Annotated in this window: 271 protein-coding genes, 1 tRNA gene and 1 pseudogene (2 of these 273 only partly in view); 142 read left to right on the top strand and 131 right to left on the bottom strand. The window is 63.3% G+C overall.

Translation table 11 applies throughout. The features are described 5' to 3' along the window. The 12 genes from ABG82_RS19265 to ABG82_RS19220 all read left to right on the top strand — a co-directional run. A protein-coding gene (locus ABG82_RS19265) for a glycine-rich domain-containing protein (protein WP_043080443.1) crosses the window boundary here: on the top strand, positions 1-1,021 show its 3' portion. It extends 1,106 nt beyond the left edge of the window; 1,021 of the gene's 2,127 nt are visible here — the last part of the coding sequence; its start codon lies off the left edge, out of view; its stop codon occupies positions 1,019-1,021. Beyond that, positions 1,021-2,775: a hypothetical protein gene (locus tag ABG82_RS19260; protein ID WP_235631177.1), complete on the top strand. Its 1,755-nt coding sequence runs from the start codon at positions 1,021-1,023 to the stop codon at positions 2,773-2,775. Before ABG82_RS19265 ends, ABG82_RS19260 begins: the two co-directional genes overlap by 1 nt. 34 nt (positions 2,776-2,809) lie before the next feature. After that, positions 2,810-3,217 carry a hypothetical protein gene (locus ABG82_RS19255; RefSeq protein WP_043077770.1) on the top strand — a complete coding sequence of 136 codons (408 nt, stop codon included), beginning with the start codon at positions 2,810-2,812 and terminating at the stop codon, positions 3,215-3,217. Next, positions 3,214-3,366: a hypothetical protein gene (locus ABG82_RS28640; RefSeq protein ID WP_165589732.1), complete on the top strand. Its 153-nt coding sequence runs from the start codon at positions 3,214-3,216 to the stop codon at positions 3,364-3,366. Before ABG82_RS19255 ends, ABG82_RS28640 begins: the two co-directional genes overlap by 4 nt. Before the next feature lie 58 nt (positions 3,367-3,424). Next, entirely contained in the window at positions 3,425-3,688 is a 264-nt protein-coding gene (locus ABG82_RS19250) for a hypothetical protein (RefSeq protein WP_043077771.1), read from the top strand. Next, entirely contained in the window at positions 3,685-4,950 is a 1,266-nt protein-coding gene (locus tag ABG82_RS29020; protein ID WP_052510996.1) for a peptidoglycan recognition protein family protein, read from the top strand. The genes ABG82_RS19250 and ABG82_RS29020 overlap by 4 nt, the downstream gene beginning before the upstream one ends. A 106-nt stretch (positions 4,951-5,056) precedes the next feature. Next, positions 5,057-6,223, top strand: a complete 1,167-nt coding sequence (locus ABG82_RS19240) for a hypothetical protein (RefSeq protein WP_043077772.1) — start codon at positions 5,057-5,059, stop codon at positions 6,221-6,223. Between the two features lie 15 nt (positions 6,224-6,238). Then, positions 6,239-6,478 (top strand): holin, encoded by a 240-nt coding sequence (locus tag ABG82_RS19235; RefSeq protein ID WP_043077773.1) that lies wholly within the window; start codon positions 6,239-6,241, stop codon positions 6,476-6,478. Further along, complete coding sequence (locus ABG82_RS19230; protein WP_043077774.1) at positions 6,479-6,745, top strand: hypothetical protein; 267 nt, start codon at positions 6,479-6,481, stop codon at positions 6,743-6,745. Beyond that, positions 6,742-6,936: a DUF7620 family protein gene (locus ABG82_RS29360; RefSeq protein ID WP_054416704.1), complete on the top strand. Its 195-nt coding sequence runs from the start codon at positions 6,742-6,744 to the stop codon at positions 6,934-6,936. The genes ABG82_RS19230 and ABG82_RS29360 overlap by 4 nt, the downstream gene beginning before the upstream one ends. Beyond that, entirely contained in the window at positions 6,933-7,301 is a 369-nt protein-coding gene (locus ABG82_RS19225) for a putative phage holin (protein WP_043077775.1), read from the top strand. Before ABG82_RS29360 ends, ABG82_RS19225 begins: the two co-directional genes overlap by 4 nt. After that, positions 7,294-7,842, top strand: coding sequence for a hypothetical protein (locus ABG82_RS19220; protein ID WP_043077776.1), 549 nt, complete (start codon positions 7,294-7,296; stop codon positions 7,840-7,842). Before ABG82_RS19225 ends, ABG82_RS19220 begins: the two co-directional genes overlap by 8 nt. Positions 7,843-7,855: 13 nt before the next feature. Here ABG82_RS19220 and ABG82_RS27835 read toward each other — a convergent pair whose 3' ends face one another. The 5 genes from ABG82_RS27835 to ABG82_RS19195 all read right to left on the bottom strand — a co-directional run bounded on the left by ABG82_RS27835 (position 7,856) and on the right by ABG82_RS19195 (position 11,646). After that, positions 7,856-8,383, bottom strand: a complete 528-nt coding sequence (locus ABG82_RS27835; protein WP_078343310.1) for a DUF3558 family protein — start codon at positions 8,381-8,383, stop codon at positions 7,856-7,858. A 113-nt stretch (positions 8,384-8,496) separates the two neighbouring features. Then, complete coding sequence (locus tag ABG82_RS19210; RefSeq protein WP_043077929.1) at positions 8,497-8,682, bottom strand: hypothetical protein; 186 nt, start codon at positions 8,680-8,682, stop codon at positions 8,497-8,499. Positions 8,683-8,728: 46 nt separating this feature from the next. After that, positions 8,729-9,448 carry a hypothetical protein gene (locus tag ABG82_RS19205; RefSeq protein ID WP_043077778.1) on the bottom strand — a complete coding sequence of 240 codons (720 nt, stop codon included), beginning with the start codon at positions 9,446-9,448 and terminating at the stop codon, positions 8,729-8,731. Further along, positions 9,445-11,325, bottom strand: coding sequence for a Tox-REase-5 domain-containing protein (locus ABG82_RS19200; protein WP_052510997.1), 1,881 nt, complete (start codon positions 11,323-11,325; stop codon positions 9,445-9,447). Before ABG82_RS19200 ends, ABG82_RS19205 begins: the two co-directional genes overlap by 4 nt. Before the next feature lie 6 nt (positions 11,326-11,331). After that, positions 11,332-11,646: a WXG100 family type VII secretion target gene (locus ABG82_RS19195; RefSeq protein WP_043077779.1), complete on the bottom strand. Its 315-nt coding sequence runs from the start codon at positions 11,644-11,646 to the stop codon at positions 11,332-11,334. Positions 11,647-12,013: 367 nt separating this feature from the next. Here ABG82_RS19195 and ABG82_RS19190 point away from each other — a divergent pair, with 367 nt between their 5' ends. Next, positions 12,014-13,099 (top strand): tyrosine-type recombinase/integrase, encoded by a 1,086-nt coding sequence (locus ABG82_RS19190; RefSeq protein WP_043077780.1) that lies wholly within the window; start codon positions 12,014-12,016, stop codon positions 13,097-13,099. A 57-nt stretch (positions 13,100-13,156) separates the two neighbouring features. After that, positions 13,157-13,936, top strand: a complete 780-nt coding sequence (locus ABG82_RS19185; protein ID WP_043077781.1) for an alpha/beta fold hydrolase — start codon at positions 13,157-13,159, stop codon at positions 13,934-13,936. Here ABG82_RS19185 and ABG82_RS19180 read toward each other — a convergent pair. Beyond that, positions 13,914-14,627 carry a helix-turn-helix domain-containing protein gene (locus tag ABG82_RS19180; protein WP_043077782.1) on the bottom strand — a complete coding sequence of 238 codons (714 nt, stop codon included), beginning with the start codon at positions 14,625-14,627 and terminating at the stop codon, positions 13,914-13,916. The two genes, ABG82_RS19185 and ABG82_RS19180, sit on opposite strands and share 23 nt — an antisense overlap. Positions 14,628-14,826: 199 nt before the next feature. On the opposite strand from ABG82_RS19180, the gene ABG82_RS29015 reads away from it, so the two are divergent. Continuing rightward, a complete protein-coding gene (locus ABG82_RS29015; RefSeq protein ID WP_062826724.1) occupies positions 14,827-15,606 on the top strand; it encodes a hypothetical protein in 780 nt (259 codons plus the stop codon). On the opposite strand, the gene ABG82_RS19170 is transcribed toward ABG82_RS29015, so the two are convergent. After that, positions 15,539-15,934, bottom strand: coding sequence for a hypothetical protein (locus ABG82_RS19170; protein ID WP_054431162.1), 396 nt, complete (start codon positions 15,932-15,934; stop codon positions 15,539-15,541). The two genes, ABG82_RS29015 and ABG82_RS19170, sit on opposite strands and share 68 nt — an antisense overlap. Positions 15,935-16,070: 136 nt before the next feature. Between ABG82_RS19170 and ABG82_RS19165 the strand changes: the two genes are divergently transcribed. The 29 genes and pseudogenes from ABG82_RS19165 to ABG82_RS29010 all read left to right on the top strand — a co-directional run. Further along, on the top strand, positions 16,071-16,352 hold the full coding sequence (locus ABG82_RS19165; RefSeq protein ID WP_043077784.1) for a Cro/Cl family transcriptional regulator: 282 nt from the start codon (positions 16,071-16,073) through the stop codon (positions 16,350-16,352). Then, a complete protein-coding gene (locus tag ABG82_RS19160) occupies positions 16,349-16,648 on the top strand; it encodes a MerR family transcriptional regulator (RefSeq protein ID WP_043077785.1) in 300 nt (99 codons plus the stop codon). The genes ABG82_RS19165 and ABG82_RS19160 overlap by 4 nt, the downstream gene beginning before the upstream one ends. Then, the gene (locus tag ABG82_RS19155) at positions 16,645-17,415 is read left to right on the top strand and encodes a phage antirepressor KilAC domain-containing protein (RefSeq protein ID WP_043077786.1); all 771 of its coding nucleotides are present in this window, start codon (positions 16,645-16,647) and stop codon (positions 17,413-17,415) included. The genes ABG82_RS19160 and ABG82_RS19155 overlap by 4 nt, the downstream gene beginning before the upstream one ends. 102 nt (positions 17,416-17,517) lie before the next feature. Then, positions 17,518-17,904 carry a DUF732 domain-containing protein gene (locus tag ABG82_RS19150; protein ID WP_043077787.1) on the top strand — a complete coding sequence of 129 codons (387 nt, stop codon included), beginning with the start codon at positions 17,518-17,520 and terminating at the stop codon, positions 17,902-17,904. Continuing rightward, complete coding sequence (locus ABG82_RS19145) at positions 17,901-18,224, top strand: hypothetical protein (protein ID WP_043077788.1); 324 nt, start codon at positions 17,901-17,903, stop codon at positions 18,222-18,224. Before ABG82_RS19150 ends, ABG82_RS19145 begins: the two co-directional genes overlap by 4 nt. Further along, complete coding sequence (locus ABG82_RS19140; RefSeq protein ID WP_043077789.1) at positions 18,221-18,631, top strand: hypothetical protein; 411 nt, start codon at positions 18,221-18,223, stop codon at positions 18,629-18,631. Before ABG82_RS19145 ends, ABG82_RS19140 begins: the two co-directional genes overlap by 4 nt. A 5-nt stretch (positions 18,632-18,636) precedes the next feature. Next, the gene (locus ABG82_RS19135; protein WP_234708026.1) at positions 18,637-18,888 is read left to right on the top strand and encodes a hypothetical protein; all 252 of its coding nucleotides are present in this window, start codon (positions 18,637-18,639) and stop codon (positions 18,886-18,888) included. Beyond that, positions 18,885-19,805: a YqaJ viral recombinase family protein gene (locus ABG82_RS19130; RefSeq protein WP_043077791.1), complete on the top strand. Its 921-nt coding sequence runs from the start codon at positions 18,885-18,887 to the stop codon at positions 19,803-19,805. The genes ABG82_RS19135 and ABG82_RS19130 overlap by 4 nt, the downstream gene beginning before the upstream one ends. Further along, complete coding sequence (locus ABG82_RS19125; protein ID WP_052510998.1) at positions 19,802-20,833, top strand: recombinase RecT; 1,032 nt, start codon at positions 19,802-19,804, stop codon at positions 20,831-20,833. Before ABG82_RS19130 ends, ABG82_RS19125 begins: the two co-directional genes overlap by 4 nt. Before the next feature lie 2 nt (positions 20,834-20,835). Next, complete coding sequence (locus tag ABG82_RS19120) at positions 20,836-21,177, top strand: hypothetical protein (protein WP_043077792.1); 342 nt, start codon at positions 20,836-20,838, stop codon at positions 21,175-21,177. A 27-nt stretch (positions 21,178-21,204) separates the two neighbouring features. Beyond that, on the top strand, positions 21,205-22,041 hold the full coding sequence (locus tag ABG82_RS19115) for a DUF2303 family protein (RefSeq protein WP_043077793.1): 837 nt from the start codon (positions 21,205-21,207) through the stop codon (positions 22,039-22,041). A gap of 10 nt (positions 22,042-22,051) precedes the next feature. Next, positions 22,052-22,564, top strand: coding sequence for a hypothetical protein (locus ABG82_RS19110; RefSeq protein ID WP_052510999.1), 513 nt, complete (start codon positions 22,052-22,054; stop codon positions 22,562-22,564). Next, a complete protein-coding gene (locus ABG82_RS19105; RefSeq protein ID WP_043077794.1) occupies positions 22,561-23,091 on the top strand; it encodes a 3'-5' exonuclease in 531 nt (176 codons plus the stop codon). The genes ABG82_RS19110 and ABG82_RS19105 overlap by 4 nt, the downstream gene beginning before the upstream one ends. Then, the gene (locus tag ABG82_RS19100; RefSeq protein ID WP_043077795.1) at positions 23,088-23,504 is read left to right on the top strand and encodes a hypothetical protein; all 417 of its coding nucleotides are present in this window, start codon (positions 23,088-23,090) and stop codon (positions 23,502-23,504) included. Before ABG82_RS19105 ends, ABG82_RS19100 begins: the two co-directional genes overlap by 4 nt. After that, the gene (locus ABG82_RS19095) at positions 23,501-24,025 is read left to right on the top strand and encodes a hypothetical protein (RefSeq protein WP_043077796.1); all 525 of its coding nucleotides are present in this window, start codon (positions 23,501-23,503) and stop codon (positions 24,023-24,025) included. The genes ABG82_RS19100 and ABG82_RS19095 overlap by 4 nt, the downstream gene beginning before the upstream one ends. After that, positions 24,022-24,216, top strand: a complete 195-nt coding sequence (locus ABG82_RS27830; protein WP_078343308.1) for a hypothetical protein — start codon at positions 24,022-24,024, stop codon at positions 24,214-24,216. Before ABG82_RS19095 ends, ABG82_RS27830 begins: the two co-directional genes overlap by 4 nt. A 163-nt stretch (positions 24,217-24,379) precedes the next feature. Next, positions 24,380-24,517, top strand: a complete 138-nt coding sequence (locus ABG82_RS28320) for a hypothetical protein (protein WP_155772774.1) — start codon at positions 24,380-24,382, stop codon at positions 24,515-24,517. Continuing rightward, positions 24,517-24,684 (top strand): hypothetical protein, encoded by a 168-nt coding sequence (locus ABG82_RS28315; protein ID WP_155772773.1) that lies wholly within the window; start codon positions 24,517-24,519, stop codon positions 24,682-24,684. Before ABG82_RS28320 ends, ABG82_RS28315 begins: the two co-directional genes overlap by 1 nt. A 124-nt stretch (positions 24,685-24,808) precedes the next feature. After that, positions 24,809-25,864, top strand: coding sequence for a DUF5131 family protein (locus ABG82_RS19090; RefSeq protein ID WP_043077797.1), 1,056 nt, complete (start codon positions 24,809-24,811; stop codon positions 25,862-25,864). Beyond that, positions 25,857-26,189 carry a hypothetical protein gene (locus tag ABG82_RS19085; RefSeq protein WP_043077798.1) on the top strand — a complete coding sequence of 111 codons (333 nt, stop codon included), beginning with the start codon at positions 25,857-25,859 and terminating at the stop codon, positions 26,187-26,189. Before ABG82_RS19090 ends, ABG82_RS19085 begins: the two co-directional genes overlap by 8 nt. Then, complete coding sequence (locus ABG82_RS19080; protein WP_043077799.1) at positions 26,182-26,520, top strand: DUF4326 domain-containing protein; 339 nt, start codon at positions 26,182-26,184, stop codon at positions 26,518-26,520. Before ABG82_RS19085 ends, ABG82_RS19080 begins: the two co-directional genes overlap by 8 nt. Further along, entirely contained in the window at positions 26,517-26,798 is a 282-nt protein-coding gene (locus ABG82_RS19075) for a hypothetical protein (protein WP_043077800.1), read from the top strand. The genes ABG82_RS19080 and ABG82_RS19075 overlap by 4 nt, the downstream gene beginning before the upstream one ends. 285 nt (positions 26,799-27,083) lie before the next feature. Then, positions 27,084-27,914 (top strand): hypothetical protein, encoded by an 831-nt coding sequence (locus ABG82_RS28735; RefSeq protein WP_043077801.1) that lies wholly within the window; start codon positions 27,084-27,086, stop codon positions 27,912-27,914. After that, positions 27,911-28,444, top strand: coding sequence for a zinc finger domain-containing protein (locus ABG82_RS19065; protein WP_052511000.1), 534 nt, complete (start codon positions 27,911-27,913; stop codon positions 28,442-28,444). The genes ABG82_RS28735 and ABG82_RS19065 overlap by 4 nt, the downstream gene beginning before the upstream one ends. Before the next feature lie 69 nt (positions 28,445-28,513). Beyond that, positions 28,514-28,879 carry a hypothetical protein gene (locus tag ABG82_RS19060; RefSeq protein WP_043077802.1) on the top strand — a complete coding sequence of 122 codons (366 nt, stop codon included), beginning with the start codon at positions 28,514-28,516 and terminating at the stop codon, positions 28,877-28,879. A gap of 187 nt (positions 28,880-29,066) precedes the next feature. Further along, positions 29,067-29,192 carry a hypothetical protein gene (locus ABG82_RS29175; protein WP_264031310.1) on the top strand — a complete coding sequence of 42 codons (126 nt, stop codon included), beginning with the start codon at positions 29,067-29,069 and terminating at the stop codon, positions 29,190-29,192. Next, a complete protein-coding gene (locus ABG82_RS19055) occupies positions 29,189-30,391 on the top strand; it encodes a hypothetical protein (protein ID WP_162269199.1) in 1,203 nt (400 codons plus the stop codon). Before ABG82_RS29175 ends, ABG82_RS19055 begins: the two co-directional genes overlap by 4 nt. A gap of 93 nt (positions 30,392-30,484) precedes the next feature. Continuing rightward, complete coding sequence (locus ABG82_RS19050; protein ID WP_131676255.1) at positions 30,485-31,525, top strand: hypothetical protein; 1,041 nt, start codon at positions 30,485-30,487, stop codon at positions 31,523-31,525. A gap of 181 nt (positions 31,526-31,706) precedes the next feature. Further along, positions 31,707-31,893, top strand: a pseudogene (locus ABG82_RS29010) (hypothetical protein); the annotation flags it as partial. Here the strand turns inward: ABG82_RS29010 and ABG82_RS19040 are convergent. Both ABG82_RS19040 and ABG82_RS19035 read right to left on the bottom strand, forming a co-directional pair. Continuing rightward, complete coding sequence (locus ABG82_RS19040) at positions 31,887-32,837, bottom strand: HNH endonuclease (protein WP_043077804.1); 951 nt, start codon at positions 32,835-32,837, stop codon at positions 31,887-31,889. The pseudogene ABG82_RS29010 and the gene ABG82_RS19040 overlap by 7 nt on opposite strands. 271 nt (positions 32,838-33,108) lie before the next feature. Next, positions 33,109-33,348 (bottom strand): DUF2188 domain-containing protein, encoded by a 240-nt coding sequence (locus ABG82_RS19035; protein WP_043077805.1) that lies wholly within the window; start codon positions 33,346-33,348, stop codon positions 33,109-33,111. Positions 33,349-33,479: 131 nt separating this feature from the next. Here ABG82_RS19035 and ABG82_RS19030 point away from each other — a divergent pair, with 131 nt between their 5' ends. From ABG82_RS19030 to ABG82_RS18875, 33 genes are all read left to right on the top strand, one after another. Next, on the top strand, positions 33,480-33,689 hold the full coding sequence (locus tag ABG82_RS19030; protein WP_054429051.1) for a monovalent cation/H(+) antiporter subunit G: 210 nt from the start codon (positions 33,480-33,482) through the stop codon (positions 33,687-33,689). After that, entirely contained in the window at positions 33,689-34,090 is a 402-nt protein-coding gene (locus tag ABG82_RS28465) for a hypothetical protein (protein ID WP_043077807.1), read from the top strand. The genes ABG82_RS19030 and ABG82_RS28465 overlap by 1 nt, the downstream gene beginning before the upstream one ends. After that, positions 34,087-34,485 (top strand): hypothetical protein, encoded by a 399-nt coding sequence (locus tag ABG82_RS19020; RefSeq protein WP_043077808.1) that lies wholly within the window; start codon positions 34,087-34,089, stop codon positions 34,483-34,485. Before ABG82_RS28465 ends, ABG82_RS19020 begins: the two co-directional genes overlap by 4 nt. Next, positions 34,463-34,858 carry a hypothetical protein gene (locus ABG82_RS19015; protein ID WP_043077809.1) on the top strand — a complete coding sequence of 132 codons (396 nt, stop codon included), beginning with the start codon at positions 34,463-34,465 and terminating at the stop codon, positions 34,856-34,858. Before ABG82_RS19020 ends, ABG82_RS19015 begins: the two co-directional genes overlap by 23 nt. Continuing rightward, a complete protein-coding gene (locus ABG82_RS19010; RefSeq protein ID WP_043077810.1) occupies positions 34,855-35,307 on the top strand; it encodes an ATP-binding protein in 453 nt (150 codons plus the stop codon). The genes ABG82_RS19015 and ABG82_RS19010 overlap by 4 nt, the downstream gene beginning before the upstream one ends. Positions 35,308-35,467: 160 nt before the next feature. After that, entirely contained in the window at positions 35,468-35,869 is a 402-nt protein-coding gene (locus ABG82_RS19005; RefSeq protein WP_043077811.1) for a hypothetical protein, read from the top strand. Beyond that, entirely contained in the window at positions 35,841-37,430 is a 1,590-nt protein-coding gene (locus ABG82_RS19000) for a terminase (RefSeq protein WP_308213291.1), read from the top strand. Before ABG82_RS19005 ends, ABG82_RS19000 begins: the two co-directional genes overlap by 29 nt. Positions 37,431-37,444: 14 nt before the next feature. Then, on the top strand, positions 37,445-38,836 hold the full coding sequence (locus tag ABG82_RS18995; RefSeq protein ID WP_078343307.1) for a phage portal protein family protein: 1,392 nt from the start codon (positions 37,445-37,447) through the stop codon (positions 38,834-38,836). Next, positions 38,836-40,086, top strand: coding sequence for a head maturation protease, ClpP-related (locus tag ABG82_RS18990; protein ID WP_043077813.1), 1,251 nt, complete (start codon positions 38,836-38,838; stop codon positions 40,084-40,086). The genes ABG82_RS18995 and ABG82_RS18990 overlap by 1 nt, the downstream gene beginning before the upstream one ends. Positions 40,087-40,089: 3 nt before the next feature. After that, on the top strand, positions 40,090-40,467 hold the full coding sequence (locus ABG82_RS18985; protein WP_043077814.1) for a hypothetical protein: 378 nt from the start codon (positions 40,090-40,092) through the stop codon (positions 40,465-40,467). Between the two features lie 15 nt (positions 40,468-40,482). Continuing rightward, positions 40,483-41,388 carry a major capsid protein gene (locus ABG82_RS18980; RefSeq protein WP_043077815.1) on the top strand — a complete coding sequence of 302 codons (906 nt, stop codon included), beginning with the start codon at positions 40,483-40,485 and terminating at the stop codon, positions 41,386-41,388. A 46-nt stretch (positions 41,389-41,434) separates the two neighbouring features. Continuing rightward, on the top strand, positions 41,435-41,899 hold the full coding sequence (locus tag ABG82_RS18975; RefSeq protein ID WP_043077816.1) for a hypothetical protein: 465 nt from the start codon (positions 41,435-41,437) through the stop codon (positions 41,897-41,899). 4 nt (positions 41,900-41,903) lie between these two features. Beyond that, positions 41,904-42,266: a hypothetical protein gene (locus ABG82_RS18970; RefSeq protein WP_043077817.1), complete on the top strand. Its 363-nt coding sequence runs from the start codon at positions 41,904-41,906 to the stop codon at positions 42,264-42,266. After that, positions 42,266-42,673, top strand: coding sequence for a hypothetical protein (locus tag ABG82_RS18965; protein WP_043077818.1), 408 nt, complete (start codon positions 42,266-42,268; stop codon positions 42,671-42,673). The genes ABG82_RS18970 and ABG82_RS18965 overlap by 1 nt, the downstream gene beginning before the upstream one ends. Then, positions 42,673-43,035 (top strand): HK97 gp10 family phage protein, encoded by a 363-nt coding sequence (locus ABG82_RS18960; protein WP_043077819.1) that lies wholly within the window; start codon positions 42,673-42,675, stop codon positions 43,033-43,035. Before ABG82_RS18965 ends, ABG82_RS18960 begins: the two co-directional genes overlap by 1 nt. Beyond that, positions 43,032-43,442, top strand: coding sequence for a hypothetical protein (locus ABG82_RS18955; protein ID WP_043077820.1), 411 nt, complete (start codon positions 43,032-43,034; stop codon positions 43,440-43,442). Before ABG82_RS18960 ends, ABG82_RS18955 begins: the two co-directional genes overlap by 4 nt. A gap of 92 nt (positions 43,443-43,534) precedes the next feature. After that, on the top strand, positions 43,535-44,620 hold the full coding sequence (locus ABG82_RS18950; protein ID WP_043077821.1) for a hypothetical protein: 1,086 nt from the start codon (positions 43,535-43,537) through the stop codon (positions 44,618-44,620). A 96-nt stretch (positions 44,621-44,716) separates the two neighbouring features. Beyond that, complete coding sequence (locus ABG82_RS18945; protein WP_043077822.1) at positions 44,717-45,172, top strand: hypothetical protein; 456 nt, start codon at positions 44,717-44,719, stop codon at positions 45,170-45,172. 61 nt (positions 45,173-45,233) lie between these two features. Further along, entirely contained in the window at positions 45,234-45,596 is a 363-nt protein-coding gene (locus ABG82_RS18940; protein WP_078343306.1) for a hypothetical protein, read from the top strand. A 14-nt stretch (positions 45,597-45,610) separates the two neighbouring features. Further along, a complete protein-coding gene (locus tag ABG82_RS18935) occupies positions 45,611-49,312 on the top strand; it encodes a phage tail tape measure protein (RefSeq protein ID WP_043077824.1) in 3,702 nt (1,233 codons plus the stop codon). Continuing rightward, a complete protein-coding gene (locus ABG82_RS18930) occupies positions 49,309-51,039 on the top strand; it encodes a DUF7257 domain-containing protein (protein WP_043077825.1) in 1,731 nt (576 codons plus the stop codon). Before ABG82_RS18935 ends, ABG82_RS18930 begins: the two co-directional genes overlap by 4 nt. 40 nt (positions 51,040-51,079) lie before the next feature. Continuing rightward, positions 51,080-52,786, top strand: coding sequence for a Gp37-like protein (locus ABG82_RS18925; protein WP_078343305.1), 1,707 nt, complete (start codon positions 51,080-51,082; stop codon positions 52,784-52,786). Between the two features lie 15 nt (positions 52,787-52,801). Then, on the top strand, positions 52,802-53,641 hold the full coding sequence (locus ABG82_RS18920; RefSeq protein WP_043077827.1) for a hypothetical protein: 840 nt from the start codon (positions 52,802-52,804) through the stop codon (positions 53,639-53,641). After that, the gene (locus ABG82_RS27815; protein WP_308213295.1) at positions 53,638-56,163 is read left to right on the top strand and encodes a hypothetical protein; all 2,526 of its coding nucleotides are present in this window, start codon (positions 53,638-53,640) and stop codon (positions 56,161-56,163) included. Before ABG82_RS18920 ends, ABG82_RS27815 begins: the two co-directional genes overlap by 4 nt. Positions 56,164-56,185: 22 nt before the next feature. After that, entirely contained in the window at positions 56,186-56,347 is a 162-nt protein-coding gene (locus tag ABG82_RS28630; RefSeq protein ID WP_165589733.1) for a hypothetical protein, read from the top strand. A 136-nt stretch (positions 56,348-56,483) separates the two neighbouring features. Further along, the gene (locus ABG82_RS18910) at positions 56,484-57,503 is read left to right on the top strand and encodes a glycine-rich domain-containing protein (protein WP_407661888.1); all 1,020 of its coding nucleotides are present in this window, start codon (positions 56,484-56,486) and stop codon (positions 57,501-57,503) included. Positions 57,504-57,517: 14 nt separating this feature from the next. Beyond that, entirely contained in the window at positions 57,518-57,901 is a 384-nt protein-coding gene (locus tag ABG82_RS18905; RefSeq protein ID WP_043077829.1) for a phage tail fiber protein, read from the top strand. 10 nt (positions 57,902-57,911) lie between these two features. Continuing rightward, positions 57,912-58,256 (top strand): hypothetical protein, encoded by a 345-nt coding sequence (locus ABG82_RS18900; RefSeq protein WP_043077830.1) that lies wholly within the window; start codon positions 57,912-57,914, stop codon positions 58,254-58,256. Between the two features lie 136 nt (positions 58,257-58,392). Beyond that, positions 58,393-58,692, top strand: a complete 300-nt coding sequence (locus tag ABG82_RS18895; protein ID WP_043077831.1) for a hypothetical protein — start codon at positions 58,393-58,395, stop codon at positions 58,690-58,692. Further along, on the top strand, positions 58,689-60,302 hold the full coding sequence (locus tag ABG82_RS29005) for a glycoside hydrolase family 25 domain-containing protein (protein ID WP_234708018.1): 1,614 nt from the start codon (positions 58,689-58,691) through the stop codon (positions 60,300-60,302). Before ABG82_RS18895 ends, ABG82_RS29005 begins: the two co-directional genes overlap by 4 nt. Continuing rightward, positions 60,299-61,165 (top strand): PE-PPE domain-containing protein, encoded by an 867-nt coding sequence (locus ABG82_RS18885; protein ID WP_196770495.1) that lies wholly within the window; start codon positions 60,299-60,301, stop codon positions 61,163-61,165. The genes ABG82_RS29005 and ABG82_RS18885 overlap by 4 nt, the downstream gene beginning before the upstream one ends. Positions 61,166-61,315: 150 nt before the next feature. Further along, positions 61,316-61,612, top strand: a complete 297-nt coding sequence (locus ABG82_RS18880; protein WP_043077832.1) for a holin — start codon at positions 61,316-61,318, stop codon at positions 61,610-61,612. Next, positions 61,609-62,043: a DUF2746 domain-containing protein gene (locus ABG82_RS18875; protein WP_043077833.1), complete on the top strand. Its 435-nt coding sequence runs from the start codon at positions 61,609-61,611 to the stop codon at positions 62,041-62,043. Before ABG82_RS18880 ends, ABG82_RS18875 begins: the two co-directional genes overlap by 4 nt. Positions 62,044-62,122: 79 nt before the next feature. Here ABG82_RS18875 and ABG82_RS18870 read toward each other — a convergent pair whose 3' ends face one another. From ABG82_RS18870 to ABG82_RS18850, 5 genes are all read right to left on the bottom strand, one after another. Next, a complete protein-coding gene (locus tag ABG82_RS18870) occupies positions 62,123-62,785 on the bottom strand; it encodes a hypothetical protein (protein WP_109475849.1) in 663 nt (220 codons plus the stop codon). A gap of 144 nt (positions 62,786-62,929) precedes the next feature. Beyond that, positions 62,930-63,418, bottom strand: coding sequence for an ankyrin repeat domain-containing protein (locus tag ABG82_RS18865; protein ID WP_043077939.1), 489 nt, complete (start codon positions 63,416-63,418; stop codon positions 62,930-62,932). Positions 63,419-63,423: 5 nt separating this feature from the next. Beyond that, positions 63,424-64,836 (bottom strand): HNH/ENDO VII family nuclease, encoded by a 1,413-nt coding sequence (locus ABG82_RS18860; RefSeq protein WP_043077940.1) that lies wholly within the window; start codon positions 64,834-64,836, stop codon positions 63,424-63,426. After that, complete coding sequence (locus ABG82_RS18855; protein WP_043077835.1) at positions 64,833-65,132, bottom strand: WXG100 family type VII secretion target; 300 nt, start codon at positions 65,130-65,132, stop codon at positions 64,833-64,835. The genes ABG82_RS18860 and ABG82_RS18855 overlap by 4 nt, the downstream gene beginning before the upstream one ends. 2 nt (positions 65,133-65,134) lie before the next feature. Then, positions 65,135-65,431 (bottom strand): WXG100 family type VII secretion target, encoded by a 297-nt coding sequence (locus tag ABG82_RS18850; protein WP_043077836.1) that lies wholly within the window; start codon positions 65,429-65,431, stop codon positions 65,135-65,137. A 988-nt stretch (positions 65,432-66,419) separates the two neighbouring features. On the opposite strand from ABG82_RS18850, the gene ABG82_RS18845 reads away from it, so the two are divergent. After that, positions 66,420-66,878, top strand: coding sequence for an MmpS family transport accessory protein (locus tag ABG82_RS18845; RefSeq protein WP_043077837.1), 459 nt, complete (start codon positions 66,420-66,422; stop codon positions 66,876-66,878). Next, the gene (locus ABG82_RS18840) at positions 66,875-69,772 is read left to right on the top strand and encodes an MMPL/RND family transporter (protein ID WP_043077941.1); all 2,898 of its coding nucleotides are present in this window, start codon (positions 66,875-66,877) and stop codon (positions 69,770-69,772) included. The genes ABG82_RS18845 and ABG82_RS18840 overlap by 4 nt, the downstream gene beginning before the upstream one ends. A gap of 57 nt (positions 69,773-69,829) precedes the next feature. Here the strand turns inward: ABG82_RS18840 and ABG82_RS18835 are convergent, their stop codons facing one another. Genes ABG82_RS18835 through ABG82_RS18805 form a run of 7 tightly spaced genes read right to left on the bottom strand, consistent with a single transcriptional unit; the run spans position 69,830 to position 78,900 of the window. Beyond that, a complete protein-coding gene (locus ABG82_RS18835) occupies positions 69,830-71,290 on the bottom strand; it encodes an MFS transporter (RefSeq protein WP_043077838.1) in 1,461 nt (486 codons plus the stop codon). Next, positions 71,287-73,140 carry an asparagine synthase (glutamine-hydrolyzing) gene (gene asnB, locus ABG82_RS18830; RefSeq protein ID WP_043077839.1) on the bottom strand — a complete coding sequence of 618 codons (1,854 nt, stop codon included), beginning with the start codon at positions 73,138-73,140 and terminating at the stop codon, positions 71,287-71,289. The genes ABG82_RS18835 and asnB (ABG82_RS18830) overlap by 4 nt, the downstream gene beginning before the upstream one ends. A 48-nt stretch (positions 73,141-73,188) precedes the next feature. Further along, positions 73,189-75,030, bottom strand: coding sequence for an asparagine synthase (glutamine-hydrolyzing) (asnB, locus tag ABG82_RS18825; RefSeq protein WP_043077840.1), 1,842 nt, complete (start codon positions 75,028-75,030; stop codon positions 73,189-73,191). Positions 75,031-75,065: 35 nt separating this feature from the next. After that, a complete protein-coding gene (locus ABG82_RS18820) occupies positions 75,066-75,707 on the bottom strand; it encodes a hypothetical protein (protein WP_043077841.1) in 642 nt (213 codons plus the stop codon). Further along, complete coding sequence (aroF, locus tag ABG82_RS18815) at positions 75,704-76,789, bottom strand: 3-deoxy-7-phosphoheptulonate synthase (protein WP_052511002.1); 1,086 nt, start codon at positions 76,787-76,789, stop codon at positions 75,704-75,706. Before aroF ends, ABG82_RS18820 begins: the two co-directional genes overlap by 4 nt. After that, a complete protein-coding gene (locus tag ABG82_RS18810) occupies positions 76,786-78,333 on the bottom strand; it encodes a 4-hydroxyphenylacetate 3-hydroxylase family protein (RefSeq protein WP_065212770.1) in 1,548 nt (515 codons plus the stop codon). The genes aroF and ABG82_RS18810 overlap by 4 nt, the downstream gene beginning before the upstream one ends. Before the next feature lie 9 nt (positions 78,334-78,342). Then, positions 78,343-78,900: a flavin reductase family protein gene (locus ABG82_RS18805; RefSeq protein ID WP_052511003.1), complete on the bottom strand. Its 558-nt coding sequence runs from the start codon at positions 78,898-78,900 to the stop codon at positions 78,343-78,345. Positions 78,901-79,071: 171 nt separating this feature from the next. On the opposite strand from ABG82_RS18805, the gene ABG82_RS18800 reads away from it, so the two are divergent. The 7 genes from ABG82_RS18800 to ABG82_RS18770 all read left to right on the top strand — a co-directional run bounded on the left by ABG82_RS18800 (position 79,072) and on the right by ABG82_RS18770 (position 89,051). Next, positions 79,072-81,954: an AfsR/SARP family transcriptional regulator gene (locus ABG82_RS18800; protein ID WP_043077842.1), complete on the top strand. Its 2,883-nt coding sequence runs from the start codon at positions 79,072-79,074 to the stop codon at positions 81,952-81,954. A gap of 24 nt (positions 81,955-81,978) precedes the next feature. After that, positions 81,979-83,637, top strand: a complete 1,659-nt coding sequence (locus ABG82_RS18795; RefSeq protein WP_043077843.1) for an ABC transporter substrate-binding protein — start codon at positions 81,979-81,981, stop codon at positions 83,635-83,637. Continuing rightward, the gene (locus tag ABG82_RS18790) at positions 83,634-84,578 is read left to right on the top strand and encodes an ABC transporter permease (RefSeq protein ID WP_043077945.1); all 945 of its coding nucleotides are present in this window, start codon (positions 83,634-83,636) and stop codon (positions 84,576-84,578) included. The genes ABG82_RS18795 and ABG82_RS18790 overlap by 4 nt, the downstream gene beginning before the upstream one ends. Beyond that, positions 84,578-85,426: an ABC transporter permease gene (locus tag ABG82_RS18785; RefSeq protein WP_078343301.1), complete on the top strand. Its 849-nt coding sequence runs from the start codon at positions 84,578-84,580 to the stop codon at positions 85,424-85,426. Before ABG82_RS18790 ends, ABG82_RS18785 begins: the two co-directional genes overlap by 1 nt. Continuing rightward, positions 85,423-87,015, top strand: a complete 1,593-nt coding sequence (locus ABG82_RS18780) for an ABC transporter ATP-binding protein (protein WP_043077844.1) — start codon at positions 85,423-85,425, stop codon at positions 87,013-87,015. Before ABG82_RS18785 ends, ABG82_RS18780 begins: the two co-directional genes overlap by 4 nt. After that, positions 87,012-88,073, top strand: a complete 1,062-nt coding sequence (locus ABG82_RS18775; RefSeq protein WP_043077845.1) for an LLM class flavin-dependent oxidoreductase — start codon at positions 87,012-87,014, stop codon at positions 88,071-88,073. The genes ABG82_RS18780 and ABG82_RS18775 overlap by 4 nt, the downstream gene beginning before the upstream one ends. A 360-nt stretch (positions 88,074-88,433) precedes the next feature. Then, the gene (locus ABG82_RS18770; RefSeq protein ID WP_407661887.1) at positions 88,434-89,051 is read left to right on the top strand and encodes an MspA family porin; all 618 of its coding nucleotides are present in this window, start codon (positions 88,434-88,436) and stop codon (positions 89,049-89,051) included. Between the two features lie 49 nt (positions 89,052-89,100). On the opposite strand, the gene ABG82_RS18765 is transcribed toward ABG82_RS18770, so the two are convergent. Then, positions 89,101-90,474: an NADP-dependent succinic semialdehyde dehydrogenase gene (locus ABG82_RS18765; RefSeq protein ID WP_043077847.1), complete on the bottom strand. Its 1,374-nt coding sequence runs from the start codon at positions 90,472-90,474 to the stop codon at positions 89,101-89,103. 29 nt (positions 90,475-90,503) lie between these two features. Between ABG82_RS18765 and ABG82_RS18760 the strand changes: the two genes are divergently transcribed. Further along, positions 90,504-92,147, top strand: coding sequence for an acetolactate synthase large subunit (locus ABG82_RS18760; RefSeq protein WP_043077848.1), 1,644 nt, complete (start codon positions 90,504-90,506; stop codon positions 92,145-92,147). Positions 92,148-92,154: 7 nt separating this feature from the next. Here the strand turns inward: ABG82_RS18760 and ABG82_RS18755 are convergent, their stop codons facing one another. The 4 genes from ABG82_RS18755 to ABG82_RS18740 form a co-directional block, all read right to left on the bottom strand. Continuing rightward, on the bottom strand, positions 92,155-92,508 hold the full coding sequence (locus ABG82_RS18755) for an NUDIX hydrolase (protein ID WP_308213294.1): 354 nt from the start codon (positions 92,506-92,508) through the stop codon (positions 92,155-92,157). A gap of 106 nt (positions 92,509-92,614) precedes the next feature. Next, the gene (locus ABG82_RS18750; protein WP_043077849.1) at positions 92,615-93,124 is read right to left on the bottom strand and encodes a GNAT family N-acetyltransferase; all 510 of its coding nucleotides are present in this window, start codon (positions 93,122-93,124) and stop codon (positions 92,615-92,617) included. Between the two features lie 146 nt (positions 93,125-93,270). Further along, entirely contained in the window at positions 93,271-93,456 is a 186-nt protein-coding gene (locus ABG82_RS29000) for a hypothetical protein (RefSeq protein ID WP_043077850.1), read from the bottom strand. 262 nt (positions 93,457-93,718) lie between these two features. Then, positions 93,719-94,360 (bottom strand): O-methyltransferase, encoded by a 642-nt coding sequence (locus ABG82_RS18740; protein ID WP_043077851.1) that lies wholly within the window; start codon positions 94,358-94,360, stop codon positions 93,719-93,721. Between the two features lie 49 nt (positions 94,361-94,409). Here ABG82_RS18740 and ABG82_RS18735 point away from each other — a divergent pair, with 49 nt between their 5' ends. The 3 genes from ABG82_RS18735 to ABG82_RS18725 all read left to right on the top strand — a co-directional run bounded on the left by ABG82_RS18735 (position 94,410) and on the right by ABG82_RS18725 (position 97,194). Beyond that, positions 94,410-95,036 carry a TetR/AcrR family transcriptional regulator gene (locus ABG82_RS18735; protein ID WP_109475846.1) on the top strand — a complete coding sequence of 209 codons (627 nt, stop codon included), beginning with the start codon at positions 94,410-94,412 and terminating at the stop codon, positions 95,034-95,036. Between the two features lie 28 nt (positions 95,037-95,064). Then, positions 95,065-95,496 (top strand): nitroreductase family deazaflavin-dependent oxidoreductase, encoded by a 432-nt coding sequence (locus ABG82_RS18730; RefSeq protein WP_043077852.1) that lies wholly within the window; start codon positions 95,065-95,067, stop codon positions 95,494-95,496. 117 nt (positions 95,497-95,613) lie between these two features. After that, positions 95,614-97,194, top strand: coding sequence for an LCP family protein (locus tag ABG82_RS18725; protein WP_043077853.1), 1,581 nt, complete (start codon positions 95,614-95,616; stop codon positions 97,192-97,194). 12 nt (positions 97,195-97,206) lie between these two features. Here the strand turns inward: ABG82_RS18725 and ABG82_RS18720 are convergent, their stop codons facing one another. Further along, positions 97,207-97,683 carry a nucleoside deaminase gene (locus ABG82_RS18720; protein ID WP_043077950.1) on the bottom strand — a complete coding sequence of 159 codons (477 nt, stop codon included), beginning with the start codon at positions 97,681-97,683 and terminating at the stop codon, positions 97,207-97,209. Positions 97,684-97,773: 90 nt separating this feature from the next. Here ABG82_RS18720 and ABG82_RS18715 point away from each other — a divergent pair, with 90 nt between their 5' ends. Further along, positions 97,774-98,682 carry a LysR family transcriptional regulator gene (locus ABG82_RS18715; protein ID WP_043077854.1) on the top strand — a complete coding sequence of 303 codons (909 nt, stop codon included), beginning with the start codon at positions 97,774-97,776 and terminating at the stop codon, positions 98,680-98,682. On the opposite strand, the gene ABG82_RS18710 is transcribed toward ABG82_RS18715, so the two are convergent. Both ABG82_RS18710 and ABG82_RS18705 read right to left on the bottom strand, forming a co-directional pair. Then, positions 98,679-99,194, bottom strand: coding sequence for a DUF1990 family protein (locus ABG82_RS18710; RefSeq protein ID WP_043077855.1), 516 nt, complete (start codon positions 99,192-99,194; stop codon positions 98,679-98,681). The genes ABG82_RS18715 and ABG82_RS18710 overlap by 4 nt on opposite strands. Then, the gene (locus ABG82_RS18705; protein WP_043077856.1) at positions 99,191-99,616 is read right to left on the bottom strand and encodes a winged helix-turn-helix transcriptional regulator; all 426 of its coding nucleotides are present in this window, start codon (positions 99,614-99,616) and stop codon (positions 99,191-99,193) included. Before ABG82_RS18705 ends, ABG82_RS18710 begins: the two co-directional genes overlap by 4 nt. Before the next feature lie 116 nt (positions 99,617-99,732). Here ABG82_RS18705 and ABG82_RS18700 point away from each other — a divergent pair, with 116 nt between their 5' ends. After that, a complete protein-coding gene (locus tag ABG82_RS18700; protein ID WP_043077857.1) occupies positions 99,733-100,926 on the top strand; it encodes a thiolase family protein in 1,194 nt (397 codons plus the stop codon). A gap of 17 nt (positions 100,927-100,943) precedes the next feature. On the opposite strand, the gene ABG82_RS18695 is transcribed toward ABG82_RS18700, so the two are convergent. Beyond that, positions 100,944-102,410 carry a DUF4185 domain-containing protein gene (locus ABG82_RS18695; protein ID WP_043077858.1) on the bottom strand — a complete coding sequence of 489 codons (1,467 nt, stop codon included), beginning with the start codon at positions 102,408-102,410 and terminating at the stop codon, positions 100,944-100,946. A gap of 271 nt (positions 102,411-102,681) precedes the next feature. On the opposite strand from ABG82_RS18695, the gene ABG82_RS18690 reads away from it, so the two are divergent. From ABG82_RS18690 to ABG82_RS18630, 13 genes are all read left to right on the top strand, one after another. After that, positions 102,682-104,202 (top strand): carboxylesterase/lipase family protein, encoded by a 1,521-nt coding sequence (locus ABG82_RS18690; protein WP_043077859.1) that lies wholly within the window; start codon positions 102,682-102,684, stop codon positions 104,200-104,202. A 44-nt stretch (positions 104,203-104,246) separates the two neighbouring features. After that, entirely contained in the window at positions 104,247-105,752 is a 1,506-nt protein-coding gene (locus ABG82_RS18685; protein WP_043077951.1) for a carboxylesterase/lipase family protein, read from the top strand. Between the two features lie 25 nt (positions 105,753-105,777). Continuing rightward, entirely contained in the window at positions 105,778-106,101 is a 324-nt protein-coding gene (locus ABG82_RS18680) for a YbjQ family protein (protein WP_005056510.1), read from the top strand. 49 nt (positions 106,102-106,150) lie between these two features. Then, complete coding sequence (pgm, locus tag ABG82_RS18675) at positions 106,151-107,782, top strand: phosphoglucomutase (alpha-D-glucose-1,6-bisphosphate-dependent) (protein ID WP_043077860.1); 1,632 nt, start codon at positions 106,151-106,153, stop codon at positions 107,780-107,782. Next, positions 107,779-109,044, top strand: coding sequence for an MFS transporter (locus ABG82_RS18670; protein WP_043077861.1), 1,266 nt, complete (start codon positions 107,779-107,781; stop codon positions 109,042-109,044). Before pgm ends, ABG82_RS18670 begins: the two co-directional genes overlap by 4 nt. A 56-nt stretch (positions 109,045-109,100) precedes the next feature. Continuing rightward, positions 109,101-109,173 (top strand) — tRNA-Ala (locus ABG82_RS18665). 166 nt (positions 109,174-109,339) lie between these two features. Beyond that, the gene (locus tag ABG82_RS27805; protein ID WP_174544338.1) at positions 109,340-109,654 is read left to right on the top strand and encodes a WXG100 family type VII secretion target; all 315 of its coding nucleotides are present in this window, start codon (positions 109,340-109,342) and stop codon (positions 109,652-109,654) included. 9 nt (positions 109,655-109,663) lie between these two features. After that, positions 109,664-109,954 (top strand): WXG100 family type VII secretion target, encoded by a 291-nt coding sequence (locus ABG82_RS18655; protein WP_043077862.1) that lies wholly within the window; start codon positions 109,664-109,666, stop codon positions 109,952-109,954. A 2-nt stretch (positions 109,955-109,956) separates the two neighbouring features. Beyond that, complete coding sequence (locus tag ABG82_RS18650; protein ID WP_043077863.1) at positions 109,957-111,603, top strand: WXG100 family type VII secretion target; 1,647 nt, start codon at positions 109,957-109,959, stop codon at positions 111,601-111,603. Continuing rightward, positions 111,600-112,097 (top strand): hypothetical protein, encoded by a 498-nt coding sequence (locus ABG82_RS18645; protein ID WP_052511005.1) that lies wholly within the window; start codon positions 111,600-111,602, stop codon positions 112,095-112,097. The genes ABG82_RS18650 and ABG82_RS18645 overlap by 4 nt, the downstream gene beginning before the upstream one ends. A gap of 61 nt (positions 112,098-112,158) precedes the next feature. Beyond that, on the top strand, positions 112,159-112,575 hold the full coding sequence (locus ABG82_RS18640; protein ID WP_043077953.1) for a hypothetical protein: 417 nt from the start codon (positions 112,159-112,161) through the stop codon (positions 112,573-112,575). Positions 112,576-112,672: 97 nt separating this feature from the next. Beyond that, positions 112,673-113,368, top strand: coding sequence for a DUF4352 domain-containing protein (locus ABG82_RS18635; protein WP_043077865.1), 696 nt, complete (start codon positions 112,673-112,675; stop codon positions 113,366-113,368). Positions 113,369-113,377: 9 nt separating this feature from the next. Then, positions 113,378-113,959, top strand: coding sequence for a hypothetical protein (locus ABG82_RS18630; protein ID WP_043077866.1), 582 nt, complete (start codon positions 113,378-113,380; stop codon positions 113,957-113,959). Positions 113,960-113,968: 9 nt separating this feature from the next. On the opposite strand, the gene ABG82_RS18625 is transcribed toward ABG82_RS18630, so the two are convergent. The 32 genes from ABG82_RS18625 to ABG82_RS18480 form a co-directional block, all read right to left on the bottom strand. Continuing rightward, on the bottom strand, positions 113,969-114,334 hold the full coding sequence (locus tag ABG82_RS18625) for a hypothetical protein (protein ID WP_043077867.1): 366 nt from the start codon (positions 114,332-114,334) through the stop codon (positions 113,969-113,971). Next, the gene (locus tag ABG82_RS18620) at positions 114,331-114,558 is read right to left on the bottom strand and encodes a phage holin (RefSeq protein ID WP_043077868.1); all 228 of its coding nucleotides are present in this window, start codon (positions 114,556-114,558) and stop codon (positions 114,331-114,333) included. Before ABG82_RS18620 ends, ABG82_RS18625 begins: the two co-directional genes overlap by 4 nt. Before the next feature lie 8 nt (positions 114,559-114,566). Continuing rightward, complete coding sequence (locus tag ABG82_RS18615) at positions 114,567-115,430, bottom strand: hypothetical protein (RefSeq protein ID WP_234708020.1); 864 nt, start codon at positions 115,428-115,430, stop codon at positions 114,567-114,569. 143 nt (positions 115,431-115,573) lie between these two features. Continuing rightward, positions 115,574-116,347 (bottom strand): peptidoglycan recognition protein family protein, encoded by a 774-nt coding sequence (locus ABG82_RS18610; protein WP_043077954.1) that lies wholly within the window; start codon positions 116,345-116,347, stop codon positions 115,574-115,576. A 524-nt stretch (positions 116,348-116,871) separates the two neighbouring features. Beyond that, positions 116,872-117,117, bottom strand: a complete 246-nt coding sequence (locus ABG82_RS18605) for a hypothetical protein (protein ID WP_043077870.1) — start codon at positions 117,115-117,117, stop codon at positions 116,872-116,874. Positions 117,118-117,119: 2 nt separating this feature from the next. Continuing rightward, entirely contained in the window at positions 117,120-117,485 is a 366-nt protein-coding gene (locus tag ABG82_RS27800) for a hypothetical protein (protein WP_043077871.1), read from the bottom strand. A 15-nt stretch (positions 117,486-117,500) separates the two neighbouring features. Further along, entirely contained in the window at positions 117,501-118,442 is a 942-nt protein-coding gene (locus ABG82_RS18600; protein WP_052511006.1) for a glycine-rich domain-containing protein, read from the bottom strand. 102 nt (positions 118,443-118,544) lie between these two features. Continuing rightward, positions 118,545-121,043: a hypothetical protein gene (locus ABG82_RS28995; RefSeq protein WP_052511007.1), complete on the bottom strand. Its 2,499-nt coding sequence runs from the start codon at positions 121,041-121,043 to the stop codon at positions 118,545-118,547. Next, positions 121,043-122,152, bottom strand: coding sequence for a hypothetical protein (locus ABG82_RS18590; protein ID WP_043077872.1), 1,110 nt, complete (start codon positions 122,150-122,152; stop codon positions 121,043-121,045). Before ABG82_RS18590 ends, ABG82_RS28995 begins: the two co-directional genes overlap by 1 nt. Beyond that, positions 122,149-122,589, bottom strand: a complete 441-nt coding sequence (locus tag ABG82_RS18585; protein WP_234708021.1) for a phage gene 29 protein family protein — start codon at positions 122,587-122,589, stop codon at positions 122,149-122,151. The genes ABG82_RS18590 and ABG82_RS18585 overlap by 4 nt, the downstream gene beginning before the upstream one ends. Before the next feature lie 32 nt (positions 122,590-122,621). Further along, positions 122,622-124,343 (bottom strand): Gp37-like protein, encoded by a 1,722-nt coding sequence (locus tag ABG82_RS18580; RefSeq protein ID WP_043077874.1) that lies wholly within the window; start codon positions 124,341-124,343, stop codon positions 122,622-122,624. Further along, the gene (locus tag ABG82_RS18575) at positions 124,344-125,573 is read right to left on the bottom strand and encodes a hypothetical protein (protein ID WP_043077875.1); all 1,230 of its coding nucleotides are present in this window, start codon (positions 125,571-125,573) and stop codon (positions 124,344-124,346) included. It abuts the gene before it with no gap. Then, entirely contained in the window at positions 125,570-128,989 is a 3,420-nt protein-coding gene (locus ABG82_RS18570) for a tail tape measure protein (protein ID WP_174544337.1), read from the bottom strand. Before ABG82_RS18570 ends, ABG82_RS18575 begins: the two co-directional genes overlap by 4 nt. Next, positions 128,986-129,309, bottom strand: coding sequence for a DUF5361 domain-containing protein (locus tag ABG82_RS27795; RefSeq protein WP_043077877.1), 324 nt, complete (start codon positions 129,307-129,309; stop codon positions 128,986-128,988). Before ABG82_RS27795 ends, ABG82_RS18570 begins: the two co-directional genes overlap by 4 nt. A gap of 104 nt (positions 129,310-129,413) precedes the next feature. Beyond that, positions 129,414-129,878 carry a hypothetical protein gene (locus tag ABG82_RS18565; RefSeq protein ID WP_043077878.1) on the bottom strand — a complete coding sequence of 155 codons (465 nt, stop codon included), beginning with the start codon at positions 129,876-129,878 and terminating at the stop codon, positions 129,414-129,416. 187 nt (positions 129,879-130,065) lie between these two features. After that, complete coding sequence (locus tag ABG82_RS18560) at positions 130,066-130,743, bottom strand: hypothetical protein (protein ID WP_043077879.1); 678 nt, start codon at positions 130,741-130,743, stop codon at positions 130,066-130,068. Positions 130,744-130,804: 61 nt separating this feature from the next. Beyond that, positions 130,805-131,212, bottom strand: coding sequence for a hypothetical protein (locus ABG82_RS18555; RefSeq protein ID WP_043077880.1), 408 nt, complete (start codon positions 131,210-131,212; stop codon positions 130,805-130,807). Next, positions 131,209-131,505, bottom strand: a complete 297-nt coding sequence (locus ABG82_RS18550) for a hypothetical protein (protein WP_043077881.1) — start codon at positions 131,503-131,505, stop codon at positions 131,209-131,211. Before ABG82_RS18550 ends, ABG82_RS18555 begins: the two co-directional genes overlap by 4 nt. Continuing rightward, the gene (locus ABG82_RS18545; RefSeq protein ID WP_043077882.1) at positions 131,502-131,849 is read right to left on the bottom strand and encodes a hypothetical protein; all 348 of its coding nucleotides are present in this window, start codon (positions 131,847-131,849) and stop codon (positions 131,502-131,504) included. Before ABG82_RS18545 ends, ABG82_RS18550 begins: the two co-directional genes overlap by 4 nt. Next, positions 131,846-132,220, bottom strand: a complete 375-nt coding sequence (locus tag ABG82_RS18540) for a hypothetical protein (RefSeq protein WP_043077883.1) — start codon at positions 132,218-132,220, stop codon at positions 131,846-131,848. The genes ABG82_RS18545 and ABG82_RS18540 overlap by 4 nt, the downstream gene beginning before the upstream one ends. After that, positions 132,204-132,461, bottom strand: a complete 258-nt coding sequence (locus tag ABG82_RS18535) for a hypothetical protein (RefSeq protein ID WP_062826698.1) — start codon at positions 132,459-132,461, stop codon at positions 132,204-132,206. Before ABG82_RS18535 ends, ABG82_RS18540 begins: the two co-directional genes overlap by 17 nt. After that, entirely contained in the window at positions 132,461-133,498 is a 1,038-nt protein-coding gene (locus ABG82_RS18530) for a major capsid protein (protein WP_043077885.1), read from the bottom strand. The genes ABG82_RS18535 and ABG82_RS18530 overlap by 1 nt, the downstream gene beginning before the upstream one ends. A 14-nt stretch (positions 133,499-133,512) precedes the next feature. Further along, the gene (locus tag ABG82_RS18525; protein ID WP_043077886.1) at positions 133,513-133,887 is read right to left on the bottom strand and encodes a hypothetical protein; all 375 of its coding nucleotides are present in this window, start codon (positions 133,885-133,887) and stop codon (positions 133,513-133,515) included. A gap of 50 nt (positions 133,888-133,937) precedes the next feature. Next, the gene (locus ABG82_RS18520) at positions 133,938-134,564 is read right to left on the bottom strand and encodes a DUF4355 domain-containing protein (protein ID WP_234708023.1); all 627 of its coding nucleotides are present in this window, start codon (positions 134,562-134,564) and stop codon (positions 133,938-133,940) included. Positions 134,565-134,631: 67 nt separating this feature from the next. Continuing rightward, positions 134,632-135,537 (bottom strand): VG15 protein, encoded by a 906-nt coding sequence (locus ABG82_RS18515; RefSeq protein ID WP_043077887.1) that lies wholly within the window; start codon positions 135,535-135,537, stop codon positions 134,632-134,634. After that, positions 135,518-136,999, bottom strand: a complete 1,482-nt coding sequence (locus ABG82_RS18510; protein ID WP_043077888.1) for a phage portal protein — start codon at positions 136,997-136,999, stop codon at positions 135,518-135,520. The genes ABG82_RS18515 and ABG82_RS18510 overlap by 20 nt, the downstream gene beginning before the upstream one ends. After that, positions 137,000-138,847, bottom strand: a complete 1,848-nt coding sequence (locus ABG82_RS18505) for a terminase large subunit domain-containing protein (protein WP_043077889.1) — start codon at positions 138,845-138,847, stop codon at positions 137,000-137,002. Between the two features lie 419 nt (positions 138,848-139,266). After that, positions 139,267-139,545: an HNH endonuclease domain-containing protein gene (locus ABG82_RS18495; protein ID WP_043077891.1), complete on the bottom strand. Its 279-nt coding sequence runs from the start codon at positions 139,543-139,545 to the stop codon at positions 139,267-139,269. Then, the gene (locus ABG82_RS18490) at positions 139,542-139,730 is read right to left on the bottom strand and encodes a hypothetical protein (RefSeq protein WP_043077892.1); all 189 of its coding nucleotides are present in this window, start codon (positions 139,728-139,730) and stop codon (positions 139,542-139,544) included. The genes ABG82_RS18495 and ABG82_RS18490 overlap by 4 nt, the downstream gene beginning before the upstream one ends. Before the next feature lie 5 nt (positions 139,731-139,735). Further along, the gene (locus ABG82_RS28300) at positions 139,736-139,876 is read right to left on the bottom strand and encodes a hypothetical protein (RefSeq protein ID WP_016343093.1); all 141 of its coding nucleotides are present in this window, start codon (positions 139,874-139,876) and stop codon (positions 139,736-139,738) included. Beyond that, complete coding sequence (locus ABG82_RS18485) at positions 139,873-140,109, bottom strand: hypothetical protein (protein ID WP_043077893.1); 237 nt, start codon at positions 140,107-140,109, stop codon at positions 139,873-139,875. The genes ABG82_RS28300 and ABG82_RS18485 overlap by 4 nt, the downstream gene beginning before the upstream one ends. 132 nt (positions 140,110-140,241) lie before the next feature. Next, on the bottom strand, positions 140,242-141,105 hold the full coding sequence (locus tag ABG82_RS18480) for a hypothetical protein (protein ID WP_043077894.1): 864 nt from the start codon (positions 141,103-141,105) through the stop codon (positions 140,242-140,244). A gap of 122 nt (positions 141,106-141,227) precedes the next feature. Here ABG82_RS18480 and ABG82_RS27790 point away from each other — a divergent pair, with 122 nt between their 5' ends. Continuing rightward, a complete protein-coding gene (locus tag ABG82_RS27790) occupies positions 141,228-141,515 on the top strand; it encodes a hypothetical protein (RefSeq protein ID WP_078343296.1) in 288 nt (95 codons plus the stop codon). Here ABG82_RS27790 and ABG82_RS18475 read toward each other — a convergent pair. Next, on the bottom strand, positions 141,505-141,921 hold the full coding sequence (locus ABG82_RS18475; RefSeq protein ID WP_054173210.1) for a hypothetical protein: 417 nt from the start codon (positions 141,919-141,921) through the stop codon (positions 141,505-141,507). The two genes, ABG82_RS27790 and ABG82_RS18475, sit on opposite strands and share 11 nt — an antisense overlap. Positions 141,922-141,967: 46 nt before the next feature. On the opposite strand from ABG82_RS18475, the gene ABG82_RS18470 reads away from it, so the two are divergent. Further along, positions 141,968-142,723, top strand: coding sequence for a hypothetical protein (locus ABG82_RS18470; protein ID WP_131676257.1), 756 nt, complete (start codon positions 141,968-141,970; stop codon positions 142,721-142,723). Here ABG82_RS18470 and ABG82_RS18465 read toward each other — a convergent pair. The 31 genes from ABG82_RS18465 to ABG82_RS27785 all read right to left on the bottom strand — a co-directional run bounded on the left by ABG82_RS18465 (position 142,720) and on the right by ABG82_RS27785 (position 157,671). Then, positions 142,720-143,388: a hypothetical protein gene (locus tag ABG82_RS18465; RefSeq protein ID WP_043077959.1), complete on the bottom strand. Its 669-nt coding sequence runs from the start codon at positions 143,386-143,388 to the stop codon at positions 142,720-142,722. The two genes, ABG82_RS18470 and ABG82_RS18465, sit on opposite strands and share 4 nt — an antisense overlap. Before the next feature lie 103 nt (positions 143,389-143,491). Continuing rightward, positions 143,492-143,989, bottom strand: a complete 498-nt coding sequence (locus ABG82_RS18460; RefSeq protein WP_043077897.1) for a hypothetical protein — start codon at positions 143,987-143,989, stop codon at positions 143,492-143,494. Then, complete coding sequence (locus ABG82_RS18455) at positions 143,986-144,477, bottom strand: endonuclease VII domain-containing protein (RefSeq protein ID WP_043077898.1); 492 nt, start codon at positions 144,475-144,477, stop codon at positions 143,986-143,988. The genes ABG82_RS18460 and ABG82_RS18455 overlap by 4 nt, the downstream gene beginning before the upstream one ends. A 263-nt stretch (positions 144,478-144,740) precedes the next feature. After that, positions 144,741-146,411, bottom strand: coding sequence for a DNA primase (locus tag ABG82_RS18450; RefSeq protein ID WP_043077899.1), 1,671 nt, complete (start codon positions 146,409-146,411; stop codon positions 144,741-144,743). Next, complete coding sequence (locus ABG82_RS18445) at positions 146,408-147,646, bottom strand: hypothetical protein (RefSeq protein ID WP_043077900.1); 1,239 nt, start codon at positions 147,644-147,646, stop codon at positions 146,408-146,410. The genes ABG82_RS18450 and ABG82_RS18445 overlap by 4 nt, the downstream gene beginning before the upstream one ends. 84 nt (positions 147,647-147,730) lie before the next feature. After that, the gene (locus ABG82_RS18440) at positions 147,731-148,402 is read right to left on the bottom strand and encodes a bifunctional DNA primase/polymerase (protein WP_043077960.1); all 672 of its coding nucleotides are present in this window, start codon (positions 148,400-148,402) and stop codon (positions 147,731-147,733) included. Positions 148,403-148,437: 35 nt separating this feature from the next. After that, complete coding sequence (locus tag ABG82_RS18435; protein ID WP_043077901.1) at positions 148,438-148,740, bottom strand: hypothetical protein; 303 nt, start codon at positions 148,738-148,740, stop codon at positions 148,438-148,440. Between the two features lie 70 nt (positions 148,741-148,810). After that, positions 148,811-149,275, bottom strand: coding sequence for a hypothetical protein (locus tag ABG82_RS18430; protein WP_043077902.1), 465 nt, complete (start codon positions 149,273-149,275; stop codon positions 148,811-148,813). 133 nt (positions 149,276-149,408) lie between these two features. Beyond that, positions 149,409-149,876: a hypothetical protein gene (locus tag ABG82_RS18425; protein ID WP_043077903.1), complete on the bottom strand. Its 468-nt coding sequence runs from the start codon at positions 149,874-149,876 to the stop codon at positions 149,409-149,411. A gap of 19 nt (positions 149,877-149,895) precedes the next feature. Further along, positions 149,896-150,942, bottom strand: coding sequence for a hypothetical protein (locus ABG82_RS18420; protein WP_043077904.1), 1,047 nt, complete (start codon positions 150,940-150,942; stop codon positions 149,896-149,898). Then, complete coding sequence (locus ABG82_RS18415) at positions 150,942-151,175, bottom strand: hypothetical protein (protein WP_043077905.1); 234 nt, start codon at positions 151,173-151,175, stop codon at positions 150,942-150,944. Before ABG82_RS18415 ends, ABG82_RS18420 begins: the two co-directional genes overlap by 1 nt. Beyond that, on the bottom strand, positions 151,172-151,525 hold the full coding sequence (locus ABG82_RS18410) for a DUF7239 family protein (protein ID WP_043077906.1): 354 nt from the start codon (positions 151,523-151,525) through the stop codon (positions 151,172-151,174). Before ABG82_RS18410 ends, ABG82_RS18415 begins: the two co-directional genes overlap by 4 nt. A 2-nt stretch (positions 151,526-151,527) precedes the next feature. Then, positions 151,528-151,755 carry a hypothetical protein gene (locus ABG82_RS18405; RefSeq protein WP_043077907.1) on the bottom strand — a complete coding sequence of 76 codons (228 nt, stop codon included), beginning with the start codon at positions 151,753-151,755 and terminating at the stop codon, positions 151,528-151,530. Then, positions 151,752-152,129: a DUF6197 family protein gene (locus ABG82_RS18400; RefSeq protein WP_043077908.1), complete on the bottom strand. Its 378-nt coding sequence runs from the start codon at positions 152,127-152,129 to the stop codon at positions 151,752-151,754. Before ABG82_RS18400 ends, ABG82_RS18405 begins: the two co-directional genes overlap by 4 nt. Beyond that, positions 152,126-152,452: a hypothetical protein gene (locus ABG82_RS18395; RefSeq protein WP_043077909.1), complete on the bottom strand. Its 327-nt coding sequence runs from the start codon at positions 152,450-152,452 to the stop codon at positions 152,126-152,128. The genes ABG82_RS18400 and ABG82_RS18395 overlap by 4 nt, the downstream gene beginning before the upstream one ends. Continuing rightward, positions 152,449-152,886 carry a hypothetical protein gene (locus tag ABG82_RS18390; RefSeq protein ID WP_174544336.1) on the bottom strand — a complete coding sequence of 146 codons (438 nt, stop codon included), beginning with the start codon at positions 152,884-152,886 and terminating at the stop codon, positions 152,449-152,451. Before ABG82_RS18390 ends, ABG82_RS18395 begins: the two co-directional genes overlap by 4 nt. Then, positions 152,883-153,098 (bottom strand): hypothetical protein, encoded by a 216-nt coding sequence (locus ABG82_RS18385; RefSeq protein ID WP_043077910.1) that lies wholly within the window; start codon positions 153,096-153,098, stop codon positions 152,883-152,885. Before ABG82_RS18385 ends, ABG82_RS18390 begins: the two co-directional genes overlap by 4 nt. After that, positions 153,095-153,334 carry a hypothetical protein gene (locus ABG82_RS18380; RefSeq protein ID WP_234708024.1) on the bottom strand — a complete coding sequence of 80 codons (240 nt, stop codon included), beginning with the start codon at positions 153,332-153,334 and terminating at the stop codon, positions 153,095-153,097. The genes ABG82_RS18385 and ABG82_RS18380 overlap by 4 nt, the downstream gene beginning before the upstream one ends. Further along, positions 153,331-153,504 carry a hypothetical protein gene (locus tag ABG82_RS28625; RefSeq protein ID WP_165589762.1) on the bottom strand — a complete coding sequence of 58 codons (174 nt, stop codon included), beginning with the start codon at positions 153,502-153,504 and terminating at the stop codon, positions 153,331-153,333. Before ABG82_RS28625 ends, ABG82_RS18380 begins: the two co-directional genes overlap by 4 nt. After that, on the bottom strand, positions 153,501-154,274 hold the full coding sequence (locus ABG82_RS18375; protein WP_043077912.1) for a coiled-coil domain-containing protein: 774 nt from the start codon (positions 154,272-154,274) through the stop codon (positions 153,501-153,503). The genes ABG82_RS28625 and ABG82_RS18375 overlap by 4 nt, the downstream gene beginning before the upstream one ends. Then, on the bottom strand, positions 154,271-154,681 hold the full coding sequence (locus tag ABG82_RS18370; RefSeq protein ID WP_043077913.1) for a hypothetical protein: 411 nt from the start codon (positions 154,679-154,681) through the stop codon (positions 154,271-154,273). Before ABG82_RS18370 ends, ABG82_RS18375 begins: the two co-directional genes overlap by 4 nt. Then, positions 154,678-154,953: a hypothetical protein gene (locus tag ABG82_RS18365; protein ID WP_043077914.1), complete on the bottom strand. Its 276-nt coding sequence runs from the start codon at positions 154,951-154,953 to the stop codon at positions 154,678-154,680. Before ABG82_RS18365 ends, ABG82_RS18370 begins: the two co-directional genes overlap by 4 nt. Next, positions 154,950-155,240, bottom strand: a complete 291-nt coding sequence (locus ABG82_RS18360) for a hypothetical protein (protein ID WP_043077915.1) — start codon at positions 155,238-155,240, stop codon at positions 154,950-154,952. The genes ABG82_RS18365 and ABG82_RS18360 overlap by 4 nt, the downstream gene beginning before the upstream one ends. Continuing rightward, a complete protein-coding gene (locus ABG82_RS18355) occupies positions 155,237-155,566 on the bottom strand; it encodes a hypothetical protein (RefSeq protein WP_043077916.1) in 330 nt (109 codons plus the stop codon). The genes ABG82_RS18360 and ABG82_RS18355 overlap by 4 nt, the downstream gene beginning before the upstream one ends. Beyond that, positions 155,563-155,871 (bottom strand): hypothetical protein, encoded by a 309-nt coding sequence (locus ABG82_RS18350; protein ID WP_043077917.1) that lies wholly within the window; start codon positions 155,869-155,871, stop codon positions 155,563-155,565. Before ABG82_RS18350 ends, ABG82_RS18355 begins: the two co-directional genes overlap by 4 nt. Before the next feature lies 1 nt (position 155,872). Further along, positions 155,873-156,010, bottom strand: a complete 138-nt coding sequence (locus ABG82_RS28620) for a hypothetical protein (RefSeq protein WP_165589761.1) — start codon at positions 156,008-156,010, stop codon at positions 155,873-155,875. After that, positions 156,007-156,207 (bottom strand): hypothetical protein, encoded by a 201-nt coding sequence (locus ABG82_RS18345; RefSeq protein ID WP_043077918.1) that lies wholly within the window; start codon positions 156,205-156,207, stop codon positions 156,007-156,009. The genes ABG82_RS28620 and ABG82_RS18345 overlap by 4 nt, the downstream gene beginning before the upstream one ends. Then, positions 156,204-156,644, bottom strand: coding sequence for a hypothetical protein (locus ABG82_RS18340; RefSeq protein WP_043077919.1), 441 nt, complete (start codon positions 156,642-156,644; stop codon positions 156,204-156,206). The genes ABG82_RS18345 and ABG82_RS18340 overlap by 4 nt, the downstream gene beginning before the upstream one ends. After that, positions 156,641-156,925 (bottom strand): hypothetical protein, encoded by a 285-nt coding sequence (locus ABG82_RS18335; RefSeq protein ID WP_043077920.1) that lies wholly within the window; start codon positions 156,923-156,925, stop codon positions 156,641-156,643. Before ABG82_RS18335 ends, ABG82_RS18340 begins: the two co-directional genes overlap by 4 nt. Positions 156,926-157,036: 111 nt before the next feature. After that, a complete protein-coding gene (locus ABG82_RS18330) occupies positions 157,037-157,390 on the bottom strand; it encodes a MerR family transcriptional regulator (protein ID WP_043077921.1) in 354 nt (117 codons plus the stop codon). Next, entirely contained in the window at positions 157,387-157,671 is a 285-nt protein-coding gene (locus ABG82_RS27785; protein WP_078343295.1) for a helix-turn-helix domain-containing protein, read from the bottom strand. The genes ABG82_RS18330 and ABG82_RS27785 overlap by 4 nt, the downstream gene beginning before the upstream one ends. 176 nt (positions 157,672-157,847) lie before the next feature. Between ABG82_RS27785 and ABG82_RS28295 the strand changes: the two genes are divergently transcribed. The 6 genes from ABG82_RS28295 (at position 157,848) to ABG82_RS18295 (ending at position 162,419) form a co-directional block, all read left to right on the top strand. After that, on the top strand, positions 157,848-158,822 hold the full coding sequence (locus tag ABG82_RS28295) for a helix-turn-helix domain-containing protein (protein ID WP_052511008.1): 975 nt from the start codon (positions 157,848-157,850) through the stop codon (positions 158,820-158,822). Between the two features lie 77 nt (positions 158,823-158,899). Continuing rightward, on the top strand, positions 158,900-159,328 hold the full coding sequence (locus ABG82_RS18315) for a hypothetical protein (protein WP_043077922.1): 429 nt from the start codon (positions 158,900-158,902) through the stop codon (positions 159,326-159,328). Next, positions 159,325-159,528, top strand: coding sequence for a DUF3263 domain-containing protein (locus ABG82_RS18310; RefSeq protein ID WP_043077923.1), 204 nt, complete (start codon positions 159,325-159,327; stop codon positions 159,526-159,528). Before ABG82_RS18315 ends, ABG82_RS18310 begins: the two co-directional genes overlap by 4 nt. A 155-nt stretch (positions 159,529-159,683) precedes the next feature. Continuing rightward, positions 159,684-159,983 carry a hypothetical protein gene (locus tag ABG82_RS18305; protein ID WP_043077924.1) on the top strand — a complete coding sequence of 100 codons (300 nt, stop codon included), beginning with the start codon at positions 159,684-159,686 and terminating at the stop codon, positions 159,981-159,983. Positions 159,984-160,117: 134 nt separating this feature from the next. After that, positions 160,118-161,317: a site-specific integrase gene (locus ABG82_RS18300; RefSeq protein WP_043077925.1), complete on the top strand. Its 1,200-nt coding sequence runs from the start codon at positions 160,118-160,120 to the stop codon at positions 161,315-161,317. Positions 161,318-161,699: 382 nt separating this feature from the next. Further along, on the top strand, positions 161,700-162,419 hold the full coding sequence (locus ABG82_RS18295; protein WP_043077926.1) for an alpha/beta hydrolase family protein: 720 nt from the start codon (positions 161,700-161,702) through the stop codon (positions 162,417-162,419). Between the two features lie 6 nt (positions 162,420-162,425). Here the strand turns inward: ABG82_RS18295 and ABG82_RS18290 are convergent, their stop codons facing one another. The 3 genes from ABG82_RS18290 to ABG82_RS27780 all read right to left on the bottom strand — a co-directional run bounded on the left by ABG82_RS18290 (position 162,426) and on the right by ABG82_RS27780 (position 163,124). Continuing rightward, a complete protein-coding gene (locus ABG82_RS18290; protein WP_043077927.1) occupies positions 162,426-162,728 on the bottom strand; it encodes a WhiB family transcriptional regulator in 303 nt (100 codons plus the stop codon). A gap of 100 nt (positions 162,729-162,828) precedes the next feature. Further along, positions 162,829-162,951, bottom strand: coding sequence for a hypothetical protein (locus tag ABG82_RS29170; RefSeq protein ID WP_264031212.1), 123 nt, complete (start codon positions 162,949-162,951; stop codon positions 162,829-162,831). After that, positions 162,951-163,124, bottom strand: coding sequence for a hypothetical protein (locus tag ABG82_RS27780; protein ID WP_234714551.1), 174 nt, complete (start codon positions 163,122-163,124; stop codon positions 162,951-162,953). The genes ABG82_RS29170 and ABG82_RS27780 overlap by 1 nt, the downstream gene beginning before the upstream one ends. Before the next feature lie 194 nt (positions 163,125-163,318). Between ABG82_RS27780 and ABG82_RS18285 the strand changes: the two genes are divergently transcribed. Beyond that, on the top strand, positions 163,319-163,681 hold the full coding sequence (locus tag ABG82_RS18285; RefSeq protein WP_043080309.1) for a DUF1036 domain-containing protein: 363 nt from the start codon (positions 163,319-163,321) through the stop codon (positions 163,679-163,681). Positions 163,682-163,873: 192 nt separating this feature from the next. Beyond that, positions 163,874-164,701, top strand: a complete 828-nt coding sequence (locus ABG82_RS18280) for an N-acetylmuramoyl-L-alanine amidase-like domain-containing protein (RefSeq protein WP_043080308.1) — start codon at positions 163,874-163,876, stop codon at positions 164,699-164,701. Here the strand turns inward: ABG82_RS18280 and ABG82_RS28290 are convergent. Both ABG82_RS28290 and ABG82_RS18275 read right to left on the bottom strand, forming a co-directional pair. Beyond that, positions 164,684-165,028, bottom strand: coding sequence for a hypothetical protein (locus ABG82_RS28290; protein ID WP_131676355.1), 345 nt, complete (start codon positions 165,026-165,028; stop codon positions 164,684-164,686). The two genes, ABG82_RS18280 and ABG82_RS28290, sit on opposite strands and share 18 nt — an antisense overlap. A gap of 9 nt (positions 165,029-165,037) precedes the next feature. Then, complete coding sequence (locus tag ABG82_RS18275) at positions 165,038-165,694, bottom strand: MspA family porin (RefSeq protein WP_234708116.1); 657 nt, start codon at positions 165,692-165,694, stop codon at positions 165,038-165,040. A gap of 84 nt (positions 165,695-165,778) precedes the next feature. Here ABG82_RS18275 and ABG82_RS18270 point away from each other — a divergent pair, with 84 nt between their 5' ends. Then, positions 165,779-166,240 carry a MarR family winged helix-turn-helix transcriptional regulator gene (locus tag ABG82_RS18270; protein ID WP_043080307.1) on the top strand — a complete coding sequence of 154 codons (462 nt, stop codon included), beginning with the start codon at positions 165,779-165,781 and terminating at the stop codon, positions 166,238-166,240. Here the strand turns inward: ABG82_RS18270 and ABG82_RS18265 are convergent, their stop codons facing one another. Further along, on the bottom strand, positions 166,241-166,765 hold the full coding sequence (locus ABG82_RS18265; protein ID WP_043080306.1) for a hypothetical protein: 525 nt from the start codon (positions 166,763-166,765) through the stop codon (positions 166,241-166,243). It lies immediately after the preceding gene. A gap of 142 nt (positions 166,766-166,907) precedes the next feature. Then, complete coding sequence (locus ABG82_RS18260) at positions 166,908-167,276, bottom strand: SpoIIAA family protein (protein ID WP_043080315.1); 369 nt, start codon at positions 167,274-167,276, stop codon at positions 166,908-166,910. A 99-nt stretch (positions 167,277-167,375) separates the two neighbouring features. Between ABG82_RS18260 and ABG82_RS18255 the strand changes: the two genes are divergently transcribed. Together ABG82_RS18255 and ABG82_RS18250 are read left to right on the top strand one after the other, a co-directional pair. Beyond that, complete coding sequence (locus ABG82_RS18255; protein ID WP_043080305.1) at positions 167,376-168,122, top strand: SIR2 family NAD-dependent protein deacylase; 747 nt, start codon at positions 167,376-167,378, stop codon at positions 168,120-168,122. A gap of 155 nt (positions 168,123-168,277) precedes the next feature. Beyond that, entirely contained in the window at positions 168,278-169,201 is a 924-nt protein-coding gene (locus tag ABG82_RS18250; RefSeq protein WP_043080304.1) for an SDR family NAD(P)-dependent oxidoreductase, read from the top strand. 4 nt (positions 169,202-169,205) lie between these two features. Here the strand turns inward: ABG82_RS18250 and ABG82_RS18245 are convergent, their stop codons facing one another. The 4 genes from ABG82_RS18245 to ABG82_RS18230 form a co-directional block, all read right to left on the bottom strand. Beyond that, the gene (locus ABG82_RS18245) at positions 169,206-169,655 is read right to left on the bottom strand and encodes a pyrimidine dimer DNA glycosylase/endonuclease V (protein WP_043080303.1); all 450 of its coding nucleotides are present in this window, start codon (positions 169,653-169,655) and stop codon (positions 169,206-169,208) included. Between the two features lie 48 nt (positions 169,656-169,703). After that, the gene (locus ABG82_RS18240; protein ID WP_043080302.1) at positions 169,704-170,591 is read right to left on the bottom strand and encodes an SDR family NAD(P)-dependent oxidoreductase; all 888 of its coding nucleotides are present in this window, start codon (positions 170,589-170,591) and stop codon (positions 169,704-169,706) included. Positions 170,592-170,867: 276 nt separating this feature from the next. Then, positions 170,868-171,059, bottom strand: a complete 192-nt coding sequence (locus ABG82_RS28455; RefSeq protein ID WP_043080301.1) for a PASTA domain-containing protein — start codon at positions 171,057-171,059, stop codon at positions 170,868-170,870. Positions 171,060-171,178: 119 nt separating this feature from the next. Next, complete coding sequence (locus tag ABG82_RS18230; RefSeq protein ID WP_043080300.1) at positions 171,179-172,717, bottom strand: acyl-CoA synthetase; 1,539 nt, start codon at positions 172,715-172,717, stop codon at positions 171,179-171,181. A gap of 143 nt (positions 172,718-172,860) precedes the next feature. On the opposite strand from ABG82_RS18230, the gene ABG82_RS28615 reads away from it, so the two are divergent. The 5 genes from ABG82_RS28615 (at position 172,861) to ABG82_RS18205 (ending at position 176,998) form a co-directional block, all read left to right on the top strand. Next, positions 172,861-173,016, top strand: coding sequence for a hypothetical protein (locus tag ABG82_RS28615; RefSeq protein WP_052511139.1), 156 nt, complete (start codon positions 172,861-172,863; stop codon positions 173,014-173,016). A gap of 4 nt (positions 173,017-173,020) precedes the next feature. Next, entirely contained in the window at positions 173,021-174,142 is a 1,122-nt protein-coding gene (locus ABG82_RS18220; RefSeq protein WP_043080299.1) for a YeiH family protein, read from the top strand. 77 nt (positions 174,143-174,219) lie between these two features. Beyond that, complete coding sequence (locus ABG82_RS18215; RefSeq protein WP_043080298.1) at positions 174,220-175,545, top strand: cytosine permease; 1,326 nt, start codon at positions 174,220-174,222, stop codon at positions 175,543-175,545. Next, positions 175,542-176,219: a biuret amidohydrolase gene (biuH, locus tag ABG82_RS18210; protein WP_043080297.1), complete on the top strand. Its 678-nt coding sequence runs from the start codon at positions 175,542-175,544 to the stop codon at positions 176,217-176,219. Before ABG82_RS18215 ends, biuH begins: the two co-directional genes overlap by 4 nt. Before the next feature lie 59 nt (positions 176,220-176,278). Beyond that, complete coding sequence (locus ABG82_RS18205; protein ID WP_043080296.1) at positions 176,279-176,998, top strand: DUF2275 domain-containing protein; 720 nt, start codon at positions 176,279-176,281, stop codon at positions 176,996-176,998. Here ABG82_RS18205 and ABG82_RS18200 read toward each other — a convergent pair. Beyond that, complete coding sequence (locus ABG82_RS18200) at positions 176,987-178,396, bottom strand: PepSY-associated TM helix domain-containing protein (protein ID WP_043080295.1); 1,410 nt, start codon at positions 178,394-178,396, stop codon at positions 176,987-176,989. The two genes, ABG82_RS18205 and ABG82_RS18200, sit on opposite strands and share 12 nt — an antisense overlap. Positions 178,397-178,472: 76 nt before the next feature. On the opposite strand from ABG82_RS18200, the gene sigC reads away from it, so the two are divergent. After that, a complete protein-coding gene (sigC, locus tag ABG82_RS18195; RefSeq protein WP_043080294.1) occupies positions 178,473-179,024 on the top strand; it encodes an RNA polymerase sigma factor SigC in 552 nt (183 codons plus the stop codon). Here the strand turns inward: sigC and ABG82_RS18190 are convergent. After that, positions 179,021-179,512: an SRPBCC family protein gene (locus ABG82_RS18190; RefSeq protein WP_043080293.1), complete on the bottom strand. Its 492-nt coding sequence runs from the start codon at positions 179,510-179,512 to the stop codon at positions 179,021-179,023. The genes sigC and ABG82_RS18190 overlap by 4 nt on opposite strands. Positions 179,513-179,544: 32 nt before the next feature. On the opposite strand from ABG82_RS18190, the gene ABG82_RS18185 reads away from it, so the two are divergent. Then, positions 179,545-180,561 (top strand): LLM class flavin-dependent oxidoreductase, encoded by a 1,017-nt coding sequence (locus ABG82_RS18185; RefSeq protein ID WP_043080314.1) that lies wholly within the window; start codon positions 179,545-179,547, stop codon positions 180,559-180,561. Here ABG82_RS18185 and ABG82_RS18180 read toward each other — a convergent pair. After that, positions 180,558-181,220, bottom strand: a complete 663-nt coding sequence (locus ABG82_RS18180) for an NAD(P)H-binding protein (protein WP_043080292.1) — start codon at positions 181,218-181,220, stop codon at positions 180,558-180,560. The genes ABG82_RS18185 and ABG82_RS18180 overlap by 4 nt on opposite strands. A 125-nt stretch (positions 181,221-181,345) precedes the next feature. Here ABG82_RS18180 and ABG82_RS18175 point away from each other — a divergent pair, with 125 nt between their 5' ends. After that, complete coding sequence (locus ABG82_RS18175; protein WP_043080291.1) at positions 181,346-182,338, top strand: CobW family GTP-binding protein; 993 nt, start codon at positions 181,346-181,348, stop codon at positions 182,336-182,338. A 153-nt stretch (positions 182,339-182,491) separates the two neighbouring features. Continuing rightward, positions 182,492-182,941, top strand: coding sequence for a 2-isopropylmalate synthase (locus tag ABG82_RS18170; protein WP_043080313.1), 450 nt, complete (start codon positions 182,492-182,494; stop codon positions 182,939-182,941). A 3-nt stretch (positions 182,942-182,944) separates the two neighbouring features. On the opposite strand, the gene ABG82_RS18165 is transcribed toward ABG82_RS18170, so the two are convergent. Continuing rightward, positions 182,945-184,423 carry a cytochrome P450 gene (locus tag ABG82_RS18165; protein WP_043080290.1) on the bottom strand — a complete coding sequence of 493 codons (1,479 nt, stop codon included), beginning with the start codon at positions 184,421-184,423 and terminating at the stop codon, positions 182,945-182,947. A 116-nt stretch (positions 184,424-184,539) separates the two neighbouring features. Here ABG82_RS18165 and ABG82_RS18160 point away from each other — a divergent pair, with 116 nt between their 5' ends. Continuing rightward, positions 184,540-185,163, top strand: coding sequence for a TetR/AcrR family transcriptional regulator (locus ABG82_RS18160; protein ID WP_043080312.1), 624 nt, complete (start codon positions 184,540-184,542; stop codon positions 185,161-185,163). Here the strand turns inward: ABG82_RS18160 and ABG82_RS18155 are convergent. Next, positions 185,134-186,009 (bottom strand): DUF4349 domain-containing protein, encoded by an 876-nt coding sequence (locus ABG82_RS18155; protein WP_043080289.1) that lies wholly within the window; start codon positions 186,007-186,009, stop codon positions 185,134-185,136. The genes ABG82_RS18160 and ABG82_RS18155 overlap by 30 nt on opposite strands. A gap of 137 nt (positions 186,010-186,146) precedes the next feature. On the opposite strand from ABG82_RS18155, the gene ABG82_RS18150 reads away from it, so the two are divergent. Further along, on the top strand, positions 186,147-187,031 hold the full coding sequence (locus ABG82_RS18150) for an SDR family oxidoreductase (protein WP_043080288.1): 885 nt from the start codon (positions 186,147-186,149) through the stop codon (positions 187,029-187,031). Here ABG82_RS18150 and nadE read toward each other — a convergent pair. Beyond that, positions 187,028-187,849 carry an ammonia-dependent NAD(+) synthetase gene (gene nadE / locus ABG82_RS18145; protein ID WP_043080287.1) on the bottom strand — a complete coding sequence of 274 codons (822 nt, stop codon included), beginning with the start codon at positions 187,847-187,849 and terminating at the stop codon, positions 187,028-187,030. The genes ABG82_RS18150 and nadE overlap by 4 nt on opposite strands. A 22-nt stretch (positions 187,850-187,871) precedes the next feature. Beyond that, entirely contained in the window at positions 187,872-188,486 is a 615-nt protein-coding gene (locus ABG82_RS18140; protein ID WP_043080286.1) for a TetR/AcrR family transcriptional regulator, read from the bottom strand. A 131-nt stretch (positions 188,487-188,617) separates the two neighbouring features. Between ABG82_RS18140 and ABG82_RS18135 the strand changes: the two genes are divergently transcribed. Beyond that, positions 188,618-189,139, top strand: a complete 522-nt coding sequence (locus ABG82_RS18135) for an NADPH-dependent FMN reductase (protein WP_162269268.1) — start codon at positions 188,618-188,620, stop codon at positions 189,137-189,139. 51 nt (positions 189,140-189,190) lie between these two features. Here ABG82_RS18135 and ABG82_RS18130 read toward each other — a convergent pair whose 3' ends face one another. Next, positions 189,191-190,516, bottom strand: coding sequence for an MFS transporter (locus tag ABG82_RS18130; protein ID WP_043080284.1), 1,326 nt, complete (start codon positions 190,514-190,516; stop codon positions 189,191-189,193). Between the two features lie 649 nt (positions 190,517-191,165). Here ABG82_RS18130 and ABG82_RS18125 point away from each other — a divergent pair. From ABG82_RS18125 to nrdE, 3 genes are read left to right on the top strand one after another with little or no spacing between them, the layout of a single operon-like run. Continuing rightward, complete coding sequence (locus ABG82_RS18125) at positions 191,166-191,408, top strand: redoxin NrdH (protein ID WP_043080283.1); 243 nt, start codon at positions 191,166-191,168, stop codon at positions 191,406-191,408. A 28-nt stretch (positions 191,409-191,436) separates the two neighbouring features. Further along, positions 191,437-191,877 (top strand): class Ib ribonucleoside-diphosphate reductase assembly flavoprotein NrdI, encoded by a 441-nt coding sequence (gene nrdI, locus ABG82_RS18120; RefSeq protein ID WP_043080282.1) that lies wholly within the window; start codon positions 191,437-191,439, stop codon positions 191,875-191,877. A gap of 53 nt (positions 191,878-191,930) precedes the next feature. Continuing rightward, entirely contained in the window at positions 191,931-194,012 is a 2,082-nt protein-coding gene (gene nrdE, locus ABG82_RS18115; RefSeq protein ID WP_052511140.1) for a class 1b ribonucleoside-diphosphate reductase subunit alpha, read from the top strand. A gap of 83 nt (positions 194,013-194,095) precedes the next feature. On the opposite strand, the gene ABG82_RS18110 is transcribed toward nrdE, so the two are convergent. Beyond that, positions 194,096-194,539, bottom strand: coding sequence for a DUF2628 domain-containing protein (locus ABG82_RS18110; RefSeq protein ID WP_043080280.1), 444 nt, complete (start codon positions 194,537-194,539; stop codon positions 194,096-194,098). Positions 194,540-194,744: 205 nt separating this feature from the next. Between ABG82_RS18110 and ABG82_RS18105 the strand changes: the two genes are divergently transcribed. Beyond that, a complete protein-coding gene (locus ABG82_RS18105) occupies positions 194,745-197,975 on the top strand; it encodes a hypothetical protein (protein WP_234708115.1) in 3,231 nt (1,076 codons plus the stop codon). Between the two features lie 26 nt (positions 197,976-198,001). Further along, entirely contained in the window at positions 198,002-198,550 is a 549-nt protein-coding gene (locus tag ABG82_RS28285; protein ID WP_131676353.1) for a hypothetical protein, read from the top strand. Between the two features lie 46 nt (positions 198,551-198,596). Here ABG82_RS28285 and ABG82_RS18100 read toward each other — a convergent pair whose 3' ends face one another. Then, positions 198,597-198,983 carry a DUF5997 family protein gene (locus tag ABG82_RS18100; RefSeq protein ID WP_043080279.1) on the bottom strand — a complete coding sequence of 129 codons (387 nt, stop codon included), beginning with the start codon at positions 198,981-198,983 and terminating at the stop codon, positions 198,597-198,599. A gap of 28 nt (positions 198,984-199,011) precedes the next feature. Here ABG82_RS18100 and ABG82_RS18095 point away from each other — a divergent pair, with 28 nt between their 5' ends. Beyond that, the gene (locus ABG82_RS18095) at positions 199,012-199,725 is read left to right on the top strand and encodes a LysR family transcriptional regulator substrate-binding protein (protein ID WP_043080278.1); all 714 of its coding nucleotides are present in this window, start codon (positions 199,012-199,014) and stop codon (positions 199,723-199,725) included. Between the two features lie 94 nt (positions 199,726-199,819). Here the strand turns inward: ABG82_RS18095 and ABG82_RS18090 are convergent, their stop codons facing one another. After that, positions 199,820-200,206 carry a CDGP domain-containing protein gene (locus ABG82_RS18090; RefSeq protein WP_052511138.1) on the bottom strand — a complete coding sequence of 129 codons (387 nt, stop codon included), beginning with the start codon at positions 200,204-200,206 and terminating at the stop codon, positions 199,820-199,822. Between the two features lie 230 nt (positions 200,207-200,436). Here ABG82_RS18090 and ABG82_RS18085 point away from each other — a divergent pair, with 230 nt between their 5' ends. Further along, positions 200,437-201,174 carry a maleylpyruvate isomerase family mycothiol-dependent enzyme gene (locus tag ABG82_RS18085; protein ID WP_043078714.1) on the top strand — a complete coding sequence of 246 codons (738 nt, stop codon included), beginning with the start codon at positions 200,437-200,439 and terminating at the stop codon, positions 201,172-201,174. On the opposite strand, the gene ABG82_RS18080 is transcribed toward ABG82_RS18085, so the two are convergent. Genes ABG82_RS18080 through ABG82_RS18070 form a run of 3 tightly spaced genes read right to left on the bottom strand, consistent with a single transcriptional unit; the run spans position 201,160 to position 203,911 of the window. After that, a complete protein-coding gene (locus ABG82_RS18080; RefSeq protein WP_043078713.1) occupies positions 201,160-201,798 on the bottom strand; it encodes a YoaK family protein in 639 nt (212 codons plus the stop codon). The genes ABG82_RS18085 and ABG82_RS18080 overlap by 15 nt on opposite strands. Positions 201,799-201,827: 29 nt before the next feature. Further along, positions 201,828-203,027, bottom strand: coding sequence for an NAD(P)/FAD-dependent oxidoreductase (locus ABG82_RS18075; RefSeq protein ID WP_043078712.1), 1,200 nt, complete (start codon positions 203,025-203,027; stop codon positions 201,828-201,830). Between the two features lie 29 nt (positions 203,028-203,056). Next, positions 203,057-203,911 (bottom strand): SDR family oxidoreductase, encoded by an 855-nt coding sequence (locus ABG82_RS18070; protein WP_043078711.1) that lies wholly within the window; start codon positions 203,909-203,911, stop codon positions 203,057-203,059. Positions 203,912-204,098: 187 nt separating this feature from the next. Here ABG82_RS18070 and nrdF point away from each other — a divergent pair, with 187 nt between their 5' ends. Further along, positions 204,099-205,061, top strand: a complete 963-nt coding sequence (nrdF, locus tag ABG82_RS18065) for a class 1b ribonucleoside-diphosphate reductase subunit beta (RefSeq protein ID WP_043078739.1) — start codon at positions 204,099-204,101, stop codon at positions 205,059-205,061. A gap of 145 nt (positions 205,062-205,206) precedes the next feature. Beyond that, complete coding sequence (locus ABG82_RS18060) at positions 205,207-205,536, top strand: DUF3349 domain-containing protein (RefSeq protein WP_043078710.1); 330 nt, start codon at positions 205,207-205,209, stop codon at positions 205,534-205,536. Here ABG82_RS18060 and ABG82_RS18055 read toward each other — a convergent pair whose 3' ends face one another. From ABG82_RS18055 to ABG82_RS18020, 8 genes are all read right to left on the bottom strand, one after another. Next, entirely contained in the window at positions 205,537-206,031 is a 495-nt protein-coding gene (locus tag ABG82_RS18055) for a hypothetical protein (protein WP_054429068.1), read from the bottom strand. Positions 206,032-206,072: 41 nt separating this feature from the next. Beyond that, entirely contained in the window at positions 206,073-207,524 is a 1,452-nt protein-coding gene (locus tag ABG82_RS18050; RefSeq protein WP_043078709.1) for an LLM class flavin-dependent oxidoreductase, read from the bottom strand. A 56-nt stretch (positions 207,525-207,580) separates the two neighbouring features. Continuing rightward, positions 207,581-208,621, bottom strand: coding sequence for an NAD(P)-dependent alcohol dehydrogenase (locus tag ABG82_RS18045; RefSeq protein WP_043078708.1), 1,041 nt, complete (start codon positions 208,619-208,621; stop codon positions 207,581-207,583). Positions 208,622-208,696: 75 nt separating this feature from the next. After that, positions 208,697-210,568: an ABC transporter ATP-binding protein/permease gene (locus ABG82_RS18040; RefSeq protein WP_043078707.1), complete on the bottom strand. Its 1,872-nt coding sequence runs from the start codon at positions 210,566-210,568 to the stop codon at positions 208,697-208,699. Between the two features lie 92 nt (positions 210,569-210,660). Continuing rightward, positions 210,661-211,137: a nitroreductase family deazaflavin-dependent oxidoreductase gene (locus tag ABG82_RS18035; RefSeq protein WP_043078706.1), complete on the bottom strand. Its 477-nt coding sequence runs from the start codon at positions 211,135-211,137 to the stop codon at positions 210,661-210,663. Continuing rightward, positions 211,115-211,732 (bottom strand): TetR/AcrR family transcriptional regulator, encoded by a 618-nt coding sequence (locus ABG82_RS18030; protein WP_043078705.1) that lies wholly within the window; start codon positions 211,730-211,732, stop codon positions 211,115-211,117. The genes ABG82_RS18035 and ABG82_RS18030 overlap by 23 nt, the downstream gene beginning before the upstream one ends. Before the next feature lie 62 nt (positions 211,733-211,794). Continuing rightward, on the bottom strand, positions 211,795-212,664 hold the full coding sequence (locus ABG82_RS18025; RefSeq protein WP_043078704.1) for an EamA family transporter: 870 nt from the start codon (positions 212,662-212,664) through the stop codon (positions 211,795-211,797). Next, positions 212,661-213,233, bottom strand: coding sequence for a TetR/AcrR family transcriptional regulator (locus tag ABG82_RS18020; RefSeq protein ID WP_043078703.1), 573 nt, complete (start codon positions 213,231-213,233; stop codon positions 212,661-212,663). The genes ABG82_RS18025 and ABG82_RS18020 overlap by 4 nt, the downstream gene beginning before the upstream one ends. 36 nt (positions 213,234-213,269) lie before the next feature. Here ABG82_RS18020 and ABG82_RS18015 point away from each other — a divergent pair, with 36 nt between their 5' ends. Then, positions 213,270-213,680 (top strand): hypothetical protein, encoded by a 411-nt coding sequence (locus ABG82_RS18015; protein ID WP_043078702.1) that lies wholly within the window; start codon positions 213,270-213,272, stop codon positions 213,678-213,680. A 9-nt stretch (positions 213,681-213,689) separates the two neighbouring features. On the opposite strand, the gene ABG82_RS18010 is transcribed toward ABG82_RS18015, so the two are convergent. The 4 genes from ABG82_RS18010 to ABG82_RS17995 form a co-directional block, all read right to left on the bottom strand. Further along, positions 213,690-214,163 (bottom strand): SRPBCC family protein, encoded by a 474-nt coding sequence (locus ABG82_RS18010; RefSeq protein WP_043078701.1) that lies wholly within the window; start codon positions 214,161-214,163, stop codon positions 213,690-213,692. A 134-nt stretch (positions 214,164-214,297) separates the two neighbouring features. Further along, positions 214,298-214,810, bottom strand: a complete 513-nt coding sequence (locus ABG82_RS18005) for a nitroreductase/quinone reductase family protein (protein ID WP_043078700.1) — start codon at positions 214,808-214,810, stop codon at positions 214,298-214,300. Further along, positions 214,807-215,085, bottom strand: coding sequence for a YciI family protein (locus ABG82_RS18000; RefSeq protein ID WP_043078699.1), 279 nt, complete (start codon positions 215,083-215,085; stop codon positions 214,807-214,809). The genes ABG82_RS18005 and ABG82_RS18000 overlap by 4 nt, the downstream gene beginning before the upstream one ends. A gap of 34 nt (positions 215,086-215,119) precedes the next feature. Next, positions 215,120-216,193, bottom strand: a complete 1,074-nt coding sequence (locus tag ABG82_RS17995) for an ABC transporter substrate-binding protein (protein ID WP_043078737.1) — start codon at positions 216,191-216,193, stop codon at positions 215,120-215,122. A 170-nt stretch (positions 216,194-216,363) separates the two neighbouring features. Here ABG82_RS17995 and ctaD point away from each other — a divergent pair, with 170 nt between their 5' ends. Both ctaD and serB read left to right on the top strand, forming a co-directional pair. After that, positions 216,364-218,058, top strand: a complete 1,695-nt coding sequence (gene ctaD / locus ABG82_RS17990) for an aa3-type cytochrome oxidase subunit I (protein ID WP_043078698.1) — start codon at positions 216,364-216,366, stop codon at positions 218,056-218,058. Between the two features lie 20 nt (positions 218,059-218,078). Continuing rightward, positions 218,079-218,112 carry the 5' portion of a phosphoserine phosphatase SerB gene (serB, locus tag ABG82_RS17985; protein ID WP_043078697.1) on the top strand. It continues 1,202 nt past the right edge of the window, so only the first 34 of its 1,236 coding nucleotides appear in the window; it begins with the start codon at positions 218,079-218,081; its stop codon lies beyond the right edge, outside the window.

Genomic DNA, 218,112 nt, shown 5'->3' with positions numbered 1-218,112 from the left:
TTTGGGGGACATCACCTACATTCCGATCACACCGGACACCGACCGGGTGTACAAGGCGCTCAAGTTCGGGCTGGTCGGCAACGCGATGACCAACCTGTATGTCGGCGTGTACAAGATCGAGTACGACGGAACACTGACTCGCACAGTGGATCTCGGCGACAAGAAGTCTGCGCTGACCGCGTCGAAAGTGCAGACATTCGCAATCCCCGGCGGGGTGGCGGTCGGCCGCGGTGAAACGGTGTTCATCGCCGTACGCCAGGTTGGCGGCACCGCTGGGCAGATGTTCACCACGCCATCGCTGCTGCAGGTGACCGAGGTGGTGCAGCCGGTGCCGACCTACATCACCGAGAAGAACAACACGGGGACAGGGCTTCCGGCGACGATCTCGGGGGCTATCGTGCGGTCCGAGTCCGCACCGGCGTGGGGTGCGCTCGGTGAAACGCTGCTCGATTCGCCGTGGACGGACTACACCGCGCCGGGCTGGTACACCTACCTGTTCGGCACCGATTCGAGGTTCGTCTACATCGCCGGTAGCAGTGCCGGTGGCGGTGGTGGTGGCGGCGACGGCGGCTTCAACAAGCCCGGCGAGGGCGGACGGCGCGGCACCTGGTCGGCACTGAGCCTTGAGCGTGGTGTGGGAATCCCGTGGGATGTACCGGGACTCGATGTGTACGTTCCAGCGCCGGGCGCGGGCTCGCCGAGCCGTGAAACCAACGGCAGCCCAGGTGAAGCCCTGATCGTGCGCCTATCAACCGCGCCGGGCACTGTCCTGTTGAACATCCCCGGCGGTGCGGGCGGGCGCCTGGCCTACGGCGGGTTCTTCAACCGCGACCCCGTCGGTCAAGCGCAAGTGAACTACCCCTTCTTTGGCCGCCTGTTCGTTGGTGGCCTGGCTGCAGAACAAGACGCCAATGGCAACAGCCCCGGCGGTGGCGGCGGCGGAGGCGGTGGCGGCTTCGTTGGCAACGCCAACGCGGGGCGTCCGGGTGGCGCCGGGTTCTGCGCGATAAGGACGGCGTGATGACAACTCCAGTGGCGACGCGCACGGGCGGCAAATGGTACGGCCGGTTCCGGGCATCGGTGCCTGGTATCGCCTCGGGTGAAGCGTTCGGGGTGCCCGAAGTGGACCGAGGCCCCTTGACGTTGCGGCCTTCCGGGATCCCGTCGGCGGAAGTGTTCGGCACGCAGCTGATCACCTACCCGCAGGACGTTGTAGCCAGCGGTATCGCCTCGGCGGAGGCATTCGGGTCACCGCAGGTCGGACTCAGAGTTTCCCCAGCGGGCATCCTGTCGGCCGAATCGGTCGGTGCTCCCGCAGTTGCGGTGGGGCCGGTCACCATCGCGCCGGCCGGCATTGGATCGGCCGAGGCGATCGGCTTGGCAGCAGTCGGTCAACGTGTAGCCCCGAGTTCTATTGCGTCTGCGGAGGCTTTCGGGAATCCGAAGGTGAACATGGCCTTGACCGCCGCGGGTATCGCCTCAGCCGAGGCGTTCGGAACAGCCGCAGCGGGCCGGGGCGCGGTCGGCGTCGCCCCGGCTGGTATCGCCTCGGGTGAAGCGTTCGGCGCGGTGGCGCTCACGCAAACGGCGACCATCTACTACAACACGCAGGGCGTGGGCAGCGAAAACAACGGCACACCGCTGACATGCACCATCAGCCCGAACGCGGGCGATGATGTGCTCGTATTCGCCATGCTCGGGGCATCCTCGGGTGCCACCGACTTCTACAAGGCAACGTACGGGCCGAGCAATCTGCCGATGATCTGCGCAGGGCAAGAGCTTTCCGGCGGTGTTGTCATCGCGGCCTACATCATCCGGGGCGTGTCGGCGGGTAGCGCAACCGTCAACATCACCCGCGGTACCAGCCCGGCACCGTGGGGCCAAGCGGTCGCGGTGTCATATTCGGGCGCGGCCGGGTTCGACCCCGCCACCGCGGCCGCTGGTACTGGGACATCGTTCTCGCATTCGGTGGCGGTCCCGACCAACAGCCGCACGGTGCAAGCCATCACGACCGGGGACGCCGGCGCCACCCTGTCGAGCTTGACAGGTGGTGTGAGCCGCTACCTCGATAACGCGGGATTCTGCATTCAGTCGATCCGAGACTCGGACGCTTCCACGGCGTTCACCGGCACGTTGAGCAGCTCCCGTGCCTGGGCCTCGATCGCGGTGCCGCTGCGCACCAGCGCACCGGGTGGGGTGCGCGCCGGTTACAGCTACGGCTCCACCAGCGTATTGGGCGCCACGACAACAACATTCGATATCTACGCCGCCGCCGGAGAATACGTCTATGTTCCGGTGATTCAGGACCGTGCCGGCGACCCGTCGTCGGTGACCTGTGACGGTTCGGCGATGACGCTCATCGACACCGCGCCATGGTCGTCGGGCTCGGGGGCGGCGTACATCAAGATCTACCGCAGCGCGGCGGCGATGAGTTCAGCTGGCCTCAAGACGGTTTCCGTTGTGACATCCGGTAGCGGATGGAGCCGCAGCGGCGGCGTCGCGGTCTCCGGTGTCACCAGCCCGTCGGGAACCGTCACCAAAACATCGGGCACCAGCTCGCAACCCACACAGGCCGTCACCTGCTCGGCCGGGCAGATGATCCTGCAAATACTGGCCAGCTCGGCTGCCCCCACGGGCATCGAGGGCGGCACAACGCTGGTTGTTTCCTCAGCGGGCCAAGTGTTCTGGTCGATCAACATCGCCCTGGAATCAACAACATTCAAGCTGGCCAACACCTCCACCAACTGGGGTGCGCTGGCCTTGGTCCTCAGTTAGAACCCCACCCGAAAGAGAAAGTAGGTAACCACCAATGGCAAACGCACTGTACGACAAGGGCCGCGAAGCATTCGCCACCGGCGCCGTCAACTGGACCGGCGACACCATCAAGGTAGCGCTTGTGGACACCGGCGCGTACACGCCGAACCTCGCGACACACCAGTTCCTTTCCGACATCGCGGCCGGTGCCCGCATCGCCACATCGGCCGCGCTGACCGGGAAGACGGCCACCGCGGGTGTCTGCAACGCCGCCAACGTCAACTTCTCCGCCGTGAGCGGTGCGAGCGTCGAGGCGCTGGTGATCTACAAGGACACCGGTACCGCCGGCACGTCCCCGCTGATCGCGTACATCGACACCGCAACCGGTCTTCCCGTGTCACCCAACGGCGGCGACATCAACATCGCATGGGACACCGGCACTAACCGGATATTCAAGCTGTGACCAGACACATCGCCGCCGTGGGCGCGGTGTGCGCAGCTCTGGCCGCAGCGACAGCCCTGCTCACCTACACGGTTGTCATGCACATTGCGCCCGGTGAACACCCTCGGGATCCGCGAATCACCGAGCCGCACGGCCGGTTCGGCTGGTGACGCTGCGCGGCATCAGCCCTTGCGCGGCGCTACCTTCCGAAATGGAAAGCGAGACATCATGAAAACCATCGTCAAATGGCTCATCAAGACAGCCATCGAAGCCACCCGCGAATACTTGAAAGAGCATCCCGAGGTCGGCGACGAAGCTGCCGCGGCTGTCGCGACGAAGATCGGTAGCGCACTGCCCAAATTCGTCGACTCGTTGACGAATGCCACGCCGTGGCAGTGGGACGACAAGGCGCTCGACGGCCTCGCTGAACGCGTCGCGAAGCTGCTGCCCGATCTGGTGCGCCAATTCCTGGGATTCGGTAAGCAGTCATGAGTTTCGTGTGGCAGGCCGACAAGCCCATGCGCACGCGGGAGCAGGTCGCCCGCGAGGTTCACGCCGTGTCACTGGCGCGTGGCCTCGATGACCTCGCCACGGTTATGGCGCTCATGTGCATCAGCGTCGAATCCAACTTTTGGTGCCCAGGAAACGACAAGGATCCGTGCTTCCGCGACCACCCGGACGATTACCCGCATGACTCACTCAGCGATGACGGCTACTCATCGGGGTACTACCAGCAGCAGATGTCGGCGCCAGAGGTCAGCCCGCCGTGGGGGTGGGGTGGACTGTGGGGCGACCCGGAAGGCACCCGTAAGCGCATGGATCTTCGGGCATCCACCGACATGTTCCTAGCGGCCCTGCCCGGCGATTACGTCAACGCCAACAACGCGTCGGCAGCCGGCCAGGTCGTCGCGGACGTGCAGAAACCAAACCCCTTGTACCGCAGCCGGTACGCCGAGAAGTGGGACGAAGCGTGGGATCTGTTCGACCGCGCTCTCGCCGGCGGGCCGGTTGCGCCACCGTCGAACAATGGAGGAACCGAAGTGGGATTCACAGGCGACCCGGTCTGGCTTGAAGACGTACTACGCGAAGCGCTCGGTGACCGGCTGCACGTCGTCGACGGATGGAAAACCCGCGGTACAGGTGCGGGGGAGAACGGATCAGATCAGATGGGGCCGCTGTGGGGTGTGATGATCCACCACACGGGCAACCGCAACGAGAGTATCGACACCATCAAGAATGGGCGCCCGGGCCTCGCCGGGCCGCTGTCGCAGTGCCTGATCACACCGGACGGGATCTGCCATTTGATCGCGATCGGGCCGTGCAACCATGCCGGTATCGGCCAATACCCCGGCATATCAAAGAACATGGGCAACACCAGGCTTATCGGGTTCGAATGCGCGTGGCCCACGATCCGGCCCGACGGCAGCTACGACGAACGTGAACGCTGGCCCGACGCGCAGATCATCACCATGCGAGACGCGGCGGCAGCGGTCGTCAAGAAACTCGGGTATGGCGCAGATCGCGTGATCGGCCACAAGGAGTACGCGACGGCCCCACCCAACGTGAAGTGGGATCCGGGCAACATCGACATGAACTGGTTCCGTGGCGAAGTCGCCAAGGATCTGCGCGGCGACTTCGACGGCCCGCCGATCGTAATCCCGCCCGTGTTGACCGATCGGCAACTGCTGGAACGGATCGACGCGGGTGTCGCTGACCTAAACCGCAAGCTCAACGGAATCGGAGCAACGAAATGAGTGGACATATGCAACCTGAGGGCGAGACGTTTGTGACGTTCGGATGCTTCGTGATCGCGCAGAACGTGCAGATCATCGGCAAGCCCCGCCAGGACGGCATCCAGCCATGAACGGGCCTGACGGGAAGTGGATCGGCTACGGCGAAGGCGACGAATCCGACGCGGTGACCGCGATCGAACGCCGCCTCGTCAACGCCTACCCGAGAAACAGCCACGCCATCGAGCACGGCGTCGCGGTGGACCGCAGATACACCGTTGGCACAGCGCAAGCGGTGCGGGATCTTACGGCGTTCATGAACAACGATCCCCGCGAGCTGGAACGCCTACGGCGCATGGGGCTGGCCACGCCGCTGCGAAGCGACGGTGTCGCGAATCTGGACGTTCGCAAGGCCATCGGCGCGTACGTCGAGGCGCCGGCCAACCCGCTGCCGTCCAAGTACCCGATTCAGGGTGTGTGGGCCGATTCGCGCGCCTTCCTGAACCCGCCGACTGCGCACAGTTTCGTCAAGGCCACCAACGATTTCCGTGACGAAGCCATGCGCCTCTACCGGCCGATGGCGGGCACCCGCATCTGGCCGATCGGATACAGCATGGGCGGTGTGTCGGTCCAGAAGTTCCTGACCGCGCTGCCGCCCGAATGGCGCAACTACGTTGCCGGCGTCACCACGTTCGGTGACCCGTCGATGCCCGCCGAGGGCAGCCTGCTCGGCGATGATCCCGGCGAAGGCATCTCCAAATTGCCGCAGCCACAGTGGGTGCGGGACCGGTACTGGTCATACTCGATTGACGGCGACTGGTACCCGCGAGCACGTGGGCTGCTGTTCCTGCTCTACCAGGTACTCACCCGCGCAGAGTTGACCATGGAATTCGCGATGTACCTGTTCACTGAATTCCCGAAGCAAGCATTTCAGCAGCTCATCGGGCAAGCCGACAGTGCCGACCCGCTGGCCGGCGCACTGTCGGGGCTCGCTGGACTCATGACCTCCGGGCCGCTCGGCGTCATCGGGTCCCCGCTGAACCCGTTGCAGCTGTTCGCGATCCTGCCGGACCTTGTGCGGCTGCTGTTCGACGCCATCAAGTTCGTGGCCACCAACGCGCACGGCATGTACGGCGATCCCGGATATGCACTGTGGGACGGCATGACGGCCGTCGATCACGCGGTAGCCAACATCCGGCGCGTGGCCCCCGACGGCTGCACCCTGTTCCTGCTGCCCGGAACGTGGGCGAACTGGAACCAAGGCTTTCCGTTCGACGTGGCTGCACAACTGCAATAGGAAAAGGGAATCATCATGTACACCTGGGCATTCTGGAGAGAGCTGGGCGAACGGGCGGTGCGCGCCGCAGCGGCGGCGCTGATGGGCGTGTTCGTGGGCGACAAGACCGTCGCGACTGTCGATTGGCGGTTCACGGCGGCAGCGGTCGCGACAGCGGTTCTGGTGTCGGTGTGTTCGTCGCTGCTGGCCAGCCGCCGCGTCGAGGACGCCGACGGACCTCGCACAGCGTCGTTCCTGACCGGAGGCCGCGGGTAGATGTCTCCGCTGTCGCCGCTGCTGAATAGCCCCGACGACTTTTTCTTCGCGGTCGCGTTCATGGGTTTGGCAACGCACCAGGTATGGATGGTGGTCTCGGGGCGCCTTGTGCCTCGCCGAACCCATGAACGCGAACTCGCCAGCAGAGACAACGAAATCGTTTTCCTGCGTGAGACAAACGGGAAACAGGGCGAGACGATCCACGCGTACGCAACACCTGCTCAACTCGCGGTGCGCGCGGTTACCGCATTGCAGGAGCAGACATGAGATGGCCATTCTCAAGACGAGGCCGGCCCGCATGTGAAGACGACGCCACACGCAACGCCGAAGCCGAACGTGACCTTGCCCAACAACAGCTTGACGAGGCGATCGAGCTTGCCGCGCAAGCACAATTGCTACTTGATCGGAACGGGTTCGCCGAAGCGGTTGAACGTTCCATGCGACGGAGGTTTGCGTGAAGACGATTCGAAATGCTGCGATCGTTGCCGCTTTGGCGTTCGTGCCCGCGGTATGGATGGCCCCCGGCACAGTTGCCGATGTGTTGCTGACCTTCGCAGCTGTGCTGTCGTGGGTGTTCGCGGTGCTGTATCTGACGGGGTCGATGTGGTGGCTTGAACGCGTAGGCCGGGCAACGATTTCCATGATGTTCGCGCTGGCTTTCGTGCTCACACAGAACGCGATGTCGGTCTGGTGGGGGGAGAACTATCCCGGCCGCGACCAGGTGCGCGGCCTACTGTATGCCTCTCTCGCCTACGCCCTGGCACGCCTGGTGTTGACCCTGCACCACATTCAGCGCACCGACAAGGACACCCAAAATGGCTGACATCGCTGACATTCCGTGGTTCAAATGCGTTGGCCTGTACGGCAACATCGTGCCCGACACGCTCGATACAGGCTATCGTCCCGACCATTTCAAGCCGTGGGGTTCGGTCACGTTCACACCCCGGATCGCAGGCCCCGGCGACAAGCTGGAGCCGCCAGAGCCGCAGTTCCGGCTGACCGGACACACCCCGCCGATGACGCTGCTGCTGGTGCCGTTCGACGCACGCATCGAAAACGGGGTGTTGAAACTGCCGCGCCTCGACGCGCCGGCCGGGGAGAACCCGACACCGACCGAGATAGATCAGCAGCGTGCCAGCGCAGGCCTGGACATGCTGGCCAATTCGACTGCCCTGCAACTGGCATCGGGCTACAAACTGGTCTACCAAGTGCAGTTCGGGACCATGAAGGTATTGGGCAAGGAACACACCTTCGATTCGTTCTGGTTCGAGGCCCCGACCGTCAGCGACTTCACGACCGCACCGACATGGGTGCCGCCCACGATCGACCTGACCGTCGTCGAACGATTCACACCGGTGACGTAGTCCGCCCCGTTTCCTACTTGGGAATCTTCGGCACTGTCGCGGTGGCGATTTCCATGGCCTTGGCGCACAAATCAATGCCGCCCTTTCCCGTGCCGGCACCGATATTCACGCTCACGGTTGACCGCTGGGCGGGCAGGCTAACGATGCACATATCAGGCTCTTGATGCAGCGAAGCATCGACCCCTGCAACGGAAATCTTCTTCTCACCCTTGTCCCACATACGCTGAATGGCAACGTTACTGACGAGCAGATTCAGATTCCATATCTCGGTGTTACTCGCAGACTCCCATTCGCACCCGCGCACACCCTTGTTTACGCCGCCGATCGCGAACACCTGCTGAGGTGTTAGCCCCCAGGTACGTAGCTCGGTGGGCGTGAACGCGTGGCAGGGATCGAACGTTGTGCCGTCACTACGCCCAGAGTCCAGCGGAGCCAGCGAAGAAGGCGCCGGGGACGCCGGGATTTCAGGACGGTCTGGTTGCCCGCAACTTGCGCAGGTGACCGCTAGTGCCAACGCGAATGCGGCTCGAAGTAGTGACATTTGGTTTCCCCCTCATTTGGTTTGAATTCAATTTTGTTCACCCCCGTGAAGCTGCATAAACGCTAACACCGAGCGGCGGTAAATGGGGGGATGCGAATCGCCGTGCTGACCTGCTATTCCTCGGCTGGTTCGACGGGGTGTGGGTTGTCGACCCAGTCGGCGGGATCGAGGTGTGTCCATTGGCCGCTGGGGTTGTCGCCCTCGGCGATGGCCTGTTCGTCGGTCACCGGCGCAGGGTAGAAGTGGATCGCACCCGAGCACGTGCCGCATGTGCCGGTCTTCTGAAAACGCTTGATCACGGTCATCGCTCAATGGTCGCTGACTTGGACCGTGCATCCCGCGCAGCTAGTGCGGCACCTCGTCGAGCCCGTTTTCCCGCAGTGTCGCGGTCATCGCCTCTACTACCCGTGCTGCTGGCCAGTCGTCCGGCGCGGAAATCAGTGTGCCCCCGGCTAATTTGACGGCGGTCAGTCTGTCAACGAGGTGGGTGATAGACCCGACTTCGGTGCTGATCCATGTGCGGTAGCCGACGCCGATTTTCCAGTTTCCGCGCCGGGCGAGCTGCCGTACAGCCAGGTCGGCGAATTCCGACGTCGCCGGGTTCCACGTCTGGGCGACGGCTGCGCAAACGGCGTCAGCGTCGTTAGTAGTTAGCGCGCCTTGATGCATCTCCCGTAACTGGACAGCCAATCGGCGTGCCGGAAGACGGCGCCCGACCGCCACGCTGCCCGCCGAGATTCGAACGAGTGGGGCGATACGCGGACCAGTACCTGAGATTGAGAAGCTGTACCCGCTCTCGGGTTCAGGTTCTCCGTCGATGCCCCTGACGACATTGGCTAGGACGAAGTCGGTCAGCGAATCGGGAAGCTCTGCCCATTCATCGCCAACCGAAACATTCCATCCGGTCACGGCGTAGTCGGACTGCAGCGAGTTCAACAGCGCGCCGGTGCGGTCCGCGATCCACTCGGGAGCCTCGCCCGAATCCACCCGAATCGCAAGCAACGACGGACGGGCAGCGCCCCACACGGGTCGGTCGACGTCGTTCACAGTGAGCACCTCGCTCATGATTTCGGAGTGTAGATGACGTCGATGTCGTAGATACCGTTCCCGATGAACAGTTCACGCAGTGCGCTGGCGCCGTAGGGGTCCGACACGTGCCATTCCAGCCTCGCGCCCGGTGGTAGAGCGGCTAGCTGGCTGTCGGCCTGCGCGAGTGCCTTTTCAGCTCTGCCTGTCCAGTACGAGTTATCGGGTGCAAACGCCAGCCCGCGCATCCCGTCTTTGGCTTCAAGGAACACCTCTTGCGGACCACGGAAGGTGTGCCCGTCGTAGTCGATCGTTTTCCCGGTGTCTGGGTTCGTGCTCGTGTACTCGGGAATGTGGCCCTCGGGTGTGCGTTCCACACCGCCGATTTGGCCTTGATAGTCCATCCACGGTTTTTCGGGTCCGCGGTTAACGTGGCGCCATCCTGGGTCGGTGTCGCCTTTGGTCCATGTTGATTCAGGGGTGTGGGGTGGCCATCCGCCGGGGTGGTGCGGGTCGCCGGATGTGTAGTGCTGTCCGCCGCTCGGATCGAAAGTGTCCGGCGCGGGCGGGTGGTACTGGGGTGGTGGCGCCGGGTGGTCGGCAGCGGGTGGTGGCGGCGCGGGATGGTCTACAGACGGGGCGGGGTGATCGACGGCTGGCGGCGAGTGGTCGGCCACGGGGCCGGGGTGGGCGGCGCTCGGCGCTTCGACTGTTGCGTGGCCCGGTGTTGGGGGTGCGTCGTGTGGAAGGCCCGGCATGTCGAGAAGTCCGCCGCGGCCTGCGATGGTGGCGTCGCCGAGCAGTCCTCGCGCGCCGGCGGCGGCTTCCCCGGCCAGCGGCCCGGTTACCGCGACGGTACTCGCCTCGGCGAAGCCGGTCCCTATGTTCTTCGGGATGACCTCGGGATGCTGATAGGACGTGACCGCCTGGTCGATCATGTGCTTGGCGTCTTCGGCCATCCCGAGACCTGGGAACAACGTTCTGACGGTCTCGTTCTGCAGGTCCTTGGCGGTACCGATCCACGCGTCTTTGAACTTGTCGACCCCGTTAAGGCCCACCTTGCTTTTGGCGTTGTCGATCATTCCGTCGAAGGCTTCGTTGACCCCTTTGCCGAACTGGCGGGCAACACCGGTGCCGAAACCATCCGGCGGCTTGGGGGTTCCGGGCAGTTTCTGCAATGCACCGACGGTTCCGCTGAAACTGCCCGCCTTACTGGGATCGATCGTGACCTTGTCGCTGGTCGGGGGAGTCTTCGGGTACCACTCTTTGTAGTTGGCCTGAGCGTCGCCGCCGACAGCAGCCGCGGCCTTGGTCGCGCCAGGATCACCGTCATGGTTGGGTGCCGCCGCCACGTTCTGTAGCGCTCCCAGTGCGCCGTTCGGTTTGATGGCTGAGCCCGGTGCCAGCGGCAGCCCCTGGGCAGCAGCGCCGGACGGGTCCGGAAGGCTTTGGGCGGCTTTGACCGCGGCCTCAAGGTCAGTGTTCGCGGCGTCCCCGGCTGCCCGGATCTGCCGCAGCGTGTTGGTCAGGTAGTCCAGCTCGTTTTTGTCGTACTTACCGTTGGGTGGGGTGACTTCACCGGTGTCGTAGTTGATCGTGAATTTGCCGCTGGTGGCATCGTTTTCGATCTTTTTCAGCAGCTGTTGCACGCCCTCGAATTCATCGGCGGCGCGCCGGATCTTGGCTGCCGCGCCCTGCTGTGCTTGGGCGTGCGCGTCGAGGTACTTGCCGTGCGTGTCGATCTCATGGTGAGCAGCGTCCCCGGAGACGCCTTTCCAGCCATCACCCATGATGGGCAGCTGCTCGACGCCGCGTTTCATGTCCCGGTTCGCCCCGGCCATCGCGTCGAGGCCGTCTGCGACATCGCGGAACGCCTGGACCTTGGCGCGCTTGATATCGGCCAGCGACAGCGACATGACGGGTTACGCCTTGGCCTGCGGTCGGCTGCCCAGGATGTTCACGGCGTTCTGTTCTTCCATCCCGGCGAAGGCGTACCCGATCTGATCGAACGCGTCGCGGTAATGGGTGGCCTCGTTCTCGACATGCTTGGAATGGCCCTGCCATCCAGTCGACTCACTACTGAGCGCCGAGGCCGCACCACCAACCCACCCGGACATGGCCGCACTGATCGCCGCGTGTGCCTTGGCGTGGGCGGCGCGGTGCGCGGCCAGCAGCCGATCCATCTCGTCGGCGGAACGGTGCAGCAACTCGGGATTGACTTGTAGATGTCCGGTCATCGCACCCCCAGCGGCCCCTAGCTAAAAGATAGGCAGAACGTTACACCGAGGTCTAGCAACATGCTTGGGTGCCTTGCTGGTCGGTACGTACCGCCGTTCCGTGGTGCCGTGAGGGGAGTCGGGCCGGTAGTGAGCGGTGCGCCGGTTGTTGACGTGGTCAACACTGCCCCGGACAACCGCAGGTGGCGAGAGTCAGCGAAAACGTCCGAGAATCGCCAAAACCCTGGTCGGGGTGCATAACCGCAGGTCACGGGCGGGTTCAATTCCCGGCAGCTCCACAATTAAATACGCCTTGAACAGCAGTAATGCAATCACGCGACGCCATGCAACGCCATATGCAACACCTTTCGGTGATATGGTCCGTTGCATGGCGTCGATTCGTACGCGGTCGCTCAAGTCCGGCGAATGCTGGGACGTGCTCTACCGCATGGGCGGCCGCCAGTTCTCGCTGACTTTTGAGAGCTCAGGGGCCGCCGATGCGTTCCGAACGCTCGTTGACGCCCACGGCGCAGAGCGGGCACTCCAGATGCACAACATTGCGCTACCCGAACCACGCTCAGGCCTGACTGTCGGGAAGTGGGTGACGCATCACATCGAGCACCTGACCGGTGTGGATCAACGGACCGTTCAGGACTACCTCGGGTATCTCAAGAACGACATCGAGCCCGCATTCGGTGCGATGCCTCTAGAGGCACTGTCGCGGGAGGACGTCTCGCTGTGGGTGCAATCGTTGGGAGATAAGCACGCCGCCAAGACCGTCGCCAATAAGCACGGCTTCCTCTCGGCCGCGCTGGCGACGGCGGTGGCTGCGGGGAAGATCGCCAGCAATCCGGCCGACCGGACCCGCCTGCCGCGCGGCATTGGTCACGAAATGGTCTTCCTCACCAAGAGCGAATTCGCCCATCTCAACGAGCAGGTCACCGAGCCATGGCGCCCACTGCCCGAGTTCCTGGTCACCTCCGGAGCCCGTTGGGGTGAGGTAAGTGCCCTCAAGCCCTCGGACGTGGACCGCGACGCTGGAACCGTCCGCATCACGCGGGCGTGGAGGCGCGACAACCACGGATACCGCATCGGACCACCGAAGACGAAGCGGTCGGTCCGCACGATCAACGTTCCCGGGTCGGTGCTTGAGAAACTCGACTACTCAGGGGAGTGGCTGTTCACCAACCCCGGGCGAGGTCGACGTGCCGAGGGTGGCCCGGTGCGTGCTGTGAACTTCCGCGCAAACGTCTGGACGCCGGCCGTCGAGCGAGCTGAGCTTGACCCGCGGCCAAGGATTCACGATATGCGGCACACCTGCGCGTCGTGGCTCATCGCGGCCGGCGTTCCGCTGCCGGTCATCCAGCGGCACCTCGGGCATGAGTCCATCACCACAACGGTCAATACGTATGGGCACCTTGATCGGTCCTCGATGCGGGCTGCGGCCGAGGTGATGGAGAGGGCGCTGGCTTAACTGACCTTCGCGGGTAATCGGCACCACAAGAGGCGCGTCGTAGGGCAGACTTGCCCGGTGCCGAACATCGATGTGAATGGGCAGTCCATCCACTACACCGACAACGGGGCAGATGGCCCCGTGATCCTGGCGACGCATGCGACGCTGATGGATGTCGTTTCGTTGGACAAGCTGACGAAGCGCTTGCCAGGCAGAGTGATCGCGTTCGATCTGCGCGGCCACGGTCAAACCGTCTACGACCGGCAGCCCTATGACTACCTTGACGTGGCGCAAGACGCCCTCGGCTTGATGGATCAGCTTGGCGTTGAACACTTCACGTTCCTAGGCGAGGGCCAGGGCGCCGTGGTTGCCCTGCGTACCGCGCTCGCTGCGCCGGAGCGTGTCGACCGACTGATCCTGATCGGACCGACCGCAGATGCCGCTTCCGACAGCGAGAATGCCGCACTGGATGCGTCCATGGACGTTTGGTGCACACTAGGTCCGGACCCGGAGGTCTATCACCTCGTCGCGCAGTATGCGACCGGTGGCAGCCCGGAGGACGCCGCCGATCTGCTGCGGCGGTGGCAGTCGTCCGCGTGGCGTGACTATCGCCCTGCCGCGACCGCCCTCGCAACCCGCCCCAGATTCGTAGATCAACTGCACGAAATCACCTGCCCGACTCTCATCGTTCATGGCACCGGCGACTTCTACGTGTCCATCGATTTCGGGCGGGAGGTTTCCGAAAATTTAGGTGGACCAACGGAATTCGTGGAGCTGCCCACTGAGCGTCAGGCGATCACCGTCGCGTTTGATCCGCGTGTAGGCGACGCTGTGCTCAGCTGGCTTGGCGATCGATAACTGCCCCGAACAGTAGAACGCCATCATGCATCGATGAGCGCCACGCCCTCATATCGACCGTCACGATATCTTCGGTGTCGAGGTCGCGCAGAACCCACGGTCGCGTCGCGGGGTCGATCGGTATTATCTGCGAATCCCATTGCCGCTTAAATACTTTGATCGGCATGAGGCTACGCACAACCGACTGTAACCCAAGGTCGCTCGGTGCTGCGGCCAGTCCGAAACGCAACAGGCCGACGCACCATTCCGAGGTCTCGTCCCAGTTCTGGATTACATCGAGCGCCTTGGTTGAGTGGTAATGCCAGTGCACCAGGTTGGGCGTGATCCACACACCCTTGAACAGGCGCATGAATTCATCATTTGCTTCCTCGACCGTCCACCCCGCGCTCATCCATGCCGCGGGATGCGGGTTGACTGCCTGTATGTACCTGCGGATATCCGGCATTGGCATTGCGGTCTCCGTAGCCATCTTGCCCCCGAGTGCATGTAAGTAGTGCGATTCCCATGACGATAACCCCAGCGCGCGCGAAATGGCGGCGAGTGCTGTTGCTGGCGGTACGTGACTGTTGGACTCGACCTGCCGCACCCAAGATGCCGAGTAGCCGGTCAGGTCCGCGAGCTCCCGCTGGCTTGTACCACGTCGACCGCGCGCAGCACGCAAGAATGACCCAAGATCATTGCCTGCGAACATACAACAAACGTAAACACTCAAGAGCTTGACCGATACCTCAGCCTGATGATTGGCTGTAAATCCGAATCTCGCACGACTCAGGGGGGAACCGAGAGATGTTGAGCACCTGAATAATTGGCTTGCTGAGCGAGCCCACACCCTCCGGTTTCCGGTGATTCGTTAGAACCTCTCCCATCCGCTCCGTTCAGGAGGTATGTCAATGCACGCTGCCCTCATCACGTTCACCGTGGCGACCATCTGCTGGTCGCTATGGATACGGAGGGTGACATGGACCCGGCGAATGGAAGTTGCTGCCACCCTCAACATTGCCCTACAGGCCGCAGCACTATTCCTGATGTCTCCGCTGGCCTCAAGTACTATCGGCCTCGCCCCACACGCGCTCACCGGCTGCTGGAATCTTGAGGATTTGTTAGCGCATGACCTCTATATCGTGGCCGCCTCGGCCATCGTGTACCACATGCTCCTGCGGCTAGATCGGCAGCAGTTAACGCGCCGATTCCGGTTGCACATCGAATTACCTGCGACGATAAGCCTTCCGATCATGTTGGCGCTATTCACATTCGGGCCAGGTGCGCAGGAATACCGTGCCGACTTTTTTCGCGCCCCGACTGACTGGTGGCTCAATGCCTACTGGTGGGTGATATGCGGCACCTTGATTTACCTGCTGGGGTACAGCGTGCTCGCCCTCATACCGATGTGGCACGAGCCATCAATCCGCGGACTATCTGCGGCGTACATGCTGGCGGCTGGCGCGGGGATCGTTGCCTGCCTCGCCCGGATTGCGACGACCCTGCTACCAGCGGCAATGCAGGACACCTCGGGAGCGTCGCTTGCCGTATGGGTGCCGGCCTGCCTGTGCGGGGCTGGATATGCGGCGATCTTGGCCCAGTCTTGGCTAACGAAGAATCGGGTTACGGGGCGTCAGTCGCAGGGTCGTATACGTCCCGATGGACAGGAGTTTTCCGGGGCCGCGTCTTAGTCGTGGTGCGGCCCTGCGCTTTTGGGGCACTCTCGGTACCCCCAGTGAATCCGGGGAAGCCTGGCTGTGGTCCGATGATCCCGAATTCAACCTGCAGGTTGATGAAGCCGTCGTCTCCGAGCTTGTAGTAAGCGGCGATCTGCCGCAACTCCTCTGCGTTCGGAAAGTCTTCGGCGTCTCTGCGGCCCGTTGTCCGGTTGTCTCCGCGATATTGAAATGGGCTGAGTCCTGCGGCTTCGTGCACTTCGGTGACACGAACGTCAGCGCCGACGATCTCGGCTTGCAAGAACGTCTTGAGGTCGCGCCCTCTGCGATCGGTTCTCGGCACGCCCGAATGCTATCCCGGATTTCCGGAACTCGTCAATCGAGCTGACGTGCTGAAATGCGGCAAACGGCGCTCTCCAAATCGTGACTTTCCGCAAAATAGTGCTGGAATTCCGTAACGCGATGCTAGTCTTCCAGCTGTGAGTTACGGACTGGAGTGGCTCCCCCAGGGAGTCCAAAACACATTGGCCGTCAACGGAATTGAGACGGCCGCCCAACTGTCCCGAGCCATCAAAGTCAGCAACTCGGTTGTTTACGACGCGTTCGACAAAGACTGGAAGGGGCGGGCCACGCCCACCCTGATTGACGCGATGTGCCGGACGTTCGGCGTCCCGATGCATCAGCTTGTCGTGGAGCCGATGACCAAGGTCAAGAGAATCCCCGCCGTCACTAGCGGCCGGAAGCGCCGGGCTACCGCATGAACGTCGAGACATTCTCACTGGCCGAAGTCGCAGCCGCAGCGCTCCCCAAGCACTGGAAGCACCCCGAGCGGTGGCTCCGTGAGCGGCTGAACCGTGGTGAACTTGTCGGCTACCGTGTCGGACGCGAATGGCGGCTCACTCGCGACCAGCTCGACGCGTTGATCGCGAAGTGCACCAACGTGGCCGCACCCATCGCTGACCCCGCACCGGCCGCTGATCCTGCACCTGCGCCGGTGGCGGATCCGTCAGCACTCGGTCTGTCTGCGCGGTCCCGTCGAAAGCTGATCAGCGCATGAGCGGGAGCCTGGCGGTATCGGTCGCCCCATTCGATGCCCTACGCCACGTCACCCCAAACGGCCGCGAGTACTGGTCGGCGCGCGATCTGATGGCGCCATTTGGATACGGTGCGGACTGGCGCAACTTCGTTGCCGCGATCAGCCGCGCAAAGATGTCCTGCAATAACTCGGGCACAGACCCGGTGGTGAATTTCGTTGGCGCCACCAAAATCACTGGTACAAAGCCTGCCGAGGACTATCACCTGTCGCGATACGCCTGCTATCTCGTAGCGCTCAATGGCGACCCACGCAAGCCTGAGATTGCCGCCGCACAGACCTATTTCGTCATCAAGACGCGAGAGGCCGAGACCGCAACCGCTGCTCCTGCGCTCTCGGGCCCCGACTTGCTCGCGGCCGCCGTGCTCGAAGCTCAGCGGATGATCGAGGCCAAGGATGCCCTGATCGCCGAGCTGGAGCCGAAGGCCGACCTTGCGGACACCTACCTCACCGCCCAGGGTGGGGCTCGGCTGATCCGAGAAGCGGCCAAGCTGCTCGGTATGCGCGAGCGTGAGTTGCGCCAGTGGCTCGTCGACGAACGGCTGCTCTTCGCCAAGCATGCCCCGTGCGGGGCCATGCAGTACGACCACTACGCACAGTTCGCTCACTATTTCCAAGCGCACGAGCACGTCGTGGCTCATTCATGGGGCAGTTGTGCCCACTACACCCTGCGCATCTTGCCCCGTGGAATGGAACTCATCACCAAACGCCTGGGCGGCAAGCCCAAGTAATCGCAAGTCTCACAACTGAATAAGTAAAGACGCTGGCGGTCACGTCGCCAAACAGAAACCGCCAGCGTCCCCTACCAACCAATCCCACTGAGAGGACTTGGCATGACCCAACATATCCCGAGCAGGCCACGCGTGCGCCGACGGCGCCGCGTAAGCGGCTACGACAAGATCACCGTGGCCCTGGCTGCTATCGCAGCGCTCGCGGCGATGCTGCTGGCCTCACCACCCTCGCACGCCGACCCGGTGACTGATGACTTCGTGGCCACCAGCGGTTGGCGGGTGTGCAACGAGCTGGACGCGCAGCCCACTTTCGGGGGTATCCGGTACTCATACCGGGCGCTCTTGGCACGCGGCTACAGCCTCGATCAGTCCTCGCAGATCATCGTGGGCTCGGTGTCAGTGTGGTGCAAACGCCATGCGCCACTGCTCAAGTCATACATCGACACCTACACCTCGACGCCGCAGCAGAGCGGAGGTCGGGCGGCATGACCATCACATTCGACCCCGCGCTGGCATTCGCCGACGCCATGGCCGCGTTCGACGAGGCCGAGCGCGCATGCTCCCCGAGCGTCGTCGACATCGTGCTGGATCTGGAAATCGCCGACCTGTTTGAGGCCTTGGCCGACAAGGGGATTGCCGTTTTGGTCGCCGATCAGAAGGCCTGGCGTGAGTCAGTCAAGGTATCGGGGACGGACCCGCGATGTGCCTGGAGTGCCGACGGTGGCGCCGAGGTTGCGCTCGTCGGGTTCTTCACTGATCGCGAGAACCGTGATGAGGCCAGCGCCGCACTCAAGGCGGGTGCGCGATGACCACCCTCCAGTACACCGAGCAGCTGGTGGTCGAGTACTGCTGCGCCTGCAGCATGGCGTTTGCGGTGCCGGCAGATTTTCAGCGGCGCCGCATGGAAGACCACAAGAGCTACCACTGCCCGGCCGGCCATGGTCAGCACTACTACGGCAAGACCGAGGCCGAGAAGCAGCGGGAGCGCGCCGAGCGGCTCCAGCGGCAGGTGGAGGCCCGCGAGGCTGACATCCGTTTCGAGCAGCGGCGTCTGGAGTCCGAGCGGCGCGCGCACGCCGCCACCAAGGGCACGCTGACCAAGACCAAGAAGCGTATCGCCAACGGTGTATGCCCTTGCTGCAACCGCTCATTCGCCAACGTAGCGCGCCACGTGGCGGGCCAGCATCCCGACTATCAACCGGGGGGCAACGCGTGACCGCCATGACCATCGACGTAGACGAGAGCTACGAGACGAACATGCGCGTTCTCAAGGGCATGCTGTACCGCCTTGCCGAGGCCGTCCGCGAGATGGACCCCCGCCAGGTGCACCGAGAGCTGGTCTCGATGTGGTTGCGCCATCCGGTCAAGGCTGCGCAGCTGATGATGGCGCTGGCCATCGGATTCGATCCGGACACCGTGACAACCAAGGTGCTGGACGAGCGCGCCGAGGAAATCGCGGGGGTGGCCGCGTGATCGAGCCCGGATCGGCCGAGTGGCTGAAGGCCATCACCCCATCGAAAGTACCTTCGATCCTTGGCATTTCACGCTGGAAATCGCAGTACACCTTGTGGCATGAAATGGCCGGAATCATTGAGCCCGCACCGATCTCCGAGGCTCGGCAGGATGACTTCGACTACGGGCACGCGTGCGAGCTGGCGGCGCGCGAGTACTGGAAATTCAAGAATCCGGGCTGGCGGATCTCGCAGGGGGAGGTGCAGTGCAGCAACGATGATCTACCGTTTGCGAACCTGGCGACGATCGACTTGCGCGGTTCTCGGGGCAGCTTGCGCCGCGTTGTCGAGGTCAAGACCGCCAGGGATCTAAGCGAATTCGGCGACGACGGTAGCGGCGAGCTGCCCCGCGACTACGCCGCCCAGATTCTGGCGCAGATGTTGATCACCGGGTGGCATGAGACCGCCGACCTGGTGTGTTGGGCGCAGTACGGCAAACCGCGCATCTACCACGTGCAATGGGACGCCCAAGTTGCCGGTGTCATCGCCGAGCGCTGCCTGCAGTGGGAGCGCTCAATCGTCAGCGGTTCCCGGCCGGCACTGGATAACACGATCTCGACCTACGAGACCGTCAAGGCGCTGCACCCGGATATCGACGGCAGCACAGTCGAACTGGCGCCCGAACTTGCCCGCCAGGTGCTCGATTGGTCCAAAGAGCTCAAGGCTACCGAGAAGACCGTGCTTGGCCTCAAAACGCAGGTGCTCGACGCGATGGGCAATGCGCAGACGGCCGTGGTCGGGGACATCAAGGTCGCCGATCGGCGACCCCATGGCCGCGGCGGTGTGGCGTTGGCGCTTGCGCATAAGAACTACGACCAGCTCATGGCCACACACCCGTATCCAGAGCTCGCATCCACAACAGAAAGGCAACCCGCATGACCACCGAAATCGCCACCACAGACACAGGGGCTGATGTCGTTTCGGCCACCGAGACCGCGCTCGTTATCGCCGACAACCAGATTGAGTTCACGCCGGCTCAGATCGCGGCGCTCAAGCAGCTCGGCGTCGATGATGCCCCGCGCGGGGATCTGGACGTGTTCTTTCACACCGCCAAGCGCACCGGCCTGGACCCCTTTAGCAAGCAGATCTACATGATCGGCCGCAACACCAAGGTCGGCGGTTACCGGGGCGAACCGGAGCGCTGGGAGACCAAGTACACGATCCAAACCGGCATCGAGGGATACCGCGTGGTCGGTCACCGCATCGCGCGCCGCGAGGCCATCGCCCGCCCCTTGGCCCGCCGCCTGTTCTGCGGACGTGACGGCATCTGGCGCGACGTTCTGATCGAGGACGGACCCCCGGTGGCCGCCAAGGCAGAAATCACCTGCGATGGCGTGCTCGTCGGGGAGGCGGTCGTCAAGTTCATCGAGTACGCGCAGACCACGCGGGCAGGCGAGCTGGCGGGCCAGTGGCGCGACAAGCCGACCGTGATGATCGGCAAGTGCGCCGAGGCCGCAGCGTGGCGCGCCGCCTTCCCGCAGGACTTCGCAGGCGTCTACGAGGCCGCCGAGTTCGACCGCCATCAAGTCATCGATGGCGAAGTTGAACCCGTCCGCGTCCGTGCCGAGCGTGCCGACCGTGGCGTCCAGGGTGTCGCCGCCGCACTCGGCATCAAGACCGAGACAGTCGACGCCGACACAGCTGCGCCCACCGAACCCACGCCCGAGGCGCCGGCCGTCGAGATGATCACTCCGGCCCAATCCAAAAAGCTGTACGCCCTACTGCGCGAGAACGGCCTCGAAGACAAAGAGGCCGCCCTGGATTGGATCTCGGCGGCGCTACAGCGTCCAGCCGACAACCCGGTTACCAGCACCAAGCACCTCACCAAAGACGATGCGTCGAAACTGATCGCCGCCCTCGAAAACCGTCCCGACGAAATACCCACCACAACAGAAGGGAATGAATAACCATGTCCGAGAACGAAACCGAGAAGGCCGAGGAAGGCACCGAGCTAGCGCCGGGCGACATCACCGAGTTCATCGTCGTCTTCACTCAACTCAACAAGGGCCGCACGCAGGTCGAAGCGACCAAGGCTCTGCATGAGGTCGTTGAGGCTGCGCTGGCCACCGGCAAGAAGAACGGCAGCCTGACGATCAAGATCAAGGTTGAGCCACTGGAATCCGGCGCGGTAAGTCTGATTCCGGATGTCGTGAGCAGCCCCGCCAAGGATCCGGCCGGAACGATCTTCTTCGCCGACGGCGAAGGCAGCCTGTCCCGCGATAACGCCGCCATGTACCACGGCCTCAAGTAACCCACCACCATTGAAGGAGTAATACCCATGTCCGACAACGCTATTGCACTGCCAAAGCACGACACCGATCTGATCGACGAACCCGATGCCGACACCGCGCTGTACCTCGTCACCGCCAACGGCGAGTCTGGCCTCCAGGCCGAGGTTGTCGACATCCGCGGCAAGGTGCCTGCCGCCTTCCCGCCGCGCGCACCCGAGCGCCGCACCGTCACCGACACCGCCTCATTCCTGGCCGAGGTCGGCCGTCGCCCGCTGCTCCAAGGGCTCTCGACCGTCTGGGGCAACCGCGACAAGGGCCAAGTCAGCGTCATCTACAACGAGCTGCCCGCCGACGCGACCGCCGATTACACCCGCCGCAGCGATGCGCTCACCTTGCAGTTCGTCGCCGACCCCGACTGGGCCACCCTGTTCAACGCCGCCGACGGCAGGTTCCACAGCCAGCTGGAGTTCGGCGATCTGATCGAGCAGGCCGGGCATCTGATCACCAGCCATCCGGCCGCCGATGTCATGGAGATCGTCGACAGTATCCGGGCATCGAGTAAGGGGTCGTTTCAGTCTCAGATCAAGCGCGACACCGGAAGCGTGAACCTGACCTACAGCGAGGAAGTATCGGCCAAGGCGGGCACCGCGACGCGGCAACTGGAGGTGCCGCGCGAAATCACGCTGGCAGCGCGGCCCTTCGAGGACTATCCGCTCATTGAGATCAGGTGCTGGCTGCGGATCAACGTCTCGCAGGGACAGCTGGGCCTCGGACTATTCCCGCAGCCATACCAGCACCTGGTGCGCGACGCCTGGACGCACAAGACCGGCGAGCTGGCCGAGGCCCTCAAGGTGCCGGTGTACGCCGCGAACCTGGGCAAGTAGAGGAGACCTGATGTCCCGCAACCTCATCGTCGTAGACCTGGCGTGCGGATTCTGCGCCAGTCCCACCAAGGGCGGGAATAGGTTCTGCAGCAAGGCCTGCGCGGCACGGCACATGACCAAGGTAAGGAGGGCTGATCCTGACACACTGCGCCGTGTCGCGGCTGACCGCCGCAGCTATAGCGGTGCGGACAATCCAAACTATCGCGGTGGCAAGAGTTCTCACCCGCTGTACTACACCTATCGCGACATGGTCGCCAGGTGCACGCGGCCCACACATCACCGTTGGGCCAGCTATGGCGGGCGGGGCATCACCGTCTGCGACAGATGGCGCAGCGACTTCTGGACTTTCGTGCACGACATGGGCGAACGGCCACCCGGCCTCTCGCTCGACCGGATTAATAACGACGGACCGTACTCGCCAGATAACTGCCGGTGGGCCACGAATTCGCAGCAATCCAAGAATCGCCGAGCCAGCGCGTACGCCGGTAACCGCAACCGCGCCAAGGCTGGGAGCTTGGCATGAGTCGTCAGCTTGTGGTGTGCGACATCGAAACCACCGGCCTCGGTCCGCAGTGCGCGCCGATTGAGGTTGCGGCCATCAACGTCGACACCGGCCAAACACTGGCATTCGTCCCGTACATAGACTTCAAGGACTACGCCGTCGCGATCGAACCCGGAGCATTCAAGACAAACCGATACTTCGAACGCGGCGTATACGAGGCGATGCTCACCCCCGAGGAGACCGGCAAGCATTGGGGGCAATTCGAGGACATGCTGCGCGGCAACACATTCGCAGGCTGCAACCCGGCCTTCGACGCCCGAGTCGCCGCCAGGGCATGCGCACCGTCATGGCACTACCGGCTCGCCGACCTGGCCGCCTACGCGGCCCCGGCGCTCGGGCGTGACCCGTCCGGGTTGCCGGGACTGGCCGACGTACTTACCGCGCTCAACGTCGAGAACCGTTGCCCGCATTCGGCGCTCGGTGACGCCGAGGCCACAGCCAAGGCGTTCGTGAAGCTGCGCGACTTCTACGCGGATATGACCCTATGAGCGCCCCGACAATCGCCCGCTACATCGACGCCACCCCCGTGCGCCAGCACCTGGAGAAGCTGCTGGCGATCGGCTGGACCATCAACGCCGTCGCGGACGCCAACGGCAGCCCTGGAAGGTTGAATGCTTCGTTGCGCCGGATCCTTCGCGGTCAACAGCGCACATGCGCCCCGCTCACACGCGACCTCGTGATGTGGATGGACCCGGAGTTGCCGCCGGAGACCGGAAAGCCGTTCGCACGCAAATGGTCCGAGTACCAGTTCATCGGCGTACCCGACCACGAGGCCGCCCGCCGCATGGGCATCACCTACGTGTCCATGGTCGAGATGTTGACTCGCAACGGATTCGGCCGTTCAGAACTCCTGATCGAGTTGGCCCGCGAGGAACGCGAGAAAGCGAAGACCGCCGCGTGACACTGACCGATGATCAGCGCTGGCTGTTGCGGATGGTGGGCGGGTGGGCCATGCGGGACTGTCTCATCGGCCCCGAGGGCGTCGCGCATCTGATGCAGTCCTGCTACGGCGGCACCCGTGGCCTAAGCGATGAATACCCTCCTCACCTCAAGGGATTTGAGTGCGGACACGGCAAAATCGTGTCCAGGGGCATCCCCGTCGTCACCGTGACCACCGCCCAGCTGAACAAGTACGCGCGTTCCCTGCCGGCCGATCTGATCGCCGAGATGCGCGAGTGCGCCACCGCCGCTCAGCGCAATAACTTACTTCGTCACCAGTTCTGCCACTGCGGGAGCGACCCGTGCGGGTACGCCTACATGGGCGATCGCATCTGCCCGCCGACCGAGCAACAAGAGCTCGACGCCCGCACCGAGTACTGGCGCTGCAACGACTGGACCGAGGATCTGCTCGACCGCGCCTTCGGGTTCACCACCGAAGTTGAGCCGGTCGGACAGCTGGAGTTGTTCGAGGTGCCCGCATGAAGCATGCGTTCTGCGACCGATGCGTGCGCTACTGCGTCGTGCGCAATCATCGGGACTGCATGTGCCACGACTGCGAGTGCGGCATGAATTCCATAGCGGCAATGCTCAATCCGCGTTGGGCACGCCCGATGACGAGCGCCGAGGTCCGACTCGCATATGCCTGGCTGATGATCGAGAAGGGCGCAGCATGAGCATGCCCGCGCCGGTCGAGACTCCCGAGCCGATCTACCGCTACTACGCACCACAGCGCGAGAAGTGCCACGGCGGCTGTGGGATTCAGATTCAGCCAGGCGACCTCGTTACCCGACGAGGCGCTGAATTCCGTTGCAACACATGTGCAGAAAGGTGGAGGAAATGATGGGTGACGACCAAGACGACGAGTTCGTGCTGTGCCGATGCTTCGGTGAGCTCACCCCGGCCGACAAGGCGCGGCGCCTCGGCTGCGACCAGCGCGGCGGATGCCCCGAGCTGCGCGACGCGATGGAGTTCTGATGAATTGGCCCGCATTCGCCCTCACGCTCACCGTGATCGCCACATGGCTGTCCTGGCATGCGTTCGTACAAGCACTTCGATACAGCTGGGCTGAGATCGTCTGGCTCGTCACTACCCATGCGCTCGTGCTTGTGGATGCCGCGCTAGTGGGGCTGGTCATTCAATGACCCGCACCCGTGAGAGCTCAGCCGCCTACCGCGACGGCCGGTGCATCGACTGCCTGACCAAGCCGCACAGCCCCGGTCGGCCGCGGTGCGACGAATGCCATACGAAATACAGAAGGGGTGAGTGATGGGCGACAAGACCGGCATCGAATGGACAGATGCGACCTGGAATCCAGTTACAGGCTGCGACAAGGTATCTCCCGGCTGCGATCACTGCTACGCCGAAACATTCGCCGAACGCTGGCGCGGAACCGAGGGCCACTACTTCGCCACCGGGTTCGACGTGCAGCTGCGACCCGACAAGCTCGACTTGCCGCTGCGCTGGACCAAACCGCGCAAGGTGTTCGTTAACTCGATGTCAGACCTGTTCCACGACAGGGTTCCTGACGAGTATGTCGCGTCCGTTTGGGCGATAATGGCGCTCGCGCCGCACCACACGTTCCAGCTGCTCACCAAGCGTCACGGACGCATGCACTCACTCGTAGGATCGTCGAGATTTGCAGGCCTGGTGTACATGGCCATCAACTCGATGCTGGACCACGGCAACCCGCTCCGTATCAACGACATTGCGATCATGGCCGCACTCGACGGTTTCGCACGTGGGCAGTTCAAGGTGCTGGACAACGTGCAACTGATTGTGAGCGTCGAAGACCAGAAACGGGCGGAGCTGCGTATCCCCGTGCTGCTAGATACCCCAGCAGCAGTGCGCGGAATTAGCGGCGAGCCTTTGCTCGGACCGGTTGTAATGAAACAGCATTGGCTACATCCGGTCATGCGTGAGCCGTCCCCAGAGAACAACGCGATCGGTCGTCGCATCGGCAAGTCCAACGGCGTCGGTTTCATCGACTGGGTGATCGTCGGCGGCGAGTCTGGGCCCGGCGCAAGGCCGATGCATCCCGACTGGGTGCGGTCGCTGCGCGATCAGTGCGTGGCGGCTGACGTGCCGTTCCTGTTCAAGCAGTGGGGCGAGCACGAGCCGACCAGCCGTGGCATACGCGGATACTCCACCACCGCAGACCGATTCGTGTACACGGACGGCAGTGGATCTATTGCCCTCGCGGATGCGGCCAGCGAGCACAAGGAATCGGGTGCCACCATGCAGCGCGTCGGCAAGAAGCGCGCCGGCCGCGAGCTGGACGGGCGCACATGGGACCAGTATCCAGAGGCGGTGACCAATGCCTGACCGCATTGACTGTATCGCCGCGATCTTGCGCTGCGCTGGCGTTCTACTCCCGAACGACTACACGCCGACATGGGATTACGAACACGCGATTGACGAGCTCGCCGCCAAGATCGACACCGAACTGCATCCCCGCATCGAAACCCCCTCGCAGCTGGACTCGCTGCCGTCCTGCACCGTCATACAACGAGATGCGCCGCGCAGCTTGCCGCTCTGGAAGGCCGACCACTTCTGGTGCCTGGGCGAGCGATTGCTAACCGACCGCGCCGAGGTGAAGTCGCAGCTCCCAGCTCGCGTGCTCTACACCCCGGGAGACGACCATGCCTGAGCGTATCCAGTTGCGGCGCACGAAGGGCTGGCGCAAGCCCGAAGGCGCCGTGACCGTCACGCGTGGAACCGACTGGGGCAACCCATTCCGCGTCGGCGACCAGTTCAGGATCGAGGCGCAGGGCACCCCGTTCTCGCCGGGCCAGTGGTACGCGTACGGCCACGACATCACGCCCGAGATCGCCGTGCTGTTGTTCCGTATCTGGGTGATCGGACGACCCGGGCTCATTGAGCAGATTCGGGTGGAGCTTGGTGGCCGCGACCTCGCGTGCTGGTGCTCGCCGGATTCGCCGTGTCATGCCGACGTGTTACTGGAGCTTGCCAACCGATGAAGCAACCCCCCGAGCCCCTGGTCGTCGTGTGGCGCAACCGGATACCGCACCGCTGCGCGCTCATCTATTGGGGTCGCCGGTGGACGTCCATCGGGCGGATGTGTCGCCTAATGCCAACGTGGAGTGCACATGCGCCTGTCAACGGTGCTGAGTACACCTGCATCCGTCGCAACGGCTGGAGTGCGATCGCCATGTACAACGCGGACGGTTCGCCACTGATGTTCGGTGCGAAGACGAACGACCCCGAGATCTCGATCGACGACTGGCCGATGCCATGACCCGCACCCGTGAGAGCTCAGCCGCCTACCGCGCCGGTCTGTGCATCGACTGCCTGACCAAGCCGCACAGCCCCGGTCGGCCGCGGTGCGACGAATGCCATACGAAGTATCGGAGGGGTGCGTGATGTCAAGCGAACTGACCGATTTCGCACCCGTACGGCGCGTCATCCCAAGGAATCCATTTCTGAGCGACAGTAGGCGGAGCGGTCCGAAATTGAGGTGAGAAAGGGCATCTGCGGTGTCCCAGGCTGGGTACATGCACGAAATCGTGAATCAGGAGAGGTAATGCGTATCCGTTCCATCAAGCCCGAGTTCTGGCGCTCACAGGACATCAGCGCTATCGAGGACTGGGCCACGCGGCTGTTGTTCATCGGCTTGTGGTCGTACGTCGACGACAACGGGGTCGGTGTCGATCGGGTGTCGAACATCGCCGCGGACTTGTTCGCCGACGACTTGGAGCGAGACCCTAGCGAGACATTCGCGAGGGTTTCGCGAGGGTTGCAGCAACTTGCCGAACGGTTTTCCATTGTTCGTTATGAGGTCGCCGGGCGGTCATTTCTGTTCGTCAACGGGTGGGCGGAGCATCAACGCATCGATCACCCGAATGTTCCTCGGTATCCGTTGCCTGACGGCACGATTGCCCATCCGACCAGCGAAAAGCCTTCCCGTTCGCGAAGTTCGGCGAAATCCTCGCGAAAGTCTCGCGAGACCCTAGCGCCTGGAACAGGGGAACAGGGGAACAGGGGAACAGAACAAAAGAGAGAGAACGCGCGCGAGCGCGACGCCGATCCGCTCACGCCCGTCGAGCCGATCGCCCCACCGCTGTCGGTGATCCCGGACGACTGGGAGCCGAACCTGGTTCACCGATCCAAAGCCAAGGCGCTCGGCATCACCGATCTCGACGGCGCCGCCGAGTCGTTCCGGAACCACGCCCTGATGCAGGGCCGCATCGTGGCCAACTGGGACGCCGCGTTCGCATCCTGGCTCGCATCGCCGAAAACCGCGGCTGCCGAACGAGACCGCAAGGCGGCCAACGGTCCCGCCCAGTCGACCTCCGACCTGCGCGTTGCCCAAGCCCAAGCACTCAAGTCGAACGGTCGATTGGAGCTGGAATGACCCGCGACGAGGTGATCGACGTGCTGACCGCCGTCGTGGCCGCAGACCGGCGCACGGTGGGCAAGGCCGATGTCGACGTGTGGCAGGCCGTGATTGGCGATCTGCCGTTCGACATGGCGGTCAACGCCGTGCGAGATCACCTGCGCGAGTGCCCGGATGTCTGGCTGCAGCCCGGCCACATCTACGCCCGCGTCAAGGCCAAGCGCCGCGACGAGCTCGCCCGCGAAAGTGCCGACGACCGCCGGGCCCGCGAGGACCAGCGCGACCTCGCCCTGGAAGCACGCAACCGTGAGCGGCTCGGCGAGCTCGTCGAAGCCGTTGGCAAGCCCCTGCGCCAGTTCGTCCGTCCGAGTGTGGGATCCGGCCCGGCGCACCCCGAGATGGCCATCAGGTGCCCGTGGGTGTCGTGTCGTGCGAAGGCTGGCCACCCGTGCGTCAACCACGACGGCAAGCCCCTCAAGGGCGGCGCGTTCCACCCCTCACGAACCGAGGCTGTAGAGCCCGCAGAACATCCACCCCTTACCGGATAGTCACCAACCCCCCGAACGCCCACCAGCGTTCACCACAGCCCCAGGAATCGATATGCGAACGGAGACACGATGACCCAGAAAGCAAGCCCCGAGTGGTTCACCTGCCCCGGACTGACGGACGGCGACCGCGTGGCCGTGCAGCTCGACGACGGCACGCTGGCCGAGGGCTACTGGTACGACGACGCGGTGCACGACGAGCCGCGAGCTGGCAGGTCGGCCAACCCACACTTCGGACGCGGCGACAGCACCGAGCCCTGGCGCATCGAGTTCGCCAGGGCGTTCTGGCCGAACCGTCCACCGGCGCCGTGGCGGATCCGCAAGCGCGATGGGGAGTGGCGCATCGAGAAGCGTCAGACGCACGGATATGAGACCTGGTGCCGATTCGACACCAGCACCGAAGCGTTCGCGGCATTCGCGGCCGGGTGTGTGCGATGAACACTCTGGTAATCCTTTGGCACGAACTGGTTCTCCGTCACGGAGCGATATGGGTCGAGTTCGGGAAGTCGAACACCTCCAGAAGGCACGGTGTTGTCGTCGAATGCCCCTGCGGTAAGCGCTGGCTGGCCCGCGCACCGTGGTTTAGGTCGGGCGGTGCGCGTTGAGGCACGGCGACGCTGACCGGATGGTGCAGATGTGTGTGCACCTCGGTATGCCGCTACAGCCCTGGCAGCGCCGCCTACTCCAGCAGATCGAACAGATCGATATCGATGTCCAATTCACCGAAATGGTAAGGGGATTCAACCGTTGACCAAGTGCAAGCGTTGTGAGCGCGCAACCGATCTGTTTGTATGCAAGGCCTGCATATCGGAGCTGCGCAAGCGGCTGGCCGACCTGCCATGGTGGCTCGATCGACTCACGGAGACCGCCGTCGGGCAGGCGAACCTTGGGGATGGGGCCCGCAAGGGCGAGGGTCGGGACGTGCTGCATGGCGACGACACGCTCGTGAGCCACGTCGAGCCGTTTCCGCGCGACAAGGACACCACCCCAACTCCGAGGGACCACCGGGACCGGCACCAGGCCGCACTCTGGCATGCCCTGGCGCTCGGCCGCGTCAACGGACGCGCCAGCGACGAGCTGGACAGGATCGGCAACGCGTTGTCGACCACGATCCGAGACATGTGCGAAACACGCGGGATCGAGGTGCCCGAGTTCCGCACGAGGCCAACGCCGTTGCCAATCGGCGAGCTGGAGAGCACGCCGCCGGTTGAGTTCAACGTCGATTCCGCGCCGCCCGCCCGGGCCGGCGCATGTCGGCGTTGCTTCGTGACACTGCCGACCTCGGTGTCAGGGCCCTTGTGTGACGACTGCGACGGCGCCCCGGAGCTGCAGACGCCGGACGAAGCCCCCGCGGCCAAGCTGCGCGTGACCTACGCCGGAAGGCGCGGAGAGGACACACTCTCGATCGCGACGACCGCGCGAATGGCCAAGTGGCTGTACAACCACGCCGCCGATATTGCCCTGCAGGAGAACGGCGCCGAGATCTGCGACGAGATCGAGCACGTGTACCGAGCTGCGGCCCGGGTGGTCAACCGGCCACCAGAGCCAATGACCCTGGGGCCGTGTATCACCGACCCGGCGCCCGGCAAGGTGCTAAAGGAGCGAGCCGAGAAGGGCGACAGCACGACCCGGTGCGGGTATGCACTCATGGCGCCAAGTCACAGCGGCACGATCGTGTGCCCGCAATGCGACACCGCGCATGTCGTGGCCGATGTGCTGGCCCGCAACCTCGGCGAGCTCGACGATCGCAATGCCACCGTGCGCGAGCTCGTCGACGTGGTGCTGCCTCGCCTCGACGAGCACGTGCCGCAGCGGACGATCGAACGCTGGATACAGAACGGGCAGGTGCCGGTCCGCGGATACGACGCCCACGGTCACCAGATGGTTCGCATAGGCGACGTACGCACGGTGCGTGCCGAGCGGCCCCGCAACGCCAGGGAGCGTGGGTGAACTGAAGAAGTCGAAGTGTCGGACCCAACCCGCATACTTCGGCCAAGCGCACTCCAACACCGTTAGGAGGACGCATAACCCACGGGAGCACGCATGGAGTTACCGGCCAATTCAATCGACAGTGCAGGAAAAGGCCCCCACTCGCCACTGGAGCGATTCATGCTCAGCGTCCGAAGCTTGGTAGACACAGCTAAGACCTACTACCGGTGGCAGAAGGAGGTCGGCGATCACCTGAGGGCACAAGGCCAGGCCGCCAAGTTCTACCGTGCTTTACCGCTGCTTTTATTTAGCTATTTACTTTTGATCGCCTCGCCCTGGATGCTAAACGTGACCGCGATGAAGATTGCCGAACTTGAGGTGATTCACATTCCTCGTCTGTTCGCGCGGGTTAGTGGCGACCTGGCATTCTATCCGAATGGTTATTCCTTACTGGGGGCGATAATATATCTGCCAGTTCTCGTAGTATTCGCGCGGAAGAAAATCTCACCGCATATCCGAGATTCATCTGGCTGGCGCAAAGCGGGGTATTGCATAGCCCTGCTTCTTTACACCGTATGGTCCGCCCTACTGCTATTCGCCGTCGCACGAATGGGGCTGCTGTTCGGCATCCAGTTCATGCTATCCACAGTACTTTGGATACTGATACTGTGCTTCTGGCTCACTCAGATCGGAATATACTTACTCACATTCACTACATGGTTCTGGATTATGAAGATTGTTTCAATCTATAAACCATGGCTTGGCCTAGCAATAACTGGGCTGGCTTTCTATTATGGTGTGAACATAGCCCGCTTTCTCGCGGATGCTTCAAAGTTTGCATACCCCGCCAATCTCCACCACCTGTTCGGTGTTATTAGCGTCAGTGTGGTAGCTATCCAGTGGTATGCGACTGTCTGTAATTCCGTGGCCACGGCTATACCGTGGATTGTTAAATTCCGCATTGTTCTAGGGCTGCGGCGCGAGGGAGATTCATTCCGTGAAGGCTCCTACTACCAGCGATGGTGCAACCAGGACCGGGACGAGTGGCCAACGGTTCGACAGGCTGTTATCGATGGGTGGAGGACGCGAGGCGAAAAATCAGACTCCAACCTCTGGCAGGTGACCCGTGAGGCATTTCGGGAGGTATTCCACTAAACGTGCATCAGGGCGATTTCGGCCCCCTGGCGTAGAACCAGCCCCATGGACGCGCGCAAGGCCATCGGCGAGATCATCGAGAGGCATCCCGAACCTGTTCAGCCTCACGCGCAAGGTGACCGTCGGTGCCGAATGTCGGCAACCTGCGCCTGCGCGTAGACGATGGTCGCGATCTAGCCTTGTCCGTGTACCGATCACCGCGCGACCGTGGGCTGACGGCGAAGTGCGTATCTTCGCCACGGGGCGACGAGGTGGCCATAGCCAACGTCCCGTCCATCCTTCCCATGCAGGATGCCCCCGCCCTAGCCTCGGCGCTCGCGGCCGCACACACTGCATGGCAGCGCAACAAGCGCGGTGATGCTCACTGATTACGGGGCGTTAGCTTGTTCGATTTGGTTCGGTTGCAGCGCCAGCACAGCGTCTGCAGGTTCTCCACGGCTGTCATGCCGCCCTTGGATACCGGAATGATGTGGTCCACCTCAAGAAGGAGGTGCGGCTCAGCGGCGAGGGACACCGAACAAGATTGGCACGTGTAGTTGTCTCGGGACTTGATGGTTGCGCGCAGTCTGGAGGTCATCATGGCGCGCTGCCCGGCGACGCTCTTTCGCCATCGGATCTTCTGCGAAAGGGTTTCTACGAGCACGTCGATCGTTGGGGCATTCAACGTGATGGTGGCTCGCTGAGAGCTATTTCCGCCCGCGCTGACGTACTCAAAAATGTACACGGGGTACGGAACGGTAATCGTTGACAGGTTCACCCCCACATGCCGCATGAACGCATCCTTGTAGAGCCAGAGAATAAACGCCGGCGGGTTGATCGATTCGGTGATGACCTGCTCGCGCTGTTGAAGGTTGGCGAGGGCGGCTTCGAGTCGGGTGATGCTATTACCTAGATCTTCGGCCTGGGCGAGTTGGGTCTCATTTGGCTTGATGTTGAAGTACTTCATCAAGTACTTGAGGGGGTCGGCGCTAGCGTTGCGCACGACTTGCAGCGAGCAGTTGTGCACGTTAGGTGCTTGATAGCTCGCCATATTTCGGTCGCGGTGGTAGTTCCAATGGCTAGTGTTCTGGAACGATGCGAGGTGCGCATGCATGCCCGTGGGCGAGAAGCCGAGTTGGAATAATCCCTTGCTGCGAATTTCCTGGGTGTAGGCGGCAAGTTCGTTGTGCTCTGCGACGAATGTCGCGATGTTGTTCTTGTGCGCCAAGAACTCTGGGCTACGGAAGTACACCTCTCTGAGGATGAACGTAACAGCCCAGAACAAGCCGAATGCCCCCACGAGGACAGCGGCAATCGTAATAATGGCATCCATACCCGTCCGCGATCCTCACATGCGTTCCGTTGAACGCTTGGAACTGTAGCGACGCACGGCGCTAATTTCCGGGCCTTCCTGAAATCAAGCTTTTGATCAGGCCGGGAGTGCCGGCGGCCCAGCGCCTCGCGTGCGACACGCTGGGCCTTGGATAGCCCTCCCGACCTGCGCGTATGGCAAAATGGCGCTCAACATGTCGGTGGGACCACTATGTCCGCTGCATGAAAACCCCGGCCTAGCTGGGGTTTCTTCGTTGTACGGGGTGGCCTCGCTAGCCCTTTGACCGGCGCGGGTCATTCCCCGGCGGCACGGTGTTCTTCTCGCGGACCTTGCCCTTCTTGTCGTGGATCAAAAGCTCGCCGCCACCGAGGTTCCCGACAATCTCCTTGGCGCGTTTCTCCGCGTCGACCTGACGGTCGAAATGTCCGCTGGACCTCTCCGCGTCGGCCTTCTTGACATCCCAGCCGCCATCCGGGTTGGGCACGACATGTCGATCGTTTGGATTGCTCACCGCACGGCCTCCCTCTGCTGATCTTGATCGGTGAGCGGAGCGTACGCAGGCGGGCTGCCACGTCGAGGCGAATTCGCACAACCAAATGCGCACGTTCCGCCGTGCGTGCTCCGACAGCCCGGGAGATCACCATGAAACGCACCATTGCCCGCGCACTGCGCAGGCTTGCCGACAAGCTTGATCCGGCAGGCCAGCGCACCAGCGTCACGAACATCACCGTCAACAGCACTCACTGCACCATCGATGACGCAGAGCGCCGCCTAAGGGATGCGTACGCGAGGATGTCCGCCGCAGGGAAGGCTGACGGCGAACAGCTCTCGCGGCGCATGCGGGATCTCTGATGACCAACCAGCTGTTGGTGGATCTGCTCACCCGCACGTTGGCATCCGGTGCACTACCGCATCCCGGCGATGCGAATTCGGGCCCGCGGACTATCCCAATTCCCGGGTTCCGCACAACCGGGATGTCCGATGAGCAAGCCGAGGAAATGGTCGGCCAGGCCGCCAAGATGTGGGCCGAGGCACTGGAGTCGGTCATCACCGCCGAGTTCGTGACGCTCACGAAAGCCGATGCGGCGCAGCTGCGCCAGGACGCCGCAGAAGCGCCGGACGGCACACGCATCGTCACGCTGTGGGACCGCGCCGACCATCAGCGCACCAATCCCCTGCTGGTGCTCACCGTCGGCAAGACCAATGACGTGACGATCGATGCCCGCCTTCTGAGAAAGATTGCAGCCCCATGAGTCATATCAAGATCACCGTTGACGGCAAGACCCTGATGGACGCCGACCCTGGCACCTGGCGCGCGACGCCGCCCAACCTCCCCGACCTCAAGCGTCAATCAGGCGGGCAGGGTTGGGGTCTGGCTGTCATGGCCACCCTTGCCCAGACGGCGACGCTCGCCGGGCTGGGACAGCCCACCGGCAACACCACGATGACCATCACCACCCACGCCAAGGGTTGGACGCTCGATGTCGAGCAGGACGGCAGCGAGCCATCCGTCGTACCCGCGCAGGTCATGCCATCGCCGACCGCCCCGCCTGCCCGCGCCGAGGCCGACACAAGCCCCGGGCGCCAAGGGTTCTCGCCGGATGTGCTGACCATGGATGAGCCCTATGTCGCCGAGGCCCGGCCGTAAGGCCAGCACCACCGATCGCGGTCTGGGCTGGAAACACCAACAGCACGCCGAGGGCCTGCTACGTCGCCACGTCGACGGCACGCTGTGCTGGTGGTGCGCACTGCCCATGTTCAAAGCGCCCTTGCTGGAACGCAACTGGGACCGCAAGCAGCTGGCCGCTGACCATAGCCAGGCTCGGGCATTCGGTGGGCAACGCGCCGATCGGCTGCTGCACGGCGTATGCAACAGCCAACGCCAAGACGGCCGCCACGACGCCCACCGGCCCGCGGTACTCGACGTTCACCCCTCGCAGTGGTCGACAGCCCTTGCGACACTGGGCATCACCACCGCCGCGGCCATCGTCACTGCCGACAACCTGGCGATGGACTGGTGACCCTGTATCTGGTGACTGGCCCGCCGGCGGCCGGCAAGTCCACCTGGGTGCGCCAGAACGCCCGCCACGGCGACATCACCATCGACTACGACGCCATCGCTTCGGTGCTCACCCCGGCGGGCGGCGACCCGCACGACCCGCCGCAGCACATCCGCGCGGTCACCAAGGCCGCACGGCTAGCCGCGATCGACACCGCGCTAATGCTGGCCGATCAGTGCGACGTGTACCTGATCCATTCGATGCCCGGCGAGGGCCTGCTCGCGCGCTACCGGGCTGCTGGCGCGCAGGTCATCACCATCGATCCAGGTCAGGGCGTGGTCATGGCCCGGTGCAAGGCCGAGCGACCCTGGCGCATGGCGCAGGCAGCAAAACACTGGTACGCCGAGCAGTCCCACAGCAAACATACCGACCCTGCCAGCAAACATGATGGAGGTGTGATGTCGTGGTGATGGCCAGCCGAAAGGCTGAAAACGTACTGACCTGCACCGATACACACGCCCCGAAGGGTCATAACCGCAGGTCAGGGCCCCTCCCCCCGAAAATGTCCGGGTGGGGGGCCTTCCTGACCCCCGGAGGCTCCCGTCAGGTTTTTTTTGAACGCGGCGCGCGATGACCGTGACAGCCAAGCCAGCGAAGGCCACCGCGAAGTCAGCAAAGTCTCCAGCTAAACGGGCAACGTGTCGGCCACCGGTCCCGCAGAAGACCGTCGGGCAGCGGCTCATCGAGGAACTCTCGCAAGACGACGACCCGTACCCGCTACAGCTCATCATTGAGCAGGCCGGGTACGCCGCCGACTACCTGGCCCGGCTCAACGCCCTGCTGGACGGCGACCGGGAGGCCTGGCTACAGCTCAAGATCGGCGCTAAGACCGTCGAGGTTGTGGTGAACAACGTGCTGGTGCAACAGCGCCAGCAGGCCGAGCAGATGCGCAAGCTGATCACCGAGGTCTATCGTCAGCGCGCCGCGCTGCCGGCTGATCCTGATGATGACGACGTGCTTGCCGGTATCTGACCCGGCGGCGCGCCAGTGGCCAGAGTTCATCGGCTTGTGGCCACGCCTGAAGGGCAGTCAGACACCACGTTTCGAGTCCCGCCACCCTGGCGATGAGTCGTGGGGTGATCGCGCGGCGCGCTTGGGGTCGCGGATCGGTGTGCGCTGCATGCCCTGGCAGTGGCTCACCTTGCGTGCGGTGCTCTCGCTGCAGGAGCCCAACGAGTGGGGCGATCGGGTCTGGACGCACCGCGATGTGTGCATCGAGTGCCCGCGCCAGAACGGCAAGACCCTGATTGTGGTGCTACGCATCATCTTCGGAATGCTGGTGCTGGGGGAGAAGATCGCCTACACCGCCCAGGAGTGGGAGACGGCCAAGGATGTGTTTGGCCGATGCGTCGATGTCATCGAGCGCATCCCGTCTTTGAAGAAGCGTCTGCGATCCGAGCCAACCTCGGCCGGCAACCGCGGCCTGATCAAGCTCGGCAACGGCGAAGCCAAGTTCGGGCCGCGCACCGCCAAGTTCGGGCGCGGCCTGACCGAGGTGGATCTGCTGATCCTCGATGAGGCCTACGACCTCACCGCCCAAGCCGAGGCCAGCTTGACCGGCGCGACCCGCGCCTCGACCAAGTCGACCGGCCCGCAGATCTGGTATGTCTCAACGCCTCCGGTGGCCGCGGTGCACCCGAACTGCCAGATCCTCACCGGGATGCACAACCTGGGGCACAAGCGGTCCCCGGATCTGTACTACGCCCTGTATGCGGTACCGGAGGGCACCGAGCTCGGCGATATCGACGCCTACCGCCTGGCACACCCGTCTTTGGGCGTTGTGGGTGATGAGCAGGAGCTGGAAGCCAAGCGGCGCAAGGCCCGTACCGCCGAACAGCGGGCGATCTTCACCGCCGACTACCTCGGGATTGGCGACTATCCGCCCGATGGGGACGAGGTCGGCTCGCCGATTCCGAACTGGAGCGACATGGCGAACGCCGAGGCCAAGCTCACGGGGGCACGCACCATCGCGGTGCGGCGGTCCTGGAATCGTCAGGTGTGGTCGATCAGCGCCGCGCAGATGGCCCAGGACGGCAATATCCACGTCGAGGTGGCACCGCTGCGCACCGGGACCCATTCGCAGATCGCCGAATATCTGGTCGCCAAGGTCACCGCGTGGAACCCGGTAGCGCTGGTGATCGACCGTAAGAACACCGCGCAGGTACTTGAGCCGCTGCTCATCGCGGCCGGTATCGAACCGCTGATGATCGGCACGTCCGAGATCGCCCAGTCCTGCAGCGGTTTTCTGGCCGACGCCGATGCCGTCAGGTTGTCGCACAGCGATCAAGCGGTACTCAACGACGAGGTGGCCACCGCCAGCATGCGCGAGCTGCCCGGCGGCGATTTCGTCTGGACCGAGGAACCGGGCGGTGCGGGCATGCCGCTGATGAACGTGTCCATGGCGCACTGGGCCCTACGTAAGTACGGAACCAAGGCACCCGCCAAGACCGTCGGTGCACGCACCGGGGCCACGCGAGAGCACCAATCACACCGGAATAGCGCCGATTTCGACGCGATGAGCGCCGCATTCTAGGAAAGGGGGCGAGCATGGCTGATCAGACAGCACCGAAGAAGACCGCCGCCCCGCGCTCTGAACAGGGTTACGTGCTGAGCTCGGCCGGCGCGACGGGCTGGGGTGGGCCTACCGACCAATTCGAGCAGACCACCGACCTGATCTGGCCGCTATCGGTGTGGACCTACACACGCATGGTCCGCGAGGACGCGCGAATTGCGTCGGTGCTGAGGGCGATTGGGCTGCCGATCCGGCGCACCGCGTGGCGCATCCGTCAAAACGGCGCCACCGATGAGGTCACCGAGTTCATCGCCCGCAATCTGGGCCTGCCCATCGAGGGCGCCACCGAGCAGGACGAACCCCAGGCGCGGACCCGTGGCCGGTTCTCCTGGGATAAACACCTACAGCAGGCCCTCATGGCATTGCGGTATGGGCATGCGGTGTTCGAGCAGGTCTACCGCCTCGACGGCGAAGGCGCAGGTGCCCGTGCGGTGCTGCGCAAGCTCGCCCCGCGCCCCCAGGCCACCATCGCCAAGTGGAACGTCGACCGCGACGGCGGCCTGGTCTCGATCGAACAACAGCCCTCCAGCGCGTTCACCGTGACCTCGCGCGGGTTGGCGATACCGGTTGGTGGACCGCTGGATTCGACTATTCCCGTCAACCGGCTCGTCGTGTATGCGCACGAACCCGATCCGGGGGTGTGGATCGGCAACAGCCTGCTACGGCCCGCCTACAAGCATTGGAAGCTCAAAGACGAGCTGATGCGCATCGAGGCCGCCGCTGCCCGACGCCACGGCATCGGCGTGCCGTGGATCAAGGGCAACGAAACCGATTCGCAAGACGACGACCGCATGGATGCGCTGCTGGACATAGCCTCGAAGTACAGCGGCGGCGAATCAGCCGGTCTGGCCCTGACCGAGGGCGAAGAGGCCGGCATCATGTCGCCGCAGGGCACCCCGATGGACCCGCGGCGTGCGATCGAGTACCACGACCACCAGATGGCCCTGGTTGCGTTGGCGCACTTCCTGAATCTGGATGGCAAGGGCGGCTCGTACGCGCTGGCCAGCGTGCAAGCCGACACGTTTGTGCAGTCCGTGCAGACCGTCGCCGACGACATCCGCGACACCGCGCAGGCGCATGTGGTCGAGGATCTGGTCGACCTCAATTTCGGCGAAGACGAACCAGCCCCGCTGCTGGTGTTCGACGAGATCGGGTCACGCCAGGACGCCACCGCCGCCGCGCTGCAAATGCTCGTCAACGCAGGACTACTGACGCCCGACCCGCGTCTTGAGGCCTTCATCCGCTCGGCCACGGGCCTGCCCGGGCCCGACCCCAACGCACCCGAGACCGACACGGACCCCGCCGCCGAACCGGGCGATGAGCCCGGCAGCGCCGCGGACAGCACGAACGGAGATCGCACACAGTGATGACCAGGAAGCCCAAGGCAGGCCAGCGCCCGCCCTGGTACAGCATCCGAGGCGCGGCCACCAGCGATGACGGACCGGCCGAGCTGCTGATCTACGACGAAATCGATTCGTGGTACGGCATTTCCGCCGAACAGTTCGTCCGCGACCTGGCCGGGATCGACAACGACGCCATCACGGTGCGCATCAACAGCCCCGGCGGCTCGGTGTTCGACGGCATCGCCATCCTCAACGCGCTTCGTGATCACCGGGCCACGGTGACCGTCGTGGTCGATAGCCTCGCGGCCTCGATCGCATCGGTGATCGCGATGGCAGGCGATGAGATCGTGATGAACCGGGGCAGCCAGATGATGGTGCACAACGCGTGGGCGGTGTGTGTCGGCGATGCCCGCGACATGGAGAAGAGTGCGGCGCGACTTGCCCAGCACAACAGCAACATTGCGCAGATCTACGCCGACCGCGCAGGCGGCACCGTGCAGGACTGGTTGGCGGTGATGGCCGAGGAAACCTGGCTGCTCGCCGACGAAGCGGTCGCGGCCGGTCTGGCCGATCGCGTCATCGAGCTCCCCGATCCTGATGCGAAGTCGGCTACCGCGCGCGCCTCGGTGTTCGATCTGTCGGCGTTCCGCTATGCCGGCCGCCAGTGCGCCCCCGTGCCACGAATACCGCTGGTGCACAACAAGACCCCTCAGCCCGAAGCGGGCGAGGTTCACAGAGGAAAGGAGCCACTTGTGGCAACCCTGAATGAGGGCCTCGCCAAGCTGCTCGGTATCGACGCCGACGCTTCTGACGAGACCATCCTGTCCGCCGCCGCCGAAGCGCTCGACGAGCGCGCCGACGACGGCCAGGAAAACCAGGAAACCCCGCCTGCCGCGCCGACTTTGGAGCAGGCCACCGCGTTGGTGACCAAGGCAGGTTTGACGGTGGTTGAGAAGGCGCAGTACGAGGCCACCGTCGCTGCCGCGCAGGCGGGCGCCGAGGCGCGGGCACAGCAGCTGCGCGAGGGCGACGAGCGCGTGGTCGATGCGGCCATCGCCGACGGCAAGATCGCCCCGGCACGCCGCGCCCACCACCTGCAGGCGCTGGCCGCTGACCGCGAGGGCCACGGCGCCGTGCTGGCCGCACTGGCACCCGGCCTGATCCCGTACGCCGAGGCAGGCCATTCCACACAGCCTGTCGATGGCCCGGTGCCCAACGATCTGAGCTGGTTTGACTCCGCGCCCGTCGCGCCGAGTTCGGAAGGAAAGGAATAGATCATGACCAACGACAACGTAGGCGTCTACGAGCCCGGCCGGGACATCACCGGCCGCGCAACAGCGGCCGTCACCGGTAAGCGGTTCCTCAAGATCAGCGGCAACCGCACCGCCACCGGAAACATCGCCGTGGCGCACGCGGACGCGGCGGGCCGGGTATGCGGGGTCTCCAAGTACGACACCGCCAGCGGCGACATCGTCGGTGTGGCACGCGGCAATTCGCGCGTCACCCACGTGACCGCGGACGGCGCTATCGCCGCCTTCGCGGAGATCGAAGTCGGCACCGCGGGCAAGGCCAAGACCAAAGCCAGCGGTATCGCCGTCGGCTACGCACTGACCGCGGCGGCCGATGGCGCCGACGCCGAAATCAGCCTCTACTAGGAAAGGGCTACCACCATGGCAACATCTCCCGTCGCGTACCCGCTGGGTGCGCCGGTCATCAACGACAACAAGATCTCGGTCGACCTGGCGTATAAGTCGCCGGGCCGGATCACCAAGCGGCTCTCGGATCTGACGCTGCAGAAGTTCATTGCCCCGGAGCTGTTTTCGTCCTCCGGGGCGAGCACCACGACCGGGGCGATCATCTACGACGTGATCCGGATCAACGAGCTGTACACCAAGAACGACGTGGAACAGCGCGGGCCGTCCGATGAGTACACGATCGTTCAGGGTGAGCGCTCCCAGCCCGAGGTCGCCAAGTCCGAGGACTGGGGTGGCAAGTTCTGGATGTCCGATGAGGCCATCCGGCGCAACGACACCGCGCAGATGGACCGCCTGACCACCCAGCTGGCCAATACCCTGGTACGCAAGATCAATCAGCGCACCGTGGCCGTGCTGGAGGCCGTGATCGCAAGCCTGGGTGGCGCTGGTGTGGTGCCCGGTCACGACTGGGGCAATGTCACCTTGTCCGGCAACACCCCGACGCCGAACAACGAACGCCCGTTCGCCGACATCATCGGGGCACAGCTGGCCGCCGATGTCGAAGAACTCGGCTACGTCTACAACGTGTGGGTGCTCAACCCCGTGCAGTACGCGGATCTGCGCATCGCCTACGGCCCCGAGCTTGACGCAGTGCTACGCGATGGCGATATCTCAACCTTCGTCTCCAATCGCGTGACACCCGGAACCGCCTATGCCGCAGTGCGTGGTGGTGTCGGGTTCCTGGACTACGAGCAGATGCTCTCCACCGAGACCTGGCGCACCCCGGAGAACAAGAAGAACTGGGTGCAGACCTCGGTGCTGCCCATCATGGGCGTCACCGATCCGTACGCCGTCAAGAAGGTCACCGGACTGGCGGGCTAGCCCCCGCCAGTTTTGGCTCAGCCCAACAGGTAAGGAGTTTGTTGACATGGCACAACATGTGGTGACGGCGGCGATGTGGGAGTACCGCACACCCGAGGGGAAACGCCGGCGCGCGTTTTTCGGCGATACCGTCGAGCTCACCGACCGGGAAGCCGAGCGCGGGTTCAGCGTGGGCGCGCTCGGCGTCGAGCTGCCGGCCGAATCGACCGATGACGACAGCGATCCGGCCGACGCGACCACCACCGGTGACGGCGAGGACGGCGCGGACGGTGGTGGGAGTGATGGTGGGGATGGCGATCCCGACCCCACCGCAGGCGCAGCCGGTGACCCGGTTGATGCCACCAGCACCGAGACCGGCACCGAGGGTGATGCACCGCGAAAGAGGCCGCTCAAGGCTGCGACCAAGCCCGTCCTGGTCGACTGGCTGATGGCCAACGGCACCTACGACCGCGGCGAGCTGGAGGATCAGGACAAGGACGACCTGTGGGCCTTGATCGAGGCCACGGACTAGCACCGTGGCCGAATTCCTTGACGTAGAGGCGTTCGCCGCCATGTATCAGCCGCTGACGGCTGCTGAGAAACTGGTGGCGGCGCCTCTACTGACGGTTGTCTCCGATTGGATCCGCGATAAGAAGCCCAACATTGCCGACGACGATCCGGCCGCCAAGATCGTCACCTTCGAAGTCACCCGAGAGGCGCTGATCTACGGCGAATTCGGCCCGGTGTCTTCATTCACCAAGACGGTCGCCCACCGCACCAAACAGGCCGCGATCGACCGCGAAGCCGTCGAGAAGTTCATCGCGCGCCGTCACTACCGCATGCTCGGTATCGCGGTACAGGCCAAGGCGCGCGGCCACTTCCCGAAGGGTGACTACTGATGGACACCCTGGGCGGGCAGCGGCTCGGCATCGTGTGGGATGTGCCGGTGCTCGACGGGCAGGGCAATCCGGTCCTCGATGAGTACCGCAAGCCGCAGACCGCCGAACACGTTGTGTGGGTGGATAACTGCCTATTCGAGGTGCAATCGACGTCTGAGGACAATCAGGCCATCACCACCACGACCAGCGAGCAAGCGTGGGCGTTCCTGCCGGTCATCGATGGCCATATCCCCGCCGTCGATGGCAGTGGCGCCGCCGCGCCGGTCGCCGTTGTCGATATCGGTTCGGCGCACCGGATTCGCCACCTGGGCCGCGATCACGGCATGGTCGGTGACGCGGTGCTCGAGTTCGACCTCGACGGCCGCGAAGATCACGTGTTCTGTATCTGTGAGCGCAGGGTCGGCTGATGGCCACGGAGCGCAGACCCAACCCGCTGGTGGCGTTGGGTGTGCCGCAGTCGGTGATCGACAAGGCGATCCACACCTCGGCGCAAGCCAAGGCCGAGAAGGCGCGCGTCGGCAAGCAGATGGCCGCACACGCCAAGTCCATCTCGCCGGCCGATCACGGCGACTACGGCGCGGCATGGAAAGTGCAGCAGGGCAAGGGCCGCGACGATGACACCAAGGTCGTCAACGACAACTTCAAAGCCCACTGGATTGAGGACGGCACCGGGGGCACCAGCCCGACACCGGAATTCGCCGTCGCGGCCAAGACCGCCATAGCGTTCGGCGGCACCGCCGCCGATGTCATCAATAGGCCCGAGCGATGAGCGTCGCGCTGCATGAGCAGATGCCCCCCAACGCGATCGTGATGATGCTCGCCCATCTGGCACCGCTGGGGCCGTGCGAGATGGAACGTAACCCCGACGATCCGCTGCCGTTTCGTCAGGTGAACATGATCGACGGCACCTACGACGCCAACCTGTTCTACTGCACCGCCGTCCTGTCGATCCACACCTTCGGTGCGACCATCACCGAAGCCCAACGCGAGGGCGCCAAGACCGACCAGCGCATCATGCTGCTCGGCAGCCAGATCGTGGATGTGCCCATGCCCGATGGCACCGTGGCCAACATCGACTACCTCGACTTCCAGCAGCTCTCAACGCTGCGCGAGTACAAGGCCGACAACGCATTTCGCCTCAAGGCGATCTGCGAACTCGGCCTGTCGTTCATCTAATCGTCGCGATCAACTGATCGCGTCGCGGCCTATGCCGCACCTCAATCGCCGGAACCCTTTCCGGTTCATCACCTCTGAAAGGAGAGCGTCACATGACGCAACCCACACCCGGCGTTGGCTGGAGCGACGGCGGATTCAGTGACACCGACAACCGGTTCGCCATCCGCGGCCCACTGGTAGCAGTGCTGATTCGCGACTACCGGGGTGCGCTGACGGACATCAGCCCCCACGTGTTCAATCCCCTGACCCCCGATGGCGGACTCCGCCCGGACCTGTTCGCGCAGCGCAAGATCGGCGGCAACTGGATCAACAACCCCGAGCCCAACGAGGGCTGGCTGTTCATGGGTGCCAACACCAAGACCGGCGGCCCCGAGCGCGAGCCGAACATCGACGTGAGTCCGCTGGAGATCCTGCAGTCGAACTACCCGATCGAAAAGGACATCACCAAGATCGAAAAGACGGTGAAGTTCACACCGATCGAATCGCTCAAGCCGCTGGTGAAGCGGGTGCGCAACAACCTGCCGCTACAGGACGACGACGGCAACCTGCTGGTCGAGGACGCCGGTCAGAAGGACTTCTTTGTCGGAACCCCGCTGGAAGCCGATTTCGTGCCCCGACAGCTGCTCTTGGTGCGCGCACGCTCGCGCGCGGGCGGCAAGCTGTACACCGTCGAGCCGATCCCGCTGTGCAAGCTCACCAAGATCGGCGCGGCCAAGATGGACAAGGAAGACCCCGACGCCGCCGAGCTGGAGTTCTCCCTGGAACCTGACCCGTTCTTCCTGATCCCCGACCCGCGCAACTCGGCCATCCTGATCCCCGGCCTGGATGGTGAATGGGTTGGCGGCAAGGGGTGGACCACGATCGGCGGCGTTCCCAAGGTGTCCAATACCGCGCCGACGGTCACCGCCGGTGCCGCCGGTAAGGCCTCGATCGTGCTCGCCGATCCCACCGGCGCCGGTGATCCGTTCACCATCGAGGCCGAAAGCACCGTCGATGACGGGACGACCTGGCTGGAGGCCGTACTGGACAACCCGGGTGCTGTCGCCTCGGCGGGCGGCAACACCACGGTCAAGGTCAAGTCCGTGGCAGCCGGTGCGACCAAGTTCCGCGTGAAGGTGACCGGCACCAACGGCGCTTCGGTCTACACCCCGAAGTCCGCGGCCGTGACCATCACCTAGAGATCTCACCTGGCGGGCGTTGGGCTGCGCCCGCCAGGTGGGCCTCACTGTTTCCCAGCCCGAAAGCCCAAGCCCAACAGCCCGAAAGGAACAGTCATGAGCACCAAGCACACCGAAGACACCCAGGACGTTCTGCACCCCGTTGATCCCCGCAAGGCCCGCGAGCAGGCCGCCGATCATCTGGGGTTCATGGCCGGTGTGTTGTTCGATCTCGGCGGCGGCGCAACGTGGGAGCTGCCCAATCCCGCGTTTCTTGATACCGAGCAGCGCAAGCGGTACCGCGACTACCAGCGGGACATGAAAAACCTCGACACCGAGCTGGTCGATCACCCGCTTGTTGAGGGCAAGCAGGTCGAACGCACCATCTACCCATATCTCAAGGACGGCAAAGACTTCGACCCCGACGAGCAGCTGTGCATCGCGCTCATGGGCCAGGACACCTACACCAAGTTCCTGGCGGCGGGCGGTGTGCCCGGCCAGATCGATACGCACTGGAAGCTGATGCAGCGCCAGCTCGAGGAGCGGACAAAGATCGACTCCAAAAGTAATTGAGGCAGTAGCGCTGTGGTGCCGCTGGCCCAATGCGATCGAAGCTGATCTGCGTTTTCGTGGTGTGCGCATCGCCGATTGGCACCAGGGCACCCGTGATGAGCGCGGCGCCCTGGTCCTGTCCAGCCGTCAACTGCTGGTGCTGATCCACCAGCTGCCCGAAGACTCGGAGTTCAAAACCCATGCGCCACCGCCGTTTGGGCGTGACGGCGACTGGACGGTCATGCAGAAGATCACCGCCGAAACGCACAACGAGCTGGCCGCCTACCGCGCCAGCAAGTACGCCGGCACCCCGCACGAGTACATGTACACCAAGTACTCATCGCCGCTGCAATCGCGCAGGCAGCACGAACTTGATTGCGCTGAAACCGAATTCGTCGAGTCGGCGCGCGATGAGTTGCTCGATGACGTGTTCGGCGATCAATGAACTGGAGGTGAGTGATGTCCGTCGAGATCCCTATCGGTGCCGCCGCTGATCACCGGTCGTGGAAGCGGGTCGCTGATGATGCCACCCGCACGTTCGGCAACGCGGGCAAGGACGCCGGCCGCGAGTTCGCCAACGCTCTCTCGGGCAGCTCCAAAGAGGTTGAGCAGTCCCTTAAGCGCATGGGCGATAGGGCATCGGATGCCTACGACAAGGCATCCGATGCTGTGGGTCGACTCAAATCCGAAGAGGCGCAGCTGCAGCGTCTACGCGACAGCGACGCCGACGGCGCCCGCGTTATCCGCCAGGCCGAGAAGGTGGAAACCGCCCGCCGCGCCGAATCACGCGCAGTGCGCGACGCCACAGCGGCATACAAGGAGTACCAACAGGCGGCCGACGAGGCTAGCCGCCGCAACAACACGAATGTCACCGGCGGGATGCGTGCCCAGGCCGGCCAGGCCGCCCAGCTTGGCCGTGACATGGCTGACGGGTTTTCGGGCGGGTTCGTCAGCGGCGTAAGCGGTGCGGCATCGATCGCTCGTCTCGGCGCGGCCGGTGGGCCGATCGGCATGGCCCTGATGGGCCTTGCCGCCGTGGGCGTTCTTGCGGGCCGTCAGCTGGCCGACGGTATCGCCGATGGCATGGCCCAGCTGCGGGTCGAGGATGTGTTCCGCACCCGCATGGGTATCGACCCCGCCACCATGAGCAAGCTCAGCGACGCGGCAGGTAGCGCGTGGGCCAAGGGATTCGGGCAGTCAGCGCAAGAGAACCTCTCGATCCTCGACCTCGGGTTCCAGGCACGGTTGATCGGCGCCAACACCAACGAACAGGATGCCCGCAAGTTCGTCGAGCGGATGGCGACCACGCAGTCGGTCACCGGAGAGGACCCGCGCTCCCTGGCCCTGGGTGCGCGCGGTTTGGTGTCCGGCGGCATGGTCAAAAGCTATGTCGACGCCTTCGATCTGATCATCGCCGCCCAGCAAAAGGGCCTCAACCTCTCGGGCGACATGATGGACACCCTCAATGAGTACGCCATCAACTTCAAAAACCTCGGACTATCCGGGTCTGAAACCCTCGGCCTGATCAACCAGATGTTCGAAGCCAACATCCGCAACACCGATCTGGCCGCTGATTCGTTGCGCGAGTTCGCGATCAGCGCCAACGACGGCTCCACCACCACCCGGGCGGCATTCAAGGCTCTCGGATTCGACTCGGAGGCCATGTCGAAGTCGTTCGCCGCGGGCGGCCAAGAGGCCAAGAGTGCGTTTGACGCCATCCTGGTCGCGATGGCGGCGATCGAGGATCCGCAGCAGCGCACCAACATCGGTCTGGCACTGTTCAAGACGCGATGGGAAGAGGCCAACACCGCGATTGCGGCCATGGACCTCAAGAAGGCCGGTGAGCAGTTCGAGGACATCACAGGTAAGACCGACAAGGCCTCTGAAGCGCTGGGGGAGCACGCCAACGGGTGGACCAAGCTCGGCGACACCATCTCCAATGAGATAGACCGCATCGGCAAGAAGCTCGCCGACTCCGGTCTGGGTCGCTGGATCGGCCAGGGCCTTCCCGGCTGGATCTCTGACCGGCTCACCGAGAACGATTTCGACAAGCAGGTCCAACGCGGCAACGTCAACTTCGATGAGCGTCTTGCTCAGTCCCCGTTCAAGACTGGGGCACCGATGCCCGCGTCGGGAACCCCGGCATGGAATGAGCTGCTCGATCTGGCGAGTACCGGCCGCATCCCGGGCATTTCGGCGCGCGACGGCAAGATCACCGATGCTGGCGGCAACCCGATCCCGGAGTTCAACCCGCCCGCCGAACCGGCCCCCAACTTCTACAAGGACTGGTACCCGGGCGCCGCCGCGGTCCGTGGCATCGGTCCCGGGATGCCGTTCGAGGAGGCCAAGAAGCAGGTCGAGGCCGCCGACAAGGGCGACAAAACCAAGGCGCCGATCGACCCGAAGCTGTGGTCGGTGCAATCCCTTCCGGTTTCTATGCCGCCGGGATTGGCCGCCGCGCCCCCCGGTGTCCCTGGGGCGCTGGTGCCCTCGCCCAAGGGCGGTGCCGGTCTGGGGCGCTACGAGGTTGACCCGATGCGCGTGTATGACGCTGAGTCGTCGGCCATTCGCGCCAAGAACTCCCTGGAGCAGGACCGCATTGCGCTGATCCGCCTGGAGCAGCAGGGCACCGCCGATCAGGATGGGTTGCTGCGCGCACGCAATCAGGTCGCCGACGCCGAGCGTTCCTATGTCTCGGCGCAGATGAAACTGGCCGAGGCCCAGCAAGGTACATGGAAAAAGATGGAAGGTTCGGCCAAGGATCTTTCCGATGGCATGGGGCAGATCGGCGCCGCCCTCGACAAGGACTTCGGGATCTCCAAGGGCCTGCCCGGCATGGCAGAGAACCTCGTGAAGTTCCTGGCCAACATGGCCGCCGCACCGCTACTGGGGCAACTCGGTGCGATCAGCGCCGTCAACCCGTCCAAGGGCGGCTACGGCGCGATGGGCATCCTGGCCGCCCAAGGCGCGTTCGGGCCGCAGTACACCGGTGTGGCGCCGTCGGCCGGATCTGCCGGAGGCGGCGGATACGCAGCGCGCGGCGGGTACGCGCCGTACCCGGGCGATGCGGCGCTGATGTCGAACGTCAAGGCGGGCAGGTATGTATCGGAGGCCGGCGTCGGTGATCTCACGCGGGGGATAGGCGATTGCTCCAGCGCCGTCGAGGATCTGGTCGACATCCTCGATGGTCGCCCCACGTCGGGCCGCAACCTCTCGACGGGCAATGCCGCCGAATGGTTGACGGGGCGCGGCTTCCTGCCGGGTATGGGCGGGGATGGTGACTTCCGCGTCGGGTTCAACCCCGCGCATATGCAAGCGACGTTGCCTGGCGGCACCAACATCAACTGGGGTAGCGACGCCTCGGCCGCCCAGCGCGGTATGGATGGCAGCCAGGGCGCTTACGATCCGGCGTTTACCTCGCACTACTACCGGCCCGCAGGCAGCGGGGGCGCACCGGCACCGGCTGTGGCGTCATCACCCGCCTCGGGCGCACCCTCCCCGGCTGCCGGTTTGACCGTTACAGGCAACCCGGCCTTGGGCGGATACGACCCGGTAATGAGTGACCCGGCGCTGACCAATCCCGGTCTGACTACGGGCATGCCGGCAGCTGGCGGCGGCTGGGGTGGCGGCACCGGGCCCGCGCAAGCCTGGAGCCCGTCCTCAACGCGCATCGGCGGGGTGGAACCGGCGACCGGCAGCGGTGCGGGCGGGATCGGCATCACCCCCGGCGGAACGATCGATACCGCAATCGGGATGGCCGCAAGCGTGGGCGACATGTTCGCCCCCGGTGCCGGGCAAGCGGCGCAGACCGGAATCAAGCTGGCCAACAGGGCAATCCAGTTCGGCGCCCAGGCCGCCGGCATCGGCGTGCAGGGCGCCATGGACACGTTCTTGCCCACGGGCGGCTCGGAGCTGGCCAACAAGAGTTGGGTGAGCAAGATTCTCGGCGGCGTCGCCGGGGCCGCACCGGCGATACCGAACGTGGCAGGAAAGGCCAGCGCGCCACCGAACCCGAACCAGGGCGACCCGAACGCACAAGGCGGGCAAGGCAAAGCGGGGGACACGCACATCAGCGTCACCAACAACCGCGCCACCGAGGACGGCACCGGACGCGATATCGCTTTCCATCAGCAGGCCCGCAACTCTGGGCCGGGGATGTGAGCGTGACAATCCGCTATCCGGCCAACCCGGTTACCCCGCACGGCTGGTATCACCTCGTCAACGGTGAAAAACCGATGATGCGCCTGACCGCGTATGACGGGTCGGTCGAGATGTTCATGCTCGGCGGCTACGCAATACCCGACCCGCACCTGGCGCCCGAAGCGGTGCATGTCGTCGACCTCGAGGGCTTGATCGCGCCGTGGAAGCACGTCACCCAGAAGGGCGCCACCGAAGACGGTGTACTGCACGTCGATGCGTTCCTGGATCCGGTCGAGGTCAAGCTCACCGTCAAATGCCGGGGCCGCAACGCCCGCGCGACGCGCCGGGTGTATCGGCATCTGATCGATTCCCTCGATGCCATCAAGTGCTCGCGGTTGGACTTCTTCGACCAGGAGGCCGGCTACTGGTGGGCAGATGTGCGCTGGTTCCAAGGCGGGCAACCCGATCCGGTGTCGGGTATGCGCAAGGGCACCGCACAAAAGGCCACGCTGCGGCTACAGGCCGACACCGGCACCTGGAAGAGCTTCGATCACGCCGACGCGTTCACCTTCACCTACGACGCGATGACCGACACCTTCGCTGTTGATCACCGAGACACCAAGAACCTCGGGAACGTTCCGCAGCACTACAGCGGCACCGGCGGGGGCTACTGCACCGCCAACGGCGATCAGATGATCTGGGTCGATGACCCCGACGATCTGCTGCTGACCACCTCACGGCGGGTCATCAACGGGCCCTGGCCCGATTTCGACACCGACACCGACAACCAGGTCATCTCCCAAGTACACGGCGGTTTTCAGGAATGGTCGCTGCCCGATTCGGCGCGCAACATTTTGGGCGGCCGCATGAACCGCAACCCCGATGGCAGCTGGGCCGGCGACGGGGTGTTCGTCGAGTACGGCGCGGGATATCTGCGCCTGTACTACACGATCAATTTCGTTGAGACCACGCTGCGTGTGTGGCCGCTGGCGATGGTGATCCCGCCGATGCTGGGGGAGAAGTTCACGCTGGTGTGCGGCTACACCGGCAATCTGCGCACGTTCAAATTCCTGCGCAACGGATTAGAGATCCTGTCGGTCACCGAACCGGGCACCGGCTCACCACTAGGGCCCGATCACCGAGGCATCGGCAACGGTGCGTTCGCCGCCTCGGCGGTGCTCACCCAGGCCACCCCCGCCCCGATCCGCAAGATTTCCGCGGGCGATAACGCCGAGATCGCACAAACCGGTTTCCTCAAGCGCATCAACATCGGCGATCAGGACATGTACGACGACTACACCCTGTTTGGGCCGTTCACGAAGGTCAAGATCTACGACGGGCCCGGCTCGGGCGAGTACGTCGAGTTCGGTCCGCTACTGCCCAATCAGGTGGTGTTGTTGCGCACCGATCCGCGCGTGCACACCACCCTCGTGCAAGACCTGACCTCGGTGCCGCCCTCACCACAGGAACTCGACATCTTCCAGGACGCCATCGACAAGTTCATGAGTTTTGCCGGGATGAACGGCTCGGCGTTCGCCGAACAAATCGAATCACTGTTCGGCATCCGGGCCCCACAAGGCCCGCTGTACAAGTACCTCACGGGGCGTTTCTCGAAAAACGCTGCGATACCGGCGAAGTCACCAGGCAACCCGGCGCAGCCGTATTTCGTGAAGGTCTCGATCGAGGGCGGCAACGCCGACTCCAAGATCATCGCCTCGGGCACCCCGCGACGGAGATACCCGCTCTAATGCGTCATGGCTTGCGCCCCTGCGATCCAGGGGCCATCTCGTGATGGGTCTATCCGACGAGCAGCTCTGGGAAGCGGCCAAACGCTCGGGCGATATCGCGCGCATCGCCGCCACCGCGCGAGCCTTGACCGAGAAAAAGTCCAAGGTAGACACCAGCTATCGGTTCACCGTCTGCGACAAGATGTGGACCCCGATGGCCTCGGTGGGCTCAGATCTCATCGAGGGCACGGGCGCCAAGCCCCGTAACGATTGCCCCACCGGAAAGCTGACCCTCAAGGGCAGCTCACCGCTGATTCAGATGTTCATGGACTGCCGCAAAACCCTGGTCGGTGTCGAGATGGAAACCGCCGGGGGCCGCACCAACTTTTACACCAAGGTCCACCGCTACCGCTACGAACGCGGCACGTGGACGGGAAACGTTGAGATGCGCGGTATTTGGGACATCCTCAACTATTACGTCATCTGGCCGACATGGTGGCTTCCGTTGGCGGCCCAGCCCGTTTCGCATGCGATCTTCATGTGGGCACTGCAGACCTGCGTGGAGAACATGGTCGCCGAGTGCGCCATGCGCATCCAGTCCGGCTGGCTGGAATTCGTCAACAACGGCCTCTCGCTGAACGGCGATACCCGGGCATGGTTCGGCACCATCTTGCAGGCCCTCAAGCGCGACGGGCTCACGCCGCAGACATTCGGGCGGATGCTGCGCACCCCCACCTACGTCACGCGCACCAACCCTTTCCTGGACACATCACCGATGTGCGCCAAGACCGTTCGCATGGAAACCTGCGGCACGGTCATCAAGGATGTCACCCGCGCCTACGGCGTCGACACCCGCATGGACCTGTTCCGGCCGGGCGACCCGCAGCCGGACAAGTGGGCCAACCTGGATTCACCGACCTACGTGTTTTCCACCCGGGACCGCCAACAAATCTCTGGCCCCACCAAGACCGTCGCCGATTCGGTCATCAAGACCGTCATCGACCTGGGTGGATCCCTTGGCGGGATTTTCGCCCCGGTCATCAAGCAGGTGCCGGGCATGGATGGGGTGTTCTACGCCCCCACGCTCGGTGTGGATTTCGAGCAGCCCTACGCCTACATCGTGGCCCCCGAAGAGGGCGAAGACTCCAATATCATCAGCGCCGAGATCGCCGATCACACCCCCGAGGGCTGGCAGCACATCATCGGAGGGCGTAGCCCAAAGTGGCTGAACGACTTGATGAATGCCACGTTTGCGTGGTTGATCGATTCGCTGATGATCGTGGTGGGGTTCTCCGGGATCCCCTCGGATCTGCTCTCGGGGTTCCTGAACAACAGCTTCTTGGCGTTCCAGCTGGTGCAGGTGTACGAGGTCCGCGACGAGGTGGGCCCGTTCCATCCGGCGATCGAGCGGTTCTATCCCACCGCGAGTGCCCCGTACAACATCGAAACCATGTTTGCGTTCATCAACGCGATCTTCGATGCCCAAGGCGCGACCACGGCGCAGGTCACGTTCCGTAACGGTGACCAATACGCCTTGGACAGAGACATTTTCGAGGGTGGCTTGATGTCGCTGGTGTATCACCGCCGCACCAAGATGGTCACCGACTACATCGAAAACACCATGTGGCGCATCACTGCTACTGAGCAGACGCTGCTGGTGCAGCTCGGCGATGGCCGCCGCGACGAAGCCCCGCTGGGCAGGATCCAGCGCTTCATTACCGGCGCCTTCGAAGCCATCAACGTCATCACCCTGGCCCCCCAGTCCTGACCGGAGGTATCTCATATGGCTTGGCCGATAGTCGATTTCAACGGTGCCCGCTACTACCAGGGCCAGGGAATCACCCTGGTTCCTGTCGATGGCACCGGTGTGGCGCATGTGCTGTTGCGCGAAGACGGCGGCATCGTCGGCGGTGTCTCGGCCGTCGAACAGGGCCCACCCGGACAACCCGCGGGCTTGGACCCTGCTATCGCGCTCACCCCACTGGCGTTCGGGGACACGACGCCGGATTCGGCGTTCTTCGAACTCATCTCGCCACCGACTTCCACCGCGCCCGGGGTGTGGAAGATGCACCTGGCGCTGCACGTGGGCAAGGACGGCGAACCGGGCACGATGGTGTGGAACCCGGCTGATCTGTCAGCGACCCCAAAGGCGGGGTGGCTCCCGGCGGTCGAGGCCGGCGCCGATGGTTTCGAGCTTGTCCCGTACAAGCTGCCCGAGGTGTTCTATCCCGGATCGATCAGCAATATCGGCTCGGGCAATGTCAACGCCACCCACGCGCAGATCAACATCCCGGCCCGGCCGTGGGCCAGGCGCATCCGTGCGCAGGGCTTCACCGTCATCACCGGTGAAGCCGCTGATGTGCGGGTGAACCTGCTGGCGCGGCTCAATGGTGAGGCCGACGGCAACATCGTGGGCCGCTGCGTCGGCATCGCCCAAGTTGATCGGCTGGCGTTCTCGCCCGGCAAGCCCATCCAAGAGGGCACCTCCGCGGACGGGTACGACACCATCGCCGCAGGCGCTTCGGCGACCGTGCACATCCGCTGTGAACGCCAAGCAGGCTCCAGCACCTACACCGCTGCCGCGGCGATGGCTCACTTCAACGTCGAGGCGTGGCCGCTGTGACATCGCAGGACCCCGAGGTGCCCGACTGGGCGATCGACATACCTTCGGCTCCCGTTCACCAGCAACGCGGTAGCGAGCTCAAGCGGCCTTTTACTGCACAGGAGCTGCAGGAATTCGGCAAGCAATTCATTGAGCAGTTCCTCGGCCGCGTCGTGCTCGCGGTCGTAGGCCACCTGATTCCCGGGGTGGGTTCGTTTGATCAGCTGCGTGAATGGGCTGCCGACAAGCCCGGCCTGGGTGATCTGGTCGAGCTACTCACGGGCATCGAAGACGGCGACCTGACCGATCTCGGTACCTGGGCGCTCGGGATCCGCAACGCCCTGGCGGGCATCGACCTCGCGCACCCCGAATCCATCCTCACCGCCATCGCGAAGGTGGCGGGGCAGTTCTTCAAGGGCGTCATACCGGCGGCGTGGATTGCCGATGTCGCCCACGACTTGACCGACGGCGCGGGCGGTTTCACCGATCCGTCGGTGGTCGAGGACAACCCGGACTGGCACTACGACCCGGCCCAAAACGGGCATCTGTCGGGCAAGTCGATCTACGTCAACGCCGACGGTCACCTGCATGCGATCAGTACGGACCCGTTCGATGTCGCACCCGGTCAGATCGTGGATATGGCGGCGTCCGCGATGTGGCAGGGCCTCACTGCGGCGAGTGGTTCCAGCCCGATCCGGTTGTGCATCACACCGTTTGGCCCGGATGGCACCAAGCTCCCTGATGTCGTGGTCAAGCAGCTGCAGCCGGTGGCCGCCGATTCCGCGTGGGTGCGTGCCAGCTTGAGCGGATCGTGGACCGTGCCGGCTGATGGGTCGATCACCGCGGCGACCGTGACCCTGATCGTGACAGCCGGGGCCTCGGGCGGGCCGGTGCACTTCTCGAATGTCACCTCGGCGATGTCGAACCTCGGGCCGGTGCTGGGCAAGTTCCGCGCATTCTTTGACGCCATTGGCGGTCAGGCTAATTCGGGTATCGCCGAGTTTGAACAGCGATTCGCGGCCATCACCGCCGACGGCAAGATCACCGCATCGGAGATTCTCGGGCTGATCGGGTTGGGGAACATCCCGACATTGCCGCAGATCAAAGTCGAAGACCTACAAACCACGTTCAACCAACTGGGCGACATCTACGACGGCCTGGTGGTGACGCCGATCAACGGGTTTGTCGCTGCCATCGCGTCCTGGTTCCAGGGCAACAAGAACAAGACACAAGGGCTCAACAGCTCGGGGCAGCTCGCCGGTTCGGCGATCACTGGCGCGGTAGCCAACGGTGCAGTCCCGGGATTGCAGCAGATCACTGATGCGATCAACGCGGGCGCACAGCAAGCAGTAGGTCAGGCTATCGACACCGTCGAAGACGCCATTGGGTTGATCTTCGGGCTGGGGCGCGATGCCCTCAAGGCGGCTATCGCCGCGCAGACCACCCTGCAGGAGCAGGAGACAGAGCAGAACACCGGCGGTGGTAACAGCTACAGCTTCACCTTCTCCGGTGCCGATGGCGCCGCGCTCAACGGAGCGGACTGGACCACCGGTCCCAATCCGGGCGATATCACCATTCGTGGGGACTCGGGATACGCGGGGGTTAAGAACGGCAACCCCGACGGGTATTTCTTCGCCAGCCCGAACTACACCTACGCCACCGACGGGCAATCGGCCTCATTTGTGTTGGGCGACACCCAGAATGGTAACTACTACTCGGGCGTGTACATTCGCTGTGACTCGGCCCGCACGCAGGGCGCCTACTGCTTGGCCAAAGAGGGCGAGATCCGTATCGGCAAGTTCACCCGCTCGGGTGCTAGCTGGTCGTTCAGTGCACCGCTGACCCTGCAAACCGGTCTCTCTGCGGTCAAGCAGGGCGCCCGTATCGAGATCCGCTGCTCGGGCACCAACTACTTCGTACGCGTCAACGGCCGCCAGATCCTCTCGGCCACCGATGCGGGTAACACCATCAGTATTGGTGCGGCATACAGGTATTCGATGTTCAGCGTGCAGCGGGCGAGCCCGTTTTTCACCTATGACTCTTACCGGGTCGCAGCATTCGCGATGTCCGACTACACCTCTGCGGGAGCAGGATTCTCGATGTCAAATTCGTGGAGCATCAGACGGGACAGCACCGCAGACGTCACCTACGGCCCCTACTCGTCCGGCGCGTTCCCCTCCGGGTTCTTCACATTCAACGACTACACCACCGACGTGACGCTCGACGACCTGGGCACGGCCCGCATCGAGATCGCCACCACCGGCCTGTACCGCATCAACACGACCTACCGATCGGTCACCGCCAAAGGCACGTCCGTGCCCTATTGGGTGGTGTACAAGAACGGCACCCGCATTACCGGCGCCATCCCATCGGGCTGCCCGTTCGAAATCCCGCTCGTGGCGGGAGACGTCGTGCAGCCGGGATTTATCGCAGTCGACTACGACATACGGTCCAACGGCTCAACGGGATCGGAAACCGTTGTCGCACGCAGCATCACCGCCCTATCAGGCATCGCCACATTCGACGGCCGCCGGATCGCATAACCACCCCAGAGAGGCGTCAGCCATGACCACATTCACCATGCCCGAACTGCCCGGGATCACCTTCACCGTCGTGCGCGGTGGCCTGGACGCCGAAGGGAAAACCAACCCGCCCAACTGGATACAGATCACCGGTACAGATGGTGATGGTGCGATGGTGTCCTGCATAGGCTTCGCCGGGCCCTAACGTGCCCTGGTCCCCGAACCTGACCGTTCCGGCCGCGCGGTCGGACGGTAAGTGGTCGACCAATCCAGTCGCGCCAGCAAGCGCACCGGGAGGCCGGTGGCACGCCATCATCGGTATCGACGCGTCGATGGCGATCATGTGCGTCGGCGAGGTCGAACTCTCGGCCATGCAGGCCATGGGCGTGGTGCTGTCCGTACACCTCGACCGCAACCTCGCACTGGCGGCGGTCTACCAGCTGGCCGTCGAACGTTCCATATTGGTCACCCGGAACCTCCAGTTACAGGCCACATTCCAACAGGATCTCGCCCTGGCCGTCACCATGGAACGGGCACTATTCTTGGCCAAGGTCGTCGGCTGCGACCTCGCACAAGCCGTGAGCATGACCGGCACCATCTCATTGGCCCGGGTCGCGCCGATCGATTTGACGTGCAACATGACGGCGCCGCGCTCGATCAGCTTCGACAAACTACTGCCCGTCAACCTGACGCGCACAGTCTCCATGTCCTCGGCCCTGGTGATCGAACGGGTCGCCAAGATCGACGCCGCACTGACGGTGACCATGGCACGCGCCTGCACCCTCGGCTACCCGCCGGGCGGACTGCCCGCTCTGGCCAACTACACGAACGCGGGCGGGTTCACCCACAACATCGTGCGCAACTGCGACTACATGGACTGCGTGGGCTGTGGCGCCGGGGGTGGCGGTGGCGGCGGCGACGGAGGGCTCAACACCACCGGCCAGGGCGGGCGCAAGGGCGGATGGAACGCCGCCACAGTTCAGCGTGACGTACACATCCCCGGATCTGCACTGACTCTGACCGGCGTGGTGGGGGCAGCAGGAACCGCAGGCGCCAAAGAGAAGGACGGCGGCCCCGGCGGTGACACCACATTCCTGATCAACGGGGTCACCACAACCTGCCCCGGCGGGGCGGGCGGCAAAGGCGCCTACTCCGGTAACGGCCTGAATCAACCCGGCGAAGCCGCAGGCAACACCACCATCAATGGCCAGACCTACAGCGGTGGTGCGCAGGCAGGCACCAACACCAACGGCAACGCACCGGGCGGTGGCGGCGGCCCCGGCTCTGGCGGATTCTTCGGCGGCGGCAATCCGGGACGTATCGGCGGCATCGGCCGCGCACACATCCGGTCCTACCAATAGAAGGGAAATCCATTATGGCGTGGGGTATGTCGTCATATCTGACGAACAAGATTCTCGATCACATCTGCCGCAACGTGGCCTACACGCCACCGGCCGCCGTGTACGCCAAGATGCACACCGGCGACCCTGGTGCGGCCGGAACGGCCAACGCATCCTCAGTCGCCACCCGCTACGCGTGCACGTTCGCTGCAGCAGCATCGGGATCGATCAGCCAATCGAACACCCCCGAGCACACCCTCGGTGCCACGGAAAGCATTGCCGGGGTGTCGTTCTGGGATCACCCCACTGCCGGGAACTTTCTGTGGTCCTCGCAGGCCACCGTCTCGAAGTCGGGCGCCAGCGGCGACATCATCCGCATCAACTCCGACACCCTCTCACTCGCACCAATAGCCCTCTAGGAGAATCGTCATGTCTGAACTCGATTGGGCCGTGCAATGGGAAGCCGCCACACCCGACCCCGAGATCCTCGCCAACAAACCTGAGCCGCCCGACTTGATTGGCAATGCTGGATCTGAAGCCGAAAATGCTTCGATCAGAGCGCAATACGTCGAGGCATTGAGTGCCCACGAGGCCCTGATCGATGCCGACCTGGTCAACCCGCAACGCTGGCAGAGCGTGCGGTCGGTCGCCGCCGACGAGGACGACGCGCGTCGCCTTCTGGGCGAGCTGCGCCGACTGCACGCGGCAAACCCCCTGACTCGGAACTTCCAGCTCGCAACTTCACCGCGTCGGGAATGGACGGTCACGGAATGAGCGGCCAATTAGGAAGGTATGCAGCATTTTACGCCGCGATAGCCGCCGCTTCTTTCCGGATCGGCTGGTGGGCCGCCCACTACGTGAGCGACCGCATGGACAAGTTCGAACCACGTATCGAGAAGGGGAAGCACGGATGGTGAAACTTCACAGCAGCTGGCGTGATCAGCTGTTCAATCTGATTGCGGACAAGGTCGCTGCCGCCGTAGACAGGCGAATTGGTGCCGTCATGGACCGGATCGAGGCTCGGCTCGTCGAGCGTCTGGATGGCGCCATCGATCGGCTGACCGATCAGATTCCGGGCAGCCTCGACGACAAACTGTTCGACGGCCTGGTTGGCCGGATGGCGAAGCGGTTCCCGCTGCTCGACAGCCTGGCATCCCTGATCAACCTTCCGGGATCATTGATTGGCGACATCCTCAAGGGGCGCCAGTGATTATCGCCCGGCGCAACGTCGAGAGCGCCAAGAACCTTGTGCGCGAACGCCTCGGCGCGCGCTATGTGTTTGGTGGCATGTTCGACCGGTACAACCTTCAGCAGGGCACAGACTGCTCGGGTGTCTGGCAGGACGCGCTGGCCACCGCGCTCGGCCGCCTGATCTGGGGCCGCGAAGCTGAGGGCGCAACCACCGAGTCCTACCGGCCCAAGACGATGGACGGGCCGATACCTATCGGCGGCACCGGACCATTCGGCACCATCGTGGTCGCACGCCCGCAGGACATCCCCGTCAACGCGGTGGCCAAACTCGCGTTCCACCACGGCCCGGGCGGCGGCGCCAACTCGCACATGTGGGGCGAGCTCGACGGCATGCGCATCGAGTCCGCCAGCTCCAAGGGCCTGGTGACCGCTCCGTCCGCGTGGCCGATAGACCACCCGTACGCGAACTCATGGGCGTACCTGCCGGGCCCGATCCTCGAAGATGGCCAGGCCCCGGTCACCGTCGAGGCGCCGGACACCCTGTACGCCGACGTGAGCGAATGGCAAGTACCAGTCACCGACGCCTACACCGACGCCGGATACCGGGTGCTGTGCATCCGATCCAACGACGGCACGTACCGAGACAAGGAATGGCCGACCAACTACCCGTGGTGCAAGCGGGCGGTCGACGACGGCCGGCTGGCGTTCTTCATGGTCTATTTCGTGTGGCGCCCAAACTGGCGCGACGCGGTGGCCACACTCAAAACCCAAGTAGGCCAGCCACACCCGAAGATGGCCGTGATGATCGATGTCGAATCGTGGGGCGGCCAGATTCGCGGCGACCAATCGGCTGGCATCAACGCCGCATTCGAGGAGATCGCCGCATGGCTGGGGGATAGGCGCCGGGTCATCGGCTACGGCAACACCGGGGATCTCAACTCGCTGTGGCCAACCAAACCCGACGGCGTGCGCCTGGTCGTCGCCGGATACGGCAAGTTGCCCACCTACCCCGGGATGATCGCCCACCAATACACCGACGGCCAAGGCTACGGCGGCGGATTGCCCGAAGGCGCACCACCTTTCGGGAACTGCGACATGAACGCAGCCAACGCACTTACCGCAACCGCATTCGCACAAGCCCTCGGTATCGAGGCATCAACGACAGGAGATGACGACATGGCAGGCGTAGACGTTGACCGACTCAACAAGGCAGTCGACAAGATCCTCGGCGGCCAAACCATGCCCGAGGCGTGGACCTCACGCGGCATGTTCGGCCCCGCGGCCGAACAAGCAGGAGGTGTCGACGACACCATCGGGATGCTGCTCAACACCGACGGCAACGCCTGGAACGCCGTCATGATCCTGGGAGCTCTGCTCGGCGTCGAACGCGACGTGCAGGCCATCAAGGACAATGCCGCAGGCAAGTTCCCCGCGGGCAGCTACGTCGCCGGTAACCCGTGGCTCAAGACGCGCGCACAGGAGTTCGCCCGCAAGCTGCTACCGCTGTGTGGACTGCTCAACGCCGCGGCGCTCACCCCCGCCACCGGGACAACCGTCGTGAACGCCAGCGGTGCAGGGTGCGCCCTCTCCGGTGACACCTGCAGCCTGGTCGCGCAGGGGTCCAAGTGAGCGCCGACGGATCAAAGCCGGTACTACTGACCGGATCTGGCACCGGCGCAGACATGTGGACCGGCTACCCCGCCGACGTAGCGCACGCGGTCGAGGACATCTGGTACTTCCAGCCGATCAACTACCGCGCAGCCATGTTTCCCATGGGCAGGAGCGTCGACGAAGGTGTCAACGAAGGTGTGCGCATCGTCAACGAAGAGATCCCGGTCGGCACACCCACGGCGGTATGCGGGTACTCCCAGGGCGGCATGCTGGTCTCCCGGCTGCTCGACGAGTACCGATCCGGCCGACTCAAGCACCGGCAATCCGAGCTCGTCGCCGGGTTGACATTCGGCAATCCCGACCGCGAACTCGACGCAGGAGGCGGCCGCGGAATCTCGAACAGCCGCATCAAGAACACACCGTCCTGGTGGATCGACCTGTTCGATCGCATGGACATCTACGCCAACGTTCCCAATAGCGATGTCGGCGAAGACATGACGGCGATCTTCCGGTTCGTGCAACTGCGCGACATTGACGACCTGATCGGCGAGGACTCCATCGGCGAACAGGTCATCGAACTCATCACCAGCTTCGCCACCGGCGGGGGACTGTTCGGGTCGGGGCTGGCGCTTCTGGAGCAGCTGCTCGGAACTCCGGGCTTCCTGCCCAAGATCGGGGTAACCGGACCGCTGTCGGGATTCCCTGCCGCGGTCATGGCGATCATCAAGGGAATTACGTTCTTCGGCGCCAAGCCCGCCACCGCCCCGCACATCGAGTACCACATCCGCGAAATCGCTCCCGGCGTCACCTATCTCGATCGAGGCGTTGCACACCTACGCGACGCGGGCCTGCGCGCCCGCGCACGCATGAACGCCGCCTGACCACCAGACGGCCCCGCGCGAGGAGAGCGCGCGGGGAACTCCGCTCACCGTAGACCCCACGGCTCGGAGAATATTCCAGAGTTTATACCGGCACACCCGCTGAACTGCGGGTTTATCTCTTAATCACAACCCGACCCGAGAGGATCCGTCATGCACATCAGCATCCCGCCATGGTTCAAGGACGCCGCGATCGACACCGTCGAGCGTGCTGTCAAGACATTTGCAGGCGGGTTCATCGTCGGCGCCAACCTGGCCGGTGCTGCTGTGAACGCGGCCCTGAGCGAGATCGACTGGCAGCGTGGCCTCGATGTGGGAGCGGGCACACTCGCGGTATCGCTGATCTTCTCGGCTGCGTCGATCAAGCTGGGCCGGTCCGGCACCGCGTCAGCGACGAAGGCGGTCGTGCCGTCCAGCGTGTTCAAGCTCGTGGCCGGCGGCGGCCGGTGAGGATTTTCACCGAGCTGGTGAACGTCACCGACATCGACACCCCCAAGGAATTCGCCGCCCTGGCAATGGTGTTGGTATCGCCGATCGCCGCCTCGGTCGCAGCCGCTTGGGGGACTGCGACATTCGCACACCGCAGGAAGGTGGGCAAAGCTCTCGGTGCCATCGCAGACGACACCGGAGCTATCCGTGAGCAGACCGAGAATGATCACGACACCAACATGCGCGCCGATTTCGACAAGGCGCTCGTCGGCATCGCGAAAGCCCTCGACGGCATCACCCGAATCGAAATACGGCAGAACCAACAGGCCAACGAACTACAGGAAGCCCGCCGCGACATCGGTGGTCTGCGCGAAGAAGTTCGCACTGAGCGCACAGAGCGCGGCCGGGCCGACGAGCATATCCGCGAGTTAATCGAGCACTGGCCACGCTGAACCGACGGCAGACGAAAGAACCGCCCTCGCCCCTAACCCGGGCGAGGGCGGTTTTGGCGTTTCTCAGAAGTCCCGGGACCTAGAACGGCATAACGCCCTCAACGCTCACGGTCATTCCGTGAGCCGTTGCATCATTCATGAAGGTCGTCCCGTCGGGGGTTGGGGTGATCGTCCACCCGAAGGCTCGGTAGACAGTCCCGTAGTTCAAGGGGCGGTACGTCTGCTGCCCGGTGTCACCGATGCCCCAAACGAAGTTGCCCACGGCCGAGATCGTGACGACGTTGGCGTGCGTGCCGTACCGGATCGGTGTGCTGACCACAAACTGCACATTGCAGGTGACGGAGCCTGGCGTGACTTCGCAGGCGGTCCTTCTGGATTGGGTGCCGACGTACACAATTCCCCCGCGTGTGGGCAACATGACCGGGGTGGGGGGTGGTGGAGTCGGGGCTGCGGCGGGTAACGGTGGGGCCGCAGCCGTTGTTGTGATGGCGGATGTCGTTGCAATGGTCGACCCAGCTGACGGCCCGTCTGGCGGATCCTGGCCAAGGAAGACGTACGCACCACCAACTGCGAGACCGGCGAGGGCGGCAGTAGCGGCGAAGATGACACCGCTGATAAGCCAGTTCGCTCGACTGGGATGACTGTAGGGCTCCACCTCGCCGAGGTCTTCCGTGTCCGACCAGGCGGTGGGTTCGGTGGTGTCTACGACACCGGTCTCGGCCAGTGAGGCTGGTGAAACCATCGTCGGTTCCTGGCCAACCTCGTCGGCATCCGCGCCCACAACGCACCTCCCCAGTAATCCAGCCGCTGCAGCGGTGTATGGAGGGCAGGGTACAAGATTACGTGCAGGTCAGAAGTGGTAACGGGGCAGTGGCCCCAAAGACGGTCAGAGCAGATCCGAGAAGGGCGCGCGCTTGGCCTCGCTGCCGATCATCCGCAGGTAGTCAATGGCGCTGCGACCGTTGTTGGCTGGCCGAAATGGGTCAGCACCTCGGTCCCGTAGGAACTGGATGATTTCGCCAGCACCGGAAGTCGTGTTGCCCACCGCGATATTCAGGGGAGTCTCGCCCTTGTCGTTCACCGCCTCTAGGTTTGCACCGGAGTCGAGCAGGTAGCGAACGACTTCCACACTGTCGGCGTTGACGGCAAAATGCAAAGGCGTGTAACCGTTTTCGTCACCAGCGTTTACGTCGGCACCCGAATCGATCAGGTGGCGGCTGTTATTCAGCCGATGCTCCACGCTGGATTGATGAAGCTCAGCAATGCGCACCGGATCGGTTTCCTGCCAGGCATTCACCTGATCGCGGGGACCGTCGATAGCGGCGTAGTGCAGGGGCGTGCGTCCGGCACGGTCGCGGTCATGGACATTTGTCATTGTCATCATCGTCCTCGGGGTAGCTCCCAGTAGTGGCCCGAGTTTCCGGGGCCGTCCTCAATCTGATACAGGTTGGGATTGTTCATCTTGTCGAGCCATTCTTGCCGCGTCCACTTCTGTTGCGCGGCGATTTCTTGCCATCGCCACAACTCTTGCCCGCTTTTGTGACCGTAGTGCCACACAGGGTCGACCGGGTACTTGATCCCTTGGGCGTCAACGAAGTACTTGCCATCTGCAGTCTTGGGCAGTGCGAGAATGTCCGCGTCGTATGACTTACTCACTGGCACCCACACGTTGCGATCAGTGGCGCTGATGTAGTACTTGCCATCTGCGGTGATGTCGGCCGCCGCCTGAACGGTGCGCTTGGTTCCCACCCGTAAATCGGGGCGGCTGTATAGCTCCCTGGCGGTCAGCTCAGGCACTACGCCGGCGCCCTCGGCGAGGAACAGCGAGGCGCGCGAACTCATGAGCGGCCCCAAGCTCTGAATCGAACGCGTAAGTGCCGCCGCCGCAGCGACATTGGGCATCCCAGAACTCAAGGCGGCGGCTCGGTAGGCGGTCAGGATCGCCACAATGCGCTCGCCAGTGGCGGCCAGGCGCGCGGTGTCGACCATCTTCGAGACGACTTCGCTGCCGCCCACGGTGAGCGGCACCAGGATCGCGGCGGCGCCTTCGGCCACCGCCACCGTGGCGCCCAGGATGAGCATTTCCTCGACGATCTGCTTGTGCACTTCGTCGATGCGGTTCGCCAGATCCATGAGCGATTGGCCGATCGCGCGCCATTCGGTTTCGAGGATCTTGACCGCATCACGTGCCAGCGTCATCGACGCGACGGCCTGCGGGATCTCCGGCGAGTGCTGGTGGCTCACGTCAGTGATCGGGTTCGACCCGTCGACGGGGAAGAATGTCCGCCTCAACGCGCCGTCGATCTCGCCGGATTGGTAGTTCCATGCGGCGGCGGCGTTGCGCAGCTTGGTCGGGTCACCGTTGGGCCACATCGCCCCTTGCACATAATCTTTGATCGATTCCCACCAGCTCGGAGGTGGTGAACCGCCGAGCGCTGACGGGATCGATGGCGTCGCATAGGCGGGCACTACTGGCGGGGCCGAGGCCGGGATGGTCTGCCCGTTCGGCGCCGAGGCGCTGTCGGCATTCTCGTGATTGACCGCCGTGGCGAACAGCAGATCGGCGCAGGTGTTCAACGCGTTCACCGCGTACGCCCCGGCCTCGATGCCATCCTTGGCGGCAGGGTCGTACTGCTGGCAGAAATCCTTGGCGCCATTGTCGTTACCGGCCATGCCGCCGGTCTGATTGAGTCGGCCGGCAATCTCCTCGACTCGTATCTGGATGTCGTTTGCGAGCTGCCGGTATTTCATCGCTGCCCGCTTGAGTGCGGCCGGATCTACATCCTGGGTCATGGCCACATCCGTGCGTTGTGCTCGCCGACGCCCCGGTAGTTGCGATGTGCCTTACTGGCCGATTCCTCCAGCGTCTCCTCAGCCTTTCGCATCTCGGCAACCCCGTCCATCCACTCCTGATGAAATGCCAGGTTGGCCGCCGCGTCCGCACCCGACCAGTCGACATGCAGATCGTTGATGCGCCGGTCAACCTCGGCGATGCGCCGCTCGGCCGCCCGATCGAACGCGGCCATTTGGTCGATGAACGCCTGCAGCGCATCGAGGTCGACGCGGTAAGGGATCGGGTCATCGTGCATATCTATGTCCCCGCCATTCCCGAGGCCGACGAACCGTCGGTCTGAAGGAACGCGTACCCGTGCTGCGCCAAGGTTATCGACGCCGAATCAAGCGCCGCGATGGCCTTCTGCACACCCTGGCGCCACTCGTCGAACTCTGGCCCATATGCCCGGGACGCAACACCATCCCACGTTCCCGACACATCCTCCCACCGGTGCACCAGCTGCTCAAGCTCGCGCTGCAAATCCCGGGACACCTCGGCTGCGAGGCCGGAAACCGCGTGGAGCTGCGTCGGATCGATGTTCAACGGTGCAGACATCACGCCCCCTGACCCCTGTGGTTAACCAACAAATCGAACCATACACGCGCTGTCGTGGCCCCGGTATGCGTGAGCGCGACCGCAAATCGCTCGCTGCCGCACCAGGCACCGCGCCGCTTGTGTTGCATGATGCAACACCTCTCTACGTTTCCCCACGTCAGTTCACGTTGCATCACGTAGCGTCACCGAATGAAGAACGTGTTGACCTGCGTATATGTGCTCATTTCGGCGGGTTCAATTCCCGGCAGCTCCACAGGAGAAGACCCCCCGAATGTTCGGGGGGTCTTCTGCTTGTCGGGGGGCGGTAAGCCTCATCCGGCGGCGTAGGAGCCCGATGTCACACAGTCGGTGTTGATTCCCACGTGACCCGAGGCGCGGATCACTTCGTGGCCGTATTGTGGCGCGAGGCATGTTCCGATCGGTATACCGCAAACTCGGCCATTGGCTGTCGAGGAAGCTGGGCTATGTGTGTTCAAGTTTGCCTGATCGTTGCGAAAGGGCTCGGTGCGTACTTGGTATGCCGGTCGGGGAATGCCCTGTCGCGCTCCGGTGGGGCATATCGATTTATCGTCTTCCAAATACTGCTAGACGGCATATTCGAGGCGCTGCTGCTAACTCGCATCCCGGTGTACGGCGCAATCTGCGGTGTATGAAATGCGTTTGTTTGTAACAGTTCTACCCTTTTTACAAGGTGTCACCGGTGGGGGATTCGCAACAGATTGCGCGGCCACACGCGTTGAATGCTGAATGATGACAATCACATAGTTTCCCGCTGGTCATTGCCGGGGCGCGTCCCAGCGTAATTGCCATCTAAGGGTGCTAGTTGCGTCAATGCGCACCGGGTGAGCATTGCTGGCACGCAGAGGTAGGGCTCATGTGGCGATAAACCCATCGATCTGGCAATATACTTAACTTGTACAGTATTGGACAAGCAAGGAGGGTCTGTGTCCACATCAACGCTCCAGCCCAGCGTTCTTGGCTCGCGGCGATGAGCCGCAGTAGGCACGGAGCCCGCGGTGGCCAGATTCTCGCCAGGCTTTGGCCGTTCGCGGTGGCGGTTGTGGTCATCAGCGTCGGCACATTCGGGGTGATCCGAATTCGGCAGATGAACGACATGATCCTCAACCCACCGGTGACGGACACCATCCCCGCCACCGTTCGTCAGATCAATCCCAAAGACGTCACGTATGAGGTATTTGGAGACCTAGGAAGTACGGGAAAAGTGACCTACGCCAACCTGAACAGCGAACCGGTTGAAGTCTCACTGACGTCACTGCCGTGGTCGGTATCGGAGACCACGATGTCCCCAGCGGCCTCTCTCAGTTTGGTCAGCCAGGTTGACGGAAATTCGATTGGTTGCCGAATCATCGTCAACGGCAAGGTTCTTGACGAGCAGGTAGTCAACCACGCGAATGCCGCGGTCTCGTGCACGGTGACGGCAGCATGACATCGCCGAATCAGCCGCCCGTCGATGACGAGAACACCGGCCCGATCGCGCAGCCAGAAGCCAAGCACCAGAAGGCCGTACAACAGCATCGGCCGCTGTTTGCCCGGATACTGCGCGTGCTGGCCGTCCCGGTCGTCATCGCTTGGATCCTTGCCGCGGTAGCGGTGAGTGTCTTCGTCCCCAGCCTGGAAAAGGCGACTGAAGAAAACGCGCAGGCGATGGTGCCGCGTGATACACCGTCCTCCCAGTCCACTCTCGTCCAAGGCGAGGCGTTCAAGGAGACCGAATTCACCGGCGCCGGGGTCATCGTCTTTGAGACGCACGGCCGTAAGCTCGGTGACCAGGATCGCCGGTACTACAACGAGCTGGTGGGCAAGCTTCGTGCCGATACTGAGCACGTCCAGGGTCTGTTGGACCTTTGGGGAGACCGCGTCACGATGTCGGGTCAGCAGAGTTCCGACGCCGAGGCCGCCACTCTCACGGTATACCCCGCCGGCGACCTGGCCGACGCGCAGTCCAGCAAGTCGATCGCCGCCATCCGAAAGATCGTGGCCGACATGGACAAAGACAAGCCAGATGGCCTCAGCGTCTACGTCAGCGGCGGCGGTCCGTTGTCCAGCGATACGCTCAAGGCTGCCGACGAGAGCATGGCGACACTCACCATCGTCACCATCGTCGTGATCATCATCATGCTGCTGCTGGCTTACCGTTCGATCACCCGAGCGCTGGTGCCACTCTTCGGAGTGTTGGTCTGTCTGACAGTGGCGCGTGGTGTGGTCGCGCTCTGCGTCGAGCTCGGTATCGTCGGGACCTCGTCGTACGCGATGAACATGGTGGTGGCTCTGGTGCTGGGCGTCGCCACGGACTATGGCATCTTCTTCTTGGGCCGCTATCAAGAGGCCCGTCGCGCCGGTCAGGACACCGAATCGGCCTACTACACCTCGGTCGAAGGCACCTGGCATGTGGTGGTGGGTTCTGGTATCGCGATATCCGGCGCCACCTTGTGCCTCGGTCTGACCAAACTGACCTATTTCAAAACCCTTGGGCCGCCCTGTTTCGTGGCGATGGTCGTCGCGGTGGTCGCGGCGCTCACCCTGGGCCCGGCGCTACTGGCTATTGGCAGCAAGCTGCCCTGGCTGAACAAGCCCGTCACGGTGAGCAGGTTCTGGCGCAGGTTCGGCACCGTCATCGCCAAGTGGCCCGCCCCGCTGATCACCGTGGCTGCCCTGCTGATTCCGCTGGCACTGGGTGGTTTGGCGATCTACAAGGTGAGCTACAACGATCGGGACTTCGCACCGCCTTCCACTGAATCGGTGCAGGGATACGTGGCTGCCGACCGGCACTTTCAGAAAAGCCAGATCTCCACCGACATCGTGTACGTGCAGGCCGATCATGACATGCGCAACACCACGGACATGATCTCGCTGGATCGCATCGCCAAGAACATCATCCGGGTACCCGGAATTGTCAAGGTGCAGAGCATCACCAGGCCCAATGGTCGTCCACTGGAACATGCCTCCTTGCCCTACGCGATGGGTTCGATGGGCACCAAGATCGGCCAGAACATCGACTTCCTCAAGGACCGGGCTGCCGACATGGACAAGATGGCCGCCACCATGGGCGAGACGATCGAGACCACCAAACACATGGCCCAGCTCACGCTGGAAATGGCTGGGGGAACGCATATCTCGCTGCAGGCTTCACAAGACCTGAAAGCGGCGATGGACAAGACCCGGGACAACCTGTCGAACTTCGATGACTTCTTCCGGCCGTTTCGCAATTATTTGTATTGGGAGCCACACTGCTTCGACATTCCGATCTGTTGGGCGCTGCGTTCGTTGAATGAGTCGATCGACAACATCGATGAGTCAACCGAGGCGCTGAACGGGATGGTCGACGGTCTCACCATTCTGGACACAGTGACTCCACAGATGGTGAACCAGCTCAATGACACCGTGCGGAGCCTGACGACTCTGCAGCAGCTCACTTTGACTCTGCAAAGTACTTTCCACGCGACCATCACCCAGCTGGAGCCGCTGATCAATCCAATGGTCGATATGGCGAAGGCTTTCGACAACGCGAAGAACGACGACTTCTTCTTCCTGTCACCGGATTCCTTCAAGACCAACGATTTCATCGTCGGCCTGAAGTTCTTCGTGACGGCCGACGGCAAGGGTGCGCGACTCATGGTCTTCCACAAGGGGGAAGCCATGAGTCCTGAAGGTATCGACCAAATCCGCAGGGCCGAGGCCGCGGCGCAGGAGGCTCTCAAGGGCACCTCACTGGAGAGCGCGAAGCTGTTCACGGCCGGGTCATCGTCGACATACCGTGACATCGCGGACTATTCCTTCAACGACGTGATGCTGATGATGGTCGCGACCTTCAGCCTGGTGTTCCTGATTGTCATGTTCCTGACCGGAACATTGGCCGGTGCGGTGATGGTGACGATTGCCGTGGTCATCTCGTACGCCAGTGCCCTGGGATTGTCGACGTTGGTATGGGAGGGCATCTTCGGGATACAGCTGCATTGGCTGACATTGCCGATCGCGTTCATCGTTCTGGTCGGGGTGGGCTGCGACTACAACCTGCTGCTGTTGTCCAGGTACCGCGAGGAATTGAGTGCCGGGATACGCACCGGTCTCATCCGGACGATCGCCGGTTCGGGCAATGTGGCAGTCACCGCGGCGTTTGTGCTGGCGGGAACGATGGCGGCGCTGTTGTCCAGCGACGTGGTAAGCATCGGTATGGCCGGCTCGACAATCGCCATGGGCCTGATCTTCGACATGTTTGTGGTGAGACTGCTTTTGGTGATGCCGATGGCGCGGCTACTCGGGCCATGGTTCTGGTGGCCCCGCAAGATCCCGACACCTAAGCGCACCTTCATAGGGAAGTGAGTTCCTAGATTGCTCCGAGAAGTATCCACGCGGTGACCACTACGCCCAGCGGGTCCGTCACCCGCTGGGCTCAACAACCGTGGGCCTCGTCTTGGTGGTTGGCTTGGCGGGCAGGGCGGGAATGTCCCTGAGGTTGGGATGTGACCGGATCTGTGTGTCGTAGTCGCCGGCACAGATGGTGACCGTGGTGTGCACCGAGCACCTCACTGGAGTGGGTGATGACGAGCCGGCCCGCGGACCGGTGTGCATCACCGCGACCGCCACGGCCACCGTGCCGATGAGCGCGGCCGTGTTCGTCCTGGCTCGGCGTCCGCCGGTCACGCCCAGGGTGACGGCGATGATGAGAGAGACGGTGAGAAGACCGCCCGCGGAGATGATGACCGAGTCTGCGCGCGAGGCCCCAAGCCCCATGATCCACACGCCAAAAGCGGTGGCGGCGTATAACACTGACAAGTTCCAGGACAATGCCACCGCGGTGAAACCGGTCGAAGATCCGGCGATCAGGGTCTGCTGATTGGTGTCGAATGCGCCCGCGGCGAAGAACCAGACCGGTACCAGCACCAGGCTGATCCAGAGGGTGTGACTGATGAACACGGTCGTGATCGCGACGGCCGTGATCGCCAGCCATGCCGGAAGTACCAGGTATTCGTTGCCGCCGCGCGCGCGTACCCGATCCAGGATGCGCCCGCCGGCAAGTGATCCGAGGAACATGCCGCCGCCACTCAGGGCGCCGACGTAACCCAGCTGTGCCACATCGAGGTGATATCGGGCCGCAAGCACGGCGGAAAGATAGGTATAGGCGCCAAGATTCGCGGCATGGAAGCCGAAAGTGATCAGCAGGGTCCACGGCACCGGCCCCGGTCGCCAGACTCGGAACAGATGTGCCAGCTGACTGCCAGGCGGTTCACCGGTTCTGACCTGACGGCTGGCGTGTCGTAAGGCGCGCCAGAGCACGGCGGCGGCCGCTGTCGCCACGATGGCCATGACCCCGAACGACCAGCGCCACCCGAATTGGCTCGCGACCAAGGCTCCCAGCGGCACCCCGCACACCTGCCCCACGGCAAAGCCGCCCATACCGGCCCCAATTGCGGTACTGCGGTAGGTATCCGGTGCCGTCTCGGCGATCCAGGACCAGATCGCCGGGCCCGCCAGGGATACCCCGAGGCCGGCGATCGCCCGGGATAGCAGCAGTATCCCGAAACTGCCGGCGAAGGCAGCCGCGAGATTTCCGGCGGTGAATACCAAGGCGCCCGCCACGATCAACGTTCGAGCGCCCAGCACCGGGTAAGCCAGGCCCTGGAACGGTCCGGCGATGGCTTGAACCGCCACGTACACGGTGACCAAAACCGCTGCGGTACTGGTGGTGACACCGTATTGCTGTCCCAGTGTGGGCAGTAGTGGAGCCACCAGGTACATCTCGGCGCCGAACACAAAGAGCAGCGCGTACAGCAGTCCGTATCGGCGAACGATCTGGGTGGCTACCGAGCCTTGCTGCGCCACAGCTGATCCCGTGCTCATAGGGCCAGCACCGGGTCGTAGAGGCGCAGCCAGTCATCGAAGTTCAGGGCGATTTCGGCTTCGACGTTGCTGATCAGAACCCCGGGAGCGGAGACGGGCTCGATGGCCACGCGCAATGCCTCAGGGCTGAGCAGCTCGTGCAGTCGGCTGGCCGGGTCGGCCAGCCGCTCACCGAGCTGGCGGGCGACTTCCGCTGAGTAGGAGGGATCGGGCACCGACGGGTAGGGCGACTTGCGCCGCTGTGCGACGGCCCGCGGGATTACATCGTTGATAGCGCCCCGCAAGACGCTCTTCTCCCGGCCATCGGCGGTGCGGAGTGACCATGCGAGCGGCGCAACATATTCCACGAGACGGTGGTCGCAGAATGGTACGCGCACTTCCAGCCCTGCCGCCATGCTCAGCCGATCCTTGCGGTCGAGCAGTGTGGGCAGGAATCGGCTCAGGCCCAGATAGGTCAGTGAACGCATGCGTTCCTCGTGCGGCGCGGAGCCTGCGGGAGAAAGCTCATTGACGGCGGTGTGGTACTGGTCGCGTACGTAGTCGTCAAGTCCGAGTTTGGCGCGCAGATCAGGCCGGAACAGTGCGGCGATGCGTGCGTGGAGTCGCCCGTGCGCGGGGCTGTCCGACATCCACGGGAAGGTGTTGGCGTGCACCGCGTCTTCACGGTGGAACCACAGATACCCGCCGAAGACCTCGTCTGCCGACTCGCCGGACAGTGCGACGGTCGAGTGCTCTTTGATGGCGGTGCACAACATGTACAAGCTCATGTCGAGATCTCCGATACCAAACGGCAGATCGCGGGACCGGACGCATTCCTCGCGCACTCGTGCGTCAGCGAGACCCGCCCCGTCAAGGACGATGCTGCTGTGCTCCGATCCGATGAACTGGGCGGCATCGAGTGCGAACTCCGAGTCGGCGTTGGGAGTCACCTCGGAACGGTTGAACGGTGCGGAGAAATCTATGGAGAAGGAACGCACTGAGGTGTCGCCCAGTTGAGCGTTGGCCAATGCGGTGATCGCAGTGGAGTCGAGCCCGCCGGATAGCAATGTGCACAGCGGCACATCAGCCACCAACTGACGGCGGACCGTGTCGTCGAGCAGTTCACGCACCGCTGCGGAGGCCTCCGCCAAGTCGTTCGTGCGGGGCGGTGCGGCGAGCGTTTCCTCAAGGGTCCAATAGCGCTGGCGCACCAGGCCGTTGGCGGAGAAGGTGACAACCTCTCCGGGCAGAACTTCACCGATGTCGGTATAGGGACTGCGCCCCGGAACCTTGAGGAGTGGCAGCATGAGCTGGATGATGCCCTCTTCATCGACTTCCGGGCGCCGGTTATCTTGGGCCAGTATTGCTTTGGGCTCAGACCCGAATGCCAGCGCCGAGCCGAGCTGACGGAAGTACAGCGGTTTGACGCCAAGTCGGTCGCGTACCAGAGTCAACGTGCGAGTACTGGTGTCCCAGATGGCGAACGCGTATATCCCGTTGAGCTTCTCGGCTGCGGCGGGTCCCCATTCGGCCCAGGCGCGTAGCACGACCTCGGTATCGCTGGCGGTGTGGAAATTATGTCCCCGGCGCCGCAGTTCATCGCGCAGCTCACGAAAGTTGTACACCTCGCCGCTGTAGGTGATCACCAGCCGGGGTTGATCCTCGTCGACGGGGGAGTACGTCATCGGCTGTGCACCACCGGCAAGGTCGATGATCGCCAGTCGGCGGTGTCCGAGTCCGGCGATATCGGATCGCCAGGTCCCGGCGCCGTCCGGGCCGCGCCGAGTCATGGTGTCTGTCATCCGGGTCAGTACCGTTTCGGCGTCAGGCCCTAGCCCGTGATAGTCGACCCATCCAGTGATCCCGCACATGTGTCTTTCCTTTCCTTGGTCGCCCGGCCGCTGTGCGCACCCGCGCTCTCAACGGACATGCACTCCGTAGTCGGTAAGCCAGGTATTGAGGTTCAGTAGGAAGCTCAACCCTGCGGTGGTGGTCGAGGCCGCACGTGGGCTAGGCAGGGTGCCGTTCTCCGCGAGCCACGCCGAGGCTTTGTCGCGATCGACGATGTCGAAGACCCGTGCGTTCGGCGTGTGCAATAGTTCCGTTACCCTGCTGTGAACTGCGGCAAGATAATTCGGGTCGGGGTTGGGAGGGAATCCGCTTTTGCGGCGTTCCAGGACTTCTTGCGGAAGAAGATCGGCGACAGCGCGACGGAGTAGCCCCTTCTCCTGACCGCCGACGGTCTTGATGTCCCACGGGACATTCCAGACATATTCGATCAGCCGGTGATCGCAGAACGGCACCCGTACTTCGAGTCCTGTCGCCATGCTGATGCGATCCTTGCGATCGAGAAGGGCTCCGATCCATCGGGTGAGCGCCAGATACGAGATCCGGCGCGACACCGCGTCCGCGCCGTTCTCGCCGTCCAGCCGGGGAGCCGCGGCGACGGCACTCTCGTAGCGGGATCGGGCGTAGCCGACAGGATCGACCGTGTTCCTGATGTTCTCGTGAAGCAGCACCGACGGGCTGGTTTTGCCTGCGAGCCAAGGGAAACCGTCGAATTCGCGTGCCTGCGGGGATGTGAAATACGGATAACCACCGAAGATTTCGTCAGCGGACTCTCCAGACAGTGCGACCGTGGAGAAGTTCTTCACCTGATCGAACAGCAGATACAGCGAGACATCCATCTCGCCCCAGCCCGGTAGGTCGCGGGCGCGCAACACCTTGGCCTCGTGGGTGAGAACGTCCGAGGGTTCGACCAGGACCGTGGTGTGTTGGGTTCCCACGTGTGCGCTCACCGCCGTCGCATAGGGCTGGTCCCGCGTGGGATGCCACGTGGTGCTTTGAAACGACTGCGAAGCTCCTGGGAAATCGACTGAGTAGCTGGCTATTTTGTCATGTCCCTGGTCGCGGCGCAGATGCGCGGCAATGGCGGTGATGGCGCTGGAATCGAGGCCGCCCGAGAGCAGGGTGCCGATCGAAACGTCGGCGACCAGCTGGCGTTCCACGATATCGGTGAGAAGGTCACGTACCGTTTGGGCGGCGGTGTCGGCATCATCACGATGCTCGACGGCGCTCAGGCTCCAGTACGCGGTGCTGCGCAACCCTTGCCGGTCGAAGGTCACCACATGCCCCGGCTCCACCTGACTGAGCCCACGAAACACGCCGTTGCCGGGTGTCGGGGCGGTGGCCACCACGAAAAGTTCGGCGATGCCGGTGGCATCGAGCTCGGCCCGAAATATCGGATTGGCAAGTATTGCTTTGGGTTCGGAGCCAAAAAGCAGCCCGCCCTCGTAGCGGTGGTAATAGAGCGGTTTGATCCCCAGCCGATCGCGCACCAGAACCAGCCGTTGCGCCCTGGCGTCCCACACCGCGAAGGCGAACATTCCGTTGAGGCGCTCGGCCACGGCCGGACCCCAGCGTTTGTAGCCCTCCAGGACCACTTCGGTGTCTGACCGAGTGCGAAACCTATGTCCGGCACGTACCAGCTCGGCACGTAATTCCCGGAAGTTGTACACCTCACCGCTGTATGTGATGACTACCTGTGTGTCCGCGGCTTCATGCCCATCGGCCATTGGTTGTGCGCCACCGTCGATATCGATGATCGCCAACCGGCGATGGCCGAGGAACGCGTGGGCGCACGTCCACGTGCCACCGGCATCCGGGCCACGTAGCCGCATGGTTTCCGTCATCGCCGTGGCCGTCGCGGATTCGAGGGCAAGGTCGCGCTGCCAGTCCACCCAGCCGGTAATACCGCACATAGCGGCTCCTCTCGATAGTCGAATCGTGTTGGCGGTCAAACCTGCTCGGCAGCGGTGCCGTCGGCTCCGGTACGGAGGGTCCATCGGCAGCCAGGCGCGGGCTCACTGGTCAGCTCGTAGGTGCTGGCATAACCCTTGGCCGAGAAGTTCGCCGCGGTTGCTTTGGTGCAGTACTCGCAGGGAGATGCCAAGGTGATCGGCACACCCCGGGCGCGGGCGCGCTCGCGGTACTGCCAGATTCCGCATCTCTTGACCGAGATCATCGCCGCGGAAAGATCTGCAGTGACTTCGGTTTCGGAGTCGTAGTTCGCGAGCTGGCGCACAAAGCGATCCGCCACGGACTGCGCGCAGGTGGAGTCCGTGGTCGTGGTGGCGTAGACGTAGGCGTTCGACCTGGCCCAGTCGGCCATGCGGTCATGCCCGAAATGAGCCACGAGAAACCGTTCCATCAGTGCCTGTGCTCGAAAGAATGTCCGCTGCCAGTCAGATTCGGAATCACCGCTGGGCAGATTCTCGAATATCCCGGCCTTGACGTGTATCCACTCATCCAAGAGCTCGGGAACGTTCTCTTCGACGAAGAAGCGGGTCAGTCCCGATTCGGCCTCGAAGAGCCGTCGTCGCCACAGCTTGGCGCGAAGTGACCGGGTGGCGGTGCTGGTGACGCCCGGGGCGCTCATGAGGCTGCCCCTTCCGGAACGGTGAAGCGACCACCGGCCGGTACCAGAGCAGGGCCCTCCGGGCGCCCCGTCGCCAGTGGTCGGCCCAATGCGTCGAGCACTGGGGTGAGTTCACGCACCAATGCCGCGAATTGGCCGGGCAGCAGTGCCTGGTCCGCATCGCACGAGGCAGATTCCGGGTCGATGTGAACATCCACGATGATGCCGTCGGCCCCTGCAGCGGCCGCGGCCTTTGCCAGGGGAGCGACCAAGTCCACCCGGCCTGCCGCATGGCTCGGATCCACGATGACGGGCAGGCGGCTGAGTTGCTTGACTACGGCTACCGCGCTGACATCGAGGGTGAATCTGGTGGACGGCTCGAAGGTGCGGATACCGCGTTCGCACAGCACAACGTTCGGATTGCCGCCATCGAGGAGGTACTCGGCGGCCAAAAGCCATTCGTCGATTGTCGCGGCCATCCCACGCTTGAGCAGGACGGGTACCTGGGTGCGGCCGAGAGCCTTGAGGAGTTCGAAGTTCTGCATATTGCGGGCACCGACCTGTGCGATGTCAGCGCTTGCCGCAACGGCGTCCACGTCGGCGGCATCGACGACCTCGGTCACTACCGGTAACCCGGTTTGTGCGCGTGCGATCTCCAGGAGCCGCAACCCCTCCCGTCCCAGTCCTTGGAAACTGAACGGCGAAGTCCGCGGCTTGTAGGCGCCCCCGCGCAAGATGTTGGCTCCGCCGAGGCGGACCGCCTCGGCGGTCTTACCCACTTGTTGGCAGGACTCAACGGCGCAGGGTCCGGCGGCGATAACGAAATTTCTGCCGCCGATGAAGGTTTGATCGGCAATGGGTACCACCGTCCCCTCCGGGCGGTATCGGCGGTCGGTGCGGCGAAGCTTCCCCGAGGTGGCGATCACCGCGGCGACTCCGTCGAACGCGAGCAGGTCGCGCACACGATCGGGCTTGGGCGCGGGATGCAACACGATGTTGTGGTGCGTGCCGCCACGCCACGGGTGAAAGCCGGCCTCCTGGAGTGCGTCGGCGATCCGCTCCGCCGATGCCTCGTCGGTGCCTGGCACGAGCTCGATGATCATGGAGTGCCTTTCGTCTCGTCCGGATGCTGGCCCCGTGCAGTGGTCACCGCGGGGTGCAATGGGTTCTTGATGACGTCGCGCACGCGTTGAACGTGGCGCGAATCCTGGTGGCGTCGAAGGAGGTTGATCCGGTTCCTGGTGATGTCACCACGGTGGACGAATTCGTAGAGGTCTTGGCGCGACCCAAAGCTGTCCGCCGTCAGGTCCCATGCCAGCCGGAATAGGCGGGACTTGTCCTCTACCGGAAGGTTTTTACCGCGCATATAGCGGTCGAGGTACGGCCGCAGCGGGGACTGGAGGTCGGCTTCGGTGGGTTGCATGAGGATCCCCGCGGAGCCGATCCGCCGGACGATCTCGGTGCATCGAGGAGCGATCTGGGCGGCCCAAATCGCGGCGGCAGGGGTTGCTCCGGGTGCGAGTAGCCCACCGTCGGTAGGTTGCGCGGTGGCCTCTCCGGCGTCGATGAAATGGTCGAGGATCTCGACATAGCTGGCCAATTCGCCGAGGTCTTCCTGGATGTTGCGAAATCCATCCACCCCAATCGATTCGGCAAGCACGATGCCGACCGACAACAGCGATTGCAGCCGCTCACGAAATCTGACCTGTCCGACGTATTGGCTCCACGCGTTGATTCGCCCGAGCCCTTCGCGGGCGAGTTGCCCGTCGCGCAGCAGTAGTACACGCTCCCACGGCACGAACACGTCGTCGAAGAACAGCATGGAATCTTGTTCATCGAAACGCTTGCCGAACGGATGTGCGTGTCCGAATCCCTCATGGCCCAACGGTTCTCGGCTGAGAACCGTCAACCCCTCGGTGGCCACCGGGATTCCGAACCAGACGACGAACCGTTCGGCTCCTCTGTTGGCGAAGGAGGCCGATAGATAGACAAGGACCTCATGGGCGTACGGGGCCAGGGTGGTGAGCTGTTTGGCGCCCCGAACCACGATCCCGTCTGAGTTCTCGGACACCACACGCAGTGCGAGATCCTCGTCATCCAACGGGGTGGCGCTGCGGTCGATCTGTGGATCACCCAGCGCGTGTGCCAGCACCAGATCGTTCTCAGCCAGGTGCCGATAGTAGTTCTCGGCGTTCACGCCGAATTCCGGCCTGTTCGTGCCCAGCCGCTTCCGGAAGTCGTACAGCCCCACACCGATGGTCGACATGAAGGCAGGCGACCTACCGTGCAAACCCCAGCTTTCGTACATCCACACATCGGCATTCCTGCGTTTGGCCCGCAGATGCTCGATCGTGGTTGGCAACTGGTAGGCGGTCGCGATGCGCGTGCCCTGTTCTTCAACAGTCAGTAGGTCTTTGAATTCCGGCGAATGTTGCAGGTCGAACAGTCGGCCCAATTCCCGCGCTGCCTCTGCGAACGCGGGGTGCTCGGCTACGTTCGCGATCTTCTCCCCGTTGAGCCAGACCGACCGTCCGTCGTCCAGTTCCCTCAGATAGCGGGCGGATGTCTGTAAGCCCCGCGGTGGCGTCCCGATGATAGGACCGTCCGATCCGGCCCGGGGCCGGGTTGCCTCGATACTCGCTGTCATGATGTCTCCTCAAGTTCGGCGTTGTGGTGCTGGTGTGCCCAACGTCCGGTAACGGCCGTCGTGGTACAGGAGCGGGCTTCCCTCACGTCTGCCGGTGGCGGTGACCTGCCCGATGAGCAACGTGTGGTCTCCGCCCTCGACGAGATCGTGTACGCGGCAGTCGAACCAGCTCAGACAGCCGCTGATGGCCACCGCGCCCGACGGCACCGCCGTGGTCGCGATGCCGATCGCCGCGGTACCGCGGGAGCCGGATCCGGGCTCCGACAAGGCGATGGAGATGTCTTCCTGGCCTGCCTCAAGGATGCTGACGCTGAACACATCTGCCATCGCGGCGGCATGCGCGATGGGCGATCGGCTGCCCACCCATACCGAGACGAGTTGGGGCAGCAGGGAGACGGTGGTGAATGACGACACCGTCTTCGCCAGCACCTTGCCACCGTCGTTTACCGAGACAACTGCGACGCTGCTGGCAAGGCAGCGGGCGGCCAGGCGGAACCCGTCGCCGTGATCGACGGGCGCGTTGCCATGGTCGGTGCGAAGCAGAATCGGCGCGCTGGTGTGTGCCACGCAGATGATCCTGCGCGGCAACGCCTACCGATTGCTTACCGCCGCCCGGCGACGATTTGATCAGGTGGATCGCAACAGTTCGCTCGGGTATAGGCCGCTCGTAGGCTGCATACCGAGATCGTGATGTCAAGGTTGGGAGCGGACATCGCATGAAAGAAGGACGGCACACAAGTGCGGGTGGGTGTATCGGTGCTCGGGCCGTTGGCCGTCACCGTGCATGGCTCCAGTGGTGCGATCGCGGTGCCGATCACGGCCGCCAAACATCGGTCACTGCTGGCCGCACTGGTGACGGCCAAAGGCAGGGCCGCCTCCTTTACGGCGATCGCCGAGCATCTCTGGGGGGATGAGCCGCCGCGGAACGCGCGTTCGGCGGTCCATGTGCACGTGGCGCGGCTGCGCCGTGTGCTGGACACCGCCGCACCGGGGGCCGGTTCGGTCATTGTGTCGACCACACATGGTTATCGTCTGGATGTCGCCGAAGATGACGTCGACATCGGGCAGGTCCGGCAGTTGGTCGCACGCGCGGATTCAGCACGCCGGCAATCCGACGTTCTGCTGGAGAACGAGCACGTGACCGCGGCGCTCGCGCTATGGCGCGGCGCCCCGTTTGAGGACGTGGAGTCCGTCGCGATCGCGCATGCCGAGGCGGTCAGATGGGACGAGCACCGGACCGCGCTCGTGGAACGGGCGTTTGGCGTGGCGCTTGATCTCGGTAGGCACGCTGCCGTTCTCGGCGAGCTGCGCGCGGAGCTGCGCGCGCACCCCCTGCGTGAACGACTTGCCGAACAGTTGATGCTTGCGTCGTACCGGTGCGGGAGGCAGGCCGAGGCTCTCGAGGTCTACCGCGGGTTGGTGAGAAGGCTTACCGAGGACCTGGGCATAGATCCGGGCGAGCGGGCGCAGCAGCTGTTCACTCAAATCCTGACGCAAGATCCTGCCCTGGATCTGGTCGTGGCCGGCACCCACCAGGACTCGCCGCAAAATGACGCGTCCGAGGCGTACTGCACGTTACCGCGTTCTCGTGCCCGGCTTTTCGGCCGGGATGACGAGCTCGCGGCATTGGCCGGATATCTCGCGGTGGACCGCCCCGACGTGACAGTGATTGCCGGCCCGCCCGGCAGCGGCAAGACCGCATTGGCCGTATCCGCGGCCTTGGCGAGCGCGGACAGGTATCCCGATGGCCAGTGGTTCGTGCAGGCCCACGATATCGGCGCGGGCGCGCTGGCCCGGGAACTGTTGGTGCATGCGGGATTGGGGGCCAACGGAATCCCGGATGAGCCGGCGGCACGGTGCGCACTGGTGCGGCGTATCTTGGCACGCAAGACGATTCTGCTTGTCATCGACGACGTCATCGCAGTCGGCGAGGTTGCCTCATTGCTGCCCGGATCGGGAGCTTCCGCTGTGCTCCTGACAAGCAGGTCGGCATTGCCCGAGCTGTCCTCAGCACACGAAGCGAACCTGATCAGGTTGGGCTCCCTGACTCCGGAATCAGCGAACAAGCTTCTTGCCGAGGCGATTGGGGGCTTCGAATCCACTCCGGGAACTGGCGAACTCGAAGAGATCGCGGAGCTGTGCGGTTACAACCCTGCCTCGTTGCATGCGGTTGCCGCAGGTATCAGAGGACGCCCATCTCGGCACCGCGCTGCCGTGGTCGCGGAGCTGCGCAATGGCCGGGTGCCTGGAGTGCATGAGCTCGAGCTAGGCCGGCTGGGTGACGCCAGCCGTGAGCTCGCGCATGCGATGAGTCTGGTGGCCGGTGGTCATTTTGTACGTGAATCCCTTTCGGCCCTGGTCGGATTCACGGCCGCCGAGATAGCGCGCTCGCTCGACGAGCTTGCGCATTCCCATGTGATCACTGAGTTCGAAGACGGCACGGTCGCGTTGTCGGGTGGAGTCGCTACGCAATTGGCGGCCCGCCCGCTTACCGCTGGATACGAGCGGGCTCTGGACCGGCTCGCCGTCTGGTACCTGGAGGGCCCCGACTACCCTTCGCGTTCCTTCAGCCTGCGTCACCGGCTCACCATGCTGGCATTGGTACATCCGGCATCGGGATTGTCCGCGCGGCCGCGGCTTGCGCTGTCGGCCTTCGCGCTGAGCAAATTCGACATTGCCAGCGGTGACCCAGACGTGTATGCGGTTGCCGCACACGGAGCATCGGCCGCGCGTGAGCTTGGCGATCACTTCCAATTCACCAGGTTCGCCGATGTGACGCGGCGGCTGCGCGATGGTGTCTCGGCGACCGGTGAGCTGTGGCTCCCGGGCCAAGATTCGGCTGCCGCGCGGGCGGACGCGGATCGAGAGGCCCTGGAGGGACACCTGCGGCGTGCGCTCCACCTCGCTGAGGAGGTGGAGAGTTCCGACCGAATCGCGAATTTATATGCATACCAATCAGATAACCTGGCACGCATTGGGCACGCTCTTGTCGGTTTGAATCGGTTGGACGAGGCGTCGGTGGTCCACCACCGGGCCTTACGGGTGGCCAAGGACAATCACAACCCCTATGCGCTGGCCACCGCACATCTCAATCTCTCCACCGTCCTGCTCTTGGAGGAGGAGTTCGCAGTCTCGCGCCAGCACGCGGCCACGGCGGTCGGAATGTTCCGGGAACTAGAGGAACCCGCGGGTGAAGCACGCGCGTCCGTCGCTTTGGGCGATGTGCTGCGCGCAACGCGAATGTTGGAGGAATCCGAGGCGCAGCACAAGCACGCGCTGGATATCGCGGAGGGCTTGTCGGATGTGCGGATCGAGGTGGAAGCAATGATCGGGTTGGCTCTGACGTACCGCTATCTCAACGACCCGAAGCGAGCCCTGGCGCATGGTGCCCAATCGACGCAGCGCGCGTCGCAGGCTGGATTGCGGGTACTGGAAGGCCGTGCACTGGGCGTGCACGCGGTCAATCATCTGTTCGCGGGCAGCCCGCACCGCTCGCGTGTGCTCATCCGGGCTGCGGTGGAGATACACGACGACACAGGGCATGAGCTCGAAAGGCAGTGCGCGTTGCGGTGGATGTCGATCGCTGAGTCAGGGGGCGCGCGGCCAGTAAGCGAGAGGTAAGCGATACCGGTGAGACTGGGCGCTGTGCAGAGTGTCCGAGTCTATCCGTCGCCACGTCGCGGGCTTGCCCGCGCTGCGGCAGCGGCCGTGTTGTGGGCAGCTCTCACGTCCGCGTGCGCCCCGATAGAGGATCAGATCTCCGACGGGCCGCCCCGCAGTGGCGGGACGCTCAGGATCGCCATCGGGGCAGCCATTGATTGCTTCGACCCTCAGGTCAGCCCTTCAGACGAGACGCCCGCGATCATGCGCAACGTGTACGACTCCCTGGTCAAAGCCCAGCCCGATGGCTCGTTCAGGCCATGGCTGGCTACTTCGTGGTCGGTTTCGCCGGACGGGACGGTGTACACGTTCCGGCTCCGGACCGGGGTGACGTTCCATGACGGAACCCCGTTCGACGCACAGGCGGTCAAACAGAACTTCGACAGGATCGTCGCTCCGCGGACAGCGTCGCAGTACGCACGCACCCTCATCGGCCCGTACCGCTTCACCGAGGTGGTGCGCCCGGATGTGGCGGTGGTACATCTCAGAGAGCCGTATAGCCCCTTCCTGCAGGCAGTTTCGACAGCCAACTTGGGATTCCACTCGCCGGCTTCCTTCGCGGCGCACGAAAATCTGTGCGCGGGGGGCCCGCAACAAGTCGGGACTGGGCCGTTTATTTTCGCGCAGCGGGCCACTGCGGAAGGCTTTCGGCTGACGCGCAATCCTGCGTACGACTGGCCGCCGGTAGGGAAGCGCCGTGGCACTGCGTACCTGGATGAGGTGGAGTATCGAGTTCTGCCGGAGAGTTCGACCCGCGTGGGGTCCCTGGTGAGTGCTGATGTTGACGTCATCGACCAGGTGGCCACCACCGACATCGACACCTTGGAGACCATCCGCGGTGTGGCAGTACATCGTGCCGAACCCACCGGAATCCCCTACACCTATTTTTTCAACACCACGCGGAGCCCGTTCAACGATGTGCGGGCCCGTACCGCCATATCGCAAGCTGCCGATCTGAATACTCTGACCAGCAGCATCTTTCAGGGAAAGTACCGTCCCGCGCAGTCGCCTCTCAATGCGGCCACAGCGCGCGGGTCCAATGGTCACTTCACGGGTTCATACGATCCGGCCAGCGCCGGACGCATCCTCGATGAGTTGGGCTACACCGGGCGTGATGGCGAGGGTTACCGCACCAAGGCCGGTGAACGGTTGACTGTGTCACTCATCTACGACCCCACATATCAGCGGCCAGAGCGGGTTGTCTTCGATACCGGGCTACAGGACGCACTGCGCAAATTGGGAGTGCGATTGGAACTGGTGGCGATTGGGAATGGCAGCTATATCCAGGTGCGCAACGCCGGCGCATACGATCTTGTGGGATTCGGTTGGAGCGGTGACGATCCCGACATTCTGCGCACCATTTACGGGTCTGGTCAACAGTTCACCGACGGCGGCGCGAACGGAGCTCGGGTACACGATCCCGGGCTCGACGCGCTCTTGAGAGAGGGTCTACGCACCCTTGATCCGGCCGTACGTTCACAGATCTACCGCGGGGTTCTGGACAAGATCAGCGAGTCGGCGTATGGCATGCCGGCCTACGCCGCCCCGGTTGTGACCGCATACCGAAAGCGCGTGCGCGGCCTGGACTACTGGTCCGACAATGTCTTGCCGGTGCTGTATGACACGTGGACGCAGAGCTCATGAGATTCCTGCGTGGTCTGCCGCCTTGGGCGCGTGAGACGGCCGAGCGCCTCGCGGGAATCACCGTTGTCGTGTGGGGAGCGGCGACGATGTCGTTTGTGGCGCTGCAACTGATGCCCGGCGATACCGTCGATGCCTTGTTGGGCCCGAATGTCGCGGCCACGCCGGAACTTAGGAATGAGGTCGTCAGCGCACTGCATTTGGATCGCCCACTGGGGCAGCGATATTTCGCCTTCCTCGGGCAGATCGCGACGGGGGACTTTGGGCAAAGCTATCGCCTCGGTCGTCCTGTCTCCGATGTCTTGGCTGAGAGCATCGGGTCCACGGCGCAGTTGGCCATTGTGGCGATGGTCTTCACCACGGTCCTCGCCCTGGGGCTGGCCGTGCCCTGGGCACTCGGAGGACGAGGGGCGCGCGGCATTCTCACGGTGGTGGAGTTGATCGGGAGCTCGCTACCCAGCTATTGGTTGGGCATCGTCGTCATCGGTGTGTTCGCGTTTCGGCTGCGGTGGTTGCCGGCGGCGGGCAGTGGAACGGCTGACGCGGTGATCCTGCCCGCCTTTGCGTTGGCCTTGCCGATCGGATGTGTGATGGCGCGGGTGCTGCAGGATTCGTTCGAGCGGTCGGCAGCAGCACCGTTCACGCTTACCGTGCGAGCACGTGGTGTCTCCTGGTTGGGCGTGACAGTGCGCCATCACCTCCGGCACGCCGCCGCTTCGGTGATCACCTTGGGTGGCTGGACCCTCGCAAGCTTTCTCGGTGGCGCCGTGATCATCGAAGTCGTCTTCGCTCGTGCAGGTTTCGGGCGAACTCTGGTAGATGCGGTGTCAACCCGGGACATGCCTGTCGTCACGTCGATCACCGTGTTGTGCGCGCTGCTGTTTGGGGCATTGAATTGGGCAATCGACCTCGTGAACCGCCGCATCGACCCGAGGCTTCGCTGATGGCCGGCGGGGTGTTGGCTTTAGCCGGACCGCGGGTTCGGATGGTGCCCAATCTGCGGCTATCGCTGCTGACAGCGTCCTTGATCCTTCTGGTGGTGTTATTGGCCGCGGCATTCCCTGGTCTCTTCGCGCCGGCTGATCCGACCGCTACGGACTACACCGTGGTGCTGCGGCCGCCCAGCGCGGACCATCCGTTCGGCACCGATCAGCTCGGACGTGATGTCTATACCCGGGTAGTACACGGGACTCGTACCTCGGTCGTCATCGGATTCGGCTCCACCGGGCTGGCGCTGGCGGTCGGCGCGGCCGTGGGACTGGTCGCGGCGTTTGGTTGGCGGGGAGTCGATTTCACGGTGATGAGGATTGTCGATATAGGCCTTGCCTTCCCATCGGTGCTGTTGTCGTTGCTCGTCCTGGCAGTGCTCGGACCGGGCGCACTCAACGTCTTGGTCGCGATCGCCATCAGCTCGATTCCTGGCTACGCGCGGCTGATTCGCACAGAGGCGCAACGGGTTCGCGCGGCGAACTACGTACGCAGCGCGATAGGTTTGGGCGTCCGCCCCGCGAGGATTTTGCGTACGCACATCCTGCCGAACGCCTTAGGGCCGGCACTTGTACTGGCTACGATCAGTGCGGGCACAAACATCATTGTCGCCGCCGGACTGAGCTTCCTCGGTTTCGGTGCGGCGGCGCCCGCACCGGAATGGGGTCGAATTCTGGCCGACGGGCGGTCCGTATTGGCGGGGGCCTGGTGGATGTCGGTTTTCCCGGGTGCCGCTATCACGCTGGTGGTTATTGCCATCACCGTGCTCGGTAATGCCTTTGAACGAAAGCGCTCCGGGCTATGAGCGCGCTGGTAGACGCCGAAGGACTCACCGTGCGATACGGCACCGAGGTGGCGGTGTCGAGTGTTGACATGTCGGTCAGCCGGCACGAATGTGTCGCAGTCATAGGAAGTTCCGGTGGCGGGAAGAGCACCGTCGCGAAGGCGCTCGCCGGCCTGCTGGGGAGTGCCGCGACACTAGACGCCGCACGGTTGGAGATCGACGGCACCGATGTGCGCGGATTCACCGAACGGCAGTGGAACCGGCTGCGGGGACGCACGGTGGGTTTCGTCTTACAAGATGCCTTGGTGTCGCTGGACCCCTTGCGCACTATCGCGCATGAGCTGACAGAAGCCGTCGCGCCGAACCGCACCGTCGCCGCAGCGGCGCGGCGCGAAGCGGCGGTTGCGCTCTTGTCGCGAGTGGGCGCGGAACACCTCGCTGAACGGCTGGACGCGTACTCCCATCAGCTCTCGGGCGGTGAGCGTCAGCGCGTTCTCATCGCGTCGGCCCTCGCGGCAGATCCGGCTCTGCTGGTGGTAGACGAGCCGGTGACCGCACTCGATGCGGTGACACGTGCGGGTATCCGGGACTTGCTGGCGCAATTGCGTGACGAAGGGCTGGGTGTCGTGCTGGTCAGTCATGATCTGGAGTTTGTGGGGCACCTAGCGGACCGGATCCTGGTGCTTGACAGGGGAGTTCCGGTAGAGACGGGGACCGCTCATGCTGTGTTGAATGCGCCACGGCATCCCGCCACCACGAGGCTGGTACGCGCGGCCGCGTCGACGCGTTCGCCTGCGCCAACAGTCGCCGAAGGAGCCCCGGTTCTAGTGCTGCGCGACGTCGGCAAGCGGTACCACAATGGTGTGGGTGGTGTGGATTCGGTCTCGTTGACAGTCCACTCGGGTGAGGCCGTGGGCTTGATAGGTGGGTCGGGCTCGGGAAAATCCACCACCGCACACTTGGCATCGGCATTCACCGAGCCGGACATCGGTGTTGTCGAGCTCGCAGGGATGCGCTGGAGCGGGGTGTCCGAACGCTCACGCCGGCCGCTACGACATCGCATCCAGCTGATCGACCAAGATACGTCGGGAGCTTTCGATCCCCGATACCGGGTACGAAGAATTCTGGGGGAAGCGCTGGAAGCGAAGGGAATTCGTAGGCCGGATGAACACGACGCGCGAATCGCCGCACTGCTTTCGAGAGTCGGGTTGAGCCCTGTCCTGGCTGCTCGACGCACGCAGACGCTCAGCGGCGGCCAGCGTCAACGTGTCGCCATCGCGCGTGCGCTGGCAATGAATCCTGAGGTACTGGTGTGCGACGAAGTGGTATCAGCACTCGATCCGGTGAGTCAGGCCGGCATCCTGGACGTGCTCAACGGGCTGCGGGGCAGCGGGGTGGGCTTGCTCTTTGTTTCGCATGACGTACACGTGGTGCGTTCTCTGTGCTCACGCGTGGCGGTGATGAAGAACGGACGCATTGTGGAAGAAGGTCTTACCGAAGCAGTCTGGGGCTCTCCGCAGCACCAATACACCCGCCAACTACTGGCGGCCGGACGCGGAGATCGTGCGGTCGGCAGTAAGGAAACAGAACAGGAGATGTCACTGACATGAGTGAGATCATCGGTGGAATTCTGTCGGCGCCTCCGCCGGGAGAGACTGAATTTGACAGGCGTACAGCACATTTCCTTGCAGATCCACGAGCCCGGGACGTTGATCCGGGGCATATCCTGCGGCAGGCCGGCTTTGACGAAGAGGCTGGATACGACCGGTCGCTCATCCATGTCTACAGTGCATGGGCAGACCCGTGGCTCATCGCGGCTCACGCCGCGACCGCCACAGCACGTACCGGACTCACGGTCGCGCACCGTCCGGGAGTTATCGCGCCCACGGTCGCGGCGCGCTCTTTCGCCACCCTGGACAACCTCAGCGCGGGGCGGGCAGCGGCTCACGTCGTCGTAGGTTCCAGTGATGTCGATGTCCGGCGTGATGGCGATTTCCTGAGCAAGGCGCAGCGATACGACCGCGCCCGCGAGTATCTGGAACTCTTTGTGAAGACGCTCACCGCAACGGAACCCTTTGACTATGAGGGTAAGTGGTACCAGGTAGAGGACGCCTGGGCCGGTTTTCGCCCGGTGCAACAGCCCGCCCCGCCGATCTCGATCGGAGGGTCTTCTCAGGAAGCGAAAGCCTTGGCCGCCCGATTTGGGTATGCCTACGCCGGGACCTTCCCGTCGTTGGATGCCGCGAGTGCCATCAGGTCGGAGGTCGACGCACTGGCGGCTGAGCATGGTCGCGAACTGCATTACTGGAAGCAGTTTTTTGTGATCTTGGGGGACACCGATCACGAGGCACGCGATGCCGCAGGGGCATTTCGGGCGCGAGGAGCTGAGCTCTTGCGCCGGCGTTCGGATGAGGTGTTGGGGTCGTCGGCGCAGTTGGCGCGCAACCGTGAGCGCGATCTCCGCCACGTCGCGGACACCCGTGATGCGGCGCTTCGGCATCTTGACGCCACCTTCGACGGCCTAGTTGTGGGTTCGGTGTCGACCGTCGCGGAGCTCATAGATGGATATCGCCGCGCCGGTATCGACATCGCGCAGGTGGTCGCGCTCACCGAGACGGAGGAGGACCGCAAATTGCGGTCGCGATTGATTGCCGAGCTGCGCCGGTAAGTGAACTTCTTGAGGGTGTCGCCAGGGTGAGTAATCTCATCACTGGGTGTCTTGCGTGCATACTTAGTTGCGTAGATGCAATTTGCCGCCACGTATTTTAAGTGTCGATTTCGAATGCCTTAATTTCCTCTCCACGACCTAAATGCAGGTCTGTGCCTTAGTTTCGTATCATCAACCTGGGGTTGAGTGGCATCATCTACGTTTGCTGCAATTCGAAATATTCGATCTGGTGGAGAATAATTGTAGGTTGTGTGAATTGCTGAATAGATGATGATCCTTCAATCTTTGGAGAATGGAAGGGTCATGTTTTTTATGGGGAGAATTGCGTCGCGAATTGTTCGGGGTGGAATTGCCGCCGTGATGATGGTGGCAGTGCTCGGCGCGGCCGCGGTGGCGGCGCCCGGTGCGGCGTATGCGGGCCTGGACGACGAGCTGACCTTGGTGGACGGTAAGGGCCGTCTGCTGCGGATCCAGCAGTGGGACACGTTCTTGAACGGTGTTTTTCCGTTGGATCGCAACAGGTTGACGCGCGAATGGTTCCATTCGGGTCGTGCGGTCTACGAGGTGACCGGCGCCGGTGCCGACGCGTTCGAAGGCACGCTGGAGTTGGGCTATCAGGTGGGTTATCCGTGGTCATTGGGGGTGGGTCTGAACTTCAACTACACGACGCCCAATGCCTCGGTTCTTTATGGCATTCCCAATGTTTTCGGTAGTTCGCCAGAGAGTTCGTACGTGCAGACCACTAACCTGTTGCCCTCGGCGGGCATCAATGTCGATCTTGGTAACGGTCCCGGCATTCAAGAGGTAGTCACCTTTTCGGTGGCCATCAGCGGACCCAAGGGGGCGGTGGCGGTGAGCAATGCGCACGGCACGGTGACCGGTGCGGCCGGTGGTGTGCTGCTGCGGCCATATGCCCGGCTGGTTAGTTCCGTGGGCGACAGTGTCACCACCTACGGCGATACCTGGGATATGAAATAGATTGCTGGAGTTTGGCTCTCCTTCGGTGTGTACCCAAACGTCGGCTGATTCAGGCGATCCAAACCGTCTTGATGTTGCAGAACTCTCGGATGCCGTGCGCCGAGAGTTCGCGGCCGTACCCGGAGCGTTTGATACCGCCGAAGGGGACCTCGGGATATGAAACGGTCATACCGTTGATGAAGACCTGTCCGGCGTCGAGACCGTTGATGAACCACTGTTGCTCTGTTTCCTCGCGTGTCCAGGCGTTGGCGCCGAGACCGAAGGACGTGTCGTTGGCGATGTCTATTGCTTCGTCGATATCGGTTGCGCGGTATACCGAGGCGACCGGGCCGAACACCTCTTCGCCGAATATCGGCATCTCCCTGGTGATGTCGGTGAGGACGGTCGGCGGGTAGAACCATCCGGGCCTCTCTGGTCGTACACCTCCGCAGCGGACGGTGGCACCGGCAGCGACGGCCTGCTGGACCTGTTTGTCGACCTCGTCGCGGCCCTGCTCGGTGGCCAGCGGCCCGATATCGGTGGCCGGGTCGGTGGGATCGCCCACCCGCAGGGAGGCCATGGTGTCGACGAACTTAGCCAAGAAGTCGTCGTAGATATCGCGATGGGCGATGAACCGCTTGGCGGCAATGCAGGATTGGCCGTTGTTCTGGACTCTGGCCGTGACCGCGGTCGAGACGGCCTTCTCCAGGTCCGCTGACGGCATCACGATAAACGGGTCGCTGCCACCGAGCTCCAGCACAGTGGGCTTGACTTCATCACCGGCAATCGCGGCCACGGAACGCCCCGCCGGTTCGCTTCCGGTGAGTGTGGCGGCCGCCACTCGCGGGTCGCGCAGAATCCGTTCCACCGCACCGGCGGGCACCAGCAGTGTCTGGAAGCAGCCGTCGGGAAAGCCGCCGCGAGCGATCACATCGGCGAGATACAGCGCGGACTGCGGCACATTCGAGGCGTGCTTGAGTAGGCCCACGTTGCCGGCCATCAGCGCGGGCGCCGCGAATCTCACCGCCTGCCAGAGAGGGAAGTTCCATGGCATCACCGCCAGTACCACCCCAAGCGGCTGGTACTGGGCGTAGGCTTGGGAGGCATTGACCGCAACCGCGTCGGCCGATTCCGGGGCAAGCATCGCTTGGGCGTGCTCGGCGTAGAATCGAAACCCCTTGGCGCACTTGAGAACCTCGGCCTTGGCCGAGGCTAAAGTCTTGCCCATCTCCAGCGTCATCAGGGCCGCGACATCATCGGCCTCGGCTTCCATGAGATCAGCGGTGGCTGTTGCCCAGGCAGTTCGCTCCGCGAAACTGGTTGTGCGGTATCGCCTGAACCGCTCGTGTGCGCGTCCGATAGCGGCGTCGATTTCTGCCTCGGATGCTGGAGCAAAGGTCTTGATCGTCTCTCCGGTGGCCGGGTTGATCGTTGCGATAGGCATGTCTCCAGAGTGCCACTACCGTAGGAAAGATGAGCACAGCTGCCCAATTAATGGTGAAGTGTTTGGAGAACGAGGGTGTCTCCGTGGTCTTCGGGATACCGGGGGAGGAGAACATCCGGTTTATCCAGGCGCTCGCGGCATCGGACATCCGCTACATCCTCACCCGCCATGAGCAGGGTGCGGCCTTCATGGCGGAAATGTATGGCAGGGTGACCGGGCGTGCCGGAGTGGTGTCCGCCACGCTGGGTCCGGGGGCGATCAACCTGCAGCTGGGAGTCGCCGACGCTTCCACGAACAGCACGCCTCTGGTCGCGATTTCTGCCCAGGTAGGGCAGGACCGGGCCTACAAGGAATCTCATCAGTACGTCGACCTGGTGGCGATGTTCCGTCCGATCACCCGCTGGGCCGACGGTGTGCCGACCGCTCGGGCCATCCCAGAGATGTTCCGCAAGGCCTTTAAGCTCGCGGAGACCGAGCGGCCCGCTGCCGTCTTTCTGGCGGTGCCCGAGAACATCGACGCCGACGGCGCCGACTACGAATTGAATCCTTTGCCGCGCAATGTGGTGCACGCCGAAGCCCCGATGGCCGGTCAGGTGTTGCGTGCGGTCGACATCCTGCGGCGGGCGCGGCGGCCGGTGGTGCTTGCCGGTCACGGCGCCGCCCGAGGTGGTGCGACGGCCGCCTTGATCCGGTTCTCCGAAGAGCTCGGTGTGCCGGTGGCCAATACCTTCCACGGTAAGGGCGCGATGCCCGACGACCATCCCAACAGCATGGGGACCGTCGGCTTCATGCGGCGCGACTACGCCAACTTCGGCTTTGAGCACGCCGACGTGATTGTCGCGGTGGGATATGAGCTGCAAGAGTTCGACCCGGTCCGCATCAACCCGCTGGGAGACAAGGAGATCATCCACATCCATCGGTTTCCCGCGGAAGTCGACGCGCACTATTCGGTGTCGGTGGGAATCATCGGTGATATCAGCGCCTCGGTTGATGCGCTCACCGACGCCCTCGCCGGGCACCGGTTCGACGGCAACTCCGCACCGGGATCCGCCCTGCTGGCCGAAGAATTCTCCCGGGGACAGCAGGATTCACGTTTCCCGATGGCGCCGCAGCGGATCGTGGCGGACATCCGGGCGACCCTGGGCCGCAGTGATGTCGTGCTTGTCGATACCGGAGCCACCAAGATGTGGATGGCGCGGCTCTACCCGACCTATGAGCCCAACACCTGTCTTGTGTCTAACGGTCTGTCCACCATGGGTTTCGCGCTGCCCGGGGCGCTCGGCGTGAAGCTGGCCCGCCCCGATGCGAAGGTTTTGGCCGTCGCCGGTGACGGCGCGTTCCTGATGAACTCGCAAGAGATCGAGACCGCGGTACGCGAGCGGATTCCGCTGGTGGTTTTGATCTGGGAGGACGGCGGCTACGGACTCATCGAGTGGAAGATGGACCTCGAACTTGGTGAACACCATCATGTCTCATTCACCAACCCCGATATCGTCTCCTACGCGGAGAGTTTCGGGGCCAAGGGTTATCGCATTACCGCCGCCGACCAACTACAGCCGACGCTGCGGGCCGCCCTGGACAGTGACGGCGTTTCGCTCATCGCCTGCCCGGTCGACTACTCGGAGAATCTGAGGCTTACCGATCGGCTGGGGCAACTGGACGCGACGCTGTAGCGCGCGGCTATCGCGGCGGCCGATTCCCGGACAGAACCGGAAGCACGTGCTCCGCGAGCAACGGCGCCAAATCCGCGGGGTAGGGCTCATCGAGTGGCTGCCATCGCAGTTCTTCGATCTCGGCGGCCGGTTGGCTCACCGACACCGGTGGATGCTCGAAGACTGTTGACTCGACTTCGAATCCCGGCTCATTGGCAGCCGCGGCGCGGAAGACCCCGAGTGGCCGCAGGGCCGCCGCCTCCAAATGGACCGACAGCTCTTCGTGGACCTCGCGCACCGCGGTCTGTACGGCTGTTTCGCCGGTGTCGGGCTTGCCGCCGGGCAGCATGAATCGGCTGCTGCCGCGTTTTCGGACGGTCAGAACCGCGCCGCGGGCATCACGCAGCACCACGGCGCTGACCCGAATGGTGCGGTTCTTGTCACTGGTGCACACACGGCCAGCTTAGAAGCCGCCAGGGGACAGTCGGCTAGACCTCGAATGCGGCGGCATATTTGATCTGTCCGGTCGGCGTCGGTCGCTTGGGATCGAGCGTCAATGCCAGGAAGCTTTCGTCGGCGACATCGAACCCCGCCGTGATGCCAAAGGCGGATGCCGGTGTGAATCCAAAACGCGGGTAGTAGAGGGCATGCCCGAGCACCACCACCAGGTTCTCGCCGAGGCTACGGGCACGATCGAGCCCGGCGTAAATCGCCGCGGATCCGGCCCCCGTGCGCTGAAACATAGGCAGGACGGCGCACGGGGCCAAGGCCAGCGCGGGTTTCCCGCCCACGGTGCAGCGGGTGAGAAGTGCGTGCGCCACGATTCGTTCTTCGGAATCGACAGCGACAGTGGACAGGCCTTCGATCCATGCACCCGTGTCCGCACGCAGCGCGTCGACCAGTTTGGCTTCGTCATCGGTGGGGAAGGCCGCCGTGTTGACCTCGCGTATCACCGCGACATCGCAGGGCCGTTCGGCGCGGGTCGCCCACGGTGTCATGCCCGTATCCCTCGTCTCAAGTGCTCCAGCTACCTTGCGTCGCTGCGTATTTCGCGCATCCTAATGACACCGGCTAGCTCGCGCACCCGATTATTTGCAGACGACCGGCATGCGCTTTGCTGCCGGGAGCCGCACGGTCTCTCGACTCATTTCGCTGCGCGTTTGCAGGCCACCGTGATGTAGGCGATCTGGTGGTCGATGTCGTGACTCCAGGCCACCCCGCCGCGGGTACCCGCACCATCGCCGACGCCGCCACCAGCCTTGGTCTGCGTGGTGGTGTCCGCCCATACGGCAGGGCCTATCCGGGTGCCGACGACCGAGCCGGCGTCCAAGGCGCAGTTGCCAATTCGCTCGTACTGAACTTTATAGCCCTGCGATTGGAGCTCGGCACCGAGTTCGCTGGGTTTTTGAGGAGATTTGGGTCCCGCGGATACGGGCGCCGCGCACAACAACGCTAGCGAAGTACATGCCGCGGCCGACAGGCCGAGGGTAGATTCCAACATGCCACACCTTCCTTGGAGTGGTTCTGAAGGCGTTGGCGGCGGGAGACTTTGGCGAGAAAACCGCCGCCAACGCTTGTGTGAGATTGCACCGTTACGCACAACGGCAGCTGATCTCCAGGCATTCCCCGATCGGTGAGGCCACGCTCACATAGCCGTTTTCTGGGGTCCGGATGTATTCCAGATATGGCTTGCTGCTTGCGAATCCGACGTTGTCGGCGACGACGAGCGCACCTGGTGCGAGCTTGTCTTCCAGGATTTTGAGGATCGGCAGGTCGAGGTCCGGCCATCCGTCCAGCAGTAGGAAGTCTATCGGACCGTCAACGGTTTTCAGGGTTTCCCTGGCGTCGCCTTCCAGGATGGTGATGAGGTCGGATACCCCAGCCTCGGCGAAAGTCGCACGTGAAGCGGCGATTTTCGCCGTGTTCAACTCGGTGGTGATGATGCGGCCAAACCCATTGTCGCGAACAGCTGCGGCCGAATGCAGGGTGGAGATTCCGTAGGAGAGCCCGTATTCGACGATGGTCTTCGGCTTGATCGCGCGAACCAGGCTGTAAAGCAGCCGACCCGCATCGGGAGCGACGGGAACGTAGGTGTTCTGGAACAGCTCGACGCGCTCCTCGACGGATTTCTGGTGGAAGGTGTCCCGGTCGGCGGGAGGGGCGTCATGTGAGGCGCTCTCGAAGAGCCGGTTCACGATCGTGGCGAAATGAGGTTCATGAAGTGTGGTTGTCATGAAACTTAGAATAGACGCAACGTCTCGTCTAATCTAGAGTAGTGATTCCATGAACGTTGTGAATGAGGCGGTGGAACGGCACGGGGCCGATACCTCGCGCCGTCATTTTGGAAACCGGCACGGGCGCAGTGAGGCTGCGCGGGAAGCCGTTATTCACGCCGCTGACGATCTGCTGGTTGCCAAGGGCTATGCCGGGGTCACCATGGAGGGCATTGCCAGGGCCGCGGGTGTGGCCAAGCAGACCGTTTACCGATGGTGGAGTTCAAAGGCCGACGTGCTGATGGACGTCTTCCTGGAAGATGCCGCTGCCCAGCTCGATCCGCCGGATCTGGGTGGTCTCGCTGTTGATCTGAAGAATCACCTGGCCGCCACCGCGAGGTTCTTGACGGCCGATGACGCGGGCGCGGTGTTCCGCGCCCTCATCGGCCAGTCTCAGCATGACGCGCAGCTGGCCGACGCGTTCCGGTCTCGCTATCTGCGCGAACAGCAGGCGCGGGACCAGATTCCGTTTACCCGTGCTGTCGAACGGGGCGAACTGCCCGCCGATGTCGAGGTTGCCCGGCTGGCTGAGCAGCTGGTGGCGCCGCTGTACTACCGCGTCATCGTGACCGGGGAGCCGGTGGACGACAGTTTCGTCGACGGCGTGGTCGAGGATTTCTTGCGCCGGCTGGAATAATGTCAACTAAGCTGACAGTATTCAGGTCATGACTGATCTGAATGATCCCGCCGCATTCCACGACAACGTCATGGCCCAGATTCGGGAGACCGGCGGTGCCGACGGGTTTTTCGCGCAGTTCGACATGTTGATCCTGCACACTGTGGGAGCGAAGTCGGGCCAGCCGCGTCAAAACCCAATGGCCTACCAGCCGGGCGGAGACGACGGTGAGTTCTACGTCTTCGCCTCCAACAATGGGCGCGATACGAGCTCGGCGTGGTACTACAACGCGCTGGCCCATCCGGACCGCGTAGAGGTGGAAATAGGTAGTGATCGTTACCGGGTGGCCGTACGCGATGTGGTGGGAGAGCAGCGGGATCGGATCTATGCGCGGCAGGCCGAGAGATTCGAGAACTTCGCGGAATACGAACGCAAGACCACTCGGGTGATTCCGGTACTGGGTCTCACGCGCGTGGATTAGCAGCTGAGACAGCTGGATTCACAAGCACTTCACAGCTGGGCGTGGAGGACTCGCCGGAGCATCCAGGGCCTGGTTGTCGGGTTTTTGCCGACCGGTACAGAACAATGGTCACTTGTTATGAGCGAACCAGATTCTCGCCAGGTGCAGCGCTGGGTGCTGTCGAAGGGCCGCCTGGTTGTGGGTGCCGCCGCCGCATGTGCAATGGCCATCACGGGTTTTGGTTGGGCCGGGTACAACACGACTGTCGGGCAGATCATCACCTCGCATGTACTGCCCGGGGTGCTCACGCCTGTGGGCCAAGATCAGAACATCCTGCTTATGGGGCTCGACAGCAGGCTCGATCAGAACGGACAGCCGCTGCCGCAGGACATGTACGACGCGTTGCATGCCGGTGACGAGACCTCGGGCGGCTACAACGCGAATGTGCTGATTGTGGTGCACATCCCCGGAAACGGTGGCCCCATCAGTGCGGTGTCGATCCCGCGAGACGACTACGTGAACCTGTCGGGGTGTCCGGGCTCGGTCTGCAAGGGCAAGGTCAAGCAGGCCTATGGGTTTGCTTACCAACAGGCGCTGGACGCACAGGCGAACGGCAGTTCCGATACGGCGGGCGCCAAAGATCTGACCGCCCGTGAGCAGGCTGCCCGCGAGGCGGGACGTAAGGCGCAGATCGATACGGTGAGCGCGTTTCTGGGGGTGCAGATCGATCACTTCGTCGAAGTGACACTCGCGGCGTTCTTTCAGATTGCCAAGACCGTGCAGCCGATAACGGTGTGCCTCAATCACGACACGATTGACGAGTTTTCCGGCGCCAACTTCCACGAAGGCGTTCAGCAGATCGATGCGTCCCAGGCAATGGCCTTCGTCAGGCAGCGGCGAGATGAAAACGACGGGTCGTTCACCGATATGGACCGCACTCGTCGTCAACAAGCATTCCTTGTCTCGCTTCTTGCCGCGGTGCGTAAGGGTGGCGCGATGTCCAATCCCGCCGCGATCCGCAACATTGTCAACGTCGCGCACGAGAATGTCGCCATCGATTCCGGGCTGAACATTGTTGACTTCGCCGCGCGTGCCTCGGAATTGACCAAGAGGCCGACCTCCTTCTACACGTTGCCCATCTCCGACTTCGGTGAAGACTCGAACGGCTCGGACGTCAATATCGTCGACCTGCCGACGATCCGGCAGATCGTCCATGATCGCTTCTCCTCCGATGCCGTGCCCGAAGCGCCGAGCGCAGCCGCGGCATCACCGGCCCAGCCCCTTTCGGCCCCGGTCGTGCTCAATGTTGTGAACGCGACATCGCGTGACGGGCTAGCCGCGGCGCTCGAAGACGCCTTCACCGCACGTGGGTTCACCCGCGGCCGCGCATCTACGGCGGAGACCCAGTCGTCCGACAGCTCCATCATGTATGGGGAAGGCGCGCAGGAGGGCGCGCAGGCCCTCGCAGATCAACTCCACCTACCCGTAACGGCATCTGGTGCGGTGGCACCCGGCACCGTGCAGCTGACGGTGGGATCGCAACTGTCCGTCGACGATTACATCGCACATCACAGTGCCGGTACCAAGAACAGCGCGTCGGGGGACACCGGCCAGACCGACAAGATGAGTGCGGTTGCCGCCACGGGGACGGGCGTGCAGGCGCCCGCTCCCACCGATCTGAGTCAGCTCACCGCGGACGGCATTCCCTGCGTCAAGTGACGCATGTGCACATCACGCACGCGCACGAAATCGGACATGCAGGGCGCGCACGTGGTGGGCCAGATCTGGTGCGGGACCGTCGGTCCGGATTCCCGGTGCTACCGCATTGATGGGCAGCGAGGCCACCGGGCTAGGAGGCGCGCCGAGTTCGGTGAGCCATTCCGTCAGCTGGGCCGACGAGCTGGCAAACACGATGCGCCCCAGTCCCACCCATGCGTGCGCCGCCGAGCACATGGGGCAATGTTCTCCGGAGGTGTACACCGTGGACGACGCGCGATCGGCGGGCGAGAGGTTCTCGACGGACCATCGGGCTAGTTCGAATTCCGGGTGGCGTGTGGAATCTCCGGCACCGACACGATTGCGATCCTCGGCCAGTACGGTGCCGTCGGGCCCGGTGAGCAGCGACCCGAAGGGCTCATCGCCGGCATCAAGGGCCTCGGCCGCGAGCTCAATACAGCGGCGCAGATGCTGGATATCGTTGTCGTCCATGATCTTCCCATGGTAGCTCCGGTGAATCGTCACGAGCCGATGGATAGGCCCAGGAGCAGGCATTTCAGCAGCGCCCCATAAACTGCTCTTATGGCGCTTCCCCCGGGCACTCCTGACCTCGGAGTGCTGGACTTGCTGGTGTCCGTTGCCGAGATGGGCAGCCTTGGCGCCGCGGCACGCCAGCACGGTATTTCACAGCCGGCCGCAAGCATGCGAATCCGGGCTCTGGAACGCCGCCTACGGCTGGTGCTGCTGGAACGTGGGCCGACGGGGTCCCGGCTCACGGACGCCGGGCTGGCGGTGGTGGGATACGCGACCCCGGTGCTGGCGGCGGCCCGCGAGTTCGTCACCGGTGTGGCTGCCTTGCACGCTGGGCAGGCGCCACGCCTTGTCGTCGCCGCCTCACGAACCATCGCCGATCATCGGATGCCGCTGTGGCTCACCGCTCTTCGGGCAAGGCATGCCGATGTGGCGGTATCACTCGAGGTTGGTAACACCCAGCAGGTATGTGAGTTGGTGCGTGCCGGCGATGCGACGCTGGGATTTATCGAAGGGCCTCATGCGCCGGCCGGGCTGGGTGGGGAAGTGCTGGGTGCTGACGAACTGGTCATCGTGGTCGGGCCGGCGCACAAATGGGCTCACCGGCGTAAGCCGGTGACGCTGCGCGAGCTTGCCACCACTGCGCTGCTCATGCGAGAGCCCGGATCCGGCACTCGCGACACCGTCTGGGAGGTATTGAGTGAGGTGTGCCAGCCCGCGGCTCCGGCGGCCGAACTGGGCTCGGCGGCCGCGATCAAGGCCGCCGCGGCCGCGGGCTTGGCGCCCGCGGTGCTGAGCCGGCTCATCGCGGCGCCCGAGTTGGCGGCGGGGACCCTGGTCGAGGTGACGCCCGCCGACGGCACCGTGTTTACCCGTCAGTTCCGCGCGGTCTGGCGGCCGGGGGCTCCGCCGACCGCAGCGGCGCGGGCATTGGTGGACATCGCCGCAACGCTTGATTAGGGCAGCAACGACTTCAGATAGCGGCGGCGAAAGACTTTCTGTGCCAATAGAAGCGCGGGGAACATCGTCCTCCAGAAGCCAGATGGCGCAGGTTGTGTCAAGGAGCGCAGTGTGAGAAACACGGTGCCGTCGTCGTCTCGATGGACGATGAATGCTTCCTCACCCGACACGGGGTGCCCCGGCAGCGTGCCGTAGGCGAATCCGCGCCGGGTGTCGGTAGCTGCCACCGCGACAATGCGCACAGGTTCATGAACCGCCAGTCGCCCCCAGCCGAAGCTGATCAGGAATTCTGCGCCTTCGCTCACGGGTCTGTCCGGAGCGACCCGGAACCCGCTGCGCCGTTTGACTTCCCAATGAAGCACCGCGTGTGCGGCGGTGCGCCAGATGTCATCCCCGCGTCCAAGACAGATGGTCTGTTCGAATCGGCGTAGATCCGATGGCGTCGCGGGCCAACCGTGTTGGCCGGGGCAGGTTGCCCCTGCGGGGCCGTACGTCAGGGCCCGGGGCCTCATCGCACGCGTCCCAGCCGTCGTGGCGTCACATCATCGAACGTTATTACTTCACCGCAGCTCTCGCAGACCGGATGGGCACGAAGCGTCGATCCGCAGTCGTGCTCCCAGACGCTGGGTGGGGGACCTGTGGTGACGTATTTGTCGCCCCACACCATCAGTTCGAAGAGCACCGGTCGCAGGGCGAGCCCGGATTCGGTGAGCAGGTACTCGTAACGGGGAGGGTGCTCTTCGTATTGGAGTTTTTCCAGTACGCCAGCGTCGACGAGCTTGCGCAGTCGTGTCGCGAGGATGTCACGACTGGCGCCGGTGTTACGGACAATCTCATCGAAGCGCCGATTGCCCAGCATGATTTCACGCAGGGCCACCAGGGTCCAGCGTTCCCCGATCACGTCGAGGGCATTGGTTATCGAACAATCTCTCATAGTCGTAAAACCCAACTTAGCACGTTATGTGGTTGATCACACTTAGTTGTGATTTCCAACTTACAGGGCGTATACCGGCAGGAGAGGAGTTCAACGGCGAATCCAGGAGGTAGGTCATGAGAGATGCAGTGATCGTTGACGCGGTGCGGACACCTGTCGGCAAGGGCAAGCCGGGTGGGGCACTCTCCGGCGTGCACCCGGTTGATCTACACGCGCACGCCATTCGTGCGCTCGTCGAGCGCACGGGTATCGATCCTGCCCTGGTCGACGATGTGATCAGTGGCGCCGTGGGGCAGGTCGGGGAGCAGAGTTCCAACACGGCGCGCTGGGCGGCATTGGCCGCTGGGCTTCCGGAGACGGTCCCCGCGGTCACCGTGGACCGCCAGTGCGGCAGTAGTCAGCAGGCTATTCACTTTGCCGCGCAAGGGGTAATCGCCGGCGCTTATGACATGGTGATCGCCTCGGGCATCGAGTCGATGAGCCGAGTGCCCATGGGTAGCCAAAGCTTGGGCAAGGACTTCTTTGGCTCCGAGGTGGCCGCGAGATACCCGGATGGTCTTGTGCCGCAGGGCATTAGCGCCGAGTTGGTGGCGGCGAAATGGAATCTCTCGCGCGAGCAGCTCGATACCTTTGCCGCCGAGAGTCACCGCCGCGCTGCGCAGGCGTGGGCCGAAGGGCGGTTCGCCCGCGATGTGACACCGATCAAGGCCCCCAACGTGAACGGTGAACTGGTCGAGGTGAGCTCCGACGAATCCGTGCGTCCATCGACCACGGTCGAGGTCCTGGCCGGACTCAAGCCGGCCTTCCGTAACGAACTGTGGGAGCAGCGATTCCCGCAACTCGAGTGGAGAGTCACCGCGGGCAACTCATCGCCGATCAATGACGGTGCCTCCGCTGTGCTCATCACCTCCGGCGAGACGGCTCAGCGTCTTGGCCTGACGCCCCGCGCCCGCGTGCATTCCGTGGCCGTCGTGGGCGACGACCCTTTGTACATGCTGACCGGCATCATTCCGGCGACCGCGAAAGTGCTTGATCGCGCGGGCTTGTCGTTGGCCGATATCGATGCCTTCGAGGTCAACGAGGCTTTCGCATCAGTGGTTCTGGCCTGGCAGGCCGAGACCGGCGCAGACTTGTCCAAGGTCAACATCAACGGCGGAGCCACCGCGATTGGCCACCCCCTCGGGGCCAGTGGTGGGCGGCTGATGACCACGCTGGTGTCGGTGCTGGAACAGACGGATGGACGTTATGGTCTGCAAACCATGTGCGAGGCAGGCGGATTGGCCAACGCCACCATTATTGAACGGTTATAGGCAGGCGGTACGACGTGTCACGGCAGGGTGGTACGCATCAACATCACGTTGTACGCCGACCACAGTGACAGGTTGAAGTACAGCTCCTTGCCGGTTGTCCACGGATGCAGATACGGCGCGTAGGGTCCACCGGGCATCTGGGATTCGGTGACGATGACCTGCGGTGGGCTCCACGGGCCCTGTGGCGCCGGGGAAGTGGAGAGCAGGACGTCTCCCTGCTTGTCGCCGTACATCACCAGGTACTTCTTGAGGTACGTGTTGTACTGCGCGGACATCTCACCGACCGGACCAGACAGGATCGGTGTCGCGGCGTTGGGATCACCGGGTACCCAGGTGCCGCGGTCGGTGTTCCAGAATTCGTGCGTGGCCGCGTCGGGCAGATTTCCGGGCAATGCCCGTGAAACGAAGCCGGATCCGCTTCGCCCGGAGGGGGTTCCGAAGATGTAGATGTAGCCGTCGTTGCCCTTGACGTAGGCGGCTTGCTGGAAGTTCTCGTTCCCCGGGGTGAACGGGACCTGGCTGATGGCGTCCGGAGATGACGGACGGATGCTCTGCGGGAACGTCTTCCAGTTCTGCCCGTTGTCGTTGGAGACCGCGGTGGCCGAGTAGTTGGTGGTCCATTCGCCGGCGCTGTCCCAGCTCTTGATGGACATGTAGTTCATGTACTGGGTGCGGCCCACGGAGATGGCCGCGGTGGGGATGATGCCCCGTTCTTGGGCTGCCCACTTGATGGGCGGGATGATCTGCTTGGAGTAGCCCGGCCGCGACTGTGGGGAGCCGGCGTACGGGTTGGACGTCGATCCCTCCGCGACCGCAAGGCCGCGAGAGAGCGACTTGTCCTGGGTGCGCAGCAGAGTGTTGTAGCGCCACTGCTGGCTGCGCATTCCGCAGTATCCGTAGGTGTCACCAAAGGCCATCAACACCTGGCGCCCGGCATTGTCGCCGTTGTCCCACATGATTCCGAGGTCGGTTCCGGAGATGCTGAACTTCTGCAATGTGTTGGCTCCGGTATCGACACCGGTCACCCAGCCGACCACCGATGTCGTGGGAGAGACAGCAGCCTCGGCGGCCGGGCCGACGGCGGGTGCCGGGGGAGCGGGAGCGACGGCTGCGGCCTGCTGATCCTGCAGATTGTTCGGCGAGCCCGGCTCCGGCGGATTGGGTAGGGCGGGCCGTGCCAGTTCCTGTGCCCAGCCTGGCTTTTTCTTCGCGCCCTGCTGGGGCAGCACCTGCTTGAGGATGGATAGCGGCAACTTGCCCAGTTCGGGCAGCGGGGCCTTGTCATTGGCGCCGGTGGGCCGGCGGCCGATCGGGGGAGCCTGACCGGGTATGCCGTCATCCGGAACCGGCGTCGGTGGCTGAAGCCCGGCGGCGGGGCCCGCGCAGGGATCGGCAGCTGCCAAGGGCGCGACGTCAACCGCAACGCTTGATCCGATAACGGCCGAGGTCATCAAGACGACGGAGATCCTGCGGCGCGTCGACATGTCAGACCTTCCTGGGGCAGGACGTCACACCGACGTCAGCAATTGACTCTCGTGACGATAGTGGCAGGTGAGGCCAATGTTGCTATTGGTGCATCGATAGGTACGTTCCCGTGACCGGGCTGAAACCGAGGGCATCGGGGCTCCGAGATTTCTAGATGCCGCGACTAGTTATCTCTCGCGGATGGCGTTATTGCCGGCAAAAACCTCGATTGCCTGTTATTTACCGCGCTCAGGTGACGTCGCGAAGGCGGGGACAGCTATCTTGACTTCCATGGCTTCAGGGTCGAAGACGCCCACTGTCCGGGTAACCACTCCCAAGGGGATCGTCGAAGGGTTCGTACGCGGAGGTGTGCGGCGCTTCCGGTCCATACCGTATGCCCGCCCACCGATCGGGCTGCTGCGTCTGCGTGCGCCGCAACCGGCATTGCCCTGGGACGGAGTGCGCGACTGCACCGAGTTCGGTGCGGCGGCCCCGCAACAGCGTCGCTACCGGGTGCTGGGGCCCGGGCGTGTGCAGCGGGCCAGCGAGGACTGCTTGACGGTCAACGTGGTGGCACCCGATCGCCCGTCCAACGAACCCTTGCCCGTCATGTTCTTCATCTACGGCGGCGGCTACTTGCTAGGTAGTTCGGCGACCCCGCTGTACGACGGTGCCTCGCTGGCCAGGCGCGGCTGCGTCTATGTGTCGGTGAATTATCGGGTGGGGGCGCTGGGCGCACTGGATCTCTCGTCACTGTCCGACCGGGATCACACCATCGACGGGAATCTGTTTCTGCGCGATGTGGTGCTGGCGTTGCAGTGGGTGCACGACAACATCAGGGCATTCGGTGGCGATCCGGACAATGTGACGATTTTCGGGGAAAGCGCGGGGGCGCATTGCGTTGAGACGCTGATGGCCACCCCCGCGGCCGCGGGGCTGTTTCATCGCGCGATCTGTCAGAGCACCGCCAGCGGGATGGCCGTACCGGCCGACTCCGCGGCCATGTACGCACAGAAGTTCGCGCAGATTCTGGGTGCCACAACGGAATCAGCTGCCGAGAGAGTGCTGCAGGCGACCCCCGTCGAACTCGGTGCGGCGCTCAACGCGTTGATCGCCGACATCGTGACCAACATGCCGGGTGGGTCGTTCGCGATCGGTCCGTGCATCGACGGCCACTATCTGCCGCGGCACCCCATTGAGGCGATGGAACACGGTGAAGCACATCGAGTTCCGCTGATCGTCGGCCACAACGCCGATGAGGCCAAGCTGTTTACCAGGGTCCTGAAGATGATGCCGCTGTCCGAAGCCGCGCTGGAAGGAATGCTGATGCGGGGCGGGCCCGCGCATCGAGATCGCATCGTCGCGGCCTACCCCGGGTACCCACAGCGTTCCGCCCGTGTGCGGCTAGCCGGCGACATGAACTTCTCCACTGCCGCCTGGCAAATGGCAGAGGCGCATCATCGCTATGCGCCGGTGTATTTCTACCGCTACGACTACGCACCCGGAGTGCTTCGGATGGCCGGTATGGGTGCTACTCATGCCACGGAACTGCTCGCCGTGTTCGATAGTTACCGGGGCGCCATGGGCACCGTGCTGGCGGGGGCGATCGGCCGTCATGATGCCGTGCGCGTGAGCAATGACGTGCAACGGCGGTGGCTTGCCTTCGCGCGCAGCGGGATTCCTGGGGACGGCTGGCCCGCTTACGAGCCGCCGGACCGCGCGGTGATGGTGTTCGACCATGGCACCCGTGTGGAGCTGGATCCGGAAGCTACCCGGCGCACAGCCTGGGAAGGCTTCAGCCTCACGCTGTAAATCGGCCATTGTGGGCCAACCGGTTGGTTACTTAGGATGTGCCGATGGCAAAGAAGCCCATCCGCATCAACACCGTCAACGGCACTGTCGAGGGATTCACGCGGGGCGGTGTGCATCGCTTCCGTGGGATTCCGTACGCGGAGCCGCCGGTGGGCCCGCTGCGGCTGCGTGCGCCGCGTCCGGCGAGGCCATGGGCCGGGGTGCGCAAGTGTCGTGCATGGGGCGCGGCCTCCATTCAGCAGCATCGCTACGCCATCATCTTGCCCGGCAAGCCGCAAAAGCTCAGCGAGGATTGCCTCACCCTCAACGTCGTAGCTCCGGAGGGGCCGGTGAGTGGGCCGCTGCCGGTCATGTTCTTTATCCATGGTGGCGGCTATTTCCTGGGTAGCTCGGCCACTCCGCTTTATGACGGGGCGAGCCTGGCGCGGCAGGGTTGCGTCTATGTCTCGGTCAACTACCGGCTGGGCGCCCTTGGTTGCGTGGATCTTTCCTCGTTGTCGGATGAAAATCACGCCATCGACAGCAACCTGTACCTGCGTGACTTGGTGCTGGCGCTGCAATGGGTGCATGACAACATCGGCGCATTCGGCGGCGATCCCAACAACGTGACGATCTTCGGGGAGAGCGCCGGGTCGCACGCGGTGAACACCCTGCTCGCGGTGCCGTCGGCCGCGGGACTGTTCCACCGGGCGATCTGCCAGAGCACAGCGACAGGGTTGGTGGTCAGCGCCGACGATGCGGCGGTCAACGCGCGCCAGTTCGCCAAGTACCTGGGCGCCACTGACTCGAATGCGGCCGAAACCGTTCTCAACGCGAAACCGAAGGATTTGGTGAAGGCGCTGTTCCGGCTTATCGGGTCGGCCAAGCATGTGCCGGGGCTCTCGCTGCGCATCGGCCCCAGTGTCGACGGCGATGTGTTGCCGCTGGATCCGGTTGAGGCGATGGAACGTGGTGAGGCGCATCGGGTTCCATTGATCATTGGGTACAACGCCGAAGAGGCGACCTTGTTCACCAAGGTGCTGAAGATCCTGCCGATCACGGCGGATGCGCTGGAACACTCGTTGTCCAAGGGTGGGCCGGAATTTGTGCAGCGCATCGTCGGCGGTTACGACGGGTACCCGGGGGAGAAGGCGATTCTGCGGTTGGCGGGAGATCTGGCATTCGGCTCGGCGGCGTGGCGTGTCGCCGAGGCACACGGCAGGCATGCCCCGACGTACTTCTACCGGTACGACTACACAACGCGGGCGCTGCGCCGCTACGGGCTGGGCCCCACCCACGCCATCGAGCTGCTCGCCGTCTTCGGCACGTATCGGACCATCGCCGCGCCCTTCCTGGCCGGACACAAGGACCGGGCCGCGGCACGCGCCGTCAGTGACGAAATGCAGGGCCGCTGGCTTGCATTCGCGCGCACCGGGGTGCCCGGTGACGGTTGGCCGGCCCACACGGTGCCCGATCGTCAGGTGTTGATCATCGACAGCCCATCCCGTTTGGAGGCGGACCCCGACGGGGATCGTCGTCCGTTGTGGCAGGACGTCGCCTCCATCGCCTGACCCACACGGCGGTACGTTGGGGCTCATGATCATCGTGACGAGCAACGATATTCCCGGGTACAAGATCGCCGCGGTGTTCGGCGAGGTCTTCGGTCTCACCGTGCGGTCGCGGCACATCGGCTCCAACCTCGCGGCCTCGTTCAAGTCCATCGCAGGTGGCGAACTCAAAGGCATCACTCAGTTGTTGCACGAGAGCCGTCGCGAGGCGCTGGCACGATTGGCGGCCGAGGCGGAAGCTCGCGGCGCCAATGCCGTGGTCGCGTTCCGCTTCGAGACCACCGAGTACGCCAACACGGGCGTCGAGGTGTGCGCCTACGGCACCGCGGTCGGCATTCAGCCGATCCAATAGCGGCTGTTCGGTAAGACACGGTTCACCTGACGCGGGCACAATCAGTTGCGTGAGCAACGCCCGCGCCGGACAGCCGGCCCAGCCGGAAGATCTCATCGACATCGCCCACGTGGTGACCGCGTATTACGCAATTGAGCCCGATCCTGAGAACGTGGCCCAGCGGGTCGCGTTCGGGACCTCGGGACATCGCGGGTCGAGTCTTGATGCTGCGTTCAACGAGGCCCACATTGTCGCCACCACGGCGGCGATCGTCGAGTACCGGGCCGCGCAGGGCGTGGACGGACCGTTGTTCATCGGCCGCGACACCCATGCGCTCTCCGAGCCGGCGTGGACCAGTGCGCTGGAGGTATTGGTGGCCAACGGTGTTGTGGTGGCTGTCGATTCGCGCGACAGGTACACGCCGACACCCGCGGTGAGCCACGCGATTCTGCGGCACAACCATGGCAGGACCGCGGCATTGGCAGACGGGATCGTGGTGACCCCGTCGCACAATCCGCCCCGGGACGGTGGATTCAAATACAACCCACCCCACGGCGGCCCCGCCGACACCGATGCCACGGGCACGATTGCCGCGCGGGCCAACGAGATCCTGCGCACCGGCTGGCGCTCGGTAAAGCGGGTCCCGCTGGCTCAAGCGCTGAAGTCCGTGCAGCGCTACGACTTCCAGCAGACATATGTGGACGATCTGATCAACGTGGTCGATCTCGGCGTCATCAAGAGCGCCGGAATCCGGATCGGTGCCGACCCGCTGGGCGGGGCCAGCGTCGACTATTGGGCAGCCATCGCCGATCGCTGGTCGTTGGAGTTGACCGTGGTGAACCCGCTGGTCGACGCGACCTGGCGGTTCATGACGCTGGACTATGACGGGAAGATCCGGATGGATTGCTCGTCGCCTGATGCGATGGCCTCGTTGGTGGCGTCGCGGGACAAGTACCAGATCGCCACAGGCAACGACGCCGACTCCGATCGGCACGGCATCGTGACTCCCGATGCCGGACTGATGAATCCCAACCACTACCTCTCCGTGGCGATCGACTACCTGTTCAGCCATCGCGACGGCTGGGCCGCCGAGACAGCGGTCGGCAAGACGCTGGTGAGCTCCTCGATCATCGACCGGGTGGTGACGGGGCTGGATCGCAGGCTGATCGAAGTGCCGGTGGGCTTCAAATGGTTTGTGAACGGGTTGATCGACGGGACAATCGGTTTCGGCGGCGAAGAAAGCGCCGGGGCGTCTTTCCTGCGCCGTGACGGCTCGGTGTGGACCACCGATAAAGACGGCATCATCGCGGCGCTGCTCGCGTCGGAGATCCTGGCGGTCACCGGTCTGACGCCCTCGCAGCGATACGCCCAATTGACCGAGAAGTACGGCACCCCAACGTATGCGCGCGTCGACTCGCCCGCGAGTCGTGAACAGAAGGCCGTGCTGAGCAAGCTCTCGCCCGAGCAGGTGAGCGCCACCGAGCTCGCGGGTGAACCCATCGTCGCCAAGCTGACCAATGCGCCCGGTAACGGCGCGCCGATCGGTGGACTGAAGGTTGTCACCGAAAACGCCTGGTTCGCGGCCCGGCCGTCGGGCACCGAGGATGTATACAAGATCTATGCAGAGTCGTTCAAGGGTGCCGAGCACTTGAGCCAGGTACAAGAGGCCGCGAGGGAGGTTGTCTCGGCGGTCATCGGTTGAGTGGCTGTCCTGGCCACAACGCACCGGTAAAGCCGCGACTGCCCTGGGAGATCTGGGTTCTGGTTGTCGCGAGCCTGGTGATCGCGCTGGGGTTTGGCGTGGTGGCGCCCGCACTGCCGCAGTACGCCCGCAGCTTCGGGGTCAGCGTGACTGCGGCAACCGCTGTGGTGAGTTCGTTCGCCGCTTTCCGGCTGGTGTTCGCACCCGCGGCCGGCGCGCTGGTGCAGCGCCTGGGGGAGCGCTGGGTCTACATGACCGGGCTGTTGATCGTCGCGGCCTCCACCGGTATCTGCGCCTTCGTGCACAGCTACTGGCAGCTGTTGATCTTCCGGTCAGTCGGCGGGGTCGGTTCGACCATGTTCACCGTATCGGCGGCGGCGCTACTGGTGCGCATCGCGCCGGAGGAGATTCGCGGACGGGCACAGGGGCTGTACGGGTCGAGTTTCCTGTTGGGCATGGTCGCTGGGCCCGCGCTGGGTAGTGCCGTTGTGGGGCTGAGTCTTTCGGCGCCCTTCATCATCTACGCGGCCGCGCTGGTGATCGTCGCCGCGCTGGTCTATTTCGGGCTGCGGCGCTCGACGCTGCTGGAGGTTGCCGACGAGCATCACGGTACCCCGGTGACGCTGACGTCCGCGCTGCGTCACCGCACGTTCCTGGCGGCGCTGATGTCGAACTTCAGTGCGGGATGGGCCATTTTCGGGATCCGGGGTGCGTTGCTGCCGCTGCTGGTGGTCGAGAGCCTGCATCAGCGGCCGGGGGCGGCGGGGCTGGTGTTCGCCGCGTTCGCCGCCGGGGACGTGTCCACAGCGTTTCTGGCCGGGTCATGGTCCGATGACATCGGTCGCAAGCCGTTGGTGCTCGCGGGGCTGGTGGTGTGCGGGGCCACGATGGTGGGCAAGGGCTTCGTGTCATCGCTGCCTGTCCTGGTCGTGTTCTCGCTCATCGGTGGGATCGGTGCCGGGTTGTACGCGTCGCCGCAGCAGGCCGCTGTGGCCGACGTGGTGGGCAGCAGGGGACGGGCAGGCACGGCGCTGGCCACCTTCCAGATGACGTCCGACATCGGCCTGGTGATCGGGCCCGTGATCGCCGGCGTGATCGCCGAGCGCGCGTCCTACGGCTGGGCGTTCGTGGTGGGCGGTGCAATGCCCCTGATTGCGGCCGTGGCGTGGGGGTTCGCGCCCGAGACGCTGGGGAGACTTGCGTCACCGCAGGTTAGGAGTATGCAGGAAGTAGCCGATGATGTCGGCGGTCCTGAGCGCTGAGATTTTGAGAGCCCGTCGCCGTGGTGTAACTTCTTGCGAGCACACAACTAAACAATGGGGCTATGGCGCAGCTGGTAGCGCACCACACTGGCAGTGTGGGGGTCAGGGGTTCGAGTCCCCTTAGCTCCACAATAATCCCAGGTCAGACGACCTGGGATTTTTGCTTTCGGGGCCAAGAATGCCTGAAGTCATCACTAAATCATCACTAATTCGCACGACGCCAGTACGAGCTGGTCAGTCAGTGGCAGGGGCCTTGCCGTTGCGGCGGCAAACTCGGCGGCGATACCATCCAGCAGTGAGCGGCGGGGTTCTCGGGGTTTCTCCCGAAGATTTGCAGCGTGTTTCGCGATTGGTCGCGTCTACCGCAGGCAATCTTGCGACCGAACTGGACTCCTTGGATGCCGAGGTGTCGAGATTTATGGGGTCCGGTTGGTCCGGCGGATCGGCGGGAGCATTCACCGCGCGCTGGTACGAGTGGTACGAAGGCGCCAAGCTCGTGCACCAAGGCCTCTCCCAGATGGGTGCATTGCTGGCGGGCACAGGGGAGACGTTTCAGGGCCAGGAGGCGGCGGCGACTGCCAATGTCGACGCTGTGGCCGAGGGAATGTAGGGGGAGACGATGTCAGGTGAGTTCGGTGTTGTCCCCGATGAGCTGATGCGGATCATCGAGCGCATGACCGAGGTTGAGCAGCGCGCCGAGGCGTCGATCGCGGCCATGGATTCCGAAGTGCGCAACCTGCACGCCACCTTCACGGGCGAAGCCGCCACCGCCCACGCGCAGGCGCACGAGAAATGGGCCAGGGGCGCTGAGCAGATGCGCCATGCGCTCAAGGGGCTGCGCGATGCGAGCCATGCCGCCCACGGCAACTACACGGGTGCGGCCGCCAAGAACCTGCAGAACTGGGCGTAGCGATGGCCCCACCAATCCACGTCGACCCGGTCGCGCTCGATGGCGCAGGTAGAAAAGTCTCCACCTCGGTGGGAGGCTGGGGCTCGGCGCTGTCGGCACTGCAGTCGGCGCTGTCGAGCACGGCGGGTATGGGCGGCGATGATCCGGCGGGCACCGTGTTCGCGGGGCAGTACGACTCATCGGCCAAAGAACTACTTGAGGCCATGGTCGACGTGTCCAATGGAACGGGCCGCGCCGCTGACGGAATCAGAGCCTCGGCTACCAACTACTCGCGCGCCGAAGTCGCATCGAACATCGACGGTAAGGGCGGTGACCCACTGCCAGCCGCTTCGCCCACTCCTACCGTCAAGACTGGCACACCGCCGTCTGCGGTCGGCAGCGATGTCGGCGACCCACCCGGCTGGTTTCTGGTGGAGCCGTTTATCGGAATGATCTGGCCTAACGGCGATTCGGCGAAACTACGCGCCGCTGGCAGCGCATGGACGGCAGCAGGAGCCGCATTCACTGGCCAGCAGCCGGGGCTGGCTGGGGCGCAGGCGACGGCGCAGGCACAGCAGATACCCGAAGGCCCGAAGATCGATAGCGCATTCAAGACAATCGACGGCGCTGTCGGCGAGGTCGGCGGTATGTGCAGCACGATCGGCACCAAGCTCAATGACTACGCGACGAAGATCGATACCGCGCACGCGTCGATACTTGACCTGTTGGCCCGCTTGGTAAATCCGCTCACCGGGGCCAAACAGGTCGCGGACTGGATAACCGGCGAAGACGACGATGAGATCAAGAAAATCGCCGCCGACATCCGGAACATCGTCAACCAGTTCAAATCCGAGGTGCAGGCGCTAGCGCTACTTTTGGCGCCGATCGTTCAGGGTGCGTCGATGGTTATCGACACCTTAAAGTCGTTGGTGCAGATGCAAATCGAGCTTTTCGGCGATGAAATCTACAACACCGTCGCACCTGTGGTGAATGCCGCCGCGTCATTCGGGCAGGCCATGATCAACAACCCTGGCCAGACAATCCAAATGGCTGCCGGTGTCGGCATGATGGCGGTTGGCTACGACATGATGGCTGCGGCAGGCGTCGGTGAAGTCTTCACCGGCGGGGCTGCGACGCCGATTGCCGCGCCCGTAGCCGTCGCTGGCGCTGGGCTGCTCGCTGGCGGCGCGGTCGTCGCCATACCTCCAGCACTTGACCTAACCACCGAAGCCGCGACCCATGGCGCGACCGTGATGCACGCCCACACAGGGCGTCCCGGTGAAGGTATCGACCGTGGCGACGGGCGGGACCCCTACGGCCATATCACCGGGCGACCCGGTGGTGGCTACGCCAGGCAACGCGAAGCCGAAGGGATCAACCGATATCGCCGCAACAATCCAGACGAGTGGGTGAGCACCGAACGGCGGAAGGCCAAGGTCGACGGGGTCGACAATGGCCGTTACTACGACGGCCTGGCTCAGAAATCAGACGGCACCTACAAGGGGATTGAGGTCAAGTCGGGAGATGCGACCAGGGATGCTGATCAGCGGGCATTCGACTCGGCAGTTTCCCCGGAAAATCCGGCCTACGTTACGATCACGAACAGGAGTGGCGACATAGAAACCGTGAAGGTCACAGAGGTTGAGGTAGTCAAGGTGGCGGGCGAATGACTTTAGAACGCAGCGGCTTTCAGATGCGCAACTACACCACCACTGGCAACTTCACGTCATGGATGGGCGCAGATCCAGGCAAGGCCCATCGTCAGATAGCGGTCAACATCAATGCCCTTGGGACCGAGAGTGACGGTGCTAAGGATGAGGCATTTTCCATCTATAAAGTTCCGGATGGCACCGAGTACGACGAATTCCCTTACACCCATGAGTGGATGCAGACCTGTGGCACAGCGGAACGCCTGACAGTCGAGATTAGACGGCTAGAGGCTGACGGCGTTCGTCGCATGTACACCGTCGGACGCCCTTCGGCCGCAAATGAATCCGAACTTTCTGAGGTCGTCTACAACGGCGACAACGCTTACAAGGTTCTGCCGTCAGAAGCATTGACCGCCGCAGAAGCCGTTGAGCTATTTCAGTACTACCACGACCACCTTGACGCCGCGCCGGGCTGGCACTTGCGAGAACAACCAGAGTTCGCCGACGCTGGGTAGTGCGCGAATGAGGCTGGAAAAGGCGACCCACATACTGGAGTCAAATCAGGCGAAGATGCGGATGAGCAACTTCACCGAAGAGATACCTGGACAGATCGCAGCGGGGATAAACCGTTTGGGCACAAAGGGGTACACGTATTACTCAATCTACCCGGTTGCCCCCGAAGTGCCGTACGATGAGTTCCCCTACTCCCATGAGCGTATTCAGGCCTGTGGGAAAGATGACCGTCTCACCGTGGAGATAAAGCGGATGGAGTCTGATGACGTTCGGCGCCACTACACCATCGGAAGGCCATCTGCGGCAGGTGAATCCGAAACCGAAGTGGTTTACAACGGAGATAATGCATACCCGGTGCGCCCATCCGAGGTGTTGACCCCAACCGAGGCAATCAGACTGTTCCTGGGCTACTACGGCACAGGCGACATCGCGCCGGGCTGGCACTTGCGAGAACAACCGGAGTTCGCCGACGCCGGGTAGCTCCGAGCCGGATACCGGTTCCCTGTACAGACGCTGTGAGCACGACGTACGCTTCCGACAGTTAGGGGCATCGCAGCGAGGGGAAAGGTCTTCATCAATGTCATCACCACAGTCGGCGGCACCGGGCTGGTATCCCGATCCATCAGGCGCGCCAGGGCAGCGGTACTTCGACGGAACCAACTGGACCAACACCCCGCCCCCGCCACCCGTACCGGCGCCAAAGAAAAGCCGCAAGTGGCCGTGGATTGTCGGCGCAGTGGTGCTGGTCCTTTTTGTCATCGGTCTAGCTGGCGGCAAGAAAGACGACGAGAAGCCCGCCAGCGCATCATCAGCGGCCAGCGCACCACGGGCGGGTGGCAGCGGAGCTGGCACGGCCGACAAGGCGGCGCCGGGCGTCGGGTCCGAAGTACGCGATGGCAAGTTCGCCTTCGTCGTGGACAAGGTCGACATTGGCAAGAGCGTCGTTGGACGCGATGACAATCAGTTCATGCAGAAAAAGGCCCAGGGCGAATGGGCAGTGCTGTCGATGACGGTCACCAACATCAGTGACAAGCCGCAGACGTTTTTCGCCGAGAATCAAAAACTCATCGCAGGTGGCAAGACATTCTCGGCGGACAGCACCGCTTCGATGTACATCGGAAACGACGCACTTATGGCAGAGATAAACCCCGGCAACAAGATTGACGTTCAGGTCGCCTTTGATGTGCCTGTGGGTACCGAGCCTGATCAGGTCAAGCTGCACGACTCGGCTTTCTCTGGCGGTGTCGCCGTGGACCTAAAACGGACCAACTGATTTAGCCCGATGGACGCCGTAGCGCTCGCCTCTGTCATATCCAGCGGGGCAACAGCCGTTATTACCATCGTGGTAACCGCTGCCACCAAGCGTGGGGATCGTAGACATGCGAGCGCACTTGAGTTTGAAAAACGTACCTGGGAGGCGAAGAGCTCAGCGCTAATCACCGCGATCGGAGCCTGCGAAGACATTCGAAGGGTTGCCGCAATCGGGCCTTCGAGCGACACAGACTTCTCTTCCAACGGATATCGTGTGCATCAGGTGCTCACAATGGGGCAAACACTGTCACCGAGCCCGACGCTGATCGCATACGCAGATGAGCCCGTCGCCTCGCTTGTGGGGAATCTGTTCGATGAGCTGGACCGCTTACGTAGCGAGAACATCCTTATGATGATGACCATCGATGACAAGCGGAATGACTGGAAAACCGCCGTGAGGAAGGGCGACACCAACGCCATGAGCGTCGCCCATTATGACCAGACTGACGCGCTTACCCGTTTAGGTAAGGCAGTGAAGCTCGACTTTCCCAGTATTGAGCGGCAATGTAGGGGAATACTGGATGCCGCAAAGTCCAATCTACGCAACGGGTAGGCACCCCCCTTACAGTCGCCCCTCCAGCTGCTCAGGGAGGGGCGGCACGTCGCCGGTAGCGCCGCCCTGAATCCATCGCCGAAGCTCGCGCAGGTGGGCCAAGGCGATGCCTAGCACCTTCTGCTCTTCGGTTAGCCGATCCTCCAGCGCCGCGACGCGGCCACCGAGTGCGCCAATAGCGGCGTTGTGGGCTTCACGCTGCTCAGTCATGGCGGCGGCGAAGGTCTCCCGCTGCTCGGTGGCAAACGCTTTCCAGTCAGCAGAGTTGTTGGCGTCCTTGGCGTTCCTGCGATCTACCAGGGACTTGATGACAGTGCCGATGACGCCACCCGCTAGCAGCCCCACGGCAAGGTCAAGCCATTGATCTAGGGTCACAGGTCGGTCTCTTCACTCTTCGATGTTCCGGCGCGTGAAATGTGGGCCGTCGCGACCGCCTGACCGCCGACTACGAACACCGTCGAAATGAGATTCAGCCACAGCGGAGCTGCTCTCTCGTCAACGACGTTGTAGTAGAGCATGAGTGAAAACAGCGCCACGGCAACGGCATACAGCCACAGTCGCACCTTCGGCGTGAGTAGTTCTTTCAGCTTCTCAATCATCACTAACCTCAGTCTTGGAGTAGATAGTCAACGGCTGGCGCGGTGTCGTAATTCAGATGCGGGCCAGTGCGTTTGACGAAGAACAAACCGGCGTCCAGCACGGCCTTGGTTAGAGCAATCAGTTCAATGGCCGGGCGCTGCACAATCTCAACGACCTGCGCCAGAATGGAATCAGGCCCGGAGAAGATGCGCTGACCGATGATCACCTTGTAGATGGAGGTCTTCATTTCGCCCGAATCACCTTCAACATCGGTGTACATGTCGCCCTGGTGGGCGTAGTTGCGCCACCAGTTCGGAGTGTTGGCCATCAGTTCATCGGCGATGCCGTGCGACTCTTGGCTGGGCGCTTGACCGTTGGTGTCGCCGTAGGCTTTGCCCTTTTCGCGCATGGGATTACCCCAGGCGACAGCCTTGAGTATCTTGCCGTATGCCCAGTGCAGCCGTCCGGTAACCGGCCTGATATCCCGCTCCCATACCAGTGCGGTGATGATGGCGCCCTGGGAGTAGCCGCCTAACACGGCGCCGAAGCGCTCCACCTGCAGGCGGTGGATGGTGATTTGGTTGACCAACTCTTCGCGGCCTTCGTCAATCGACCGGCCCATGGGGAATGGGGCAGCGCGGTAGCCGATGGGCTGCCATCGATATTTGCGCTCTACGGCCCGTGCGGTGTCGGCGTCGGGGCCGATCCACCAGGGCACGCCGGTTCCGCAGACCGTGAACAGTACAGGCCGCTTATCCTCGGGCACGGGGCGTTTCAGGTAGCCGATAGCGTATTTGGTCTCCAGGTTGATCACACCAGGCGTAAAGCTACCGGCAGCTAGTTTTCCTTCACTGACGTAAATTCCCTGCAGCTCAGTGATGATCGCCGTCAATGCCGGAGTGAACTTGGTGCGACCAGCTGCCAGAGAGTCATCGAATCGGTTCCACTTCAATCGGATGAAGTCGATGATCTTGCCTACCTCGGCTGAGTCGTCGCCCTCGCCAAGGCCCACGTATTGCCCGCTTATGTACATGGTTACGCCGCCTTCTTGTCGGTGAGTTCGGCGACGGCGTCGACCAGCGTCTTGCCGCCGAGCTGTGGCCAGCCGTTTCCGCCGGGGCCGCGCAGCTGCTCCCAAACCTCCACGAGCAGCTGACGATCGGTGCGTGGATTGGCCGGGCCAGGCAGAACCGAGGGAGGCACAACCACGGGCGGTGTGGGCGGTTTCACCGGGTCGAATTGGCCGCGCATGTCTTTGGCGATTTCGCCTCGGAACCAATTCATATCGATGTTGCCGGGGTCCCATTTGCCTTGCGCGGCACCGGCATATTCCTTGTGGCCGATGTTGTGGCTGACATCGACACCGAGCTTTGTTGTTAGCGCTGCGGCCACATCGCGCATGGCAATGATCTGTGCGTCAGGCCAGCGTTGGCCGGGATCGTAGGACCCATTGGGTGCGATGTCGGGCCAGGCGCATTCGATGCCGATCATGTGCCAGTTGGCGTTGTTGGTCGGCAGCCATGGGTAAGAGCCTTGGCCCGCATGCCAGCAGGCGCCGACCGCGACAATCGTGACCGTGCCATCTGGGGCGATGTGGATGTTGGACAGCGGACCCGGCAGGTCGGGGCGCCCATTGCGGATGGACTGTGCCGACTCGCGGGAATTGCCGGTGTGGTGCCACATGATGCCGCGAATGTCTTTGAAGTCGCCGTGTCCGGCGTTCTGCCATCCGGGCAGCGTCTTGAGCCGATCGCCGAGCGTCGGGCGCAGAACGTCTTCGAGCCAGATCGGGTCGCCTGTCCATGCCATGCTGTTGCCTCCGGGTGGTGTTGGTTCGTCGTCGGATAGGGCGCGGCGCAGCACTTCCCAGGCTTCGGCCCACTTCTGCGCGTAGCGGTCGGGGTAGGAGCTGCGCTGGACTTGCTGTGCGATTTGGCCGGCAAGGGCGGGGTTGTCTACGGCTCTTCGGTAGTCGGCGGGGAGCCGGTCAAAGAACATGCCGACAGCACGGGGCAGTGTCATGCGGTCGTAGGCGGTGCCCCACCACGGCTCGCCGTTGGGGCCCGGCTGCTGTTGTAGGTACCCCGATGAGCGGCTGTCGTCCGAGGTGGAGTCGTGCGGATAGTTCATGGTCTCTTCGTCACGTGACGGGTTGGCCGGGCACCACCATTGACGTTCGCCGTTTTCGTCGTCGGCGCCGACCTCGGTGGAGATGGTCATGAGCGCGATGGCGCTGGCCAGCTCATCGAGACCTTTATCGAGTGCGACGGCGTGCACTTCGCGTGCCACCTGCTCGCGTGTGCGCAGCGGCGTGGCGTCGAACTCTATGAAGCTCACAGGCCCAGTCCCAGCCTGCGGGCCATCGCGGTAGCCTTGGCGACCAGTGGGTCGATAATCCGGTCATCGACGTCGCCAGGTATCGAGTCGGTGATCTTGTCGACCCCGGAAATCGCAGTGTTGGCAACTGTTTCGGCGATGGCGATGACCACCGCTTTGACGATCACCGGAATCTGCTGACGAATCTCGTCCACGACCGCCTTGCGAATTGGGTCGGTGATGTACTTCTGAATGATTCCCATCGCTATTGGCCTCCCTTGAATCGTTCCTTTGGGGTGATATCGACATTTGTGGCGCCGCCGCCAACAACAATTGGGTTGTCGAGCGTCTTGCCGCGCAAGAATTTCGACCCATTCCACATGCCGTAGTGCGTGACGTTGGTTGATGGCGGAATGCCCAGGGTTACAGGCGATCCTGTTGAGACCGCATACCCCGCGTCGCTGCCCGAACCATCGGTAGCGGCGGGCCAAGTGGTTGTGCCGGACGGCGGTGTAGTAGCGATCAGGTTTGCGCCTGTGACACCGGGGTCGCCAGAGTGTGCGGTGACCTTGGTTCCTCTGCCGGTAACAAAATCGCACCCGGCACGGTTTTCTTCTGCTGTAGCTGTCATGTCGACTTCCTCTCTTTATTGCCTTGCGTAGAAATGAATTTCGCCGCGCGCACCCGCTTGGCCATTGCTGAAAGCGCCGCCGCCGCTGCCGCCTGAACCTGGGGTGTTTCCAGAACCGGTGCCGCCCGCGTATGTTTGGCCGCTCAGCGACACATCGCGGCCAGAGTTGGCGTTGCCTCCGCCGACGGGGTCACCGGACTGCGTCCCGATACCGCCGCGCCCGGTTGCCCCTGGCGCTGTTGTGGTCGCGCCGTTGACGGTCATGGTGGTGTTTGCGCCATTTCCGCCTGAGCCGCTGCCCGAGCCCGCCTGCCCGCCTGCGCCGACAGTTCCCGTTATTGAGCCTGTGGCCCAGGGCAACTGAGTTGAACCGCGCGATAGCGTGCCGAAGAGCCACTGTGCGCCGTCCCCGCCCTGCGCCGGGGTGAAGGAAAACTGCGCACCGCCGCCACCGCCACCGCCGGGAAGCATTGCCCAGTCAATGAAATTGGCCCATTCGGGTATCGGGTACACGTATGCCCCGACTACGGTGATATCCGTGCGTACGGCTGGGACTGCGGTGCGTGCGGCCCCAGCAGAGCTGTATCCCGCCCCGTCGCTATAGCCCGTAAGGTGGGCCAGTAGAGCTGCGGAAGCGCCCTCGGTGTGATCAATATGCCCGGCGAGGTGAGCAGTAAGTGCTGCTGAGCTGTCACCAATTTCGTGCATGGTGCCGTTCACGAAGTAGCGCAGGCTCGCGCTGGCGGAGCTTTCGCCTACGCCGTCCATACGTCCCGTCAGGTGTGCCAACAGCGTCGCGGCGGTGTGTGCAGCCTCGGTGGCAGAAGCGGCAAGATACGCACGCAATGTCGCGTTGCTGTGGACAACTTCTTCGGAGACACCGGTCATCCGCGCCAGTAGGGTGGCGGAGCTTTCGTTGATGCTGGTGCTGATCGCGCCGGAGCGCGGAACCCACACCCACCTACCACTTGGCGGCCGCGACGGTGCAACTGGGCTAGTCGACCACTTACCGCCCGGCTGTCTTGATGGGACCGCCGGGTTGAGGGACCAGGACATTGGTCACCCCATCCGATAGATGCCCAGAAGGCCTGGCGCGGTCCCTGTGAGGGTGAAAGTGGCATTGCCTGTGCGTGACAGCGAGCCGGTGTTTTTCAGCGTCACCGTGTACCCCAGCTGGATAACGTCGCCCGCGTTGAGACGTACGAACGCTGGTATCGGTACGCCGGTGTGGCCGGTCACCCCCCAGCTGCCGGTGTCGGTGTTGGCGATGCCGTCAAGTAGCTTGTAGTCGCCTTCTAGCGTGATGTGATTGACGGTGTTGATCACCACGTCGAGTACGGACGCGGACGGCTCAATGGCGGTACCAGCCGTCCAGGTCCAGGTGGGGTCACGGTGCTCGATGTAGTACAGCCCCGAAGTGTTGACGGTGATGGTGCCGTTGGCCGTGTTGGCCACAATGTCGTCAGAACTGAATCCCACGATGCTGAATGCGCCTGCGCCCCAGGCGCCGGTGACGGTGACAGATCCACTGCCGGGCAGCGAGTAAGGATGCGACGGTCCAGCGGTGTTGGCCGCGCCGGTCGCGCGTTGTAGTCGCGCACCGCTATAGGTGGTGGCCTTGGCATAGAAGTCACCGAGGAACACCGATGCCAATCGCAGCGAGTCGTACTGGTAGCTGCCGGAAAACCATCCGCCGCTGGAGGTCTTGCGCATCATCACAATGCCTGCCCCGTACCGATTGAGTGCGCCAGTGGGAACCGTTGTGTCAGTTGCGGTGGCCTTGACGTCGCCGCCCACATCGAGCACCCAGTTATTAGTCTTGCGGTATGCCGTGACCGCGATGCCCTGCCCCAGTGGCCCCGACCATGACATGAATGGAGAGGCGAAGGTGTACGCCGTACCCGAGCGGGTGTACTTGCCGACCTGTACCGAGTTACCGCTGACCGCCAGATATGCACCAGTGCCAAATCCGCTATCGGAGCTGAACAGGGTGTAGGTGGCTATGGAATTGAGGCCACCCGCGTCGCCGATTACTACCGTGGTCTGCACATCGTCGGTGTTGGTTTGCTTATTGCAGGTGACGTAGTAGGTGCCGTCCACTTTCGATGCATCGACGCCGCAATAGCCATTGGCGGTGCGGATTTTCAGGTCAGAACCGACGAACTCGGAGGGAAGCGCCGCACCGTCCGAGCCGCCGAATGTGGTGATATAGCTCGCCAATCCGGTGGGTGCGGTGGCCTGGTTACGCTGGTATTGTGCCTGAATCGCCGAGGTTGCCGCCGCTGCCTGCGCCGCGATCTGCTGTAGGTAGATCGCCTGATTCTTGGCGTCGTTATTGGAGAATCCCGAACCAACAGCGCCCATTCCGGCTGTCAGCGCATCACGCACAGCGGCGACGCCTGACACCACATCGGAGATAGTCCCGGTAATGGCATCGCCAGCTAGATTGCCGCCGGTGGTGAGCTTTTGCGTCTTGCTGGTGTTGACACCAAACCAGTTCGCGATAGCAGCGACGAAGCCATTGATCGGCGTCACCACCAGGCCGTTGTAGATGTCGCCCAACTGATTGAAAGTCGTTTGCAGATCTTGGATTTTGATCTGGGGTAGCGTCGGGATGTTGCCGAGCCCTACCAGGCCCAATAGTTCGGACGCGGTGATCTTGCCGTCGGCCGTGATCGCCGCGAACCGCTGTTCAAATTCGGCAATACCCGAATTCGCCTGACCACCAATGACATCAAAGAAGGATCGAAACGCCCCAAGCACTGGGCCCAAGTTCGACATCTGGGGCAGCACATTCGAGAAGGACACGCGGCCACCGCCTGAGGCGCCTGCAGTCACAACCAGGGTGACAGTCGCCCACTTAACCGAGCCGTCCTTGGGGACGGCCCATGAACCTGAGAAGCTAGTACGTACCCACGACGAACTAGCCGACAGCGGTTGAATCTGTTTGATGACCACGTCGGCCAATTTGCTTCGGTCCGGCCCAAATGGGGTTATTACCAGTCGGATTGGATTGGAGCCCCCTGACGCCGTGACAGAACTCCACATGACCGAGGCGGGAATGTCCACCGTTTGGCCGGGTGCGACTTCGAACGGCTCTTTGATACTGATGGCATGCTCAACGCCGTCGGCCGTTGTGTAGATCGACTTACCGGATAGGTGACCATTCTGGTTGGCGTCATAGTGCCATTCCGGGTTGTCTTCGACCACTGACGGATCAGTGAAGCCGCCCGCACCACCAATCAAGTCTTGGGCAATGTCGGCGATCCACGAGGCCGGTAGAACACCATTGAAAAGTCCACGAACGCCGTTAGTAATGGCGTCCCCGATGGCCTTGAGGATGGCGCCGGGACCGAGCACTATGCCCTGTAGCGCGGAGGCCAGCGCACCGAGGTCGATGCCAAACAGGCGCTTGATGCCTTCGACAATCATCTCGATGAATCGGTCGATGCCATCACCTGCACCCTTGGTGAAGGCCATGGGATTGTCGAAGGCCAGCTTGGTGTTCGGATTGTGGGTTAGCGGTGGCCCGACTTGGCGCCGGTCAAATGAGCCCATCAGACCGGGATCACCTGGATGGCCAGCTGCGCGTCACGCGGCTGAAAGTTGTAGACGCCGAATAGGCCGTCTGTGTACAGAAACACGGTCAGGATGCGCTTTTGCCCCTGCGGGAACCGGCCATAGACACCGTCGGGCGAGATGGCATCCGAGGGCGTCTGCGGTGTCGACGCGTGCGGGCTGATATGCAACATCTGCGACGAGTTACCGAAGCCGCGTGCGACCAGGATGCCGCCCTTGGGATCGGTGTTCGGCTCAGAGATACGAACCTCGCATCCGATCTGGAACGGGTCGAAATCAAGGTCAACGCCGTTGGTGCGTAGGTGCCCCTGAATCCACAGGTTGTATTCCTGGGTCTGTTCGGGAATCTCGCGCGAGCCGATCGGGATCTTGGTGCCCACCGCCAGCGGCACCGACTGGAATGCCGCCTCTGGCATCGTGTACATGCGTGTGGCGAAGGGGTTGGGGTCGTGTAAGGCGAACTTGCTCTTGGTGGCGTCCCAGGTGACCACCTGACCGCCGGTGGGCGGCAAGGTGTCATCGAAGTCGAGTGCGTCAGCGATGGTGGCGTTATCGCCTTTAGGTCCCTGCGGCGCCGCTATCTCGAAATGCCAACCGGGGTTGTTGGCGGTACCGCTGACGGTGATCTTGGACTTGCGCCCCTGTAGCTGCTCGGCCCAAGGAATCGACTCGATGGTGGGGGAGATGTTCGGTACAGGCCCGGCCGGTCCGGCGGTGCCCATTGCCTTGATCTTGAACCCGGTGCCGTCCCACATGTAGACCTGGTTGCCGATCCACCAGGCCTTGCCGATGTCGTCGGGGGTGTCGGTCAGGGTGTTGGCTAGTTCTTCAAGCTCTTGGAGGCTGTCGATCGGTGAGCCGTACTGCATCCGCACTACAGGCGCCATCTCGCCGTCATTGCCCTTCGGGCCGACCAGGGCGTCCATGGTGACCACCGCGTCATCGCCGATCATTTCCATAGTGGCGGTAGTGGCGCCGGGTGTATCGATGTCGGACACGTCGCCGTAGAAGTGCACATTGGCTAGGCGGGTGCCCAGATACACCCTGTCACCTAGCTGTGCCTGTACCGGATCGGCGGGTGCGGTCATTGTTGGCCTCCGTCCTCAAATGTGATTCGGGTCTTCTGATGCCACCCCTCGGGGGCGTCATCGACGGGCACGCCGCCGAGTTGCCGTATCCAAAAGGCTTTGGCGTTGCCTGAAAGGTTCTCGATGTCCTGTGACGTTGTAGCCGTGTCGATTTCGTCCCGTATGTCGTCGGGTGCGTTGATGCCGACCCACTCCAAGGCGGCCTCATGTTGGGCGCCTTCGACGCGGCGACTCTTGATCAGCGCTTCGTCTTGGTGAAGCCGGAAGCCGCGCAGCGCAAGGTGGTACGCGATCATCGGCGCCAGGTAGGACAGGTCCAGTGTCTTGCCGTCGCGCATGCCAACCGCCACCAACGCGCTGGCTATCTGGTGCATAGCCACGTTGGCGTTATGCAGGTGTTCGGCGGGGGCGCCGCTAACCCGTGGGTCGGTGCCCATGGCCGCGCCTTCGTGAGTACCGTTGACATACATTAGAATTCGTCTCCACTTCCCATGAGCATTCCGACGACTGACCAGGCCGCTTGCAGTGTTCGCATCCCCTTGGCGGCGGGGTCCTCTTCCTCGCCGTCCATGCCGATTGACAGGCCGTATTGCAGCGGGGTGGTCTCGTCGTAGGCCATCCGGATCGCCGAACACTGATCGGTGTGGATCACGTCGACCAGCTCAAAACCCAGGCGGTCGCCTAGTGCGAAGTCGTAGTGCACAAGCCAGGGGTAGCCGTTGACGACGTTTGTCTTAAAGCTGGTGTAAGGCCGTGTTTTCCAATGGCCATCGCGTAGCGATTTGATGCCCGAAACGGTGTACGCCGACCCTGACCCTGCTTCCCAATGTTCAAGGAAAGCGTGTGTGCCCATTTGGAATACGCGCTTGATGTCCGTAAAGCGTTGATATGCAAGGAGGCTGTTGTCGAGCTGTCCCTGATAAAGCTCTTCAAGGCCAGGCGTGCCGGGCGTCTGTGCGGCGAATGGTCCCTGTGCGAGCAGGGCGGACAACTCTGAAAGTGCGTACTTGATTCCAAATGTCTGGAGCTGGTTCACAATCTGCGGCGACTTGGAGCCCGTCATGATGGTGCGGGCTTTGGCCTTGTGCACCGCCCTGACGGCGTCGATGATCGCCGAATGCTCCGTATCGCGGAAGATCACGGTTGGCGGCGCCGGGGCCACCTTGAGCCACTTCCGGAACAACGGGTCAGTCTTGCCATCGTGGTCGGCATCGACCGGAAACACCGTCTCGGTGATCATGTCGTCAGCAAGGGAGCCAACCAGGTTGATCACACCGTCGATGGCGGTGCCGGTCGGGCCAGTAACGCCCGACTTATCCTCTACCGCAAGCACAACGCAATTGCGCGTCGGTCGGGTCAGGATGTTGTTGCCGAGCAGTTCAGACAGCTCGGTGTGCGGCGAGTCCTCATCCTCGGTCAGCCACGTATAGGCGCGAATGATGCACCCGGCGTCCTTGAGAATCGGATCGAAGACACTGTGTGCGTCGGTCCAGCGCGAGGTCACAAAGCTCAGCCGCGACTGATCCAGGAACGGGTTGACGAAAGCGACCTGCACCGGCCAGTCAAGCGGGCTCAGGTTGGTGAGCTTGGTGCCCAGCCACACCGCCGGGTTGGCGATGTTGGTAATGATGTTGAGCCCCGGCATGTACTGGCGGGCCAGGTTCACGAACAGTGTTGTGGCACAGATGGTGCGGGTGTTGCCCGGCAGTAGCCACATCTTGGGCTGCTGGACCTCCGGCGGAAAGAACGGATTTGCTCCTAGGAGAATGTGTTCCAGGTGCTTGCGGTTGTGGATGAGCTGCAGCTCGACCAGATGCACACCGTCAGCGGTGCGCTTGATGTTGACCGACTCGACCTTGCCGCCCCAGCGTGTGCGCCACGTGCGCTTGGTCGGGTTGGGGTCGATGGTGATGTGCAAGTCCTCTTCGGCGCGCACATCGCGGGTAATGAACTCGGTCAGCCAGTCGTTTGCGAGCAGCGTGATTGAGCCCTGCCCGGCCGCGTGAATCATCTCTTCGGCGTCTAGCTTTTGTTCAGCGGCAACAACGCCGATGAACTTCATGTTCTTGTCCCACAGGCGGATTAGTGGGTGCTGGCGTGCCGAATCGATGATGACCTGGCGCCGCCGATGCATGTAGCGGTAGGCCTCACCGGGGCTGCGCGCAGGATCGGGCGCAGCCAAAGTCGCCATCTAGAAAGCGGTCTCGTATTTCTGCGGCATGAAAGCGGTTACCTTTGCCTCGGGGTTGGTGTGATAGACGGCGGTTGTCACCGCTGTCTCGCGAGGGATGTTGGATGCGAACCGCTGGCCGCGACTACGGCGCCATGCGGGCAACCCTTGATCGCCGAGGTCATGCAGCAACGGCAGGTAGTCCAAGATTTCCGCTTGGCGGGCGAATCGATAGAACACGTTGTCTACCGGTTCCTTGCTGGTGGTGAACGTGCGCGCCGTCGGGTCCGTGTCGACCATGAGAAAGCCATCTCCGCTGTAGATTTCAGGGCATCGGACCAAGTTCTGTGTGAGGCCGTCCTGTATCCATGCCGTGCCGGTGCCGCTGATGATGAACTTCGGCCAGTCATCGATCTGGCCCTTGTTGACGTATTGAACGTGGGTCAGCCAGGCCTGCATGGGCAGTGCTTCGATGCCGTCAGCCAGGAAGTCCTCAAGGGTGGTGAACAGTGAGCCCTCGCCGCCGACCGCGACCTTGGGCTTTGTGGCGTCGAAGCCAACAGTCTTGGAGCGGAACATCTTTTTGTAGGCGTAAGGGTCCGGGCTGACGACGTTCATCGTCACCTGGCGCATGTTGTTACCGAACGCCACCGGGTCCTTTTTCATGGTCTCCGGTGTGGCGCCGCCATCCAAAATGACCTTGAGCCAGCGCCATCCGGTCGAGCGGGTGAAGTAGCCCAACCAGCCGTGCTGCGTCTTGGACCAGGCGCGCTGCCACCTGGCCTCGGTGTTGCGGTAGATGGTCTCCGTCGAAATATTCAGGCGGGCACGCACATTGGCGTTGGGGTTCAATATGACGCCGAAAGACTGCGTGCGGCGTTTGATGTCGGTGCGCTCCAGCCGGGAGCCGATCAGGTAGGGCCCTTCCGAGAAACGGTGATCGAACGGCACCGACATCGCGCCCATCAGCTCAGACTCCAGCACCGCCCCTTCGCGGCCCCGATGGTTACCGGCAAGGTGCCATTTGCTGCCATCGACACCGATGTACAGCAGGTTGGTTTCCATGTTCTTAAGCTCTTCGGGCAGCCATTCCCAGCGGGTGAATTGCTCCCAGCCGGGGAACTTGACGGCAGCAAACACCGCGCCTGCAAGCTCATTGGCGTTTCCACCCCAGCGGTAGAAGGGCGGTTGAATCTGGTTGTCGGCCGGGTTCTCGCCCCAATGATCTGGCGCGGTGGCTGATTCAGTCATGCTCCCAGTCCTGCCGTCGCGTAGGTGCGCGTCCGTTCGTTTTGCTTCTTCTGGATGGACGTTTGAACGGCCTGCGGGTCCATGCCCTGATTGCCGTTGAGGTTGATTGAGTTATCGATGGTGGTCGGCTGCGACATGCCTTGCTGGAAAGCGTTGGTGGCGATATCGCCAATGCCTGCGATAAGGCCACCGGGCCCGCCGCCGGGCATCACATTTTCTGCGGTCACTGTCGATGTCTGGCCCCGCGAGAACAAGCCGGTAAGGCTTGGCAGGCCCATGCTGTTCAACATGCCGCCGCCGCCTTGGCCGAGGTCACCGGCGCTGCTGCCCCCCTTGCCGCCAAGGAGGCCCGTGAACATCTTCACCAAGCCCCATTGTCTGGGGTCTGAGAACAGTGAGCCGTCGAAGCCGAGCCCTTGGAACAAGCCGTCAATGAGGCCTGAGCCAAGGTCGGATGCTGCAGAGTTGCCGTTGCCGCCAAGCGGCGAGTTCTGCATCGCATCGTTGTATTCGTTTTGAGTCTGCGTCAGGTCATCGTTGGCTTGCGCCTGTTCACGCTTCGATCGCTCCAGTCGGTGCTCTGCGGCGTTGCGTTGCTTACGGGTGACCTTGCTTGGGTCCTTGGCATTGAGTTCGTCCAGCGCGGCCTGTGCCTGCTGTACGTCAAAGTTCCGGTCCGATACGCGGTCCTGTGCCTCGCGGACCCGGCGAGCGCCTGCAGCGCCGCTGCCGCGCCCAGATGTGCCGCCGCTGCTGGACATGCCGCTGGCCGAGGGTAGTGAGATGCTGCTAGTGGGGAGGCCGACGGCCGCCGCGCCAGAGCCACGACCCTTGCCCAACATGACGTGCAGATGGTCCATGTGGTTCTGCGTCGGCGAGCCACGGTCAGACATGGCCTTGCCGTCGGTGAAGGACCCGCCGTAGCCGTAGCTCGTCTGGCGCCAGATGAACCCGTCAAGGCCAAGCTGTTCACGGTTTTTGGCTAGGAACCCGGCGACTTGATTGCCCAACAGAATGCCTTCGGGGGTGTCCCAGCCGGGCACCATCACATCGAGTGCGTTTCCACTGGAGTGCTCGCCATAGCCGTCCTCGGCACGTCGGCCACCGATGTCGCCGATCTGCGGCCATTGACGCATGATCGTTGTGCGCAGAAAGTCGGCGCCGGGATTGAGCCCCTGAGCGAAGCCGGGGATCATGGCGTGCAGCATCGCGGCGGGCGGCACCCATCCGGCGTTGAGCGCGGCCAGTATTGGTGCGCCGCCGTTGCGCATCGCCGCCGCCGTCATGACGCCCTCGCCGTTGGACAGCCACGCCAATATGGAATCGCTTGTACCTGAGCCGCGCCCGGTGATTTTGCCACCGCCCGCATAGCCAGGTACGTCACCGATAGGGCCACCGTCCTTTTTGCCGAAGATGCCGCCGAGGCCGGGCACCCTGGACAGAAAGCCGCTGGCCTTGTCCACCACGCCGCTCAGGCCATTGGCAACCGTGCCAATTACGTCGGCTAGCGCCTTGAATCCGCCGACCATCGGTGTAATGACGGTGTCCACGATGGGCGTCAGGACCTTGACCAACCCGGTGAACAGCGGCGCCACAACCTTGATCGCGGCGGCGATGGCGGGAATGGCAGCCGCCCCAAGCTCAGCCAGCGGTGGCAGAAGCGGAATCACCGTCTTGAGCAGGTCACCCATTGCGCCCAGTAGCGGGGGGAGTAGCGGCGTGACTTGCTGCAAAGCGCTGGCCCAGGCATTTGCGAACGTGCCTGCGACCGCAGCCAGCACCGGCGCGAGCTGGTCGAGTACTGGCTTGAGCGCGTCGGCGAGTGCCGAGACCACGGGGGCCAGCGCCTTGAATAGCGTCGATAAAGCGGGCGCGAGGGCGCCGACTACCGCGCCGACCAGCTGGCCAAGCACAGGCAGGATCGGGGCCGCACCAGCCACCAAGTCGGCGAAAGCCTGCGCCAACGGCTGTATCGCCGGGGCAAGTGCCTGAATGGTCTGTACGACAGCGGGACCGATAGCGTTGAGCAGCGTCGAAATTGGGCCGGAAAGCGAAGTGACCACCGGGGCAAGGGTCTTCATAACCTCGGCGAGGTTGGTGAAGATAGCTTGCAAGGCTGGGGCCGCTGCGGTGCCCAGGTTAGTGAAGGCGGGAAGAACGGTGCCGATGACACTCTCGCCGACAGTCTTGAGGATCGGAGACAGCGCCGCCAACGCATCCTTGGCGCCAGAGAAGAACGCGCCCAATGCATTCTTACCCTCCGCCGAGTTGACGAAGTCGCTCATCGTCTGCGTGACGGTCTGCAATGAGGCCAGGAAGCCGCCGCCGACATCGTTGCCCGCGCGGAAGATTCCGGCGATGGTGGAGCCCAGATTGCCTGCGATGTCGCCGAGCTGACCCATGGCGTGGATGCCGGTCTGCATCCATTCCTGCATGCGACCCGTCTCGCGCGCATTGGTCACGAACTTGGCGAAAGAATTGGCCGCATTGTTGGCGCCCTGTGCGAGCTGGGGCAGGAATGTGGAGCCGACCGAGCCAATGTCAAGCATCGACTTAACGATGGGTGTGAGCGCTTGCGACAGCGTGTTGAATGCGGTCGCACTATTGCCGGTAATCTGCGCCATGTCCGAAACGGACTGGGGTGCCTTGAGTAGCGCCGAGACGCTTCTGAGGGCGTTGTTTGCAGAGCCCGCGATACTGCCCATGGCGCCCTGCATCATCGGCAGATATATGGCGCCCAGTGACTTCACCTCGGCAGCGAAGCCGTCAAAGAACCGGTCTTGCACCGCATTCTTGAAGTCCTTGAGCTGGGGGAGCATCGACTGAATGGCGGTGGCGGTCTCACGTGCATTCGGCGACAGATCGGCGATGGCCTTCGCGAACTTCTGTGGGTCGCCTACGTCCTTCATGGCATCGCCGAAGCCGAGGGTTGCCACCTTGAGAGCACCGATAGCTGTTGCCGCACCGCCAGCGGTCGCCGGCAAAAGTCCAAAAGCGCCGCTAGCGGACATGATTGCGCCGGTGAGCGCAGTCAGTCCACCGGCGGCACCAGTGATAGCCAGGCCGCCGAGGGCGCCCGCCATCGCACCGCCCAGCGTCTTGGTGATGAACGACGCTGTGCTGGTGAGGTACTTGCGATCAACATCTATGCGTAGCGGCCGGACTCGCGAAAGCTCCTTGTCGACAGCCTTTTGGAACGCGTCGTGAGTGCGCTTCTGATCTACCGCAAGTTTGACACGGGCATCGAGGCTCTCGACAGTCTTCTTTGTCTTGGCCACCTCTTTGTCAAGCTCGGCCTTGTCGACATGAACGGTGATCTCGTAGTCGCCGTTGTCTAGCGCCCGCTTAGTGGTGCTGACGATCTTGGAAGTATCGGGAAGTATCGAAACCCAAAGGGCCATTAGTTCATTGCTCATTCACTAACTCCCTTCTGTTGTTTCCAGCGGGCACGCGCCTCACGCCACATGGACGCGAAGGCGGTCATTGGGATTACCTGTTGTGTTCGGCCACCAAGGGCTGCCGTCAACGCGTTCGCGCGCTCACGAACACCGGGGCGTGGAATCTGTTTCGGCCGGTTACGTGGCGGCTTACGCTGTGCATCCTTGGTGTGCAGCCAAAGCCAGTCGTTAAGGCGCTCAAGGATTCCGGCGAGAAGGTGCGAATCAAGCGGCCACTGTTCGGCCAGCTCGTAATGAATGGCGGTTCCAGGCGGTGAGGCCACGGTGAACGCGTGCAAGTCTTCCCAGCTGCACGCCGGGCGGTCGAAACGCAACCCGGCGTGCAGTAGGTCTAGGCGGAATGCCGCCTCGTGCTTACGTGCGAAGTCGCGGACCTCGCCAATCAGTTTGGGAGTGTCGCTCCCGACCAGAACGTGAGCAGGCCCCGGATATCGGACAGCTTGCCGCCGCCGCGAAATGCCGTGGTGATGGCCGCGATGCCCTCGCCGTAGTCCACGGCATGGTCACGCATTGCCTGCCGAAAGAGCTTGATCAGCATGACGTGATCAGGAATGTCTTCCAGCAGATCGGCGAAGATATCGCCCGCGTCCGGAGTTGGGAAAGGCGGAAGCTGCACCACAGTGCCCGAGGGGTCCTCGTAGCGCTTGAGCTTGGTGCCCTCGGTATAGAGCGGCGCCCAATCGTATTCGGGCTCCCCCGGCTTGAGCGCAGGACCCTCGGGAGAATCGACCGCCTGGCCCTCGTCACCCACGGGCAGCTCGAGGTTGTCCGAGTGCTCGCGGGCTTCATCTTCGGCGACCTCATCAGCGGGCGGCTTCGGGGTCGACTTGGTTGCCTTGGTTGCCATGTGAATATTCCTTTTCAGGTGAATTGCCTTGGTATGCCTTGGGTCCCGCCCATCCGCCCCAAGGCAAAACGGACGGGCGGGACTTTGTGAGCGACCGGTGATCGCCTCTCCTAAGCCCCGTCGCCGCTCGGCTCGGGGTCAGGCTCCGGCTCCGGTTCCGGATCAGGTTCCGGGGCCGGGGGAGGCGCTAAGGGGTTCCGCCACCGCCTGCGGGCAGGGGCACAACCTGGCCGTCGTCCAGGTAGATGTAGGCGTTGTTGCCTTGCGAGTCGGGCAGCAGCTTGAGCGTCAGGTCATGGCCCGACAGCTCGCTATGGGCGGTCTTGAAGTCGCCCTTCTCGGACACCTGGGCCAGCGGTGCGACCCACCGCATCGCCTTGAGGCCTTCAGAGCCATCGGAGTAGAAGCTGTCAATCCAGACAGTCTTTTTCGGCAGCATCAGCTTGTTGACCTTGATGGCCAGCCAGTTGCCGTGCGCCTGCGTCGCCTGCGTGTAGGCCACGTTGTCGTCACCGTAGGCCAGCTTGGCGATGTCCCGGTTCATGATCTGCAGTAGCACCATCTGCCACGACACCGAGAACGATTCCTGAAGGAACGCAACGATATCGCCGCCCCAGGCCGCAATCTCATTGATCGATCGGTCCTCGGTGCCGGTCACGCCGTCTTCGGAGACGAAGCCGACATTCTTGAGGTCGGGACTGTGCTCGGTGGCGGGAACGAAGATGTCGTCAGCAGGGGGCAATGCAATGCCCGGCTTGCCGATGAACACGCCGCCGGTAATACCTGGCGCGGTTGGCGAGCCCGAAAACAGTTCCTTGATGTCGCCCGCTGCGCCACCGGGGCCAGCAACAATGGGTCCGGTCATGGTGAATACACCTCTCTGCCCAACGCGGGCAATGTGATTGGGTAAAGATGCCTTGGAGAAATCAGTGCTTGGCTCGGATGAGCCACTCAAGGACGACCTGATAGCGCACGTGCGTTTTCACGTCCGGGTCATCAAGATCAGTTGGGCCACCGAGCTTCCTGGCCTCTGCCACATGCGGATACCCGTCGAACAGGTAGCCCACAGCGGCCTTGCCCAGTCCAGCTACCAGGTTGGCGGTAGCAGCACACCGGGGGCCGTCAATGTCGTAGAGCTGCGCGACGATCTGCGCGCGCGTGGCGATCAGTGAAACGTCAGGGCCACCATTGGAGAACACCCGCAGGAAGCGGTCGGGGCGATTCTTGGTGGGCACCTTCTTGCCGACATGTTGCGCGTGGCCCTGTGCGGCAAGAGCGTTGGCGAAGTAGTCGACGGCAAGCTGATCAACATCCGGATGGACGATGAGCGTCATTGGCGTGCAGCTGCCCGCAGAAGCGAAGATGTGCGCCGCTCATGCCCCATGGCTCGGAACGTTGCGGTGGCCACCGAGACGCGGGCACGGTTCTTGCCGATGTACAGCTCAGCTGTGTAGCTTGGTCCGTCATCGACGGGGCCATTCTTGGCCACGTCGGCGGTTGCCTCATGATCAGCGTTGGCGTCAGTAGCGACCACGTCGCCGACTTCAAGTAGCCTGGCCTGCACCGGTTCCGACTTGCGCAGCTCACGGAAAGCGCGTTTGTTTACGCGGACCTTGGTAACGGTCATCCCTCCACCCTTCGCAGGTTGACGACAGCGCCGAAGTGCTTGCCGAATGGATTGAATTCGGTCGACTCGGGATAGCCGACACATTCAAAGACGTTGCCAGCAAGGGTTACCCGGTCACGCGGGCCATAGGGTTGATCGGGCGGCACCAGTAGCACCACGTCGACAATGACGCGATCCTGGCCGACCAACTTCGGCTCATTCGACATCGCCGGGCCAGCGCCGTACACGGACCGTGCGCTTGCAGGTGCCCACTTGTCTACGAGGTCGCCGTGAGCGTTCTGCGCGTCGGGGATGAAGGCCTCATGCGCGATGACAAACGGTGTGGGGAAGCTCGGCGCGGTCATCGTCCCGAGATGTCGATTGAGAAGGCCTTACCCGCCAGCGCCCAGCGCTGCAGGGCGAGCCTGTCGGCCTTGGTCAGCCAGACACCGCCATTGGCGGCTTCGGCATTCAGGGTCACCGTCTGTGAGAAGACGTGCGCCGCATTAGTGACAGCGGCGGCGGAATCGGTGCGGGCCGACAGGGCACGCGCGGCTACCCGTGAGGTAACGATGCGCACCCTGTCGGGTACCGGGTCGAACACGCGGTCACCGCAGTACGCGAAGACCAGAGCAGAGGCCTCATCGAGCACGCCCGGAAGCCATTCGATCTCATCGCCAGTGAGGTCACGGCGCAGCCGCGCCTCGACATCAGACTGGTCAGCGAGCGCGACCACTTGACCGCTTCCGCGTCCGGCTCGTGCTCGGCCGGGGCTCAGCAACCGGGGTAGATTCGGCCTCGGTGTCCTCGGTGTCCTCGGTGTCCTCGGTGGGCTCCGGCTCAATGGCATCGAGTTCGCCGACTTCGATCAGGTGAGCGCCTACCACCTCGCCCAGTGGGACGGGGTCGCCTGCGCGCAGACGCGCCCCACTGGGCAGGTAGATGACACCGACCAGATCGGATCGAATCGACGGCACTACAACACCTTTGCGGCCATAGACAGGTTGGCATTAGCCAACGTGGGCAGACCGATGGCGGCACTATGAACCCACACGCCGATCGGGTCGCGGGTCTTGAAAGTGCCCAACGCGATGCCAGGGCGGTCAACCTCGGCAATCTCGTAGTCCGGTTCCGTCGACTCCAGGGTGGTACCCCAGACAGTTGCGCCGAGGTCGGTACCTTCCTCATCGTCCACAGCGACCGGCGCGGGCAGCAAGTACAGCTTGTCCTCCGGCAGGACGCGGACAGTCTGCCCGGCCACCTTGGCGCGGCGGTCGAACACCTGAATCGGGGGCAGACCGTAGTCGATCAACACCGACTGAATAAAGGTCTCGGTGACCATGCCCGGTGCGACAGCCGAATTGGTAGCCAAGGCCTTTAACTCGGCGGACAGCATCAGCGCATTCAGTACGCGGCGCGAGGTGAGGATTACGCCCGGCTCGTCGCCGTTCTCATCCACATACGCGTCGCGCCACAGGCGGAGGTCGGTCAGGGGCTTGGAGGCCGGATCGGACCACAGGGTGGCGGCGGTAACGGTGAATGCCGCGCCGCGACCGAAGTCGGCGGTAGCAATGAAACCGTTCTCATTGATAGCGGCCTTGCCGCTGTCAATGACCTTGCCGCGCATCACCTCCATCTTGTCGCTGATGGCGAATGCCAGACGGCGAGCTTCCTTGAGGATGCCCGTCAGTGCCGCGTCCGCATCGACGTTGCCACGCAGGCGCAGCTGGTCGTATTCGGACACACGCACCTTGCGGCCCAGCGGGGGAAGCTCAATGGTGACGCGTTCGGCTCCGGGTGTCTCGCCGATGCTGGTCTCCGCATCGTATGCGCGGTACTCGGCCGCATCCAGAAGACCGTTGGCCCCCTTGACGAATCGGGCAACTATGTCGTTGGTCGTGCGGTTCGGCAGGAACACGGCAAGGGTTCCCTTGCGGCGCTCGCGGTCGGCCAACGCCTCGCGGGCATACCCGGTCAGTGCGGCCGGGGTAATGACATCAGTCCAGAGAGTCATCTTTCATCCCTTCCTTATACGAAGACGAACTGACCGGTGGTGTCCGCGTCAGCGGCAACCGGGGCGGGCAGCTTGGACAAGATCACGCGACCGTGATCGAGCATGGGGGCGACGATGTTGCCGCCGTTGTCGCGGACCGACTGATCGGTGAACAGGAAACCGGCAAGTACACCAGCACCATTGGCGCCACCAGCGGCGTACGGCACATAGGTGTCGCCCACCTTGGCAAGCGGCAAGCCCGACTTAAGCCGACCGTCCGGGTAGTGGGTCGCCTTCGCCAAGGCCGCGCGGTCGATGGTGACCGTCCGGCATGCGTCGGTTCCGTGCTTGGAACCAAGCCAGGACTGATTGCCTGCGCCAAAGGTCTCAGTACGGGTGGTGAGATCCATTGTTTTCCCTCCTTATTCGGGAATCTGAGATAGCGCAGGCGAATCCTGTGCTACGCGTTGGTTGTTGGTCGTGACTTCGCATACAGCTCTTTGCCTGCTGCCAGCGATGACGGCTTAGTCCCGCCACCGCTCGGTGGCTGCCCCTGATGGCCGTTGGGATCGGGGCGCCGGGGACCGCTGTCGGTAGCAGTCAAAAACGGCTTGAGTTCGTCAATTTCGGCGTCAAGCTCGTCATTGGTCGTGCCAGTCAGCTTCTTGGCGAGCGCCACAGGCAGGCCCTTGTCAACGCCATATTGCGTACGCTCAGCCACCGCTGCCTTTGCCTCGGCCTTCGTGCGCGCCTCTGACTCGGCGGTCAGCTTCGACTGCAGGTCGGCGATTTGATCCTGAACCTTGTCGGCGTCGGTCTTATCGCGGTCCTTAATCGACTGCAGCTCAGTTGCACTGGCCTTGAGTGTGTCAAGATCGCCGTACTTGTCGGCAATCTCGGAACGCTGGCGGGTCAGTCGCTCACCGATGATGCGGTCAAGGTCTGCCTGAGTGAACTTGGCGTCAGCGGGTCCCTTACCGGATTCATCGCCATCTGGCGCCGCACCCATCACGGGCCAGATCGGGCCGCGCTTACCGATGGCAAGTGCGGTCAGGCCGGTCAAGGGGTGAACGGGTAGAACTGTCATTGAAATCTCCGTAGCTCGTCAGCAATACCCGGCCGATTCGACGCTGGCCGTCCGCGCCCACGCCCCGCTATGGGGCGGAAGTTTTTTCGCGCTGTTGCGAATCCATCTGGCGCAATACCGCTTTAAAGTCGATGGCGCCGTACTTGCCTTTGGTTTGTCCCGCCTTTTTGGTGGCGGTCACGGCGGCGGCATACTCGGCGTCCCACTGTTCGACATACGGCGGCGGTTCGTAGGAGCCGCCAGGGCGCACAGCCACCGCGATGCAATGGCACCAGTCGTGGTACTTGTCGCCGTACTGCTGCGCCCCGCGTAGCGCACCGATTCGTGCATCGCCGACCTGTCGCCCGCGCCTGCTCGCTTGGCGTGCTGAGCGGAATGTGGAGCGCCGGGCCAGCGCTTCGTCGCGGGTCGTCTGCCCGGCCGCGATGGCGCGGCGGTCAGAGTTTTCGAGGTTCACGCTCCGGCCCGTAACTCCCAAGGCCGACGCCTCGGACGTGTACACAGCGCCGCGTGTGGCGAGCATCTTGCAGAAGTTGCACGCGTTCGCCGAGGCGTAGCGGGCCCACCGGGCGCCCGGCTCGCGCTCCACGTTGTCGGAGATGGTGCGCCGCGACTGATCAAACACCGAGCGCGTCGCCGAGCCCTGTAAAGCCTCGACAGGCTTGCCCTGCGTCAGTGACCAGCGTCCCGAGATGGCTAGCGCCTCAACATCGAGCAGGGGAGCGGCCAGCGTCTCGAACGCGGGTGTTGACGGCGCCACGACAACCGGCTGAGCTTCGTACCAGGTCTGCGTCAAGTCATTCGACGCCGCCAAATACGGCGTGATCACCTGCGGGTAGGCGGCGGTGATGTATGCCATCTGCTCGACCGGCTGCATCCCGGTGATGCGGGCCAGTAGGTCCGCGATTTCGCCGCCAAGCTCAATGGTCAGCCGGGTCAGAAGTAGCTGAAACTCAGCTGCCTCGGTTGGCACTGACCAACTCCGGCGTCACGCCCTGCGGCGGCGCAGGAACCTCTTGCACAGGCGAATTCGACAACCGGTCGACCAACTTGGTGACCGTGTTCTGTCGGCGTTCCTGCTCCATGATCTTCTGATCCGCCTCGGAAATACCGACCTCGCGATATGTCACCTTGGAGGTGGGTTCCAGGATCCTGGACCCGATCAACTTGGAGACGCGGTCAGCGTCCGACGCGGGTGTCGGAGTTGCCGGATTGAGCCAGTTTGGTGCGACACCGCTGACAGCGGCCATGGTCGCCTGTGGGTCGCGGTGCTTGACGATCAGGTAGGCCACCTGGCGCCATGCCCGCGACCACATGCGCTGGCGCAGCAAGGCGCGCTTGACCAGTCGCGATTCCAGTACGCGCACCGCGTCCGCTGACGGCGGGTTGTCGGTGGCGAAACCCAGGTAGTTCCAGGGGATCGCCGACTCAGCCGAAACGTGTTGTAGGTAGTGCTTGATCTGCTCGATGTACGGAGTCGGCGGCGCTGGAGTGAACTGCCCGACCTGCGGCATAGGGTCGCCCGGCTCCGGCATCGGAATGAAGTTCATTCGCGACATGGCGACATTCCATTGCCGGATCAGCTTCTCGCCCGCCGGGGTGTTCTCGTCAATGCCGAACTGTGCCGGGTCAACGCCAAGGCCGTACCGCTGTGGCGCGGTATAGAACTCGCGATTGATTTCCATGCCCAGCAAGGTGCGCCCGATGGCTTCGGTCGCATATCGCACAGGCGGTGTTATCTCAGAGCGGCCCCGAATATCGGAGGGGCGCTCACGGTTTGGGAACTGGACAATCGGCACCACACCGAGGTTGTGTGGGTCGCGCCGAATCTCGCTGACACGGCCGTCACCGCCGCGCGACATCGTGACCGTTGCTTGCGAGGTGTACAGCACCTCTGCGGTGACCGCCGAGGTGATTGGGTCGCGGCGCTGGATAAGACCGGCAGCCTCGGTACGGCGCCGCGAATCCCACAGTACGGTCGTCTCCATCGGAGACTCGGCGCTGACCACCACAGCAGGCTCAGACAGCTCACTGTCGCCCGATCCGACGCCAACAAATCCCATGCCGCAGATCAGCGAATCTACTGACTGGCGCGCTGCCTCAACCTCAAGAGCGTTGTCCCGGTAAGCCTCATCAAGAATGGCGCCGCTGTCGCCGTCGAGCACTGACCAGCCGTCCCACTCGATGCGCTCGGCGAGCACGTCGACCACGATGCCGGGAGTACCTACGAACACCTCAAGGTCGGCGAGATGTGGCGGCACCGCGATGTCGAGATTGCGTGCCTTGTGCTTGCCCTCGTAGAGCGTGTATTTCTTCTCATTGGCGCGGCGGGCTTGAGCCAACTGGCTGCGCAGCCGTCCGAGGTACTGGACTTCCTGACCGGACAACTCGCCGGTGTCCATGAAGCGGGCCAGGTCTGCGGGCGGTGCAACCATCTAGTACACCGCCTTTCTGGTGGTCCGTTTCCGAGGTCCCTTAGTGGTTGCGCCAAGTAGCGCAAGGCTTCCCGACACCAATGGCGCGATGTTTACGGCGTCGTCCGAGCGATCCCAGCCGAAGCCGCCCGCGTCGCGGATCTTGCGTTTCTGGGCCCCGGCGACCGCCTTGGTCAGCGAGTCCTGCCCGCCGTGAGTCAGCAGTGGTAGGCCGTCGTCCTGCAGCTCGGAGTCGATCGCATCCAGCCAGGCACCGCACGCTTTGGCCATGTCCTGCGCCGTGGTTTGACGGGCCCGGCACCGCCGGGCCAGTAGATCGGGCAATAGCGCCGCCGCAGGGGAGGCCGAATCGATCAGGATGTCAATGCGTTTCGATGTCCCGGCCAACCAGTTTTTGCCGGCCGAAATGTCGAAGCCGCTCCACACCTCTTCGACGTGGACCCGGCCACCGTCGAGTGCCCACGCTGCCGAAATGGACAGCTCACGCCCATGGGACATGTCAACGCCGATAGCCGACGGCAGCGTGTCAGCGTCCGGACCGATATCAACCGCCGAGGCCCACAGGCGCTTTGAAATGATGCGCTTGGTTCTGGCGATCTTGTCCCAGATGCCGAGGCCTTCCCGCAGGAATGAGGCCTCACCAAGGATCTTGCGCATGCGGCGCACCGCGCGCTCACTAACACGGTTCGGGAACGCCGGAATGGCCTTGCGCCACTGCGCCTTGTCGCTCGGGTCGCATCCACGATCAGCCGAAAACTCGACGTACAGCGATTCACGTGGCACGTCGTCGTCTTCGTCATCCAGTCCGGCATGGTCCTCGTCGTCGGCCTCGATACCGGCATCGAGACGCTGAGTCGTGAAAAACTCGCTCGGATCTTCCGGCTTGGGCGGTGTGCCCATCGTCAAGATCAGCGGGTTCTTCGCGACGTTCGTGGACGGCGTCATGTCATCCAAGGCCTTCGACGTGAGAATCTGCGCCTCATCGAAAATCAGCACGCCGATGTTCGGGAAGCCACGGCCAAAGCCGCGTTCGCGGGCGCCGAACATGATCACCGAGCCGTTGGTGAAGATGATCTTCTCGTCGCCCGAGCCGCTGTAAATCCGCTTGATGTACGGCTTCACGCTCGGCATGTCGGCCAAGCCCTGCATCGACTCGAAAGTCTCGCGCGCTGTCTTGAACAGGTGCGCGGTCCAGATGCAGCGCAGGCCGGGGTACTTGATGCACAGCGCGAACACAATCGCGCCGATCAGGTAGGTCTTGCCTGACTGGCGCGGTATCGAAATAGTCGTGGTATCGGAGGCGTACAGGCCATCCGGGCGCTTCGCCAAGATCAGGCGCCCCAAATCGTCTTGCCAGTCATCGAATTCGATGCCCAATACCCGGCATATCTCACAGATCGATGGCCACTCGGTGGTGACCATGTCCTCCGGCGGCACCACGTAGCGCGCCTTGGCGTACAGCGCCGGGGCGTCAACGTTCGTGTCGTCGGCGATCTTCACCGCGTGCGCGATGGGGTCCGTCTCGCCTGAAAGCTGGTCCAGCGTGGCGATGTCATCGGCGATGTCCAGCAGACGCCGCGACAGCGCCGCCAAATCGCGAATCGGGGTGTCGGTGCGGTCCACCGCGTCTGCCACCCGAACGCGCATCTTGCCCAGCAGCTCTCGGCGTTCCTTGCGCGACTCGGGGCCGTCGTCAAGGTCCCGCAGAATCTCCATCAACCGCTGCGACAGCGATGCCAGCTCGCGGGTATTGGTCTCGGGGTCAAGCACGACCGGCGCAAGGCGGTCGCGCATCGACTCCAGCAGGTCGGCCTGGTCACCCTCGCGCGCGGCAACCATCACCGACATCGGCCAGCTACCCCGCAGCCGTCCGGCGAACAGTCCCGACCCAATGCAGGCAGTGAGCGCACCACAGCCGGATCACGCCGTCGTGATCGTTGGTGCGGAACGTGTCCCCGCCGCACCCGCAGCGCAGCTCAGTCGCAGTCGGCGCCGCAGGCCGCGAATCGACAATGCCGATCACCAAAAACAGCCAGTCACCCTGGGCATTCGTGCACATCGGCATCGCCATTTCTTCGTCAGTAATCACACCGGGGTTTGGTGGAAAATGCGGTGTGTAGATGCCCGCCTATGCCACGAGGGGCAACTAGGCGGCGGGGGAGGGGAAACCCCCTGGTCAGAGGCTTGCGCGACGTTGCCAACGGCGGCGGCAAGGCTTGTGACCTGTGAAAATGCTCGAGGTCAGCAAACGGTGCATCGTTTTTCAGCTACCACCATTTGCGTTCGGTGACGAAGTTGGCGCCGATGTCTTCGGGCAGCTTGTCGCTCTTGTCCCGGTTGCACTTGCGGTGCGATGGCACCTTGTTGTCGAGTGTGTCTGTGCCACCCTTGGCCAAGGGGATGAGGTGGTCAACCTGATAGCTCAGTGGCTCAAGGTGATTGGCCTCGTAGTCGATGGGCTCGCCGCAGTGGTGGCAGGGTGGCCGTCCACGCGCGAGGTAGCGCCTGTGCTTGTCTCGTAGCGTGGTGTTGCGCCGCACTGTCATTGCGGTACAGCCACACTCACGTTGCCGCTGTCGTCAACGGTGAATCTGTAGCCGAGCTGTGCAACAACTGCACGCAAGATCCTGTTGAGCCGGTCCGCTTCTCGTAGCGCCTGCTCTGCCTTCCTCAGTGCGTCGCTGGCGGTCGCATTGGCGTAGTCGGCGGCAGTGCCAGGGGAGTGGTCCACGGCGACTACCGGGCCCTTTCCAAAGCCTCGGTGATGCGGTCTATTTCGTCGTTGGCCCAGTCTTGGCCAGCGGTGTCGTCTTCGATGATTGCCTGTGCCCGTATGCGCTCTGCGTCTCGCAGTGCTCGCATCAGGCCAGCGCTCATCTGCGGGCGAGTGTCCGGGTGGCGTGCTCAGCCTTGGCGACATCGAGCAGCCGGTAGAGGGTGCGGCCGCGAGCATCCTTGCCGCGCTGGGGCAGCCTTACCTTGCACTTGGCGGGTCCGTATCCCCGCGAAGCCCATTGGCGAACGGTGACGGTTTGAACTCCGCACAGGGTGGCGGCTTCCTCGGCGGTGACGAGTGATTCGGCGCCATCGGGCGCGAGCACCGTAGTCATGAACTCCCCTGAAATGCGAAAACCCCTCCGTGTGGACGAAGGGGTTTTGACTGTGGGCATAGCTCTGTCAGTGGCACCGATAATACATGTAACGCACAGGCATTCGCATCCTTGACTGCCGGGCGTGTCTGACTAGGCCAGCTCCCAGGGCTTGCGTAGGTCTGGTGGGTCAATACCCGCGAAGAAGGCAAAGCGGTCCATGGCGACCCTCGCTGTCACCATCGCTATTCGAATGCTCCCGAGGAAGCGGCCAACTGGGATCTTGGCGGGGTAGATTAGGCGCTGGGTTTCAGCATCAAATCGCCCTTCGACCGCATACCTAACCGGCCAATGGAATCCGTGCGCCCGCCCGCTGAGTAGACGCCATTCGGAGAGAACATGGGCGCCGGGCTCCGCGTTCAGAAATCCCGATGGAATCCGGTCGGCTGCGTCTCTTACGATTTTCGAGTCCTTCGGCTTCTTGATGACTTCACTCTTGTCGATGCCTTGGCGTTCTCCGTCGGCGAGCACTCCCTCCATTCGCCGCGTCAGGTTGACGTAATGGTCACCGAGTGGGGGACGTTCGTTTGGGACAAACCAGGTCGATGGGAGGTTCTGGCAGAACTCTCGCTCCGCTTTGCATTGGCCATGCGCCATCACCAGTGCCCTTGTGCGGCGGGTCCTCTCGTCGTCATCGAGAATCCAGAGTGACACCGTCGATCCGGTGAGCGACGAGCGGACGAGTGCGGGATGGCCGACTCCGCGCACTGTCCCCAGGTCGCGCATCGAAGAGCACGCCACATATAGACAATCCAGCGCGCTCTTGATCGGGCTGACGGTCAGCTCGGTCATTGACATGATCGTGAATTCGTCGTTGTCGGTTTGCATTGCCGACCCATTAACGGGCTCGTCATGTTCTTCGATCCAGGCCATGTGCTCTTTGACGACTGCGGTGCAGAGTGTGGAGATGCGCGATGCCTCTTTGTCCGTCATGAAGAACTTGTCAACTTCCGTCATGCGTCAGAGACTAGGGACAATCGCGGGGACGCATTCACAATACTTGGATTCGATTCCACTGCTCGTGCCCGCCAGCTGACATCGCGCCGATGGCTGTCGGTGTCCGGTTGTAGAACAGCCCCATGGCCCGCCCGCCGCGCGACAAGTTCCCAAACGCGTTCATCGGCGACCTTGTGCGCAACGGCAAGGGCTGGACTATTGTCGGGCCGCTGTACTGCCCGAACTGGCACAGTGCCGACGAGCCGGGCTGGAATCAGCGCTGCCCGCCGTGTGAGTGCGGGCAGCGCCATCACATGTGGACTTGTCACTGCGGCGCAAGCATCTACGCACCCAAGCTCGGGGCGGGATGCCGCATTCTCGATGGGCCCGGTTCGTCCCATGAAGCTCTTCAGCACGGCTCTACCCCATGAGCCGGACAATTTCGGCGCCTGTGACCAGAAAGGCGAGTCCAAAGGCGACTGTTGCGAAGTGAGCGTTGACGGCCTTGCCGCTCGATCGGTAGTCAAGGGCCACAAGGCTGCTGACAACAAACCCGAGTACGGTAATGCCCAAGAAGGTGCCGGGGAGTTTGACTACATCCCAGAAGTTATGTCCAGATAGTGGCTGCCACAGCGCATTCCAGTACAGCCACAGCGTAAATGCGGCGGCGAGAGCGGCCCCGAGTCGCCATTGCCATTCGGTATCGCGATGGCCCGCCACTACTACGAGCCCGACCGTGAGCGCTAAACACACGAATGCGGCGATACCCCAGACGGTCATGTCGAACGTGGAGGCAGGAGTGGGGCCGTCAATGTCGGCCAAGTTATTGATGATCATGTCCGCCACGATATGGCCGTCCCGGCAATGCTCCTACTATTTGCAGTTGGACACGCCGGGGTGTTTTGAACTGTGCGTTTCGTTTTGTCTGGATTTGCGCGTTTCGCTTTTGCATGCGCGTCGGCGTGTCTCGGCGTGTCATGTCGGCAAGCTTGCATTGACAACGTGCGTGATGACTGCATTGCTACTAGAAAACGCAACCGCGCCGCGAGACCATCTATCGGTGAATACAACCCCATACTGGGTTCCGCTTGTGGTCGGCGTAATCGGCGTGCTGGGCACGATCATCGGCACTATTGGCGGCGTCCTAATCACGCAACGTCAATCGGACAGTAGGGAGGCCGCAGCTCGGCGACATGAATTAGAGCGCGAGCAGGCCCGTTGGGCGCGTGAGGACTCGGCGAGAACCTTCAAACAACGTAGCGCTGCATACGTCGACTTCTACCGAGCCAGTGTTGCGGCCGGTGAATTGATCACGATCTATTCACTGGGACGCAGGCGCGGCGTAGATGAAGACGAACTGCCGAATCTGTGGGAGGCCACGGTCGAAGAACTCTTCACCTTGCAGATCTATGCGACGCCGAGAGTAGCTGAGCTGGCCGGGGAGGCTAGGGAGCTTTACGAGCAGACTGTGCGAGCCGTGTTGGCCTGGAGAATCGATCACGACGACGAAGATGGCGAAAAGATTGACAGAATCGCGGAGCGGTGGGAGCTGGCGGTCGACAAGCTCTTGGTGGCCATTCGCAATGACCTGGGGATACCTGGCGATACGCCGGGCACGTCGTTACCTAAATTCTCCTAGCTGCCCTGTGTCACAAGCTCTTCGAGCACGATCGATGTCCACAGCGGGTAGTGCTCGCTGCGGATCTGCGTCTGGCAGTTGCCGCACTCAATCCAGTCGCGTTGCACGTCGATGTAGCGCGACAGGGTCCTCATATCGCAGTCGGGGCACGGCGTCGGCAGGGCGATGCGCGGCCGGGTGAGGCCTAGCTGGCTGCGAACTTTGGAGTGCAGCCCATGCCATTCGGCCACGATGTCCGGCGCCCACTGCTGGCGGCACAGCTTCTCGATGCGCACCGACAGGTAGGCGTGAGCGGCGATGACGGCGGCACGCTCACTGGGGTAGTCCTCGCCGGGCGCCTGATGGCCCTGCTCGGCTAGTGAGCTGGCCAGATTGTCGTGCGCTGCCCGTAGGCATACGGCGATCTGTGTGAGCATGTCCGAGGCCCATTCGGCGGGGTGGCCGTAGTCCTTGACCTTGGCGCCGCGCATCTTGTCGCCCTTGTTGGGCGCCGGAAGCTGGTGCAGCTGTACCCAATCGAGCACGACACGCTCCAGCGTGGTGGCGACGCGGCGTTGGCAGCTCTGGCACATGCCGTCTGGCGTGTGGATCGGCTTGCCGTTGTCGCGCTTGCAATCCGGGTGGGCGCACAGGTTGACGTGTGTGCCTTTGGCGATGGTGGTCATGAGTCCCTTTCGGCTTGCAGGCGGCACGGTGGGTACCGGCGGCATGTGTCGGATATGCAGCCCCATGTCTTCTCGGGGGCAATGCATGTGGCCTCCGAGGTGATCATCGGTCGACTCGCATGGATTCGATGACACGAACGGTGTCGTCGGCGTTGTCCGGCGTGAAGCTGACTTCGATGGATTGTGTTCCGTCGCCGTGGGTGTGGGTGCTGATCGACCGGACTTCACCCGTGAGGGCTACCCCGTTGATCCACAGCGTGCGGCGGGTGATGGGCGGGGCGACGGGCGGCGGCGGTAGGGCGTCTATCGCGGCGTACAACTTGGCCGCTTCGTCAGGCTCTAGGGCGCGTGGCGCACCAACCAGGGAGCGAGTTGTCGTAAGACCCAACTCGGCAGCTGCGAGCTGCCGTATCCGGTTCTGCAGGCCTGCCCAGTGCACCTCGGCGAGCGAGTGGCCACTACCAATCACCGAACCAATGAAGCGCCAGTCTTGCCCGCCCTGGTTGTAGTACAGATGCCCAGCCCGGACCATGTACCGCTTATGACCGCCGATGGCGCCCCAGTCGGCATGGTCGTCACGGTCCCACGTGATCGCGGTCATGCTGACACCTCGGCAGCTGCCGGGGCCTTGTCCTCGGTGCGAGCCACAGGGGCAGCTGGCTCAGCGGCGAGCACTCGCCGCGCCGGAGGGTCTGCCAGGTAGTCGATGGCCCGTCGCAGCGCCTCGGGTCCGTACCGGCCAATGACGACGTGGTTGCAAGTTGTGCAGAGCAGGCCACGCACCGCCTCGCGTGTGTTCCCGAGCTTGTGGTCGTGGTCGACGGCTAGCCGCTTCGTGATGCCCTTGGCCCGTCCGCAGATGGCGCAGGCACCGCCCTGCACGGCCAGAATCGCCTCGTATTCGGTCTCAGTGATTCCGTAGGTGTTCTCGACCATCCGGCCGTGGTTCTTGCGCCGGACAGCCTTCTGGCGGGCTCTGCGGTGCGTCTCGCAGCGGGGGCCGGGCCACGGGGCAGGCCGCAGTGTCTCGATGCCCTCGGCGAGGCAGTCCTTGCATTTGGGCTTCGGCTTGGACTTCGTGGTGGTCATCTCAATCCTCTCAGTTGTGGTTGTTAACTGGCTTTTCCGGCGTAGCTAAGGTGTCAGTGGTGTCAGCGATGACACTTCGTGCGCGCACCCCCCAAGCCCCTGAACTGGGGTGGCGCATACGTACACGAATCTCTCTTATATGCATAGTTGTATATATGACCAGTTAGAGACGTTTATTAGGGCACCCTTGGTGTCAGCGGTGTCAGTGGCGAGTTGCTGACACCTACTGTCAGCGCTGACACCACTGACACCGTTTGCTGGAGTCATGACCACACCCACCTTTGAGCGCGTCCGGCAGCGGCGTTGACGTGGGCCTTGCCGTCGCCCTGCAATACCGCCAATGCCTGCTCACTGAAGGGCTGCAAACGTGCGGCGAGCTTGCGCCGCACCTCTCTGCCGGTGAGTCCGTCATCCCCGGCTTTACGTAGAAGCTCCGACACCTTCTCGATGGATCGAGCCATCAGGGCGCCGTCTTCGACCGCCTTCTCGATGTCAGCAGCCGACTTGGCCACCCCGGCAAGGCGCCCCTTCTGGCGCGCCTCTTCGGCCTCGGAAGCCGCCAGCTGATCGAGCACCCATTGGCGCACCGCGTCGGACACCGCTGCCGCGACGCCGGACAGGCGCCAGTCGTCCGAATCCATCGCTGACCGGCCGTCCAGGATCGCCAAGGCGTAGGCGAACTTCTCGCGGGCGAACAGGGCATGCGAATTCAGTGCCGCCGTCTCTCCGCGCGCCTGTGAGGCCCGTGTAGTCACGATCAGGCCTTCGCACTCCGATGGCACCCGCAGGGTGGCCGGATACTGCCAATCGGTCAGCCGTGGCAGCTGCAAGGCGCCATTGAATGTGGGCCGCACCGCCGCGATGCGTGGGTCGGTCGCCGGGAACCACATGAACCGCTGCGGTGTCCCTCCGTCGGCGTCTGCGAACATCGCCCTGGTGCGGCCCGGCTGAGCGGCGCACACCAGCGTCATCCGGTACGAGTGCGCCGGAAGCACCGGCAGCCGGTTGCCTTTGCGGTACGCGAAGCCCAGCGACCCGCCCGTGAACGCCGACCGCAAGATCGGCATCACTGTCGAGCCGCTGCGCCCCGCGACCGCCGAATACGAATCAATCTCATCGACCGAGAACAGGATCGACCGGTGCCCGGTCACCAGGTCCTTGACGGTGCCGTCGTCGTTGCGCTCGCCGAAGGCTTCGATGAGGCCTTCGCCGCTGCCCAGGTTCAACGTCTTAACCGCATGCGGTATCAGCTCTTCGGCGATTTCCATCGCCGTCGACTTGCCGCCCCCGGACTCAGCGGCCAGCATCGCGAACCAATTCAGCGAGCCGCCCTTGGAACCGATGATGGCGGGCAGCTTGATGTGTGGGTCGACCAGCGCCAGGGCTCGTGCCGCACTGCACGCCAGCACCGCCCACGGTGAACACATGCCGGCAAGGGCGGCGGTATACACCGTGCTCAGCGACGTGCGTGACTGCCAGAAGTCGCCTTCAAAGTCGCGCACGTCAATCCGCGGTGGCTCGGTCGGCGGCAAATCGACCGGGCCCGCCGCCACTGGCGTATAGCTGGTGTTCTCGGCGTACCGGGGCTGCTGGCGTCCCGACTCCAAGCCGCTGCGGATGGTGCGCTCAATCTCGCGGTCCGTCATCGGCGTTCCCGCCGTCGACCGTGCCGCCGCCGTCAATGAGTCGATCACCTCGTCCTCGGTGAGCCCGTGTGGCACGAGCTGGCCCAGGTTGAACGCCGAGATGTTCAGCTGGTCGTTGCGCCTGCCCTCCCCGGTGGAGGCCATGGTGACCATTTCCTGTTCCAGCGCCGCCCGGTAGTAGGGCGCGGTGTCGCGGGCGGTGGACGCTGTGCGTGCCACCGGGCGGCGCTCCGGCTTGAGCCCGATACCAAGGCGCTCCATGTTCTCGAATAGGTCATCTCCGCTCACAGGCCTTCGGCCCCACGGATCGCATCGACCAAACGCTCCGGGCGTGTGCGCCTGTCGCCGCGCCACCGCCACAGGGTCGGCTGCCATGCACTGGTGCGGCGTTCATCGTCATAGAGCAGCGGGGGATGGTCACCAAGCGACTTGAGGTAGGCGCGGCGCACAGTGCCCGAGGCGCCAGGACCGCCGTGGCCGACCGCGATCAGCCCGATCGGATTGACGTGCAAGCCGCTGGCGGCAGTCAGCTCAATGAAGACGCGCTGCAGCGGAGGCCACGACGAGCCCCGGCCTTGGCGACGGCGGGGCGGCTCATCCTGCTCGCGGGTGACCGCAACATTGATCCAGGGTCCCCAAGGCGTCCCGAGGCCGTCCAGTTCCCACCACGTTCCGGGAGCCTGCGGTGAACCCCAGTAGCGCAGCAGGGCGAGGCCATTCGGTCGTGGATGCGTGACCGACTGGCGCCCGCCGCGACCCGGAACCATATAGAACTCCGGTAATGTGACCGGCTCCACCGTGCAGGGCATGGGGCCGCGTGGCGCCCGCATGACTTCCGGCAATGGCATCGTGTAGGCCTCGTCCAGCCAGCCCATGCCTGGTCCGCGCAGCTCGTCACCTCGCGGACCCATCGGCCGGACGAAGACGCGGCTGCCGTCATCAAGGTGACCTATGTCAGTGAACGGGGGGCGGACGAACGGCGGGCGCGGAAACTGCACTTCCGGCGGCAGATTCGGCGTAGCACCAGCGAGCCAACTGGCCCGCTGCTCACACTGCCACTGCTCCAAGGCCGGACCGTCCCCGGTCAACGCATCAATGAAGTCACGGGCCGCCTGTAGCTGCCGGTAGCACCGCTGCATCGGGTCGCCGTCTACAAGCTCCCTTATCGGGTCACCCAGGTTGCCGAACATCCGAGCCGCCACGTCCTCGCGCCCCATCGACCGCCGCATAGGCCAGCGGAGATGATGCTGCCAGCGGTACCGAATACGTTGCGGCCCAGTCGCGAACGCGCCAGGGCAGGACAGTGCGCGCCCATGGTTATGCCGGTCATACTCGCCAAGGTGGTCATGGTCGACGCCGGTCCACGGCGAGCCGTGCCAGGCTCCTTTACACAGGGCGCACCGGTCAAGGTCACCGGCAATGACCTCTGCGCGGCGCTCGGCGGCGTACTCACCTCCCGCCATCTGCTCATCGACCAGGGCGTTGATAGCGTCCAGCACCGACTGTTCCGGGTTAGCGGTCATCGCTCCAATTCCTTGCATGATTGGCAGAGATAATTTCGGGATTACCTTCGATGCGCGGCATGATTACGATGTATTCGTAGTGGGTCATGCCACTTTCCTTTCAGTGTTGTTGTGGGCCTTGATGTCTAGTGACGGCGGCATGAGCCACTGCCATGTTTGGTGATCGCCGAGGCTGGACGGGGCGCCGACGACATAGCCGCCCGCCCCGCGATAGTCGATGCCGGGCAGGAAGCCAGCGCGGTTGCCGCGTCCGGTGGCCTTCACGTACAGGTGAATGCCAGCCGGTCGGCCTTCAGCGCGGTTGCCTGCGGTCACCACGTAGCCGTGAACGTCGGGCAGGCTGCCCGCCTGCTCAAGCTGTGCCAGAGACTCGCGGCCACCCGGACCGGGGTCGATGTCCACGACATCGAAGGCGTGGCCGGTAGCAAGCCCAATGTTGTAGTTGGGGTTGCCATTCCACCAGGCTTCGATGCGGCGCCGGTTCGTGGTGGCGTCCTTGAATCCCTTGAGCGTCGCCGGTTCCTTGCCCCCGGCCTTGAGTGGGAACACCGGCCAGCCAAGCGTCTGGCTGTAGTAGAGGGCTGAGCCGCGCAGGGTGGGCCGTTCGGCGGCGTCGATGGTCGCGACCAGCTCATCGGCGCGCGCGTCGTCACCGGCCTGTACAGCGGCCAGGAACTCGGCGCACTGAATGTCGACGGCTGTCGGCTTCGGCTCGCATGTCGGGTGCACCGTGTCGTCAATGCTAGTGACCAACATGGCCTCACCGCAGTCGCGGCATGTGCTGAACAGCCTCATAGGATCGCCTGCACCGTCATTTGCTCTGCCATCTTCATGCCGATGCGCAGAAAGCGTCCGGTGCCGTTCGGCTGGACGACTATCGGTCGATCGACGGTGGCGCGACGCCCTTTCGCATGCGAGGTCGGCTTGGTCGGAACGCGGCCCAGGCGCCCGCCGGGAAATGTGATATCCCCGAGAGGGTGGAGGGCGCTGTACTCGGTCCGGTACAGGATGCCGTTGCCGCGCAACGCCCTTTCGGGCAGGATGCGCACCACGGGACGCTCAGCGGTCGGATGCCGCATTTCATGCTTGGCCATGCCGTTTACCTCTCTGTGAGTTCTGGGCGACTGACGGCGGGGTAGGAGACACCCGCCGCCAGTCGCCGCCTTACTTGATGGAAAGTTGAGCTGCGGACTTGAACAGGAATCCGAGATTGCGGAAACCCCACTGAGACAGGGCGCTTACTGAGATGGTGTCTCCGTCGATGACTGACAGTGCCGACTTGAGCTGGTTGAGCATGGGCACGTCGAGACGTGGCACCGGCTTGACCTGGTTGTAGCCGGGGTCTGAATTCGGGCTCCACGTCACATAGCTGACATTTCGGCTGTAGCCGTCGGGGTCAGTTCCAATCGCCTCGGAGATGTCCTTGTCGGTAACGACCTGTCCCGCTTTGAGTTTGGTCGTCAGCATGTCTCGCAGGCTGCGGAGGCGGGGGACCGCCTCGGCCTCCCATTTCTCACGTCGCTTGCGCTGCCAGTCCTGGACCTCGGCCTTGTACCGCTGCTGGTCTTCTGTGTGGGCTTTCAGGGTGCTCTCGATGACATCGAGTAGCGCCGCCTTGCTGATTGCCATGGTTAATTCCTTTCGTCACTTGATGTTTTGGTGGTGGGGTGCTGGTGACATGGGCCATCGGGAAATGTCCGCGCCCAATGCCTGCATTAGCGCGCTGGCCCATGTCCTCACCGCAGGCGCGACCAGCTGCCGATCAGAACGGCGGGGTGGAATCGTCGGCGGTGCCACCGAATCCAGCGCTGGCGGACGCGGGCGCCGCCACGGGTCCACCGGCACCGCGCTTGATCTTGATGCCGTACTCCTTGAGGGTGTTGCCGTTGTTGGGAAGCACCCGAACGTCCTCCAGCACAATGCGGATCAGGTCGCCCGGCGACGGATCGGCGGCCTTGATGCCGCGCTTCAACTGCACCTGACTACACGTCAGCGATACCAGCTCACCGGCCGGGTAGTCGGTGCGGGCGCCGAGCTTGTCAAATGATGCTGCCGGTTCGATCAGCTCGACGGTGACCTGTGGGCAGGCGTTGCCCTTGGTGTCTTCGCCAGCAAGGTCGCCGTACTCGATCACCTTGCCGGTGACGTGCTGGCCCTTGTTGTTGCCCCAGCCGATGAAGGCACCCTTCGGGATTTCGATCTCTTCGGCGGCGTCCCAGTTTTCGGACATTGATATATGTTCCCTTCCGTTACTTACTGATTGGTGCCAGCTGTTGCTGGCGTTCAAGGCATGCCGCCTTGAGGTCTTCGGTTAACTCGCCGCGTGCGGCGGCTTCTTTCCACAGGTCGCGCAGCGATTCGACGTTGGCGCACAGGCCAACCCGATCGGCGAGCGGCACGTCAGGGCCAAGCTCGATGAGCCGCCCCAGGGTGGTCAGCTTGCGCCGCAGACCCTTCTGATGCTTATCGCGGGCGACCTTGCAGTCAGCCCAGCCCTTTGTCAGGTCAGCCCAAAACAGCTCGCACTTGGCCTGTTTCATTGGCAGATGGATGACAATGCCGCGTTTCTGATCAATAGGGTCGGTGTCCAACCTCGCCTCGGCTTGCGGGTCATAGGCGCGGCTGCGCGAATACATCGCCAACTGCGCCTCAACCATCCGCGTGTGCAATGTGCCGGTCTTGAGGTCGACAATCTTGGGTCGGCCCTGACGTTTACCGTTGGCGGTGTAGCTCGACACTCGGTCTGGCGTGCCCGCGACGCGGTAGTCGTCGTACACGTGCATCTGCTCGGCGGCGTGATGAGTCAGGCAGCGCGTGGCCATGCGGTAGGCCTCTACGTCGCGGTTCACCTCGGCGACTGGAACCGGCTCCATCTGTTTGGTGTTTTCGTTCCACCACTCACGCGGCATCATGTCGCCCTTGTCGATGGCTTCGGTGATCTGGTGGAGCATCGAGCCCCACTCTTGCTTTTCGTCCCGTCCAGCGAGTTTGGCTGCACGCCTTGCTATGTCGGATAGCTCGCGCGGTTCACCCATCCACGCCATGAGTTCCTTGCGGAGTTCCGGCGACATCACCAGCCCGGCCAAGGTCAGGCGTTCCTGCCAGATCCGCAGGCCTTCGCCGCCGTCTTCTAGCTGGTCAATGAAGTTGGTGGTGCGCTGGTACGGGTAGCGCTTGCTGCCGTCTTCGGCCATGATCAACGGCTGGTTGTTGCCGTTGCGGTACACGCCGAAGTGGTCGCGCTCCGGTCCGGGCTCAACGTCTGGCACAGCGTCCCAGTCGATTTCGGCGGTCATCAGAAGCACCCGCCAGCGTGTTCAAGGTTGCAGTCAGGGCACACTTCGACCGGCGCCGCATCAGCCTCGGCGTCCACGTCGATGTCACACTTGACGTGTTCGTAGTGACCGCCGACGGCCTGGCGAATCATGTCGCCGGGGTAGATGCCTTCACCGCATCGACCGCAGACGCCACGGTGTGCCGCCCTGAATCCGTCATCGACTTTGACGGTCTCCCAATCGATGTCACTCACCGTGACCGCCGTGAGTCGGCAAGGCAGACGCGAAAGAAGTTGGACGACTGCAGCTCAAGGGCGACGCTGTGACCGCCTTGAATCTCGATTGCGCCGTCACGGATGGTGACGCCGATCTGGTCGAAGGAGCTTTCGCCGCCAGATGGTGAGAAGTACACCGTCTGATAGCCGTGCGCTTCGGGTATGTAGATGGGGTTGTCGTAGTTGCCGTACCAGATTCGCGACTTGGTGATCGTGACAAGGTGCGCGTCTAGTTTTCTCTCGGCGTCCCCCGCGCGGTTCCTCGCTTTCGCCAGTTGCTCACGCGCCCAGGCGGGCAGCTTCGGCTCGCGAGGATCGATGTCAGCCATGATCAGCTGCCTTTCTTGATGAATCGCCCATTCGGGCCACGGTCGGGGGTGATAACGAAGTGATCCCACCTCTGGAATGCGGCAACTACATCGCCGCCCCACGCCGATGTTTCGAGGATGAGCCGACCGTCTGCGTCGATCCGATACCCGTTGGCGCGCGGCACTTCAACGTCTCGGCTTGTCGGAATCGGCCCACCATTGGTGACGATGGCCCGCACCACGGCGCTCATGCGTCGGCCTCGGCGAGTGCGATGGCGGCGGCGAACCATGCGCGCGCCTTGTCGATGGTTTTGACGTACTTGTCGTTGTGCTGGAAGATGGCGACAGCGGCGCGTTGGTGCAGGTCTCCAAATCTCGGCTGCCTCGGCTGTGTGCGATACAGCCAGCGCGCCGCACGCCACGTGTGCTTGACGATTGCGAAGAGAGCGTCACCCGCTGCGGCCTCTATGATCAGGTCTAGCTTGGCGGTGTACGCCAGCGCCCCGAGTGCACAGGCGGCGCGCTCGTCTCCCGGCGATGCGTACCCGGTGCCCCTGGTCTGAAAGCCGTTGCGCTCGATGTAGTCCCACGCTTGGCGCAGCTGGTCGGCGTCTGCGGCACTCATGCTTCAGCCTCGGCGTCGGTCGGCTGCTCCACCTTGACGTAGCGGGTGCGCTCCACGAACTCGGTGACGGCTTCAACCTCGTAGACCGTGTAGTCGTGGAATTCCGGGCCGTATCCGTCGTCCTGGCGCTCAGTCAGCCCGTTCTCATTCAAGAAGGCATACAGGCGCCCAGAGGGGGCGCGCACAATCTCTTCGCTGGTATACGACCAGCGCCGATCTTCGTGGCGAATGGTGGCCACATGCACGAAGCCGTCAATTTCTCCGTGCCTGATTTCGTCTCCGCTGTCCTCGATGATTGCGACAAGCTGATCTATCTCAGTCATTCCGGTTCCTTAATGTCGAATAGTGCTGCGCCGCCATTGATTCGGTCGGCGTCGTGATGTTGTTTGCACAGCTGGCACACCATGCGGATGTTGGTCAGCGACAGATTGGTGTCGTCGCCGTCAAGCGGCACCGCGACCAGGGCGACCTTGCCGATACCGCCGCCCATGTCTTCGCCTTCGCCCCATGGGCAGGTACGTGAGGCGAAGTGCAGATGTCCGCATTCGCCCTTGCATTCGCAGTGGTTCTTCGCGCGGCGCTTCGCCTCGGCTACGGCCTCGCGGCGGGCCGCGCGCTGCTCCAGCTGCGCCGCCCGGCCCTGCGCCATGGCCTTGGTGGCGTAGGAGCCTTTCTCGGCGAAGTCCTCATTGCCGAAGTGCTTCACGACGCGGTATCGCCCGTTGAAGACCTCGCGCACGCCGTACCGGGCGCTCATCGCTTCGGCTCCGTGTAGAACCACCGGACGAACACACTGACCCAGTAGAAGGCGAGAACGGCGGGCCAGATGAAGATCACCATGAAGGCGGCGACCTCGGGTGTGTTGTAGTGCTTTTCGGCTGCGGTGAGGCTCCGCCACCAAGCGCGGCTGACGAACAACCCGACCACCACGTAGGGGATGGCGACGAGAACGACCAGTGCGGCGCTCATGACCCGCCGCCGCCCGCCTCGTAGACGCGGCCGATGGCGTGCAATGTCCGGTAGGCCTGCTCGAAACTAGCGACGTTGATCGGCTCCAGGTCCTCGGCAATACCGGTCACGTCAACCACCCACAGGGGCGTGGGCTCGCCGCCGTACATCTCGGGGTATGCCGTCGCCAGCGGGTCCTCCAGACCGACGACACGCACATCGAAGCTGTCACCGTTCTGGTCAATGAGGTAGCTCATAGCCACCCCGCTTGAACCGCGATGACGGCGACGATGAACAGGGCAACGGTGATCAGCAGTGCGTGCGCCCAAACATCGGAAGGCTTTTGCCGGCATTTTTGGCAGACCTCGCCGCCCACGGGGCGCATGACAACTCGGCCGCATCCGCCGCAGACAGTGGCGGTGTTCATGAGGCATCCCGTGTCTTGGTGCGCACCGTGTGGCCGCATACGCACCGCCACACGAGGTGCTGTGGCAGCTTCGGCTTAGCGTGCCCGACTGTGACCACCGCGCCCTGACTGGCCAGCGCGGCGAGCGTGATCACGCTGTACATTTCGGCAGACTGCGGATTCTGGTCGGCGTCGTCGCTCAGGCGCGGCGATACAACCTCGCGGTCGCATTTCGGGCAGGCGAACCAGCCATTTGGCGCGCAGTCGGGTAGCGCCGCATACTCGGCGTCCACGGCTTCCTGCGCGCGCTGGTGCTCGATAGCGTCCAGCTCTTCGCGCTGGGCCTTCACCTTGTCGGCCAGCTCGCCTACTCGCTTGGCCAGGTGCTCGGCGGCGGTGACGGCTGCCGACTTCAGGGCCACCTTCGCATTGACGTTGCCGCCGACGCTGTAGCCAACGAGTAACCCGACCGGACCACCATTGGCGGTGTCCAGCACCTTGCGAACCTCGGCCAGGTCTGCCCTTGTGCTGTCGAGCTGGTTGCACATCATGTCGCGCTGAGCCTTGGTCTCGCTCAGTTCCCTCTCGGCCTTGTTGGTACGCACCCGCTCGGCCTTGAGTTCTTGGGCAGCCTTCTCCGCAAGCGGCGCAACCGGGTCGAGCTGAGTCATGGCCGACGCGGCCAACTGCATCCCGGCGTTCAGTGCGGCGCGTGCAGCTTGTATATCCTCCTTTGCCCGGCGCACGCGGGCCCGAAGGCTTTCCAGCTCAGCGCTCTTGATCCACGTCATGCCGTCACCGCCGACCCGGAGTGGTAGAAGTCGGCGGTGCTCACGGCCCGGCCCCAGGCCATACCGTTGTCCTGGTTGGCTTGCGTCGACCTGGCCCAGCTGCGTTGCCACTGCGTAGCTGTAATCCGCAGACGCGACATCACCGTGTCCAACGCGGTGCCCTCGGCTTGGATCAGAAGGCTCAGGGGGACACCGAGATTGGCGAGTGCACGCCCGCCAATGCAGCACGGGCGGTCATCCTTGCCGACGTACTTGCATTCGGCTTCCTGATCGGGGAATCGCAATGCGAGCCTGCGAATCTCGGCGACCACCTCGGCGCCAGTGAATTCGAAGGTTGGAAGCTCGTCACGCTCAACGGCTTCGCGCGGCGAGACCTTGAGGGGGGAGACAGCACCGCTGTAGCTCATGACAGCGCCCCCGTCCGCATATCGAAGTAGAGGGCACCGATTTGGTGGAGTGCGTCGATAGCCTCGTTGCGGTTATCGAGCACAAAGCGGAGCAGGTTCCTGGCGGTCGGTGTCTTGATATCTGCCATCCACTCGTCACCAACCTTGCGGGCATCTGCGAGTACGGCTCCAGCGACATGCAACTCGACCCTGCTATCGCCATCTGCCACCACCTGCACATGGCTGACGACGGCAGGCAGGGCGCCAATAGTATGAATTACGTTGACACTCACTTAAATTCCCCTGTCTTTGCTGCGTGGTAAAGCCGTCCGAAATCACTGAGTGCGTCGATCCCCTCGCTACGGTTCGTGACATAGAAGCCCTCAAAGCTGTGGCTCGACAGCAATTCAATGGACACGAGCCATTCACCGAGACTGGTGCGCTTGAGCCTGGCGAGTTTCTTGTCACCCTCGCGAAGCTCTACATCTTCCGACCCGGAGAACTCGACCACGGCGATCTTGATGGACTCGGGCATTGGCGGCATGATTTCGCCGACCACCTCAATTACGGTGTCACTCATCGCTTCACCTCCACAGAGAGGCTGTCCAGCGCCTTGGTGATCTGTTCGTCGGCGATGTTGCGCGCTTGCTTCACGGTGACGGATGCGGCCGAGTCTTGGCCAGCGGCGAACGCGCTGACATAGAACTGGCCCAGGTGCTCCAGCACGACGTTGACTGTCGTTTCGCACGGGACGTGAACGCCACCGCCATGCGCATTGCCGAAGCGGATAAACCGGTCACAGCGGCTCAGGCAACTGGTTTCGGTACGTGCGACAACCTCGCCGCCAATACGTAGCTCGTAGTCGCGGTCCGTCACGGGGCGGATCTCAATACGCCTGGCGCTCATCGCTTCACCTCAACCGTGAGTGCGTCGAGCGCCTTGGCGATCTGCTCGTCGGCGATGTCGCGGGCACGCCGCTCAGTGACGGGGGCGCCATCGGCGACGCCTGCGTTGTAGCCTGCGGCGTATGCCTTCGCGATGGCTACTGCGGCGTCGCGGGCTTCCTGATTGTCGACCGCGATTGCGATGGCCCCGCCAGGGTTGACCGGTATGACGGTGGACCCATCGGCTCGGGCGATCACCGTGTCATTGACGGTGTACGTGCGCGAACTTGATAGCCCGCTCATGGTTACTTCTGCCTTGGTGCTCATGCTATTTCGTGCCTTCCTTGGTGTTGTTGGTGATGACGACGACGGCGCCGGATTGGACTTGCTGCCAAGCCCATTGCGCCGCCGAGATTGGGTTGTCGGTGCCGATTACGGCACCGCTGTCGGTGCGGCCGAGAATCACGGGCGGCCCACCTGTTGATTGGCCCGCAGGCTTGCGATGGCCTGATTGAGTTCCGCCACATGCTCTTCGGCCTCATCGATGTTCAGTCGAATGTCCAGTGCACAGTTGCCCCTGGCGGAAACCAGGATGTGATCGCCCTCGACTTCGGTGCTGAGTTCCATGAACGCGCTGGCGCCGAATGAGACAAGGGCGCTCATGCGGGCACCCGAATCAAGGTGTCAGGTTTGCGCCAGCCGAATGCCGACTTAGCGGCCTCGGGGTGCTTGGCGCCTGCGCGAAGGTGCGCCCATCCGCCGCGCAGAATTCCAATGCGATACACTTTGCCGCCCTGACGAACTCGCACGAGGCTGTCGACTTTGAGGGGGCGGCGCTGCGCCGACATCTTGCCGCCTTGGAGACTGGCGCATGGCGCGCACTGTGGCCGGATGTTGCCGCGCCGGTACGTGCCACCGTCGACGCCCGCGACCGGGTGCCGGTCAACGGTGATGCTGTCGAAGTCCAAAACGGTCGGGCATGTCGAGCACTGGCATGTGGTGCCGTCGCCGAACTGGTCGAGCAGCCATTGCCTGCGAATGCGCCGACTTTCCGCCGACCCACGATCGTTGCGGTTCGTGGTACCGCGCCGGACGGTCATCGCGCACCGGCCCTGAGTCCGGCGATATAGATATGGGCAATGGCGGTGCGGGCCTGGCGGGCGGCGGCTTCGTCGGTGACCAGGAAGCCGGGCGTGAAGCCCCAGGCCACCGGGGCGATGTAGATCTGGTCGCCATCGTCTGGCTGGTTGAGACTCGACCAGGACGACACCACCAGTTCGTCGTTGACGAGAGTTTCGGTGTCTTCGCCGTTGACTACATGCTCGATGAGGAACGGGGAAGTAGTGGCCGCTGCCGGGGCCAATTGGGTAGCGTCGGACATGCCGAATGCCTCCTAAGGGCTGATTTCGGTTCTCGATGGCGCTGACGGCGGGGGACTTTGGCGAGTAGACCGCCGTCAGCGTTGGGGGTTATTCAGTTGTGGGAGTTGGGGTTATGAAGCGACCGGGCTCCGCCGCTTACGGCGCTCGGCCCATGCGCGCAGCTCATTGGCATCCCACCGGAGCTGACTACCGGCCCGAGTAGGCTCCGGAAGGTCATAGAGCCCCCGACGGCTCCAGTAGCGAAGCGTTTCGGGGTGGATGCCAAGGATTCCGGCACCAACACTGGTGGTGACGAACACTGGGGTTTGCGAATCGCGCTGAATGCGGAGCAGGGCGCGAAGGGTCTCGTGGGGGGAGAGGGGAGTGAGGCCGGTATCGGCGATAGATGTTGCAATACGGGCCATTTCGACAGGCGAGCTGTCGGCGGTCATGCCCGCCTGGGCGGCGAGTTCCTGAAGGTTCATCCCGCGATACCTCGCACGCTGGCCAGGCGGGGACGGTAAGTCGTCGTGATCGTCCCTGGCTCAAGGCCATAGGCGACCTCAATACCCGCAAGCAGCTCTTTTGACGTTCCGCGCAGTCCGCTTTCGACGGCCGACAGGGTTCCCCGCGAGTAGCGAACGCCGGTCGCATCTTCAATAAGGTCTGCCAGACCGTTCAGCGTCAGCCCTGCCAGATGCCGCAGGGCTCGGATTGGAACGTGGGGTGGAGTGAGCTGTGGACGCGGCTTGGGTCTCGGTGGCATAACGAAGACGCTACAACGTTGATTCGGTGAAAGCAACTGATTGTTGTGTTGATATTGGGAAAACATTCGGCGAGCTGCACTGATTGACCCGACCTCGCCTACCTGCACATTACAATCATTGTAATACAGGCGTATCTAGGTTTGTGTTTGCCAAATATCTCTGAGACAGTGGTGACATGCCAGAAAACTGGGAAGCGCTCGCGCGTGCTGTGCGTGCGCGGCGCGCAGATCTTGGGATCAGTCAGGCTGCGGTCCAGGATCGTGGTGGCCCCTCGGACATTGTCATTGGACGAATTGAAAACAACGAGAAGCCTCGGCCGCGCGGGGATACTCTCCGCAAGCTTGATCTTGGCCTCGGATGGAGCGAGGGGCACTCGCTGTCAATCTTGGCGGGTGCGGCCCAGAGTGTTCCGCAGGGATCTGATGATCGTGTTAAGCGATTCGTGGATGCCACAGAGCGGAGGCATCGCGGATTAGCAGTCCCAGGGGATGAGAAGGTCATTCGCGATTTTCTCGATGAGGAGCGTGAGCTGGTCGAACAGGCGCCACCTGAAAGGAAGGGGCCCTTAGTTGACATCGTGCGTGCGACGTTGGACAGCTACAAGACAACTATGGAGGGGCTGATCAGCCTTATCGAGAACCCCGAGGTGTCAGAGGATGATAGAAGAAGATTATCCAAGCAAGCGGATGCGTTGTCTGCCTCGATGATTGACTACTTGATCAAGACGGCACACGAGGTAGCTGATCATTCGAGTGAGATCGACATGCGGGTTGAACTGGACAAGTCATACGAATTTCGCGCGTCAATCCGCGACCGCCTCAAGGAAGATCGCTTACCGCCACCGGATTTGAACGACCCCGATGTGGTCACTTCACGCAGAGAGAAGCGAGCGGACGCCTACGCGGATGCGCTTAAGGATGCCGCCGGGTTTGAGGTGAAGGTCTACAGCCTGAGCGAAAAGAATGACTATGCCGACCGCTTCGTCTTCGATGAACTTGAAGGTGCGCTGGGTTCGGTTCGCGACGAACTCAAGATGCGCGGTGAGGCCGAGGAGGACATCGAGCACGCGGTGGATCTGGCGTCCAAGACAGGGATCGGTGACACGCGAGGGCGTGGCTTCCGAATCGAGGTGAATCCGCTACGTAGGTAAATGTGATACCAGATTACAACCGTGTTGTTCCTGGTCGGCGCCGTATTTGTCGGTGTCCTGTTCTAGCGTCTTGCACCATGATCACGAACCATTGGCATCCATGGCGAACGCTCGCCGAGCACTACCCACACATCGCCGTTTCCTGCGATCACGTCCTGCCCCGGGGAGTAGCCGGACTGATCAAGGGCAACACCATCTGGCTGTGCAAGAGCCTCACACAGGCTGAGCGCCGCTCGACTTTGACGCATGAGTTGATCCACGTTGACCGGGGCATCGCGCCCGTCATCCACCGCGCCCGCGAAGAGCACTATGTGGACGTGCTGGCGGCTCGCCGACTCATCCCACTACCTGCCCTGCTGCGCGGGCTGCAATGGACCAACGACGATTACGAACTGGCAGAAGAGCTTTGGACCGATGTTCACACCGTGCGGGTGCGACGCCAGACCCTCACCCCGGTTGAGCGCGATTGGCTGGCGGACCGCGTCGAAGATCCGCAGCGCCCATGAACACAGTCGAAGCCCTTGAGATAGAACGCCTTTGGTGGCCAGTTTCCGGCGCCAAGGATGAGGCGATTCGCGAGCGATTCGGCCTGTCGCCCGTGCGCTACTACCAGAAGTTGAACACCACTATTGAGACGCCAGAAGCGCTGGCCACTGACGCGCAGACCGTGAATCGCCTGCGCAGGATACGGAGACGGTCATTATGATCATTGCGGGGTTTTGCATACAGTTTTTGGGCAACCTGCTACTGGCGTGGGGCCTTTTCACCGCCTGGAATCGGGCATCCGGTCGAGCCTCTCAGTGGCGTAAGAAAGTAAGTCAATCTTGGAGAGAACTGTCTGCACGACTTTCGGGTTCCCCTGTGGCCCAGGACATCCATGTGCGCGGAATCGATGGCGGTGATGGGGTGGGCACGGCGCGGGTGATTCAAGCGGACTCGATAGTGATGCCCGAAGAGAGAATTCAGACTATTGAAACAGAACTGGCCCAGCTAAATACCCGGATAGATGCCAGGATCAAGTCTGCCATAGATTCGACAATGTCTGCATCGGATGCGCGGCAGAAACTGATTCAAGTTGGCGACATTAATTGGGCAATAGCAGGTTTGTTAGTTTCGACCATTGGACTCGTCGTTGAACATTTGCCAATTTTCTGCAGTTAGGGGCGGGAGCTATGCGAGGTAGGCCTCCACGACCAATTGGGGTATCGGGTGACGTTGACCTAGCTGAGGTTCGACCTGGCGTCTGGAGAGCCAAGCTCCGTGTCCGCGATGCCAGCGGTAAGCGGCGGCAGGTCATGCGAATAAGCCCACCGCGCACCGATACTCGCGGGCGCCCTGTGCCAGACCGGGACGGAATACGTGCCCGCGATGCCGTACTTGCCGCTGCGGCTGAGCTGTCGGTATCGGTGCTCGATGCGGAGCTGTCGACAGAGACGACTATTCGCGCGCTGTACTACGAACACTATCGCCCGCATCTCGTAGACCAGGGGAGGGCGCCTGCCACCCTTGACCGATACGACTTCGAAGCCAAGGGGTTTGATTCTGCGTTCGGTCACAGACGCCTCATGGAGGCGCCCACCCCGGTTATGGAGAAGTTCCTGATCACCGTGGCCGATACGCGTGGTGCTGGCGCGGCGAAGTCGTCGCGGACCGTGCTATCTGGCATGTACAACTACGCGATACGCATGAGCAATGGTGCGATCACGATAAACCCGCTGCGCGAGGTGAAGTTGGCGCGGCGCAAGGGCGCCAAGCGCGGCGGGGCGCGCCAGGTAACCGTTGACCAGGTGCGCGCCATTCTCATCGCCATACGGACATCCGATCTGCCGTGCCCACGCATTTTGGCCAAGGGCGAACGCGAGAAGGGTGTCGGAAGCTACACGCCGCCGACTGTCGCGGAGTTCTGCGCCGACGCCGACCTGGTCGACTGGATAGTGATGCTGATTGCCAGCGGCCACCGTCGAAGTCAGTCGCTTGCGACGGTCTGGCCAGAGCTGGACCTGAAAGCCGGTGTGCTGCGTCCATCGCGGAAACTCATCCGCGTCAAGGGTGAAGGCCTCGTCCTAGTGCCCGTCGACGGCGATACCAAGGGTTCGGACAATGAGATTGCGTTGCCACAATTCGCGGTCGACGCCCTCAAGATTCGCAAGCGTCGGTTAGCCGAACGTCGCCTACTTGATCCACGCCAGGCCCCGGCGAACTACGAAGACTTGGTGTTCCCATCTGAAAACTGGACGCCGCGCGACCCGAACAATGTCGCGGCCCAGTGGCGCCGTGTGCGGTCGGCATTGGGGCTGCCTGACGACATCACCGCGCACAGCTTCCGTAAGGCGGTGGCGACCATTCTCGATGACGCTGGACTATCTGCGCGTGTTGCTGCCGACATGCTTGGGCACGCCGACCCGTCCATGACACAGCGTTTTTATATGGCGCGGGGACGGGCACACAGCGAAGCCGCAGCGGCGCTGCACGAGGCCATTAGTGGGGAGTCCTAGGCCGGTGCTATCGGCCGAGATGGTCATCACTAAGTCATCACTAATTCGCGCGACGTGGCGACTTTTCGCAATTGCGTTCGACTGTCCCCGACTGTCCAAAATCGGAAGTATCCGCAGGTATACGGCTATTTTTGGGCTGCCCTTGACTGTCCGTAATTGTCTCTGCTAGTCCACATTTTTCAGACTGTGGGGGTCAGGGGTTCGAGTCCCCTTAGCTCCACAATAATCCCAGGTCAGACGACCTGGGATTTTTGCTTTCGGGATCACGATTCGATGTTCGTGACCTTGCGCGGCGCGGTCGGGGCTTCGTATCCATCCGGGTTTGCAGCCTCGATACTCTGGTCGACGTCTTTACGCATAAACCTGATTCGGGAGCGAAGCAATGCCACAACAAGGGCGTCTGACCTACGGCGATCACCCGAGTCAATACGTCGACATTCTTGAGCCCGATGGGCCCGCTCTTGCCCTGGTCTTTGTCATCCATGGCGGATTCTGGCGAGAAGGACTGGGTGCTGATCTCACCGCACCGATAGCCGAGGACCTGCGCACTGACGGTTTCCTCGTTGCGAACATCGAGTATCGCCGAGTCGGCGGCGGGGGAGGATGGCCGGAGACATTCGAGGATGTGAAGGCGGCGACAGCAGCTGTCCGGCACGCCTATCCAGATCCCACTCAGTCATTTGTAGTCGGGCACTCCGCCGGTGGTCATCTCGCACTTCTGGCCCTTGCTGCGGGATCGGTAGACTTCGCCGTCGCCTTAGCGCCTGCCAGCGATATTGAACGCGCATTGCGGGAGAACCTGGGAGACGGCGCTGCCACAGAATTCCTTGGGGCCGTGAGAGTTTCGCCAAACGAGGTTGAGGCCGCATCGCCGATTCGGCAACTTGGCCACAGTCGGCACCATGCCCTCGTCCATGGTGTGCGCGACATCAATATCCCCGTCGAATACTCCCAGCACTACGTGTCCGCAGCTAGAACAGCAGGGACCCCCGTGGACTACTTCGAGTTCTCTGACCTGGACCACTTCGATCTGATCGTTCCGTCCTCGGCCGGTTGGTCGGCGGCCAAACAATGGATTCGCTGGCAGCTGACATCAAAGTAGCGCCATTCAGTGGGGTATCGAGTTTCGTACGGAGATGCGCAGACGAATCCGCTGACGTTCCACCTCGGACATGCCACCCCACATCCCATGGGGCTCCTCGATCTCCAGGGCATACGCAAGGCAGTGCGTGGCCACCGTGCAACTGCGGCACACCTCGCGTGCGTGCTGTTCCCGGAGCCTGCGCTCGATGGGGCGCTCGTTGTCGTCGGAGTAAAACAAGTCATGGTTGGCCTTCCGGCACGCTCCCCGTAGCTGCCACGCAAAACCATCGGTGAGAACCGTCGTCTCAGCTACCCGCACATCCTCCACACAGATCCTTCCCACACATGTCCGCCACTTTGAACGGTGTTGACGGAAACTTCACATGAACTGATTGCATTGATGTGAAATTGGCGTTGCGCCAATGGAATCAACCATCAGTCACCGCCTGCTCGTCCAGTAGAAGTTGGAACAGGTACGAGTGGCAGTCGGTAATCGCGACCACCTCTGGTACCGCGGCCTCGGGCAATTCGCCCGGATTCGAGTAGTTCACTACGCAGGCGCCTTGGCGATGGCCGAGCCCACGATGACAAAGCGGGAGACCGCAGGTGTCAGGTCCAAGGGTCGCGTGGTTGTCGTCATCCAACAATCGCGAATGAGGAACTGTGCGTAGGCGATCACCGCAATTCCATGCTGAATCTGAATTGGGAGAAAGGTGAAATTCATGACTACTGCTCAGCCGGGCAGGTTTGTTGCCTTGACGGAGGCTCCTGCCATACGTGATATCGAATCTCACACCGCGGAAGATCATCGGGCCAACGGTCCAGAAGCGCCTTCGAATGAAGGTGCGAATGTGACCGCACCCTTCCGTGAAGCCTCGAGTCGGCCCGCACCGTCACTCAAGCAAGGGAGCTAGTCCGATGCCTTGGTTAGCGTTCCATAACAACTACGGACTGCCGGTTTCCGTCGCGGTGATGCAGGTGGACTCGGATGCCTGCGGCGGAGAGTACGGCGGTTGGGCGACGCACGGATGGTGGAATCTGAATCCAGGGGAGTCAAAGACCGCCATCTGGACGAAGTACGACGCCGCGTATTACTACGCCAAGGCCAGCAATGGCGCGTGGTGGGGTGACGTCAACGGTCCGCGGGTATATGTCAATCCCTACTACCGATTCGATTCGTGTCTTCTTATCGGTACCTCAACATGGGATGTCGTCAAGATGAGACGCGTGGGGGTGGGCTCGTTCCTGTTCAATACACATACGGTGAACTTGAATCCCTGACGCCGCGCACGCATCTCGGTAGGGTTCTTGGAATCGGGGTAGGAGCCCGATTCCAAGAACCCCCACTCTTTGACGACAGCGGAGCTCTCGCGCAAGGCGCTATTTGTGTGAGGATGTGATCTGTACCTATCCGCAGAGATGAAGTCCGTTAGCCGAGTTCGCAAGAGCTGGCCCTTGGAAAGGCATCAGGTGATGGCCAGCACGATGCGTCCAGCCCTGATGCGACGTCGCCTCGGCCTGTTCGCCGCGCTCGCGTTGATATGTGCACTGTGCGCCGCTCCTGTCGGGTCGGCCGACACCGTGCAGATCAGCCCGACCAATGAACGTCGGTTGCAGGAGTTGCTCGGTGAGCGAAACCGCCTCGCGGCCGCGAATCCCGCACAGCTGAGTGCCGGGATATCGGCGCTCTTTCTGCAAGTGCCCTACGGTGCCAACACGCTCGTAGGGTCTGCGACGGTCCCCGAGCAGCTGATCGTAGAGCTCACCCGCGTGGACTGTTTTACCTATGCCGACTATGTCGAAGCGCTGAAGCGGTCCAGCGATCGCGCGGGTTTCCTTGCTCAACTGACTCAGATCCGTTATCGCGGGGGAGATGTCAGCTTCACGCAGCGCCGGCACTTCTTCACGGACTGGGCTGCCGACGCACCCGCCATTGCCACCGACGTGACGGCAAGCCTGGGGGCGCCCACGGAGCAGGTGGCCAAGATGCTCAACGTGAAAGATTCCGGGGAAAGCTACCTGCCCGGACTTGCGCCGCAGCCACGCACCATCGTCTATCTGCCGAGTGCCCGTGTCTCTGATGGTGTTATCGCCAATCTTCACGATGGTGACTACCTCGGTGCTTACGCAACGTTCGGCGGGCTCGACGTCACGCACGTGGGGATCTTCCTGCACGCGCCAACCGGACCGGTGCTGCGCAACGCCTCGTCACTCAGGGCGAACAACCAAGTCGTCGATACACCGCTCAAGGAGTATCTAGGCACGGTCCCGGGAATTGTCGTGCTACGGCCGACTCGCTGACGCCGCACCAGGACTCAGTGCGTCCGCCGAAGTCCGTACGCCGGAGATGCCACCGGAAGCGTTGGGTGTAGCCGGAGTTGGGGCCACAGGGCTTAGTGCGTCGGCCGACACCGACACACCCGAGCGTGCCGCCGGTAGCAGTGGAACCCCCACTGCCACAGGGTATCCGGGTGGTCCGTATTGCAATGGCCCGATCACGGGCGGAGGTGGCGGCACTGTTGGGCCGGGGTCGGCATGTGCGACATTGATGGCCGCGGCGACGTTCAGTGCGGTAACCAAGAACAAGGCCAGGCCACCGTATCGGCGAATTATATTTAACAACAACATCTATCGCTCCTAGTTCAGGACGTATGGGTCGCCGTACACGGACAATTGAGTTTGTTGGACAGCGGTGGCGACCGCGAATGTCGCATAGGAACGCACGGTCACAGGTCCTCCACACGCATCGACCTTCAGGTGAACGTCTTGCATGTCCAGCCGTCCAACGCTAGCGGTGACCGGCATGTTGCCCATGGTGACGGTGGTGATCACGCCCGGCTGCAGATCGGTCTGTACGAAGCCGCCAATCGCTCCACTGCCGCCCGCCTGCACTCCAGGCTGTGCACTGATGTTCGCTCCAACCGATCCCGCCAGTTGGGCGGTGCCGCCGATCTGCAGACCCTGCGACACATCGATCTGGCAGCCGACTTGGTAGCCGGCTACGAAGTTGGCCGAGGTGACGGGGTTGCCACCGCTACCGCCGATGTTCGCCTGCGCGGACAACGTCATGAAGGCCTCGCGCGAGTTCTGTGCGCCGGCCAGGTTGGGCACGGCATTGATCACTTCCCCGGAGAGGGCGACCGACAAGTTCCAGCCGTCAAAAGTCGTGCGGTGGCTGGATTGGGGAGCCATCTCCGTGGGGTCGGCCCAGCCGGTTGCCGACGTTGCGATGGCCAGTGCGACCGCCGCGGCTGCCGCTCCGACCAATGGACCGGTTCGCCTCGAGCTGTCCACAATGCGCATCTCCCATCAAATCGTTTGTGTAGGACTAATGATTTGATTAAAGCAGATGATCGTCATGTATGTACTATTGGGGTCATGAGTGAATTCCCGCCGGACGCTTTTCCCAGGCCAAATGGCCTGTTCGGGCCGCTGCTCGAAATCCTCCTGCGGCGGATGCGTGTCGAAGTGGACGCCGAACTCGGCAAGCATGAGCTGCGGTTGCTGCACCTGGGCACGCTCAACGTCTTGGAGGCGGCCGGCAAGCAGTCTCAGGCGGACCTCGCTGAGGCCGTACGCGTGGACAAGACGACCATGGTCGGGCTGCTGAATGACCTAGAAGCGATCGGCTATGTCGAGCGTCAACGGTCCCCGGAGGACCGCCGCCGTCACGACGTCATCATCACCCCGCTCGGGCGGCGTCGGAGTGCTGAGATGGTCGAGACACTCCGAAACACAGAGGGGCGTGTGTTGTCCGCGTTGAGTCCCACGCAGCGATGTGAACTATTTGTTTTGCTTGAAAAGGCGTTTGTGGCAGGGGACGCGACCTCCGGGGACTGATCACGTCAGGCCCGTGACAAACCGGATTCGGCCTTGCACTGTGATGTGGTAGCTGATTCGGTGTATCACCGCGTCGCTGTCACGCACGGCCAGATCGACGAGCAGTCCGTCGAACAGGCTTTGAAGAGTCTGTCCGGGTTGTGCCCCGACTCCGGTTCGTGTCCGAAAACGCCAGCGATCCACCGCGAATCCCGCATCTATCGCCTGATGTCTGTCGAAGATCGAGCTCAGTGTCGCGAAAGGGATGACACTGTCCACCTGAAACCATGGGAAGGTTCCGGTGGGTATCGGGATGTTGTACCGCGTGGTGATCGCCGTGAAGGCATCGCTCATATTGGGGGAGATCAACGCCTGATCGCGGGACCAGTCGACGCTGGTCTGTCCGGGCATGTTGACGATCGCTACTCCGTTCGTCTGGAAAACGAAGCGCTGATCGACAATTGACGACGGCGGTCGCTCATTGACGGCCAAGGCCACCGGGGTGAAGAAATGTGACTGGCTTTCAAAGTTCGGGATGAGGACCATGGTGCACGCGCCTTTCGTCGCTGGATGAATATCCTCCCAGCGCAGGGCCGTTGGGCTTCAGCCGAACGTTGGTGGTGCGACGCTATGGGCGGGCGGTGTCTGGGGGCACGAGTAGTGCACTACCCGAGATCGCCTTGTCGGCTTAGCCGGCAGCCCAGGCCTTGGCACGATCCAGTTCATCAAGCCCGAACAGCGAGATCTCACCGGGCACCATCCACGCGAGCGCGTGCAGGGTGTGTGCCACCCATTCCTTGTCGGTGACCACCGCGATCTTCTTGAAGGCCGAATGGTGCTGAAACAGCATCCCGAAGCCCAGTTTCAGGTCCTCGGCGAGCCCGCCGGGGCCAAAGCCCTCGTAGTCGGTCGAGATGACCTCGACGATCCGGAGCTCATCGCCCGTCAGTGACTCTTTGATGGCCGGCGCGAGCTCACGTAGCTCATCGCCGGCTACCTTGCCGGACACCCGGAATCCGGCAACTCCCTCGGGCATATCGGACAATATTTCGATCATGGCTTCTCCTCGCTGAAAGCTGTCGGCCATTCCATCGTAGGTAGGGCGAGCACCTCCGGATCGGTCGAATGCCTGTCAAATCCATAGTAAGAAAGACGCATGACCCAGGTTCCCGAGCAGCTCATCGCCGCCGCGGTAAAGGCACGCACGGTCACGGTGCTCACCGGCGCCGGCATGTCCGCCGAGAGCGGTTTACCCACGTTTCGTGATGCGCAAACCGGACTGTGGTCGAAGTATGACCCGATGACACTGGCGACGCCGGAGTCCTGGCAAGAGGACCCGGGCCTGGTGTGGGCGTGGTATCAGAATCGGCGCATCCAGCTACTGGCGGTGCAGCCCAACGACGGACATCGTGCGTTGGCGCGGTGGGGATCTCACCGCGATATTCGGATCGTCACCCAGAACGTCGATGACCTTCATGAACGTGCCGGCAGCGTGGAGGTGACGCACGTGCACGGCAGCCTGCTCAAATCGCATTGCGACACCTGCCAGACCGGTTTCGAGGCGACGGTCGCCGCCCCCGAGGCCGAACGGATCGAGCCTCCCGAATGTGGTTGCGGCGGAAAGGTCCGTCCGAGCATCGTGTGGTTCGGGGAGATGCTGCCCGAGGTGGAGTTCGGTCATGCTGTCGCGCATTCGCAGAACTGCGATCTGATGCTGCTCATCGGAACGTCGGGGATCGTGTACCCCGCCGCGGGCTTGCCGCAGTTGGCCTTGAGTCGCGGCGCGACGGTTGTCGAGATCAACCCGCATGAGACCGACTTGTCCGACCGTGCGGACCTGGTGTGGCGGGCTACCGCAGCCACCGCGCTGCCCGCGCTAGTCGAGGCATTGTCGCTGTCCTGAGTCTGCACATCACGGCGCTCGCCTACGGGTCGGTCGCCAGGCACACCTGTGTTCCGGGTGCGATCACCCTTGCGTCAGATCCGTTATTTCCGATAACGTATCTGTTGAGACGAGGGTTCAACTCAATGTCGAGGCGAATTCGTTTGGAGGCATGCGTGTTTGGAAATGACATTCGCTTCGACGGACGGGTGGCGATCGTCACCGGCGCGGGCGGTGGGCTCGGACGTGAGTACGCGCTGCTGTTGGCCAGCCGCGGCGCCAAGGTCGTGGTCAATGACATCGGATCACCCGACGAGCTTCTAGGTACCGGAAGCTCCGATGTCCCGGCCGCCTCAGTGGTCGCCGAAATTCAGGCGCTGGGTGGTGAAGCCATCGCCGATACGCACACCGTTGCCACCGGAGAGGGAGGACGCGCCATCGTCGGTGCTGCGCTGGATACCTGGGGGAGAGTCGACGTCGTCATCAACAACGCGGGGATCATCGGTCCCATCAAGACTTTCGCCGATCTCACCGACGAGGATGTGGACACCGTGCTCGGCGTGCAACTGCTCGGCCCGTTCAATGTACTGCGCCCGGCGTGGAAGTCGATGGTCGACCAGGGATACGGAAGGATCCTGAACATCTCCTCGGGCAGCATGTTCGGGCAAGGGGAGGCGTGCACCTACCCGGTCGCTAAGGCCGGAATAATCGGTATGACAACGAATTTGGGGCTCGCGGGACCGGCGTACGGCATCAAGGTCAACGCACTGCTTCCCGTCGGCTTTACCCGGATGGTGGAGAACATGCCCGAACCGGCACTCGGCTGGCTTCGCGACACGTTCCCCGCCACGGCGGTGGCGCCGGTGGCGGCCTTCCTGGTGTCCGAAGAGGTGCCGTGCTCGGGGGTGAGCTTCAGCGCCGGTGGCGGGCGATTCGCGCGGGTCTTCCTCGGCGAGACACATGGGGTGACCTCGGCGCGGCTCACCATCGAAGAAGTGCGCGACACCTTCGGGACAGCGATGGACACTGACGGTGCCGCGACCATCGCCAACGTCGGTGACGAGCTAGCGCTCTACGCTGCTGCGCTGGCTGGTCGGTGAAACCTCACGCCGGATAGGCCGGCAGCACTTTCTCCCAGCTTTCGATCGTGCCGCGTACCGCCCGGAAGATGGGATGCGGCTGTATCCGTCGTGGGTTGTTCGCGCCGAGCAGATCCGGATCGCGTTGTGCCAGTTTGCTGTCCAGCAGCCATCGTTCATATTCCAGCTGCCCGCGATGAACCTCGATCAGCGGTTCGAGCGTCGCCGCCGGCGCGCCGATCAGCTCACGGTTGAATCGGTAACCACGGCGGTCTGCCTCCTCGAGCAGCCCGGTCAAGTACGCGCCGATCCCGGCGAGCGGCTCGTCCAACGATGTGAACCGGTGTAGCTGCGGGTGGTTGCGGTATCCCCGCGTGCGGCCCTGTAGCACCTTTTGGGCGAGCAGTGTTTCCCGCCAACACGCGACCAGCCCCTTGGCGTCGAGGTTGCTTGGATGCAAAGACCACAGTCGCATGTGTTCTCTGTACCCGACGGTGCCCGCGCTGACCAAGCTGGCACGGTGCTACAGATCCACCAACTCGCCAGAGCGCCGCCATAACTCTTCCTGGGCCCGCTGGTTAGAACGGATTCGTACCGCGGGCAGTAGCCCCAGGCCGGGGGTGGAGGTGAAGAACTGCCCACTGACCGTTGCGAGGTCGTCATCGAGCACCAACCGGATCCCCATCTTGGCGCCCTGATTGGGCCGGCGCACAAACGGTGTGCGCGAGGCCAGACCCGCCGCTGCGGTGAGCGTGCGGCTGTCCCGCACCAGTCCGGTCGACACCATGCCGGGGCAGAAGCAGTTGACTGTCACGCCGGTGCCCGCCAGGCGCCGCGCGAGTTCTTGGGTGAACAGAATGTTCATGAGCTTGGACTGCCCGTACCGAATCTCCGAGCGGATCGCGTTGTAGCGGCGCGCTTCTGCGAATCGCGCCAAATCGATGCGCGGCCATGACCGGTGCGCTTCGGAAGCGGTGATGACAATGCGTGCTCGGTCCGCGGCGATGATCGGCTCGAGTAGCAGGTTGGTCAGCAGAAACGGCCCGAGGTGATTGGTCGCGGTCATCAGGTCGTAGCCATCGGCGCTGGGCTTGCCCGTGAGGCAGTGCACGCCGGCGTTGTTGACCAGTGTGTCGATCCGGGAGTGTGTCGCGGCGATCTCGTGTGCGGCGGCACGCACCGAGTCGAGATCCGCGAGGTCGGCTTGGATGTAGTCCGGCGCGGTAGTCGCCCCGTTCTCGGCCGCGAGTTCGCGGACCGTCTCGGCGGCCTTGTCGGGATTTCGGGCCAGCAGCGTCAGTAGGGCCCCGCGCCGTACCAGTGCACGGGCAATCTCTTTCCCGATTCCGTTGGTCGCACCGGTGATAACGATCCGGGAACCGGCGATGGGGCGATCTGGATGGGTGGTCATGACCCTCCTCGGGGAATGAACTTCGAGTGTTGAAATGCTGACAACATGTGAATGCTGTGAGCATTTCAATGGGACGTGGCCGTGTCAAGAGGTGTTGGGGCGACGGTGAGAGGTGCGCGCGTGAATCGGGCGTGGTGCCGTGTTGGACCACGCCACGTTGAGAGGCGTGGCGTGGGGTGCCGGGAAGCGGAGATACCGCGGCGCATATCGCCCGATGGGATCACCGATACCGAAGAACGGTCAGCCCCGAAGGGGCCGGAATTGCGATGTGGCGGCTTAGGTTCCGAACGTCAGGGTGATTTTGGCGCCCGGTTCAAGATGTGCCCCGGCCGCCGGATTCTGTCCGATGATCCGTGACTTCTGGGCGGGGTCCTGTACAGGGACCTCTTTGGTGGCGACATTGACCCTGCCCAATTTGCGCAGCAGGGGTTTGACGTCGCTCCATGGCAAACCTGTCAGATTGGGCATGACGCCCGGCTGAACTGTGGGCACTGTCGCGCTCGGCGCGCTGGACGGCCCCTCCTGTGTGGTGGATGTCGAGCACCCTGCCAATACCCCCGCGGCAACGCAGATAGCGGTCACCGTTCTCATTGAGCCCCCTCCCAATATTTCTGGCGCACCAGTCCTTTGGCCAGCTTACCGGTGGGGGTGCGCGGAAGGGTGTCGGTGAAGTCGAAACTGCGGGGCACCTTGTATCGGGTGATGCGTTCACGCAGAAATTCGGCGAGCTCGGCGGAGAGGGCCTCGTGATCTGCTGAGGAGTCGGCGGGTTGCACCACCGCCTTCACCGATTCGCCCATCTCGTCATCGGGCACCCCGATGACGGCGACATCCAGCACGGCGGGGTGCAGCGCCAGGGCGTTTTCGATCTCCTGGGGGTAGATGTTCACGCCTCCGGAGATGATCATGAACGCCTTGCGGTCGGTCAAGAATAGAAAGCCTTCGTCGTCGACGTATCCGATGTCGCCCGTCGTTGTCCATGTCCCATGCGTGGGATGGCAAGCGCTACAGGTCTTTTCGTCGTCATTGTGATAGGTGAACGGCATTTCTTCGCGCTCGAAGTACACCAGCCCGGCCTCTCCGACGGGAAGCTCGGCGCCTTCCTCATCGCAGATGTGCAGCACGCCGAGCGCGGCGCTACCCACGGAACCCGGCCGTTTGAGCCAGGTTTCGCAGTCGATGAACGTGACGCCGTTGCCCTCGGTGGAGGAGTAGTACTCGTACAGGATCGGGCCCCACCACTCGATCATCGACTGTTTGACCTCGCGCGGGCACGGTGCGGCGGCATGTACCGCGACCCGCAGTGAGGAGACGTCATAGCGGTCCCGTATTTCATTGGGTAGCTTCAACATTCGCACGAACATCGTCGGCACCCATTGGCTATGGGTGATTCGGTACTTTTCAATGGCGGCTAGTGCTTCTTCGGGGTCGAAGCGTTCCATGACCACCGCGGTGCCGCCCATCGACTGCACAAAACCGCAGAATCGCAGCGGGGCCGCGTGATAGATGGGTGCCGGAGACAGGTACACGGTGTCGGCGTTGAATCCGTAGAGATGGGCGAACAGCATCGCGAACGGGCTGGGCTCGTCGATCTGCCGGTCCATGAGCGGTACCTTGATGCCCTTGGGGCGGCCGGTCGTGCCCGACGAATACAGCATGTCCGATCCGGCGGGTTGTGCGGGCAGTGGCTGGTCGGTGGCGCCGTTGAGGGCTTCCTCGTACGAGTCGTACCCGCGTACCGCGCCGCCGAACGCCAATCGCAGCGTGACCGCGGGGATGTCGTCGAGGATCGCCTCGGCCTGTTCGCGCAGCCCCGCGGCGGCGACCAGTGCCGTGGAGCCGGAATCGTTGATGATGTAGCTGACTTCTGCCGGGACCAGGTGATGGTTGACCGACGTGATGTACAGCCCCGATCGCAGCGCCGCCCAATACACGACGAAGACCTCGGGAACGTTGTCGCTGAGCAGTGCCACATGATCGCCCTTGCGCAGCCCACTGTCATACCAGTGCCGGGCCAATCGCCGGGACTGCTCGTCCAATTCTCCGTAGGTGAGGGTGGCCCCGGAACCCGCCATCACCACGGCTGGCTTGTCGGGGAACTGGGCGGCGTGGGTACCTGGATACACGGGACGAGGACCTTCCGACGGCGTTGTCTGCGGGCGCCGTCGACTGTACTTGACGGGTGTCAAGTTCCATCCCGCCACCCATCTCGACTCAATACGAGCGGATCTCTTGTGAGCCCGTTACCGCCCCATCAAGATTTTGGTCCGTGACCGACGAACAGTCCGGCGCCTCGGCTCCTGCCGGGGATCAGCCCACAACATCTCTGCTCGCGCGTATCAGCGTCGACTGGTGGGCAACCATCATCGCCGGCCTGATCGCCCTACTGGCCGTAGCCAACGTGCTGCCGAAGATTCCGTGGTGAACCGATGACAACAACGCAGACCGCCGACGAGGCGTACGAAAACCCCGAGGCGAGCTTTACCTCCCGCCGCCCGCTCGACTATGTGCCCGGAATCCTGTTGCTCATCGGTGTGGGCTTGCTGGGTAAGTACGCGCAGATCTGGTGGAAAGACCTGGCGAAGGCGCAGCACTGGACGGTGCCCGATATCGAATACGTGTTGTGGGCCATTGTGATCGGTCTGCTCATCACCAACACGATTGGGCTGCATCGCATCTTCCGGCCCGGCGTGCAGACGTACGAGTTCTGGCTCAAGATCGGCATCGTCGCGCTGGGCGCCCGATTCGTCCTGGGTGATGTTCTCAAATTGGGTGGCACCAGCCTGGTGCAGATCCTGGTCGACATGACCGTAGCCGGAGCCATCATTCTTTTGGCCGCCAAGTGGTTTGGGCTCAGCGGCAAGCTGGGATCCCTGCTGGCGATCGGCACCTCGATCTGCGGGGTGTCGGCCATCATCGCGGCCAAGGGAGCCATCCGGGCTCGCAACTCGGATGTCAGCTATGCCATCGCGTCCATTCTGGCGCTCGGCGCGGTCGCGCTGTTCACCCTGCCGGCGATCGGGCATGGGCTAGGTCTGACGGACTACGAGTTTGGGCTGTGGGCGGGCCTGGCCGTGGACAACACCGCCGAAACCGTCGCCACCGGACGTCTCTACTCCGAACATGCCGGCGATATCGCGACGGTCGTCAAATCCACGCGCAACGCGCTCATCGGGTTTGTGGTGCTCGGATTCGCTCTCTATTGGGCGGCCCGTGGCGAGGCCGACAACATAGCTCCCGGATATAAGGCCAAGGCCGCGTTCGTGTGGGACAAGTTCCCCAAGTTCGTCCTCGGTTTCCTGGCCGTGTCCACCGTTGTGACGCTTGGATGGCTGACGAAGGGTCAGGTGAACAACCTGGTGAATGTGTCCAAGTGGGCGTTCTTGCTGACGTTCGCCGGGGTCGGACTGAACACCAACTTCCGGGAGATCGCCCGGAGCGGCTGGCGTCCGCTCGTAGTGGCGGTGATCGGTCTCGTGGTGGTGGCAGCAGTGTCTCTGGGGCTGGTTCTGCTGACGTCGCGGGTGTTCGGTTGGGGTGCGCATGTCTAGAACCCGCGGGCGCTCGTCACGCATACGTAACCGCTAGGGACTGCGTATGCAACATCGCGGCACGATCCTGTGCGTCGATGACGATAGAAGCCGCCACCTCAGATGTTGAGGTAATTGCCGCTGGTGCAGCCGAATCGGGGGTCTGCGAGTACGAGAACGAACCAGTTCCGCCACACGCGCGGCGCGGCGTGTTGACGGTCGCGGCGGTGTGGCTCGGATTCCCGATGATCCTCACCTGTGCGGTGTTCGGTGGACTGATTGTCTACTCGCTGGGCTTCTGGCGCGGCATGCTGGCGATCGCGCTGGGCAACGCTGTCCTGAGCGGCTATGTCGGAGCATTGAGTTACCTGGCCGGCAAGACGGGAAAGAACTTCGCGCTCAACGCGATCGGGACGTTCGGCGGGCGGGGATACCGGGTGGTCTCCGGGTTCCTGGCCACCGTGGTGATCGGCTGGTTCGCGTTCCAGACCGGTCTTACCGGCTCGGTTCTTGCGGGTAGCGCCGGATGGGACGCGCGATGGACAGCACTGGCCGCGGGTATCGGCTACGTCGCGGTGACGCTCGTCGGCATCAGGGCGCTCTCGGTGATCGGGCTGATCGCCGCCCCGTTGTATCTACTGCTGGGTGTTACGGCAATTGCTCTGGCCCTGCGCAATTCGACGGTTTTGGAGGCGTTCGGCTACCGCGGGGGAGCAGGAGCGGCTGCGATGAGCATGGGCGCTGCGGTGACTTTGGTGGTCGCCTGTTTCATCGATTCCGGCACCATGACCGCGGACTTCACGCGATGGTCTCGCAATGGGTGGCAAGGCTTCTGGTCCTCCTTCGCGGCTTTCCCGCTCGCGAACTGTGTCGCCATGGTCATCGGTGGCATGATCGTTGCGCTGGGGGCGGCGTCATCACCCGCGACCGACGGCGGCAATTTCCTGGGCGCCCTGATCGACACGGGCGGTTGGCTGGTGCCGGTCTCGATCGCGTTCGTCTTCGTCAACCTGGGGTCGGTCTGTGCGCACTGCTTGTACAACGGCGCGGTCGGCTGGAGCCAGCTCACCGGTCACACCATGCGATTGCTCGCCGTGCTGCTGGGTGCGGTGGGGGTGTTGTTGGCCGTTCTTGGCGTGTGGTCGCAATTCGAGCAGTGGCTGACGCTGTTGGGCGTTGTGGTTCCGCCGATCGGGACGGTACTCATTCTCGACCAGCTGGTGTTGCCCCGATTCGGAATTGCCATGCGCGATGCCGGAATTCGGTGGGAGTCGTTCGGGGCATGGGCGGCGGGCGCGGCGTCTGCGTTGGCCACCCATCTGTGGGCGCCGCAGCTTTCTGACGCCTTGGTGGGAATGGCGGCCGCCGCGCTGATCTACATCGCGGCGCGCCGTGCGGTGCGGCGTCGGGGAGTGACGGTATGACGGGGCAGGTCGACGCGCAGCCGTACCCGTGGCCGTTCGACGGTCCCGTGAATCCCGCACAGACAGCGGTGCTGTGCATCGACTGGCAGGTCGACTTCTGCGGCCCCGGCGGATACGTGGACACGATGGGATACGACCTGTCTCTGACGCGCGCGGGCCTGGAACCGACGGCACGTGTGCTGGCGGCGGCGCGGGCGGCGGGGATGACCATCATCCATACCCGCGAGGGACATCGCCCGGACCTCTCGGATCTGCCGGCCAACAAGCGGTGGCGCTCGGCCCGGATCGGAGCCGAGATCGGGGTTGAGGGGCCCTGCGGACGGATTCTGGTGCATGGTGAGCCGGGCTGGCAGATTGTGCCGGAAGTGGCGCCGCTGGCGGGCGAACCCGTCATCGACAAACCCGGCAAGGGTGCGTTCTATGCGACCGATCTCGATTTGGTGTTGCGCACCCGCGGCATCCGGTACATCGTGCTGACGGGGATCACCACCGACGTGTGCGTGCACACGACCATGCGTGAAGCGAACGATCGCGGATTCGAATGCCTCATCCTGTCCGATTGCACGGGTGCCACCGACCCAGGAAATCACGCCGCGGCGCTGAAGATGGTGACCATGCAAGGCGGGGTCTTCGGTGCCGTTGCGGACTCGAATCAGCTGCTCGCGGCGCTGTAGAGGCCCGCAGATCAGGGGGTCTTCACACCTAAGTCCACGCGATAGGCGACCATAGAGGGGTGAACTGTCAGGAAGTGCGCGAGCAGCTGTCGGCGTGGGTCGACGGTGAGCAGGCGAGCGTCGCGCGCAAGCGTCTGGATGAGCACGTGCTCTCCTGCGTGTCCTGCCGGGAATGGCTGGGGCGGGCACGCGGTCTGGAGCGCCAGTTCGCCTATGCGCGTTCGGCCCCGACTCGCGACCTGACCGGACAGATCCTCGCCGCTGCCGCCGTCGAACCTCTCACCCCCATGGCGCGCTACGCCCATTGGGCACGCCACAACATCAACCGGTGTGCACTGGTGCTCATCGGGCTGCTCCAGCTGGGCGTGGCCGGCATGCAGGTCGCCGGAATCGACTTCGGCATGGTCTCTGCGCATCACCACGGCGCGATGACCGGCGCGCACCTCATGAACGAATCCACCGCGTGGGTGGTTGCCCTGGGTGTGGCCATGGTGATCGCCGGTGTGCGGCCCGCCGCCGCAGCCGGAATGGCCACGGTGCTGGGCGCATTCGCGCTCGTGCTCACCGGCTACGTCATCAACGACGCCGTCAATGATCAGGTGACGTTGGCTCGCATCATCAGCCACTCGCCGGTGTTGCTCGGTTTGATCTTCGCGCTACTGGTTCTGCGTGACTACCGTGCCGGGCGTACCCCGCCCAACCAGCACCGCGCCGTGTTCCTTGACGAGGTCGCTTCAGGGGAGCGGCATCTGCGCTCCGCCGATAACTCAGCTGCCTGACGCGCCGGTGCGTCGGCTCGCCACGAACCCCCACACCAGGTCGATGGTGAGGAACGCCGCAAGCGAGATCCCCAGCAGCGGCGTGAACCAGCCGACGGCGATGACCACCACGGCCAGCAGCGCCAGCTCCAGCGGTTTGAGCGCGAGCAGACCGCCCCGGCGCGGCGGCACCGGCCAGCGCCTGCTCTTGGTCGGGCGTCTGCGCCACCACATCAGATAGCCGCGTGTGATGACGGTGATCAGGCCGATCACGATGAGGGCCACCAGGATCTGATTCGGGATACCGAACAGGACACCCATATGGCCGTCGATCGCCCACTCCGTCGACTTCTGCAGCAGCGACCACTCGGAGAAATTACTGCGCCCGGTGATCTCGCCGTTGGCGGCATTGACGGTGATGGCATCCAGCTGAGTGGGGATGTTGCGCTTGCGCTCCGAGACCAGCCAGGCGGTGTTGGGCTCCGAAGGCGGCGTCATCCACAGCGGACCGCGCAGTCCGGCGTCACGCACCGTCTCCAGCACCGTGTTGGCCCCCATGAGTGGGTCGACGGCTGAAGCCGCGGTGGCGCCGTGGTGTTTGTGCCCGGTCATTGGTGCGGCGGCGGCAGGGTCGAGTTCGGTGGACAGCGCCGGCCGGATGGCCTGGGTGAGGTCACCGATATTGGTGCCGGCATAGCGCGACCACGTCAGTCCTGTCACCGAAAGGGCCAACAGCCCGAGAACAATCCAGATCCCGACGGCGCCATGCCAGGTCAATCTGCGCCGTCGCGGGGTGGCGTCGCGATCGGGAAGTGCGATCCGGCTCAGTCGCCCGGTGCGGCGGCGGTAGCCGATCCAGAGGAACAGGCCGCCGAGGGCGACCACCCATAGCCAGCTGGCCGCGAGCTCGCTGTAATTGCGCCCGAACGCACCCAAATGCAGATTCCTGTGCAGTTCGTCGAACCAGGCGCGCACCGGCAGCCACTCGCCGTAGGTGGTCAGCGTGCCACGGATCTCACCGGTGTAGGGGTCGACGAACACGGTGCGTGAATAGTCGACGGGAACGGTTGGGTCTTCCGGAACGGCCAACACCACGCGGGTCGTGTCGTCGGGCGCTGCCGGTGGGCGGATCGAGGTCACCGTGCCGGCAGGCTGTGCCGCCGTCGCCGCCGCCAACTGATCCGAGAGCGCCAGCGGCTTGCCCCCGATGGAATCGACCTTGAGTTCGTGGCGGTACACCACGGCGTCGACCTGCCCCACCAGCGCGTATGCCAGCCCTGTCAGGGCCGCGATCAGCAGGAACGGGCCGACGAGGAGCCCCGCATAGAAGTGCAGGCGCAGTACTATCGGTGCGAATCGCCCCCACACGGTGTCTGGCTGGGACTCACGAGCATCGGGCCGGTCCTCGGTATAAGTCACGGGATATTGGTCGGATGAATCGGTAAAAGAGTTCCCGCTGTTCACCCCCGAACGTCTACGACATAGAGTAGGACTCGTGGCCACCGGCACCGACGACGAGCAGCTGCTTGAACTTGCGCTGTCTGCCGGTCGTGGCGACCAGTCCGCACTCGAATCCTTGGTCAAGGCGACCCAGGGTGATGTGTGGCGATTCGTCGCTTATCTGGCCGATACCGGCGTCGCCGACGACCTCACCCAGGAGACATACCTGCGGGCTCTTGGCGCACTCCCACGCTTCGCTGGACGCTCAACGGTGCGCACCTGGTTGCTCTCGATCGCCCGCCGCGTGGTCGCCGACCACATCCGTCACCTGAAGTCCCGGCCGCGCATCGCGCACGGCGCCGACCTCGAGGAAGCCTCACTGCGCCGCCCGACGCACCGTTTCGAAGAGCTGGTAGAGCTCAAAGCGCTGCTGGCCGCACTCGATGACGATCGGCGCGAGGCGCTGGTGCTGACTCAGGTCGTCGGTCTGTCCTACGCCGAGACGGCAGATGTCTGCGGCTGCGCGATCGGCACCATTCGATCGCGGGTGGCCCGGGCTCGTGACGAGCTGATCGGGTGGGCCGAGCCCGAGAACATGACCGGCTAGCGCGATAAGCGCTCGGCGACCTCCCGGAGGTTGGCCTCCATACCCACCCGCCAGTCCTGCAGGCGGCGAGAGACGATGCGCGCCTCCTTCTCGGGCATCGCCTCGATGGCGGGAGTAAGGCCCGAAGGTCCCGGACCCAGGCGTCCCCATTGCCGGACGATCACGCCATCGCTTGCCGGTTCCACCTCGAATCCCCAACTCGCCGCGTAAGTCCCGCCGTCAGACAGTACGTTCCATACCCACCTGGACTCGGGTTCGACCTCGGTGATCACCGAGATCGTTTCCCACTGACTGCCGTCACCCCCGTTGGTACCTTTGAACCGCGCGCCGACCGCCACCTTGTCGGCGCCATCCAGCCAGTGGACGTCGATGAGCTCGCCGGTGCAGTAGGTGGGGAAGGCGATATCGGTGACGATCGCCCACGCGTCGGAAACTGTGCCCGACATCCGTTGTGACACTTCAATAGTGGGACAGTCGCGGTATCGCATAGGCTGATCCTACGTCTGCGATGGAGGGCCGGATGCGAATTGGTGTGACGATCGAGCCGCGGTTGCCGGGTGCCGCGGACTTCGCGCGGCGTGCGGAGCAGTTGGGGGTGGCGTCGCTGTGGGTGCCCGAGGTGTGGGGCTATGACGCCCTGACGGGCCTGGCCTACCTGGCCGCTTGCACCGAGACCATCGGGCTGGGGACCTTCGTGGTGCAGCTCGGGTCCCGATCACCGGCAATGCTGGCCACGTCGGCGCTGAGCATTCAGCAGCTTTCTGGTGGCCGCTTCACCCTGGGCGTGGGAGCTTCCGGGCCGCAGGTGATGGAGGGGTGGCATGGGGTGCGCTTCACCAAACCGGTGCGGACCACCAGGGAAACCATCGACATTGTCCGGATGGTGGCTCGCGGGGAACGGCTGCGTTACGAGGGTCAGGTGTATACGTTGCCGCTGCCGGGGAGCGCCGGTAAACCGTTGCGGCCCTTGGTGGCACCGCAAAACGTTCCCATCTACGTCGCGGCCATGGGGCCGGCGAACCTGGCGCTCACCGGTGAGCTTGCCGATGGCTGGCTCGGCAACTCCTTTATTCCGGAGCTCGCCGAAGTTTTCCTCGGACCCATCGGCGAGGCCGCGGCCGCGGCCGGGCGGAGCGTTGGCGATATCGACCTGGTGGCGCCAGTAGCTCTCGAATTCGCCGACACCGCAACAGATGCCGCCGCGGCGGTGAAACGTCACGCCGCCGGATACGCCTTCACCATCGGCGCCATGGGGGCGTCGGGCCGCAATTTCTACAATGAGGCATTCGCCCGGCTCGGATATGGTGACGGCGTCCGCGCGGTCGAATCACTGTGGCGTGCCGGTGATCGTGATGCCGCGCGCGCTGCCGTCCCTGAAGATCTGGGGCGCCTCACCAATCTCGTCGGCACCGATCAGATGATCGGTGAGCGCCTGGAACGCTATCGTGCGGCCGGTATCTCGACGCTGCTCGTCAAACTCGACACCGCGTATGACGAGCAGCTGCGTGCCCTGGAACGGCTCTTCGCATTGCTCTAGAGCGCGGCCACCGCGCTGGCGATGGGCGTAGTGCCCTCGGTGAGGAACAGGATTTGGTGGGCGGTGGCCGGCGCCGTCAACAGTTCGGCCACCACCGCCGCGACATCGGCGCGTGGCACGGATCCGCGTTCGATCCTGTTGGCCGCCAAGGTGACTGATCCACTAGGCGTAGCGTCGGTGAGCAGGCCGGGGCGCAGAATGGTCCATGCCAAGCCGCCGCGTGCGCGCAGGTCCTCTTCGGCGGCCGTCTTGGCGATCACGTAGGCGATCCACGACTCGTCCCCCTCGGTGGGCGCCGGCTCACCGGCACCAAAGGCGCTGATCTGAATGAACCGGCGCACCCGCGCACGTTCCGCGGCATCGGCTAAGAGCACCGCGCCGGCACGGTCCACGGTGTCCTTACGGGCCGGACCGCTGCCCGGCCCCGCGCCCGCCGCGAACACGGCGGCATCGGCACCCGCGAGGGCATCGGCCACACTTGCCGCGTCGGCCGCTTCCAGGTCCAGCACCAACGGCTGCCCACCCCATGACTCGACGTCGGCGGCGTGATCGGGATTGCGGATGAGCGCCACGGCGGTATCGCCGCGCGCGGCGAGCAAGCGAATCAGATGCGCGGCGATCTGACCGTGGCCACCGGCGATGACGATCTTCTGCGGCATGGTTTTCCTTTCGCGGGTTCACGACCGACAACTCCGACGGTAGTGCGGACATTCCCGCTCGACCGGTACCTGGTCGGTCCTGTTGCCTACACTGAGGGTGTGCCCAGAAGTGTCGAGAACTCGGTTTGATCCCGGTCACCATCGTCTCCGGCTTCCTGGGTTCCGGTAAGACAACACTGCTGAACAACTTGCTACGCAATACCCTGGGTGTGCGAATCGGCGTGGTAGTCAACGATTTCGGTGCCATCAATATCGATGCCATGTTAGTCGCGGGTCAGGTCGACTCCACTATGACGATGTCCAACGGATGCCTGTGCTGCACCGCCGACGATGACGAGCTCGGCGGCATGCTGACCACCCTGGCCGGCCGGGACATCGATGCCATCGTCATCGAGGCCAGCGGGCTGGCCGAGCCGCTGCCTATGGTGCGCATGGTGCTCGCGGCGGCGGCGGCCGACCCCCGGATCGGCTACGGGGGACTGGTCACCGTCGTCGACACCGCCCAATTCGAGGATGTCGCGGTCCGGCATCCGGAGATCGCCCAACACTTAGACCTGGCGGATCTGGTGGTCCTCAACAAGATTGACCTGGCCGACGCGGGAGATCGCACGCACCTGCGCGCCCTCGTCAAAGAACGCAACCCGCGTGCCTCGATCGTGGAGACGGTCGGCGCAGATGTCGACCCCCGGCTGCTGTTCGACAAACAGGAGCGCCCCGAGCCTGTCGGTCAGCTCTCACTCGAGGACCTGATTCGCGAGGACCACGATCATCAGCATCATGCCCATCACCACTACGAGACAGTGGAATTCACCACCGAGCACTCGTTGCATCCGCGGCGCCTCATCGAGTTCCTCGACAGTCAGCCCGCCGGCGTATACCGCATCAAGGGGCTGATGCGGCTGGGCGGCAAGGTGCTGGCCGTGCACACAGTCGGGGACCATATCTCGATCGAAAAGGCTCCCCGGCGCACGGACCAGCCGTCGGGGGCGAGTCTGGTGCTCATCGGCACCCACCTGGATGGTGACACCATCACCGAGCGCCTGCACACTCTCGTCGACGATCCGCCCGACCCGGACCCCGAGCGATCGATGCTGGCCCTGGGAAAGTATTTGCGCTAATCAGACGCCACGTCTAGTGTTGCTTCTCGTGCTGTACTTCTCCGGTCAACTCGTAGTAGCAACCCGCAGCGGGGTCTGATCCAGACCGACCCCTCGCTGTGGGTCGAAGCTACTACCCGTCGGTCACCTTCCATTCGGATGAAAGACCGGCACATGCACACTCACACCACATTTTCCCCGCAGACCGATCAGTTCACGGCTCGCTTCGGTGTCCCGCTGCCGCGCGGACTGCGTGAAGAGGCAGGTGATATGTCCTGGGCCTCGTTCTGTCAGACCTACGAGCGCAACGGCGGTTCGTTGCGGCTCGGCCAGTGGTCCGAGGCCAACGGCACTTACCAGGCGACCCTGGCGATCGGCGAGCGCATTGAATCGTCAACGGTCGAAGCGTGCGGACCGATGGCGGCGCTGACCGCCATGCTGTCCGAGCGTGGCATCCGGATGGAGACGCTCAGCTTCCACCAACTGCGCGACGGCGATCAGACCTGCACCTTCATTCGCGGCACCAATGGCTCCGGCACCGCATGGGCGATGGGCCGTGCCCGCGACGCCATCACGTCATCACTCAAGGCGGTCACGTCCTGCGCCAACCGTCTGGCCTGCTGAAAGTCAGTGCAGCGGGCGCAGGACGATGGGCATGCCGTCGATCGGCAGCGGCATACCCGCGTAGTCCCACTTGGCCTCGTAGTTGGGGTGTGCCAGTTCAAACCGGTACCGCCGCAGGAGCCGGTGCATGACGGCCTTGATCTCCAGCTGTCCGAACACCATGCCGATGCACTTGTGTGCACCACCGCCGAATGGTGCGAACGCGTATCGATGGCGCTTGTGTTCGGATCTGGGCTCCGAGAAGCGCTCAGGGTCGAACGTGCCTGGATCGGTCCACAGTTCGGGCAGACGGTGATTCATGCCCGGCCAGATGTTGATCATGGTGTTGGCGGGCACATGGAACCCGAGCAGGTCGGTGTCCTGGATCGTCGAGCGCACGTTGAACGGCAGTGGCGTGACGAGACGCAACGCCTCATTCATCACCAGGTCCAGGCTCTCCAGTTTTTCCAGTGAGTCGATGTCCAGCGGTCCGTCGCCGAGACGGTCCGATTCGTCCCGAACCCGGTCCTGCCATTCGGGATTGGCTGCCAGGTAATAGGCCATGGTCGTCGTGGTCGACGTCGTGGTGTCGTGCGCGGCCATCATCAGGAAGATCATGTGGTTGACGATGTCGGTATCGGTGAAGGCATCGCCCTCGTCGGTCTCCGCGTGGCACAGTGCCGTCAGCATGTCCGCGCCCCCGGCCTTTTGGCGCGCAATGCCGACCCGTTCGGCGAAGTACTCTTCGAGAAGTTTGCGCCCCTCCAGTCCGCGCCACCACTTGAACGGAGGTAGGCCGAACCGGAAGATGGCGCCGCCCGCCCGGGTGGTCGCGACGAACGCCTTGTTCACCTTTTCAAGTCGTTCGTGATCTGCGCCCGGCTCGTTGCCCATGAACACCACGGAGGCCACGTCCAGGGTCAATTCCTTGATGGCGGGGTAGAACAGGAACCGGCTGTCGTTTGTCGGCCATTCGGCGACGATATCGGTTGCGACGGAATCGATTTGCTCCACGTATCCGGCCAGGCGGCTACGCAGGAAGGCCTGCTGCATGATCAGGCGGTGTTCGTGGTGTTCGCCGAAGTTGAGCAGCATCAGCCCGCGGTTGAAGAAGGGGCCGATGACGGTCTTCCAGCCGTCCTGGGAGAAGTCTTTGGTTCTGTTACTGAAGACGGCCTGGGTGGCGTCAGGTCCGAGCGCGGTGACGACGGGGCCGATGGGGGTCTGTGTCCAGCTCACCGGTCCGCGTTTGTTGTACGTGTCCAGCACCCAGTCGATGCCCCCGCGGAACATCTCGATCATGTGCCCTAACAGCGGCAGCCCCTGGTCGCCCATGACCGGCTTCAAGCCGCTGCCGGGCGGCGGTGCGGCCAGCTCCGCCATCGGCCATTCGCGGCTATTGAGGTAATTCTCGATGTAGCCCATACCCGGCAGGGTGTTCATCGTGGGGAGGCGGCGTTTGGCCTGGTCGATGAGGTAGTCGGTGCTGTTGATCGTCGCCATGGGGCGTCGCTCCTTCGCTCGCGGCAAGCACGTCGATGTGCTCCAGATCATCTTCGCCACAGGACTTGACGGGTGTCAAGTTCTGTTCATACGGTGTTTCGGTGCAAACTGTGCAAGTGGTCAGTCCAGCGCGCAGTGGCACGCAGACCCGCGGCGATCGCCAGCGGGACGCGATCATGACGGCTGTCGCAGAGCTCATCGCGGAAAACCACAGCTTCGCCGACCTCTCGGTCAGTGCGATCAGTGAGCGCGCGGGCGTCGGTAGGTCGGGGTTCTACTTCTACTTCGACAGCAAGTACTCGGTGCTCGCGCAAATGGTCGGGGACGCGCTCGCCGAACTGGAAGAGCTCACCCATTACTTCGCATCGCGCGGTGAGGCCGAGACGCCTGAGCAGTTCGCGCAACGAATGGTCGGCAGTGCCGCTCTGGTGTTCGCGCACAACGACCCGCTGATGAAGGCCTGTATGGAAGCCCGGATCACCGACCCGACGATCGCCGGCATGCTCGACGATCTCAGCGACGGCATCATCGAGAAGATCGTCAGCATCGCGGAGATCGAGGTGAAAGAGCGCGGTGCGCAACCGCTTTCTGACGACCTGCCCGCGTTGGTGCGCTCGTTGGTGGCGCTTACCGCCTCGACGTTGTCCGGAGACACCTCATTCGTCGGGCGCGATAGCGATTCCGCACGCGCAATCGCTATTGTCGAAACCTTATGGCGTGTCTGTCTTTTGGGTCAGTAGCTGCGCCGAATCGGATCGGCGTCGCAGTACCGCGCGGCGCGCACCGTAGCCGATTCCGCCGAGTACGGCGAGCGCGCCCAGCCAGGGCAGTAACAATCCGAACAGCAGCAGCACATTGTCGGCCGCCGCGACGAGCCCGTCCCAGCCGCGCTCTACCTGTCCGAAAAACCCTTGGTACTTGGGCGGTGCAGGCGGGAGGCCGACCTCCTCGGCGAGGAAGGTGACGGTGACCGAGCTGTAGGCAATCTGCTCGCCGAGCTGGTTGCGCTGCGCGCGCAGACTGTCGAGGTCGGCCTGCCGCTTGGACAGCTCGCTCTCGGCCTTGATCAAGGCATCGGTGTCCTTGGAGTCGCGCATGATCCCCAGTAGCCGGTCGACGGATGTCTGCAGCGCCGCGATCCGGGCATCCAGGTCGACCCGTTGCGAGGTCACGTCATCGCTCTTGGTGTCGGCGGACTTGACCTTCCCCAGCTCCTTGAGATCGCGCAGCACGCCGTCGAGCTTGGCCGCGGGGATGCGTAGCACGATCGACGTCTGCGCCCGGCCTGCTCGGGACCCCGCGTCCTCCGAGCGGCTCTCCACCCGGCCGTTGGCCGATTCGGTGAGCTGTGCCGCCTTGTCGGCGGCCTCGGACGGATTGGCGACGATGATCGTCATGGTGCCGGTCTTGACGATGTCGCGCTTGGATTCGGTCGGCGGGCCGTACTGCGGAGCCTGCTGCGGCGAATCGCGCAACGGGGCCGCCGGCGGCTGAGTGTAGGTGGGTGCCGCGGTGGCGGGGTAAATCCCGGAATCGGGCGCTTCGGTCCGTGCGGGCGAATTGCCCGAGCATGCCGCAGACGCCATCAGCGCTACTGCAAGTGTAGTTGCCCAAGGTAACCAACTTCGGCGAGATTGCGTGCCGGGAAAGATCATCTTTCGAAGGTACCGTTTGCTATCGGGCCGCGCAGAAATTCAAGATTGTCGGCCGGTACGGTTCAGTAATGGCGTACGACTTCACCGGTAAGCGCTGCTTCGTCACGGGAGCTGCCAGCGGTATTGGACGGGCCACCGCGCTGCGTTTGGGGCGCGAGGGTGCCGAGCTGTTTTTGACCGATCGAGCCGCCGACGGGCTCGAGTCCGTTGTCGAGGAGATCAAGGCGGCCGGGGGGAAGGTCAGCGCCTATCGGGCGCTGGATGTTTCTGACTACGACGCGGTATCCGCCTTCGCCTCCGACATCCTGGCGACCCACCCAAGCATGGATGTCTTGCTCAACATCGCGGGCATATCTGTGTGGGGCTCTGTGGACCGTCTCAGCCACAAGCAGTGGCGCTCGGTGGTCGATATCAACCTGATGGGGCCCATCCACGTCATCGAGAGTTTCGTCCCCGCGATGATCAAGGCACGCAACGGCGGCCAGATCGTGAACGTTTCGTCGGCTGCGGGCATTGTCGCTCTTCCGTGGCATGCGGCCTACAGCGCCAGCAAGTACGGCCTGCGGGGGGTCTCGGAGGTGCTGCGGTTCGATCTGGCGCGGTACAAGATCGGTGTCACGGTAGTGGTGCCCGGCGCCGTCAACACTCCGTTGGTACGCACCGTCGACATCGCCGGTGTGGACCGTGAGAACGAGAAGGTGGCCAGGTGGATAGGGCGGTTTGTGGGCCATGCGGTGAGCCCGGAGAAGGTGGCCGAGCGCATCGTGTACGGCATCCGGCATAACCGCTACCTGGTGTACACCTCGGTCGACATCCGGGCGCTCTATCTGTTCAAGCGCACGTTGTGGTGGCCGTACAGCGTCGCGATGCGGGTGGCCAACTATGCGTTCACCAATGCGCTGCGGCCCGGGTTTCAGAAGGCGGGCCCCAGCTCGCCGTCCGTTGATTCCTAGCGCCACCAGCTGTCGAACGGGGTGATCGGAACCGCGCGCTTGTGCCGGGTCTGCAGGTACCACCGTTCGATGCGGTCGGCGGCCTCGACGGTAACCGCCTTGCCCTCCAGGTAGTCATCGATTTGTGCGTAGGTGACGCCGAGGGCAACCTCGTCGGGAAGTGCGGGGCGGTCATCCTCCAGGTCGGCGGTGGGTACCTTGTGGGAGATGCTCTCCGGTGCGCCGAGATGGGAAAGAATCTGAGCGCCTTGGCGTTTGGTGAGTCCCGTGAGTGGGGTGACATCGACGCCGCCGTCACCGAACTTGGTGAAGAATCCTGTCACCGCCTCGGCGGCGTGGTCGGTGCCGACGACCAGCAGCCGGTGTTGTCCGGCCGCCGCATACTGGACGACCATTCGTTCCCGGGCCTTGATATTGCCCTTCACGAAGTCCGATGGTGCCTCGCCGAGTGCCTCCGCGACGGCGGCAGTTGCCGCGTCGGAGGTGTCCTTGATGTTGATGACGATGGTGCGGTCGGGGTCGATAAAGCGAAGGGCTACTTGGGCATCGTCCTCATCGGCCTGTATGCCGTAGGGCAGCCGAATCGCGATGAATTCGGCCTCCACACCTTCGAGCCGCGATTCCTGCGCCGCGATCTGACACAGCCGCCCGGCCAGGGCGCTGTCCTGCCCGCCGGAGATGCCGAGTACGAATCCCTTTGTCCCGCTGGCTCTTAAATAGTCTTTGAGGAAGCCCACCCGTCGGGAGACCTCGGCAGCCGGATCGATCGTGGGGGAGACGTCGAGGGCGGACCGGATCTCTTCGCGAAGGCTCTTCATGGCCCGACTGTAGAACGCTCCGTCAGCGTGCGCACACCTTGTGCACCAGGTCCTCCCAGGCGTCTCCGAGTTGGGTCATCGACTGGCCGTTGGATCTGGTGGCGAAATGCACGTATCCGGGATCAATGATCGACATCAGAGCATGGGTCTGTGCGTTGAGATCGCCGGTGCATTCGAGCTGGGCCAGCAGCGACCGGATGTGTGAGCGGACCAGCATGGTCGGCGGTGCGTTGTGCCACGCGTCGGCGTCCGCGGTGGTGGCGCGGGCCAGATCGAGATGGCGCTCCAGGAAAGCGAGTCGGGCTTTTCCGAACGCGACGAGCCGCGTGAGCGGGGGAGCGTCGGGGCCAAGGGGTGGCGGCCCGAACATGAATGCTTGCTGCTCGATGTGCTCCTCGTGGTCGAGCAGTGCCAGTAGCAGTCCGGTGCGGCTGCCGAAACGACGGAACAGCGTGCCCTTGCCGACACCTGCCGCGTTGGCGACGGCGTCCATCGACATTCCGTCCGGACCCACCTCGTCGAGCAGCCGACGGGCGGCGTCCAGGAGCAGGGCACGATTACGGGTCGCGACGGCTCGCTCGCGGGCGGGATTCTGCGCAAGGTCGACAGAAAGCAGGGGGATTTCTTGACCAGGCATAACACCTCGATAGTAGCCGCTGAGAATAAAACGGACCACAGTCCGTATTGTAGAACGTGACAAAGAAGCAGGATGTAGGTGCGACAAACGTGCCGCTCTGATGAAAGGTGGGCAATATGGCAGAGAAGAAGGTGCTGGCAATCGTCGGAAGCCTGCGCAAGGCATCGGTCAATCGGCAGCTCGCTGAGGCAGCCGCGGAGAGCGCGCCGGACGGCGTCAGCGTGAGCATCTACGAGGGCCTGGCCGATCTTCCGCACTACAACGAGGACCTCGACGGCGACAACGCACCCGCCGCCGCAGCCGCCCTGCGATCGGCCATCGCGGGAGCCGACGCGGTGCTGCTGGTCAGCCCGGAGAACAACGGCACCATTTCCAGCTCGCTGAAGAATGCGATCGACTGGCTGTCGCGCCCCTTCGGCTCGAGCGTTTTCAAGGGCAAGCCGACAGTGGTGATCGGAACTTCGGCGGGCCGTTATGGCGGCGTCTGGGCGATCGATGAGACCCGCAAGGCTGCCGGCATCGCGACTGCCAATGTGCTCGAGGACGTCAAGCTCGCGGTGCCGTCGTCGGCCTTCGATGGCAATCACCCGCGTGAGCATGCCGAGACGGTCGCCGAGCTGACCAAGATATTGGACGCATTGACCGCGGAGTAATCACGGAAACCAATTGCCCGTCATCGCGAACCGATGGCAGGCAATTGTGTTTTACCGGCCGTTCCAGCGGGGTGCGCCTGACCATGTTTCTTGCATGCCTGCAACGGAGGCGACGCTGATGGCGCAGATGATCAGCAGCATCAGGCCGACTGCCCAGCTGCCCAGGGTGTTCTGCAGCGGGCCGGCGATCAGTGGCGGAACGGCGCCCCCGAACACGCCGGCCACGTTGAACGCCACGCCGGTACCGCTATAGCGGGTGCCTACCGGGTAGGACTCCGGAAGGAAGCTCGACATCGGGCCGAAGGCAAGCCCGAACAACACATAGGTGAGCGCCAGGGCTGCCAGATAAGCCCAGAAAGGACCACTGGTCAGCAGGGGAGTGACCACCAGCGTCCACGGAAGCATCAGGCACATGCTGGTCAATATCACCCGCCGTCGGCCTAGCTGGTCACTCAGGATTCCTCCGGCTGCCGCGGAGGCCATCAGAACAATGGCGCCGAGCGCCCCGGCGGCGAGAATGGCCGCTCGCGAGAAGTGCAATTCGGCCCTGGCGAACCCAGGGAAGTAGGTGTTCGTCATGAAGGACAGCGCGAAGATGATCAGCATCGTGCCGGTGGTGAGGGCCAACGTGCGCGGGCTCTCCATCATGACGTGTCGCAGGGGTGATGTGACCAGCTTGTGGTGCGCCTTGGCGTCGGCGAACTCCGGCGTCTCGGCGATCTGGAGCCGGATGTACAGGCCCACTGCTACCAGGAGTCCGCTGGCAATAAAGGGAACTCGCCAGCCCCACGACAGGAATGCGGGGCTGTTTTCCCCGACCGTAATGCTGACCACCAGAAAGACCAGGCTGCTGAGTAACAGCCCGATTGAGGTTCCGATCGGCACGGCGGTGGCAGCGCGGCCGCGGTTCTGGCTTGGCGAGTACTCGGAGGAGAGCAATGCCGCACCACTCCACTCGCCGCCGACCGCGAGGCCCTGGATAAGGCGCAGTAAGACGATGGCTGCCGGTGCCGCGGCCCCGATCGAGGCGGCGCCGGGAACCAGCCCGACCGCCATGGTGGCGAGCCCCATGGTGATGAGGGTGACCACCAAGGTGCCTTTACGGCTCAAGCGGTCGCCGTAGTGGCCGAACAGGGCGGCACCGATCGGGCGGGCCAGAAACGCGGTGCTGAAGGTGGCGATCGATGCGAAGAGCGCCAGGGAGTGGCTGAGATTCGGGAAAAAGACCGTCGGGAAGACGAGTGCGGCCGCCGTGCCATAGATATAGAAGTCGTAGAACTCGATGGCCGACCCCACCGCGCTGGCCATGAACACTCTGCGGGGGCTGGTACCTGAGTGCGTCATCTGCTGCGGCGACCCTGCCGGGGATGACGTCATGGTGGGACTACCTCCGGTGCTGGTGATTGTCGCGCCGTTGAGTAAACCGGCAGTCCTTGGCGTGGCAGCTTAGCGCGCCGTCGTGTGCTGCCATGCGGAGCCGAGTCATTTTCCGGCGAACAGATCGGCGCCCCGGCCGGCCGGGTGCCCGGGTGTCGCCTACGTGCGGTGGGCGGCCGGCCACCAGGGGCTCTTCCGCGTGATCTGGATCTGTCCCCAGATTCGTCCACAGAACTCCACAGTTTCCACAGACTCGCCGGGCGAAAACGTTTGCCCGGCGGTGGTCGGTCTGCTAGCCGGTGTCGGTGCCGCGTGGTAGACACCCCACATGTTCCAGCCATCGCCGCTTGCCCGGACATGCCGCAGTTGCGACACGCCGGGACTTTGGGGGTACCAAGTCTCACGACCAGGGAATTTCACGAATGTTGTTCAGAACATCTTGTATGAGTTCCGATTGTCGGACACTAGGTGTAGTGTCTGGAACACCGAAAGGCCGGGAATGAATCCGGGCCGCCCGGCCCGGATTTTCGCCAGATATTGGCGCCAATCCCGGCGCTCAGCCACCACGGGCGGCGCGGAATTTTCCCGGGCGCTGGACTGCTGAAAACTTTGTTGAGATGTCTACGATCGATTCGCTGAGGAGCTACGCATGAGCATCACCGTCTACACCAAGCCCGCCTGCGTACAGTGCAACGCGACGTACAAGGCCCTAGACAAGCAGGGCATCGAATACAGCGTCGTGGACATCACCGAGGTCCCCGAGGCTCGTGACTACGTGATGGCACTCGGCTATCTGCAGGCGCCCGTGGTGGTCGCCGGTGACGATCACTGGTCGGGTTTCCGTCCTGACCGCATCAAGGCCCTCGCCGGCGCGGTCGCCGTCTCTGCCTAATAGGTAGTAAGTCGTACGGGAGTCGGGCATGGCCCATCTGGTCTATTTCTCCAGCGTGTCGGAGAACACCCACCGCTTCGTCCAGAAGTTGGGTGCTCCTGCCACCCGGATCCCGCTGCGCGGCGATATAGAGGTCAACGACCCCTACGTTCTGGTCGTGCCGACCTACGGCGGCGGGCATCCGGTGCCCGGCAAGGCCGGGGGATACGTCCCCAAGCAGGTCGTCAAATTTCTCAACAACGAAAAAAACCGATCCTTGATCCGTGGTGTCATCGCGGCCGGAAACACCAATTTCGGGGCCGAGTACTGCTACGCGGGCAAGGTCATTTCGGCCAAGTGTGACGTGCCGTATCTGTATCGCTTTGAACTCATGGGCACCGCTGAAGATGTGGAGCAAGTGCTCGCCGGACTCGATGAATTTTGGAAGGACACACCGTGGCGCCAACCGCGACAACTGCAGAACCAGTGACCTCTGCGCACGGCTCGGCTCACGGCGAGCTGGACTATCACGCGCTCAACGCGATGCTCAATCTGTATGACGCAGAGGGCAAAATCCAGTTCGACAAAGACGCTGCGGCCGCGCGGCAGTACTTCCTGCAGCACGTCAACCAGAACACGGTGTTCTTCCACAATCAGGACGAGAAGCTCGATTACCTGATCGAGAAGGAGTACTACGAGCGCGAGGTGCTGGACCAGTACTCGCGCAACTTCGTGAAGTCACTGCTGGATCGCGCGTACGCCAAGAAGTTCCGCTTCCCGACCTTCCTCGGTGCGTTCAAGTACTACACCTCGTACACGCTTAAGACCTTCGACGGTAAGCGATACCTGGAGCGCTTCGAGGATCGTGTCGTCATGGTGGCGCTGACTCTGGCCGACGGCGATCTGCAGCTGGCCGAGAAGCTGGTCGACGAGATCATCGACGGCCGGTTCCAGCCGGCTACCCCGACCTTCCTCAACTCCGGCAAGAAGCAGCGCGGCGAGCCGGTGTCCTGCTTCCTGCTGCGTATCGAGGACAACATGGAGTCCATCGGGCGCTCCATCAACTCGGCGCTGCAGCTGTCCAAGCGTGGTGGTGGTGTTGCATTGCTGCTCACCAACATTCGTGAGCACGGTGCGCCGATCAAGAACATCGAGAACCAGAGTTCGGGTGTCATCCCGATCATGAAGCTGCTGGAAGACTCGTTCTCCTACGCCAACCAGCTCGGTGCTCGCCAGGGCGCCGGTGCGGTGTACCTGCACGCGCATCACCCGGACATCTACCGCTTCTTGGACACCAAGCGCGAGAACGCCGATGAGAAGATCCGCATCAAGACCCTCTCGCTGGGCGTGGTGATCCCGGACATCACCTTCGAGCTGGCCAAGAAGAACGAGGACATGTACCTGTTCTCGCCGTACGACGTCGAGCGCACCTATGGGGTGCCGTTCGCGGACATCAACGTCACCGAAAAGTACTACGAGATGGTCGATAACGGCCAGATCCGGAAGACGAAGATCAAGGCGCGCGAGTTCTTCCAGACCCTCGCCGAGCTGCAGTTCGAGTCCGGCTACCCGTACATCATGTACGAGGACACCGTGAACCGGGCCAACCCCATCGAGGGCAAGATCACGCACTCGAACCTGTGCTCGGAGATCCTGCAGGTGTCGACGCCCTCGCTGTTCAACGACGACCTGTCCTACGCCAAGGTAGGCAAGGACATCTCGTGCAACCTGGGTTCGCTCAACATCGCCAAGACGATGGATTCGCCGGATTTCGCGCAGACCATCGAGGTGGCTATTCGCGCGCTGACCGCGGTGTCGGATCAGACGCATATCTGGTCGGTGCCGTCGATCGAGCAGGGCAACAACGACTCTCACGCCATCGGCCTGGGCCAGATGAACCTGCACGGCTACCTGGCGCGTGAGCGCATTTTCTACGGTTCCGAAGAGGGTGTCGACTTCACCAACATCTACTTCTACACCGTGCTCTATCACGCGCTGAAGGCGTCGAACCGCATTGCCATTGAGCGGGGTACGAAGTTCGGCGGGTTCGACAGATCCAAGTACGCCAGCGGCGAGTTCTTCGACAAGTACACCGAGCAGGTGTGGGAGCCGAAGACCGAGAAGGTGCGCCAGCTGTTCGCCGATGCCGGGATTCGCATTCCGGCACAGGATGATTGGCTGCGGTTGAAGGAATCGGTGCAGCAGCACGGTATCTACAACCAGAACCTGCAAGCGGTGCCGCCGACGGGCTCGATCTCGTACATCAACCACTCGACGTCGTCGATTCACCCGGTTGCCTCGAAGATTGAGATCCGCAAGGAAGGCAAGATCGGCCGGGCCTACTACCCGGCGCCGTACCTGACGAACGACAACCTGGAGTACTACCAGGACGCGTACGAGATCGGCTACGAGAAGATCATCGACACCTACGCCGCGGCCACCCAGCACGTGGATCAGGGTTTGTCGCTGACACTGTTCTTCAAGGACACCGCCAGCACGCGTGACGTGAACAAGGCGCAGATCTACGCCTGGCGCAAGGGAATCAAGACGCTGTACTACATCCGGCTGCGGCAGATGGCGCTGGAAGGCACCGAGGTTGAGGGTTGCGTTTCCTGCATGCTGTGAGAATTTTCCGGTAACAAGCAGGCCAGGGATGAATGTCCCTGGCCTGCTTGTTTATTCAAGGCGTTTGTGAACCAAGAGGCTTCCTACGCGCGGCGCCGCTTCCAGGCTTCCCGCATTTCGCGATCGAAGCGCCAGCCGATGCCGTCGAGTGGATTCCATGATCGGCTGTCGAGTACCCGGTGGCGATAGTAGGCCGGCCCGGCCAGGATCATGTAGAGCGCACCGTTGGCCGGGAACCCACCGAGCCCCAGGGCTGGAAACGTCAGGTAGAGAACAACTCCGAAGGCTACGTTGAACAGGGTCAACGTTATCGCCTTGCGCCACATCCCTTTTGTGATGAAGTAGATCGCGCCGAAGAATAGCGCGGGTAGGTTGATGGCCGAGCGCATCCTCGTTGCGAAGGGGCGCGCCCGAGCGGCGGCCACAGCTTGCGGTGTGAATCTCGTGCCGTAGCGGTCGTAGAAATCGAACTTGAGCCGCCAGTACGCCGACAGGTCACTGCGGTCGTCGGTCGCCGTCACGGCCACAACGTAGCAAATGGGTGGAGCGCATCCTTGCAGGGTTGGTGCCTGGGATGGCCAATTTTCATGGCGATCCTCCCCGTAGGGGATGGCAGAACGGCCGGAATCGGGGCCGTTCTGTGTGCAATGTTTGCTGTGTTGTGGACAACTAGTCTCGGTTCGGCGTAGTCTCGTGTTTTCGTGGGGTTTGCGATGAATCGTTGGAGGCGATGTGTCGGGGTATGCGCGGTCGGTTGAATCTGTGGAAGTGAACGGTAATCGCCGTGATCTGACAGGTTCTGCGCAGACTTCTCAAGGGTTGCTCAGGGGTGATCTTGAAACTGGGATTACCGCTGGGGGTGATCTGGGAAGGCGGCTTGCAGCCTTCGCTGCGGGATGCATTGCCGCGATCGGTGGCATCGCTTTACTTCATGGCTTGTACCGCGATGGTGATAGCGCTGCTGCTCTGATCTGCTGGTCCGGGTTGTTGTTGTTCGCGCTGACCGCGCTCGGTGGTGGGATCAAGCTCGCGATGTGGGGTGCGCGGCCGGTAATCGCCGCGCTGTTTGATGGGGCCAAGGAACGCTTGGCGGAGCCGGTGTTGGCGGTTGTGGCGGCTGCCTCGGTGGTTGTTGGGGCGCTGGGCATGTGGTGGACGTTCCGCGGTGGTTACGCCAGCTGGTGGCGGAATGCGACCGGGGAAAGTCAATGGTCGCTTGCGCTGGGGATCGGCCAGATGCTGGTGGCGGTGCTGGCCGGAGCTGCGCTGTTCACCGGCGGCCGATATCTGACCGGGTTGGTCACGGAGGTGCTCACGGATTCGGGTCTGCTCATCGAGCGTGATCGGGCGGCGGGTAAGCGGCGGGCCCCGGAAGGGTTGTGGCATCCGGGTCTGGTGGCTGCCCTTGTTGGCGGTGGTTTGGGCCTGGTGCTGTTAACCGCCGGGATCGCGCCGCGGCTGTATGTGTGGATCGTGGGCCCGGATGTGTTGCCTGCTGTCGCTGCGATCGTCGTGGTCTTGTTGTGGGCGATCGGGTCCAATCTGGGGTGGTGGAAAGGTCTTGCGGGTCTGTGGAAGTGGGCCACTGATGCCTCGAACAAGGCTGCCGCGACCTCGGGTGTTGTTGCGTTGTTGATGTTTTCGGCTGGGGGTTTGGGTTTGGGCTGGTTTAGTCCGGCGACGGTGCCGCAGGCGCATGCGCAGTGTCCGCCTGATTGTGGGGGTGGCTCTAATGGGTCGAACTCCTATGGGCCTGATGCTTCGCAGTTTCAGCCGCCGCAGATGCCGAATCAGATGCCCGATTATCAGAGCGGTTTCAACAACCAGCCGCCGCTGGATCAAAACGGTTCGATTTCGATTTACAACACCCAGTCCCCGGCGGTGAGCCAAAGCACCAGTGGCCAAAGCGCGCAGCAGGCTCAGCAGGGCTGGCAGACACCTCAACACGGCAGCCAAATCCCGGATTATCAAAGTGCCACCCCGTACACTCAAGGGCCTGGTGCGCCGAATCCTGACTATAACGGTGGGCAAGCCAACCCGGGCACGAACACGGGATCGCAAGGCGGGCAAGCCAATCAAAGCGCGCCGCAACAGCAGCCTGCGCAGAACCAGCCGCCGCAGCAGGATCTAAGCCAGCAGCCGCCGCAACAATCTGATCAGCAGCGCGTTGATGATCTCACTCGCCAGCTGCAAGATCAGCAGCAACAGTCCGGTCAGGATCGTCAGCGCATCGATGATCTGACCAAGCAGCTGCAGCAGAGCAAGCAGAATCAGAAGCAGCAGCAGTTGCCGAAATTTCCGTCGAAGGACAAGAAGAAGGACGACAAGGACCAGCAGGATCGCGACAAGCAGTCCGGTGACAATGATCTGACAGCGTTGTTATTGGGTGCGGCTTCCACGCGGCGGCGTAAGCAAGATGAGCAGGGTCCGGACACGCAGGCGTTTGGTCAGGATGCATCCCAAGCAGCGCAAGGGCTTCCGGGCGATATTCAGACTTACGTGCAGTCGGGGCAGCAGATCGGCGAATCGTCAGGGCAGGCAGCGCAGGGCTTTGGTTCGGCGGCGCAGGCTGGTGCTTCGTTGGCGTCGTCGGCGCAGTCCGGGGCGGTGAATCCGCAGGACGCGATCACGTTGGTGCAAGGCGTGTCCCAAGGCATCCAGGGCACCGCGGATGCCGTCAACGCGGGCAGTCAGATCGTGAAAACCGCTCAGAAGGAAGCCGATCAGGCTGCCCAGGCGGTCGGCGACGCCAACCCACAACTGAAACCGCAGATGCAGCAGCTCACGCAAATCAACGACCAGGCTTCGCAAGTCACTGATCTCGTTGGGCAAGGCGCCCAGCTGACTTCCCAGGGTGCTGGTGCGGTCAACACGGTGAGCAGCATGGGCTCAGGTGGTATTCCGGATGGCGGGGGGACGGCTGAAGCGATGTCGGGTCCTGCGGACAGTGCCGCCAACGCTGCTGACGCTCAGCCCATCGAATTGATGAGCGGCGAAGTTCCCGAAGGTACGGCGGCTGCAGCGGATTTGAAGCAGTCGCCGACCGACCCGGCGTCGCCGGAGGCGCCGCCTCCGACATTTTCAATATCGGGAATGACCGCGCCGCAACAAACATCGCGCGATAAAGTCGATTTGTTGACCAAGGTGCCGGGCAAAAATCTATCGTTTACCGGTGACCCGAAGCACGGCACAACGCAACTGAACGGAGTGGATAACCCGATTAACAAACCAGGTGAGCGCGCACTTCCGATGGGGTATGCGTTGGGCCAAAACGATCGTCCCTACGGAATGTTCAGCATAAGGAAGTACTCCGAAACTGATGGGGAATTAGCCAAGAATCCTTGGAACTTTATTTCACCCCATACTTCAGTGTACGATCTGAGTAATCCCAGCTCTCCAGTATTAATCGGTCAAACGCCAGGATCTCAGAGCAGCGGTGCATACGACCCAATTAGTAACACTATGGTGGTTGTCGGGAATGACGGATGGGGCTCCAACGCTCCTCGCTCTATATGGCAATCAGCACCAGTTGATTCGAGTAAGCCTAATGACTGGATCAATCATCTGACCAAGATAGGCGATATCGCAGGTGGCGGCGATCGCGAAAATCAGATCTTGTCGCTTCCTGGTGGCGGTCTGCTGTTACTAGATGCCAACATGAATCCAATCAATGGCGGCATATACGGAGCCGCCGCATGGACGCCCCAACAGCTGCTGAATCCAGACTGGACGTACTTGGTCGCAGGTGACAATACGCCAAATCCAAACGCTCTTGCCACGGTAAATAGTGTCTACGGGCCAACTGCCAGTGCCGTTACGCCGGGCCCAGCGGGATCCAACATCATCAATGTTGCTACCGGTATGAGTGCTTGGCCATTCAATGAAGCGGACCCGGCAGGCTACCATCCAGAAACCTGGACTTCTACGCTAAGTATCCTCATACAAAAACCTCCCACACCATAGCTTCGCGTGAAAGGCGACCGAACGACATGATGAGTATCAAACAATCTATTGGTGCTATCGCTATCGGCGGAGCGGTCAGTCTCTTCGGATTTGCAGCTCCAGCGCTGGCTGAACCGCCACCAGGATTCCCGAACATGGATTCCTTTGCTCCGGTGGATCCAGGTGCCTATATCCAACATGGTGGTCGCGCCAACGGTGATTCCGTAGGATTTACCCTCCCTGGCGGTAGATATGGATGTGGCTTTGTTATCTCGGGCGGTACTCCTGCCCGTCTTAGCTGTAGTGGTGAAATTCCTGGCGTTCCCGATGATCAAGTACCGGCGTCAAATCCGCCCGAATCGTGTTCTATTAAGAGAATCAATTGGACAGGGCCGGGCGCGCCCTATTCATTTGGCGGATTTAAGGGTCGTTGCGGCGAATACCAGTCGAATACCCCACTATTGCCTGCCGGAAAGAAAATCCAGTACGGTCCAATAACTTGTGCGGCAGAAGAAGGCGTGACCGCGTGCCTCGATACCACGGGCGGTAACCACGGGTTCGTTCTCCGAGAAGACGGCAACAGCATCGTCTTCTGATGAGTATCAGCCGGAGGAGTTTGGGATCACTACGCTAGAAGGAGAATCAGCTCTTCCGCGCCTGCTCTGCGCGTAGCGCTTTCACGCGGCGCTCTTCGCGCAGCACTGCCTGGTAGCTCTCGCGCTCTGCGACAAGCCAATCCGGCTTCTCCTCGAGCAGCTGGTTGATCTGCTCGGTGGTGAGGGCGTCCTCGACACCACCGCGGGCGAGCCCGGAGATCGAGACGCCGAGCTTCGCGGCCACCAGATTCTTGGGGTGCGGCCCGTCCTTGCGTAGATCCTTCAGCCACTGCGGCGGGTCCGCCTGCAGGGCCGCCAGCTCGGCTCGTGTGATCGCGTTCTCCTGGAACTCCGCAGGCGTCGCTTGCAGATACACGTCCAGCTTCTTCGCCGCAGTGGCGGGTTTCATGGACTGCGCGTTCGGCCTGCTCATGGGTTCAGCCTATCGGTAGCCTGAGACGATGACCTCGCCCTCGCTCTCTCTGGGGTACGTCCCCGGCGGGACACCCGCGAAATGGGTGCGGATCTGGGCTGAGCGTCACCCAGCCATTCCCCTGCAACTGAGCGCTGTCGCTGCCGCAGACGCGGCCGACGCGGTGCGGGACGGCACGGTCGATATCGCGCTGCTGCGGCTGCCTGCCGACACCAGCGGCCTGGCCGTCATCCCTCTCTACGAAGAGACAACGGTGGCAGTGGTGCCGACCGATCACCTGCTCAGTGCCGTCGACACCATTACGGTGGCAGACCTCGACGGCGAACCGATGCTGCTCCCACTCGACGACGTCCTCGACTGGACGGACGCCCCTGGCAGTGTGGTCGATCACCGACCCGAGACCACCGAGGACGCAATAGAACTCGTCGCCGCAGGACTGGGTGCGCTCATCGTTCCGCAGTCGTTGGCACGGCTGCATCACCGCAAGGACCTCACCTACCGCCCGATCTCCGATGCGCCCAGCTGCCCAGTGGCGCTGGCCTTCCCGGAAGGGCAGCAGTCGTCACTCGTTGAGGAGTTCATCGGGATCGTGCGGGGCCGCAAGCCAGATTCATCCCGGGGGCGGGACGAGCCCACGCCGAAACGCACGGCACGAGAGAAGACCCTGGCCAAACAGGCGGCCCGTGCCGCCGCAGGCAAGGTCGCCCGCAAGCCGGGACGGACCGATCGCGGTCGCCGTTGACGCGGCCCCTCCGACTCTGCGTGTCACGACGCTTTTCGGCCCAAAACCGTCGTGAGACGCAGACTCGGCGATGATCCGGGGTCGCGCCGGTCAGCTAGGCGTCTTCCGAAACCGGCTCTGGCGGGGCGGGCGCAGGTGTGGGCTCCTTGGGCGCCGGGGGAGCCGGTGCGGGGTCGGGCATGTGCCCTGGCTCGTCGGCGGGCACGGTGTCCGCGCGCAATTCGTAGGTTTCGTCACTGTCGACTCGGTCGGGTACCTGCCTGCCCGGGTAGTAGGTGCAGTTGCTGGTGCCCCAGTATCCGCTGCTATAGCAGCTGCTGCTCGGGTTCTGATAGTGGGCGGGAATCCCGATGACTTTGCGCCGTATCCAGGACCCATCTTTGCGGATCGGCTGGTCGCAGATCTCGCGCTTCAGCGAGCCCAGAAAGCCCCAGGGGACCTGCTCGCAGTTAGGCGGATTGTCGGCGTTGGCGGTGGGCACGTGAATAACCGCAGCACAGAGGGCTATTCCTAGCCCAAGCAGAAGACGCGCACAGCGAGTACGACGGATGTTCATGGTGATCCCCCTGGAAGTACACAGTAAAAAGACAGCATGAACTTACTAGAAGTAAATCGATTTACAAGTGGTATTTCCAGTACGCGGATCACGGGGTAGATGCCCCGCTGTCGGCTCGTCGGGCCGTGGTCGCCGGGGCGTGATACCACTACGGCATGAGTCCTGAGGAATGGTTGGAAGCGCTGCGCAGTGGAACGGCGGCGGTGGCCGCGACCCCGCCCGAGCACCTGGATCAGGATGCGCCGTCATGCCCGGGCTGGACGGCACGCGATCTGATCGCCCACCTCGGTGGGGTGCACCGATGGGCAGTGGGAATCCTTGTTGGGCAAAAGGTTCCGTACGCGGACGTCGACCCGGAGGCTCCAGCGGGCGAGGGTGTCCTTGGCTGGTACGCCGAGCGCGCCGACGCGCTCCTGGCCACGTTGACATCGAGTGACCTTGACGCGCCGACGAAGTCGCCGTTCGGCGAGCGGCCGGTGCGGTTCTGGTACCGCAGGCAGGCACACGAGGTCGCGGTGCACCGCTGGGATATCGAGCACGCCTATCGCGGTTGGGATGCCGCTCCGATCGATGCCGAGTTGGCCGCCGATGGCATCGGCGAGTGGTCGGAGGTCTTCACACCTCGGCGCATCGGACGCGACGGGGGTACCCCACAAGATCTTCAGGGAGCGCGAATACTCCTGCAGGCCAAAGACGGTGGCGGTTCGTGGCTGTTGCGTGCTGACGCGGAGAGCATCGGTATCGTGGACGAGGATGCCGCACCGGACGCGGTCATCACGGCGTCGACGTCCGATCTGCTGCTTGCGCTGTGGCACCGGGTGCCGCTGTCGCGCGTGACGGTCGAGGGGGATGTCGCCCACGTAGAGCGAGTGTTTGATCTAGTCCGAATTTAGTAGCGGGCGGCTCGACCGCTGCACCGCCCAGGTGGCGATGGTGGACACGGCGAGCAGCGTCAATCCCACCCACAGCGCGTCGAGCCCGATGCGGTGATATGTCGCGGCGCCCAACACGGCGCCGATGGTTAGCCCGGCCCACAGCGTGATGTAGCGCAGCCACACCCAGCGGGGCCCGCCGAAGAAAGCGTCCACGAGCCGCTGTCCGGCCTTGACCACGGTGCCGGTGATGTAGGTGAGCCCGACCTGGACCTCGCCGGAGCGCTGGAAAACGGAGTTCATCGCCCCCATCGCAAGCGAGGTGATGAGCAGCGAGGCAACACCTGCGCCCAAGTCCTGGGTGATGGCAGCCGCGGCAACGGTTGTCGAGGCTACGGCCAGTACGGCGACGCGCTCGTGTTCGCCGCTTACCCTCGAGGCGATCGCGCCGATCATCACGCCGATGAAGAACATGCCGATCAAACCGGCGGCCTTATAAGCGGATTCCCAGTGTTGGGTGGCGGTCGAGGCGGCCATCCTGGTGGTATTGCCGCTCATGAACGACAGGAAGTACCCGCCCAGGTGTACAAATCCGATCGCGTCGAGAAACCCTGCGACAGTTGACAGTCCGGTGGCCAGCACCATCTCTCGCCGCCGGATGGACCACACGGCGGCTAGTGCGACGTCTTGTGTCCGGGACCCTGCGCTCGCTTGTACAACACCTTGAGCATGCGGTCACGGAAGAGATCGTTGTCGATGAGCTTGATGCCCTGCGCGCACAGCCACGGGTTCCCGATCGCGCGGTGCATCATGCGGCCGCGCTTGTATTCCTTGCCCCAAGCCTCGTTCATCCGCTGCTCGTAGTTGGTGAAGTCGCGTGGCCCGGCGTTTTGCAACGCCGCCACTGCGCATTCGCCTGCTGCCAAACCGGATTCGAGCGCCTTGGAGATACCGGCTCCGCTGGCGGGCTTGCCCGCGCCCAGCGAGTCGCCGGCGAAGAGCACGCCCGGGCGCCACGGCGGCCAGGCGGTGAATCCCATGGGCAGACGCCAGGCGCGCACACCCTTGTTCTTGCGCAGTTCGGCAAGATCGGGCAGTTCCCATTCCTTGGGCAACTTCTGCATGTAAGCGTCGAGCACCTGCGCGGCGTTGACGTCCTGCCACTTGCGGTAGCTATTGACGTACCCGATGCCGATGTTGATGCGGCCACCGCCGAGCGGGAACACCCAGCCATATCCGGGCAGCGCGTCCTGCTGGTGGTGGATCCGCAGATCGATGTCGAGCATGTTCGAGTCTTCGCGGTTGGCCGTCATCTCGGCGCGGATCGCGATCGCGCTGTATCCCTTGTATTCCGAGTCGATGTTCATCGCCCGCTTGAAGGGGGAGTACGCACCGTCGGCGACGATCACCGCGTCTGCGGAGATGGTTTCGCGAGATCCGTTGGCCGTCTTCACTTCGACACCCTTGACCAGGTCTCCGTCGCCGACCGGTCCCACCGCTTCGGTGGACTGGCGCACCTCGACGCCCGCGGACTCCGCGTGCTTGAGCAGCAGGGTGTCCAACTCGGGGCGGCGCACCACATGCCCGTGATCGGGCATACCAGGGCGCTTGGGGAAGGTGAGCTCCCAGACGCTGCCGCTATCCACCCGCACACCGTCGACCCGGTGGAACTGGGCGACCTCGCTGGCCAGCCCCATCTTCTGCAGGTAACTCACCGCGCGGGCGGTCAGCCCGTCGCCGCATGGCTTGTCACGTGGGAATTCGGCCTTATCGACGAGAACCACGCGGGCACCCGTACGGGCGGCCTGCCAGGCCGCGGATGACCCCGCCGGGCCCCCGCCGACTACCGCGATGTCGTAGTGGTTCTCGCTCACGTATCAAATAGTAAGGGCCGCGAGGGCGTCTATTCGCCGTCGGGTTTGGTCACGCCCAGGCTTGACCCCGCGCGGTTCTCGTACGCGCTGCGGGCGCTGGTGTCGAATTCCAGGAAGACGCGGTCGGTGCCGGTCTTCTTGCTCATGAACCGGCGGATTCCGGTGGGCAGAGAATTGACCAGCGTGGTGACCGCGCCCAGCGGCTTCGGCACGGTGACCTGGACCCGGGGCTTCTCGATGATGCGCACCACCGCGGCGGCGATGTCCTCGGGTTCGACGGGCTTCTGCGCCCCGGTGGAATCGGTGCCCGCGATCAGCTCCGTATTGGTGAAGGTCGGTAGTACCGCGCTGACCTGCACTCCTTGTGGTGCGAACTCATCGCTGAGAGCGCGCGAGAGGCCCACGACGCCGAACTTGGACGCGTTGTAGACCGCCATGCCGGGTACGGCCATCAGGCCGGCGACGGAGGCGATGTTGACGATTTGGCCGCGGCCGCGCGCCACCATCTCCGGCAGAGCGAGCTGACATCCGTTGATCACGCCGTACAGGTTCACCTCCAGCATCGACCGAATCGCGCGGTCGCTGGTGGACAGAAACGGCCCGATCGGCATGACGCCGGCGTTGTTGATGAGCACGTCGACGGGCCCGCCAGCGCCCGCGGCTTCGAGGAATCGCTTGAACGAGGCCGGGTCGGTGACATCGAGCGGATGCGCGTCGACGTTGCCTTCCTCCTTGAGCCCCTCCACGGCCGATCCAAGGGCCTCGACATCACGGTCACCGATCACCACTCGGGCACCGAGCCGCAGGAGAGCAGTGGCGGTGGCGTACCCGATACCGCGCGCGGCACCCGTAATGGCGATGTTTTTGCCCGTGATTTTGTCCATGACCACGGACTTTACACGTGTCAAGTTTGTGTGACTGGAAATTCTCGGGAATGGGTTCGACACGCTTAACCACAACACGTTGTGTTGCGCCGGGATGTCGGCCCCTAGGGGTAGTGTCGTCTTCCACAGTCAGCGAATCCCGCGAACTTGTTCAACGTTCTCCAGGAGTGGTCTCGTGAGTGAAAAACTGAAGCTGGTCAGCCGCGTGTCGGCGATCAACTGGAATCGGGTTCCCGATGAAAAGGATGCCGAAGTCTGGGACCGGCTTACCGGTAACTTCTGGCTGCCCGAGAAGGTGCCAGTATCCAATGACATCCAGTCCTGGAATACCCTGACCGATCACGAAAAGCAGTTGACCATGCGGGTTTTCACGGGCCTGACGCTGCTCGACACCATTCAGGGCACCGTCGGCGCGGTCAGTTTGATTCCCGATGCGATCACGCCGCACGAAGAGGCGGTGTACACCAACATCGCATTCATGGAGTCGGTGCACGCCAAGAGCTACAGCTCGATTTTCTCGACGCTGTGCTCCACGCGCGAGATCGATGACGCGTTCCGCTGGTCCGAGGAGAACCCGAACCTGCAACGCAAGGCCGAGATCGTCATGGGGTACTACCAGGGCGACGAGCCGCTCAAGCGCAAGGTTGCCTCGACCTTGCTGGAGAGCTTTCTGTTCTACTCCGGCTTCTATCTTCCGATGTACTGGTCCAGCCGCGCCAAGCTCACCAACACCGCCGACATGATTCGCCTCATCATCCGCGACGAGGCTGTGCACGGGTACTACATCGGCTACAAGTTCCAGCGCGGTCTGGAGGGCGTCGATGAGGCCAAGCGTGCCGAGATCAAGGAGTACACGTACGACCTGCTCTACGAGCTGTATGAGAACGAAACCGATTACACCGAGGATCTTTACGACGAGGTTGGGCTGACGGAGGACGTCAAGAAGTTCTTGCGTTACAACGCCAACAAGGCCCTGATGAACCTGGGCTACGAGGCGCTGTTCCCGCGCGAGGAGACCGACGTCAACCCGGCGATCCTGTCGGCGCTATCGCCGAACGCCGACGAGAACCACGACTTCTTCTCCGGCTCGGGTTCCTCGTACGTCATCGGTAAGGCTGTGAACACCGAAGACGAGGACTGGAACTTCTAGCCCGGTCCTCGCCAGCAGACGTAAAGCCCCCGCACGCCCGCCGTGTCGGGGGCTTTTACGTCTGCTCGTTCTCCACAAATGAACGGCCGGTGAACTGTGCTGATGTCACCTCGCGCTGTGAACCTGCTGCGGGGACACTATTACCGTGACGAGCACATCGATTATTGGTTCGATCGTTTCCTGGCTGTCCGCCGGATACCCGGAGGGGGTACCTCCCACCGATCGGTTCCCGCTGTTGGCGCTGTTGCGTCGCACGTTGACCGAGGAGCAGGTCAAGGAAGTCGTCGCCAAGCTGACCGACCCGGAATCGTCGGCTCAGGTTGATGGTGTGGTGAGCAAGGATGAGATCGAGAAGTTCATCTCGGACGTGACCAAGGATGAGCCAACCGCTCAAGACATTTCACGCGTTGCCTCACGTCTGGCGGCCGGCGGCTGGCCGTTGGCTGGTGTGGACGCCACCGCGCTCAACGCGTAACTAGAACGCCCAGTTGCGCTCTGGGCTCAGTACGAATCCGTGTGTCTGCGACGATGAATCGAGAACGCAAGCTGTAGTTGCCGGTTCCAGAACGGCGCAGACGACGTCCGCCGTCATCTGGATGGTGTGGTTGATAGGCAGTGGCCGCACGCCGGTGGCGCTCTCGGCGACCGGACTGGCGTAGATCGTCGCGGGTAAGTTGTCTGTGCGCGCGTAGGTGCTCATATCGAGGATCGCGCGATCCGAGCCGACCGTGGTCCCAGCGCATCCCACGCTGTAGTAGGGGTACCGTCCACGCCCGAAACAGACCAGCCCGTCGGGTGTGGTGAATGAGTGCCCGGTATAGCTGGGGTACTGGTCAGCATCGACGGCGGGCAACCCGCTGAAGTCGGGGAAACCCGGTGGCGGTTGAGCCGCAGCGGGATACGTATTCGTCGGCACTGTGCCCAGTAGCACCGCGCAGGCTGTCAGTAGGCGACGCGCCCCCTTCGTCATGCCCGGAATCTACCCGCGCGGGTAGCGGATCGAGGGCGTTTCTAGCGCCCCCGCGTCGGTGCCGGCGCCGTGGACCCCGACGATGACGGCACGGTCGACGGTCGATCGATGATCGTCGAGAGTGGCCCACCGATCCGGTACTTGGCTCCTCGATGTTCCTCGGGTAGCCGGTCGCCGTTGCCCAGCAGCTTGTGGCGCAATGTTCCTGGGGTGTAGGCGTTTTGGTAGGCGCCGCGCTCGGTTAGTATCGGGACCACATGCTCTACGAAGTCCTCGAAGGTGCCCGGCGTAATCGCGTAGGCCAGGTTGAAGCCATCGACGTCGGTCTCATCCACCCACTCCTGCAAGGTGTCGGCGACCTCGCTGCCGGAACCGACAACCCGCGGTCCCATCCCGCCGATCTCGCCCCACTCGGCGATATCGCGCACCTTCCACTCCCGGCCGTCGGCGGTGGCCGCCTGAAAGGCCGCGACCGCCGACAGGATCGCGTTGGAATCCACATTTCCGATCGGTTCGTCCAGGCCGTAGCGGGCGAGGTCCACACCCATCCAGCCGGACATGAACACCAGGGCGCCCTCGGCACTGCCGTAGCTCAGCAATTCGGCGTGTTTGGCATGTGCCGCTTCAGAGTTCTCCCCGGTAACCACCGTGGTGAGGTTGAAAATTTTGGCGGCGTAGGGATCGCGTCCCGCAAGCTCCAATTCGCGGCGGATGGTGGTCACCGTCTGGCGCAGCAGTTCCTTGGTGGGGGCGGCGGTGAACACCGCCTCGGCGTTCTCCGCGGCAAAACGTACCCCGCGCGGTGAGGACCCGGCTTGATAGATCACCGGCGTACGTTGCGGTGACGGCTCCACCAAGTGCACGCCAGGAACGGTGAAATGCGTTCCCTCATGGCCGATGTGGTGCACCTTGTCGGGATCGGTGAAGACGCCACGGGCGGCATCGCGGACGACGGCGCCGTCCTCCCATGAGCCTTCCCATAACTTGTAGAGCACCTCGAGGTACTCATCGGCGTGGTCATACCGGGCATCGTGTGCGGGCTGATCGGTCTGACCCATGTTGCGGGCGGCAGCGGGTAGATATCCGGTGACCACGTTCCATCCGACCCGCCCGCCGGTGAGGTGATCGAGGGTGGATAGCCTGCGCGCGAACGGGTACGGATGCTCAAATCCGGTACCCGTGGTGACGCCGAAGCCCAGATGTTCGGTGACCAACGCCATCGCCGAGACCAAAAGCAGCGGATCGGCCACTGGAATCTGCGCGGCCTGACGGATGGCCGCCTCATCACTGGCGCCGTAGATGTCATAGGTACCCAGCACGTCGGCGATGAACAATCCGTCGAATCGGCCTCGCTCGAGAAGCTTGGCCAGGTTGGTCCAGTAGGACAGATCCTTGTACCGCCAGGACTGGTCGTCGGGGTGCCGCCATAGGCCGGGGGATTGGTGCGCAACACAATTCATATCGAACGCGTTGAAACGGATGACGCGGGTCATCCCCTCAGCATCGGCACCCCGACGACGTCAGTCACCGGTTGTACTCGGGGTGAAACTTAGAGCGTGGCGGTATCGATGACGAAGCGGTATCGCACGTCGCTGGCAACCACGCGCTCGTAGGCCTCGTTGATGTACGAGGCGTCGATGACCTCGATCTCCGAGCCAATGCCGTGCTTGGCGCAGAAATCAAGCATCTCTTGGGTTTCCGGAATGCCACCGATCAACGATCCCGAGATGCTGCGCCTGTTGGCCAGCAGCGGGAAGCCCGGGACCTCGATCGGGTTCTCGGGCAGGCCCAACTCCACCAGGGTGCCGTCGACGCCCAGCAGACCCAAATACTTGCCCATGTCCAGGTTCGAGGACACGGTGTTGAGGATCAGGTCGAAGCTGCTCCGCAGCGACTTGAAAGTATCGGGGTCGGCGGTCGCGTAGTAGTGGCTGGCGCCCAGGCGCAGGCCGTCTTCCATCTTCTTGAGTGACTGGCTCAGCACTGTCACCTCGGCGCCCATCGCTTTACCCAGTTTGACGGCCATGTGACCGAGACCACCCAGACCGACGACCGCGACGCGCTTGCCGGGGCCGGCGTTCCAGTGCCGCAGCGGAGAGAAGGTGGTGATACCGGCGCACAGCAGTGGCGCTGCCGCATCCAGGGGAAGGCTGTCGGGGATACGCAGGACGTAGTTCTCGTCGACAACGATGGCCTGGCTGTATCCACCCTGTGTCTGGGTGCCGTCGCGATCTTTGGCACCGTAGGTGCCCACCATGCCGCGCTCACAGAACTGCTCCAGTCCAGCAAGGCAGCTGGGACACTCACGGCAGGAGTCGACGAAGCAGCCGACGCCCGCGTGATCGCCCGGCTTGAATTTGGTTACCTCGGAGCCGACCTCGGTGATGACGCCGGCAATCTCGTGACCAGGGACGATGGGGTAGCTGGCGCGGCCCCACTCGTCACGGACAGTGTGGATATCGGAGTGACAGATACCCGCGAATTTGATGTCGATGAAGACATCGTGCGGACCGACCTCGCGACGTTCGATTGTGGTGGGGACCAGCGGGTCCTTACCGGAAGTCGCGGCATAAGCCGACACGGAGACCATATATGCATCCTTTTGCGATAGTTAACGAAGCTACCGATTGAAAGCCTACTCGGCCCCACTTATTCCCGCCCCGGCTCATAGCGGTGATAGAGACCACCGGCCGTCGGTGTCTAACTGAAGCCTGTGATCGTGGTGCTGATCGATGGTGCTGCGGTGGCCGACGCTGACGAGCGTGCAGCCGGGTAGTTCGCTGCGCAGCAGACGGTAGAGCGAGAACTCGAGCCCTTCGTCGAGTGAGGATGTCGACTCGTCCATGAAGACGGCCTTGGGTTTGATGAGCAAGATGCGTGCGAAGGCGACGCGTTGTTGTTCACCGGGGGAGAGCACCTTGATCCAGTCGGCTTCCTCATCGAGGCGATCGGCGAGGTGAGCCAGGGACACCTTCTCCAAGGTCTGGAGCAACTCCTCGTCGGAGAAGGTGCCCGACTCGGCCGGATAGGAGAGCGCATCGCGCAGGTTGCCAAGCGGTAGGTACGGCAGCTGCGAAATGAACATGGTCTCGTGATCACCGCCGGGGCGGGTCCAATCGCCATCGGTGTACGGCCACAGCCCCGCGAGGGAGCGCAGCAGCGTGGTTTTGCCGCTACCTGACTGCCCTTTGATCAACAGCGCGTCTCCAGCGGTAAGGCTGAGGTTCAGGTCGTCGATCAAGCTGTCGCCGTTGGGCTTACGCACGTAGATGTTGTTCAGGGTGACGCCGTCTGCCTGATCGCCCGGCTCCAGCATGGGCAGCTCGCGCGATTGAGAGTCGGCTTGTAGCAGGCCGTCCAAGCGCATGACCGTCGCACGATAGGCGGCGAAGTTGTCGTAGGCATTGCGGAAGAATGACAGCGAGGTCTGTAGTTGTCCTACCGCGCTGGCGCTTTGGCTCACGTCACCGTAGGTGATCTGTCCCGCGATGAGTCGTGGCACCTGCAGCACCGAGTTGAAGACCGCGGCGGTTTGGGACACCGCGAAGTTCCAGCCGGTGAATCCCATGCTCCGATAGACCAGCTGCCAAAAGTTACCGATGATCGCGTCGAAGCGGCTCTTGAGTTGTTTGGACTCGGCCCTCTCGCCGCGATAGAAGGCCACGCTTTCCGAGGTGTCGCGCAGGCGCACCAGCGCGTACCGGAACATAGCGTTGAGGCGTTCGTTGAGGAAGAATCTGCGGATCAGTGGGCGCCCGATCCGGAAGGCGATCAAGGTAGTGACGATCACGTAGATGTAGGTGAGAAATACCAGGGCTCTGGGCATCTCGAACCCGAAGATATTCAGCGGCCCCGAGAGATCCCACAGGATGATGGTGAACGACGGCAGCGAGATGCATGCGTTGACGGCGCCGAATGCCAGATGTAGTGACGAGCTTTGCAGCTGCTCCGGTGCGCTCGACATGGCGACAAAGTTGTTGATATCGGCCTGAATTCGCTGATCCGGGTTGTCGATGGTGTTGTCGATGAAGCGTGACCGGTAGAACGCCCGCTTGGAGAGCCAGTCAACGGTGACGCGCTCGGTGAGCCACACACGCCACCGAATGATGAACGCCTGCAACAGATAGAGGTCGGTGACCACCACGGCGATGTTGATACCCGCCAAAAGGCAGAACCGCCGGATGTTGAGCCAGAAGAATGCCTTGGCCTCGGGCATGCCCTGACCGTCGCGGGCCAGCGCCTGGACGATGTACTGAATCGACGCGGACATGTCGTTGTAGTAATAGGTGAATACCACCGACAGGCGGACGTTCACGACGACGGAGAGCAGCACCAGTCCCAGCAGAACCAAGCCGCCCCGCCCCGCGCGGGTGGTGAAGTACTGGCCCGTGATACGCCAGAACTGCCGTCCCCACTGCGTGAACTGAACGATCAAGAAGGCGATGGTGACGAAGACTGCTGAGGTCAGCGGCCAGACCCAACCGACCCATACCAGCGATCGCCATATCTCGGTACCCCAGTCGGTCGCCGTCTTCATCGATCAATGCCCTCCGAATCCCGTCACTATCCAGTTGTTCGCGGAGTGTACGGGCACAGGCTGAGCACGTCCTGGCAAGCGTGCAGAGCGCCCTAGTCGGCGGGCGCGAATCGCACGAACGGAATGGCCCGGCCCACCTCGCGAAAGTCTGCGGCAGAGCCGTCGACTTCAAATCCCATGAGGCGGCTCAGCTGCTTGGCCGACCGCGGGCGTTTCATTGCGTAGTGCGCCATCAGGTCACCTCCCTCGTCAGTGGATAGCGCGACCGCCCGCGCCTGCCGTGTCCGGGCGCCGACCTGAATAGTGACTTCGGGTGTCTTGCGGACGTTCTTGTACCAGTCGGCCGCGGCGCCGAACCCCGAGGCCGCGATGATGCTGCCGTCCTCACGGTGTTCGACGACCTCGAGCGCGGCCTGGCGGGGCTGGCCCGAGTTCCGGCCGATGTGCGTCAACAGCATGATGCGCTTGCTCACCAGAAAGCCGAGATGGGCCCGAAAAAGTGAGATGGGCAGGCGCCACAGGATGCGCTGCAATCCGGTTGGGGGATTAGGTTTTTGGATCTTTCTCATGGTTCCCTTCCTCGTCTAGCAGGCTTTCGAGAAGCGAAAATGCCTCGGCTGTCTCAATATTGGGGTCAACCGTGTGATGCAGCACCAGGCCGTCCATGAACGCGATGATCAGCGTTGCCAATCCGGCGGCGCGGTGCCGGGACCAGTGGGGATGCCGCAGCCGCACATGGTCGGCGACCTCCGCGCGCACCTCTTTGAGCTTGGCGCCCAGCGCTGCGCCCAGCGCGGCATCGCGAGTCGCCCCAGCGATGAGCTCGACGGCCAAGTGCATCGCGTTGTCGTCGCTGGCGGCCTCGGGAAGGGCGTCGCGCATCGCGCGCAGGGCGCTACGGGTATCGGGTGCGTCGAGAAACGTCGTGACCAGGGGGCTGATCACCAGTTCGCAGGTCTGACGGGCGACCGCACAGTGCAGTCCGGCGAGTCCGCCGAAGTGGTAGTGGATCAATCCGGGGTTGGTGCCCGCGCGGGTGGCCACAGCCCGTGTGGTCACCGCGGGCCAGCCGCCCTCGCACAACAGCTCTATCCCGGCATGCACCAACTCCGAGCGACGGCGATCACCCCGCGCAGAATTTGGCCGATCGACCAAGTTGGTCATACGGCCAAAATAGCACGCACCCTCCGCCGAGAGTGAGCACTGCGGTGCACACTCGGCGGAAATTACGCGCTGGCGCTCACACTCGGCGGGGAGTCGCGACGCACGGCGACAGCCACCACGATCGCGAGAATGCCGAATAGCTCGGGAGTGCTGGGAATCTGGTGCATGACAAGCACGCCGATCGCGGTCGCCGAGAGGGGCAGAAGCGCAAGGAGCACCGCGAAGTAGCTTTGTCCGGCACGCCGCAAGATCACCTGGTCGAGGCCGTACGGGATGACATTGGAGAGCACGCCCATCAATAGCCCCAGTACGAGGACGTGCGGGATCGGTGTGTCGGGATGGGCGTGGGCAATCCCGAGGGTCACGACCGGCGACGTCACCACCGTGGCGACGGTGAACCCGACGGCCAGTGATTCCGCGGGATTTCCCTGCAGTGAGACACGTTTACCCACCACGATGTACCCCGCCCAGAACAGCGCCGCGAGCAGTGCGAACGCCATTCCCGCGGGTTCGGCGGCGAGCTGCACGTCGGCAATCAGCATCACGCCGACGAGCGCGGCCAGTACTGAGAACCCGTCGCGCAGAGACCTTGAACCGATTGCCGCGACGGTGATTGGCCCCAGGAATTCGATGGCCACCGCGGTGCCGAGTGGCAGCCGATCGATGGCCAGGTAAAACGACATGTTCATCAGTGCGGTGATTACCCCGAACCCGCCTGCCCACCACAGGGCGTGGCCGCGCCAGGCCATCCGGCGGGGCCGGGCGATGGCCAGGAACACCAGCGCCGCACCGCATATTCGCAGCCAGGCCACGCTTGCCGGATCGAGCCAGCGGAACAGGCTGACTCCGGCCGCCGCGCCGATGTACATCGACGTCCCGCTGACGAGCATGAGTGCGGGTGCGGCGAGCCGGTGGTGCGAGGGATCAGTCATCGTGTTGCCAACAGTGCGCGAACCGCGTCGGCCAGATCCTCTTCGAGCCACCCGGGCAGCGCGGGTATGTGGCGGCGGACGGCGGCATAGGGCAAGTCCACCACGGCGCGCAGGAGCCGGTCGCGCGATCGCGCATCGCTGCGGTGATAGATGCTTCGGGTGAGCTCACGCATCGCGGTGAATAACGGTGCGTTCATCTCATCAAGTGTGGAACTTGCCTCGGGGCCAAGGACGTCGGCGCTGCGCAGGGACAGCAGCAATCGGGCATCGTCTGGATAGCCGCGGGCGAATGCCGGCACCGAAAGTGCCAGCGCCACTGCGGTTTCAATGGGATCATCGGTGGATTCGAGCGCGCCCAGGGCGTGTTCGTGAAAGCGTTTGACCGCGCGTAGCCACGTCGCGGACATGATCGCCTCGCGATTGCCGAAGCGGTGGTTCAGTGTTCCGGGCGGGGCGCCAGAGGCGCCGGCGATGGCCGCGATGGTGGCGGCACGTGGGCCGCCGTCGAGCAGCAGTGAGCGCACCGCATCGAGGATGGCATCGCTGGTGTGTTTGCGTTCGGGTGCCATCTGGAATGTTCGTCCTAATTCTGGTAGGTATGGAATATGGAACAATTATCCTATATTGACGAGCATGTGATCCGCATCGACGCGCCACCCAGCCGGGTATGGGACGGTCTGCGGCACTACGTTGACGGATTCTTGCGGTCCGCCGAACACAACGCGCTGGGCTTCTTACTGGGTGCGCGCCCGCGCGCCGGGTTCGCCATCGGCGGTGTGGATCCCGAAATGCAGTTGACTTTGACTGGGCAGCACCGCTTTTCGCGATACGAGCTGGTTTTTGAGCTTGCCGAGGCCCGGGACGGCGGCACCCAGCTGCGCGCGCAGACCTATGCGGATTTTCCGGGGTTACGTGGGCGGATCTATCGCGCGTTGGTGATCGGTACACGCGGACACGTCGTGGCGACCAATCACATCCTGCACTCCGTGAAGCGTCAGATCGTCGGCAAGCACTGATTCGGCGGACTACGAATGGGATTCGCGGCGTGCCGATTCCGCCGCAAGCGCGCGCTGAAAACTCCTCACGAATCCCACCTGGGTCTTCTTGAGCTGGCGCTCCAGCAGCCCCGGCAACCGGATCTTGAGATCCAGGGATATGTCAGCGGTGAGCCGCGATTCGGGCTCGTCGGGGATGACGGTGAACCTGCTGACATTGTGGCGCAACGTTCTGCTTTCCAGCAGCGTGAGCCGACAGCCATCCGGATACCACTGGTACTCGGTCAGGGAATCGTCCGTGATTCCGAGTGTGGAGCTGATCGTCCGTACCAGGCGCGGCGAGCCGTCGTCAAAGCACTCGAGGACGGTCATGGTGCTGGTGACCGGTGGCCATGCCGGCAGATGCGGGCGAAGCCAACCGTCGACGGACTCGACGTCCTTGAGTACCTCAAGGACGGTCTCCGGTCGCGCGGCCACTGCGATGTCGATGCGTTCTTGGATCACGTTCCATCCTTCCGCGAGCTGCGGGGAACGTTAGCCCAAAATCGCCGATATCGAGGCTTTTGCGGAAAAAGTCACGTTAATTACCTGGTTAAAGCTGGTACAAAAAGTACGGGTACCGCTTGTAACGAGTAGCTTCAGGCGACGCGTTCGAGGATGAAGACCCTGATTTCCCGTCCGGTACGCCCCTTGTACGCCGAGTAGACCTCCAGCATCGCCTCGAAGCGGCGGTAGTAGTCGTCGCGCTCGGGGCCGGTGAGGGGGGTGGCGACCACGTCGATGGTCTGGCCGGCCAGCGTCACCTTGGCGCGCGGGTTGGCCAGCAGATTGGTGGTCCACGCGGGGTGTTTCTCTTGGCCGAAATTGCTGCCCACCAAGGCGATTCGGTCACCGTCGTGCAGGTACAGCAGTGGTGAGACCCGGGGCTGGCCAGACTTGCGGCCCGTGGTGGTGAGTAACAGCGTCGGCAACCCGAGAGGACCCAACACGGTGTAACGACTGCCCGTGCGTTCCATGACCGCTCGATCCAGCGGCGTCAGCTTACGGATGGTCCACGAGCCCGGTTTGGTGGCGGCGAACTTCGCGGCGATCCGGGACAGCGCGCTGTCCGGGTTGCCCCACCGATTCTCGGGAAAGCCCTTCTCGCTCATGGGATTATGTCTGCCTTTCGGCCAGCGTTGAAGCCGGTTCGGGCGTACTCGGCGACCCCGGCCGTGGTGTACGGGTCGGCGGCGATCAGGGCCTCGGCATCCTCGGCGGCGATATCGCCGGTGATCAGCACTCCGCCGGTACCTGCCTCGTTGCGGCCGCTGATCAGTATGTTGCCCGCCGCGATCTCGGCGTCGAGCCACTCCAGATGCGCGGGTCGGACGCCGTCGACGACCTCGATCGGTTGGGTGTAGGTCAGCTGCAGTACGTGGTACATGCCGGGAGCGTAGCGCCTACGGCGGCGGGGCGATCTAGTTGATGGGCGCGTTGACCCACTGCAGGTCGTCGAGAATTCCGCGCGCCGCGACGATTCCATCGCCCGTCTGCCAGACCTCGTTGTTGACCGCGAACACCCGGTTGTCGCGGGTGGCGCCGAGCGCCATCCACGGTTTGGTGCCGAAGATCCGGGCCGCGCGATCCTTCGCCGACGGGCTGGTGAACGACACGTAGATGATGTCGCCCTCCGCGGCCGAGAAGTCGTCGGCGTCGATCTCGATGAACGGAGTATCGGTAAACCGTTGAGTGGCAGGGCGATCGAGCCCCACGGTGCCGAGCACCGAGGCGGGGAAGTTGTTGGCTCCGTAGACCCGCACCGTTTGGTCGGTGAACTGGACGATGGACGCCTGGAAGTGCGTGGCGTCGTTCTCGCGGCCCACCTTCTTGGCGGCGTCGACGAACCCGGCCCACAACTTGTCGGTGTCGGCCGTCCTTCTGGTGGCCTTACCCACCAAGCGAACATGCTCGGCCAAATCGTGGCCGGAGACGATCACGGTGGGTGCGATGGCACTCAGATCAAGGTATGAGTTCTGCTCGCCGATCGAGCTGAGGATCAGATCGGGTTTGGTGGCGCCGATCTTGGCCAGATCGGGTGATGCCATGGGGCCCACCGACGGCGCATTGTGAACCGTGGTTCCCAGGTAGGACGGGGGAGTGGTGGCCCGGTCGGGCAACGCCACCCCGACGATTCGGTCCTGTAATCCCAGGGCGCACAGTGTGTCGATCGCTCCGGCGTCGAGAACCACGATGCGTTTGGCGTCGTCGGGAACTTCGGTCTCGCCCTGGGAGTGCCGTACTTCGCGCGGTGCGGACGGGTCGACGGGCGCGGCATCCTTCGCGCAGGACTCGTCGGGCTTGCGTGCGTTGCCCAACACACCGGCACCGGCGATCTTGGTCGCGCTGGTGGCCAGGGTGCTCGGGGTCTCGTTCGTGGGTTTCTCGGTACAGCCCGATACCGTCGCCGTTATCAGTGCTGCCGACATCGCGGCAGCGACCCAGAACCTCGCTGTCTGCACCCGGTTGAACTTACCGGGCGGGGCCGCGAACACGCGGGTAGGACCGCGAAAGAGCGCCATGACCACCTGCTCACCGTTCAGAAACGACACCAAGTACGACTCTGTGTAGGACCCGCTCCGCGATCGGGGGTGGCGCGGGCTAGGATTCACGTCAGACAAGCAGTCACTCGATCGACTGCGAGCTACAAGGAAACGGAGGAGCCGTGACCGCCGAAGCACCCCCAATTGGTGGATTGCAGGCCAGCCGCCCGTTCCCGCCCCGTATGGGCGCACGGGGCACGCTGATCTATCGATTGATCACGACCACCGATCACAAGTTGATCGGCATCATGTACCTGGTCGTGTGCTTCGCGTTCTTCCTCATCGGTGGCTTGATGGCGCTGTTCATGCGCGCCGAGCTGGCGGTGCCGGGACTGCAGTTCCTGTCCAACGAACAGTTCAACCAGCTGTTCACCATGCACGGCACCGTGATGCTGCTGTTCTACGCGACGCCGATCGTGTTCGGCTTCGCCAACGTGGTGCTGCCGCTGCAGATCGGCGCCCCCGACGTGGCCTTCCCGCGTCTGAACGCCTTCTCCTTCTGGCTCTTCCTCTTCGGTGCCCTGATCGGTATCGCGGGCTTCATCACCCCCGGTGGTGCCGCCGACTTCGGCTGGACCGCCTACACACCGCTGACCGACGCCATCCACTCACCGGGCGCCGGTGCTGATCTGTGGATCATGGGTCTGGCCGTTGGTGGTCTGGGCACCATCCTGGGCGGGGTCAACATGATCACCACCGTCGTGTGTATGCGTGCCCCCGGCATGACCATGTTCCGGATGCCGATCTTCACCTGGAACATCCTGGTGACCAGCGTGCTGGTGCTGCTGGCCTTCCCGCTGCTGACCGCGGCACTGTTCGGTCTGGCCGCCGACCGCCACCTGGGCGCGCACATCTTTGACCCTGCCAACGGCGGAGTTCTGCTGTGGCAGCACCTGTTCTGGTTCTTCGGACACCCCGAGGTGTACATCATCGCGCTGCCGTTCTTCGGCATCGTTTCGGAGATCTTCCCGGTGTTCAGCCGCAAGCCGATCTTCGGTTACACCACGCTGATCTACGCGACGCTGGGTATCGCCGCACTGTCGATCGCGGTGTGGGCGCACCACATGTACGCCACCGGCGCCGTGCTGCTGCCGTTCTTCAGCTTCATGACGTTCCTCATCGCGGTTCCGACGGGTATCAAGTTCTTCAACTGGATCGGCACCATGTGGAAGGGGCAGCTGACCTTCGAGACGCCGATGATCTTCTCGGTCGGCTTCCTGGTCACCTTCCTGTTCGGTGGTCTGACCGGCGTGCTGCTGGCCATGCCTCCGGTCGACTTCCACGTCACCGACTCGTACTTCGTGATCGCGCACTTCCACTACGTGCTCTTCGGCACCATCGTGTTCGCGACCTACGCCGGTATCTACTTCTGGTTCCCGAAGATGACGGGCCGCCTGCTCGATGAGCGTCTCGGCAAGTTCCACTTCTGGCTCACCTTCATCGGTTTCCACTCGACGTTCCTGGTGCAGCACTGGCTGGGTAACCAGGGCATGCCGCGCCGGTACGCCGACTATCTGCCCACCGACGGCTTCACCTTCCTGAACTCGTTCTCGACGGTCGGCGCCTTCATCCTGGGTGCCTCGACGCTGCCGTTCCTGTGGAACGTCTTCAAGAGCTACCGGTACGGCGAGGTCGTCACGGTCGACGATCCCTGGGGCTACGGCAACTCCCTGGAGTGGGCCACCAGCTGCCCGCCGCCGCGGCACAACTTCTCCGAGCTGCCCCGGATCCGTTCGGAGCGCCCGGCATTCGAGCTGCACTACCCGCACATGTCCGAACGCATGCGCGCTGAGGCGCACGTGGGTGGCGGCCACTAATAAGGTCGCGACACCCTGTTGTGAATAACCGCGTCACGGTACTTGTCACCGTCA

The sequence above is a fragment of the Mycobacteroides immunogenum genome (genome assembly GCF_001605725.1).
GTDB classification, from domain to species: Bacteria; Actinomycetota; Actinomycetes; order Mycobacteriales; family Mycobacteriaceae; genus Mycobacterium; species Mycobacterium immunogenum.
The sequence above is the reverse complement of the archived record's forward strand: the minus strand, read 5'-3'. Positions and strand labels throughout refer to the sequence as shown.

What these genes read in the sequence shown, in the direction of transcription:
- ABG82_RS18095 (WP_043080278.1), top strand. Translation starts at nt 199,012, where the DNA reads ATGACCTCGCCCTCGCTCTCTCTGGGGTACGTCCCCGGCGGGACACCC.
- ABG82_RS18345 (WP_043077918.1), bottom strand. Translation starts at nt 156,207, where the DNA reads ATGAGCGCCCTTGTCTCATTCGGCGCCAGCGCGTTCATGGAACTCAGC.
- ABG82_RS18050 (WP_043078709.1), bottom strand. Translation starts at nt 207,524, where the DNA reads ATGACCCGCGTCATCCGTTTCAACGCGTTCGATATGAATTGTGTTGCG.
- ABG82_RS18980 (WP_043077815.1), top strand. Translation starts at nt 40,483, where the DNA reads ATGGCAACATCTCCCGTCGCGTACCCGCTGGGTGCGCCGGTCATCAAC.
- ABG82_RS18700 (WP_043077857.1), top strand. Translation starts at nt 99,733, where the DNA reads ATGAGAGATGCAGTGATCGTTGACGCGGTGCGGACACCTGTCGGCAAG.
- ABG82_RS18445 (WP_043077900.1), bottom strand. Translation starts at nt 147,646, where the DNA reads ATGACCGCTAACCCGGAACAGTCGGTGCTGGACGCTATCAACGCCCTG.
- ABG82_RS18760 (WP_043077848.1), top strand. Translation starts at nt 90,504, where the DNA reads ATGAGCACAGCTGCCCAATTAATGGTGAAGTGTTTGGAGAACGAGGGT.
- ABG82_RS18630 (WP_043077866.1), top strand. Translation starts at nt 113,378, where the DNA reads ATGGACGCCGTAGCGCTCGCCTCTGTCATATCCAGCGGGGCAACAGCC.
- ABG82_RS18455 (WP_043077898.1), bottom strand. Translation starts at nt 144,477, where the DNA reads ATGACCACCACGAAGTCCAAGCCGAAGCCCAAATGCAAGGACTGCCTC.
- ABG82_RS18355 (WP_043077916.1), bottom strand. Translation starts at nt 155,566, where the DNA reads ATGAGCGCCAGGCGTATTGAGATCCGCCCCGTGACGGACCGCGACTAC.
- ABG82_RS19100 (WP_043077795.1), top strand. Translation starts at nt 23,088, where the DNA reads ATGAGCGCCCCGACAATCGCCCGCTACATCGACGCCACCCCCGTGCGC.
- ABG82_RS18255 (WP_043080305.1), top strand. Translation starts at nt 167,376, where the DNA reads ATGACCCAGGTTCCCGAGCAGCTCATCGCCGCCGCGGTAAAGGCACGC.
- ABG82_RS19145 (WP_043077788.1), top strand. Translation starts at nt 17,901, where the DNA reads ATGACCATCACATTCGACCCCGCGCTGGCATTCGCCGACGCCATGGCC.
- ABG82_RS18055 (WP_054429068.1), bottom strand. Translation starts at nt 206,031, where the DNA reads ATGACGAAGGGGGCGCGTCGCCTACTGACAGCCTGCGCGGTGCTACTG.
- ABG82_RS18005 (WP_043078700.1), bottom strand. Translation starts at nt 214,810, where the DNA reads ATGAGCGAGAAGGGCTTTCCCGAGAATCGGTGGGGCAACCCGGACAGC.
- ABG82_RS19155 (WP_043077786.1), top strand. Translation starts at nt 16,645, where the DNA reads ATGAGCGGGAGCCTGGCGGTATCGGTCGCCCCATTCGATGCCCTACGC.
- ABG82_RS29015 (WP_062826724.1), top strand. Translation starts at nt 14,827, where the DNA reads ATGCACGCTGCCCTCATCACGTTCACCGTGGCGACCATCTGCTGGTCG.
- ABG82_RS18900 (WP_043077830.1), top strand. Translation starts at nt 57,912, where the DNA reads ATGTCTGAACTCGATTGGGCCGTGCAATGGGAAGCCGCCACACCCGAC.
- ABG82_RS18785 (WP_078343301.1), top strand. Translation starts at nt 84,578, where the DNA reads ATGGCCGGCGGGGTGTTGGCTTTAGCCGGACCGCGGGTTCGGATGGTG.
- ABG82_RS28625 (WP_165589762.1), bottom strand. Translation starts at nt 153,504, where the DNA reads ATGAACACCGCCACTGTCTGCGGCGGATGCGGCCGAGTTGTCATGCGC.
- ABG82_RS18775 (WP_043077845.1), top strand. Translation starts at nt 87,012, where the DNA reads ATGAGTGAGATCATCGGTGGAATTCTGTCGGCGCCTCCGCCGGGAGAG.
- ABG82_RS19115 (WP_043077793.1), top strand. Translation starts at nt 21,205, where the DNA reads ATGTCCGACAACGCTATTGCACTGCCAAAGCACGACACCGATCTGATC.
- ABG82_RS18025 (WP_043078704.1), bottom strand. Translation starts at nt 212,664, where the DNA reads ATGACTGATCCCTCGCACCACCGGCTCGCCGCACCCGCACTCATGCTC.
- ABG82_RS18395 (WP_043077909.1), bottom strand. Translation starts at nt 152,452, where the DNA reads ATGACTGAGATAGATCAGCTTGTCGCAATCATCGAGGACAGCGGAGAC.
- ABG82_RS19065 (WP_052511000.1), top strand. Translation starts at nt 27,911, where the DNA reads ATGACCCGCGACGAGGTGATCGACGTGCTGACCGCCGTCGTGGCCGCA.
- ABG82_RS19235 (WP_043077773.1), top strand. Translation starts at nt 6,239, where the DNA reads ATGTACACCTGGGCATTCTGGAGAGAGCTGGGCGAACGGGCGGTGCGC.
- ABG82_RS19240 (WP_043077772.1), top strand. Translation starts at nt 5,057, where the DNA reads ATGAACGGGCCTGACGGGAAGTGGATCGGCTACGGCGAAGGCGACGAA.
- ABG82_RS18495 (WP_043077891.1), bottom strand. Translation starts at nt 139,545, where the DNA reads ATGACAGTGCGGCGCAACACCACGCTACGAGACAAGCACAGGCGCTAC.
- ABG82_RS18505 (WP_043077889.1), bottom strand. Translation starts at nt 138,847, where the DNA reads ATGTCGGTGATGGTTGCCGCGCGCGAGGGTGACCAGGCCGACCTGCTG.
- ABG82_RS18510 (WP_043077888.1), bottom strand. Translation starts at nt 136,999, where the DNA reads ATGGTTGCACCGCCCGCAGACCTGGCCCGCTTCATGGACACCGGCGAG.
- ABG82_RS18270 (WP_043080307.1), top strand. Translation starts at nt 165,779, where the DNA reads ATGAGTGAATTCCCGCCGGACGCTTTTCCCAGGCCAAATGGCCTGTTC.
- ABG82_RS18295 (WP_043077926.1), top strand. Translation starts at nt 161,700, where the DNA reads ATGCCACAACAAGGGCGTCTGACCTACGGCGATCACCCGAGTCAATAC.
- ABG82_RS19030 (WP_054429051.1), top strand. Translation starts at nt 33,480, where the DNA reads ATGAAACGCACCATTGCCCGCGCACTGCGCAGGCTTGCCGACAAGCTT.
- ABG82_RS18740 (WP_043077851.1), bottom strand. Translation starts at nt 94,360, where the DNA reads ATGACAACCACACTTCATGAACCTCATTTCGCCACGATCGTGAACCGG.
- ABG82_RS18040 (WP_043078707.1), bottom strand. Translation starts at nt 210,568, where the DNA reads ATGAAGACGGCGACCGACTGGGGTACCGAGATATGGCGATCGCTGGTA.
- ABG82_RS28300 (WP_016343093.1), bottom strand. Translation starts at nt 139,876, where the DNA reads ATGAGCGCTGGCCTGATGCGAGCACTGCGAGACGCAGAGCGCATACGG.
- ABG82_RS19040 (WP_043077804.1), bottom strand. Translation starts at nt 32,837, where the DNA reads ATGGATGCCATTATTACGATTGCCGCTGTCCTCGTGGGGGCATTCGGC.
- ABG82_RS18000 (WP_043078699.1), bottom strand. Translation starts at nt 215,085, where the DNA reads ATGTACCACGTACTGCAGCTGACCTACACCCAACCGATCGAGGTCGTC.
- ABG82_RS18045 (WP_043078708.1), bottom strand. Translation starts at nt 208,621, where the DNA reads ATGGTCTCCGTGTCGGCTTATGCCGCGACTTCCGGTAAGGACCCGCTG.
- ABG82_RS18430 (WP_043077902.1), bottom strand. Translation starts at nt 149,275, where the DNA reads ATGGCAATCAGCAAGGCGGCGCTACTCGATGTCATCGAGAGCACCCTG.
- ABG82_RS18070 (WP_043078711.1), bottom strand. Translation starts at nt 203,911, where the DNA reads ATGGACAAAATCACGGGCAAAAACATCGCCATTACGGGTGCCGCGCGC.
- ABG82_RS18390 (WP_174544336.1), bottom strand. Translation starts at nt 152,886, where the DNA reads ATGAGCGCCCGGTACGGCGTGCGCGAGGTCTTCAACGGGCGATACCGC.
- ABG82_RS28455 (WP_043080301.1), bottom strand. Translation starts at nt 171,059, where the DNA reads ATGCCCAATCTGACAGGTTTGCCATGGAGCGACGTCAAACCCCTGCTG.
- ABG82_RS19220 (WP_043077776.1), top strand. Translation starts at nt 7,294, where the DNA reads ATGGCTGACATCGCTGACATTCCGTGGTTCAAATGCGTTGGCCTGTAC.
- ABG82_RS28735 (WP_043077801.1), top strand. Translation starts at nt 27,084, where the DNA reads ATGCGTATCCGTTCCATCAAGCCCGAGTTCTGGCGCTCACAGGACATC.
- ABG82_RS18130 (WP_043080284.1), bottom strand. Translation starts at nt 190,516, where the DNA reads ATGACGTCATCCCCGGCAGGGTCGCCGCAGCAGATGACGCACTCAGGT.
- ABG82_RS19135 (WP_234708026.1), top strand. Translation starts at nt 18,637, where the DNA reads ATGACCATCGACGTAGACGAGAGCTACGAGACGAACATGCGCGTTCTC.
- ABG82_RS18960 (WP_043077819.1), top strand. Translation starts at nt 42,673, where the DNA reads ATGGCCACGGAGCGCAGACCCAACCCGCTGGTGGCGTTGGGTGTGCCG.
- nadE (WP_043080287.1), bottom strand. Translation starts at nt 187,849, where the DNA reads ATGAAGAGCCTTCGCGAAGAGATCCGGTCCGCCCTCGACGTCTCCCCC.
- ABG82_RS18870 (WP_109475849.1), bottom strand. Translation starts at nt 62,785, where the DNA reads ATGGTTTCACCAGCCTCACTGGCCGAGACCGGTGTCGTAGACACCACC.
- ABG82_RS28320 (WP_155772774.1), top strand. Translation starts at nt 24,380, where the DNA reads ATGATGGGTGACGACCAAGACGACGAGTTCGTGCTGTGCCGATGCTTC.
- ABG82_RS18350 (WP_043077917.1), bottom strand. Translation starts at nt 155,871, where the DNA reads ATGAGCACCAAGGCAGAAGTAACCATGAGCGGGCTATCAAGTTCGCGC.
- ABG82_RS18715 (WP_043077854.1), top strand. Translation starts at nt 97,774, where the DNA reads ATGGCGCTTCCCCCGGGCACTCCTGACCTCGGAGTGCTGGACTTGCTG.
- ABG82_RS18810 (WP_065212770.1), bottom strand. Translation starts at nt 78,333, where the DNA reads ATGACAGCGAGTATCGAGGCAACCCGGCCCCGGGCCGGATCGGACGGT.
- ABG82_RS19200 (WP_052510997.1), bottom strand. Translation starts at nt 11,325, where the DNA reads ATGTCGCTGTCGCTGGCCGATATCAAGCGCGCCAAGGTCCAGGCGTTC.
- ABG82_RS18260 (WP_043080315.1), bottom strand. Translation starts at nt 167,276, where the DNA reads ATGATCGAAATATTGTCCGATATGCCCGAGGGAGTTGCCGGATTCCGG.
- ABG82_RS18400 (WP_043077908.1), bottom strand. Translation starts at nt 152,129, where the DNA reads ATGAGTGCCGCAGACGCCGACCAGCTGCGCCAAGCGTGGGACTACATC.
- ABG82_RS18280 (WP_043080308.1), top strand. Translation starts at nt 163,874, where the DNA reads ATGGCCAGCACGATGCGTCCAGCCCTGATGCGACGTCGCCTCGGCCTG.
- nrdI (WP_043080282.1), top strand. Translation starts at nt 191,437, where the DNA reads ATGGCCCATCTGGTCTATTTCTCCAGCGTGTCGGAGAACACCCACCGC.
- ABG82_RS18360 (WP_043077915.1), bottom strand. Translation starts at nt 155,240, where the DNA reads ATGAGTGACACCGTAATTGAGGTGGTCGGCGAAATCATGCCGCCAATG.
- ABG82_RS18710 (WP_043077855.1), bottom strand. Translation starts at nt 99,194, where the DNA reads ATGAGGCCCCGGGCCCTGACGTACGGCCCCGCAGGGGCAACCTGCCCC.
- ABG82_RS18645 (WP_052511005.1), top strand. Translation starts at nt 111,600, where the DNA reads ATGACTTTAGAACGCAGCGGCTTTCAGATGCGCAACTACACCACCACT.
- ABG82_RS19080 (WP_043077799.1), top strand. Translation starts at nt 26,182, where the DNA reads ATGCCTGAGCGTATCCAGTTGCGGCGCACGAAGGGCTGGCGCAAGCCC.
- ABG82_RS28295 (WP_052511008.1), top strand. Translation starts at nt 157,848, where the DNA reads ATGCCAGAAAACTGGGAAGCGCTCGCGCGTGCTGTGCGTGCGCGGCGC.
- ABG82_RS18750 (WP_043077849.1), bottom strand. Translation starts at nt 93,124, where the DNA reads ATGACACCGTGGGCGACCCGCGCCGAACGGCCCTGCGATGTCGCGGTG.
- ABG82_RS27830 (WP_078343308.1), top strand. Translation starts at nt 24,022, where the DNA reads ATGAAGCATGCGTTCTGCGACCGATGCGTGCGCTACTGCGTCGTGCGC.
- ABG82_RS28315 (WP_155772773.1), top strand. Translation starts at nt 24,517, where the DNA reads ATGAATTGGCCCGCATTCGCCCTCACGCTCACCGTGATCGCCACATGG.
- ABG82_RS19190 (WP_043077780.1), top strand. Translation starts at nt 12,014, where the DNA reads ATGGCGTCGATTCGTACGCGGTCGCTCAAGTCCGGCGAATGCTGGGAC.
- ABG82_RS18590 (WP_043077872.1), bottom strand. Translation starts at nt 122,152, where the DNA reads ATGACCGCACCCGCCGATCCGGTACAGGCACAGCTAGGTGACAGGGTG.
- ABG82_RS18705 (WP_043077856.1), bottom strand. Translation starts at nt 99,616, where the DNA reads ATGAGAGATTGTTCGATAACCAATGCCCTCGACGTGATCGGGGAACGC.
- ABG82_RS18685 (WP_043077951.1), top strand. Translation starts at nt 104,247, where the DNA reads ATGGCAAAGAAGCCCATCCGCATCAACACCGTCAACGGCACTGTCGAG.
- ABG82_RS18435 (WP_043077901.1), bottom strand. Translation starts at nt 148,740, where the DNA reads ATGGCCAAGCATGAAATGCGGCATCCGACCGCTGAGCGTCCCGTGGTG.
- ABG82_RS18950 (WP_043077821.1), top strand. Translation starts at nt 43,535, where the DNA reads ATGACGCAACCCACACCCGGCGTTGGCTGGAGCGACGGCGGATTCAGT.
- ABG82_RS19140 (WP_043077789.1), top strand. Translation starts at nt 18,221, where the DNA reads ATGACCACCCTCCAGTACACCGAGCAGCTGGTGGTCGAGTACTGCTGC.
- ABG82_RS18840 (WP_043077941.1), top strand. Translation starts at nt 66,875, where the DNA reads ATGACATCGCCGAATCAGCCGCCCGTCGATGACGAGAACACCGGCCCG.
- ABG82_RS18300 (WP_043077925.1), top strand. Translation starts at nt 160,118, where the DNA reads ATGCGAATAAGCCCACCGCGCACCGATACTCGCGGGCGCCCTGTGCCA.
- ABG82_RS18405 (WP_043077907.1), bottom strand. Translation starts at nt 151,755, where the DNA reads ATGAGCGCCGTGGTGCGGGCCATCGTCACCAATGGTGGGCCGATTCCG.
- ABG82_RS18865 (WP_043077939.1), bottom strand. Translation starts at nt 63,418, where the DNA reads ATGACAAATGTCCATGACCGCGACCGTGCCGGACGCACGCCCCTGCAC.
- ABG82_RS18100 (WP_043080279.1), bottom strand. Translation starts at nt 198,983, where the DNA reads ATGAGCAGGCCGAACGCGCAGTCCATGAAACCCGCCACTGCGGCGAAG.
- ABG82_RS19260 (WP_235631177.1), top strand. Translation starts at nt 1,021, where the DNA reads ATGACAACTCCAGTGGCGACGCGCACGGGCGGCAAATGGTACGGCCGG.
- ABG82_RS18550 (WP_043077881.1), bottom strand. Translation starts at nt 131,505, where the DNA reads ATGACCGTTACCAAGGTCCGCGTAAACAAACGCGCTTTCCGTGAGCTG.
- ABG82_RS18585 (WP_234708021.1), bottom strand. Translation starts at nt 122,589, where the DNA reads ATGGGCACCGACCCACGGGTTAGCGGCGCCCCCGCCGAACACCTGCAT.
- ABG82_RS18935 (WP_043077824.1), top strand. Translation starts at nt 45,611, where the DNA reads ATGTCCGTCGAGATCCCTATCGGTGCCGCCGCTGATCACCGGTCGTGG.
- ABG82_RS18835 (WP_043077838.1), bottom strand. Translation starts at nt 71,290, where the DNA reads ATGAGCACGGGATCAGCTGTGGCGCAGCAAGGCTCGGTAGCCACCCAG.
- ABG82_RS18020 (WP_043078703.1), bottom strand. Translation starts at nt 213,233, where the DNA reads ATGGCACCCGAACGCAAACACACCAGCGATGCCATCCTCGATGCGGTG.
- ABG82_RS18850 (WP_043077836.1), bottom strand. Translation starts at nt 65,431, where the DNA reads ATGTCTGCACCGTTGAACATCGATCCGACGCAGCTCCACGCGGTTTCC.
- ABG82_RS19180 (WP_043077782.1), bottom strand. Translation starts at nt 14,627, where the DNA reads ATGTTCGCAGGCAATGATCTTGGGTCATTCTTGCGTGCTGCGCGCGGT.
- ABG82_RS18725 (WP_043077853.1), top strand. Translation starts at nt 95,614, where the DNA reads ATGAGCGAACCAGATTCTCGCCAGGTGCAGCGCTGGGTGCTGTCGAAG.
- ABG82_RS18460 (WP_043077897.1), bottom strand. Translation starts at nt 143,989, where the DNA reads ATGACCGCGATCACGTGGGACCGTGACGACCATGCCGACTGGGGCGCC.
- ABG82_RS18370 (WP_043077913.1), bottom strand. Translation starts at nt 154,681, where the DNA reads ATGAGCTACAGCGGTGCTGTCTCCCCCCTCAAGGTCTCGCCGCGCGAA.
- ABG82_RS18215 (WP_043080298.1), top strand. Translation starts at nt 174,220, where the DNA reads ATGACGATAGAAGCCGCCACCTCAGATGTTGAGGTAATTGCCGCTGGT.
- ABG82_RS18155 (WP_043080289.1), bottom strand. Translation starts at nt 186,009, where the DNA reads ATGGCGTCTGCGGCATGCTCGGGCAATTCGCCCGCACGGACCGAAGCG.
- ABG82_RS29360 (WP_054416704.1), top strand. Translation starts at nt 6,742, where the DNA reads ATGAGATGGCCATTCTCAAGACGAGGCCGGCCCGCATGTGAAGACGAC.
- ABG82_RS18635 (WP_043077865.1), top strand. Translation starts at nt 112,673, where the DNA reads ATGTCATCACCACAGTCGGCGGCACCGGGCTGGTATCCCGATCCATCA.
- asnB (WP_043077839.1), bottom strand. Translation starts at nt 73,140, where the DNA reads ATGTGCGGGATCACTGGATGGGTCGACTATCACGGGCTAGGGCCTGAC.
- ABG82_RS18245 (WP_043080303.1), bottom strand. Translation starts at nt 169,655, where the DNA reads ATGCGACTGTGGTCTTTGCATCCAAGCAACCTCGACGCCAAGGGGCTG.
- ABG82_RS18150 (WP_043080288.1), top strand. Translation starts at nt 186,147, where the DNA reads ATGGCGTACGACTTCACCGGTAAGCGCTGCTTCGTCACGGGAGCTGCC.
- ABG82_RS29175 (WP_264031310.1), top strand. Translation starts at nt 29,067, where the DNA reads ATGGTGCAGATGTGTGTGCACCTCGGTATGCCGCTACAGCCCTGGCAG.
- ABG82_RS18310 (WP_043077923.1), top strand. Translation starts at nt 159,325, where the DNA reads ATGAACACAGTCGAAGCCCTTGAGATAGAACGCCTTTGGTGGCCAGTT.
- ABG82_RS18995 (WP_078343307.1), top strand. Translation starts at nt 37,445, where the DNA reads ATGGCTGATCAGACAGCACCGAAGAAGACCGCCGCCCCGCGCTCTGAA.
- ABG82_RS18410 (WP_043077906.1), bottom strand. Translation starts at nt 151,525, where the DNA reads ATGGCTGACATCGATCCTCGCGAGCCGAAGCTGCCCGCCTGGGCGCGT.
- ABG82_RS18640 (WP_043077953.1), top strand. Translation starts at nt 112,159, where the DNA reads ATGAGCAACTTCACCGAAGAGATACCTGGACAGATCGCAGCGGGGATA.
- ABG82_RS18560 (WP_043077879.1), bottom strand. Translation starts at nt 130,743, where the DNA reads ATGACCGGACCCATTGTTGCTGGCCCCGGTGGCGCAGCGGGCGACATC.
- ABG82_RS27785 (WP_078343295.1), bottom strand. Translation starts at nt 157,671, where the DNA reads ATGCCACCGAGACCCAAGCCGCGTCCACAGCTCACTCCACCCCACGTT.
- ABG82_RS18610 (WP_043077954.1), bottom strand. Translation starts at nt 116,347, where the DNA reads ATGGCATGGACAGGCGACCCGATCTGGCTCGAAGACGTTCTGCGCCCG.
- ABG82_RS18920 (WP_043077827.1), top strand. Translation starts at nt 52,802, where the DNA reads ATGGCTTGGCCGATAGTCGATTTCAACGGTGCCCGCTACTACCAGGGC.
- ABG82_RS18485 (WP_043077893.1), bottom strand. Translation starts at nt 140,109, where the DNA reads ATGACTACGGTGCTCGCGCCCGATGGCGCCGAATCACTCGTCACCGCC.
- ABG82_RS18385 (WP_043077910.1), bottom strand. Translation starts at nt 153,098, where the DNA reads ATGAGCGCCGCACTGGTCGTTCTCGTCGCCATCCCCTACGTGGTGGTC.
- ABG82_RS19005 (WP_043077811.1), top strand. Translation starts at nt 35,468, where the DNA reads ATGACCGTGACAGCCAAGCCAGCGAAGGCCACCGCGAAGTCAGCAAAG.
- ABG82_RS18780 (WP_043077844.1), top strand. Translation starts at nt 85,423, where the DNA reads ATGAGCGCGCTGGTAGACGCCGAAGGACTCACCGTGCGATACGGCACC.
- ABG82_RS18520 (WP_234708023.1), bottom strand. Translation starts at nt 134,564, where the DNA reads ATGACAGTTCTACCCGTTCACCCCTTGACCGGCCTGACCGCACTTGCC.
- ABG82_RS18855 (WP_043077835.1), bottom strand. Translation starts at nt 65,132, where the DNA reads ATGCACGATGACCCGATCCCTTACCGCGTCGACCTCGATGCGCTGCAG.
- ABG82_RS19000 (WP_308213291.1), top strand. Translation starts at nt 35,841, where the DNA reads ATGATGACGACGTGCTTGCCGGTATCTGACCCGGCGGCGCGCCAGTGG.
- ABG82_RS18765 (WP_043077847.1), bottom strand. Translation starts at nt 90,474, where the DNA reads ATGCCTATCGCAACGATCAACCCGGCCACCGGAGAGACGATCAAGACC.
- ABG82_RS19230 (WP_043077774.1), top strand. Translation starts at nt 6,479, where the DNA reads ATGTCTCCGCTGTCGCCGCTGCTGAATAGCCCCGACGACTTTTTCTTC.
- ABG82_RS18880 (WP_043077832.1), top strand. Translation starts at nt 61,316, where the DNA reads ATGCACATCAGCATCCCGCCATGGTTCAAGGACGCCGCGATCGACACC.
- ABG82_RS18085 (WP_043078714.1), top strand. Translation starts at nt 200,437, where the DNA reads ATGAGTCCTGAGGAATGGTTGGAAGCGCTGCGCAGTGGAACGGCGGCG.
- ABG82_RS18575 (WP_043077875.1), bottom strand. Translation starts at nt 125,573, where the DNA reads ATGACTGAATCAGCCACCGCGCCAGATCATTGGGGCGAGAACCCGGCC.
- ABG82_RS27835 (WP_078343310.1), bottom strand. Translation starts at nt 8,383, where the DNA reads ATGTCACTACTTCGAGCCGCATTCGCGTTGGCACTAGCGGTCACCTGC.
- ABG82_RS18530 (WP_043077885.1), bottom strand. Translation starts at nt 133,498, where the DNA reads ATGACTCTCTGGACTGATGTCATTACCCCGGCCGCACTGACCGGGTAT.
- ABG82_RS18180 (WP_043080292.1), bottom strand. Translation starts at nt 181,220, where the DNA reads ATGCCGCAGAAGATCGTCATCGCCGGTGGCCACGGTCAGATCGCCGCG.
- ABG82_RS18165 (WP_043080290.1), bottom strand. Translation starts at nt 184,423, where the DNA reads ATGGCGACGATCAACAGCACCGACTACCTCATCGACCAGGCCAAACGC.
- ABG82_RS19255 (WP_043077770.1), top strand. Translation starts at nt 2,810, where the DNA reads ATGGCAAACGCACTGTACGACAAGGGCCGCGAAGCATTCGCCACCGGC.
- ABG82_RS18620 (WP_043077868.1), bottom strand. Translation starts at nt 114,558, where the DNA reads ATGATTGAGAAGCTGAAAGAACTACTCACGCCGAAGGTGCGACTGTGG.
- ABG82_RS18910 (WP_407661888.1), top strand. Translation starts at nt 56,484, where the DNA reads ATGTGCGTCGGCGAGGTCGAACTCTCGGCCATGCAGGCCATGGGCGTG.
- ABG82_RS28290 (WP_131676355.1), bottom strand. Translation starts at nt 165,028, where the DNA reads ATGTTGTTGTTAAATATAATTCGCCGATACGGTGGCCTGGCCTTGTTC.
- ABG82_RS18170 (WP_043080313.1), top strand. Translation starts at nt 182,492, where the DNA reads ATGCACACTCACACCACATTTTCCCCGCAGACCGATCAGTTCACGGCT.
- ABG82_RS18820 (WP_043077841.1), bottom strand. Translation starts at nt 75,707, where the DNA reads ATGAGCGCCCCGGGCGTCACCAGCACCGCCACCCGGTCACTTCGCGCC.
- ABG82_RS19075 (WP_043077800.1), top strand. Translation starts at nt 26,517, where the DNA reads ATGAAGCAACCCCCCGAGCCCCTGGTCGTCGTGTGGCGCAACCGGATA.
- ABG82_RS18555 (WP_043077880.1), bottom strand. Translation starts at nt 131,212, where the DNA reads ATGACGCTCATCGTCCATCCGGATGTTGATCAGCTTGCCGTCGACTAC.
- biuH (WP_043080297.1), top strand. Translation starts at nt 175,542, where the DNA reads ATGACGGGGCAGGTCGACGCGCAGCCGTACCCGTGGCCGTTCGACGGT.
- ABG82_RS19085 (WP_043077798.1), top strand. Translation starts at nt 25,857, where the DNA reads ATGCCTGACCGCATTGACTGTATCGCCGCGATCTTGCGCTGCGCTGGC.
- ABG82_RS18335 (WP_043077920.1), bottom strand. Translation starts at nt 156,925, where the DNA reads ATGTCCGACGCTACCCAATTGGCCCCGGCAGCGGCCACTACTTCCCCG.
- ABG82_RS18965 (WP_043077818.1), top strand. Translation starts at nt 42,266, where the DNA reads ATGGACACCCTGGGCGGGCAGCGGCTCGGCATCGTGTGGGATGTGCCG.
- ABG82_RS27800 (WP_043077871.1), bottom strand. Translation starts at nt 117,485, where the DNA reads ATGACAGCTACAGCAGAAGAAAACCGTGCCGGGTGCGATTTTGTTACC.
- ABG82_RS19020 (WP_043077808.1), top strand. Translation starts at nt 34,087, where the DNA reads ATGAGTCATATCAAGATCACCGTTGACGGCAAGACCCTGATGGACGCC.
- ABG82_RS19015 (WP_043077809.1), top strand. Translation starts at nt 34,463, where the DNA reads ATGTCGCCGAGGCCCGGCCGTAAGGCCAGCACCACCGATCGCGGTCTG.
- ABG82_RS18545 (WP_043077882.1), bottom strand. Translation starts at nt 131,849, where the DNA reads ATGACCGCGCCGAGCTTCCCCACACCGTTTGTCATCGCGCATGAGGCC.
- ABG82_RS18220 (WP_043080299.1), top strand. Translation starts at nt 173,021, where the DNA reads ATGACAACAACGCAGACCGCCGACGAGGCGTACGAAAACCCCGAGGCG.
- ABG82_RS18190 (WP_043080293.1), bottom strand. Translation starts at nt 179,512, where the DNA reads ATGCGATACCGCGACTGTCCCACTATTGAAGTGTCACAACGGATGTCG.
- ABG82_RS19105 (WP_043077794.1), top strand. Translation starts at nt 22,561, where the DNA reads ATGAGTCGTCAGCTTGTGGTGTGCGACATCGAAACCACCGGCCTCGGT.
- ABG82_RS18770 (WP_407661887.1), top strand. Translation starts at nt 88,434, where the DNA reads ATGATGGTGGCAGTGCTCGGCGCGGCCGCGGTGGCGGCGCCCGGTGCG.
- ABG82_RS28285 (WP_131676353.1), top strand. Translation starts at nt 198,002, where the DNA reads ATGATGAGTATCAAACAATCTATTGGTGCTATCGCTATCGGCGGAGCG.
- ABG82_RS18030 (WP_043078705.1), bottom strand. Translation starts at nt 211,732, where the DNA reads ATGACCAACTTGGTCGATCGGCCAAATTCTGCGCGGGGTGATCGCCGT.
- ABG82_RS18480 (WP_043077894.1), bottom strand. Translation starts at nt 141,105, where the DNA reads ATGACGGAAGTTGACAAGTTCTTCATGACGGACAAAGAGGCATCGCGC.
- ABG82_RS18860 (WP_043077940.1), bottom strand. Translation starts at nt 64,836, where the DNA reads ATGACCCAGGATGTAGATCCGGCCGCACTCAAGCGGGCAGCGATGAAA.
- ABG82_RS18240 (WP_043080302.1), bottom strand. Translation starts at nt 170,591, where the DNA reads ATGACCACCCATCCAGATCGCCCCATCGCCGGTTCCCGGATCGTTATC.
- asnB (WP_043077840.1), bottom strand. Translation starts at nt 75,030, where the DNA reads ATGTGCGGTATTACCGGCTGGGTGGACTGGCAGCGCGACCTTGCCCTC.
- ABG82_RS18440 (WP_043077960.1), bottom strand. Translation starts at nt 148,402, where the DNA reads ATGTTGGTCACTAGCATTGACGACACGGTGCACCCGACATGCGAGCCG.
- ABG82_RS18720 (WP_043077950.1), bottom strand. Translation starts at nt 97,683, where the DNA reads ATGGACGACAACGATATCCAGCATCTGCGCCGCTGTATTGAGCTCGCG.
- ABG82_RS18695 (WP_043077858.1), bottom strand. Translation starts at nt 102,410, where the DNA reads ATGTCGACGCGCCGCAGGATCTCCGTCGTCTTGATGACCTCGGCCGTT.
- ABG82_RS18035 (WP_043078706.1), bottom strand. Translation starts at nt 211,137, where the DNA reads ATGAGAAAGATCCAAAAACCTAATCCCCCAACCGGATTGCAGCGCATC.
- ABG82_RS18730 (WP_043077852.1), top strand. Translation starts at nt 95,065, where the DNA reads ATGACTGATCTGAATGATCCCGCCGCATTCCACGACAACGTCATGGCC.
- ABG82_RS19090 (WP_043077797.1), top strand. Translation starts at nt 24,809, where the DNA reads ATGGGCGACAAGACCGGCATCGAATGGACAGATGCGACCTGGAATCCA.
- ABG82_RS18845 (WP_043077837.1), top strand. Translation starts at nt 66,420, where the DNA reads ATGAGCCGCAGTAGGCACGGAGCCCGCGGTGGCCAGATTCTCGCCAGG.
- ABG82_RS18380 (WP_234708024.1), bottom strand. Translation starts at nt 153,334, where the DNA reads ATGAGCTACCTCATTGACCAGAACGGTGACAGCTTCGATGTGCGTGTC.
- ABG82_RS18425 (WP_043077903.1), bottom strand. Translation starts at nt 149,876, where the DNA reads ATGTCCGAAAACTGGGACGCCGCCGAAGAGATCGAAATCCCGAAGGGT.
- ABG82_RS18315 (WP_043077922.1), top strand. Translation starts at nt 158,900, where the DNA reads ATGATCACGAACCATTGGCATCCATGGCGAACGCTCGCCGAGCACTAC.
- ABG82_RS19050 (WP_131676255.1), top strand. Translation starts at nt 30,485, where the DNA reads ATGGAGTTACCGGCCAATTCAATCGACAGTGCAGGAAAAGGCCCCCAC.
- ABG82_RS18525 (WP_043077886.1), bottom strand. Translation starts at nt 133,887, where the DNA reads ATGGATCTCACCACCCGTACTGAGACCTTTGGCGCAGGCAATCAGTCC.
- nrdE (WP_052511140.1), top strand. Translation starts at nt 191,931, where the DNA reads ATGCTCAATCTGTATGACGCAGAGGGCAAAATCCAGTTCGACAAAGAC.
- ABG82_RS18185 (WP_043080314.1), top strand. Translation starts at nt 179,545, where the DNA reads ATGCGAATTGGTGTGACGATCGAGCCGCGGTTGCCGGGTGCCGCGGAC.
- ABG82_RS19250 (WP_043077771.1), top strand. Translation starts at nt 3,425, where the DNA reads ATGAAAACCATCGTCAAATGGCTCATCAAGACAGCCATCGAAGCCACC.
- ABG82_RS18605 (WP_043077870.1), bottom strand. Translation starts at nt 117,117, where the DNA reads ATGGGAATCATTCAGAAGTACATCACCGACCCAATTCGCAAGGCGGTC.
- ABG82_RS18340 (WP_043077919.1), bottom strand. Translation starts at nt 156,644, where the DNA reads ATGACCGTCCGGCGCGGTACCACGAACCGCAACGATCGTGGGTCGGCG.
- ABG82_RS18735 (WP_109475846.1), top strand. Translation starts at nt 94,410, where the DNA reads ATGAACGTTGTGAATGAGGCGGTGGAACGGCACGGGGCCGATACCTCG.
- ABG82_RS18680 (WP_005056510.1), top strand. Translation starts at nt 105,778, where the DNA reads ATGATCATCGTGACGAGCAACGATATTCCCGGGTACAAGATCGCCGCG.
- ABG82_RS18140 (WP_043080286.1), bottom strand. Translation starts at nt 188,486, where the DNA reads ATGCCTGGTCAAGAAATCCCCCTGCTTTCTGTCGACCTTGCGCAGAAT.
- ABG82_RS19120 (WP_043077792.1), top strand. Translation starts at nt 20,836, where the DNA reads ATGTCCGAGAACGAAACCGAGAAGGCCGAGGAAGGCACCGAGCTAGCG.
- ABG82_RS18990 (WP_043077813.1), top strand. Translation starts at nt 38,836, where the DNA reads ATGACCAGGAAGCCCAAGGCAGGCCAGCGCCCGCCCTGGTACAGCATC.
- ABG82_RS19060 (WP_043077802.1), top strand. Translation starts at nt 28,514, where the DNA reads ATGACCCAGAAAGCAAGCCCCGAGTGGTTCACCTGCCCCGGACTGACG.
- ABG82_RS27790 (WP_078343296.1), top strand. Translation starts at nt 141,228, where the DNA reads ATGGCCCGCCCGCCGCGCGACAAGTTCCCAAACGCGTTCATCGGCGAC.
- ABG82_RS28995 (WP_052511007.1), bottom strand. Translation starts at nt 121,043, where the DNA reads ATGGGCTCATTTGACCGGCGCCAAGTCGGGCCACCGCTAACCCACAAT.
- ABG82_RS18945 (WP_043077822.1), top strand. Translation starts at nt 44,717, where the DNA reads ATGAGCACCAAGCACACCGAAGACACCCAGGACGTTCTGCACCCCGTT.
- ABG82_RS18975 (WP_043077816.1), top strand. Translation starts at nt 41,435, where the DNA reads ATGGCACAACATGTGGTGACGGCGGCGATGTGGGAGTACCGCACACCC.
- ABG82_RS18015 (WP_043078702.1), top strand. Translation starts at nt 213,270, where the DNA reads ATGGAACAATTATCCTATATTGACGAGCATGTGATCCGCATCGACGCG.
- ABG82_RS28465 (WP_043077807.1), top strand. Translation starts at nt 33,689, where the DNA reads ATGACCAACCAGCTGTTGGTGGATCTGCTCACCCGCACGTTGGCATCC.
- ABG82_RS18955 (WP_043077820.1), top strand. Translation starts at nt 43,032, where the DNA reads ATGAGCGTCGCGCTGCATGAGCAGATGCCCCCCAACGCGATCGTGATG.
- ABG82_RS18905 (WP_043077829.1), top strand. Translation starts at nt 57,518, where the DNA reads ATGGCGTGGGGTATGTCGTCATATCTGACGAACAAGATTCTCGATCAC.
- ABG82_RS18650 (WP_043077863.1), top strand. Translation starts at nt 109,957, where the DNA reads ATGGCCCCACCAATCCACGTCGACCCGGTCGCGCTCGATGGCGCAGGT.
- ABG82_RS18285 (WP_043080309.1), top strand. Translation starts at nt 163,319, where the DNA reads ATGCCTTGGTTAGCGTTCCATAACAACTACGGACTGCCGGTTTCCGTC.
- ABG82_RS18475 (WP_054173210.1), bottom strand. Translation starts at nt 141,921, where the DNA reads ATGATCATCAATAACTTGGCCGACATTGACGGCCCCACTCCTGCCTCC.
- ABG82_RS19125 (WP_052510998.1), top strand. Translation starts at nt 19,802, where the DNA reads ATGACCACCGAAATCGCCACCACAGACACAGGGGCTGATGTCGTTTCG.
- ABG82_RS28630 (WP_165589733.1), top strand. Translation starts at nt 56,186, where the DNA reads ATGACCACATTCACCATGCCCGAACTGCCCGGGATCACCTTCACCGTC.
- ABG82_RS18655 (WP_043077862.1), top strand. Translation starts at nt 109,664, where the DNA reads ATGTCAGGTGAGTTCGGTGTTGTCCCCGATGAGCTGATGCGGATCATC.
- ABG82_RS29020 (WP_052510996.1), top strand. Translation starts at nt 3,685, where the DNA reads ATGAGTTTCGTGTGGCAGGCCGACAAGCCCATGCGCACGCGGGAGCAG.
- ABG82_RS19195 (WP_043077779.1), bottom strand. Translation starts at nt 11,646, where the DNA reads ATGACCGGACATCTACAAGTCAATCCCGAGTTGCTGCACCGTTCCGCC.
- ABG82_RS19150 (WP_043077787.1), top strand. Translation starts at nt 17,518, where the DNA reads ATGACCCAACATATCCCGAGCAGGCCACGCGTGCGCCGACGGCGCCGC.
- ABG82_RS18375 (WP_043077912.1), bottom strand. Translation starts at nt 154,274, where the DNA reads ATGACGTGGATCAAGAGCGCTGAGCTGGAAAGCCTTCGGGCCCGCGTG.
- ABG82_RS18465 (WP_043077959.1), bottom strand. Translation starts at nt 143,388, where the DNA reads ATGACCACCATCGCCAAAGGCACACACGTCAACCTGTGCGCCCACCCG.
- ABG82_RS18985 (WP_043077814.1), top strand. Translation starts at nt 40,090, where the DNA reads ATGACCAACGACAACGTAGGCGTCTACGAGCCCGGCCGGGACATCACC.
- ABG82_RS18690 (WP_043077859.1), top strand. Translation starts at nt 102,682, where the DNA reads ATGGCTTCAGGGTCGAAGACGCCCACTGTCCGGGTAACCACTCCCAAG.
- ABG82_RS18420 (WP_043077904.1), bottom strand. Translation starts at nt 150,942, where the DNA reads ATGACCGCCGAAATCGACTGGGACGCTGTGCCAGACGTTGAGCCCGGA.
- ABG82_RS18790 (WP_043077945.1), top strand. Translation starts at nt 83,634, where the DNA reads ATGAGATTCCTGCGTGGTCTGCCGCCTTGGGCGCGTGAGACGGCCGAG.
- ABG82_RS18330 (WP_043077921.1), bottom strand. Translation starts at nt 157,390, where the DNA reads ATGAACCTTCAGGAACTCGCCGCCCAGGCGGGCATGACCGCCGACAGC.
- ABG82_RS19205 (WP_043077778.1), bottom strand. Translation starts at nt 9,448, where the DNA reads ATGAGCGAGGTGCTCACTGTGAACGACGTCGACCGACCCGTGTGGGGC.
- ABG82_RS18080 (WP_043078713.1), bottom strand. Translation starts at nt 201,798, where the DNA reads ATGGTGCTGGCCACCGGACTGTCAACTGTCGCAGGGTTTCTCGACGCG.
- ABG82_RS18125 (WP_043080283.1), top strand. Translation starts at nt 191,166, where the DNA reads ATGAGCATCACCGTCTACACCAAGCCCGCCTGCGTACAGTGCAACGCG.
- ABG82_RS19160 (WP_043077785.1), top strand. Translation starts at nt 16,349, where the DNA reads ATGAACGTCGAGACATTCTCACTGGCCGAAGTCGCAGCCGCAGCGCTC.
- ABG82_RS19110 (WP_052510999.1), top strand. Translation starts at nt 22,052, where the DNA reads ATGTCCCGCAACCTCATCGTCGTAGACCTGGCGTGCGGATTCTGCGCC.
- ABG82_RS18570 (WP_174544337.1), bottom strand. Translation starts at nt 128,989, where the DNA reads ATGAGCAATGAACTAATGGCCCTTTGGGTTTCGATACTTCCCGATACT.
- ABG82_RS18565 (WP_043077878.1), bottom strand. Translation starts at nt 129,878, where the DNA reads ATGGCAACCAAGGCAACCAAGTCGACCCCGAAGCCGCCCGCTGATGAG.
- aroF (WP_052511002.1), bottom strand. Translation starts at nt 76,789, where the DNA reads ATGATCATCGAGCTCGTGCCAGGCACCGACGAGGCATCGGCGGAGCGG.
- ABG82_RS18895 (WP_043077831.1), top strand. Translation starts at nt 58,393, where the DNA reads ATGGTGAAACTTCACAGCAGCTGGCGTGATCAGCTGTTCAATCTGATT.
- ABG82_RS18265 (WP_043080306.1), bottom strand. Translation starts at nt 166,765, where the DNA reads ATGGTCCTCATCCCGAACTTTGAAAGCCAGTCACATTTCTTCACCCCG.
- ABG82_RS27780 (WP_234714551.1), bottom strand. Translation starts at nt 163,124, where the DNA reads ATGAATTTCACCTTTCTCCCAATTCAGATTCAGCATGGAATTGCGGTG.
- ABG82_RS18580 (WP_043077874.1), bottom strand. Translation starts at nt 124,343, where the DNA reads ATGGCGACTTTGGCTGCGCCCGATCCTGCGCGCAGCCCCGGTGAGGCC.